We start from the raw sequence: 229324 nt of genomic DNA, 5'->3' as shown, positions 1-229324 counted from the left end.
CCAACCTGCTGGACAAACCACTGGCCGGCGGCAGCCTCGGCGGCAATGCGCTGTTTCCGCGTGCTGCGGGCGGCCTCGACGCGATGCCGTTGCCGGCCGAGCAGGCGTTCGGCTTCGAGGCGATCGCCGGGGACGGCGACACCTTGCTGCTGCGCTTCAGCCCGGCGTCGGGCTATTACCTGTATCGCGACAACACCCGCCTGACCCTGGAGTCGACCGACGGCGGCATCGCGCTGGGCAAGCCGCGCTGGCCCACGGGTCGCCAGCATCGCGACGAGCATTTCGGCGATGTGGTGGTGTACTTCGACCAGATCGACGTGCCGGTGCCGCTGCTGCGCGAGCGCCCCGACGCCGCGACCGTCAAGCTGACCGCCACCTTCCAGGGCTGCCAGAATGACGGCATCTGCTACCCGCCGATGACCCGCAAGGTCGCGATCGACCTGCCGAAGGGAACGTTCACGGCGACGGCAAAACCCGGGGCTGACGCCGGGGGGATGACTCCCGCTGCGGCGGCCGGCGAGGCGACCGCAGCCGGCCCCGACGGTGTCGCGGCGCAACTGCCGGGCGCCGCCGAAACCGACGCAGCGGCTATGGGCAGCGACCTCGCATCCGGCGCTGCCTTGGGCACTGACGACCCGTTCGCCGCGACCGACGCCGGGCTTGCTGCATCCACCGCGTCTCCCGCATCGATCCGGACCAGCGCTGGCGCACCGGACTCCCCACCGGGCCTTTTGCTGATCCTGCTGTTCGCCCTCATCGGCGGGCTGGTCCTCAACCTGATGCCGTGTGTGCTGCCGGTGCTGTCGCTGAAGGTGCTGTCGCTGGCTGGCCACGGCCACACGCCGGGCGTGGCGCGCCGGCAGGCGCTCTGGTACACCGCCGGGGTGATGCTCAGCTTCGCGGTACTGGGCGCTCTTGCGTTGGGCCTGCGGCAGGCGGGACTCGCGCTGGGCTGGGGCTTCCAGCTGCAGCAGCCCGTCGTGGTGGCGCTGCTCGCGCTGTTGATGCTGGCGCTCGGCCTGAGCCTGTCTGGTGTCTGGCAACTGGCGGGTCGCTGGACCGGCGCCGGCCACGGCCTGACGACGCGCTCCGGTCCGGCGGGAGACTTCTTTACCGGTGTATTGGCGGTCGTGGTCGCCACGCCGTGCACCGCGCCGTTCATGGGCGCGGCGCTGGCCTGGGCCTTCACCGCGCCGGCCGCCATCGCTATGGCGGTGTTTCTCGCCCTGGGACTCGGGCTGGCGCTGCCGTTCCTGCTGATCGGCTTCGTGCCCGCCCTGGCCCGCGCCCTGCCGCGCCCCGGCGCGTGGATGGAAACCTTCAAGCAGGTCATGGCTTTCCCGCTTTACCTCACCGCCGTGTGGTTGGCCTGGGTACTGGCCAAGCAGCTGGGCGCCGACGCGGTCGGCCTGTGGATGGTTGCTGCGGTTCTGGTGGCGCTCGGCGCCTGGGCCTGGAACCACTCGCGCACGCGGGCCCGCCGCTGGGCGACGTCGCTGGCGGTCATCGCCCTGCTCGGCGCTGGATGGACGCTGTGGCTCATCCATACCCACCCGCTGCCGGACAAAGTGCTGGAGCACGCCGCGGTCGGCGACGGCCAGCTCGTGAAGGTGCCTTTCAGCGAACAGCGCCTGACCGACCTGCGCGCCGCCAACCGCGTGGTGTTCGTCAACATGACTGCCGACTGGTGCGTCACCTGCAAGGCCAACGAGAAGACCGTGTTGGGGCGCGAGGGATTCCAGCGCGCGCTCGACGATGCCGATGCGGCCTATCTGGTGGGTGACTGGACCAACGTCGATCCCGCGCTCACCGCGTTCCTGCAGCGACACAAGGCGGTCGGCGTGCCGCTCTACGTGGTGTTCCCGCGCGGCGGCGGCGAGGGACAGATCCTGCCAACCGTGTTGACCCCCGACATCGTCCGCCAGGCCCTGGCCGATGCCGCCGTGGAAGCGTTCTGAATGGGGCAGAACACGAAAATCGTGATTGCCGCGGTGCTGGCTGCGATCGCGGGCGTGGGCCTGAGCATCTGGCTGAACCCGCCGGCGCCGCTGATGCGCACCGAGATCGGCCAGCGGGCGCTGCAGGACGTGCTCGCCGCCACGGCGCCAACGCCGCCGGAGGGTCTGGCCATCGCGCGCCGGGGTGAACCGATCCCGACGCTCGAACTGCCCGGGCTGGACGGCGCGCTGATGCCATTGCCGCAGGCCCACGCGGGGCGCCCGCAACTGATCAACCTGTGGGCCAGCTGGTGCGGCCCGTGCATCGAGGAAATGCCCGAGCTGGACCGCTTCGCGGGCAAGCAGGGCGCCGACGGCGTGCAGGTGGTCGGCATCGCACTGGACGACGACGACGCCGTGCGCGCCTTCCTTGAGCGCGTGCCGGTGCGCTACCCGATCCTGATCGACGCGGCCGGACCGGCCGATGCCGGCGTGCAGCTGGGCAACGTCAAGGGCGTCCTGCCCTACACCGTCCTGCTCGACGCACAAGGCCGCCTGCTGAAGCAGAAAATCGGCCCGTTCCGCGATGGCGAAATCGACGCCTGGGTCGAGAGATAAGGTCAAGGATGTACCCGTCCGCAGCGCCGCTGAAATTCAAACAGACGCTTAAATCAGCGTAACTTCGGCGAATTACCCGTTATTTTCTGGACAGTGGCCGGTCACTCCGCCACACTTCCGTGCTTTCCACTGCGACTGCCCCATGGCAAAACTGCTGGTCCTGCACGGCCCCAACCTGAACCTGCTCGGTGAACGCGAGCCGGAGATCTATGGCCGCACGACACTCGCAGAGATCGACGCGGAACTGCGCGCCATCGCGACTGGCGCAGGTCATGAGCTCGCCAGCCTGCAGTCCAACGCCGAGCACGTGCTGGTCGACCGCATCCAGGCGGCCCGCAGCGACGGCACCGCGGTGATCCTGATCAACCCGGCGGCATTTACCCACACCAGCGTCGCCCTTCGCGACGCGTTGGCGGCGGTGGCGCTACCGTTCTACGAGATCCACCTGTCCAATCCGCATGCGCGCGAGCCCTTCCGCCACGCAAGCTACTTCAGCGACCTGGCCGTCGGCGTGATCGCCGGGCTGGGCCCCGCCGGCTACCGCTGCGCAATGGATGCGGCGCTGCGTCGCCTGGCCGCGACGCCGGCCTGACCCCTTCTTCTGGCCGCCGTGCGCGGCCCACCGACACAACCACAGAGGACCTCCCATGGACCTGCGCAAAATCAAGAAACTCATCGACCTGCTGGAAGAGTCCAACCTGGCGGAGATCGAGATCAAGGAAGGCGAAGAGTCCGTGCGCCTTGCGCGCACCCCGCGCGGCACCGTGATGGCGTCGGCGCCGCAGCAGCCGGTGGCGGCCGCGCCAGCGCCGATGCCGATGGCCTCGCCGGTCGAGGCCGCCACCGGCGGCAGCGTCGCCGCCGGAAACGAGCTGCCCGACGGCCACGTTGTGCGTGCGCCCATGGTCGGCACCTTCTACACCTCGCCCTCGCCGGACAAGCCGGCGTTCGTCACGGTCGGCCAGACGGTCACCGCCGGCGAGACGATCGGCATCATCGAGGCGATGAAGATGTTCAACCCGATCGAGGCCGATGCGTCCGGCACCATCCTCAAGGTGGTGGCCGAGAACGGTCAGCCGGTCGAATTCGACCAGCCCCTGTTCGTGATCGGCTGAGGCCGTGGCAATGCTGGACAAAGTCGTCATCGCCAACCGCGGCGAAATCGCGCTGCGCATCCTGCGCGCCTGCCACGCCCTGGGCATCCATACCGTCGCGGTGCACTCCACGGTGGACCGCAACCTCAAACACGTCGCCATGGCCGACGAATCCGTCTGCATCGGCCCGGCGCCCTCGCCCGAGAGCTACCTCAACATGGCCTCGCTGATTTCCGCGGCCGAGGTCACCGATGCGCAGGCGATCCACCCGGGCTACGGCTTCCTGGCCGAGAACGCCGACTTCGCCGAGCGCGTCGAGGAGTCGGGCTTCATCTTCATTGGCCCCAAGGCCGAGACGATCCGCCTGATGGGCGACAAGGTCGCCGCCATCCGGGCAATGAAGGAAGCCGGCGTGCCCTGCGTGCCCGGCAGCGACGGCCCGCTGGGCGATGACCCGCAGACCAACATCAAGATCGCCCGCGAGATCGGCTATCCGGTGATCGTCAAGGCCTCCGGCGGTGGCGGCGGACGCGGCATGCGCGTGGTCCACACCGAGGCGGCGCTGGTCACCGCGATCCAGACCACCAAGGCCGAGGCCAAGGCCACGTTCGGCAACGACATGGTCTACATGGAGAAGTTCCTGGAGAACCCGCGCCACGTGGAGATCCAGGTCCTCGCCGACGGCCAGGGCAACGCGATCCACCTGGGCGAGCGTGACTGCTCGATGCAGCGCCGCCACCAGAAGGTGGTCGAGGAGGCGCCGGCGCCGGGCATCACCGACGAGCAGCGCGCCGAAATCGGCAAGGTCTGCGTGGACGCCTGCATCCGGATCGACTACCGCGGCGCGGGCACGTTCGAATTCCTGTACGAGAACGGCCGCTTCTACTTCATCGAGATGAACACCCGCATCCAGGTCGAGCACCCGGTCACCGAGATGGTCACCGGCATCGACCTGATCCGCGAACAGCTGATGATCGCCAGCGGCCAGAAGCTGCGCCTGAAGCAGGAAGACATCGTCATCAGCGGCCACGCCATCGAGTGCCGGATCAACGCGGAGGACCCGGAGACCTTCATGCCCAGCCCGGGCCTGGTCACCGACTTCCACGTGCCGGGTGGTCCCGGCGTGCGCGTGGACAGCCATCTGTATGCCGGCTATCGCGTGCCGCCGAACTACGACTCCATGATTGCCAAGCTGATCGTGCACGGCCCCGACCGCGAGACCGCGATCGCGCGCATGCGCGTGGCCCTCAGCGAGATGGTGATCGACGGCATCAAGACCAATATCCCCTTGCAGCAGCGCATCCTGGCCGACGTCGGCTTCCAGCAGGGCGGCCAGAACATCCACTACCTGGAGCGGCGCCTGAAGGAACAGAAGGACAAGTCGCTGGCGATCAGCTGAGCCGACCATGCCATTCCTGGAACTCACCCTGCCGTGCACCGAAGTCGAGCAGCCCCGCTACGAGCGGGCGTTGGAGAATGTCGGCGCGCTGGCGGTCACCCTCAGCGATGCCCACGCCGACGCGCCCGACGAGCAGGCGATCTTCGAGCCCGGTGTTGGCGCGATGCCCTTGTGGGCCGAGTTGTCGCTGACCGCGCTGTTTCCCGGCACCACGCCGCGCGAACTGCTGTTGCACGCGCTGGAGGTCGCCGACGATGGCATCGACTGGTCACATGTCGAATTCCGCGAGGTCGCTGACCAGGACTGGGAACGGGCCTGGATGGACCAGTACGAGTCTCTGAAATTCGGCGAGCGCACCTGGATCGTGCCGTGGAACCATGCGCTGCCCGAAGGCGCCGACCGCGACGGCAGTGCCGTGGTGCGGCTGGATCCCGGCCTCGCATTCGGCTCCGGCACGCACCAGACCACCGCCCTTTGCCTGCAATGGCTGGACGGGCTGGCGGGACGCGGCGAGCTGGACGATGCCACCGTGCTGGATTTCGGTTGCGGCTCGGGCATCCTCGCGCTGGCGGCGCTGAAGCTCGGCGCGGCCGGCGCGGTCGGTGTCGACAACGACCCCCAGGCGCTGATCGCCACTGCCGACAACGCCGAGCGCAACAACGTGCGCGACCGCCTCGCGGTCTACCTGCCCGAGGACGAGCCGGCCGCGATGCGCTATCCCGTCGTGGTCGCCAACATCCTCGCCTCCGCGCTGATTTCGCTGGCCGACGAGCTGGCCGTCCGCGTCGCTCCCGGCGGCCGGATCGCCCTGTCGGGCATCCTCGCCGGTCAGGAGGACGAGGTCGTCGCGCGATTCGATGGCGCCTTTGAGCAGCTGCAGGTCGCGCAGCTGGATGACTGGATCCGCATCGACGGCGTGCGTCGGCGCTGACGCACCCGCCTGCGCGTGATTGATTGCGCAGGCCTTGCAGGCAGTCATCTGCCCGCGAGCCTCGGCTAGACTGCAGCGATGTTCGTGCCCTGCCCCCACTGCGGATTCCTGGTTGCGCTCATCGTCGGTCGCGGCGACGCCTCGCAGCCGTGTCCGCGCTGCGGCAAACCGCTGGACGCCGCCGTCTCTAACGACGCCGTTGATCCCACAGGGGCAGACGCCAACGACACGCAGGAGACGACGCCGGTCCGCCCCGCCGAGATCGCCGCGGCAAGTTCCGGGAGCGTGGCATCGCCCCCGGCGCCGTCGGCTCATCCGACGGGTCATGGCGAGGAGCCGGGTCGTGTCGCGACGCCAGTTGCGCCCGGCCCGGGGTCCACGGTCGACGCCACCGCAACCGCTGCGTCACCGGCCGCCGCGGCGAACCCCTCGAGTGTCGTGCAAGCGCGTCCCGCCCACCGGCGCCCGACCTTCGCGCGCACCATCGGCACACCGACCCGCTTCCACGGACCGCGTTGGCCATGGATCGTTGCTGTCGGCCTGCTTGCCGCACTCCTGATCCTGCAACTGCTGTTGCTGCAGCGGGCCGAGCTGGCGGCCAGTGCGCGCTGGCGCCCCGTCATCGCCAGCGTATGCGCGGCGCTGGGTTGCGAGGTGCCGCTGTGGCACCAGCCGGCCGCCTACACGATGCTTGCGCGCGATGTTCGCCCGGCATCCGCCGCGTCCGGCGTGCTCCAGGTCAGCGCCAGCTTCCGCAACGACGCCCCGCTGCCGCAGGCCTGGCCTGTCCTCTACCTGCAACTGACCGACATCAACGGCCAGGCGGTGGCCGCCACGATGCTGCAGCCGGCCGACTACCATTCCGACGCCGCGCGCGAGGCGCCGTTCGCCTCCGGACAGAGCGCCAGCGTCTCGTTCCGGATCGCGGAACCGGCGACGCCGATCGTCGCCTTCAACTTCGATTTCCGATGAAAAGCACTGCCGCGGGTTTTGCCGGGCGGCCGCGCAGGCTAGACTCATCGACTGTCGTCGCCCCGCATAACGCGGCGCACCGTACGCGACAGGCGGTCACTGTCTGGGGGGACACGACTTGAATGCTGCAGCCACTCGCACCGACACCATCCGCTCCGGCAACCGGGTGCCGCTGCGCGATCACGTCGCCACGTCGATCCGTCGTTACCTGCGCGACCTGGACGGCAGCGCGAACGCGGACCTCTACGAGATCGCCCTGCGCGAGCTGGAAATCCCCCTGTTCGCCGAAGTCCTGACGCACTGCGATGGCAACCAGAGCCGCGCCGCCGCGATGCTGGGCATCCACCGCGCCACCCTGCGCAAGAAGCTGCGCGAGTACGGCCTGGTCTAGCCCGCGGCCGGCGCCCTTACAATGGCTGCCCCACCGCAGCCCCCCGTGCCCGCAATGACCGACCTTGTTCCCGTTCGCCGCGCCCTGCTTTCCGTATCCGACAAGACCGGCCTGATCGATCTTGCCAGCGCGTTGACCGCCCACGGCGTGCAGCTGCTCTCCACCGGCGGCACCGCCAAGGCGATCCGCGAGGCGGGCCTGGCGGTGACCGACGTGTCCGAGGCCACCGGCTTCCCGGAGATGATGGACGGACGGGTCAAGACCCTGCACCCGGTGATCCATGGCGGCCTGCTGGGGCGCGCGGGCACCGATGACGCGGTGATGGCCGAGCACGGCATCGATGCGATCGACCTTCTGGTGCTGAACCTGTATCCGTTCGAGCGGGTCTCGGCCGATCCCGACAGCTCGATGGAAGACATCATCGAGAACATCGACATCGGCGGGCCGGCGATGCTGCGCTCGGCGGCGAAGAACCATGCCCGCGTCGCGGTGGCGACCGATCCGGCCCAGTACGCCGCCCTGCTCGGCGAGCTGGCGGACAACAACGGAGCGCTGTCGGCAAAAACCCGTTTCTCGTTGTCAGTGGCGGCATTCAACCGTGTCGCCGCCTACGACGCGTGCATCAGCAACTATCTGTCATCGGTCAGCGAAGATGGCACTCGCTCCGTGTTCCCGGCGCAGGAGAACAGCCATTTCATCAAGGTGATGGACCTGCGCTATGGCGAGAACCCGCATCAGCAAGGCGCCTTCTACCGCGACGCGGATCCGCTGCCCGGCACGCTGGCCACCTTTACCCAGCTGCAGGGCAAGGAGCTGAGCTACAACAACCTGGCCGATGCCGATGCCGCCTGGGAGTGCGTGCGCCAGTTTGACGCGCCGGCTTGCGTAATCGTCAAACATGCCAATCCGTGCGGGGTCGCGGTCGCGGCCGGCAACGCCGAGGCCTATGAGGCGGCGTTTGCGACCGACCCAACCTCGGCATTCGGCGGCATCCTGGCGTTCAACCACACCCTGGACGAAGCCACGGTCAAGGCGATCCTCGACCGGCAGTTCGTGGAGGTGCTCATCGCGCCGGATTACGAGCAGGGCGCACTGGATTACTGCACCAAAAAGGCCAACGTGCGCGTGCTGAAGATCCCCCACGGCGACGGGCGGAACCGGTTCGACCTCAAGCGCATCGGTTCCGGCCTGCTGATGCAGTCGGCTGACAACCGCCAGGTGAGCCGCAACGAGCTCACCGTCGTCTCGACCCTGGCGCCCACCGCGGCGCAGCTGGACGACCTGATGTTCGCCTGGCAGATCGCCAAGTACGTCAAATCCAACGCGATCGTCTACGCCCGCGACCTGCGCAGCATCGGCATCGGCGCCGGCCAGATGAGCCGCGTGGTCTCGGCAAAGATCGCCGGACTGAAGGCCGAGGAAGCAGGCCTGTCGGTCCCGGGTTCGGTGATGGCCAGCGACGCGTTCTTCCCCTTCCGCGATGGCATCGATGCGGCCGCGGCGGCCGGCATCAAGGCGGTCATCCAGCCCGGCGGCTCGATGCGCGACAAGGAAGTGATCGCGGCTGCGGATGAGCACGGCATCGCGATGGTGTTCACCGGAGTGCGCCACTTCCGCCATTGAGTGCGGGACTGCTGCCTAGCTTCCGGTAGTACGGCACCAGCGCCAGCGCGCGGGCGACGACGAACACCACGAACGCCGCCCAGAGCCCGTGATTGCCCCACAAGGCCGTCATGGGCCACGCGGCGAGCAGGTAGACGCCGAGTGACAGCAGGCTCGCGTTGCGCATCTCGCGCGTTCGCGTGGCACCGATGAATACGCCATCGAGCTGGAACGCCGCGACCGACAACACGACGTACAGCGCCGTCCACGGCAGATGCGCGATGGCCACCTCGCGCACCGCCGGCAGCGTGGTCAGGCCGGTTACGGCGGCTGCCCCGAACAGCAGGATCAGCCCGGCCAGGGCCAGCGCGGTACCCGCGGCCAGCTGGCTGCTCAGGCGCACCACTCTGGAGAACCCGGCCCGATCACGCGCCCCCCAAGCCGCGCCCACCAGTGCTTCGGCAACAAAGGCGAAGCCATCCAGGAAGAACGCGCTGAAGGACACCAACTGCAAGAGGATGTGGTTGGCAGCGAGAACCACATCGCCGAAGCGGGCTCCGGCGTTGGCGAACCAGCCAAAGCCGAACAACAGGCACAAAGTCCGCACCATGATGTCGCCGTTGGCGGCCATGGCCTGACGCAGTCGGGCCAGGTTGCGGATCCGCACCCATGGCAGGAATGGCTCCTTGTCGTGATGCCGCTCCCGCAGCAGACGCACCACCACCAACACCGCCACGCCGCAGGTAAGCCACTCCGCGATGGCCGTGCCAAGCCCGATGCCGCGGGCGCCCATCCCCAGTGCACCCGCCAGCCAGATGTCGAGCCCCGCGTTCAGTCCGTTCAACAGCAACTGCACGCCCAACAATGTCCGGCTGCGCCCGAGCCCAATCAACAAGCCACTGCACACGAACAGCGCCAGCGCTGCCGGCGCGCCCCAGATGCGCGCACGGAAATAGGCTTCCGATATCGATTCCACCTCGTCGCTGCCGTCCATCAGCCCGAAGTACAGCCAGGTTGTCGGAACCTGCAGCGCCATCAACGCAACGCCCAAGCCAACCGCCAGCAAAATCGCGCGCCCGACCGTCGCACGCACCTCCGCCTCGTCGCCTGCGCCTGCCGCCTGCGCGGTGAAGCCGGTAGTTCCCATGCGCAGGAACCCGAAGCTCCAGTAGACGAAGTTGAACAGCAACGCGCCCAGCGCCAATGCGCCCAATTCCGCCGCGCTGCCGTAATGCCCGATCACAGCGGTGTCGATCAGTCCCAGCGTCGGCACCGCCGCGTTGGCAAGAATGATCGGCCACGCCTGCCGCGCGATCGCGCGGCGCGTGATGGTGGAGGCGTTCAGGGGTGGCACTACCGGCATGACGGGCATGATGCCCGCTCAAGCGCCCCGAGGCCTATCTACAACACGCAGACGGGCCGCCTATCGAAGGTCGGCGCCACCGGGATTGACTGCGCCGGAGCGCAGGCGAAGTGTGCTCAGGATCGAGTCCCACAAGGCCAGCGCCTCGGCGTCGTCACGGAACGGTGCGTCCATTATCTCGCCGTCCCCGTCATCCTCGTCTGTGGTTGAAATGCGCAATCAAGCCCGAGGAGCATGAATCCGGCGAAGTTCATAGTAATTGGCGCTGCTGAAGTCCGTCATCTTGGTACCACCGGACAGGGAGAAGTGCTCGAATGAATCGTGTACATAGCGCTCGAAGAACAATTCGACAGCGGTTGGCACCACACCGCGCTGTGGCGGGAATTTCGATCCTCCACGCCCGGCTTCTGTACGGGCAAGAAAGCGTAAAAGATGCGCCATCCTGCGGAACTGCTTGTCGTCAGGATTACCGTAACCGTTAGTCAGTGCCTTGCGTTTCATTTCCACGTCTTCCATCGCCAGCCCGGCATCAATCCAAGACCAGTACAACTCCATATGCGAGTTGAAAACCTCACTCAATGTGCCGTTCTTTCGCTTAACGTGCCGCATGTAGTTGCCTAATGCAGCATGATGCTCGGGGGGCACGTCGAAGGATGGGCGGTACGTCCGCCCCCAAAGCTCTGACCTCTGCATCTCCGAGAGGGATCTCATCTTCAAACCGGCTCCGCGCGCGTGGTCGAGCATTTGTAGAAGCGCCAATCGTGCCAATTTGTCATGACGCCCTTGCTCCCGGTCAGCATAGCCACCGCCCACGTCCGCATGGGCACCGGGGTGGACGATCTGCGTGTACCGATTGGTTCCCAAGCCGGTCAGCGGGAAAGCATCGCGCAGTTCGTGGGCTGCAACAATATGCGCGCATTTTTGCACATAGCCAGGAAGACTGACCTTCACCAACTTCGGCCGTTTGTTCGTACCGGCGCCGCCCACCGACTCGACAGTGTCGAAGAGTCCCAGAAATTTAATGTTCAGGGGAACACCGTCATAGGTCAGGTCGCTACCCTTTCGCTTGACCTTGCTGTGGCTGGCCAGCCAGTTCACGAATGCACGGGCCTCAGTTGCACCGCGAGAAAATCCGAAGGCTGCAAGATTTATCTCGTCGACCCGAGTCAGCGACTGTTGATGGTCGATTGCGGACTGGAGATCAAACACCGCCTTTTCTAGTCGGACCTCCAATCCGTCGCCAAATCCCTTGTTCCAGAGACTGTCTCGTTCGCTGTAACCGGCCTTGTCAACCCAACGCACTGAATCCTTCGTTGGGACTGCGACTCTTTCATGCCGCGCTTCAAATTCGAATGGAGTTCCGACTCCCTCGTAGTAATACCTCAGGACTGCCCCTCGTCGATCATCGACATGAGCATCGAACAGCCCAGCTACGTTACTGTGATTTCGGGGAAAATCGTTTTCACGATGATTTCCCGTCCCGTCAAAGAAAAAGCTGATCCACAGGGTCACACGGCAGTTGACGCACGCGGGACCGCCGGACCTTTTGCCAGTCTTCTCCCTGGCTCGCGCTACCATATTTTCCACGGCCCGGACGCGCGGGCCGATCACTTCGTCCTCACCGCTCATATTGTCCACCTCCATGTAGTCTCAACGCGCTCAACGTCGTATTCCGGCGCTAGTTAAATTCCGTTTAAATAATAGAGGGACAGTGTTACCCCTACCGTCCACGCTCCATGTACTCGGAATACTGATATCGCTCTGGAATCATCATCCAGTCAATATCCACTTCTTTTACGATCCCTAGCGCTTCCAGCTGCGCATTTAGAAGATCACTGCGCGGGCCGATTCCGATACCCAAGGTCGTTTCGATGACAACTCGGCGCCCTGGAAGCACGTGCACGATTGCCGTGCTTGCGCCTTTCGGCCATGGGTTCTCGATCGTCGCTTGGACTGTGTACGGATCAGCTATTCCTGGGGTGATCTCTACCGGGACCGTATCGAGCGTAGGCGCAAGCGCCATGCAACAGCTTCCGCCGCCACCAGTGACGTTCCCTGGTCGCACCGCCTCATAGCCGGTACCAGCCAGCTCTCCGTCTACGCGAACTTCGGCAATCACTTCATCTGAGTAGTTGAAAACAACACCCGTCAGCCCATCTATCTTATGGTCGACGCGTGATTGGCTACAGCCAGTAGCGGGCCACATCAGCACCCACAACATGGCGGAAATGGTCGACATTCTCCCCACTAACATTCTCCCTAACGTTATCCCACGTACCCGTGCGAAGGACGCAACTAGCCCAACAAAATCATTCGCTATGAAGCGCATCCAAAACCTCATCCAACTCACGCCAGCGTTCCACGGGAACCCGGTCGATTTCTTCGCTGAATCCCGTTCCATGGACACGCGAGCGTTTCAAAGCCTCAGCGACAGGGCCAACTTGGTCGAACCCTTCCGGGAGCTGGAGACTAAGCACACAGTAGAGGGCAACGTCCTCCTCGCGGCTCAGTCCGTGCATGTGCGCGTGATGCATCCGCCGTTGTATCAAATCGACCTGCTCGCATTTGTCCATGCCGGCCAACAGTGTCGAGTCGGTTTCGTTTGCCTGAAAGATGATCGTCAGTGGCACTAGTGCAAGATCAAGCGCTTCCAGTTGCTGTTGGTCCAGCTTCAGCACCGGCGGGCTGGACACGCCGGCTCCGGGTGATTCGATAGCCACCGGGTTCGAACACAGGTCGATCATCAGCCACTGCGATGCGGGGCCGAGGAGTGCTCGCTTCTGGTCGGGTCTCAATAGCGGGGACAGCGTCGAAAGTACCACTACATCCTGAAAGCGGAACAACGCGTTACCACCGGCAGGTTGCGGCATGCGGACGCGCTGGAGCAGGTGTTCCAGAAGACCCTCGCTCTGGAGCATCACGAGAAAGCTGGCTGCCTGTCGGTGGAATGCTTCGGCAAAAATGCGCTCCCATCCGGGGGCCTCGAGCGGCGCCGTAAACAGCCGCGGACCCTTTGCGCGTACCGATGCCGAATACTTGGCATAAAGATTGGGCAGCGCGGCAAAAGATTCCTCGCCAAAACCCAGCGCTTGTCTACAGGCGTCGGTATCTGGATAGCGGGACGGGTCGATCAGCGCGACACAGCGGCTTTCCGCTGGGCAGGCACCGAACACCCACTTTTGAAGGGCATCAGGCGATTGGAGTTTGCCGGCTTCCATTGCTCAGTCCACCCTGATAAAGGCGCTGTTGGTTTGGGCAGCTTGCTCCATGCACGGGGCATCCCGCTCGTTTTCGGGCCAAGCAACGAATTCGCGATTCAAGGTGGTTGGCCCCACAAACGACTTCTTCGCCGCATGCACGGTGATGTTGCCGGGGCATTCGATGACGATATTTCCCCCTTCGATGGTGATGCTCGCGCCGCCACTGGTGGCCATGTGCACCGTTTTGCCGGCGGCAAGATCGACCTCGGCGTTGGCGCTGACCACTTTGAGCTGGTCGCGTGACTGCAGCTTGATCTCGTCCTTCTGCGCCTGGATGTCCAGCTCGCCCTCGGCGGTCACCAGTGCCAGCGCGTGCTCGCTGGTGACATTGCCGTCCACTGCGCCGGCCAGCCAGCCGACCGCCTGGCCGGCGTGGATGCGCAGGTCGCCGGCGACGGCCAAGTTGCTGTCCTCGCCGCTGGCCATCGTCAGGGTCTCGCCGACGCTCCAGTGGAGGCTCTGACCCGCCACGATTCCGATGCCGGCGGGGGCCGTCAGTCCGATGATGGCGTCACCGCTGTGGGGAACGCGGCCGTCACCACCGGCCGGGTTGCGCTCGGGGGCTTCGTTAGTGCCTTCTCCGAACGCGGCACCGGTCACCACGGTTCCCGCGCTTGCCAGCAGTGCCTCCAACGGGGCCTGATTCTCTATCAGTCGCGAGCTGTTGGCGGCTGTCGCGCCCTGATGCGCAGCCAAACGGACGGTCTGGTGGGTGGTGGCTATCTCGTTGAACGAACCGGCCAGTTGGCTGGCCTGCCTCAACAGAGCCAATGCGGCGACGTGTTCGCCCGCCGGGGCCTCGCCATCGTTGGCGGTGGCACTGATCCACAGGCCGCGCTCGCCCCGAACGGCGCCCCACTGGTCGGTACGCAGCTCGAAGCCCTCGCCACGGAAGCTGCCGCGGTAGTTGTCGGATTGATGGATCAGGTGGCCCAGGTTGAGCTGGGTGGCGGCATGGGTGGTCGCCAGTTGCAGGCGCAGCTGGCCGTCGCTGTCGTCAAAGACCAACCGGTTATGGCCATCGCCACCGAACTCCTTGGATTTGAACCCGCTCATCGCGGCGGCGTTACGGTGGCCGTCGGCGTCCGCGCTCATGCCGTGCCATGCGGGCGCGTTGCCGCCGGCGCGGTTGGCCTGGGCGCTGGCCCGGTGGTCGGCGGCTTGGGCAAACAGGTCGTTGGCGTCGGTGGAAGCGGCCGCACCACCCGGGGTCGGGGCGATGCCGCCTTCGCCTTGGCCGTTGTACAGCGCACCGACGACCATCGGGCGGTCGATGTCGCCGTCCAGGAAGCCCACCAGCACTTCCTGGCCGATGCGCGGCAGGAACTGGCTGCCCACGCCGGGGCCGGCATAGCGTTGGGCGACGCGCAGCCAGCAGCTGTCGGCGGCAGTCGAAGTGCCTTGGTCGGTCTGGAAGTGGAACCTCACCCGCACGCGGCCGAGTGCATCGGAGTGCAACTCCTTCACTCCAGACGCGTGCGGGGAGCCACCATCGCCGACGACGATGGCGCTCTGGTAGCCGAGCGCGGTCGGGCGCGGGTTGATGCGCCGCCCGGTGTCATCAGCCAGCACTGGCCGCCAGGGCAGCTCGCGCGGGACGGCAATGAAGCTGTTCCCATAGCCGACGGCTTCGGCGCGGGCCCAGATTGCCTGCCAGTTCTTTGCGTCCGATCCGTTCCCATCTGCAGCGGACGCGATCAAGGCGCCCGTGCCGGCCGAAAGTGACGCCGCGCGATCCCCGCCCGCTCCAAAGGCATCCGGTTCCGCGATCGGCGGCGCGGCGCCCAAATGCTCCGAAGCACCCTCGCGCACGGCGTCGGGCAGGTTGTTGATGCCGGCCTGTTGTATGTCCACCAGAAGCAGCTCCGGCGGCGCATCGCCGTTGACCGGCGCCTGGGTAAGCGCGAACCACTGGCCTGCGCGAAAGCTGCGCACCGTCGAGCGCCCCAGCCAGCGCGCCCCTTGCGCTCGTGCCGCATCTGCCAGCAACCCGGCGTAGCGCGCGGCCTCGGCCTGACTGGCAAAGCTGTAGGCACCGGTGGGGTCATACGACTCCAGCTGCAGGTCGCTGGCACTTTCATCCATCGGAACGCCGGCCGCCAGCGACATGCTCTTGTAGTCGTGGCTGAGCAGGGTGATGTCGGTGGCGGTAATCGAGTGCTGCGCGCCGAGGGCCTGCACGGTATCGCTGGACTCGGTCGCGTCGCTGCGGTGGAAACGGATGCCGCCAACGACTTCAGCGGTTTCATCCTGCGGGCCATCGCCGCTGCGCGCGAAGAGCACCAGCTCGTGACCACCTTCGCCCGTCTCCTGCAACCGCCAACCCAGGCCCTCTTCCGCAAGCAGGCGACTGACGAAGTCGAAATCCGTTTCCCGGTATTGCACGCAATAGCTGCGCGGTCGCACCTGCGCCAGGAACGGGCCGACCTCGTCGCCGGCCTGCCAGTTGGCCAGCGGCGCGTAGTCATCGAACACCGCCTCGACGATCTCCAGCACCGTGCGGTCCTGGAACACGCGGCTGTGGCGGCCCTGGGTGAGCAGCCAGGTCCACGGCACCAGGCACAGGCGGTACCTGGCCAGGCCGCCGTCGCTGCCGACGCACTCGGCCTGGCGGATCAGTCCCGACCGCGGGATGCGTCCGCCGTCCGCGGCGCGGGTCGACAAGGTGGCCGATTGGCCGAGCAGCGCGTCCAGGTCCAGACCGGCGTCGGTTGAGAGCGCGTCAATCCACCACTCGAAGCCCTGCGAAAGGCTCTCACGGCCCAGCCAGCGCTCCACGATCAGATCGGACGACGCGCCGCCCACGGCCAGTGCGTACAGGCGGTCGGCGTCGCGATACCGGGACAATGCGGCCAGCACGGCCTGGGGAACAGATACTCCGCTGCTCATGTGCCTCTCCATGGACAGCTCAATACTAGGGCAGTGGCCGACGCCTTGCATCCGTGGCGGGCGCCCAAAGCGGGTGCCCTGGTGACCGGAATGCACGCGCAAGCGTAGGTTTTTACCGCGAAACGGTGTGGGTCCGGCGACGGTGCCCAACACACGGGCTTTCGCCCGGCCCTGATATACACAGGACGCACGCTTGGGCCGCTGTTGGCAGCACGCCCGACGGCGCGCACGCCGGTAGTCCCGCTCTAACGGAGCAGCCCGTGAAACCGATCAGATTCTGCGATGAGCAGCAGCACGTCCTGGTGACCGGCGCGACCGGCTTTATCGGCCAGGAGCTGGTCCGCGCGCTGCTGGACGACGGCCACACGGTGACCGCGCTTTCGCGTGATCCGGAGCGTGCCCGCTCGCTGTTCGATGGCTTGGTTCATGCGGTCGGCAACATGGCATCTCTGCCGGACGATCATCGTGTCGACGTGATCGTGAACCTGGCCGGCGCACGGATCCTCGGCGCGCGCTGGACGGATCGGCGCAAACAGATGTTGATGCAGAGCCGGATCGGCACCACCCGCAGCCTGCTGGAGTGGATCGCGCGCAGCACGCATAAACCGGCGCTGCTGCTGAACGGCTCGGCGATCGGCTACTACGGCGTCCGACCCCAGGGCGACGACACGCCACTCTCGGAAGACAGTCCACCGCAGCCGGTATTCATGTCGCAGCTGTGCCAGGCGTGGGAGGCGGAAGCAGCCAAGGCCGCCAATTGCGGGGTCCGTGTGGCGTGCATGCGCTTCGGGCTGGTGCTGGGGCACGGCGGCGCGCTGCCGATGATGCTGTTCCCCTTCAAGCTTGGCCTGGGCGGGCGGACCGGGACCGGGCGGCAGTGGTTGTCCTGGATCCACATCCACGACCTGCTGCGCGGTATGGCCCATCTCTGGCCGCGCGAGACCACGCGCGGGGAAGACAGCAGCCAGGCGTCGCCCGCGCCGGTCGAGGCCTACAACTTTGTTGCCCCCGGCGCCGTCCATCAGGCCGACTTTGCCAAAGCCGCGGCCAGCGTTCTCCACCGACCCGCATTGCTGCCGGCGCCCGCATGGCCGCTGCGGCTGGCGCTGGGCGAGCAGTCCGACCTCGTGCTGGAAGGCCAGCGCGTTGTGCCCAAGGCACTGACCGCCTCGGGTTTCGTGTTCGACTTCCCCGATATCCGGCCGGCGCTGGCATCGTTGTGCGGACCCGTCCGGCCGATCGAGCGGGTCGGGTAAAATCGCCGGCCACGCGTCAGGAAACACACCGCAATGAAAATCCTCGTCATCGGCTCCGGCGGCCGTGAGCACGCGCTGGCGTGGAAACTGGCCGGGTCAACGCGCGTCTCCGAGGTGCTGGTAGCGCCGGGCAATGCGGGCACCGCGACCGAGGCCAAGTGCCGCAACGTCGATCTGGCCGCGACGGACATTGACGGCCTGCTCGAGCTCGCCGCCCGCGAGAACATCGACATGACCGTGGTCGGGCCCGAAGCGCCCCTGGTGGCCGGGGTCGTTGACCGCTTCCGCGCCGCCGGCCACCGGATCTTCGGACCCAGCGCCGCCGCTGCCCAGCTGGAAGGCAGCAAGGCGTTCGCGAAGGACTTCCTCGCCCGCCACGGCATCCCCACCGCGTACTACGCCGTCCACACCGAGGTCGATGCTGCGCTCGCCTACGTCCGCGAGAAAGGCGCGCCGATCGTGATCAAGGCCGACGGCCTCGCTGCCGGCAAGGGCGTGATCGTGGCGATGACGCTGGCCGAGGCCGAAGCGGCGGTCATCGACATGCTGCAGGGCAACGCGTTCGGCGCGGCCGGGTCGCAGGTGGTGATCGAGGAGTTCCTGACCGGCGAAGAAGCCAGCTTCATCTCGCTCGTGGACGGCGTGACCGCGCTGCCGATGGCGACCAGCCAGGACCACAAGCGCGTCGGCGACGGCGACGCCGGCCCCAACACCGGCGGCATGGGCGCCTATTCTCCCGCCCCGGTCGTCACCGACGAGATCCACGCGCGGATCATGCGCGAGGTGGTCGAGCCGACCGTGCACGGCATGGCGGCCGACGGCATCCCGTTTACCGGCTTCCTCTACGCCGGACTGATGATCGACGCGGACGGCACGCCGAAAGTCATCGAGTTCAACGTCCGCTTCGGTGATCCGGAGACCCAGCCGATCATGCTGCGCCTGCAGTCGGATCTGCTCGATCTGATCGAGGCTGGCATCGATGGGCGCCTTGACCAGGAGCAGGCGCAGTGGGATCCGCGACCCTCGCTGGGCGTGGTGATGGCGGCGGCGAACTATCCCGACACGCCGCGTACCGGCGACGTGATCCGTTTCCCGGCCGGCATTCCGCCGGAGACCGACAACGGCGGCGACAGCAAGGTCTTCCACGGCGGCACCAGGCTGGTCGACGGCGAGATCGTCACCTGCGGCGGCCGCGTGCTCTGCGTCTGCGCACTGGGCGAGGATGTGGCGGCCGCGCAGCGCAATGCGTACCGGGTCGTCGACCGGATTCATTGGGACGGGGAGTTCCACCGCCACGACATCGGCTGGCGGGCGATCGCGCGCGACTGATGGCAGCGCTCCGGCCGTTGCGGAGTCGCAGGCGAATCCGTAGCCGCGCGCAACGCTGCACGCAACCGGTCTGCTAGGCTCGCCGGCACTATTTCGGGGAATTCCATGGCAGACGGAACGCCGCCGGCAGACGGGACGCCGCCACCGGGCAGCTCGCACAGCCAATACGCACTGCTGCGCCAGCGCCGCTTCCTGCCGTTTTTCCTGACCCAGGCGTTGGGCGCGTTCAACGACAACGTCTACCGGCAGGCCATCATCGGCATGCTGTTCTGGCTGGGCGTGAGCAGCGCCGACAAGACGCTCTACACCAACTTGGCGCCGGCGCTGTTCATCCTGCCGTATTTCCTGTTCTCCGCGCTCGCGGGGCAGATCGCGGAGAAGGTCGAAAAGTCCAGGCTGATCCGCATCACCACAGCGATGGAGATCGCCATCATGTCGCTGGCCGCGGTCGGCTTCATGACCCAGAACCTCACCGTTCTTCTGGTTGCCCTGTTCGGCACCGGCCTGCAGTCGACCCTGTTCGGCCCGGTGAAGTATTCGATCCTGCCGACCGTGCTGCACCCGCGCGAGCTGACCGGCGGCAACGGGCTGGTCGAGATGGGCACCTCGATCTCGATCCTGGTCGGGATGATCATCGGCGGCATGGTGTTCAACGCCGCCGGCGACAACGGGCCGTGGGTCGCCGGCGCGCTGGTGATCGCGCTGGCCGTCACGGGGCACCTGGTCAGCCGTGCGATTCCGCCGGCGAGCGCGGGTGCGCCCGAGCTGAAGATCAACTGGAACCCGATTCCCGAATCCTTTGCCGTATTGCGCCTGGCCAAGAAGCAACTGGCGGTGCGCAACGCGGTGCTCGGCGTGTCGTGGTTCTGGTTCGTCGGCACCGTGCTCACCTCGCAGCTGCCCACCTACGCGGAGGTCAACCTGGGCGGCTCGGCGACGCTGTACATCTTCGCGCTGGCGATGTTCTCGGTTGGCACCGGCGTGGGCTCCTTGCTGTGCGAGAAGCTCTCGGCGCGCACGGTGGAAATCGGGCTGGTGCCCTTGGGCGCGTTCGGCATGACCACCTTCCTGCTCGATCTGTCGCTCTCGCGGCCCGACGCGGCGGGCTTGACCGGCCTCGACGTAATGGGCTTCCTGCAACAGCCGGGCGGCTGGCGGACCACCATCGACCTGCTCGGCATCGGCCTGTTCACCGGGTTCTTCGTGGTGCCGCTGTTTGCGCTGATCCAGAGCCGCACGCCCAAGTCCGAGATGTCGCGCGTGTTCGCCGGGCTGAACATCCAGAACTCGGGCTTCATCGTGCTGGCCGCGGTGCTCGGACTCACCCTGCAACTGCCGTCGTTTGAGGTCGCTGGCGTGCGCGTGCCGATGCCCGAGCTGGACATCCCGCAGGTGTTCCTGGCACTGGCCATCGCCAACGCGGCGGTGGCGCTGTGGATCTTCACCATCGTTCCGGAATTCCTGATGCGCTTCCTGAGCTGGATGCTGGTGCGCACGTTGTACCGGCTGCGGCCCAGCGGCATCGACCGCATTCCCGACGAGGGCGCAGCGCTGGTGGTCTGCAACCACGTCAGCTACATGGACGCGCTGATCCTGGCCGCCTGCATTCCGCGGCCGGTGCGCTTCGTGATGTATTACCGGATCTTCAACGTGCCGGTGATGCACTGGTTCTTCCGCACCGCCAAGGCGATCCCGATTGCCGGTGCGCGCGAGAATCCGGAACTGATGCAGCGCGCATTCGACGATATCGACGCGGCGCTGGCGGAGGGCGAGATCGTCTGCATCTTCCCGGAAGGCTCGCTGACGCGCGACGGCGAAATCGCCGCCTTCAAGTCGGGGGTCGAGAAAGTGCTGGAGCGCCGCCCCGTGCCGGTGATCCCGATGGCGCTGCGCGGCATGTGGACCAGCATGTGGAGCCGGCGCAGCGCACGCGCCGAGGCGGGCCGGCTGGGCCGGATGCGTGCCCCGCGTGGCTTCCGCGCGCGGGTCGAGGTGGTTGCGGCGGCGCCGATGGACGGCGCGCAGGTGGATGCCGGGATGCTGGAGGCGAAGGTGCGCGAACTGCGCGGGGATCACGCCTGAGCGCCGGTCTGACCTCGTTATGTCAGCTGACGAAGCCGGCAATCACGAACAGCGCCAGCACCGCCAGCCACGCCAGCAAGCTGCGCCAGACCAGGCTCATGGCATCGCGCAGCTCGGGCAGGTCCGGGGGCGCGATGCCGACTGCAGGCGCGACGATCCCGCTCTCGGTGTCTTCCTCATCCGAGACCCAGACATCGCCCTGCTCGCTTAGCTCGCTGTTGACGCTGGCCCGCGCCGCGGCGCCAAGGAAGCGGCTGCTGAGCCGCAAGGACGCACCCTCGGCGTTGCGCCACGCGCTTAGCACGCTATCGAAGTTCCCCACCAGCGCCAGCGCCAGGGTCATCAACTGCGCCACCGGCCACTCCAGAACCGCCAGCCAGATGCGCGCGCCCTCGCGGGTGGTGGACGGTACCTCGCCGGCGATGGGGCCGACCGCGGCGAGCACGCTCAGGCGATAGGTGATCGCGCCCACGGGGCCGAGCACCAGGAACCAGAACAGCACCCCGAACCAGCGTCGCAGGGCGTTGCGGAACACCGCTTCCACCAGGCCGGAGCCGCCACCGGGGGTCTGCGCCTCCGCGACCATCTGCGCGATGCGCTCGCGCCGGCTGGCGCGGTCGGGAGCGTCCAGGATCGCATCGACATCGCGGTCCAGATCACGCGGCCCCCAGGACAGGAACAGCACCGCGGTACCGAACAACAGCCCGGCAATCCCCCACAGCCCGCCGTCCACCGACGCCTGCAACACGCCGATGACCAGCACCGGTGGCAGGAGGATCAGCACGACGCCCCAGCGACCCCGCCAGAATCCGTCCTCGCCAAAGCGACCGTTGCACCAGGCGATCAGGTCGCGGTACCAGCCGAAATTGCGGACGGTGGCCGCGAACGACGGTGCCAGATGGCCCAGGACGAGCGCCACGATGGTGGCGATCAGGGTGATGGACATTGGCTGGCTTCCTCCTGGTTCACGCCGTGCAGTTCACGTCGCGCGGGTCACGCCGTGGAGTTCACGTTGCGCGATCACGCGGCGCTTCGACTGCGCACATTCGCCGATTCTAGCGGCACTGCGGCGGCGGGACGCGGGTTGCCGGCCGTTGCCGCGCGACCCACAGCACTCAGCGGGGAGTGCTCGTGTGCGCGGCGTCCATCGTCTGCAGCCAGCAGTTGGTCAACCAGCGCGAGATCGAGATGGCGGCCGACAGGCGCAGGCTGACACCGTCGTCGACATCACCGGCCGTGGCGGCACGCACTTCGTCCACGCTGAACCAGCGCGCGTCTTCCAGCTCGTCATCGACCTGCGGCTGATCGGGATGCGCCAGCGCGATGAAGCCCAGCATCAGCTGGCCGGGAAACGGCCACGGCTGCGAGGCCAGGTAGCGGCACGCACGCACGCGTACGCCGGATTCCTCCATGACTTCGCGGGCGACGGTCTGCTCGAGGGTCTCGCCGGGCTCGACGAATCCGGCCAGCACCGAATACCGGCGCGGCGCCCATCTCGGCTGCCGACCCAGCAACAGGCGCTCACCGTCGGTTACCGCGACGATCACTGCAGGGTCGGTACGCGGGTAATGCTCCTGGCCGCACTGGTGGCAGCGACCGAGCCAGCCGCCGCGCTCGAACCCGATCTCTCCGCCGCAGACGTTGCAGTAGCGGTAGCGGCCGCGCCAGTGCTGCAGGGCGCGTGCCTGCGCGTACACGCCGGCCTCGAACGCCGGCCACTCGGCCGCCGCGGTTCGCAGGTCGACGCGCCGGGGCGCGTGCAGGGCCACCAGCTTCGCATCGAGGCTGAACCAGCCGCGCCCGCTGCCATCGACGCCGAGGAAAATCGCCGCACCGGTGCCGCCGGGTCCCTGGCTGATCTGTGCGCCGGTCGGTGCGAACAGGCTGCCGTCGGCTTCTGCAAGCGCGCGACCGTCATCGTCCAGCAGCAGCACCCGGGCATTCGCCCACAGCGCGGCCAGTGCCGTCGGATTACCACGCAGGCGATCGGCACGGTCCAGCGCCCCGTGGCACTCGGGCTGGTCGGCATGCGGCAAAAGCGTGCTGTCGCCGCGACGGAACGCGGCGTCTATCCCGGCAAATGCGCCGGTCGCAACGAATGCGAACGGCGCCCCGTCACCCGTCACGCGGCGAAGGAGGAACCGCAGCCGCAGGTGGTCTTCGCGTTCGGATTACGGATCACGAACTGCGCGCCGTGCAGGCTTTCGGTGTAATCGACCACCGCGCCCATCAGGTACTGCAGGCTAAGCGGGTCCACCAGCAACGTTGCCGCATCGGTTTTCACCGCGAGGTCGTCGTCGGCCTGTTCTTCGTCGAACTCGAAGCCGTACTGGAAGCCCGAGCAACCGCCGCCCTGGATGAACACGCGCAGCTTGAGCGCGGGGTTGCCCTCCTCGGCCACCAGCTCGGCGGCTTTCGCGGCGGCGGCGGCAGTGAACTGCAAGGCGTTGTCGAGCGACTGGTAGCCCGGGGCGCTGTCGAGGCCGGGCAGCGGAATAAACTGATTGTCCATCCACTCAGGATGGGGGGTCGGCCGCAGGCATTCAAGCTCGGCCGGACGCCGCGCGCGCGTCAGTCAGCTTCGGCCGGCGGCACCCCGCCCTGCGGACCGTTGCCGGTGACCTCCGACCAGTTGAAGGACTCGGTGATCGGCGAGCCCGATCGCGGCTGCAGCTTCACCGTCACCCGCACCGGGGCGAACCCGTCGGGCAGGAACACATCGCCCTTGATCTGCTGGAAATACTTGAACGAGAACGGAGCGCCGTCGGCGTCGTCGCCCTGGCGCAGGTCGCTCCAGACCAGTTCCTCGCGCTTGCCGTCCAGGGTGCCTTCGATGGCCAGGCTGAGCCGGCCGCTGCTGACCGCGCCGCGGTTGAGATTCTGCGTCAGCGTGGTCTGGAACTCCCACGCGTTGCCGTTCTGCGGCGCCATCCGCAAGGCGTGTACGGTCAGGCCGCGCCGCTGCGACGTTGCACCCACCAGGCGCTCGTAGAAGGCCACGTCCGCACGCAATCCGGCGATTTCCTCCTCGCGCTCGGCCAGGGCGCCCTGCAGGTCGCGATTGGCGTCGCGGCTGATCTGGTCGGAGCGGGTCAGGGTGGCGACGTTCTGCTGCATCTCGTCCAGGCGCGCCTGCAATTCCTCGTTGGCCTGCTCGCTGGCGCTCAGACGCGCATGCACGTCACCGCCGCCCGCAAGCGCGCGCCACAGCCCCCAGCCGCCGAACAGGATCGCGACGGCCAACACACCCCAGAGCACGGCGGCCGGTGGCGCAGGCCAGCCGGCCGACGACGGCCTGTGCCCCGGCCCCGGGTGGTGCACGGTGGGGTCGTGCACGGTGGGGTCGGGCCTGCTCGACTCGTGCCAATCCCGCTCTCGCGCGGCCTCGGGCGACCCCGTCGGACTATCCACCGGGGCGGGAGTCGAGGCATCGGCAGGTTCGGTGGGACTGGGTTCCGAAGGCGATCCGGATGGATTCATGGCGGAGTATCGGTCGATCTGCCCCACTGGGCGTCTGCGGCCAGCCTACCCCGGTGTTGCTTGAGCGTCAGCCGTTAACGGTCGCCAGGCGGGGCATCCCTTCAGCTTCGGCCAGCTCTTCCACACCGGCGTAGGCGTGCTCGGAATCCACATGCAACAGCCGACCGGTCAATACCGAGCCCGCGGCCATCTGCACCACCTTGTAGTGCACGTTGCCGTCGACGCGCGCCTTGGACCCCAACTCGATGCGCTCGGTGGCATAGACATTGCCGTTGACCGTGCCGTTGATCACCATCACCGGCGCGCGCACCTCGCCTTCCACGACGCCATTGTCGGCCAGGGTGAGGACGGCTTTCTCACCGTCGTCGGCGATCAGCTTGCCGATGACTCGGCCCTCCACGTAGAGACCGCCGCTGAAGTGGAAATCGCCCCGGATCACCACCTGGGCACCGATGAGCGTATCGATCTGGCTGGCGGGAACACTCGCCTTCTTCTTGAGCATGTCAGGTGTCTCCAATTTGCGATGATTGGGTCCATGCCAGCGCCTGGTCGACGTTGGCGCTGCCGCCGCGGAGCGCGACGCGCACCCGTTGCGGAGTGAACCCGGGAGGCAACATGACGCTGCCTTCGAGCTGCTGGAAGTAGCGGAACGCGTAGTCCTGGGGTGGCGCAGAACTGCTCTGGTGCAGATCGGTCCAGCCGACAGTGGCCAACTTGCCGTCGCGAACGCCCTCGATGGCAAAGCGCAGCTTGCCGCTGCTGATGGCCCCCTGGGCCAGGTTCTGGGTCAGCACCGCCTGATAGCGCCAAGTACCCGCGCGTTCGGGCTTGAACTCCAGCGAATGCACGTTCAGCCCCTTGCGCTGCTTGGCAGCCGGCCCGGCAACGCGCTCATAGAAGGCCAGGTTGGCGCGCAGGCCACTGATCTCTTCCTCGCGCTGCGACAGTTCGTCCTGCAGCTCGCGGTTGGCGACGCGGCTGATCTGGTCGGAGCGCTCCAGCGTCGCCGCACGCTGGCTCAGTTGCTGCAGGCTGGTTCTGGCCGCGGCCAGCTCGGTTTGCGCGGTGGCCGCGGCGGACTTCAGCCCCGGCAGCTGCGGCGCCGCATGCAGGCTGGTTGCGACCCAGACAAGCAGCAGCGATCCCAGCCAGCCGGCGACCAGCGCCGACAGCAACATCGTGCGGCGACCGCGCCGATGCGGCACGATCACATAACGTGTGGTTTCTGTTTTCCCCATACCCGGCCCGGATTCTAGCGAGGTTGCCCGATGTCTGATGCGCACCTGTTCGCAATTGGCGTAGTTCTCGCCTGGTTGGCCGGCGTTCGCGTCTACATGACGGTGTTCGGGATCGGGCTGGCCGGATTCTTCGGCTGGCTCGACCTGCCCCAGGCCCTGGAAGTCACCGCATCGCCTTGGGTGATGGGGATCTCGGGCGTGCTGGCGGCAGCGGAATTCCTCACCGACAAGATCCCCGGGGTCGATTCGCTGTCGGACCTGCTGCACACGGTGCTGCGCATCCCCGCGGGTGCGTTCCTGGCCGCGGCGGCGATGTCACCCGACGGCAGCCTCGGGGCGGGCGCACTGGCCACCGGCGCCGGCGTGGCATTTGCCAGCCACGCGCTCAAATCCGGCTCGCGGGCGGTGCTCAATACCTCGCCCGAGCCGGTGACCAACTGGACGGCCAGCCTCACCGAGGATGTCGCCACCGTGGGCGGGCTGGCGCTGGTGTTCAGCTACCCGCGGGTGGCCTTCGGGCTGGTCGTGGTGACCAGCATCGTGCTGGCCCTGGTGCTGTGGTGGGTCTGGCGGATGATCTTCCGCCGCCGGCGATCCGCTACCGCCACCCCACAGCGCTGAGCTGGAACGGCCCAACCGGGACCGCCGAGCGCGGGCTTGCTGCGCTCGCGGGCGTGCGCGTCACTTCAATCCGGATTACTTGAATCCGGGTTATTTCTCGGTGCGGGTCAACAGGTAGTTCTGATCGCCCAGGCGGTCCATCAGGCCGAGCTGGGTTTCGATCCAGTCGACGTGCTCTTCCTCGGACTCCAGGATCGAGACAAACAGCTCGCGGCTGACGTAGTCGCTGACGCTTTCGCAGTAAGCGATGGCGTCGCGCAGCAACGGCAGTCCGTCCATCTCGAGCGCCAGATCGCAGTTGAACACCTCGCGCGGGTTCTCACCGATGCGCAGTTTGCCCAGCGCCTGGAAATTCGGCAGCCCATCGAGGAACAGGATCCGCTCCGCCAGCTGGTCGGCGTGCTTCATCTCGTCGATGGATTCCTCGTACTCGTGGTCGGCCAGTTCCTTCAGGCCCCAGTTCTTCAGCATCTTGGCGTGCAGGAAGTACTGGTTGATCGCGGTCAGCTCGTTGTAGAGCGCCTTGTTGAGGAACTCGATGACCTTGGCGTCGCCCTTCATGGCAATGCTCCGTTTTTGCGTGGGGATCACACCACTCTAAACGGTCATGCCATGGATCGGCGGAATGCGAATCGGGTGCAGCTGCAAGCGCGAACCATTGTCGCCTGGAGGATCAGCGACGCAGGCCGTCAGGCGGCGTGTCGAAGCACCGGCAGCGGCAGCGCACGCGCGGCGCGGGTCTCTTCGAGCAACTCACTGGCCATGTCCACGCAACTGCCGCAGCACGAACCGGCGCCGGTGCGCATGGTGAGTTCGGCCATGGAGTCGCAGCCCGCCTCGGCGGCCTGGCGGATGTCGTGATCGGTGATGCCGTTGCAGATACAGACGTACACGTTGACTGGACCGGGTTGGCAGCCGGATCGGCTACGGTCGCAATCACACTACAGATGAGAATGATTGTCAATCAGCTGCCGGTTCGGGTTCAGTCGGGAGCGCGTTTCAGCCGCCCTTGCCGCCCTGCGCCGGGTGCTGTCGCGTGGGACGGGGCCTGCTGCGATGGCGCGACCACCCTGCCAGGACCGGCCCGGCTGGCGGCACCGCCTGGTCACCGGCGACGTGGCGCGCGAAGGGGGCCAGGTGCTGCAGTGCACTGGCATAGACGTGGCGTTTGAACGTCACCACATGCTCCAGCGGATACCAGAAATCGACCCAGCGCCAGTGGTCGAACTCCGGCTTCTCGGTGACGTCCAGCTGCAGGTCGGACTCCTTGCCCGTCAGCCGGAGCAGGAACCACACCTGCTTCTGGCCGATGCACACCAGGCGATCGTTGCGACGGATGGAGCGCTGCGGCAGGCGATAGCGCAGCCAACCGGGCGTGGCGCCCAGCACTTCGACGTGGTCGGGTTGCAGGCCGGTCTCTTCGCGCAGCTCGCGATACATCGCCTCCACCGGCGTCTCGTCGGTGTTCATCCCGCCCTGCGGGAACTGCCAGCCATCCCTATGCACCCGCCGCGCCCAGAACAGGCGGCCGTCGGAATGCATCAGCACGATGCCTACATTGGGTCGATAACCGTCCGGATCGATCACGAGACGGACTCCGGATTGGACTGACTCTGACTCTGCCACGCGCCCCGCCATCCCACAAGCGACGGGGCCCGGTCCAGTCAGGTTTGACAATGGCCCGCGGCGCGCTCAAAATTCCCGGCTCGCTGCGCGCTTGCGGCGGAAGATCGTCGGCTATGTAGCTCAGCCGGTTAGAGCACAGCACTCATAATGCTGGGGTCGGTGGTTCGAGTCCACCCATAGCCACCACACGACGATGACTCCGGGCCAAGACCCGGAATGCCAGCCAACCCCGCGGATCTGCGGGGTTTTTTGTGGGCCGTATCTGCGGAGCGGGCGGCAGCTATGTATCCTTTGGCAGCCATGCCAAATGTCCGGACATCTCGCGCTGCTCCTGTGCGTGTCGGCTCTTGGCGTGCCCCGACCCGCAAGCCCTCATCGGTGCCCATGAACACAACCCTCAAGCAACGCCTGCAGCAGCCAAACGCCGTCCTCGTGCCCGGCATCTACGATGCCTTCACCGCGTTGATCGCGGAGCAGACCGGCTTCGAGGCGCTGTACCTTTCCGGCGCCTCCATCGCCTATACGCGGCTGGGCCGGTCCGACATCGGCCTTACCACGGCGACCGAGGTCGCTGACACCCTGGCGCGGATCACCGAGCGGGTCCGCACGCCGGTCATCGTCGATGCCGACACCGGCTTCGGCAATGCGCTCAACACGCAGCGTACGGTGCGCGCGTTTGAACGCGCCGGCGCCGCGATGATCCAGCTGGAGGACCAGACCTTTCCCAAGCGTTGCGGGCACCTGGACGGCAAGGGCGTCGTTCCGGTCGGGGAGATGTGCGGCAAGTTGCGCGCGGCGCTGGACGCGCGCAGCAGCGACCAGACCCTGATCCTGGCGCGCACCGACGCCGTTGCCGTGGAAGGTTTCGAGGCGGCGCTGGACCGTGCCGAGGCGTACCTGGAGTGCGGCGTGGACGCGCTGTTTATCGAGGCGGTCCGCAGTCGCGAGCAGATGGACATCGTCTGCGCCCGCTTCGCCGATCGGATCCCGCTGCTGGCCAACATGGTCGAGGGCGGCAAGACCCCGGTGCAGAGCTCGGACGTGCTTGGCGAGATCGGCTACCGGATCGTGATCTTCCCCGGCGGCACCGCGCGCGCGGTGGCGCATACCCTGCGCAACTATTACGCCAGCCTGCATCGCCACCACAGCACGGCCCCCTTCCAGAGCGATATGCTGGACTTCGACCAGCTCAATGAGCTGATCGGCACGCCGGAACTGCTGGCACTGGGGCAGCAATACGAAGGCTGATCACCGACCACGCCGTGACGAGCGGCTCGGGAGCAGTTCGCGAGACGTGCGCCTAGCCAACTCGCCGCAACTCGCTGATGTGCAGGCGCTGGTCGACCACTCCGGGGGTCCGCTCGATCGCGACCGTCTGCGTATCCAGGTCGATCCGGTAGGTCAGGTAGTACGCCAGCGCGGCGTCGGAGAGCGGCGCGGCGCGGAAGGCGGCCAGGCACTCGCCGTCCGGCCAGCGGGCCGAGGGATAGACCAGCCCGGCCAGCCCCTGGTTGGCGGCATATCGGCCGATCGGCTGGGTCGGCGCGTAGTCATCACCCACCAGTTCGGGGAAGGCGACCTCCTTGCCGCGAAGGTCGGCAAACAGTCCTCGCGCCCGCACGGTATAGACCGCGCGATAACGCACGAACACGGTTTCCGGCGGGTCGATCAGGTCATTGCCCTGGCGCAGCGCGTGCCAGCACGTCTCCGCGCGCGCGGTTGCATCGTCGAACGCGCCGTACCAGACGCGGATCGTGCCGTCGCCAAAGCGCGAGCCTACGACCGGGTCGCTGGCGAAGGGGTAGTCGATCGCCTGCGAGTAATACAGGCCGCGCTCGATCACGCCCGGGGCAACCTTGCGCACGGCCATCTCGGCCGCGATCGCCGCGTCCTGGCCGGCCCGGTCGGGCACCAGATCATCGAAGAGATTTTCGCTGAGTCGCAGTGAAGTGATGTTCCGGAACAATTGCGCGTCCACGCGGGACAGCGTGTCCAGAACCTCCACTACTGGCCCCGCTGGAAATCGATGAAGCGCGCGATCCGCGCGACGCCCAGCAGGCCGTCGGTCAACATCACTTCCAGCGGCGTGTGGCCTTCCAGCACCCGGTTGCGCAGTTTCACCCAGCCAAACCGCAGGGCCTCGCTTTCCGGGAAGAGCAACCGCAGGCCCTTGTGGATACCGAGCAGGTAGCCGACCCGTGCCAGCGTGTCGGGCGCGTTGGGCAACGCCCGCTCACCGCGACGGTATTGCGGCAGCACCTTGCGGCTCTCCGGACTCATGCCGAGCAGGATCAGCTGTTCCTCCGCCGAGAGTCCCCATTTTTCGAACAGCGCCGCCACCGTGCGGGCCAGGTCCTTGCGGGTCTGGTCGGACTGGAGATTCAAAACCTGGTTGGCGGGGACGCTCACGGACTTCTCCTGTGTATGCGTCACCTATAATCGGGGATATATCCCCGTAAAGCAAGTCAAGCGACGACCGTCCGCGGGTTCAGCCCCGTATCCCTTCGACCGCTGCCTTCATCCGCCCGATCACTTCGGCGTAATCGGCCGCATTGAAGATCGCCGAGCCGGCGACAAACGTATCGGCCCCGGCTTTGGCGATCTCGGCGATATTGTCGGGCTTTACCCCGCCGTCGATTTCCAGGCGGATCGGCTTGCCGATCGCATCGATACGCTGGCGTGCCTCGCGCAGCTTGTCCAGGGTCGAGGGGATGAACGACTGGCCGCCAAAACCGGGGTTGACCGACATCAGCAACACCATGTCGAGGTCGTCCAGCACCCAGTCCAGCACGTCCAGCGGGGTCGCCGGATTGAGCACCACGCCGGCCTGGCAGCCGTGCGACTTGATGATCTGGATGGTGCGGTGAACGTGGCGGCTGGCCTCGGGATGGAAGCTGATCAGGCTGGCACCGGCCTTGGCGAAGTCGGGCACGAGGCGATCCACCGGCTCGACCATCAGGTGGACGTCGATCGGCGCGGTGACGCCGTGCTTGCGCAGCGCCTGGCAGACCATCGGCCCGATGGTCAGGTTGGGCACGTAATGGTTGTCCATCACATCGAAATGGACCCAGTCGGCACCGGCCTTGAGGACGTTGTCGACTTCCTCCCCGAGGCGGGCGAAGTCGGCCGAGAGGATGGACGGGGCGATGACGGTAGGCTGCATGGCGGGACTCGTGGAAGGCTCAGGCGCGCGGACGTTTGGATTTGATCTGCTTGTAGGCGCGGTTGATCTCGCCGGCCCGGATCTCGGCCTGCTTGCGCAGCTCATCGGCGACGCCGGGCATCCGATCAGGGTGGTATTGGGAGATCAAGCGGCGATAGGCCTGCTCGACCTCGGCCTGGGTGGCCTCCGGCGTCAGGCCCAGCACGGCATAGGGATTGTCGCGGCGCAGCTGGAACCAGTCGGTGTCGAACGCGTGACCGATCAGCAGGCCGACCAGGCCGCCCAGCAGCGGGTTGAACCGCAGCAAGGCGGCTCCGGCAAACAGGCCCAGCAGTTTTCCATACCAGCGTTTCATCGCGCTCCGGGGACGGTCGTGGATCGATCGCCAGTGTACCTGCACGCCGCCCCGACCCGGCGTACACTGGCCGGCCCTGTCGCGCCGGCGCGCGAATCCAGCGGCGCTCCGCGGCAGGTTTCTGCAATGCTGTGCGTGACACCGAGGGGCTCCATTTGTCCACGACCATGCTGCGACGTTCGCTATCCGAATCCGACCTGCCGGGCCTGCCATTGCGCCACCGCGGCAAGGTCCGCGATGTGTTCGACCTGCCGTCCACGCTGCTGCCCGCCGACACCCCGGCGGGCGACTACCTGCTGATCGTCGCCACCGACCGCCTGAGCGCGTTCGACGTGGTCCTGCCCGATCCGATCCCGGGCAAGGGCGAGATGCTCTGCCAGATCAGCAATTTCTGGTTCGAGAAGACCGAGCACATCGCGCGCAACCACCTGACCGGCATCGACGTCGCCTCGGTGCTGCCAGCTGGGGTGGACCCGTCGCTGTACGCGGACCGCTCGGTGGTCGCCAAACGCCTGAAGCCGGTGCCGATCGAGTGCATCGCCCGCGGTTACGTGATCGGCAGCGGCTGGAAGGACTACCAGCGCACCGGCCGCATCAGCGGCATCGAGTTGCCCGACGGCCTGCGCCAGGCGGAAAAACTGGCCAAGCCGATCTTTACTCCCTCCACCAAGGCCGACGCCGGCGAGCACGACGAGAACATCGACTTCGACACCGCCGTGCGCCTGTGTGGCGCCGAGCTGGCCGAGGCGGTGCGCGATGCGACCCTGCGCCTGTACCGCTTCGCCGCCGACTTTGCCGCCGAGCGCGGCATCCTGCTGGCCGACACCAAGTTCGAGTTCGGCACCGACGTCGACGGCCATCTGTATGTCATGGACGAGATGCTGACGCCGGACTCCTCGCGCTACTGGCCCGCCGACGAGTACCAGGTCGGCAGCAGCCCGCCGAGCTACGACAAGCAGATCGTGCGCGACTACCTGGAAACGCTGGACTGGAACAAGATGCCGCCCGGACCGGTGTTGCCGGCCGAAGTGATCGAACGCACCCGCGCGCGCTACGCGGATGCGCTGCAGAAGCTGGCCGGCATCCGCATCGACTGATGGCTGGCGCGGAACCATCGCAGGGAGCAGGTGACATGGACGCAGGCACGCGCAGGATCGACCGCTGGTTTGCCAGCTACTCGGATGACCATCGCAACAGCACCAACCAGTGGATCCACGTGGTCTGCGTGCCGGCGATTGCCTGGAGCGTGGTGGCGCTGCTGTGGTGCATCCCGGCGCCGGGCACCTGGTTCCGGCCGGGCTTCTGGGCCGGCCTGGCGATCGTGGCCGCGACGGTGTTCTATTACCGCCAGTCACGCCGGTTGGGACTGGGGATGCTGGGGATGTTCCTGCTGATGGCCTTGCTGTCGGGCTACATCTTTGAGACCCATGGCATGCGCGCGCTGCTGTGGAGCGCGATCGCGGTGTTCGTGGTCGCCTGGATCGGCCAGTTCGTCGGCCACAAAATCGAGGGTCGCAAGCCCAGCTTCCTCACCGACCTGACCTACCTGCTGATCGGCCCGGCCTGGGTGCTGTCCAAGCTCTACCGCAGGATGGGCCTGTGCTACTGAGCCATGCCGGCACAGCACTTCCGGCACGATCGCGCACGTTTTTCCGCAGTAGGTCTCCCCGCAGTACCACTCCCCTGCCCGCACCGCGGGCGCAATTCGTTGAGCCCGCATGTCCCCGCGCGATATTTCCCTGGTCCTGCTGATCTGTTTCGCATGGGCCGGCAACTTCCTCACCTCGGCGATCGCGCTGCAGGAGATCCCGCCCTTCCTGTTCACCGCGCTGCGCTTTGCCGCGCTCGGTGCCGTTCTGGTGTTCTGGACCAGGCGGCCGCCGCCCGGGCAGTGGCCGCGCCTGATCAGCGTGTGCCTGTGCATCGGCGTGGCCCACTTCGGCCTGAGCTTTGTCGCCCTGAAGATGTCCGGCGACCTGTCCTCGCCGGCGATCGTGGTGCAAAGCTACATCCCGATGACCGCGATCCTGGCGTGGGTCGTGCTGGGCGAGCGCTTCGCCTGGCGTACCGGACTGGCGATCGCGGTGAGCTTCGCCGGCGTGCTGGTGCTGGGACTGGATCCCTCGGTGCTGGGCAACTGGATGGCGGTGCTGCTGATGCTGGCGGCCGCGCTGTTCCTGGCCATCGGCACGGTGTTGATGAAGGGCCTGAAAGGGCTGGACACCTTCAGCATGCAGGGCTGGACGTCGATCATCGCGATCTTCCCGCTGCTGGCGATCAGTGCGGCGATCGAGCCGGGCGGCTTCGCTGCGCTGCCGTCGGCGAGCTGGGTGGCCTGGGCCTGCGTGGTCTACGCCGCGCTGGTGTCCTCGCTGCTGGGCCACGGCCTGTACTACGTGTTGATGCAGCGCTACCCGGTCGCCCAGGTCACGCCGTGGCTGTTGCTGACGCCGGTGATCGCGGTCGGGCTGGGCATCGCGTTCTGGGGTGACCGCCCGGGGCCGCGACTGTTCATCGGCGGCGCGATGGTGCTCGGCGGTGTGTTGGGCGTGGCGCTGCGGGCGCTGCGCAAGGCGCGCACGATGCCGCTGGCGCGCGATATCTAGGGACGGCGGAACATCGCATCGACCGGCTCGAACGGCCGCGGTTGGTAGGCGAAGTCGCGCTGCGCGGGATTGGGATCGAAGACAAGATCCTGCTGCATGCGTGCGATCGCGGCATCGCCCAGCCCGCTGGCGCGGCCGCTGATGCGCGCGGCGTGCAGCGCCAGGGCAAACAGCGGACGCGGCAATTCCAGCAGGCGTGCCGGCGGCTGCAGGCAGGCGAGCACCCGCGCCACCATCTCGCGGTAGCTCAGTGACTCCCCGCCCGGCACCGCGTAGGCGCGGCCGTGGCTTGCCGGGCGGTCGAGGCATGCCAACGCGGCTTCGGCCAGATCGGCCACATGCACCGGCTGGCGCAACCCGGTCGCGCCGCCTGGCAGCGGAAACCACCCCCAGCGCCGCGCCAGCGCCGCAATCCGGGTCAGGTTGGCGTCGCGGCCCACGCCGTAGACGAGTGTCGGGCGCAGGACGGTCAATGCGGCGGCGCGCTCTTTCGCGCGTTCGAAAAGGACGCGCTCCGCGGTGGCCAGCCGTGCCGACAGGTCGCGCTCGAACGGGTCGTCGGAGCGCTCCTTGGTCTCCACGCTGGTCGAGCCGAACGCCACCACCCGCGCCGCATCAATCCCGGCAGCCGCGTACCAGCGCGCGAAGCCGTCCAGCGGACCGCAGCTGAAGATCGCGTCGACCCGCGATGGCAGGACGGGCGGTGCGTCCAGCTCGCCGGTGAGCCAGCGCACGCCGTTACCGGGCTCGTCCGGGTTTTCTGGACGGGCCTGACGCGACACCGCAGCCACCCGCCACTGCGCCGGCGCCAGGCGCGCGAGCAGTGCGCTGCCGATCTGGCCGCTGCCGCCGAATACCAGGGCGTCGCGCATGGGTGTCGTCCGGGTCGAATGACCGCACAGCATAGCGAGGCGACGGGCGCGATTCCCCACCCGCGGGCGGGGTTTGCCGTGAATCGGCAAGGGTGCGGCCGCAATGGCTCGGTTAGAATCGGGCACCCCCGCCAAAAGCCCCATCGCGGCCGGCGCGTCATCCCCCGATGCCACAGGACTTCCATTGCTGCCATTAGTGCTAGCCCTGCCGTTCGTTTTCGCCGCTCTGGTGATGATTCCCGCTGAAGGAAATCGCCGCTTGCTGGCCTGGATGGCGGGGATCGCTCCACTGGCCGGCATGGCGGCGATGCTGGTCCTCGCACCGCAGCTGGTCTCCGGGGACGTCATCCGCTGGAGCGTGCCGTGGATCCCCCAGCTGGGGCTGGCGTTCTCGTTGCGCCTGGACGGGCTGGCGTGGATGTTCGCCTCGATGGTGCTGGGCATCGGCGGCCTGGTGGTGATGTATTCGCACTACTACCTGGGCCGGCAGGAAAAGGCCCAGCGCTTCTTCGCCTTCCTGCTGCTGTTCATGGGCTCGATGCTGGGCATGGTCCTGGCCGGCAACCTGCTGCTGCTGGCGGTGTTCTGGGAGCTGACCTCGATCAGTTCGTTCCTGCTGATCGGCTTCTGGTCGCAGCGCCAGGACGCGCGCGAGGGCGCTCGCATGGCGCTGACGATCACCGCCGGCGGCGGCCTGGCGCTGCTGGCCGGCGTGATCATGATCGGCCACATGGTCGGCAGCTACGAGCTGGACGTGGTGCTGGCTGCTGGCGACCTCATCCGGGCCCACGCGCTGTACCCGTGGATGCTGGGACTGGTCCTGCTGGGCGTGTTCACCAAGAGCGCGCAGTTCCCGTTCCAGTTCTGGCTGCCGCACGCGATGGCCGCGCCGACGCCGGTGTCGGCCTACCTGCATTCGGCGACGATGGTGAAGGCGGGCGTGTTCCTGCTGGTGCGGCTGCATCCGGTGCTGGCCGGCACCGACCTGTTCTTCTACGTGGTCAGCGGCATCGGCGCGATCACCCTCCTGCTGGGGGCCTGGAACGCGATCTTCCAGCACGACCTGAAGGGCCTGCTGGCCTACTCGACGATCTCCCACCTGGGCCTGATCACCCTGCTGTTCGGGCTGTCGACGCCGTTCGCGGTGGTCGCCGGCCTGTTCCACATCCTCAACCACGCGACCTTCAAGGCCTCGCTGTTCATGGCCGCCGGCATCATCGACCACGAGACCGGCACCCGCGACATGCGCCTGCTGGGCAACCTGCGCCGCTACCTGCCGTGGACCAGCGCGCTGGCGATCATCGCCTCGCTGGCCATGGCCGGCATCCCGCTGCTCAACGGCTTCCTGTCCAAGGAGATGTTTTTCGCCCAGGCGCTGGAGATCAAGGGCCATGACCTGGCGCGGATCGGCATCGGCGTGTCCGCGTTCCTGTTCGCCGTGTTTGGCGTGGCCTACAGCCTGCGCTTCGTCCACGAGACGTTTTTCGGCGAGGGCCCGCGCGGGGTGTCGCTGCCGATCAGCGAGCCGCCGCGCTTCATGCAGGTGCCGGTCGCGATCCTCGCCATCACCTGCATCGCGGTGGGCATCGTGCCGCAGTGGACGGTTGCGCCGATGCTCGCCGCGGCGGCCTACGGCGTTTTGGGCGCCAATGTGCCCGAGTACAGCCTGGCGGTGTGGCACGGTTTCAACCTGCCACTGGCGATGAGCCTGGGCGGCGTGGTCGGTGGCGTGATCCTGTATTTCGGCCTGCGCCGGCTGCTCGACCTGCATGCCAACGTCAAGCGCTCGCTCGGCCGGCGGTTGTTCCGGATCAACGTCGAAGCGCTGTTCCGCCTTGCCCGGCGCCTGACCCACGTGGTGGCCAACGACAGCGTGCAGCGCAGCATGCTGGCGCTGGTGCTGGTGGCGATCGCGGTGGGCGCGGCGCCGTTCGTGGCTGGCTGGGGCGAGCCATCGCCGGCGGTGGCGCGTGTCTCGCAGTCCATGCCGCTGATGGCCTGGGTGCTGTGGATCGTGATGGTGGGTTCCACACTGGGCGCGGTCGCGCTGCACCGGACGCGGCTGCTGGCACTGATCGCGATGGGTGGCGTCGGACTGTCGATCAGCATGACCTTCGTCGCGCTGTCCGCGCCCGACCTGGCCCTGACCCAGCTGCTGGTCGAAATCGTCACCCTGGCGCTGATGCTGCTGGGCCTGAACTACCTGCCCAAGGATTCGCCCAAGGGCCGATCGCACGGGCGGCGAATGCGTGACGCGGCGATCGCGATCACCGCCGGTGGCGGCGTCGCGGCCCTGGCCTGGACGATGATGACGCGGCCCGCGAACACGGTTGCCAGTGAACTGCTTGCCCGTTCGCTGCCCGAGGCGTTCGGGGCCAACGTGGTCAACGTGATCCTGGTGGACTTCCGCGGCTTCGACACCTTCGGCGAGATCACCGTCTACGCGATCGCCGCGCTGGTGGTGCACGCCATGCTGCGCCGCGCGCGCACCGCCCCGGAGAAGAAGATGCCCGGACCGCCGATCCCGCTGCCGGTGCCGGCCGACCTGGCGCAGATCATCTTCCCGCTGACCCTGGTGGTCTCGATCTTCCTGTTCCTGCGCGGCCACAACGCGCCCGGCGGCGGCTTCATCGCCGGCCTGACGCTGGCCGTCCCGCTGCTGGTCCAGTACGTGATCCAGGGGGCGAAATCGGTGGAGTCGCGCTTTGGTTTCGACTACATCCGCCTGATCGGCGCCGGCCTCACGGTCGCGGTGGTCAGCGGCGCGGCCTCGATGCTGTTCGGGGTGCCGTTCCTGACCAGTGGCCACCACGACCTGGTACTGCCGTTGCTGGGCACGATTGGCCTGGCGAGCGCGGCGGCGTTCGACGTCGGCGTCTATCTGGTCGTGTTCGGCGGCACGATGCTGATGCTCTCGATGATGGGCACCATCAAGCCGTCCAAGAAGATGGTCGCCCGTCGCGGCACCATCGACCCGTCGGCCCGTTCGGCCGTCACCGGGGAGGTCGCGTGATGGAGATCGCCATTGCCAGCGCCATCGGCATCCTGGTCGCCGCGGCGGTGTACCTGATGCTGCGCTCGCGCAGTTTCGACCTGATCCTCGGCCTGACCCTGCTCACCTACGCAACCAACCTGCTGATCTTCTCCGGAGGCCGGCCGGTGGTCGGCAAGCCGCCGGTGCTGCGCGAGGGCTTGCCGGCAACGCTGGCCAACTACACCGACCCGCTGCCGCAGGCCCTGGTGCTGACCGCCATCGTGATCGCGTTCGCGATGACCGCGGTGACGATCGTGCTGGCGATGCGCAGCCGCGCCGACAACGACACCGACCACGTCGACGGCCGCGAAGAACGTGTGCCCACGCCGCCGTTGGCGAAGAAGGACCGCACGTGAACCACCTGGCAGTCCTTCCGATCCTGCTGCCACTGCTGGGTGCGGCGGCTTCGCTGTTCGTCGAGCACCGGCGCATCGGCACCACGGTGCAGCGCTCGGTGGCGTGGGTGTCGATGCTGGCCACCCTCGCCGCGTCGCTGGCCCTGGTGATGCGCGCCGCAGACGGTGAGATCCTCATCTACCTGCTCGGCGACTGGCCCGCGCGGCTGGGCATCGTGCTGATGGTGGACCGGCTATCGGCGCTGATGGTGCTGGTGACCGCGCTGCTGGCCGTCGCCTGCCTGCTGCACGCGTGCTCGGGCTGGGATCGGCGCGCGCCGCATTTCCATGCGCTGTTCCAGTTCCAGCTGGTCGGCCTGAACGGTGCGTTTTTGACCGGCGACGTGTTCAACCTGTTCGTGTTCTTCGAGGTCCTGCTGATCGCGTCCTACGGGCTGATGCTCAGCGGCGGGCGCGGCGTGCGGATGGCCGCCGGCATGCACTACGTCGCCTTCAACGTCGCCGCATCGACCCTGTTCCTGATCGGGCTGGGCCTGCTGTACGGCCTGCTGGGTACGCTCAACATGGCCGAGCTGGCGGTGCGCATCGCCGCCCTGCCGGCGCACGACCAGTCCCTGGCGAAGGCCGCGGTCGGCATCCTGCTGGCGGTGTTCTGCGGCAAGGCCGCCGTGCTGCCGCTGTACCTGTGGCTGCCGGAAACCTACACCCGGGCGCCCGCCGCGGTCGCGGCCCTGTTCGTGGTGATGACCAAGGTCGGCATCTACGCGGTGCTGCGGGTGGGTTCACTGCTGCTGGGCGAGCCGGCCGGCGAGCTGGCCGGCTACGGTTGGGACTGGCTGCTGCCGGCAGCCGTTGCGACGCTGGCCATGGCCGCGCTGGGAGTGCTGGCCGCCTCGCGACTGCGGATGCTGGCGGCCTACCTGGTGCTGGTGTCGGCCGCGACCCTGCTGATCGCCTTCGGCCTGCGCCAGCCCGACACCATCGGCGCCGGACTCTACTATCTTGCCCACAGCACCTTCGTGGCGGCGGCGTTGTTCATGATCGCCGACTTCGTCCGCCGCGCCCGTGGCGACGCGAGCGACTTCACCGAACTGCTGGCGCCCCTGCCCGCGCGCGGACTGGTCGCCGGACTGTTCCTGGTCGCGGCGATGTCGGTGGCCGGCATCCCGCCGCTGTCGGGCTTCATCGGCAAGCTCGCGCTGTTGCAGGCCGTCCCCAACGCCGACGTGGGCTGGGTCTGGACCGTGATCCTGGTCAGCAGCCTGATGGTGATCGTCGGCCTGACCCGCGCCGGCAGCCGGGTGTTCTGGCGCACTCCGGCCAAGGAACTGGCCGCCGGGCACGTGACCGATCCGGCCGCCAGCACCGTGCACGGCCCTTCGCGGCATGCCTCCAGGCCGCTGGAGACGGCGGCTATCATTTTGCTGCTCGGCTACGGTATTGCGATGAGCCTCTACGCCGCGCCGATGATCGCCTACGCGCAGGATGCCGGTGCCCAGCTGATGGTCCCGGGCGACTACGTCGGCAAGCTGCAGGCCACCCCGCCGCAACGGAGGGCGCCATGAATTTCCGCCGCGTGCTGCCTTCGCTGCCGCTGACCGTCACCGTCATCGTCTTCTGGATGATCATGGTCGCCGACCTGAGCCTGGTGCAGTGGCTGTTCGCGATCGTGCTGGGCGTGGTGATCCCGCTGTTTGCGGCGCGGCTGGACCGCGAGTTCGCCCGCATCGGCAACGTGCGTCTGGTGCCGAAGATGATCGGCGTGCTGATCTGGGACGTGATCGTGAGCAACGTCGAGGTTGCGCGGCTGGTGCTGGGGCGCGAGTCCAACATCACCCCGGGCTTCATCTGGCTGCCGCTGGAAATCGCCAACATCCACGGCATCGCCGCCCTCACCAGTTTCATCACCCTGACCCCGGGGACCGTGTCGGCGGCGCTGTCGGAGGACCGCAAGTACCTGCTCATCCACGTGCTGAACCTCAAGGATGCGGACGAGGTGATCGCGGGGATCAAGCGTCGTTACGAGGTCCCGCTGATGGAGATTTTCCCATGAGCCACATCCACATCATGGGCACCAGCGTGCTGGACGCCGCCGTGCTCGGGTCCATGGCCGTCGTCGGCATCGCGATGCTGATGGCGCTGTGGCGCCTGCTGCGCGGGCCGACGGTGCCGGATCGCATCCTCGCCCTGGACACGCTCAGCGTGACCGCCATCGCGCAGCTGGTGCTGTTCGGCATGCACCTGCAGACCCCGGTCTATTTCGAGGCCGCGCTGATCATCGCGATGCTGGGCTTTGTCAGCACCGTGGTCCTGTGCAAGTACGTGCTGCGCCGGGACATCGTGGAATGAGCACCACGATCGACATCATTTTCGAAGTGCTGCTGATCGCCCTGCTGGCGACGGGCAGCTTCTTCACCCTGATCGGCGCGTTCAGCCTGATCCGGCTGTCGGAGTTCTTCAAACGCCTGCACGGGCCGACCAAGGCCAGCACGCTCGGCGTGGGCTGCATGCTGGTGGCGTCGGTCGGCTATCACGCCTTCAGCGGCACCGACCCGCAACCGCGCGAGTTGCTGATCACCGCCTTCCTGCTGCTCACCGCGCCGATCAGCGCGCACCTGCTGGCCAAGGCGGGCCTGTCACTGCGTCTGGATGAACGTCCGCGACTGCCGGGCGGCGACGAGGACACTCATGTGCCGCCGCGCCCTGACGGCGCGCCCGACGAGACCCACTGAGCGACCGTGCGCGCCGCGAGCTGCCGCCGATGAGCCCGCTGGAGCACCGCGTCCAGGGTTTCCACAACGATAAGGTGCCCGCCGATTGGCCCGCCATCAGCGATGCCGAAATCGCGTGGCTGCGCGGTTGCTTCCCGCAACTGGAAGGCGACGCCCGCGTGTCGTGGCACAGTCCGCGCCCGTTATCGGCGGCGGCCATAGTGCAGACAGGCTCCGGGCCGGTTTTCCTCAAGCGCCATCACCGCAGCGTGCGCACCGCGGCATGCCTGATGGAGGAGCACCGCTTCATCGCCCACCTTGCCGGGGCCGGGGTGCCGGTGGTGCGCGTCTTGCACGATCGCGATGGCGTCAGTGCGCTCGAACAGGGCGACTGGACCTGGGAACTGCACGCGGTGGGCGAGGGGATCGACCTGTACCGGGATGCCCCCTCATGGACGCCCCTGGTCGACCTGGACCAGGCACGCGACGCCGGGCGGATGCTGGCGATGCTGCACCGGGCATCGGCCGATTACCGCGCACCACAACGCAGCACCCACCTGCTGGTGGCCCGCGACGACCTGATCCGCTCCTCCGATCCGATCGCGATGCTCGAACGCGACCTCGCCGAGCGCCCGGCGCTGGCGGCCTACCTGCAGCGCCAATCCTGGCATCGCGACCTGCGCCAGAGCGTGCTGCCCTGGCACGCCGGCATGGCCGAACGCCTGCAGGCCGAGCCGCGGCTGTGGGCCCACAACGACTGGCACGCGTCCAACCTGCTCTGGCGCCACGAAGGCGGCCGCATGGTGGTGGACACCGTGTTCGACTTCGGCCTGGCCTCCCCGACCAGCGCATTGTTCGACCTCGCCACCGCCATCGAGCGCAACGCGATCGCTTGGCTGTCGCTGGAGCAGGGCGCGCAGGCGGTGCACGCCGGGACGGCGCTTGCCCTGCTCGACGGCTACCGCGAAGTGCTGCCGCTGCCGGCGCCGCGGGTGCACCTGCTGGCCGACCTGCTGCCGCTGGTGCACGTCGATTTTGCGTTGTCGGAAGTGGAGTATTTCCACGGCGTCACCGGCTCGAGCGCCAACGCCGACGCGGCCTACCACGGTTTCCTGCTCGGTCACGCACAGTGGTTAGCCAGCCGCGACGGGCGCGCCCTGCTCGATGCCCTGCACGCCGCCGCCTGACCGGCGGCGGGCCATCCGGTGGCGGCTGTGGTCTAATACGCGCTGAAGCGGGGGTGCCTGGACGACAGGCTGAGAGAGTCCCTTGGAACCTGATCCGGTTTGCACCGGCGTAGGGAGCTTTGAGCAGCAGGCACACCGCCTTCGTGGCCCGGTGGGCCTGTGCGCCTTCGCTTCGTCTCCCTTGGCTGATGACGAATCGAATGAACCGCTACTACCCCATCTCCCTGTTGAGCGCCGCCCTGTGCGCAGCGTTCCCCCTGTACGCGCAGGATGCCGCGGAAGACGCGAGCGATCCCTCCCCGACCGAACTCGCCACGGTACGCGTCGTGGCGGAGAAATCGGCCCCGCAGGCGGTCCAGTCCAGCAGCTTTGGCGCTGGCGACTGGAAGGACACCCCGGCGTCGGCCCGGGTGCTGGACCGTGAACTGCTCGACAGGCGCCAGGTCCGCACGCTGTCCGAACTGGCCCGCAACGACGCGTCGATGGGCGACAGCTACGCCCCGGTCGGCTACTACCAGAATGTTGCGATCCGCGGGTTTGCGCTGGATACCGGCACCGGCTACCGCTTCAATGGCCTGGCCATCGCCGGTGAGCAACGCCTTGCCCTGGAAAACATCCAGCGCGTGGAGATCCTCAAGGGCGCGGCGGGACTGGCGGCCGGCGTCATGGCGCCCGGCGGCATCATCAACTACGTCGGCAAACGGCCCGCCGAGGTCCGCACGCTGACCCTTGGCACGGACGAGGAAGGGTCGCGCTATGCCGCCGTGGATGTCGGCCACTGGCTGACGCCGCGGCTGGGCGTGCGCGTCAATGCGGCCTGGGACGACAGCGCCTCCTATATCGAGCACGCCGATGGCCGGCGCAACTTCTATTCGCTGGCCGCCGACTGGCTGATCGGCGAGCGCAGCAAGCTGGAGGTCGATGCCAACTACCAGACCAGCACGCAGCGCTCCGCCTCCGGCTACCAGCTGCTGGGCGGGGTGGCGCTGCCCGGCAGGGTCGACCGCACCCACATGCTCGGCTACCAGGCGTGGCAGCAGCCGGTCGGGATCGACAGCACCAACATCACCGTGCAGCACACCTACGATCTCAGCCCGGAGTGGCAGTCACGCGTGGCCGCCAGCCACAGCCGGACGGTGATCGACGACAGCGTCGCCTTTGCCTACGGCTGTTACTACGCTCCGCAGTGCGCCGACGGCAGCGTGCCCGGCAATGCGTTTGCGCCCAACGGCGACTACGACATCTACGACTACCGCAGCCCGGACGACACCCGTCGCAACCGCGAGCTGCGTGCCGAGCTCAGGGGCCGGTTCGCCACCGGCGCCATCGGCCATGAACTGACCGTCGGAGTCGACGCGTTCGATCGCACCGTGGACAGGCACCGCAACGTCAACGCCTACGTCGGCACGGGCAACATCCACGACGCGCAGGTCCCGCAGTTCCTGCCCTCCGAGCTGATGCCCGGTCCTCTGGTGCGACGCCTGGACAGCCGGCAGACGGCGGCCTTCGCGCTGGACCGCATCAGCTTCGGCGATGACTGGCAGTGGCTGGCCGGCGGCCGCTACGTGCGCCTGGACGAGCGCAGCTACAGCAAGCGCGGCGCGCCGGAGCGCAACGACACGCTGTCGCGCTTCCTGCCACAGACCGCACTGATCTGGAATGCCACCGCCCACACCAGCGCGTACGCCAGCTACGTGGCCGGACTGTCGCTCGGCGGGGAAGCCCCGTTCTGGACCTCCAATGACGGGGCCTTCCTGCCGTCGGTGCTGTCGCGCCAGGTCGAAGTGGGCGCCAAGTTCGCAGCCTCGGACGCGCTGAGCGTCGGCGCTGCCCTGTTCCGCATCACCCGACCGTTCCAGTACGCCATGCCCGACGGCAGCGACGCGGGGTTTACGTTCGTCGAGGCGGGCCGGCAGATTCATACCGGACTGGAGCTGACCGCCGACGGGCAGCTCAGCGAACGTCTGCAGGTGTCCGCCAGTGCCGCGGTACTGCAGGCCCGGGCGCGCGACACCGGCACCGCGGCCTACCAGGGCCATCAACTCATCAACGTGCCAAAGACGCGCGCCAGCGTGCATGCCGATTACCAGTTGCCGTTCGCTCCCGGCCTGAGTGTCGCCGGCGGTTGGCGCTACGCCTCGGCCAACGTGGCCACCGCCGACGGCCGCACGCGCGCGCCGGCCTACAGCGTCGTCGACGCCGGACTGCGTTTCCAGCACCGGATGGCCGACCGCGCCGTCAGCTGGAACCTCTCGGTGGACAACGTCTTCAATCGCTTCTACTGGCGTGACACCGGCAGCAGCTCGGGCGATTACTACCTGTTCCCCGGCGCCCCGCGTCAGCTGCGGCTGTCGGTGACCTTCGCCCTATGAGCGCGAGCGTGCTGGAGTGGTCGGCGGTCGCCTTCAGCATCCTGGGCGTCTGGCTGATGGCGCAGCGGCGGATGCTGGCCTGGCCGGTGGGCGTGATCTCGGTCGTGCTGTACGCGCTGGTGTTCGCCGGCGCCCGGCTCTACTCCGATGCGCTGCTGCAGATCGCGTTCGCCGGTTTCCTGTTGTACGGCTGGTGGCATTGGCACCACCAGGCGCAACCCGATGGTCGGATCATCATCGCGTCGCTGGCTCGCCCGCACGCCATCCGCGACCTCGGCCTGGGCGTCGCCTTCGGCATCGCCCTGGGCGCGGCGATGCACCACTTCACCGACGCCGCCCTGCCGTGGCTGGACGCGATGCTGGCGGCGCTCAGCCTGGTCGCGCAGTGGTGGCAGGCGCGCCGCCACGCCGCTGCGTGGTGGCTGTGGATTGCCGTGGACGTCGTCTACGTGGGCATGTACGTGATCAAGTCGCTCAACGTTACCGCCGCGCTGTATCTGGTGTTTGTCGCGCTGGCGGTGAACGGCCTGCGCGCGTGGACGGCGGCCGGGAGGGCGGCCGGCGATCCGGGTCGCGCTGGAGGATGACGCCGCGCCGGCGCCAGCCTTCGGCGCGCAGCGTGGTGTGGTGCCTCCTTCAGCTGCAGCCTTCGACGTAGTCGACCTGCGGCGGCAGGCCGACCCGCCATTCGGTAACGGTCCCGCCGCCGTCGGTCTCGAAGATCAGGACGTGCGGACCGCCCTCTTCAGTGATGCGCAGATAGTGGCCGTCGGGGACGTATTTGTGCCCCGTCGAGGTCACCCGACCGGGATACAGCGCCTTGATCCGCGCGGTGTCCATGCCGCGCTTGCCGCCGCCCGGGGCGACGAGGTCCTCGGCGCTCACCGAGTAGCGCACGAAGGTTCCGTCCTCGAACATCATCGCGAAGCGTGAAATATCGCTCTGGCCGGCCGGGCTGAGGTGGTAGCACTGCGAGCCGTCCGCCGGTGTGCCGACGAGCTCTCCGGGCCAGACCAGTTTCACCTGCTCGTCGTCCATGCCGAACTGGGCCTCGCCGAATCCGTCCCAGTGCGCCTGGCCGTCCGTCGCCGCGCCCTGTCCGGGCATCGCGCTGCCCGGCGGCGCGGTTGCCGGAGGCACATCCTCGTAGGGCTGGTCGATCGCACCGGGGTCGGCTGCATCGGTGCTGGTGCTGTCGCCGGCAACGCCACCGGCTGCAGCGCCGGGCGAAGGCGCGTTGCACCCCGTCAGCGCAAGAACGAGCGCCAGTGACACGGCGTTTGACCATCGATAGACACGCATTCCATTCTCCCGTCGGCAATGCCGGGGAGGCTAGCGCGTCGATGTGAACGCGGCGAGAGGTCCGCGCCGCACCCAACCGCAGGCACGCACCCATTTCGGCAGCCTAGCCGGTGAAGTGCTTCTCCAGACCCGCCCAGCACGCCTGGTAATCGCGCTGCCGATGCCTGGCTGCCAGCGCCTGTGTCGTCGGCCGGATCACCGCGCGCGTCTCGAACATGAAGGCCATCGTTCCGCTGATGACGTCCGGCGTGGAAAGGTCCGCCTCGGAGGCCTTGTCGAACGTCGCCGCGTCCGGCCCGTGCCCCGTCATCGAGTTGTGCAGCGAACTGCCGCCGGGCACGAAGCCCTCGGCCTTGGCGTCGTACGCGCCGTGGATCAGGCCCATGTACTCGCTGGCGATGTTTCGATGGAACCACGGCGGCCGGAACGTGTCCTGGGCCACCAGCCAGCGCGGCGGGAAGATCGCAAAATCGATGTTGCTGGTGCCCGGCGTGTCGCTCGGCGAGTGCAGCACGAGGAAGATGCTCGGATCCGGGTGGTCGTAGCTGATCGTGCCGATCGTGTTGAAGCGGCGCAGGTCGTATTTGCATGGAGCGTAGTTGCCGTGCCAGCCGACCACGTCCAGCGGCGAATGGCCGATGTCGGCGCGCCACAGATGGCCCTGGAACTTGCCAACCAGCTCGAACGGCTTGTCCTTTGGCGCATCGATGTCTTCGAAGGCGGCCTCGGGGATCAGGAAGTCGCGCGCATTCGCCAGGCCGTTGCTGCCGATCGGGCCCAGATCGGGCAGCCGGAACATCGCGCCGAAGTTCTCGCACACGTAGCCGCGGGCGGTGTCGTCCACCAGCTCGACCCGGAAACGCACGCCACGCGGGATCAGCGCAATCTCCTGCGGCTCGACCTCCAGCACGCCCAGCTCGGTGGCGATGCGCAGGCGACCGAGCTGGGGAACGATCAGCAGCTCGCCGTCGGCGTTGTAGAAAAAGCGGTCCTGCATCGACCGGTTCGCCGCGTACAGGTGGATACCGATGCCGGCCTGCGCCTCGGCCGAGCCGTTGCCGGCCATGGTGAACAGGCCATCGACGAAGTCGGTGGGTGCTTCGGGCATCGGCAGCGGGTCCCAGCGCAGCTGGTCGGGGGTGACCGGGCCGGACTGGAAGTCGTTGTGGAAACGCGGCTGCTCGAACGGTGAGAACGCCCCGTGCATCGCCGCCGGGCGGATCCGGTACAGCCAGCTGCGCCGGTTGGCATGCCGAGGCGCGGTGAACGCCGTGCCGGTCAGCTGCTCGGCGTAGAGCCCGTGGGCGACCTTCTGCGGCGAGTTGCGCCCCTCCGGCAGCGTGCCGGGCAGCGCCTGCGTGGCGAACTCGTTGCCGAAGCCGCTCATGTATCCGTTTCCGTGCACGCTCCGCTCCTCACCTGATGTGACGACGACGCACCGCGCCGCCTTAGATGCCGAACCGCGACCGGCGCAACGCCGGCCACGGGAAACCGCTACCGCCTCGTGATCAGAGCACGCCGCGCTTCATCTGGTCGCGCTCGATGCTCTCGAACAGCGCCTGGAAGTTGCCTTCGCCGAAGCCTTCATTGCCCTTGCGCTGGATGATCTCGAAGAAGATCGGTCCGATCGCATTGGTGGTGAAGATCTGCAGCAGCTTGCGCTGCTTGGTCTCCGGATCGGCGTCGATCAGGATCTTGTTGCGGGCCAGGCGCGCGACGTCCTCGCCGTGGTTGGGGATGCGCTGGTCGATCACCTCAAAGTAGGCATCCGGCGTGTCAAGGAACTCGACGCCAGCCTCGCGCATCTTCTCCACCGTCCCATAGATGTCGTCGGTGAAGCAGGCGATGTGCTGGATGCCCTCGCCCTTGTACGCGTCCAGGTACTCGTTGATCTGGCTCTTGGGGTCGTTGGACTCGTTCAGCGGGATGCGCACGATGCCGTCCGGCGCGGTCATCGCCTTCGACACCAGGCCGGTCTTGGCGCCCTTGATGTCGAAGTAGCGGATCTCGCGGAAGTTGAACAGCTTCTCGTAGTACTCCGACCACTTGGCCATGTTGCCGAAGTACAGGTTGTGGGTCAGGTGGTCGATGAAGGTCAGCCCGAACCCGACCGGGTTCTGGTCCGCACCCTGCACCGGCAGGAAGTCGGTGTAGGCGCTGCCCTTCGCACCGTACTGGTCGACCAGGTACAGCATGCAATCACCGATCCCCTTGATCACCGGCGCATCGATCGCCTTGGTGTCGGCCTTGTCGGTGATCGCCTCACCGCCGTTGCCCAGCACCGTGGCATACACGTGGTCGGCGGGCTGCTTGAAGCGGATCGCAAACCCGGTGGCGCTGGGGCCGTGCGCCTTGGCGAAGTCGGCGGCGAAGCTGTCGGGATCGTCATTCACCAGCAGGTTGACGCCACCCTGGCGGTACAGGGTGATCGGTCGGGTCTTGTGCTGCATCACGGCGGTGAAGCCGAGCTTGCGGAAGTAGTCGTGCAGCATCTCGCCCTGGCCCTGCGGCGCGGCGAACTCGACGAACTCGAAGCCGTCGATACCCAGCGGGTTTTCAAACGTGGTGACCTGCATGCCGAGGTTGGGCTGTGCGCTCATGGGAACTCCTGGGGGACGGGCGGCTGGGCGGGATTGCACCTGCGCCGGATAACAGCGTTATAGTTTCATATGAAACCATATGCAAGGTGCGATGCAGCATGAACAGCGAGCGTCCCGGACCCGCGCAGCTCGAACTGGAGCGCTTTCTCCCCTATCGCCTGTCGGTGTTGTCCAACCGGCTCAGCGCCGCGATTGCGCGGCTCTACGCCGAGCGCTTCTCGCTGGGGATGACCGAATGGCGGGTGATGGCGGTGCTGGGTCGCTACCCGGACCTGTCCGCCAGCGAGGTTACCGGCCGCACCGCCATGGACAAGGTCGCCGTCAGCCGCGCGGTCGCCCGCCTGATCGATGCCGAGTGGCTGCAGCGCAGTCCCCACGCCGACGACCGCCGACGCTCCGTGCTGCGCCTGAGCGAGGCCGGGCACGCGGTGTATGACGAAGTCGCGCCGATGGCGCTGGCGTTCGAGCAGCGGCTGTTCGGCGACATCGGCCCGGCCCAGCTGGACCGGCTGTTCGCGCTGCTGGACCGCTTGGACGCCCTCAACATCGAAGCCGAGGCTGAGGCTGAGTCCGAGCCCGATGCGGACGCGGACGCGGACGCGGAACCGGCGTCCGACCGGGCGTCCGGCGCCGCGAAGTAGCACCGCCCCAACGCAGGACGGCGACCCGAAGGCCGCCGTCCTGACTGCCCGGTCCGCCATCGTTGCCGACGGCCCGGGCTGCTTGCACGTGGCGCCTTACTTCTGCTCGCGCTCGGGATGGGTACCCGCTGCTGCAGGCTCGCCGATTTCGTTCTGGCCCGCCAGCGCGTAGTCCACGCCGTTGCTGTCCACGCCCTCGTGCATCAGGCGCCGGACCAGCGGCGAGATCACGATCACCGCCACACCCACGCCGATCGCGACCCAGCCAATGGTGGCGTACACCGACAGCACCGGCGCGGCGTCGGTGAGGCCCTCCTCGCCCCCGCCTCCGGTCGCGCTGGCAATCAGCCCGGCGATGAAGTTGCCCGCCGCACTGGACAGGAACCACGTACCCATCATCAGGCTCAGCATGCTCGCAGGCGCCAGCTTGGTCATCGCCGATAGTCCCACCGGCGACAGGCACAGCTCACCCATCGTGTGCAGCAGGTAGATCAGGAAGATGAAGATCACCGGGGTCATGTTGTCCGTCCCGACCGCCGCGGCGCCGGCGACCAGCACCAGGAAACCACCGCCCAGCTGGACCAGGCCGAGGCCGAACTTGGCCGGCGTAGACGGTTCCAGGCCGCGCCGCGCCAGCCAGGTCCACAGCCAGGCAAAGATCGGCGCCAGGGTGATGATGTAGATCGAGTTGATCGACTGGAACATGCCCGCAGGCACCGTCCAGCCGAACAGCACGCGATCGACATGGCGGTCGGTGAACACGTTCAGCGACGAACCCGCCTGCTCGAACAGCGCCCAGAACAGCGGCTGCAGGCCGATCAGGAACATCGCCGCCAGGATGCGGTCACGCGCGATCTTGTCCAGCTTGGCCACGACGTTGTAGAGCAGCCAGATGACCACCACCGCGCCGGTCGCGCCCAGCAGGCCACCGACCACCGACTGGTACTGGACCAGGAACCACACCAGCACCACGCCGCCCAGCGACGCCAGGTAGATCGCCCACTCATTGGACAGGCCAACCGCGCTGCGGCGCTTGAGCATCGCGGCGTCAGGCGCTTCGCCGTTGCCTTTCAGGTACGGCCGGCCGAGCACGAACACCAGCAGTCCCAGCAGCATGCCGACGCCGGCTGCGCCGAAGCCCCAGCTCCAGCCCCAGTCCGGGCTCATGCCCAGGTAGCTGACCAGCAGCGAGCCCAGCGCCGCACCCAGGTTGATGCCCATGTAGAAAATCGTGAACGCCGGATCGCGCCGCGCATCACCTTGGCGGTACAGCTGCCCCACCAGCACCGAGATGTTGGCCTTCAGGAAGCCCACGCCCATGATGATGAACGCCAGCGCCAGCCAGAAAATGTCGATGTGCAGCGACGACTGGATCTGCTCGGCGCTGATCCCCGACGCCGGACCGGGGCCTTCGTAGGCCATCAGGCCATGGCCGATCACCAGCAGGATCGCGCCGAACTGGACCGCCTTGCGTTGCCCCAGCCAGCGATCGGCGATGTAGCCGCCCACCACCGGCGTGATGTACACCAGCGCGGTGTAGGCGCCATAGATGACGTAGGCCTTCTCTTCGGCGAACAGCCAGTGCTGCAGCAGGTAGAAGATCAGGATCGCGCGCATGCCGTAGTAGGAGAAGCGCTCCCACATCTCGGCGAAGAACAGGACGAACAGACCGCGCGGATGGCCGAGGAAGGTCTTTTCCTCGATGTTGGAACCTGGATGGCTGGCCACTGCTGTTGCTTCTCCCCGGGAAGTGGTCGACGCCGTGACGGCCGCCTGTCTGGAAATGCCCTACCGCTGCGCGGCAGTCAGTACGGGCGGATCGGTCCGACAGGTCGCCGGACGAAGCGACTAGGTTTAACCACGGCGTGCGGGCGCGTCAACCGCGGTGATGGCTGAATGGGGGTTACCCCATGCCGATCCGGGTCCGCACCTCGAACAGCTCCGGGAAGAAGGTCAGGTCCAGCGCCTTCTTCAGGAAGTCCACGCCGGACGAGCCGCCGGTGCCGCGCTTGAAGCCGATGATCCGCATCACCGTGCGCATGTGGCGGAAACGCCACAGCTGGAACTGGCTCTCCAGATCGACCAGGTCCTCGCACAGGTGGTAGGCCTGCCAGTGGTCGCTGGACTCCTCGTAGATCCGCTCCAGCACCGGCAGCAAGGCCGGATCTGATACGTGGCTGCGGGTCCAGTCCCGCTCCAGCAGGTGGGCGGGCACGTCATGGCCGTGGCGGGCCAGATAGCGCAGCGCCTCGTCGTACAGGCTCGGACCCTCCAGTGCGGCGCGCAGCGTGGCCTCGGCGGCCGGGTCGTGGGCGAAGACCTGCAGCATGCCGGCGTTCTTGTTGCCCAGCAGGAACTCCATCTCGCGGTACTGCAGCGACTGGAAGCCCGAGGACGGGCCGAGCGTGTCGCGGAATTTCATGTAGTCCGCCGGCGTCAGCGTTTCCAGCACCGACCACATCTCGGTCAACTGGCGCAGCACCTGCTTGCAGCGGGCGAAGCCCTTCTGGCAGGCGCCCAGGTCGTCGGCGCGCAGATGCACGATCGCCGCCTTCAGCTCGTGGATGATCAGCTTCAACCACAGCTCGGACACCTGGTGCTGGACGATGAACAGCATCTCGTCGTGCTCGGGCGGATCGGACACCGGCTGCTGCGCATCCAGGAGACGGTCGAGGCGCAGGTAGCCGCCATAGCTCATCCGTCCGGCCAGGTCGGTGTGGATGCCGGTTTCCAGCGCGCGCTCGTTGGTGTCCGAAGTCATGGCCGCTCCTCAGCTAACTCCCAAGCCTAACCGATCAAAACGCCGCCGCGACGGCTTTTGCGGCAGCGCGCAACGGTCTTTCGACGCCGGACCGGTATCATGGGCAACTTTCGTGGGCTCCTGGGAATCAAGCAATGAAGGTTGCTGCGACATTTGAAATCAAGTACATGCAATACCTTGGCGAGGACGGCAAGCCGGTCGGCGAACTGCCCGAGGCGTTCCGCGATCCCAAGACACTGGTGCCGCTGTTCAAGCAGATGCTGTTCGTGCGGACCTTCGACAGCAAGGCGATCAAGCTGCAGCGCACGGGCAAGCTGGGCACGTATGCCGCCAGCCTGGGCCATGAGGCGACCCACGTCGGCATCGGCGCCTCGATGCGGCCCGAGGACGTGTTCGCCCCCAGCTACCGCGAGTACGGCGCGCAGTTCATGCGCGGGGTGAAACCGCGCGACGTGCTGCTCTACTGGGGCGGCGACGAGCGTGGCAACGACTTCGCCGACGCGCCGCACGACTACCCCTGGTGCGTGCCGATCTCGACCCAGTGCCTGATGGCGGCCGGCGCGGCGCTGTCGTTCAAATTGCGCAAGCAGCCTCGAATTGCCGTCGCCTGCTGTGGCGATGGCGGCTCGTCGAAGACCGATTTCTACGCCGCACTGAACTCCGCCGGCGCGTTCACATCGCCGCTGGTGCTGTGCGTGATCAACAACGGCTGGGCGATCTCCGTGCCGCGCCACGCCCAGACCGGTGCCGAGACGCTCGCCCAGAAGGGCCTGGCGGGCGGCCTGCACTGCCTGCAGGTGGACGGCAACGACCTGATCGCGGTTCTGGAGGCGATGCGCCTGGCCACCGAGCGTGCGCGCAACGGCGAAGGCGGCAGCGTGATCGAGTTCATGACCTACCGCCTGCACGACCACACCACCGCCGATGACGCCAGCCGCTACCGCGACGAGGCCGAGGTGAAGGACGGCTGGACCCGCGAGCCGATGCTGCGCCTGCGCACCTACCTGACCGACCAGGGCCTGTGGTCGGAGGAGCAGGAGGCGGAGTGGATCGAGGAGTGCGGCCGCCTGGTCGACATCGAGATCAACGCCTATCTGGAAACCCCGGTGCAGCCGGTCGAGGCGATGTTCGACTACCTCTACGCCGATCCGCCACCGGACCTGCTGGAACAGCGCCAACAAGCCATCGACCGGGAGGGCCGGGCATGAGCACCACCACCAATGCACCCGCCGCAATTACCCTGATCGAGGCGCTGACCCAGGCGATGGCCTACGAATTGCGCGCCGATGACAGCGTGGTCGTGCTGGGCGAGGACGTCGGCGTCAACGGCGGCGTGTTCCGCGCCACCGCCGGCCTGCACGCGCAGTTCGGTTCCGACCGCGTCATCGATACGCCGCTGGATGAGACCACCATCGCCGGCCTGACCGTGGGCATGGCCAGCCAGGGCATGCGGCCGATCGCCGAGGCCCAGTTCGACGGCTTCATGTACCCGATGGTCGACTTCATCGTCTGCCACGCCGCGCGCATGCGTTACCGCACCCGCGGCCGGCTGACCTGCCCGATGGTGCTGCGCGTGCCCTGGGGCGGCGGCATCCGTGCGCCGGAGCACCACAGCGAGGCCAACGAGGCGATCTTCACCAACGTGCCCGGCCTGCGCGTGGTCATGCCGTCGTCGCCGCAGCGCGCCTACGGCATGCTGCTGGCGGCGATCCGCGAGCCCGACCCGGTGATCTTCTTCGAGCCCAAGCGCATCTACCGCCAGTACAAGGAGGTCGTGCCCGACGACGGCGAGGCCCTGCCGCTGGACGTCTGCTACGTGCTGCGCGACGGCACCGACGTGACCCTGGTGACCTGGGGCGCGCAGGTGAAGGAAGCGCTGGAGGCCGCCGAGAAGCTGGACGCCGAAGGGATCAGCGCCGAGGTCATCGACGTCGCCACCCTGCGACCGCTGGACTTCGCGACGATCGCCGAGTCGGTGTCGCGGACCGGACGCTGCGTGATCGTGCACGAGGCGCCCAAGACCGCCGGCTTCGGCGCCGAGATCGCCGCGCGCCTGGCCGAGGAGTCGATGTACGACCTGGTCGCCCCGGTCGAGCGCGTCACCGGCTACGACACCCACATCCCGCTGTTCCGCCTGGAGATGAAGTACCTGCCCAGCGTTGAACGGGTGGTCGAGGCGGCCCGGCGCGCGATGGCGGCCAGCTGAGCCAACGCGCCAGAATTCCACCGATGCCATGCCGGGCGCTCCGGGCGCCCACGCAGATAGGCCCAAGCACATAGAAGGACTGCCATGAGCAACAAGAACACGTTCTACCTGCCCGACCTGGGCGAGGGCCTGCCGGACGCGACCATCGTGGAATGGTCGGTTAAGGTGGGCGACACGATCCGCCTGGACGAGACGCTGGTGTCGATGGAGACCGCCAAGGCGGTGGTCGAGCTGCCGTCGCCGGTGTCGGGCAAGATCCTCAAGCTGGCCGGTGAGGCCGGCGACGTCGTCAATACCGGCGCGATGCTGGTCGAGTTCGAGGTCGATGCGTCGCTGCCCCAGCGGGCGGCCGGCCAGGACACCGGGCACGGCCACGGACCTCCGGCGCCGGGCAAGGGCGTGGGCAGCGAGGATCCGGGCAGCGACGACAAGGTGGTCGCCTCCGACGACGGCGGCGCGATCAGTGCCGACGGCGAGGCGCCTGCCGAAGGCGCGCCCCGCGCGGACAGCGGCACGGTGGTCGGCGCGATGCAGTCCTCCGATGCGGTGCGCAGCGAGCAGGCCAGCACCGCCGGTGGCGTCAAGGCGATGCCGGCGGTGCGCGCCATGGCCCGCAAGCTGAAGGTCGACCTGAGCCGCGTGGCCGCCACCGGCACCGACGGCGTGGTCACCATGGCCGATGTCAAGAAAGCCGCCGCTGACGGCAGCGCGACCATGGGTGCGGCGCCAGCCCGCCAGTCGCCAGCCGCAGCCCCAGCCCCGGCTGCACACGCGGCCGCCGCCCCCGCTGCCGCGCGCAGCACCCTGTCGCAGGCGGGCAAACCGATGCGCACGCAGCCGCCGGGCGTCGCCGCCAGCGGCCAGCCCGAGCAGCTCAAGGGCGTGCGTCGCAACATGGCCCGCGTGATGGCAGCCGCACACGCGCAGGTCGTGCCGACGACCCTGGTCGATGACGCCGACCTGCATGGCTGGATCGGCAAGCAGGACATCACCGCCCGCCTGATCCGCGCCATCTGCAATGCCTGCAAGGAAGTGCCGGCGCTCAACGCCTGGTTCGACGGCGACAAACTGGTGCGCACGCTGCATCCGCATGTCGACATCGGGATTGCGGTGGACACCGACGATGGCCTGTTCGTGCCCGCCCTGCGCAACGCGGACGTGCTCGATGGCAACGGCATCCGCTCGGCGATCAAGCGCCTGCGCGCACAGGTCGAGGACCGTTCGATCCCGGCCAGCGAGCTGTCGGGCTACACCATCAGCCTGTCCAACTTCGGCATGTTCGCCGGCCGCTATGCCACGCCGGTGGTGGTGCCGCCGACGGTGGCGATTGTCGGCGCCGGCAAGCTGTCGCACGACGTGGTCGCGGTGATCGGTGGCATCGAGGTGCACCGGCGGATGCCGATTTCGCTGACCTTCGACCATCGCGCCGCCACCGGTGGCGAGGCCGCGCGGTTCCTGAAGGCTCTGCTGGACGACCTGGCGCTGCCGAACTGACCGAAGGCTCCGGCCTTTGGCACCGCTGTAACGCAGGAAGCCGGGGCAACCCGGCTTCCTGCTGTGTGCGGAGACGGTTGGGGTCCAACTTCCGCGGGCCGGCGCGGCCGACGCGGCCATCTGCGCATCAGAATCTAGCGCGCGTCCCCAGCCTTCTGCGCCGCCTTGCGCGCATCCTCCGCAGCCAGAGCGGCCAAAGCACCGCGCACCTCGTCGGCAACAACGCCTTCGCCCAGCGTGAGTGCGGGATCGGCGGGCGCGTAACCGTCGCGGCGCAGGACCGCGATGAGCTGGCCGGCATCGCGCGGCGAATCGAAACCGCCGCTCTGCAGCAACACGCGCTCGTCGGTCATCAGCTTGAAGTAGAACCGCCCGTCGCCCTCGCGGTACTGCTTGAACACCGGCAGAGACGGTTTGCCGGGCTCTGCCGTGGACGGGGACCCACCCGCGGGAACCTGCGACAGCGGACGCAGGCCAACCGCCTCGCGCAGTCCGGCCAGGCGCGGTGCGGCCAGCGTGTCGCGCAGGCGCGCAGCGCCATCCCGCAGGATCGCCTCGATCTCTTCGGGCCGGGCCATCAGCGACTCGTACTTCTCGCGCAGCGGCGCGATCTCCGCGTCGATGCGCTCAAACAGGGCCTCTTTCGCCTCGCCCCACGCAATGCCGTCGGCAAACGCCTGCCGCATGGATGCGGTTTCGCCTGCATCGGCAAACGCCTGGTAGAGCTGGAAGACGTTGGAGGCGTCCGCGTCCTTGGCCTGACCGGGCGCCAGCGAGTCGGTCACGATCGAATAGATCAGCTTCTTCAGCTCCGGACTCGGGCAGAACAGCGGGATGGTGTTGTCGTAGCTCTTGCTCATCTTGCGGCCGTCCAGGCCCGGCAAGGTGGCCACCTGCTCCTCGATCACCGCTTCGGGCAGCACGAAGTGCTCGCCGGCGCCGCCATACAAATGGTTGAAGCGCTGGGCGAAATCGCGCGCCATCTCGATGTGCTGGATCTGGTCGCGTCCCACCGGCACCTTGTGCGCATTGAACAGCAGGATGTCGGCCGCCATCAGCACCGGGTACATGAACAGCCCGGCGGAAATGCCCGCGTCATCGTCCTCTCCTGCCTCGCGGTTCTTGTCGACCGAAGCCTTGTAGGCGTGCGCGCGGTTGAGCACGCCCTTGCCGGCGACGCAGGTCAGCAGCCAGTTCAGCTCCGCTATTTCGGGCACATCGGACTGGCGGTAGAACCAGACCTGCTCCGGCGCCAAGCCGCAGGCCAGCCACGTCGCGGCGATTTCCAGGGTGGATCGCTGCACGCGCGCCGGGTCCTGGACCTTGATGAGGGCGTGGTAGTCGGCGAGGAAATAGAACGCCTCCACGTCCGCGCGCAGGCTGCTGGCAACCGCGGGCCGGATCGCGCCGACGTAGTTGCCTAGATGCGGAGTGCCGGAGGTGGTGATGCCGGTAAGGACGCGGGTCTGCTGCATGGTGCACGGTGGGTCTGGTGGCGGGCCAGTGTACCCGGCCGATCCGATTGCACACGCGGGTAAGGCGTCGGGGCGGGGTGCGCACATGAAAACGGGCCGGTTTCCCGGCCCGTCGTAATGCGACTCTCGATGTATGCGCTGCAGTGCGACCGGCGACGCCAATGCGTCGAGGTCAGCGCCGCTGCGGTATCAGTCGAGCGTGCGACCGAAGTTCGACACTTCTTCCTCGGCGCGCTCGCGGGTCCAGCCGTACTGCTCCTGCAACTTGCCCGCCAGATACTCCGAGTTGCCCTCGGCAACATCGAACACGTCGTCGGTCAGGTCGCCCCATTTGGCCTTCGCCTTGCCCTTCACCTGGGTCCACTTGCCGGCAATGATGTCCTTGTTCATGGTGTCTAACCTCGTTTATCTGTGGGGAAATGCGGTTCGTTAACCACGCAGCCACGATCGCACGGTGCATGTTCACGGCAGGTCATCGCTGCGTCACGGCTGACTTCATCAACCTGAACAATCCTTGGGTTCGGGCTTGAACGCGGGCAACAAAAAACCGGGTTGCCCCGGTCTTTTGTTGTTCCTGTTACCTGCGATCCGCGCAATGGCGGCTCGGGTGACTGCCTGTCAGCAGCGGCCGTCCTTGCAGTCCTCGGCCTTCTTCTCGACCTTCTCACCGGCCTTCTGCACGTCCTGGCCGGCTCCGGCCATGGTGTTGCACGCAGTCAGCATTCCCAGCGAAAACATCGACACCATCATCAGGGCAATAACACGCTTCATCGCTTTCTCCTTTTTGCCGCGTCGGACCACGATGGCCACAACACCTCGGTGGTATGGATCCGGTCGCCATGAATGCGACCTTGGCGACATCATCGCGTGACTGGATGTGAAGTCAGCGTAGACCGCGGCGGCTGGTCGGGAAAACCGCGGGTCCCGTTCAGGCGCGCATCAGCGTGGACTTGCCGAACAGGCTCTCCACCAGATCGACCGCCACCAGCGCCGTCATGTTGTCGCGGTCGAGGATGGGATTGAGCTCCATGATGTCCAGTGACGCCATGCGCCCGCTGTCGGCGATCATCTCCATCACCAGTTGCGCCTCGCGGTAGTTCGGCCCGCCCGGCACGGTGGTGCCAACGCCCGGGGCGACGCTGGGGTCGAGGAAGTCGACGTCGAAGCTGACGTGCAGGTGGGTGTCATCGTCCATTCCGGCCAACGCCTCCTCCATGACCTGCTTCATCCCGACCTCGTCGATGTAGCGCATGTCGTAGACGTCCAGTCCGTACTCCTTGACCAGACGCTTCTCGCCCTCATCCACCGAGCGGATGCCGACCTGGCGCACGGCCGAGGGGTCCATCGCCGGTGCATTGCCGCCCAGATGGGTCAACTGGCGGGGCCCCAGGCCACACAGGCAGGCCACGGGCATGCCGTGGATATTGCCCGACGGGGTGACCTCACTGGTGTTGAAGTCCGCGTGCGCGTCCAGCCAGAGCAGGCGCAGCTTCTTGCCCGTCTCCCGGCAGTGACGCGCGACGGCGGTGACGGAGCCGATGCCCAGGCAATGGTCGCCGCCGAGCAGGACCGGCATGCGGCCTGCAGCCAGCTCGGCATACACCGCCTCCATCGCCAGCCGGTTCCACTCGGTGACCTCGTCGATGTGGCGGTAGCCCTCGACCGGCCCGATCCACGGATTGCGCGGTCCGTCCAGGTTGCCGCGATCCACGACGTCCACGCCGCGCGCCTGCAGGGCCTCGCCAAGACCGGCGATCCGCAGCGCTTCCGGCCCCAGGCGTCCGCCCTGGTGACCGGCGCCCACGTCGGTGGGCGCGCCAATAAGGGATGCGGGGGGATAGCTGCGCTTCATGCGGACCTCCATGCCTTGGTGCCGGCTGTCAGAGTCGAACTGACGACCTACCGCTTACAAGGCGGTTGCTCTACCAACTGAGCTAAGCCGGCGAAACCCCAATTCTAGCGCGCCGCGGGAGTATCCCCCAGTTCTGCGTGCGCAGTCGCCGCGCGCGGCGCCAGATCGTCGCAACTCACTGCTTGGGTGCGCGCGGCGGCCAGTTGCGCGCGGGCCGCTTCGGCGTCGAACGGCGCGTCGGTGGCGATGACCAGCCAATGTTCTTCCGGGCCTGCTCCCACCGGCTCGACGACGGCGTCAAACCCGGCCTTGCGCAGGGTCTCGCCGCGCGCCTGCGCGGCCTGCTCGTTGCGGAACAGGCCCAGCGCAATGGCGTTCGCGTCATCGCCCTCGCGGATGACGTAGTAGTCCTTGAATCCGGTCGCAACGATCCGCTTGGCCACGGCGTCGGCCTCGGCGGCGCTGGACATCGCCGGCAGCAGGACCCGCCAGCTGCGCGGCGCGCGACCGGGTTCCGCGCGGAGCGTGGTCTGGACCACCTGCGCGCCTGGGTCGCTGCCGGCCAGGCCCTCCAAGCGGATGCGCTTGCCCAGCGCGGATGCGATGTCGGCCGTGTCGTAGGGACCGAAACTGGCGCACTGGGCGGGGATGACCGACATCCTCGGCGCCGTGGCCTGCGTTGGTTCGTCCGGCTCGGCGGCGTCTGTCACCAGCTGCAGGCGCTCCACGCCTGGCGGGATGTCGGCCGGCGCGGCGGACGGCGTCGAGCCGGTCGCCAGCGCGCCCCACAGCGCAACGCCCAGGTTGAGCACCAGCAGCAGGATGACCAGGGCGCGTATCAACATGGCGGCGATTGTAGCCGCCCGGTCGCGGCAGTCGGACTCAAGCGGGTTTCTCGATCGCGGCCCATTGCGCAAGACCGTCCAGGACCAGGCGTGGCGACCAGCGCGCCTGCGGCAGCAAGGCGCGCAGCTCCTCGCCGCCCCCGCCGTGCAGATACAGGATTGGCGCGGCGCCCAGGCGCGTCTGGGCATCGGCCAGGCTGCGCTCGATCAGCCCCAGCGCTGCCCCGACACATCCGGAAACCAGTGCATCAGGCGTGTCCACGGCGAAGTCCACGTAGCGGCCGCCGCTGGGCGGCAGCTGTGCCACCTGCTGGTTGAGCGCCTGGCGCATCAGGGTGGGTGAAGGCGCGATGCGCCCGCCGAGGTGTCGTGCCTTAGCGTCGATCAGGTCCAGGGTCAGGGCGGTGCCGATCCCGCACACCAGCACCGGTGTGCCCGGATGGGCGCGCCTGGCATGGTGTTGTGCTGCGATCATCGCCAGAAACCGGTCGACCCCCAGCCGCGCGGGATCGCCGTAGGCGATGCGCAGCTCGCCCCAGCGGCGCTGCGTTCGCGCCAGCGAAATGCGTTGGCAGCGAGCCGCCAGCAGGTCCAGCAGCGCGACCCGCAGACCTTCATCGGCGACGCTGGCCAGATAGGCGACTTCCATCCGCGGCGGCAGCCGCGCCGCCAGCGCGGCGAGGTCGGCAGCGCGGTGCTCGAGCGCAATCGTCTCACCAACGCGGCCGTCGAGGTCCAGCGGAGCGATCTTCAGCCGCGTGTTGCCCAGGTCCATGACCCAACGCTGCAGGCTCACGTCATGCCACCGATGCGGCGCACGCTGACCTCGCCGGCGTGGAAGTGGCGCTCGGACCCCTGCTCCGTCCTTACCCGCAGGGATCCGTCAGATGCCAGGCCGACGGCGATCCCGTCGACGCAGCCGGCCTCGCTGGTGATGCGCACGGGCTGGCCGGCGATCGCATCAACGGCGGCATAGCGCGCCAGCAGCGGGGTCAGCCCCGACCTTTCGAAGCTGTCCAGCGCGGGCACCCAATGGGTGATGATCGCCGCCGCGATGGCGCTCCGTGAGGGGGGCGGCACCCGCAGCCCGACGAGGTCGCACCAGGGCTGCTCGATCCGGTCGCCGAAGCAATTCGGCATCCGCACGTTCACCCCGACGCCGATCACCGCCCGCGCCGGTCCGTCCTGATGGCCGCCGCCATCCACCAGCAGCCCGCCCAGCTTGCGCAGGCCGCCGTCCGCCGCCGGCACCACCAGGTCGTTGGGCCATTTCAGCCGCACCCTGTCGTAACCCAGCCCGTGCAGCGCCTCGACGGTGGCCACCCCGGCCGCCAGGCTGAGCCCGCCCAGCCGCGCCCACCCAGCGTCAAAGGTGCGAGCCAGCGACAGATACACGTGGGCGCCCAGCGGCGAGCTCCAGTCCTTGCCGCGGCGCCCGCGACCGCCGCTTTGCCCCTCGGCGAGCAGCACGCTGGCGGCACCGTTCGCGGCGGCGGGACGTCGCTGCAGCTCGCTGTTGGTGGAATCGAGCACCCACGCCAGCTCCAGCGACGCCGTCCGCGCCCGCACCCGCGCCGGCAGACGCGCCAGGATGGCATCGCTGTCGAGCAGCTCGAACAGTTCGGTCAGCGCGTATCCGCCGTCGCACTGCTCGCCGACCGGCACGCCCGCCTCGCGCAGGGCGTGGATGTGCCTGCGCATTTCTTCGACGTCACCGCCCGAAGCGTCGGGGGCGACCGGGCCGCGGAGCAGGCGGACCAGCAACGCCCGGACCTCATCGGCACCCACGTCCGGGGTCCCGGGTTGGATGTCAGCATGGCGCGTGTCTGCAGGAGGGGTCGGGGCAACCATGGCAGCGATTATGCGCGACTGGGCTGCCGGGCTGCCGCGACCGGACGCCCGCGGTCCGGCCAGGACGGAGCATGATCCGCCCATAGGGGGTTGTGGCAGCGCCGTCAAGCCAATTCGCGTTATAGTCATTGACTGGCCGGGACCTGCCCGACCCACCGAGGTGCCCATGCTCCGAGTCCCCTTTATCGTGTTGATTGCCTTGATGAGCTCTGCGGCGATGGCCGGCGAAGGCAGCATGGGCGTGCCCGATGGCGCGGATTGCCCGCCCGGACACAGCGCGGAGCCGGAGGCCACCGCCAGCTCTGCGAGTGACCGTACGGCGCCCGCACGCGAGAGCAAGCTGACCCCGGACCTCCACGGCGACCTCCCGGTCAGCCGCTCCCAGTCGACCCGCTGGCACAGTTTCCTGCCCGGCATGTTCCGCTGATCAGCGGACGCTTCGCGCCGCGCCGCTGAGTTCCGCGCGCGCGCTTTTTTCCTGTCGCGTGCGACTGCCTTGATCGATCGTTTGTTCCGCCGGTGGCGCCCGCCCGCGCCGATGGATGGCCGCCTCTGGACGGAGGTCCGCGCCGCGCTTCCCTGGGTGGCCGCGCTGGATCATGAGCGCGAACTGCGCCTGCGCGATCTGGCCTCGCGCTTCCTGCACGACAAGACGATCACCCCGGTGGCCGGGCTGGCGCTGGACCCGTCCCAGCGCGCGACACTGGCTGCACTGTGCTGCCTTCCGCTGCTCGAATTCGGCGAGCAGGGCCTGCACGGCTGGTCGCAGCTGATCGTCTATCCCGAGGCGTTCCGGGTCGAGCGCAGCCACGTCGACGCGGCCGGCGTGCTGCACGAAGGGAACGACGAGTTGATCGGCGAAGCCTGGGAGGCCGGCCCGGTGATCTTGTCCTGGGCGGACGTGATGGCCGATTGCGCCGATCCGCACGCCGGGTTCTGCGTGGCGGCGCACGAGATCGCCCACAAGCTGGACGCGCTGGATGGCGTGCTCGACGGCACCCCGCCCCTGCCGCGCGAGTGGCAGCGCGAGTGGGCGCGTGATTTCCAGAGTGCCTACGACGCGCTTGTAGCCGATCTGGAGGCCGGGTGCGACAGCCCGATCGATCCCTACGCCGCCGAGGCACCGGAGGAATTCTTCGCGGTCGCCACCGAGTACCACTTCAGCGATCCACACACCCTGCTGGACGCCATGCCCCAAGTGGCCGCGCACCTGGTCCGCCTGTACGGACCCGCGCCGTTCGCGGCCCGCTGAGCGCGCTCAGATCCGCGGCGGCAGACGCACCTCGAACCTGGCGCCCCCGAGCTCCTCGGAGCTGCCCACATCGAGCGTGCCGCGGTAGCCTCGGATGATGTCCTGCACGATCGCCAGTCCGATGCCGTGGCCCTGCACGCGCTCATCCCCGCGCACGCCGCGTTGCAGGACCAGCGCAACCTTCTCCGGCGCGATGCCCGGTCCATCGTCATCCACCGTGATCAGCAGGCCGGGCCTGCGGTTGGGCGCGACCTCGCCGGGCTTGACCGTCAACAGCACGCGTGAGCGTGCCCACTTGAACGCGTTCTCCAGCAGGTTGCCGAGCAGTTCCTGCAGATCGCCGACCTCGCCATGGAACTGCACGCCGGGCGCCAGATCGAATTCGCACAGCGCGCCCTTGGCGGCGTAGACCTTCTCCAGGCTTTGCACCAGCGCCTCGGCGTGCGGCTCCACGTCGACCGGCGCGGAGAACAGCGCATGCCCGCCCGACGCCGCGCGTGCCAACTGGTAGGACACCAGGTCGCTCATGCGCTGCAGCTGGGTGGCGACATCCTCGCGCAGCTCGGTCTCGGGCGCGTCGTCCTCCAGGCGCGTGCGCAGCACGGCCAGCGGCGTCTTCAGGCTGTGCGCCAGATCGGCCAGCGTGTTGCGCTGTTGCTCCAGGTTCTCGCGCTCGCTCTCGATGAACGCGTTGATGCTCTCGGCCAGCGGCTCCAGTTCGCGCGGATGGCGCTCGCTCATGCGCGAGGTGACGCCGCGCTGGACCTGCTTGAGCTCCTCGATCACGCGCCGCAGCGGATGCAGGCTCCAGCGCAGGATCAGGCCCTGCAGCAGCAGCAGCACCAGCCCCGCACCGCCCAGGTAGCGCCACAACGCACGGCGGAAGACCTCCACCTGGCGGCTCAGCGCGGCGGTGTCCTCCAGGATGTAGATCGTGTACGGAAATTCGGCGTCGGGATCATCGCCGCTGGCGTAGATCAGGCCGCGGCCGTAGCGGTACGCCTGGCCGGGCTCGCCGCTGATCTCGGTGATCTCCAGCGGGCCCTCGAAAATCTCCGAGCGGGCTTCCAGCAGGCGCCCTTCGGGGAGGAGCGGGCCGACCGAGGAGGACGAGTTCCACTCCAGTCCCTTGGGCAGCACGACCTCGGCGTACAGGCCGCTGCCGGGCCGGTCGAAACGCGGATCGGGTGGCATGTAGGGCGGGATGAAGGTGCCGTCGCGGGCGAAATCGCTGTCGGCATAGGCCAGCGCGTAGCTGCGCATGCGCTGGTAGAGATTGCTCTCGGCGGTGTCCAGGAACGCGCGGTCCAGGGCGACGCCGGCCAGCGCCAGGAACGCCACCAGACCGAGACTCGCCGCCAGCAGTTGGCGCGCCTGCAGGGAGCTGGGCTGGGCCCGGCTCATGCGTGCAACGTGCCCGGGGCGGAACTACTCGCCGCTGCGCGGCAGGGCAAAGCGGTAACCACGGCCACGCACCGTCTCGATCGGTTTCAAAGTGCCTTCGGGATCAAGCTTCTTGCGCAGGCGGCCGATGAAAACCTCCAGCACATTGGAGTCGCGGTCGAAGTCCTGCTGGTAGATGTGCTCGGTGAGATCGGCCTTGGAGACCAGTTCACCGGCGTGCATCATCAGGTATTCCAGCACCTTGTACTCGTAGCTGGTGAGGTCGACGTTGGCGTCGTCCACGCTGACGGTCTGCGCGGCCAGGTCCAGGGTGACCGGACCGCATTCCAGGGTCGGCTTGCTCCAGCCGGCGGCGCGGCGGACCAGCGCGTTGATCCGGGCCAGCAATTCCTCGACGTGGAAGGGCTTGACCAGGTAGTCGTCGGCGCCGTGCTTCAGGCCTTCGACCTTGTCCTGCCAGCTGGAACGCGCGGTCAGGATCAGGATGGGAAATTTCTTGCCCTCGTCGCGCAGGGCCTGGATCAATTCCATGCCCGACATCTTGGGCAGGCCCAGATCGATGATGCCGAGATCAAACGGGACTTCGCGGCCCATGTACAGGCCTTCCTCGCCATCCTGGGCGGCGTCCACGGCATACCCTTCACGCTTGAGGCGGGCCGCGAGGGTCTCGCGCAACGGCGCTTCGTCTTCCACCAGCAGGATTCGCATGGATACTCCTTGGGACTTGTGTGTCGACGGTCCACCTGAACAGGCGGATCAGGCAACCAAGATGATGCCTCAGTTGTCGGCGCGGCGTGTAGACAGGGGCCGCTGCGATGCAGGCGTCGGCGTTCCACGGGGCGACGGCGCGTTCCCGCCGCGGGTCGGATCGTCGACATAGACCCTTACCCGGCCGCTGGAATCCACGATCTTGATGCGGCTGACATCGCGTCCGTCGTAGGGCACGCGCTCGGCGCTGAGGACCTGTCCGCCCGTGCTGCGCTCGACCCGGCGCACCGCGTCCGACAGCGCGCGGTGGCTGTCGTTGCCGCGGCCGCGCCCCTCGTCCCGGTCGACCCGATCGCGATCCGGCTCGCGTGCCTTGTCCCGGGTCTGCGCCACGGCACTGCCCGCCACCGAGGCGGTGGCCGCGAGAAGCATCAGGCAAAGGGCAGCGAGGACGGAAGAGCTGGGCATGTTCAACGGACGGAGCACGTCGGCTTCGGAGCGGGAGCTGCGGTATTTCAGCGATTCATTCTCGACACGAGGCAGTGAATCCGGTCTGAACTTTTTTTTTACATCCACGGGCCATTCAGACTGGGCCCGAGGGGCGCGCGACGTCAACTCAGAACACTTCTCCGATGCAGCAGCGCAGCGAGCCGCCGCCGGCCTCGATGGCGTCCAGCTCCACCGTCGCAACGGTAAAACCGGCAGCGACGAACGCGTCTCGCGTCTCCGGTTGCAGCGAACGGCCGGCGTGCGCGCTCATCCAGACGCGGTCCTCGGACAGGGCGATGCAGTTGCCGGCGAAGGCCGCGTGCTCGCCCGGCGCGAGCCGGATCGCGTGCTGGCCGTACAGCGCGTCGAAGGCGTCCAGTACCGAAGGGTCGGCAAACCCACGCGGGCAGATCACCGCCGCGCGCCCGGCCAGCACCGCCAGCACGACGTTGGTGTGGTACTCGCCCGGCGCGAGGTCGAACATCAGCGTGGCTCGCAGGCCGAAGGCCTCGTGCATCAGCCGCGCACCCTCCTCATCGCAGCGCTCCGACAGGCCGGCGAATCCCAGCCCGCGGGCGCGATCGATCACCAGCGCCCCGGTCAACTCGCAGGCGTGCGGCTGATCCGAGAGGTCGACGGGTGCGTAGCCCAGCACGTCACCGAAGAAGCTGCGGATGTCGGCGCGCCCCGCTTCCCGCTGTCGCACCGGATGGCGCATGCGGCCGATCACGTAGCGAGCCTGCCCGTCCACCCGCGCGGTGCCGAAGACGTTGTTGGGGAACAGCGCGTCCGGGGTTTCCGGATCGCCGGCGAAACACACCGTCGGCACCACCTGGGAAATCGCGCGCTGCAGGTCGCGGTGCTGGGCCGAGGCGCGCGCGGCATCGAATCCGTCGGCCTGCGCCATGTAGCGGTTGTCGGCGGCGGACTGCTCGGCCAGCCGGAAGCCGTCGGGGGCGACCATGAAGGCCGCGCGCGCGGTCAGCGGGCCAAAGTCCGGCGCGGTGGCGCTGGCGGCTTGGAGGAAGCTGGCTGTGTCTCGCGTGATCATCGGTATCCCGTGGCGGAAGAAGGAATGGAGGCCGCGGCATCGTAGGCAAAGGACTCGGTAACCGCCAACGCGCGTTCGACCAGCGACCAGTCGGCGCCGGGTTTGTGCGCGCCCTCGCTGAGCACCTGGCGGAACGCGCGTCCGCCGTGCTGGCCGGCGAACAGTCCCAGCACGTGGCGGACGATGTGCTTGAGGTACACGCCGCGCGCCAGTTGCGCCTGCACATACGGTCGGTAGGCACGCAACAACTCAGCGCGCGAGCGCAGCTCACCGCCAAACCACGCCACGTCGAGCCGGTGCAGCAGGTAGGGGTCGTGGTAGGCGCCCCGACCGAGCATCGCGCCGTCGACACGATCCAGGTGCGTGGTGGCCTCATCGGCGTCGTTTATCCCGCCGTTGACGATCACCTGCAGCTCCGGCCGCTCGGACTTGAGCCGGTATGCCCAGTCGTAGCGCAGCGGCGGCACCTCGCGGTTCTCCTTGGGCGACAGGCCCTTGAGCCAGGCGTTGCGCGCGTGCACGACGAACATCGTGCAACCCGCCTCGGCGACCTCGTCGATGAAGGCGCGGAAGCGGCCGTAATCGTGGTCGTCGTCGACGCCGAGGCGGCATTTGACGGTTACCGGGATGTCGCAGCTGCCGATCATCGCCTTGACCGAGGCGGCGACCAGCGCCGGCTCGCGCATCAGGCAGGCGCCGAAGCGGCCGGCCTGGACCCGATCGGACGGGCAGCCGCAGTTGAGGTTGATCTCGTCGAAGCCGGTATCGGCGCCGATGCGCGCCGCCTGCGCCAGCAACTCCGGCTCGCTTCCGCCCAGTTGCAGCGCGACCGGGTGCTCGAGCGGATCCATCGCCAGCAAGCGCGCGCGGTCGCCATGGATCACCGCATTGGCGTGGACCATCTCCGAGTACAGGCGTGCGTTGGGCGCGAGCAGTCGATGGAACACGCGGCAGTGCGAGTCGGTCCAGTCCATCATCGGGGCGACGGACAGGCGGACGGATGCCTCGTAGCGGGAATGCCCGGACGCGATGGCTGGATGACTCGCGCTGTCGCGGTTTTCGGGGGAGCTCATGAGCGGCATTTTCGACCATTTCTGCGCGCCTCACACGCGTGGGCCTGAATGCGCCGTGCCCTGCGCGATCGCGGGTGGGTCATCGGCAACGCTTCATCCACGCGAACGGCGAACTTGCGCTGGTGAAAAGCTCAGGCAGCCGGCGTGTCCCGGCCGATCACGCTCAGCGTTCCGTCCGGCTCCAGGATCACCGATCGGACTTCCTGCAATTGCTGGAAGCCGTGGTTGCGAAGCGCCTGCATCACCTCGTCGGGGGCAATCCGCTCGGCCCGCAGCGCCGAGGCGAGCACCACGACCAGTGCGGTGACACCTTCCAGCAGCGACACCGATTTGCTCAGCAGGATCGTGGCCAGGATCGACCCCAGGGCGATGGTCACGACAAAGTCGAAGGCGTTGATCTTGCTGAGGGTGCGTTTGCCGTATCCGCGCAGCAGGACCACCAGCGCCAGATAGGCGCAGCTGCCGACAACAACCACGCGGAGCAGATCAGACCAGTCAGCCGATAGATTCATCACGATTCCTGCCGGGGCACGGACGACAACGTTAGGGCGCTGGCCGGATCGACCGCGTGAGAATCGCCATCACTACGTCGTGATCACTGCTGCCAAACCACGATGCAACCTCTGCTGTCGGACTTCAACGCATGCAACTTGGGTGGCATGAATTCCAGCCCTACGTGGCACTGGTGGCATCGCTGGTACTGGCCTTTCCGGTGGCCTGGAACCGGGAACGGCACAGCGACCTGGTCGGGGTGCGGACCTTCCCGCTGGTCGCGGTGGGCGCATGCGCCTACATGTTGCTCGGGCTCTACTTCATCGACGGCGCCGGACCGGAGGCAAAGGCGCGGCTGCTGCAAGGGCTCATGACCGGAATCGGCTTTGTCGGCGGCGGAGCGATCCTCAAACACGACGACACGGTGTCCGGGACGGCATCGGCGGCCAGCATCTGGATCGTCGGCGCGATCGGCGCGGCTGCTGCCATGAGTGCCTGGGGGTTCGCCATCACGTTGGCGGTGATCAACTGGCTGGTGTTCCGGGTCTTCATGCGGCTGAAGGTCCGCTCCGATCGCAGCCTGGACAAATAAGCGTCAGCTGCGGATGGCGCGCGCATGGCGCCAGGTCTCCAGCGGTCCTGGCACGGACGTTCGACACGGAGCGCGAACTCAGTCCACGGCACCGAACAGGCGGTCGAGATCAACGCCATCCAACAGCAGCCACTCACCTTCGGGGAGTCCGTCCAGAGCGAGACCGCCAACCTGGCTGCGGTGCAGCGCGTCGACGTGGTTGCCGACCGCGGCGAACATCCGCCGGACCTGGTGGTACCGGCCTTCCGTCAGCGTCAGCCGGGCGCGTCGTGGGCCATCGACAGTCAACAGCGCCGGGGCGAGCGGGGTTTTTTCCGACTCCAGCATCAAGGTGCCACTGGCGAACACCGCCGCCTCGTCGCCGCGCAGGTCCTGGCCCAGGGTCGCCTCGTAGACCTTCGCCAACCCGGTTTTGGGCGAGGTGATCCGGTGCAGCAACTGGCCGTCATCGGTCATCAGCAGCAGCCCGCTGGTCTCGCGATCCAGCCGCCCGACCGGTGACAGCAGCGGCGAGCGCAGGCGGAAACGGGGCGGCAACAGGTCGTAGATCACCCGGCCCGGATCCCTGGTCGAGCAGGTGTAGCCGGTCGGCTTGTGCAGCATCAGGGCCATGCCGGCGGCTGGATCGAGCGGCTCGTCGTCGATGCGGATCGCGGCGTGGGGAACCTTGTCGTCTGCGTACAGCACCTCGCCGTCGGCGTCGGTGATACGACCCTCGCGGAACATCAGCGCAACCTGTTTGCGGCTGCCATACCCCAGGTTGGCGATCAGCTTGACCAGCTTCAAAGCGAGCGACCCCCGGGCCTCGTGCGCACGAACGGCCGTTCCGCCGGCGCCGGGCGGGACGCCGCTGCCTTGACCGCCTCGATAATCTTGAAGCCGTCGTGCTGGACCACCGTGCGCACGCTGCCGAAACTGTCGGTCAGAACGGCCTCGTAGGGCAGGTGGCGGTTGGCGACCATCCACAGCCGGCCACCGGGCTTGAGCGCTTCGGCGGCCACGGCGATGAACCGGCGACCGATGTCCGGGCGGTAGCTGCTGCCCTGGGTGTGGAACGGCGGATTGCTGATGATCACGTCGTACTGCTTCGGCAGGCCAGCGGTGACGTCGTGCCAGTGGTAGTCGAGCCTGGCGGTGGTGTCGACCGCGCCCAGATTGGTTCGCGCCAGCGCCAGCGCCCGTGCCTCGGCTTCGTAGAGATCCAGCGCGGTGATCGACGGGCAGCGCGCCAGCAACTCGGCCGACAGGTAGCCAAAACCCGCGCCAAGATCGGCGGCCACGCCGGCGAGGTCTGTGGGGAGCTGCGCCGCCAACAGGGCCGAGGCCGGGTCGATGCGGTCCCAGGCGAACACGCCGGGACGGCTGATGAACCGCCCGCCGGCGACAGGCCGCGGCGCATCCAGCTGCAGCCACTGCGCCTGCAGCGCGGCGTCCAGCGACGCCGCACTGTCATCGCCGTGCAGCGGCGCGGTCCAGAACACGCGGCACTTGTTCTTGGTCAGGTCGCCGACCGCACCGGCAAGCTTGCGCAGGTCGTCCTGCGCGGAGCGGGCGCCCTCTTTGTTGCTCACGCAGGCGACCACGCGGCCACCCGGCGCCACCCGCTCCACCGCGCGGGCATACAGCGCGCGCGATTCCTCGCGCTGACGCGGCGGCAGGACCAGCACCAGCGGATAACGGGCCGTATCGTCGGGCGCGACCAGTGCCAGGCCCGCCCGCACCAGGGCATCGGCATCGGGCTTGAAGCTCTGTTCGCACACCAGGCCGGGCAAGGGGCGCTGGTGTAGCGGCCAGCCGTCGCGCGCGCGCAGGAACAGCGCCCCGCCCTCCTCCGGCCAGGCCAGCAGGCCGCGTTCAAAGGGCAGCATCAGGGTTTCCAGCGCGGGGTCGTCAGTGGCCAACGGTGTGCATCGGTAGGGAGATGCGCTCAGTTTAGCGTGGCAGTTGCTGCGCGCCGGGTCGTTCATGCCCTGACAACGCGGGTTTCATCGCGAGCCAACGTCGAGCGCGACAGTCTGGCCCCACCCCCGCAGCGGAGACGAACCACCATGCGAGCACTCTTCATCGGCGGCACCATCGACAACAGCGAAGTCGACCTCGACGGGCAGCCGCCCGCCCAGTACCCGGAAAACGCCGGGGGCGATACCCAGCGCTACCGGCTTTTCGAGACGGGCCGCCGTGACGGCGAGGTGGCCTACGCCGTGTATGCGGCGATGGAGATGACCGACGCGGAGGTGGAGCGCGTGACCGCCGAGCGCGAATACGCCAGGCGGTTTTCCGCCGACGAGACCGTCAGGCAATGACGGGCTCCATGACGGGCTGACTCAGCCCTGCAGCTCGCGCAGCGTCTGCGAGGGCGGTGCGTCCAGCACCTTGCGGGTGGCGAACATGCCGGCGACCAACGCGGCGAGCATGCCCAGCACCGCGCCGGCAAGCGCCATCGACCAGTTGGGCTGCCAGGGAAGATCGAACACGCGCACCGCCACCACGCCCGCCAGCACGGACGCGGCGACTGCGGCGACCACCCCGGACAACAGGCCGACGACGGCGAATTCCGAGGCCTGCGCCAGCCGCAGCTGACGCCGGCTGCCGCCCAGCACGCGCATCACCCCGCCTTCCAGCAGGCGCTCGTCCTGGCTCGCGCTGACCGCCGCCAGCAACACCAGCACCCCGGTGGCCAGCGAAAACCAGAACACCACCTCGACCACCACCGACACCTGGTCGGCGGTCTCCCGGACCTGCGAGAGCACCGCGTCGATGTCGATCACGGTCAGATTGGTGAATCGGCCGACGAGTTGCGCGGTGAAGCGGGTCTGCTCCGGCGGAACGCTGACCGCGGTGATGTGGCTGGCCGGGAAGCCGTCCAGCGAACCCGGGGAAGCGACGACGAAGAAGTTCGGCCGGAAGCTGGTCCAGTCGACCCCGCGCAGGCTGGTGATCGTGGCGGTGAACGGCTGGCCGGCGATATCGAACGACGCGGTATCGCCCAGCTTCCACTGCAGCGATTTCGCGTAGCCCGCCTCGACCGAGATCTCCGGCGTCGACGGCACGCCGGCCCAGAAGCGGCCGGCAACGACGCGGTTGTCGTCGTCCAGCGTCGCGGCCATGGACAGGTTGAACTCGCGCTCGGTGCGGCGCCGGTCGGGACCGTCGCTCGGTTCGGCCGTCGCATCGTCAGTGTCAGCGCCGGTCGACCGGACCACCGGCGCGCCGTTGTGGGCCACCAGGCGGGCACGGATCATCGGGTACAACGTGGGAGCGGCGATGCCCTGGTCGGCGATGAACTTCGCCACCGGATCGATCTGGTCGTCCTGGACGTTGATGATGAACCGGTTGGGCGCGTCGGCGGCGAGCTGGAGCTGCCAGCGGTCCAGCAGGTCGGTGCGCACGAACGTCAACAGCAGCAGCGCCATCAGGCCCAGGCCGAGCGATGCGATCTGGGCGATGCTGGTTGCCGGTCGGCGGCTGACGTTGGTCAGCCCGTAGCGCAGGCTGCCGCGCAGGCGCGGGCGCAGGCGACGCAGCAACACGATCATCCCCCAGCCCAGCGCGCCGAGTACCGCCGCGGTGGCGACCAGTCCGCCGAGCATGGCGATCCCCAGCGTGGCCGAGCCCGCCTTCCACCACAACAGCGCGGCCAGGCCGGCCAAGCCGGCGGCGGCCACCAGCCACGCACTGGGCTCGGTCGGGTCCAGATCGCGGCGCAGCACGCGCAGTGCGGGTACACGGCGCAGCGCCAGCACCGGCGGCGCACCAAACGCCATCAGCACGACCAGTCCAACCGCAAAACCGTGCAGTGCCGGCGTCCAGCCCGCGGGCGGGATGGTCATGCCCAGCACCGGGGCCAGCCACAGGCCGATGCCCCATTGCAGCGCGAACGCCAGGGCGACGCCGACCGTGCTGGCCATCAGTCCCAGCATCAACAACTCGCCGATGTGGATGCCTGCCAGGGTCGCCTGGCTGGCGCCCAGGCACCGCATCACCGCCGTGCCCGAGAGATGACGCTGGCTGTGCTGCCGCGCCGCCATCGCGACGGCCACCGCCGCCATCACCACCGAGACCAGCGCGGCAAGGCCGAGGAAGCGTCCGGCGCGGTCCAGCGCCGCGCGGATCTCCGGACGTGCATCGCCCGCCGTTTCCAGCCGTTGGCCGCGGGCGAGCTCCGGCTTGACCGTGTTGACGAACCGGTCCACCGCCCCGGCCTGCCCGGCCACGACCAGCCGGTAACCGATCCGGCTGCCTTCCTGCACCAGGCCGGTCGCCGGCAGGTCCGCCAGGTTGATGAACACCTTCGGCGCGATGTTGAAATAGTCCAGGGCGGCGTCCGGCTCGGAAGCGACCAACGCGGCGAGGGTGAAGCGGGACTCGCCGACCACGATCGTGTCGCCGACGCCCGCATCCAGCGTGCTGGCACCGGCGCGGCTCAGCCAGGCGGTGCCGGGCGCGGGGATGGCGGCAGCATCACGCTCCACGCCGTCCGCACCGACGATGCGGAACACGCCCCGCAGCGGGAACCCGTTGCCCAGCGCGCGCAGGTCACCCAGCTGCAGGCGGGCATCGGCGCCACCGTCGACGCTGATCATGGTGTTGAGTTCGACCGTCGTGGTCTGTTTCAGATCGAGCGCGGCTGCCGTGTCGACGATGCCCGAAGCGATCGGCGAATCGCCGCGCACCACCGCATCGCCGCCGAGCAGGCGATTGGCTTCGATGGCCAGCGCGCGCTCGGCGCGATCGGTGACGAAACCGACCGCCGTCACTGCCAGCACGGCCAGCACCAGCGCGGCCAGCAGGATGCGGATGTCTCCAGCCTTGAGGTCGCGTCGCAGCTGGCGCCATGCCAGCGTGGTGACCTTCAGAGCGCCGCTGCGCGGCCGCGCAGTCCGGGCGGCGCTCATGCCGCCTGCGGCCCGGTCGCGACCAGTCGTCCACCGTCCAGGCGCAGGCGCCGGCCGCAGCGGTCGGCCAGATGGTCGTCATGGGTCACCAGCACCAGCGTCGTGCCGGCCTGCGCGTTGAGCTCGAACAGCAACTCGATGATCGCCTGACCGGTGCGGCTGTCGAGGTTGCCGGTCGGCTCGTCGGCGAACAACAGCGACGGCCGGGTCACGAACGCGCGCGCCAGGGCGACGCGTTGCTGCTCACCGCCCGACAACTGGCGCGGGTAGTGGCCCAGGCGCTCGCCGAGGCCAACCTGCTCCAGGATCGCGCGCGCCGGACCCTCCGCGTCGCGGTCCCCGCGCAGTTCCAGCGGCAACATCACGTTCTCCAGCGCGGTCAGCGAGGGCAGCAACTGGAAGTTCTGGAACACGAAGCCGACCTTCTCCCCGCGCACCCGCGCCCGGCCGTCCTCGTCCAGCGTGGACAGCGCCTCGCCGTCGAGCTCGACATCGCCGCTGCTGGGCGTGTCCAGGCCGGCCATCAGCGACAGCAGGGTGCTCTTGCCCGAGCCGGAGGCGCCGACGATCGCAATGGTGTCGCCGGCGTCGATCGTGAACGTGATGCCATCCAGGATGGTCAGCTCGCCGGTCGGCAGGGGCACGTGCTTGCCCAGCCCGCGCACGCTCAGCGCCGCTGCACGGGCTCCGGCATCACCGCGATCAACAGCGGTAGCGGGAGCGATTGGCGTCGCGGTTTCATCGGCGGGCAGGGGGAGATCGGCCATGATGGCTCCTGGGTCACGGCCGCGCGGTTGCGGTTGGGCGACGGTTGATCGGATGGGAGAGCGATGGTGACAGTACGCAGAACCGCGGCAGCGGTTTCCATGACGCCACGATATGAGGCTGGTGGCCGGCGCATTCAATCCGGCGCTGCCTGGGCGATGCTGCTGTTGATGTTCGCCGTTGTATTGGGCGCGTTCGCGCCAGCGGTTGCCGCGCCTGCAAGCAGGACCGTGCTGGTGGTGGGCGACTCGCTGTCCGCCGGCTATGGGATGGCCGCCGAGCAGGGCTGGGTCGCGCTGACGGCGGAGCGGATCGCCAGGCAGAAGCCGCAGTGGCGGGTGGTGAACGCCAGCATCAGCGGCGAGACCACGGCGGGAGGGCGCTCGAGGATCATCGGCGCACTGGCGCGCGAACGCCCCGAAGTTGTGGTGATCGCCCTGGGTGCCAACGACGGCCTGCGCGGCCTGCCCACGGCGCGCAGCGCGGACAATCTCGCCTTCATGATCGGCGCGGCCCACGGCGCGGGTGCCAAGGTGCTGCTGATCGGCATGCAGATGCCGCCCAACCTGGGCGCGAGCTATATCCGCGCGTTCGAGCAGAACTACCGCACGTTGGCGGATCGATTCAACGTCGCCCTGCTGCCGTTCCTGCTGCAGCCGATCGCCGCCGATCGCAACGCCTACCAGGACGACAACCTGCACCCCACCGCCGCCGTGCAGCCCCAGTTGCGCGACCACGTCTGGACGGCACTGGCGCCGCTGCTGGACTAGCCGGGCTCCGCCCCAGTTGGAAGACCGCGACCGTGCCGCGCGAGCTGGAACGGCGGCTGCAAGCAACCACTCGCGGTGCCCGTGTGATATCTCGCCTCACCGGGCGAATCACTTTCCATGGACACGATGAGCGCACCCTACGCGATGAAGTCAGGCACCGGTGGCCCGCACGCCCGGCAGGCCGCGTTCACCGCGAAGCTGGAACAGCACCGCGGCATCGTGCTCAAGATCGCCTACAGCTACTGCCGGGACACCGACGACCAGCGCGACCTGGTGCAGGACATCAGCCTGCAACTGTGGCGCGCGTTCCCGGAATTTGATCCCGAGCGGAGCCGGTTCTCGACATGGATGTACCGGATCGCGCTGAACGTCGCGATTTCGCAGTTGCGCAGCAGCAGCCGGCGTCGACGTCACCACCTGGATGTGGATGATCACGCCATCGCGGCGGTTCCCGATCAGGCTGCGGCCTCTCCCGAAGACACCCTGGCCTTGCATACCCTGCAAGCGCTGATCCGCCGACTCGACCCGCTCAACCGCGCGCTGATGCTGTTGTATCTGGACGATCGCAGCCATCGCGACATTGCCGAGATCCTCGGCATCACCCCGGGCAACGTAGCGACCAAGATCGGCCGCCTGAAACAGCGGATCCGCGAGCATATCGCGTAAATGGCGCACGCGCCCCACCCTCGGAGACACCTTATGGAACTCGATGACCTCAGGCAGGCATGGCACTCACTGGATGCCCGGCTGCAGCAGCAAAATACGCTGGGCACGCGCCTGCTCACGGAGCGAACGCTGGAGAAGGCGCGCAGGCACCTGCGTCCCCTGCAGTGGGGCCAGGTCGCGCAAATGCTGTTTGGACTGGCTTGTCTGGCGCTGGGAGTGACGGGCTGGAACGGCTACCCGCCGCAGCCCGGAATGCTTGTTGCCGGGATCGTCCTGCATGCCTATGGCGTGGCGGTGATGATCAGCGGCGGCATCACCCTGGGCCTGATCGGCCAGATCGACTACGCCGCGCCCGTACTGCATATCCAGAAACAGCTGGCCCGCCTGCGTCGCTTTCATGTGCTGAGCGGCGCGGTGGTCGGTCTGTCGTGGTGGGTGCTGTGGGTGCCGGTTGTGGTCCTGCTCGCCGGACTCGGAGGGCGGGCCCGCCCAGCGTGGTTCTACCCGTGGGAATACCTCAGCGTCGCCGCAGGCGTGGTTGGCCTGATCGGGACGATCTGGTTCCACAGATGGTCTCGGGGCCCGGAACGTGCGCGCCTTGCGCGCTGGATGGACAACAGCGCCACCGGTCACAGCCTGCGTCAAGCACAGGCGCGCATTGATGAGATTGCCAGTTTCGAAGGCCCCTGAGCCGGGTGGGCAATGCCGCATTTCGGCGCCGTACACGCCGCGCGAGCGGCCCTTCGCTACTGCGGCCGTTGGCCGGTCAACACCGGATACGGATTGATCGCGGTGCCCTTCCACCACAGCCGCTCCTCGTCCAGTTCGAAGATGCCGAAGTGCAGGTGCGGCGCGTCGTCGCTGGCATTGCCGGTGCTGCCCACATAACCGATCACGTCGCCCTGCTTCAGTGCCTGGCCTTCCTCGAGGTCGTCGGCGTAGCGGTCAAGGTGGGCGTAGTAGTAGGCGTAGCGACCGCTGGGCTCGAACTGGTAGATCGTCAGCCCGCCGCGATCGCTGTTGAACAGCTTCTCCACCGTCCCGTCGGCGACCGCCAGCACGGGCGTGCCGCGCGGCGCCATGATGTCGATCGCCTCGTGGACGCGGCCACTGCCACGCGCATCCTCGTAGGTATTGCTGAGCTGCCGCGCGCTCACGCCCCGGACCGGCACGATCAGCTTCAGTTTGGCCGCGTCAGCCAGCGCGACCGCACTGCCGGGCCGTGCCGGCTCGCCGCCGGTGCCGTCATGGCCCCGCTCCGCGTCGGGAGCGACTCCATCGGACGGGGCCCGACGCGGCGCGACGTCGACCAGGTCGGGCTTCAGTGCGGGGTCGTTGCGCTCATCCCCAGCCAGCGGTTCCACCGGGATCGGCTCGCGCCGGATCTCCGGCAGCGCGGCCACGGGTGGCTCCACTGGCGCGGGCGGCCGACGGCTCACCACGAAGTAGACGATGTTCGCGCCGACCAGTGCGCCGGCGAGGAACAGCAGTACGCCCCTCAGCATGGAGCTACCCGTCCGGCGCGCAGCCAAGGGTGGAGGAGCCCGCAACCGATCTGCAAGCTTGAATCAGGGGCGCGAGCGTCATCGTTGCGAGGCGATGTGGAACATGGCGCTGATGTCATGGGGTGGACCGGGCCTGGAGTCGGGCTGATCCTCCCCGATCCCGGCAATGCGCTGTGTGAACGCGGCGCAGGCGGCTGCCGCTCAGGCCACGTTGCGGCGCTTCGCGGGGCTCTTCTTGGCAGTTTCGGCAGACTTGTCCTTGGCGCTGCGGGCCGGGGCCTTGGCCGGTGCCTTTTTGGCGGCGGTCTTTCTGGTGGTCGCCTTCTTCGCCTTGGCGGCGACCGGCTTGTCCTCGTCGGCGTCCTTTTTCGCCGGCTTGCCAGCCGACTTCGACGACGCTTTTTTCCTGCCCGCTGACGACGCCTTTGCCGGCGCGTCGCCGGATGCCTTGTCCTGCGCCGGTGTGCGCTGCTTGCGCTCGATGCTCTTTTGCAGCAAGGACATGAAGTCCACCACGTTGGTCGCCGCGTGGTCGCCGACGGCCGGCTCCTCGTCGGCGTGCTCGACCACCTTGTGGTCCTTCACGCGCTTGGCGATCACGTCGTGCAGCCGCTGGCGGAATTCGTCGTGGTAGTCCTCCGGGTTCCAGTCGCCGGACATCGCCTCGATCAACTGCTCGGAAATCTGCTGCTCTTTGGCGGTGATGCGGTAATCGGCCGGCTTGCCCTCGGGGATGCGGTACTCCTCGATATCCACCAGCTCCTGCGGGAAGCGCATCATCAGCAGCAGCAGCGCCTGACCGTGCGGAATCACGGCGCACAGGCTCTCGCGGGTGCGGATGACCACCCGCGCAATGCCGATGCGACTGGTGGCGGTGAGCGCCTCGCGCAGGAGCACGTAGCCCTTCTCGGCCTTCTTCGCCGGCACCAGCACGTAGGGCTTCTCGAAGTAGCGCGGGTCGATCTGGCTGGCCTCGATGAAGGACTCGACCTCGATCGCGTCGTGGCTCTCCGGCGCGGCCGAACGGATGTCCTCCGGCTCCAGCACGACGTAGCTGCCCTTGTCGTACTCGAACGCCTTGACGATGTCCTTCCAGGCGACTTCCTCGCCGGTCGCGGCGTTGACGCGCTCGTAGCGGATCGGGGTCTGGTCGCGTGCATCGAGCATGCGCAGGGAGATGTCGGTGCGCCGCTCGCCGGCCATCAGGGAGACAGGGATGTTGAGCAGACCGAATGAGAGCGTGCCGGTCCAGATCGGGCGGGCCATGGGCAACTCCTGCCTGGCAGACGGGAGTGAAAGTATCGGCAGGCCGGAGTGATGCAGGCGTGCAGCACCGGTGCACGCGACCCGGCGGTTGGATGCGGCCGGGCCGCTTCACCGCGCATTGCCGCCCGCAGCGTTAGCGTCGAGGCCCGATCCAGACGGAGTCCGCCATGTCCCGCAACGCGCCGCGCATCCACACCGAGCCGTCCGCCATTGCCCGGCTGCAGGAACGCATCGACCTGCTTCCCGGCGGCGCCCACGTCAGCCTGCTGATGGATGACGGCGAGGAGATCGAGGGCATCGTCGTTGCCCGCCCGTCCGCGCAGCTGTTCTTCGGCCCCGACGGGAGCGAGGGCACCAACGCGACGGTGCGACTGGTGCAACCGGCGATGTACCAGCCCGAGAGCGTGGCCAATACCGACGTCTGGCTGGACCGCATCGTGCTGGTCCGCCGGCTGGATCCCGAGGCGCAACCCGCACCGGCGCCCGGCCACTGACTCCGGCGGTCAAAACCCCGGGGGGGAAACCCAAGGCAAAAACCGCAGGCAAAAAGAAACCCGGCCGAAGCCGGGTTTCCCTTTTATCGCGTGCGATCGCCGAGGCGACTGCAGTTGATCGGTGCTTAGACGGCTTCTACCGCGTCAGCCTGCAGGCCCTTCTGGCCCTGGGTGACGGTGAAGCTGACCTTCTGGCCTTCCTGCAGGGACTTGAAGCCCTGACCCTGGATCGCGCGGAAGTGAACGAACACGTCCTCGCCATTCTCACGGGAGATGAAGCCGAAGCCCTTGGCATCGTTGAACCACTTGACGGTACCGGTTTCGCGGTCTGACATTTTCTTGCTCCTTGGAACAGTGTTTTTGAAGTACCGCACGAATGCGGCGAGATGCTGGTTGCAAGGAGTAAGCGAGGTGCAACGATGTAGCGGATCTGGGATCTACAGCATCGGGCCACGATTCACGGTGACCCTGGCAAACAGCAAAGCGCACCGTACTGCCAGCGCGCCGGGATTGCAACAGGTTCGTACCCGGCCCCGACCCGCCGTTCAGAAGCGCCGCCGCGTTCGCGGCCCGTGCGGGCTGGCACAAGGCGACATGATGCCGTGCAGGCCTCGCGACCATTATCCTGTGCACCGGCGCCTGCTGTGCGCCACTCCATCTCCAGACCAACGAGCGCCGCCATGACCGACCCCAACACCCCACCCGATCGCCTCGCCACCGACCCGCGCAGCCGCTATCACGACGAGGCGATGTTCGAGCGCGGCATCGGCATCCGCTTCAACGGCGAGGAGAAGACCAACGTGGAGGAGTACTGCGTCAGCGAAGGCTGGGTGCGCCTGCCGGTGGGCAAGTCGCGTGACCGACGCGGCAACGCCATGACGATGAAGTTCAGCGGCACCGTGGAGCCCTACTTCCTGGACACCGCGACCGGCAGCGGGGACGAATAGGTCCCGGAACCGATCCGACGAGCCCTGCGGGTGAAGCCCGGCGCAATGTCCTTCCACCACCCGCTCGCTTTCTGGGCGGGTTGCACGTTGCTGGTTGCCGGCGTGCTCTCGCACCTGCCGATGTTCCTGATGGGCCGGCACACCGGCTGGCAGATGGTCGGCATGCCGATGGACGGCTGGATGCTGACCGGCATGGCGCTGATCCCGCTGGGCCTGGGTCTGGCCTTCCATGGCCTGATGCCGCGGCTGGGGCGCATGCGCCACCTGCTGCCCGCTGGCGAGGCGGTGCAGTTCCATCTCACCGATTCGGTCGCCCTCAACCGCGAACACTGGAAAGTCGTGGCGGTGCTGGTGGTCGCGCTGACGGTGGACGTGATGAAGCCGGCCACTACCGGCTTCGTGATCCCGGGCCTTACCGCCGAGTACGGCATCAGCACCCGATCAGCCGGCTGGCTCGCGCTCGTCGCGCTGATGGGCACGACGGTGGGCTCGCTGGTGTGGGGCCGGCTGGCCGATGCGTACGGCCGCCGCGCGGCCATCCTGCTGTCGGCGCTGATGTTCATGGGCACCGCCATCTGCGGGGCGATGCCGGCGTTTGGCTGGAACCTGGCGATGTGCTTCCTGATGGGCGCATCGGCCGGCGGCCTGTTGCCGATCACCTTCACCCTGATGGCGGAAATCATTCCGACCGCGCACCGCGGCTGGCTGCTGGTCGCGCTCGGCGGCATTGGCACGTCGGCCGGCTACCTGGCCGCGGCCGCGGCGGCCACCTGGCTGGAGCCGATGTTCAGCTGGCGCGCGCTATGGCTGCTGGGCCTGCCGACGGGCGCGCTGATCATCCTGCTCAACCGCTTCATCCCCGAATCGCCGCGCTTCCTCTCCGCGGTCGGCCTGCCGCAGCAGGCGCGTGCGGTGCTCGCGCAGTTTTCCGGCGCGGTGCCTGTGGCGAAGGGCGATGCTGCCGAAGCGCCTGTCGCCGCGGTCGAGGCGACCGGCCACCCGGCCGCCGCGGGGACGCTTCTGCGCGGCGCGCACGCCCGCATCGGCGCGGGGCTGGCGATGTGCGGGATCGGCTGGGGCCTGGTGACGTTCGGCTTCGTGCTGTGGCTGCCGGTCAACCTGGTCAGGCTCGGCGTGGACGCGGACGCCGCCAGCGCGCTGCTCGCCCAGTCGGCCCTGCTGGCCTTGCCGGGCATTGGCCCGGTGGTGTGGCTCTACCACCGCTGGAGCACGATCCGGTCGCTGGTGGCGTTCATCGCGCTGACCGCGCTGGCGCTGGCGGCGTTCGCGGTGATAGACCTGGGCGGGCTGCGCTCGGTCGCCGCGACCACGCTGGCCACGGCCGCGTTGCTGGTCAGCAGCGGCGGGGTGATTGCGATGCTGATTCCGTATGCCGCTGAGATCTACCCGGCCGCGGTGCGCGGCACCGGCGCGGGGATGATCGCGGCCAGCTCGAAGTTTGGCGGCATCCTGGGCGCCGGCCTGGGCGTGCTGGGGCTGTTCGAGCATGTCGCGCTGTCGGCGCTGGCGATCGCCCTGGCAATGGCGGTTTCCGGTCTTGTGCTGGCGCGCCACGGCGTCGAGACCCGCGGCCGGCGCCTGGAGGAGATCCAGCGCGCGCTGGCGGTTGCCGCCGCCTAGCCCTTGCCGTCCCGTCCGCCGCCGGGCTCAGCCCAGCGCGGTGTCCAGCAGCATCATCAGCACGAAGCCGACCATCAATCCCGAGGTCGCGTGCTGCTCGTGCCCCTGGCGGTGTGACTCGGGAATGATCTCGTGGCTGACTACGAACAGCATCGCCCCGGCGGCGAAGCCCAGGCCGACCGGTAGCAGCAGCGGCGCTGCGACCAGCACGCTCGCGCCCAGCACCGCGCCGACAGGTTCGATCAGCCCCGAGCCGGCGCCCACCAGCACGGCGCGCGTCCGGTCATAGCCGACCGCCATCAGCGCGATCGCCACCACCAGCCCCTCCGGCAGGTCCTGGATGGCGATCCCGGTGGTCAGCAGCACGCCGTGCGAGTGGCCGGACGCGAACGCGGCACCGATCGCCAGCCCTTCGGGCAGGTTGTGCAGGCAGATCGCGAACACGAACAGCCATGCGCGCTTCATCCGCGCCGGCGACGGGCCCTCCGGCCCCTTGATGAAGTGCTCGTGCGGCACCCAGCGCTCCATCAGCATGATCGCCAGCGCGCCGGCCAGGATCGCCGCACCGACCAGTAACCCGGAACGCCACGGTCCCAGGCCGCTTTCCCCCGCCGCTTGCAGTCCGGGCAGGACCAGCGAGAACGCGCTCGCGGCCAGCATCACGCCGGCGCCGAAGCCCAGCAGCGCGTCCTGGAATCGCTCGCCGATGCCGCGCGAGAACCAGGCCGGCAATGTCCCCAGTGCGGTCGCCGCTGCGGCGATCAGCCCGCCGCACAGGGCGCCCAGCACCGGGTTGGCTTGGATCGTCGCCAGGATCATGCCTTCAGCTTCCAGCCGGTGCGGAATATCCACCACACCGACAGCAGGCACAGCGCCAGGAACGTGCCGATCGCCGCCACGCTGATGCCGATATTGACGTCCGAGACGCCGTAGAAGCTCCAGCGGAAGCCGCTGATCAGGTACACCACCGGGTTGAACAGGGTGATCTTCTGCCACACCGGCGGCAGCATGTTGATCGAGTAGAACGCCCCGCCCAGGAAGGTCAGCGGCGTGATCACCATCAGCGGGATCACCTGCAGCTTCTGGAAGTCATCGGCCCACAGCCCGATGATGAAACCGAACAGGCTGAAGCTCACCGCCGTCAGCAGCAGGAAGCACAGCATCCACACCGGATGCGCGATCTCGTAGGGCACGAAGACCCGCGCGGTGGCCAGGATCAGGAAGCCGACGATGACCGACTTGGTGGTCGCCGCGCCCACGTAGCCGATCACCACCTCCACCGCGGACACAGGTGCCGACAGCAGCTCGTAGATCGTGCCCGACCATTTGGGCATGTAGATGCCAAAGGACGCGTTGGAGATGCTCTCGTTGAGCAGCGACAGCATGATCAGCCCGGGAATGATGAAGGCCCCGTAGCCCACCCCGTCGATGTCGCCCATGCGCGAGCCGATCGCCGCGCCGAAGACCACGAAGTACAGCGAGGTCGACAGCACCGGCGAGATGATGCTCTCGGCGAGGGTACGGAAGGTGCGCGCCATCTCGAAGCGGTAGATCGCGCGGATCGCGTGCAGGTTCATGGCCGCACCTCGCGCCGGCGGCCGCTGTCGGAATGGACCAGGCTGACGAAGATGTCCTCCAGCGAGCTCTGGCTGGAGTGCAGGTCCTTGAAGTCGATCCCCAACGCGTTGAGTTGCCGCAGCAGCGGCGCGATGCCGGTCGCCTCGCCCTGTGCGTCGAAGGTGTAGATGAGCGCGGAGCCGTCTTCGGCCAACTCCAGCGGCAGGCCGGCCAGCGCCGCCGGCAGCGCGGCCAGCGGCTCCTGCAGCACGAGAGTGAGCTGCTTCTTGCCAAGCTTGCGCATCAGCACGTGCTTGTCCTCCACCAGCACCAGCTCGCCATGGTTGATGACGCCGATGCGGTCGGCCATCTGCTCGGCTTCCTCGATGTAGTGCGTGGTCAGGATGACGGTGACGCCCTGCTCGCGCAGGCCGCGGACCATCTCCCACATGTCGTGGCGCAGCTCGACGTCCACCCCGGCGGTAGGCTCGTCCAGGAACAGGATCGAGGGCTCGTGTGCGAGTGCCTTGGCGATCAGCACGCGGCGTTTCATGCCGCCCGACAGGGTCAGGATCTTGCTGTCGCGCTTGTCCCACAGCGACAGCTGGCGCAGGACCTTTTCCAGGTGCGCCGGGTCGGGCGGCCTGCCGAACAGGCCACGGCTGAAGCGCACCGTCGCCCACACGGTTTCAAACGCGTCCGTCGACAGCTCCTGCGGCACCAGCCCGATCTTGGCCCGCGCGGCGCGGTAGTCGCGCACGATGTCGTGGCCGTCGGCGATCACGCTGCCGGTGCTGGCATTGACGATGCCGCAGACGATGCTGATCAGGGTGGTCTTGCCGGCACCGTTGGGGCCGAGCAGGGCGAAGATTTCGCCGCGGCGGATCTCCAGGTCGATGCCCTTGAGCGCCTGGAAGCCCGACGCGTAGGTCTTGGTGACTTGCTGGATCGAGATGATCGGGGGCACGCGGGCTTCCGGGCGGTTGGCGACGAGGGTCGATCGTAGGACACGATCGTGAGCGTCGATCGTGAGCGTTGATCGTGAGCGTCGATCGTAACCAGCCGGCAGTGCCCGCGACGTGCGTCAGACCAGTTCGTCACCACTGCGCTTGGCCGCGCGGGTGTCGCGGTACAGCCCCACGCCCATCAGCACCATCATCACCAGCACGATCGCCGGCCATATCAGCACATACAACGTCATCAGCAGGTCACGCATGGCGTGTCTCCTCAGCGGTCGGATACGGACGCGGCCGCCACCGTGCCAGGCTCGTCGTCCTGGAAGGCGGTCACGCGCTTGGCGATCAGGTTGAAGTCGAAGGGCTTGTGGTTGCCGATGCTCAGCGCCGAGCAGACCAGCGTGCTGACGCCGTAGGCGTTGAGCGAGGCGAGCAGGACCGGGTAGTCACGCAGGAAACCGAGCATCGGCACCACCAGTCCAAGCGCGGCCACCACCCCGACCGTCAGCCCGGTGCGCTTGCCGAAGAAGCCGAACGCCATCAGCCCCAGCACGACGCCGGCGCCAAGCGCGGCAAAGACCTCCAGCAGGATCGCCAGCGCACCCTCGATCGGCAGCAGCTGGAAGCGCGCGACGATGAAGAACACCAGCGACACCGCGACGGCGACCGTGAACGCGCGGTTGGTCACCTTGTTCCAGTACACGCTGGCGATCACCGGGAACACGATCGAGCCCCACAGCGCGCCGACGAACACCAGCAGGTCGAGGATGTCGATGCGGAAGCTGGCGAAGATCAGCCCGGCGGTGGTTGCCACGATCATGGTGATGCGCCCGACCCAGAGCATCGTCGCCGGACGGACCTTGCCGCGGGCGAGGTTCTTGCCGTAGATGTCGGTCATCATGATCGAGGACAGCGCCGACAGGTCCGAGTCGGCCGTTGAGGACAGCGAGCCGATCACCATGATGAAGAAGATGCCGACCACGAACGGCGACAGGTAGGTCGAGGCCATCTGCGGGATCAGGTTGTTGTGGTCGCCGTCGGCCGGGCTCATGCCGATCATCAGCGCGAACACCCCGATCATGCCCAGCCCGATCACCGTCGCGCCGTAGCTGACCGTGGCGGCGAGGAAGGTCGGCTTGATCAGGTCCTCGCGCACCGCGAACAGGCGCTGGGCAATGGTCTGGTTGCCGATGGCGTAGGCCAGAACGGCGACGAAGTACGGCGCGCCCTGCTCCAGGAACGCCTGCTTGGAGAAGAACGTGGACTGCTCGGCGCTGATCCGCTCCCAGCCCTGGGTGAAGATCTCCGTGCCACCGGCGCTGAAGAACACCAGCGGGATGATCAAGGCCGCCGAGCCCATCATCGCCGCGACCTGGACCACGTCGGTCAGCAGCGAGGCGCGAAAGCCAGACCACAGGGTGTAGGAAAGGGTGCCGATGCCGGCGATCAGCACGCCGTGGACAAAATCCAGCGGCGAGAGCATCGCGACCAGCGCGCCGGCGGCGGTGAAGTTCGCCATCAGGCTGATCACGCTGCCGACGATGTTGGAACCGGCCAGGATCAGCTGGCTGGAGCGGCCGTGGCGCGCATGCATGATCTCCGCCAGCGTGTGCGCCTCGGGTGCCAGTGCGCGGAAGCGGCGTCCGAAGGGGTAGATGAACAGGATCATCAGCGCGCCCCACAGCCCGTAATGGATCGGCCCGGAGATACCGTACTTGTAGCCGGATGTCGCTGCGGCGTAGAACGAGGCCGCCCAGATCCAGGTCGCGGTCATGCTGGCGGCCGATACGCCGAAGCCGACCTGGCTGCTGGAGGTCATGTAGCCGTCGACGTTTTCCTTGCGTCGGCCGATGCGCGTGGAGATCAGGAAGGTCCCGCCGTAGAAGGCCAGCAGCAGCAGCAAGACAGTGGACGATTGCAGCTGGTTGAACTCGAACGCGGGAACAGCCAAGGACTTCTCCGATAAGTGACGACGGCGGATGCAAGGCGGAAGGACGGCAGGCCGCGTCGGATTGGTGCACCGGCGGTGCCACTACGACGCCACGCTGCGGGACCGCGACAGGGAAGCAACACCTGAACGGGCAACGCCGCAAAAACGGTCCGTTAGCGCCACGATGGGCGAAGATGCAGCGAGGACCGCGCAATTCCAATCCTCAACCTTAACAGAAACGCGTTCTGCAAGCCGTACGTGGCGCCGGCAGCCCCGCATGCCAGCGATGGAAGCGGCGTTCGCAAGCCCTCCCGCGGCCCCGTGCCACCATCGCCGGATGGCAGACGATCCGCACCTGAGCTTCATCGTGCCCGCGCACAACGAGCAGCGCCTGATCGCCGCGTGCCTGCAAGCGATCCACGCCAGCGCGCGCGAGTTGCGCGCCGACTACGAGGTCATCGTGGTCGATGACGCCTCCACCGACGACACCGCGGGCATCGCCTGCGAGCACGGCGCGCGCGTGGTGCAGGTGCACCACCGCCAGATCGCCGCGTCGCGCAACAGCGGCGGGCATGCCGCAAACGGCGACTGGCTGTTCTTCATCGACGCCGACACCCTGATCAATCCCGACTATCTGGCAGCGGCTCTGCGGGCGCTGCGCGGGGGTGCGTCCGGTGGCGGCGCCGGCGTGAAGCTGATCGGACCCACGCGGCTGCACGAGCGCATCGGCCAGTGGCTGATGATCCACGTGTTCCGCCTGGTGGGCGTGACACCAGGCTGCAGCCTGTTCTGCACGCGCGCCGCGTTCAAGGCGATCGGCGGTTTTGATGAGCGCTATTACGCCGGCGAGGACGTGGCGATGGGTCGCGCGCTGGCCCGGCACGGCCGGCTGGTGATCGTGCACGAGGTGGTGATGACCTCGGCGCGCAAGCTGCGCACCCATTCGCTGGGCTACCAGCTGCGTTTGCTGGGGCGTTTCCTGTGGCGGGGGCGGCGGATGTTGCACTCCAGGGACGAACTGGAGATGTGGTACGGCGACCGCCGCGACGAACCGTAAACCCTGTCGGGTGGCCGGGCTGGCGCGCCGCCCGGCAAGCGCTTACGGCATCGGGCAATCAGAACGGGTCGCTGGCCGGGCGCACTTCGATCTCCAGCGCCTGGGCGACTTCCTGCATCGCTTCGTCGTCGCTGGAGAGGGTGATCCAGCCGGCATGCACGCCTTCCTCGCCATGCGGTCCGCTGGCCGTGTTCCAGGTCCACAGGCTGTAGCCGTACTCGCGCAGGCGGTCGGCGGCGACGGCCATGAGCGAAGGCACCTCGGCCTCGGCGAGGAAGTCCTCGTCGCTGGCATCCTCCACGCCCCAGTCGACCACCACGTTCCAGCGCGCCGCCAGCTCGGTGATGGTGTCGATAAAGGAGACCGCGTCATCCTCGTCGACGAAGAACCCCGACTTCCAGTCGATCAGGTCCTTCAGCAGCCACAGCGGTTCGACCTCGTCGGGGCCGGCGGCCTCCAGCGCCTCGCGATAGGCGGAGAACTGCTGCAGCGCCGACTCCTCATCGCCCGGATTGATCAGCAGCAACAGCTGCCAGACCAGCGCCTCGCGGGTGTCCGCCGACTCCAGGTCCACGCCGGTGCCAGGCTCCAGGCTGTTGGCGAAGTTGTCGTCGGGATCGAATTCCGGGTCGTGGGCAGTCATCGTCGTGTTCCGGGCAGAAGGCGTACCGGGCATCGTGCCACGCGGCCTCGTGCAGGGGTCGTCATGCTGACCACGGTGGACGCTACTACGGGCGCAGTACGGCGCGGTCGCTGCACCACAGCTCACTGGCGCTGGCCACCAGGGCGGCGTACTTGCGCGGCGGCACGGTTTCGGTGATCGCGTACGCCTCCATCGCGGTGTCGCGCTGCGCCGCCAATGCGGCGAGGGTGCCGTTGGCGTTGATCAAGCGCGCGACCACCGGATGCGACGCGCCGCGCCCACGCCGCAGGACAACCCCCACCTCGCCATTGGCCAGCCGCACCGGCGTGCCTGGCGGGAATACGCCGATCTCCCGCACCAGCAGGCTGGCCAGGGTCTCATCCACCGCCTTGCCCCGCTCCAGGAACAGGCTGCGCAGGGCGTGCCGGGCGTGCACCGCTTCGCGATAGGCACGTGGCCGGACCATCGCCGAGTAGATGTCGACGATCGCCAGCTTCCGCGCCGCGCGACTGATCGCGTCGCCTGACAGGCGATTGGGGTAGCCACTGCCGTCGATGCGCTCGTGGTGCTGCAGGATCGCCACCAGCCAGACCGGATCGGCCACCCCGGCGAGCTGCAGCAACTCGACGCTGGCTTGCGGATGGCCGGTGACGACCGCCTGCTGCTCCGCCGACAACCCCGATTGCTGCTTGTTCATCGCGCCCGCGACCGGCCCCAGGGCCACGTCGTAACTCAGTGCCGCGGCTATCACCGACAGGCTCTCCTGCTCGTCCCAGTCACGCGAGCGCACCAGCAGTTCGCACAGGGTGGCCGCGTGCAGCTGGCGCGCAACGTGGCAATCGTCGGTGACCTCCAACTGCATCGCGGCCAGCGCCGCATCCGCATCGCGGGCCACCAGGGCGCGCAGCCGTTCGGCGATTGCGAGCAGCTGGTCGCCCAGGTCCTCACCGCTGCCCAGCAGCAGGTGCTGGTGCACGAGCGCGAGTTCATGGCGGAGCAGCTGCATCTCGCGGAATACCGGCGGTTCCGGCGGCGCGTCGTCGGCGAGAACGTCGTCGGTTTCCGCCTCGGCGGCGTCGGGGTCGGTCCCGTCGCCGGCGGGGTGCTCATAGCCGTCGATCAGCACACCCGCGTTGGCATCGGTGTCCGGCACCACCATGCCGCGCTCCAGCACGACGTCGAGCTGCTCCTGGCTCGCCAGAACCATTCCTTCCACGAACAGCAGCTTGCGGTCGCGGTCATATACCGACCACATCAGTGGCGAACCGAGCTCTACATCGCTTGCTGCAACCGGGCGCACGGGCTACTCCAACGGCCACACAGATGGCCGGGCTTCCTTATGCTATCGGTCTGGACGCAGGGATCTTTAGTCGTCCCGGCCGCAGGCCGGCGCGGGCAGCACGCGCGGCGCCAGCGCCAGCCCGAGCACGGCCACGCTGACGGTAATGGCGAATCCCGCAAGGTAGGCGGCCAGCGTGGAGCGCCCCAGCAGCAGCGCAAACAGCGAGCCGCCCACGGCGAGCATGGTGGCGGTAAACAGCGCATCGCACAGCTGCAGCGCGGAGGCATTCGCGCCCTGGCGCTCGGGCGGCGACAGCTCCAGGGTCAGGATCGACAGGCTCGGGTACACCGTGCCCATCCCCACCCCGGCGACGATCCAGCCGACGACGCCCACGGCGAGCGGCACCCAGGGCAGCACCGCCGCGGACACGCCGAGCACCCCCACCAGCATCAGCGCCATGCCCGCCTGCAGCACCCGCTCCGGAGCCGGTGCATGCATCCGGCCGCGATTCCACGATCCCAGCGACCAGCCCAGCGCGCCGACGGTCAGCGCCATGCCGGCAAAGGTCGGCGAGAGGCCGCGCTCTCGCGTGAGCAGCAGCGGCAGGAACACCTCGGTGCCGAAGAATGCGGCCGAGGCGATGCCGCGCAGCGCGATCACCGTGGGCAGGCCGCGGGCCGCGCGCAGGGTGCCGGTCGGCAACAACCGCAACATGCTCGCCAGCAGCCCCGCCAGCGCGATCGCCATCAGGCCCAGGGCCACCCAGCCGCGCTGCTGACCGGCGTAGCTGAGCAACAGCGCGCTGCCCGCGGCGCCGCCGGCGAGGCCGAGCCGCTGCCGGTTGCCGGCGCGCCCGGCGCACGCGTGACCGGGTAGCGGGCCGATGCCGCGCAGCGGCGGCAGCACCATCGCCGCGGCCAGGCCTGCCAGGAGCGGCACCATCAGGAACACCCAGCGCCAGCCGAGGAATTCCACGATCAGGCCACTGAGCGCCGGCCCGACGATCGCCGGCAGTACCCAGGCGGCGGCGAAGGCGGCAAAGATCCGCGCGCGCAGTTCCGGCGGGTACGCCCGCCCGACCACGACGTACAACGCGACCGACATCAGCCCGCCGCCAAAGCCCTGCACCACCCGGCCGAGCAGCAGCACCCACATCGTCGGGGCGAGCCCGGCCACGACCAGGCCGACCGCGAACCAGGCGATGCCGTGCTGCAGCGGGGCGCGCGGCCCGCGACGATCCGCCCAGGGGCCGCTGGCGACCATGCCCACCACCGCGGCGGCAAGCGTGCTGCCAAACGCCATCGCATACAGCGGCAGGCCGTCGAGCGCCTGGGCGACCACCGGCATCGCGGTGGCCACCGCCAGCGCCTCGAACGCATACAACACGATGAGCGCGACCGATCCCACCGTGAGCGCGCGGTAGCGCGGAGCGAACAGGCTCTCCGAGGCCGGCGTTTGAACCTCCGTTTCCATCCTGTGACTCGTCCTGCTGCAAGCCGCGTCGGTCGTCGAGCATAGAAGCCACCGCGGGTTGGCGATAGCGCAGGCAGGCAACCACACGGCTGAAAGAGCACGCTTCGGCCCTGCGAGCGCCGATATAATGCCGTTCGCGATGGCGTGACCGCCTCGGCAGCAATGCAGGCGCAGATGGACCGTCCTACCCCACCCGATCCGGCCTCGCGCCCCGCCCCCGTCGCCCCGGGCGCGCCTCTGCCGGTATGGCGCGGACGCGGCCTGGTGCTGATCGCCATCGCCCTGGCCGCGCTCAACTTGCGCACTGCGGTCACCTCGCTGACGCCGCTGCTGGACCAGTTGGGCGAGACTTTCCAGTTCGGCCCGACCATGACCGGGGTGTTCGGCATCGTGCCGACGGCGGCGTTTGCGGTGTTCGGCGTAGCCACCCCCGCCATCGCCCATCGACTGGGACTGGAGCGCACCGCGCTGCTGGCGATGCTGCTGGCCGCCGCCGGCCTGCTCGGGCGCGGCTTTGCCGACAACACGACGCAATTGCTGCTGACCTCGGCGATTGCGCTGTCGGGCATGGGCATCGGCAACGTTGTGCTGCCGCCGCTGGTCAAACGCTACTTCGGCGACCGCGTGGGCGGCATCAGCGCGATGTACATCACCCTGCTGCAACTGGGCACGATCCTGCCGGCGCTGGCCGCGGTGCCGGTGGCGAACGCGGTGGGGTGGCGGGTATCGCTGGGAGCGTGGTCGCTGGTTGCGGTGGCGGCAGCGCTGCCCTGGGCGATCGTGCTGTACCAGGAACGCTACGGCCGCTCCGCGCAGGCCCGCGCGCTGGCCGCGATCCACGCCCGGTCGGTGGCCACCGGCGATGAGGCGCCCGAGTTTGCCGCGCCGCCGCCGTCGGGTCGGGTGTGGCGGTCGCCGGTCGCCTGGGGCATGGCGTTGATGTTCGGCATGACCTCGCTGGTGACCTATTCCATGTTCACCTGGCTGCCCCGCATCCTGACCGACGCCGGCGGCAGCGCGCTGCTGGGCGGGACGATGGTCGGCGTGTACTCGTCGCTGGGCCTGCTCAGCAGCTTCGTGATGCCGGTGGTGGCGGTGCGCATGCGCAATCCGTTCCCGGTGGTGCTCGCGTGCTGCGTGCTCCACCTGACCGCGTTCACCGGCCTGCTGCTGGCGCCAATGACGCTGACCCTGCTGTGGGTCGCGCTGCTCGGCTTGGGACCGAGCACCTTCCCGCTGGCGCTGACGCTGATCAACCAGCGCACCCGCACGCCCGCCGGTTCGACCGCCCTGTCGGGATTCACCCAGGGCTTGGGCTATGCCCTGAGCTGCGCCGGGCCGTTGCTGTTCGGGGTGTTGAACGAGATCAGCGGGGGATGGCTGTGGCCCTTCGCCTTCCTGACCGGGACGCTGGTGGTACTGGCCTTCGGCGGCTACCTGGCGTGCCAGCCGCGCATGCTCGAAGACAGCTGGTAACGCCGACCGGAGCGACTAGCCGGACACCCCGCCGTTGCTTTGCAACCACTCGATCAGCTCCGCGCGAGCGGTGAGGTTGTGCACCGGCAACACCAGCACGTCCCCCGGCCGGGACCATGCGAGGATCGCCTGCGCCGCCTCGACCTCGGGCAGGATCGTCTGCAGGCGCGACTCGGGCAGGCCTTGCAGCAATAACTGCGCGCGCAGGATCTCCGGCACCTCGCCGGCGCGACGGCCGCGGATGTAGCCGTCCAGGTCCTTGAGCACCACCAGATCGGGCAGCACTGCCGCCGCGGTTCGGGCCAGGTCGCGGATGGCATCGTCGTCGCGGTTGCCGGCCTGGCCGAGCAGCAGGCCCAGGCGTGCACCGCGTTGCTGCCGCAGCCGCGCGGCGACCGCGAGCAGGCCAGCCAGGCCATCCGGGTTGTGGGCGTAGTCGAGCAGGACGTCGGCGCCGCGGATGTGCCAGCGCTCCAGGCGGCCGGGATTGTCCTCGCGCGAACCGCCGAACTGCATCAGCACGGTGGCAATGGCCTGCACTGATACGCCCTGGGTTGCCGCCAGCAGCGCCGCCCCGGCCAGGTTGGCGATGTTGTAACGCGCGCTGCCCTCCAGGGTCAGCGGCATCGCGGCCACCTCGCCGAGGCGGTGGCGCTGGCCGTCCACGCGCAGCTTCAGGACGCCGTCGTCCACTCCGCAGGTAGCGCCGCCGCTCCGGCGATGCGCCACCAGTACCGGATTGTGATCGTCCAACGAGAACCACGCGAGCGGGCACGCAAGCGATGCGGATTTCTCCACCAGCAGCGGATCGTCGGCATTGAGCACCAGCACGCCATCGGCGTTCACGGCCCGGGCGACGACGAGCTTGGCATCGGCCAGGTCGGACAGGTCGTGCACGCCGTACTCGCCGAAATGGTCGGCGCTGACGTTGGTGACCAGCCCGGCGTGGGCATGCTGCACGGCCAGACCCCGGCGCAGGATGCCTCCGCGCGCCGTTTCCAGGATCGCTGCCTGCACGCGGGTATCGCGCAGCACCCGCCGGGCGCCGTTGGGGCCGGAGTAGTCGCCCTGGGCAACGCGTGCGTCGCCGACAAACACGCCGTCGGTGCAGTTGAAGCCCGCGGTCTTGCCGGCCTGTTCAAACAGCGCGGCCAGCAGCCGCACGCTGGTGGTCTTGCCGTTGGAGCCGGTCACCAGGACAGTGGGGATGTCGTGCAGATCGGACCAGGCCACATCGGCCGGCAGCGCGTCCAGCGCCCAGGTCCGGCCGCCTTCGCCCGCGCCCAGCGTCAGGCCGTCGTCGTCGAAGAAGGCCGGCAGCGCGCGCTCACCGGCTTCCTGCATCAGGGACATCGCACGCGGATTGGCCTCATCGGCGGCAAGATGCAGCAGTGTGTGCCCCGCGAGCTGGTCGTCCCAGCTGGCGGGATGTCCGGGCGCATGCGGCAGCGCGCAGCGCGCGGCGTTGGGGGCGACCCGCTGCCAGGCCCATTCGTTGACCTCGGTGGCGGTGTAGAGCATGTCCTGCGGCGCGGCCATCGCCAGCGCGGCGCCGGCCTGATGGATATCGATGACCACCTCCGCATCCGGCCAGTCCAGTCGGGCGCGCATGGTCCGCACGCCGGAGGCCCACTGCGCGCAGAGCGCAGGCGAGGTTTCGAAGACCTCCAGCACCGCGCCGCAGCCGGCGAAGTAGCGGTTCGGTCCGGTCAGGCGACGGGAACTGTCGAACAGCTCGTCGACCGGGGGCGGCGGGGTGTTCAGTCGTTCTCCTCGCGTGCCAGGCGCACGCCGCGTTCATCGCGCACCAGCTCCTCGTAATCGTCCAGGGAAGTCGGCGTGGCATCATCGGCAGGCTCTGGCGCCGCCGGCGTTTCGTACCGGGGTGGAGCCGTCGGCTCGCCTTCGGGCTGGAACTTGATCACCTGCTTCCACGAACGGACCAGCGCATCGGCGAAGATCAGCACCAGGTCACCGGGCTCGCCCATTCGCAGCGCGGCATCCACCGCGGCCTGCTCCTCGTTGATGATGCTGACCTGCGCCTCGTCCACGCCCTGGGCGAGGAGTGCCTTGGCGAGAATGCGGGGCACCTCGTCACCATCGCGGCCGCGCAGGTTGTCGTCGCGGCGGCAGATGTAGTGGTCGAAGCGGCCGGCCACGGCATCGGCGATCGCGCGCAGATCCTCGTCGCGGCGGTCGCCCGGCCCGGCCACCACCACGATGCGCCGACCGGCCACTTCCATGCGCTGGGCCAGGTCGGCCATCGCGCCGACCGCGTGCGCGTTGTGCGCGTAGTCGAAGATGACCTTGAAAGGATGCTCGGCGAACACGTTCATCCGCCCGGGTGCCTGGAAGAACGTGGTGTCGAAGGTGCGCAGGCCCTGGCGGATGGCATCGAGCTTGATGCCCATCGAGAACGCCATCGCGGCGGCGAACATCGCGTTCTGCACGTTGTGCATCGCCCGCCCTTCCAGCGTCGCCGGCACCAGGTGCGTCCACAGCAAGGGGATGTGGCTGCCCTTGTCGTACAGGGTGATCATCTGACCGTTGATGCCGGCCTCCAGCGCGCACGCGCGGCCGCCGGCGCGGATGTGCTCGCGCACCAGCGGGTGCTGCGGGTTGGTGGTGACGTAGCAGATGGTGGCGGCATCGGTGTAGGCCGCCATCTTCAGCACCATCGGATCATCGGCGTTGAGCACCGCGCAATCGCGGGCGACCTCGGCGACGATGCGCTTGACCTCGGCCAGTTGCTCCAGGGTGTCGATGCCCTTCATGCCCAGGTGGTCGGCCGCCACGTTGAGCACGGCGCCGACGTCCACGTAGGGCACGCCCATGCCGGCGCGCAGCAGGCCACCGCGCGCGACTTCCAGCACCGCCATGTCGATGTGCGGGTCGGCCAGCACCATGCGGGTCGACACCGGGCCGGTCATGTCGCCTTCCACGGTGCGCTGGCCGTCGATGTAGACCCCGTCGGTGGTGGTCAGCCCGGGCGTGTAGCCGGCCATCTTGGTAATGTGGGCGAGCATCCGCGCGGTGGTGGTCTTGCCGTTGGTGCCGGTGACCGCCGCGATCGGCACCCGCGAGGGCGATCCGGGCGGGAACAGCATGTCCACCACCGGACCGGCGACATCGCGCGCGACGCCTTCGCTGGGCGCGACGTGCATGCGGAAACCCGGCGCGGCATTCACCTCGCAGATGCCCCCGCCATCGCTCTTGTAGCTCTCGGCGATGTTGCGGGTGAGGAAGTCCACCCCGCCCACGTCCAGGCCGATCGCCTGTACCGCACGCACCGCCATGTCGCGGTTGTCGGGATGGATGATGTCGGTGACGTCGGTGGCGGTGCCGCCGGTGGACAGGTTGCCGGTGGAGCGCAGGTAGACGACCTCATCGGCGGCCGGTACCGAGCCGGGCGTGTAGCCGACGCGCTCCAGCATCGTCAGCGCCTGCGCGTCGAGCTCCAGGCGGGTGAGCACCTTCTCGTGGCCGACGCCGCGGCGCGGATCGGCATTGACGATCTCCACCAATTGGGCGACGTCGTGCTGGCCGTCGCCGATGACGTGGCCCGGCGTGCGCCGGGTCGCCGCGACCAGCTCGCCGTTGATCACCAACAGGCGGTGGTCATCGCCGGGGACAAAGGTCTCCACGATCACCGAGCGCGAGACCGCCTGCGCCAGATGGAAGCCCTCGCGCACTTCGGCCTCGTTGGTCAGGTGGATGGAGATGCCGCGGCCGTGGTTGCCGTTGAAGGGCTTGGTCACCACGGGATAGCCGATCCGGCGCGCGGCACGCAGCGCGAGCTCCTCGGTCTGGACCAGCTCCTGGCGCGGCACTGGCAAGCCCAGCGCGCCCAGGATCTGGTTGGTTTCATCCTTGTCGCCGGCCAGTTCGACCGCGATGTGGGGGGTTTTGCCGGTGACGGTCGCCTGGATGCGCTGCTGGTATTTGCCGTGCCCCAGCTGGACCAGCGACCGGTCGTTCAGGCGCATCCACGGGATGTCGCGCGCCTCGGCGGCGGCGACGATCGCGCTGGTGGACGGCCCCAGCGCGCGGCGCTGGGCGAAGCGGATGAAACCGTCGCGCGCCGCCGTCCACTCCCAGTCCTGCGGCAGGATGCCGGGGGTCCGCAGTTCCTCAGGCAGCAGCGAGGTCAGCAGGCGCATCGCCAGCTCGCCGGCCTCCAGGCCCTCGTCCTTCTGCAGGTACTCGTAGACGACCCAATACACGCCCGGCTCGCCGGTGCCGCGGGTCTTGCCAAACGTCACGTCGGCGCCCGCCACGTTCTGCAGCTCGATCGCGACGTGCTCCAGCACGTGGCCCAGCCACGTCCCCTCGTCCTCGCGCAGTCGGCGCAGGAAGCCGCCGGGCTGGCGGTAGGAGCAGCCGTGTTCGTCCAGTCCCGGCAGTGCGGCCACCAGGCCGTCGATGAACTCCGCACCGAGCCGGACCGTCGGCCATGCCTCCAGCGCGCCCAGGTCGAGCTCCAGGCGGATGACCGGGAAGTGCGCGTACAGCGAGGGGCCGAGAAATACCGAACGATTGCGGATGCGCATGGGCTTACCTCTTCTGGCGGGCCAACCGCCCGGCCGAGGCCTGGCGGGTACTGAGATGGAAGGTGTTGCCGGCGACCAGCTGGTGCAGGACCAGGCCCAGCATCGACACCGGCTGGCCCTCGTCCACCACGTCCATCGAGGTGAAGCCGATCGCGCTGGCATCCAGCACGGTGATGCCGCCGCTGCCCTCGACTTCCAGCACGTTGTCGGGGCCGATGAACGCTGCGGTGTCCTCGTCCAGGCCCAGGCCGACGGCGAACGGGTTGTAGGCCAGGGCCGTCATCAGGCGCCCCATCCGGTCGCGCTCACGAAAGTGCTGGTCGATGATGAAGCGGTTGGTCAGGCCAAGTCCCGGCGCCAGGCGGACCCCGCCGGCGACCGCGGTCGGACCTTCCTCGCCGAAGGCGATCATGTGCTCGCTGATGAAGCTCGCGCCGGCGCTGGTGCCGGCCACGTGCACGCCCTCGGCGTTGCGCACGCGGATGAGTTTGGCCACCGGCGTCCCGCCGACGATCGTCGACAGGCGCAGCTGGTTGCCGCCGGTCATGAAGATGCCGCTGGCCTGGGCGATGCGCTCCAGCCGCGACGGCTCGTTGCAGTCGCGGCGGGTGTCGAAATCGATCGTGGTCACCCGCGCCGCGCCGAGCCCGGAGAACAACGCCTCGTAGCGCTCGCCGGTTTCCACCAGGCGACTGGCGGTGGGCAGCACGACGATGTCGGCCGCATCGCCGCCGCACAGGTCGACAAAGCGCTTGAGGATCTGCGGATTGCTTTCCTTCTCCTCGCCGCCCCCGATGGGGATGATCCAGCCGCGGTCGACGCCGTCGGGCACGGGACTGGGGCACATCAGCGCGCGCCCTCGAAGGTGCCACGGATGACCGCCTGCCCATCGCGGACAAACCAGCGGCCGGAAATCAGTACATCGCTCACATTGTCGTCCTCATCCAGAATCAACAGATCCGCGTCCGCGCCCTGCGCGACCCGCCCCTTGTGTTCCAGCCGCAGCAGGCGCGCCGGGTTGCTGGTGAACGCCGGCAGCACGCGATCCAACGATTCGCCGCGCGCCAGCAGCGCCTTGAGTGACCTGTGCAACGAGTCCGGCGCGCCGATGTCCATGCTCAGCATGCGGCCATGATCGTCGAACACCGGCAGGCAGCCGCCGCCGTCGGAACTGATCGTGACCCGCTCGGCCGGAGCGCCGCTGGCCAGGTAGCGCAGCAGCGCCTCATCGGCCGGCCAGGCGTCCTCGTCGGCGGCGACGGGGAACGCGGTGATGTCGATGGTGCAACCGCGGCGCGCAAGCTCGAGCGCTTCCTCGAACAGCGCGCGACGACGGTTGACGTGGGTCGGGTTGAATACCCGCGCCGGAATCTCGCTGGCGTCCAGCGCCTCGCGCACCTGCGCCAGTCCGCGCGAGCCGTCGCCCAGGTGCAGGTGGAGGATGCCGGCCTTGCCGGTCAGCAAGCCGCCGACGTGGGCATCGGCGGCGACCCGCAACAGCTCGTCACGGGTCGGCTGGCTGGAGCGGTGGTCGCAGATCGCCAACTCGCCGACGCCGATCAGGCAGTCGATGAAGGCCAGGTCGTCGCGCACGCTGCCGGTCACCGTCGCCACCGGCAGGTGGTAGCCGCCGGTGTAGGCGTAGGCGTTCAGGCCCTCGTTGCGCAGGCCATTGACGGTCGCCACCAGTTCACGCGGCGAGCGGGTGGTGTCGTCGGTCCCCAGCAGGCCGACCACGGTGGTGATTCCGGCCAGGGTAAAGCGCGACAGCGGCACCGGCGGCACGCGGGTGTGGGCGCCGGCCTCGCCGCCACCGCCGGTGATGTGGGCGTGGCCATCGATGAAGCCGGGCAGCACGCGGCGGCCCTGCAGGTCGAGCTCAGTGGCATGGGCGGATGGCGACGGGGCGTCATCACTTGACGCCTGCATGGCCAGGATTCTGCCGCCGCCGATCAGCAAGTCCTGCCAACCCAGGTGGGCGGGGGCGTGCACATCGGCATTGCGGAGCAACAGCAGCGGGGTCTCGATCAAGGGAAGAACTCGTGTGGGTGTGCTGCCGGGCGTGGCGGCATCTTGCCAATGCGCACCGTACACAGGGCGCGGACGGGCGAGCGGACGCTCACTCGCGACGGTCCCCAGTATTCCACGCCGCGGACGCAAGCCGCGTCCGCTCATTAACTCGCTCTCATTTACCAGGCCAATGTCCGGAACCGCCCTCAGCCCTCGTGTCATCAGACCTGCCCGGGCGGCGGCGCGACCGACCATCAGCGCCGACCGTCACCGCCGCCCCAATCGATCACGCAAGGAGTTCTCCATGCCTCAGCCCACTGAATTGCAGCTCCGCCCGCTCGCCCGGTTGCTCGCGCCCGCCGTCCTGGCGCTTGCCACCCTGGGCCTGGTCGGCTGCGGCGCCGACGCCGACACGTCCCCGGCAAGCCCGGGCAGCAGGGCCGCCAAGGACAGCAACGGACTCACCCTGGCCAGCCAGGACTGGAAGCTGGACGCCACCGCATCCGCGGGGCTGATGCCCGGTTACGTCGACGCCCCTCTGAGCTTCCGTCTGGCCACGGGCTGGATCAACGCCGACGCGGCCAAGGCGGCCGGCAAGGAAGCCGATCGCGAGGCGCAACGCGAGCAGGCGCTCGCCAGTTTTGGCATGGTCACCGTTGCAATCGCCGCCGGTACCGCCGAGCCGGGCACCTACCAGCTCGGCGGCGTGGTGGACGGCGCGGACACCGCGGCGGTCACCATTCCGCTGGGCAAGGACACCGGGCTGGCCGGCGAATACACCTCGCAGTCGGGCAGCTTGACCATCAAGTCAGTGGACATGGAGGAGAGCCGCTACAGCGCGACGGTGAGAGCCGTGGATGGCAGTTTCGATGGCGTGTTCGCCGATGATCAGGGCGCTACACGGCCGATCAGCGGCACGTTCCGTTTCACGCCCAAAACCAAATAATCGCCCGAACGCCGATGCAACCGTGCGGCGGTACTACCAGGGCAGCTCGCTGCCGTTGGCGTGCCAGAAGCTGCCGGTCTGGTCCAGCGTCAGGCTGTCGAGCCGCTCCACCAGCTGCGCGGCGGCATGCTCCGGGCTGACCTCGCCCTTGCCACCCACCATGTCGGTGGCGACGAAGCCTGGGTGCAGCAGGAACACGGCCACGCCGCGCGGCGCCAGGTCCACGGCCAGCGATTTGCCAATCGCGTTGACCGCCGCCTTGGACGCGCGGTAGCCGTAGCGGCCACCCGAACCGTTGTCGCCCATCGACCCCATCCGGCTGGTGATGATGCCGATCTTCGCGTCCTCGGCCAGGTGGCCCCAAAGCGCCTGCGCGACCCGCAGCGGGCCCATCGCATTGACCTCGAACTGGCGGCGCATGTCCTCCCAACCGTCGGTCTGGATCTCGCCAAAGGCCTCGCGGGTCATGATGCCGGCGTTGAGCACGAGCACATCCAGGCGGGTGTCGCCGAGGCGCTGGGCCACGCCTGCCAGCGCGGCATCGTCGGTGACATCCACGCCCGCCTCCACCTGCGCGTCGGTCTTTTCCAGCGCATCGCTGGACTGGCGGCAGGCGGCAATCACCTTGTCGCCGCGGGCGCTGAACTGGCGGGCCAAGGCCAGGCCGATGCCGCGATTGGCGCCGGTGATGAGGACGGTTTTCATGAGCGACTCCGTGAAGGGGTTTCCCTTTCTATGGCGCCGTCAGCGCCGACAATCAAGCGCTGCACGGAGGCGCGCAGGCCAACGCGCACGCCTTGATGCCGCCTCAGCCGCGCTTGAGCAGCAAGTCCAGCATCCAGCGGAAGCGCGCGCCGTAGGGCGGATTGAGCAGGCCCACCGCAGTGAAACGCGACTGGCGGAAAATCGATTTCATGTGCGAGAAGCGCCGAAACCCCGCTTCCCCGTGGTAGCTGCCCATACCGGACGGGCCGACGCCGCCGAACGGCAGGCCATGCTGGGCGATATGAAACAGCGTGTCGTTGACCGTGACGCCGCCGGCCTGAGTCCGCGCCAGCAGCGTATCGACACGCTGCGAGTCCTCGTCGAATACGTACAACGCCAGCGGGTGCGGCCGCGCGGCCACGTAGGCGATCGCCTCCTCGAAGCTGTCGTAGGGCACCAGCGGCAGCAGGGGGCCGAAGATCTCCTCGCGCATCACCTCCATCGCGTCGCTGACACCGGTCAGCAGCAGCGGCGGCAGCAGCCGGCGCGCGGGATCGGCCCCCGTGTCGTCCAGCGGGTGTTCGCGAGCGCCGGCCGCGACCGCGTCGTCGCGCAAGCCGGTCAGGCGCTGGTACTGGCGGTCCGAAATGATGCTGGCGTACTGGGCATCGCGCTCGAGTCCGGGATACATGCGCGCCATCACCGCGCAGGCCACGCCGATGAACTCGTTGACGCGCGCACGCGGCAACAGGACGTAATCCGGCGCGATGCAGGTCTGGCCCGCATTCACCATCTTGCCGAACACGATGCGCTCGACCGCGTCCTCGAAGCGGGCACCCGGGCCGATGATCGCCGGCGACTTGCCGCCCAACTCCAGGGTCACCGGCGTCAGGTTGGCGGCGGCGGCGCGCATCACGTGGTGGCCGACCGCGGTGGATCCGGTAAACAGCAGGTGGTCGAAGGGCAGCGCGGAAAACGCCTCGCCGATCTCGACGCCGCCGGTGATGACCGCGACCTCGTCGGGCGGGAAATAGCGGGCCACCTGATCGGCCAGCAGGGCGGAGAAGCGCGGGGTGAACTCGCTCATTTTCAGCATCGCGCGGTTGCCCGCCGCCAGCGCGTCCACCAGCGGCCCGATGGCGAGGTAGAGCGGGTAGTTCCACGGCACGATGATGCCGACCACGCCCAGCGGCTGCGGGCACAATTCGGTCCGTGCCGGCAGGAACGCCAGCCCGGCCAGGCGCTTGCGTGGCCGCATCCAGCGCCGCCCATGGCGCAGGGCATGGCGGATCCCCGACAGGCTGGGGAACAGTTCCAGCAGGTCGGTCTCCTCCGCCGGGCGCTGACCGAAGTCGGCGGAGATGGCCCTGGAAAATGCCTCGCGTTGCTCGATCAGCATCGTCCGCAGCGTACGCAGGCGCGCTTCGCGTACCGGCCACGACGGCATCGGATCGGCCGCGTGGGCGTCGCGCATGCGCTGCAGCTGCATGTTCAGGGTGGCGGCAGGGGTGGTGGTCATGGGGAGGCTCTTGGGATCAGCGCCGTCCGACGACAGCGATCGGCGACCCGTTGAGCATGCCACCGTTTGCGCTGTCATCATGGCCACTGCACGCGACGCATTTGCTGACGCGACCTTGACGATCGGGACCCACACCATGGCAATGGCCGAAAGCGATATCCACAAGGGCTGGATCTACCAGACCAGCAACCAGCAGCAGCGACTGGTGCTGGGCTGGGACCGCGACGGCCGCGTGGTGTATTCCTCCAAGGGCAAGGATCCGGACGCGCCGTTTCTGAACTGTCACGTGCGCATCACCACCCGCAAGTTCGCCCAGCGCGCGATCGGCAAGCTGCGCGAGGTCGAGGACCTGCAGCACTACATCGTCGCCAACAAGGCGACCACCGTGGTCGTGCGCTGAGAGGACGCACCTGCGCTGCAAACGCGCGCGCCGCGGCTCGCTTCATCCGCCGATCCCGTGGTTCCGTCGCGACAATCGCGGCTTGGTCGCAGCGGCTCTCCGCTGCGCCGGCCGGGTCACTATGCTCCACGGAAATCCCCAGCCGTTGGAACCTCTCGTGATCAAGGGCCTGTTGTTCGTCATCCGTATCGCTCTGGCCTGGCTGCTGGCCATCCTGCTGTTTGCCGGGATCTGGTCGGAGTTGCCGCTGATCGGACGCCTGGAATGGCCGATCACGGTCGCCGGCATGATCGTCATGGCACTGGTGGTGATCGGCGCGCTCTCGCACGTCGGCCGGGTGCGCCTGATCGCCGACCGCATCGACCGGACCACGCTGGGCAACCGCCACCGCCGCCAGGTCGAGATTCCGTTCGAGGCCGGCGAGGCGTTCGATCTGGTCGATGCCGCCATCCGCGAATTGCCCCGCATCCTTGAAGTGGAGAGCGCGCGCGACAGCCTGCAGATACGCGCCACCGCCGGACGACCCGAGGCGTACCTGGATCGTCCGCTGGGTCGCTGGAACCCGATGCTGTGGTTCGGCGCGCCGCGCAACCAGATCCTGGCCACGGTCACGCCCGGCGGTGACACCGGCAGCGTCACCCTGATCTGCGAACCCGAGACCCTGGCCTGGAGCGACTGGTTCCTGTTCGATGACGCGACCAACTTCGAGAACGCGGAGGCGATCACGCGCGCGATCACCCGTCGGGTTGCCGACCGCCGCCGCAACGAGCGCGCCGATGCGGCGCAGACCGCCACCGAGAAGGAACTCACCGTCGCCAAGTTGAGCCTGCTGCACGCGCAGGTCGAACCGCACTTCCTCTACAACACCCTGGCCAGCGCGCAGTTGCTGACCCGCAGCGACCCGGCGCGCGCCGACGAGATGCTAGGTCACCTGATCCAGTACCTGCGCCACTCGCTGCCACGCACGCAGAACGAGTTGTCCACCCTGGGCGAGGAACTGGAACGCGCGCTGGCCTACCTGGAGATCCTCAAGATCCGCATGGGACCGCGCCTGTCGGTGCAGGTCGACCTGCCGGAGAACCTGCGCGCCACCGCGCTGCCGCCAATGATGCTGCAGACGCTGGTCGAGAACGCGATCAAGCACGGCCTGGAGCCACGCACCGGCGGCGGCACGGTGTGGATCCGCGCGCGGCGCAGCGATGGCGTCGTCGCGGTGACCGTCGCCGACGACGGCGAGGGCTTCAACAGCCGCACCAGCGGCACCGGCATCGGCCTGAAGAACGTGCGCGAACGCCTGCGCCTGGTGTACGGCAGCGACGCCGCCCTGGCGGTGGTCGCCAACTTCCCCGCCGGCGTGGCCGCGACGATCACCGTGCCCGCCACGCTCGTCCAGGAGGCCCGCCATGGCTGAGCCCGTCACCACCTGCATCATCGCCGAGGACGAAGCCTTGCTGCGCCAGGCCCTGGTCGAGCGTCTGGCGCAGGCCTGGCCGGAGCTGCACATCCTTGCCGAGTGCGAGGACGGCGCGAGCGCGCTGGAGGCGATGGCCGAACACCGTCCGCACGTCGCCTTCCTCGACATCCGCATGCCCGGGCTGACCGGCCTGGAAGTCGCGACGGCTGCGGCCGAAGTCAGCCCGCGCACGCAAATTGTGTTTGTCACCGCCTACGACCAGTACGCCATCGATGCCTTCGAGCGCGGCGCGGTCGACTACCTGCTCAAGCCGATCACCGCCGAACGCTTGTCGGCCACGGTGCAGCGCTTGCAGGCGCGCAGCGGCAACAACGACGCCGCCACCCTCGCCACCCTGTTGCAACGGCTCGCGCCCGTCGCCCGCGCCGTCGATGCGCCGCCGCCGTTGACCTGGATCACCGCCAGCGCCGGCCGCGAAACCCGGCTGATCCTGGTTGAGGACGTCGCCTATTTCCGCGCGGACAACAAGTACACCACGGTGATGACCGCCGAGGGCGAGGCGCTGCTGCGCACTCCGATCAAGGAGCTGCTGACGGTGCTCGACCCGGACACGTTCAAGCAGATCCACCGCTCCACCATCGTCAACCTGCGCGCCATCGCCGGCGTCGTCCGCGACGACAGCGGCCGCGGCACCGTGCGCCTGAAGACGCGGCCGGAAACCCTGGCGGTTAGCGCGCCTTTCATGACCCTGTTCCGACACATGTAACTGCGGGCGAACCCACACCGTCCCTCGAGGACACGCCGGCTCGCCGCCCACCCACTCACGCTCGCGCGAGGTGAACCATGAAGCTCCTGGCCCTGATCTACTTCGTGCTGTCGCTATTCGGCCTGGACATCGGTGGCAGTCGCTACGTCACCCGCACCACCACGATGGACGGCGCCGACACGCTGTACAGCCAGGCCGAGGCCCGAGCCGGCGTCGCCCGCTTCGAGTGCCTGCGCAGTGCCAGTGGCGCCTGCCATTACACGGTCTACCCGCGCAACTGCGCGCCGCTATCCGGGTCCGGGTTGGCACTGCGATGGGGCCCGTGCAAATCCGCACCGGTCCAGCGCTTCACCGTCAGCAGCGGCGGGAGCCGGCAGATCAGCGGACTGGCGGGGTTCGACCTATGCGTCAGCGCCGCTGACGGCAGCCCGGAGATGTGCAATGCGCCCGGCCGGTGACGCGGCCCCGGCCTCTGGCAAAGAAAAACGGTGGCGGCCACGTTCGACCGCCACCGTCTGCACGCGGATCAGGCATCACCGTTTTTACGTTGCCCCACCTGGATGCGCCGCGGCGTGGTCTCCGGGCGCTTGGGGATGCTGATCTCCAGCACGCCGTTCTCGCCGTGGGCGGAAATCGCATCCGGATCGGCACTGTCGGGCAGCGCAAAACGCCGATGGAATGCACCGTAGCGGCGTTCGACCCGCGAGAAGTTCTCGCTTTCGCGGACTTCCTCGCTGCGCCGCTCGCCCTTGATGGTCAACATGCCCTTGTCCATCTGGACGTCAATCTCGGCCGGATCGACGCCGGGAATGTCGGCGTAGAGGATGAAGCGGTCCGGCTCTTCCTTGATGTCCACCCGGGGGGTCCAGCGGCTGGTTACGACCGAGGATTCGTCGGTGGCGGTGCCTGACGTGAAGGCACCGTCGAAGATTCGATCAACCAGTTGACGCAAGGGGTCCTGGCCGCTGCCATCGCCGGACCATTGTGGATTGGTGCGCACGATCTTGCTCATGACTGTCTCCTTTTGTCTGCACGGAGGCGGAACGGCCGCCCCAAGGCAAACGTAGGTCCGTCGACGCGGGTTTCAAGCCTGTTGTACGGGCTGTCCGTCGCCGCCGTCCTCCACCGCGCGGCGCGGCAGCGTCCAGCCCGGCCGGATGAAATGGCAGGTGTATCCGTGGGGAATACGTTCCAGGTAGTCCTGATGCTCACGCTCGGCCTCCCAGAAATCACCGGCAGGCACGACTTCGGTAACGACTTTGCCCGGCCACAGGCCTGAGGCGTCGACATCGGCGATGGTGTCCAGGGCAACGCGGCGCTGCTCCTCGGAGGTCGTGAAGATCGCCGAGCGGTAGGACGCGCCGCGGTCATTGCCCTGCCGGTCCACGGTCGAGGGGTCGTGGATCTGGAAGAAGAACTCCAGCAGTTTTCGGTAGCTGGTTCGCGCCGGATCGAACACGATCTCGATGGCCTCGGCGTGGTTGCCGTGGTTGCGATAGGTAGCGTTGGGCACGTCGCCGCCGGTGTAGCCCACGCGCGTGGACACCACGCCTTCCTGACGGCGGATCAGGTCCTGCATGCCCCAGAAGCAGCCGCCGGCGAGGACCGCGCGTTCCGTGCTCATCGCCCGCCCTCCACCTGGTCGAGGTAGTCGCCGTACCCCTGGGCCTGCATCTGCTCGCGCGGAATGAAGCGCAGCGACGCCGAGTTGATGCAATACCGCAGCCCGCCGCGATCGGGGGGCCCGTCGGGGAAAACATGGCCCAGGTGGCTGTCGCCGTGGGTGGAGCGGACCTCCACCCGGACCATGCCGTGGCTGGTGTCGCGCACCTCGCTGACATGCGCGGGCTCGATCGGCTTGGTGAAGCTCGGCCAGCCGCACGCGGCGTCGAACTTGTCCGCCGACGCGAACAGCGGCTCACCGGACACGACATCCACATAGATGCCGGGCGCGTTCTGGTGGAGGTACTCGCCGCTTCCGGGCGCTTCGGTACCCGATTGCTGGGTGACGCGGAACTGCTCGGGCGTCAGTCGCTGGATCGCGTCGGGGTCTTTGCGGTACTGGCTCATGCGGGTCTCCTGGAAACAAGGCAACACTGCAGTAATGCGGGTCAAGGCCATGCATCGCAAGGCGATCTTGCGCGGCTTTCTTGACGAAGGCCCGCGCGCGCGTTTCGTTCAGCCGCGCCGCGCGTAGGCGTCCAGCGCCTTCTGCCGGGACACTGCCAGATCGACCATCGGCGCCGGGTATCCGCTGCGGCGCAGCAGGCCGGCATCCTTCCATGGCTCATGCGCCACACTCCCGGCAGCGTCGGCGAGCTCCGGCAGCCATCGCCGCAGGTAACTGCCGTCGGGGTCGAATTTTTTCGACTGGGTCACGGGATTGAACACGCGGAAATAGGGCGCCGCATCGGCGCCCGTGCCGGCCACCCACTGCCAGCCCAGCGTGTTGTTGGCCAGGTCCGCATCCACCAGCGTGTCCCAGAACCAGCGGGCACCGTGATGCCAATGCTGGCGCAGGTTCTTGCTCAGGAAGCTGGCGACGACCATGCGCACGCGGTTGTGCATCCAGCCGGTGTGCCACAGCTCGCGCATGCCGGCGTCCACCAGCGGAATCCCGGTCCGGCCGCGTTGCCAGCGCTCCAGCAGCACCGGATCGGCTTCGGCCCAGCGGAAGCGCGCGAAACGCGGATTGAAGCTTCCGGTCGGCGTGTGCGGAAAGTGGAAAAGCAGGTGGTGGGCAAAGTCGCGCCAGCCCAGCTGACGCAGGTAGGGCTCGATATCCGGACGGCTGCGAGCGCTGCCGGCTCGGGCACGGCGGTCCAGCTCATGATGGATCTGGCGCGGCGAGATTTCGCCGAAATGCAGGTGCGGCGAAAGCCGCGACGTGCCGTGCCGGGCCGGTAAATCCCGCAACCGGACGTAATCGTTCACCGCGTCGTCGCCGAAGATTTCCAGCATTTCGTGGGCGCCGGCCTCTCCGGGTTGCCAGGTGTCGGCCAGGCCGCCGGCCCAGTCGATGCGCGGCAGGAGTTCCAGCGCGTCCACCGTCAAACCCTCGCTGGCCTGGGCAAACCCGGCAATCGACGGCGCCGGCAAGGGTGGCGCGGCGAACAGGCGCGGGCGCAGGTTGCGCCAGTACGGCGTAAACACCTTGTACGGGCCACCCTGCTGGGTCTCCACCTGCCACGGCTCGGACCACAACGCGCCGCTGTGGCTGTGGGCCTGCAGACCCTGCTCGCGCAGTGCAGCCTTGAGGGTTGAATCGCGGGCAATGCTGGCCGGCTCGTACAGCCGGTTCCAATGGACTGCGGTGGCGCCGGTCTGCCCGGCCAGCTCGCGCACGACTTCCAGCGTGTCACCGCGGGCGACGTGCAGGCGACCGCCAGCGGCGCGCAGGCGCGAATCCAGCCGCGACAACGAGTGGTGCAGCCACCACCGACTGGCCGCACCCGGCGCCCACTGCCCCTCTTCTTCGGGCGCATGGATGTAGACCGCAAGCACGCGCGCATTCTCGGCGCAGGCCGCGCTCCACGCCGGGTTGTCCTCCAGGCGGAGGTCGCGGCGGAACAAAACGAGTGCCGTTGGGCTCATCAGAGGGTGCCTTTCGCGGGGTTGCCACGATGGCATCCGCCGCCAGCCAGCGCCACCGTGACCGCGACCCTGCGACGGCCCCCCGCCTGACCTCGGGGCTCCAGACCCCCTCCCCTGCAACGTTCCGCCGCGAGGCGCTATGATCGGCACCGGGGCAGGCCAGGACGGCCGCCAGGGAGAGACCACCGCCATGGATGCTCGCACCACCTTGCTCACCGCCCTGGTCGCCGGGCCAAAACAATTAGACCGGTTGCTGTACCTGCACACGGGCCTGGGCCCCGACGTGCTGGTCGCCGAAAGCCTGCACGGCGTGGAGTCGGTCGACGACGGTGGCTATCGGCTGCAGTTGGACGCGCTGTCGGTCGACGCGCACCTTCCGCTGGATGAACTGCTCGGCCAACCGGTCCTGCTGGAACTGCTGACCGCCGAATCCGCCTCCCAGCGCCGCCCCTTCCACGGTCACGTCACCGCCTGCGAGCGGGTCGGCAGCAACGGCGGCATCGCCCGCTATCGGCTGGTCATCGAGCCCTGGCTGGCGTTCCTGCGCCAGCGGGTGGACAGCTACGTCTTCCATGACATGAGCGTGCTCGAAATCGCCGAGGACCTCTTCGCCGATTACGCACAGGCCGGGGCGCTGGTGCCGGCGTGGCGCTGGGAGCTTTCCGACCGGTCGCTCTATCGCACCCGGAGCCTCACCACGCAGTACCACGAGAGCGATTTCCGCTTCCTCCAGCGCCTCTTCGCCGAGGAAGGCATCGCGTACTGGTTTGAGCACACCGGCAATACCGCTGGCGCGACGCTGGGCAGTCACATGCTGGTGCTGGGCGACCATCCCGAGGCGTTTGCGGACGCCGGGAGCGTGCGCTTCTATCGTGCCGACGCCACCGAGCGCGCGGACAGCATCCAGCAGTGGGCCAACACCCGGCGCTGGCAGACCGCCTCGATCAGCCGCGCGAGCTGGGATTACCGCAGCCGCACGCTGCGCCCGGCCTCGGGCCAGAGCGTCCTGGCGGGCGGCAACGTCACCACCGAGGACGTCGACACCAGCGGTCCGTACGGCGTGACCGACGAGGCGCACGCCGCGCTGCGGGCGAGCCGGCAGATGGAAGCGCACGATGTCACCGGCCGGACGATCCAGGCCGCCGGCACCTGGCGCCGGCAGGCACCAGGCACGCGTTTCTCGTTGACCCAGCACCCCGACACCAACGGCGAGTGGTACACCTGCCTGCGTGTCGAGCATGCGGCCCGCAACAACCTGGGCGCGGACGTGTTCGAGGTGCTCGACCAGACATTGGGGCTGACCGACATCGGCGCGTTGCCGCTGCCGACGGCACTGTCGCCAGGTGCCGATCTTCTCAATGCGATGGCGGCCGCGCCGTGGACCGATTTCTACCGCAACACCCTCACCGCGATCCCGGCCGACCTGCCCTACCGCCCGCGCACCGTGGACGGCCATGGGCTGCGCCTGCACCCAAAGCCCACGGTCCGCGGCACCCAGACCGCGATCGTGGTCACCGACGGGGCGCCGCTGCAGACCGAGCGCGACCACCGTATCAAGATCCAGTTCCCATGGCAGCGCGGCAGCAACGCCAGCTCAGGCATGGCTCGCCCGGACGGCGATGACAACGCGCCCGGCACCGATGCCGCATGGACGTGGGTCCGCGTCGCCACCCCGTGGGCGGGCGACAACTGGGGCAGCGTGATGCTCCCGCGCAAAGGTCAGGAGGTCGTCGTGGCTTTCATGGAGGGGGACATCGACCGCCCCGTCATCGTCGGCAGTCTCTACAACGGAGCGGGCCAGCCGGACGCGCCGCACAACCAGGTCAACGGCGGCAAGGCGGGCGCGACCGGCAACGCCCCCGCGTGGTTCGACGGCAACGAACATCCGGCGGTGTTCACCGGCTTCAAGAGCCAGGCCCTGGGGGCAAGCCAGACCGGCAGCGGCGGCTACCAGCAGCTGCGCCTGGACGACACGCCGGGCCAGGGTCGCGCGCAGGTCGCCACCACCCAGCACGCCACCACGCTGACCCTCGGGCACCTCAAGGGCGGGCAGGACAACGTGCGCGGCCGCGAGCGCGGCTTCGGCATGGAGCTGTCCACCCAGGCCAGCGGGGCCCTGCGCGCCGGGGCGGGCCTGCTGCTGAGCACCGAGCCCGGCCGCCAGCAGCTGGCCGCCGAGGACCTGCGCAGACAGCTGAGCAGCGGAGCGGACCTGGTGCAGAGCCTGGCCGATACTGCCAAGGCGCAACTGGCCGACCTGCCCGACGAAGCCCGCATCATTCCGGCATTGGATGCCCTGCAGCAGGTGGGCGAAACTCTGGCCGGCACTCTCACCGGCACCCCGGCAGGCGATGGCGTGAGCGGCGGCGACGGCGAAGCACCGGGGTGGAGTACTCCGCTGCTGGCCGCCAGCAGCCCCGACGGCATCATCGCCACCACACCAGCCGACCAGATCTGGGTATCGGGCACCGAAACCACCCTGACCGCCGGCAACGACCTCAACTGGCTGAGCCAGGGCGAGACCGTCGTGGCGGTCGCCGGCGGGATCAGCCTGTACAGCCACGGCACCCCTGCCCCCGACAGCAAGCCGCAGACCAGCACGGGGATTGCGCTGCACGCCGCGCAGGGAGATGTGAGTGCTCGGTCGCACAAGAACGTCGCCACGGCGGCCGCAAAGACCAGCGTCACCATTGCCAGCACCCAGGCAGATGTGGAGATCGCATCCCCCAGCAAACATGTGTTGGCAACTGCCGCCGGCGCCTACTTGAAGCTGGAAGGCGACGACATCGAACTGGGCGCGCCGGGGACGATCGAGTTCAAGGCGGCGAAGAAGGATTGGACGACGCCGCAGGCGGCAAGTGCGCAAGTCACGTTGCCTTCGCGACAACTCAGTCTCTGCGATTTCAAGATGCAGACTGCCAACGCAGGCGGCGACGCCCTTGTGCCGGTAGGTACATGACCATGCCGCTCGATCATCGTCACTTGGAAAGCTACGAATTCGCCGTAATAAATCCGCTCGAGGTCGATGCAGCCCAGTGGCGCGATCTTCGGGCGCTGCCACTGGCACCGCGAGGACTCGAGGCAAAGCAGGCGCAATTGCCTCTACTCATCGAGTTGAAGGCGCTTGGTGATCAACTGAGACTCGATCTGCTGGATCGGGCGGCGCAATGGGAGTGCCAGAACGACGCACCGCTGTTGTCCCTCATGATGAGAAGCACATCTTCCGCGGACCAGGTCCGCAGCCATCTCCGCGCGCAACTCCTCGTACGTGAAAACGCGCGGCAGCACGTGCTTCTGCGCTGGTATGACCCGAAGGTATTCACGCACATGGCGTGGCTTCTGGAGCCGCATCAAATTGCCTCGCTATCGGGACCGATCACGCAGTGGGCCTGGAAAGCGCCAATTGGCCAGTGGCAGCAACTTGAGCGACCCGACTGCGATCCGGACCCCATACGCGGGTTTAAACCCAGTTCCGCTCAGTGGGAGACGCTCGGCCGCATTGGCGTCATCAACCGGATGATGCGCGAACTTCTGAGCACGGGCGAAATGGATCGGGTGGATGCTCCCTTGTATCCGATGATCGATGAATGCTTGGCGCAGGCGTACGCAGCGCTGGAATCCGAAGACGAGTCCGACGCTCGCTGTCTCGCCAGACAGCTGCTGATCTTTGGCCGGCAGATTGACCAGCAGCCAGAGATTGCGAGTCGCATTTCTCAGGCACGTGAAGGCGCAACGACATATGTCGGTCTGTGCAGGGATCTTGACGAATCAAAATTAGCAGCGAAGGCGGTGTTCAGTGACCCGCTAAAACATGAAAGGGTGCCAAACCATGTCGTGTGACCCCTCCAAGGTATGCCAGGTTTGCGATCAACGTGGACTACCGATCCTTCCGCTTCGCTATGCCGTGGCGCGCGCCGACGTCAAACGCGACAAAGCACCGCTGCTGTCCGCGCCGTTTGGTGCAGGTGTCGACGACATTGAGCTACCAGCCGCCCATGCGCACTACACGCTGCGCCTGTTACGTGGGGGCTACCTTTATGTGTTCAACGAAGTGCGCGGAGAATGGAAAGGGTATGCCGTCAACGAAAACGCCTATCTGACAGAGTTCGACATCCGCAGCAAATCGCCGCCAGATACCGGTGGTGCCGAACCGTGCGAGCGGATGCAGAATTCCGCGGCGGGCCGCTGCGTGATGATCCCCGATGCGAAGAAGGCGGGCACGGTGTGGCTGGGCTTCAGCGATGTAGCGTGGACGTCCGATGTGCTGGCCCGCCACAGCAAACAGGCTTGGCGCGAAAAGCACATGCAGCGCATCGACGTGGGCGCGTGGGCGTCCAGCGGATCGTCGCAGCCGCATCTGGACAGCTTGACGCGCCTTTCCGAATTGGCCGCCGAATTCGCGATTGAAGTCCCGATATCGCAACCGCTTTCAGCGGAACAGCAAGCGGCCAACGAACGTGCCGATGCGGGCAGCGACAAACAGCCCATCCAGCTGCAGACGGTGACCGTGACGACCTACCCGGCGCTGGATTTCTCGCTGCAAGACTACCGCAATGAACAATCCGGGGCTGCGTCATTTATCGAGGTCGCAGTCTCTGCAGCCAATGGGCTTCTACCCGCGATGGTGGCACTGCACGATCCAGTCGGCGTGACAGCGGATCTCGCATCGTTGCTGTCGTTGAGATTTGAGACTTTCATGCGGCACTCCGCTAAAAGCCGCGAACTCATGGTGTCCTCTGCCATCGAACAGCTGGAGATCGCGATCAAGGAGGATGCGGAGAACCGGAAGATTTATCAAACCGATCGCGAAGCGCGGCAATTACTTGACCCGGGGTTTATGGCGGCAGGCGACGGAGCAACCGGGGCGAGGGGCGGACAGGCGCTGGCGGATTGGCTGTTTCCGGAACAAAAGAAAGCGCGCGAAAATCTTTTCGAACGCTGGCGAAATCCGAGCCCGAAGGACCTGCGGGAAGCCCGAGGAGAATCGTGGAGGAAATACGAGAAGAAATACGATGAATCAAGGCGCCGCGCGTGGCAAACAAAGTGGGAATCCCGTGCGCGCACCTTCGATCAAGGCGTTATCTTCCCGCTCGCCGACGCGCACACAAAATGGATGTCGAGCGAACAGCTGTGCGAAAAGCTCGACCGCTGCTGCGACGATGCCGATGTGCGCACAGGCGACGGTTTTATCAAGGCGCTCTCACTTTGCATCCAGGACACGCAGCAGTTCAAAGTCTGCTTTGACCTTTACCACGACTGGGCGAGCGCGCCCACCATCGGCCGTCGCAACCTGATATTACGAGGGCTGGCTTACAACCAGAAGCAGACGTTGGACCAGCTGACGCAATATGGTGGTGGCGGACTTAATGCCGACGCGCTCAAGAGCCTTCCTTGGGAGGGTATGATCCAAGGCTACGAAAAATCGATCGAAGCGCTGGGCAGCGGCGGTAAAAATGCGGTGGTGACGCTCACAGCCGCCATTGGCGGCCCGATCTCCAAGATGATCGGCAATGCGGTCGACGGTGCGGTCGGACCTGGTCTGATCTCACTGGGACTCGTGGCAAAGGCCCCCGTGGCCTTGGTTGAAAACGTTCCGGGAAGAGCCAATAGCATCGCCGAAATGATCGCCAAGATGAGCGCCATCAACGGAAAGGTTGGCACCTTGAATGATCTCAATCGTGCGATAGACATCGAGATGCGCAAAGCGCAGATCTACGGCACCCCGCAGCCCGGAACGGGCAAGTTCCGCTATCTGCTAATCGCCGATGCGCGTGTGATAGCCGACTTCCCCGGTGATGCCAGCAAGGGCGCCGCAAGGCGTTTTGCCGAAAAGGCGATGTTAACGGAAGCCGATCGCAGCAGGCTAACGGAACTCCGTTGGAAGAAGCTGATGCCTACCGACGCCCGGCTGGGTATCGTCACCAGTCTGTTCCAGCTGATGGCGTGGCGCAAGATGGCCGAGGATCTGGACACGAGCATGGCGCACGAGCGAACCGAGAACACCTGGCGCTATGTGGCCAGTGTGACCGCGATGTCGGGCACGATTACGGAGACGGTGGGCAAGTGGTCGGAGAGTGCAACCAGCGCGGGAAATCGGGCGGCCATCATGGTTGAACGCTATGTCGCGAAAGCGATCCGGATCGGAGGCAAAGTGCTGGGTATTGGCGCCGGAGCTGTGATGGCGGTTTGGGATGGGGTACGAGGAGGTCAAGAGATAAAAGAAGGAAATGTTGGAGTAGGCGTCCTTTATATTGCATCTGCCGGTTTGAGCATCGTTGCGATGGGAGCTCTGAGCGGCTGGTTCGGGGCAACGATGCTCGGGGTTTCAGCCACAGGTGTAGGCATTGTACTAGTGCTCCTTGTGATCGTGATTGCCGTACTGATCGAGGTGTTCAAGGACAACAAAATTCAGGATTGGCTCGAACGTTGCTATTTCGGTAGGTTTGACGACTCTGATCGCTACAAGAGTGCCGACTCCGAGATGAAAGAGCTCGAAGTCGCATTGCAGGGGTGATCCGTGGACTATGCAGGTTTGGGCGAACGCAACAGATATCCAGTGGACCGGCCGCTGACCGCGGCAGAGCGTGCAACGCATTATCAACAGGAAGATACGTCCGGAGTCGAACCGAACGATTTCCTATCAGTCATACGGCTAAACAGTACCTTTATTGAATTGGTAGATCGTTGGCATCCGGTCCGGGGCTTCTGGGCATGGATGGCGATTTTTTCCGGAACATTCTGCGCAGCCATGTGCCTTCTCGTTACCTACTACTTTTTCATTTCGCCGCCCAAATTGGCAACAATTGGACCCGTGGAGCAGGCAATGGGGGCAGGGCTGATACTCTTCTTTGTCGCGATCGTCACGTTCGGTGTGGCGTATCCGTTCAAGTGGGAGTTTCTGCGCTGGACGCACTACCCCATGCGCCTCAACCGAAAGACACGCAAGGTCCACGTCTTCGGCCAAAATGGCACGATACTCACAGTCCCGTGGGATGGTTTGTACATCGTGCGTGGCGAAGCAAAAAACCCGATCACCGGTACCACGTACGACCTTCGAGCGCATGTGCTCGATGCCGATGGCGAGACGGTGCGAAAGTCTTTTTCGCTGGGCTACACGATTCCCGGCGACGAGAAGTCTATCGACAGGTTCTGGGCGTTCCTGCAGCATTACATGGAGGCTCCGGATGGCGTGGAGCAAACATATTGGATGCTTAAGAAACACAAGTTCCTCCTGCCTCTCGACGGCCGCAAGGAAGGCTGGCGCTGGAGCGTGATGCGCAGCTTCATGATGCTGGCGCACTGGCCGTGGCTACAGCTGTTGCTTTGCGTACCGTTCGGCCTGAACGCGGTCGGGCGCATGCTCGCGATGTGGACCAGCAAGCAGCCCACGTGGCCAGCAGAGGTAGAAGCTGCGAACGTCTTCGACCCCGAAGACCCTTGTCAGCTCGACTGGCGCCAAAATCCACCTCCGAACTTCTGGGAGTTCTACTGGCCGCTGATCTGTACGATCCTAGGGGTGGTTGCGTTCGTCGGAATAATCGGGTGGATGATGTCGACCCTTTGGAGATGAGCTTCAGGGCCGTGAGACATATCTTGAAGCCCGGGGGACTGGAGGCAAGAACCGTCGGGAATTTGGCGTTATGGCGGCAGGCATTTTGGTGGCGCGGGACTTCAAGCTTTCGAAAAGAAGGAAGTGACGGTAATCATGGAATAGTTGCGCCCTCCCGATTTCCGCCGAAACCGGATTAGTGGCGGCGATGGACTTCGCCAATCCTCACGAACAGGCTATGAGGGGCAATACTGGAGCATCAGCACTATATGCCGTATTCGTCTTGGCTGGCGTTGGTGCGGCTCTCCTTTTTGGCGGGGCTTGCGGCGCGGCTCTCTTCGGCTTGTCAGCAACAGAACTAATACTGGTAGTTATTGGAATGGAGTTTGGGCTGGCGACGAAGTCGCTCGGATATAGAACGGAAGACGAAGCAAATTCGACTACTGCTGTACCGGCGCACTAAATTATGGACTACACCGGGATTGGACGATTCATTAGATACAAGCTCAATCGGCCGTTGAGCGATGATGAGCGCAGGAATCAGTTGAAGCGAGAGACAAAGGTTAGCGAGGCCCCGCAGGACTGGTTGTCGGTAATCAAGCTCAACAGCACGTGCTTGGAACTGATTGACCGTTGGTATTCGATCAAGGGGTGGTGGACCTGGATGGGATCAATGATCGCGGCACCTTGTCTGTGGGCAATGGCGACGTTTGGCTTGATGGGGATAGAACGTAACGATCCTGCAAGTTGGATATTCACTATATTCGTCTTCCTTTTCTCCGGCATTCTTGCGTTCATATCATTATCGATGGTCCGTACAGAGGCGTTTCGACAAACCCACTACCCCATCCGCCTGAACCGAAAGACACGTCGGGTCTACGCCTATCGCCCCGATGGCTCGATTATCGCCGTCAATTGGGATGATCTTTTCCTGTGCGTGGTGGAGAATGAGCTGACGATGGGCCAGACCAGCTACGACGTGCGCGCCCATGTCTTGGCGGACGACGGCGAGACCGTCGTCGATACGTTTACGCTGGCTTATGCGTATCTGGGTGAGCGGGCCGGATTGATGCGTCTGTGGGAATACATCAGGCGTTACATGGAGGCACCGGACGGCCCGCAGCAAAGCTACAACACGACAGAGATCTGCATGCCCATCAACGGTCGCAAGGAAGGCGTGGTCTTCGGCCTGGTGCGCACGTTCGCCTTGATGGTGAAGTGGCCGGCCCTGCAACTGCTGGCTTCGCCTCTATGGGCACTGACCACCTGGGGCAGGTGGATCGCGATGGCCACCTGCAAGGTTCCTTTCTGGCCCGCGGAAATTGAGGCGGCCTGCCAGCCCGATCCGGATGACCCGTACCGAAAGGACTGGCGGAGCAATGGCAGGTATGGCTTCTGGGAGCTAGTCTGGCCAGCCATCTGCCTCGTGGTCGGTTCCCTTGTGGTTCTCACCGGCGTCGTCTGGCTCGTCGAATTCATGTGGGGCGCATTTGAGTAAGGGACGCATGGCAGTAGCCGGGCTGATGCCGCGGTTCCAACTTGATGGCGACCGAGTTCGATACGGTTATCTCCCAAGTGCATGCCAGAGGTTCCGGAATCTAATCGCTACGACGACGATAGGTATGTGATTCGTCGTCCAGAGAAGTCCTGCGCACTCGCTCGCGCCCGGCTCCACTCGAACACTCCTCCCACCCCTGCCGCATAATCAACCGCTCCCCTGAAGAGGTACGCGATGAGCGGCGGCGGTCTTGAACTTGCGGTGGTGTTCCTGCTGGCAGCGGTGATCGCGGTGCCGGTGTTCCGCCGGTTCGGGCTGGGAGCGGTGCTGGGGTACCTCGCTGCGGGCGTTGTGCTGGGGCCGTTCGGTCTGCGGGTCATCCGCGATGCGGAGCCGGTTCTGGCGGCGTCCGAGATCGGCGTGGTGATGATGCTGTTCGTGATCGGGCTGGAGCTCTCGCCGTCACGGCTGAAGGTGATGCGCCGTCCGGTGTTCGGGGTCGGCGGGGCGCAGATGCTGATCACCGGCGTGGTGATGGGCGTGCTGGCCACCTTCGCCGGGTTTGGCTGGAAAACGGCGCTGGTGGTCGGCCTGGGGCTGGCACTCTCCTCCACGGCGGTCGGCTTGCAGCTGTTGTCGGAGCGCAAGGCGCTGGGCAGCGAGCACGGGCGGCTGGCGTTCGCGATCCTGCTGTTCCAGGATCTCACCGCGATCCCGCTGCTGGCGGCGATTCCGCTGCTGGGGAAAGCCAACCTGGTCGCCGAAGGCGGACTGGGCTGGGACGCGATCGCCAAGGCCGCGTTCGCGATGGCGGCACTGGTGCTGGGCGGGCGGTTCCTGCTGCGCCACCTGTTCCGTTTCGTCGCGCGCTCGCTGATGCCCGAGGTGTTTACCGGCGCGGCCTTGTTGGTCGTGCTTGGATCAGCGCTGCTGATGCAGAGCGCGGGTCTGTCGGCCGGCCTGGGCGCGTTCCTGGCCGGCGTGTTGCTGGCCGACTCGGAGTTCCGTCACGAGCTGGAAGCGCAGATCGAACCCTTCAAGGGTCTGCTGCTCGGGCTGTTCTTCATGGCGGTGGGCATGAGCGTCGACCTCAAGCTGGTCGTCGCGGAGCCGGTGTTGATCGAGCTGTTGGTACTGGCCCTGATGGTGGTCAAGTTCGCGATCCTGGTGATGGTCGGCATCAAGCCGGGCAAGCTGTCGCGGCACGACGCGCTGCAGTTGGCGAGCGTGCTCGCGGTCGGTGGAGAGTTTGCGTTCGTCGTATTCGCCGAGGCGGTCAAGGCGGGCCTGCTGGAGGCGGTCATGCGCGATCGCCTGGTGGCCGCGGTGGGCGTGTCTATGGCGCTGACGCCAGTGCTGATGATCGCCGTTGCGCGGATCCTGCGCGGCCGGCCGGTGGCGCGGCCGGAGCCGCCCAAGGAGACGCCGCCCCCCGACGGCCACCCACAGGTGTTGATCGCCGGGTTCGGCCGCTTTGGCCAGATCGTGGCGCGCATGCTGGTCGCGCAGAAAGTGCCCTTCATCGCCATCGAGCACAGTGCCGACCAGGTCGACTTCATGCGCAGGTTCGGCAATCCGCTGTTCTACGGCGACCCGGCCAAGCCGGAGTTGCTGCGCTCGGCCGGTGCGGCTCACGTCAAGGTGTTCGTCATCGCCATCGACGATCCGGAAGGCAGCCTGCAGACGGTGCGGGTGATCCGCCGCCTGTACCCGCAGGCGAAGGTGTATGCGCGGGCCCGCGACCGTCGCCACGCCTGGCAGCTGCGCGATCTGGGGGCGTTCAGCCTGCGCGAAATGCTGCATTCCAGCCTCAAGCTGGGCGAGGAGGTACTGGTCGCCCTCGGAGTGCCGCCGGACGTGGCGCATGACCACGCGGTGCGCTTTCTGGCCCACGACGAGCGGCTGCTGGAGGCGCAGTACCGGGTCCACGATGATCCCGACGCGGTGCTGGAGGCGTCGACCCTGGCGCGCCAGGAGCTGGAGCAATTGTTTGATGCGGACCTGGGCGGGGGCGTGCTCGGAGGCATCGCCGGGTCCCGGCGACCGCCCGACACCCGCTGAGCCCACGGCAGCACGCGCGATTACGCGGGTACCCGACTTATTGCTTCTCGCGCAGGAACCGGGCCATTGATACATCAGCCACCGGATGGGCGCTGGTGAACTGCGCGGCGATATCCACGAACCCGCGCATCACCGCGATCTCGCGGGGGCTGCGATTCAGGGAGTCGCGCTGGTCCGGATCCGCGCCGGCGCGCAGCAGCCACTTCACCACGCCCAGCAGTCCGTGCAGCGCCGCCAGGTGCAGCGGGCCGAATCCGCGCGCGTCCTGGGACTCCAGACTGGCGCCGTTGTCCATCAGGTGCTCCAGTCCTGCGATAAGCACCTGCTCATCAGCCTGCGCGCCTTGCTCTGCAGCCGCGCCCAGCAACAACAGCAGCGGTGACGGGCTGTCGGACTTCGCTTCCAGCGCGTTCTCGTCGCTTGCCAGCATCAGCGTGTCCAGCAGGGTGACCAGCCGGGTCCGATCGCGCGTACCGAAGCCGAACATTGCCGCGCAGTGCAGGCCGGTCCGTCCGGACTCATCGACAGCATCCGCGTCCGCACCGGCCGACAGCAAGCGCGCTGCCAGTTCGGGGAAGCCCAGTGCGCAGGCGATCATCAAAACGGTCAGCCCGCCCGGCAGGCGTTGCTCGACGTCGGCGCCGGCCTCGATCAGCCGATCGACGATGTCCAGGTGGCGCATGCTCGCGGCGGCCGACAAGGGCGTGGCGCCTGAGCCGGCAGCGAGTCCCACGCTGGCACCGCGCGTGAGCAGCAGGTCGACCACGGCGCGATGGCCGCTGCCGGCCGCTCGCAGCAACGCACTGCAGCCCTGACTGTCGACGGCGTCCACCGGCAGGCCGAGGTCAAGCAGGCGACGGACCGCGTCGGCGTCGCCGACCATCGCCGCGGACGGCAGATCGGCCGCCAGCAACGGGCGTCGCGGCAAGGGCCATCCGCGCCAGTCCAGCCAATCGGCCAGGTCACGACGGCCGGAGGCCAGCGCGACTCCCAGCGGCGTTTGCCCGTCGGCGGCAAGCAGGCCGGGCGCGGCGCCGTGCGCGACCAGTTCTTTGAGCATCGCCTCACGGCCGAGTGCGGCGGCAAGATGGAGCGCACTCATGCCCCGGCTGTCGCGATCGTCCAGGCCCACGCCCGAATGCACCAGACGGGTGAACAGCTGCGACCAGCCCAGGCGGACCGACAGCGCCAGCGCGGGGTCGCCGCCGGGAGACGGAGCAAACGGATCCGCGCCGCGGTCCAGCAGTTCCAACGCCAGGTGCTCCAGCGAAACCTCCGGCTGACCGCGGGTCATGCAGGCGGCAAGGAACCGGGCGAGCCCGCCGGCACCGGCAGGCGACACTCCGCGCTGCAGCATCACGGTCAGGGAAGCCTGCGCGGACGGTCCACTGCCGAGCAGGTTGAACATCGGCGTCGTACCGGTGCCGTCCCGGACTTCCGGATCCGCTCCGCGCGCCAGCAACCATTCGATCTGGCGCGGCGGCAACGCGCCATCGCCATCGTGGAACAGTGCGCCCAGCTGGCGCGGGCCGAGCAGCGCGGCAACCGTATCCAGGGCGTGTTCGCGTCCCTCGTCCAGGCCTTCGCGCAGCAGGGTGATGGGCGCGCGGTCGGCAGGGGTCGCGTCATCGGCGCCCGCCACTTGCGACGGCACTGCGTAGGCAGGATCAAACACGGCCACCAGCGACCAGCGGCCGGTCTCCGCCGCGCGATCGATCGCACGGCGCCCGTCCTGATCCCGCGCGGCCGGGTCGATCCCCAGGTCCAGCAAGCGCTGCACCAGCTCCGGCGCGGTCTGCGGGGCCATGCAGGCGATCATCAGCACGCTGCAGCCCTGCCTGTCCGCGGCCATTGCGGCAGCGGGATCGGCCGCGTCGAGCAATTGTTCCAGTACCGCGGCGTGGCCACCGCGCGCGGCTTCGTGCAGGGCATTGCTGCCGTGGCTATCGGTTGCCGCAGGATCCGCGCCGGCCTTGATCAGCGCCGCGACGATGCTGGCATGGCCGGCGCGCGCGCCCTCGTGCAGGGCGGTGCGGCCATCCGCGTTCACCGCATGCACCCGCGCCTTGAGCTTGAGCAACAGCTCCACCCCGGCGGGATCGTCTTCCTCGCCTCCGGCGGCGGCGAGCAGCGCGGGCTGGCCGCCGTCGGGATCCGGATTGGCACCGCGCTCGAGCAGGAAACGCGCCAGCCGCCAGTTGCCGGCAATGCAGGCGACGCCCAGCGGCGAGAAGCCGTCGTCATTGAGCGCATCCAGCTCGGCCGCCGCATCCCGCAGGAGCGCCGCCACGCCCGGGTCGGAGCTACGCGCGGCGAAGTGCAACGGCGTGTTGCCCTCCGCGTCGCGGGCCCGCGGGTCGGCCCCGTTCGCCAGCAGCGTGGTGACCGCATCGGGTCGGCCGTGCCAGCTGTCACGGGTCGCCGCCAGCAGCGGCGTCAGGCCGGCGTGCATGTGGTTCAGCGCGACACCGGCGGCGATCAGCGTCCGCAGCAGTCGCAGGTCCGGCAACACGGCCGCCAGCACCGCCAAACTGCGCTGGTCACGGTCCTCCGCGGGCGGCAGTGCGTGCGGATCGGCGCCCTGGGCAATCAGTTCAAGCGCGTGCTCGACCCGGCCGCTGCGCGCCGCCTCGTACATCTGCGGCACCAGTTGCGGATCAGGGACGCTCACCGGTGCCACGTTGGCGAGGGCGACTTCTGCGGGCTCTGATCCGCCGCGCACCGGCGTCGGCTCGAGCGTTACGTTCGCGACAGCCTGCTCCAGCCCGCCCACGACGTCTGCCGGTCGATTGTCCTCACCGCTCACTTGTGCGGAGGCTTCGTGGCTTAGCGACGGCTCGTCGCTGTCGTCCAGGTATTGCAGTGCCTTGGCGGGCGCCACCCGCTGCAGCCAGCCGTGCAACGCCGCCGACGCCACCGCCAGCACGACCGCGACGATCCAGCGCTGGCCACTGGCAAGCCAGCCTGGCCAGGCCAATGCCACGATCAAGCCCGCGACTGCGCCGACGCCCAGCGCGATCCCGAGACCGCGCCACGCCCCCGGCTCCAGGCCCTCCAGCGCGCGCTGGTGATCCCCCAGTGCGCCGCCGTCACGTTCCAGGCCCTGCCAGACCGGCCAGAACCGCCACAGCACGATCAGCGCGCCACCGGACACCGCACTCAGGGCCAGCGCCGCCGGCAGGGAGCCGCTGGCCAGCAGTGATGACAGCGGCCAGGCTGTCAGCAACCCGACCCCGCCAACCGCGAGCGCCCAGAGTGCCAGCAGCGGCCACAGCTCAACCCGTATGTGAGCGGGGAGCAGCGGGGCCGGACTGCGCTGCCGGCGCGCAGCCAGGGCCAGCACCGGTTGCGCGAGGAGGCCGCACAGGGCAGCCAGCCAACCACCCAAGCCGGCGACACCGATCAGGACAAGCCCGACCGCCGTCAGCAAGATCCACGCACGCAAAGACCGGGGCTCAGGCATCGGTGCCCCAGTCCGAGGTCAGCGGATCCTGGCTGACCGGCGGCGGCATCTGCACATGGAAGCCGCGCGTCGCCAGATCGTTTCGCACCTCATCCGCATTTCCACGGGCCAATTGGCGCGCGCCGTCCAGCGTCACTTCCAGCACCAGGGCAAACGGCTGCAGCGCCTTGTGCACGGATTCGGACAGGCACTCGAAGTCGTCGCGGGTGGCGAGAAATACGTAGGCGCCTTCCTTGCGGAGGCTCTTGTAGACGTAGGCGTGCATGGGCGGGGGCTGAAAACGCACCACGGCGGGCGATGGTTCAAGCATACCGACAACCCGCCCCGCAACGTAGACACAGGCGCGCGCGAGCCTGCTTCGACGCGCTGCAGGCATGACCGAAGACCCGTGCGAGCGGCCTGCACCGCAGCTACGCTGGGTCGGCTTTTCCCCACACTTCCTGTCGGTCCCGCCCATGCGACTTACCTCTATTGCCCTGGCGCTTGCGCTCGGCTTCCTGACCTCCGCCGCCACCGCCGCCACCGCCCAACCGGTCGCCGGCAACGCCACGCCAATCACCCTGGAGCAGGCGATGGCCGATCCCGACTGGATCGGTCCACCGGTCGAGCAGGCGTGGTGGGCGTGGGACGGACGCAGCGTGCAGTACAACCTCAAGCGCGACGGCGAACTGATCCGCGACACCTGGCAAGTCGCCATCAGCGGTGGCACCCCGACCTTGGTGGACGAAAGCAGCCGCGCCCAGCTCGATGCCGCCGATCCGGTGTTCGACGCCCGCCGCACGCGCGCCGCCTTTGTCCGCAACGGCGACATCTTCGTGCGCGACCTGCGCAGCGGTGCGCTGACCCAGGTCACCCGCAGCGAGGAGGCCGAATCACGCCCGCAGTGGAGCCATGACGGCAACCTCGTGTTTCGCGCCGGCAATGACTGGTACCAGTGGCGCGCCGGCCAGGGCACCAGCCAGGCTGCAGTACTCAAGGCCGAGAAGGATCCCGCCGCCGAGCCCAAGGACGACGACCTGCGCGATCGCCAGTTGCGCCTGATCCAGACCCTCGCCGACGACCGCGCCAAGCGCGAGGCCGCGCGCGAGCAGAACCTCGCCTGGCAGGCCGCCGATCCGACCCGCGCGCCCATCGCCACCTATATGGGCGATGACCTGCGCATCGTCGATACCGCGCTGTCGCCCGACGCGCGCTGGCTGCTGGTGGTCACCGAGCCCAAGAACGCCGAGAACGGCCAGGCCGGCAAGATGCCCAAGTACGTGACCGAATCCGGTTACGAGGAGTTCGAGGAAGCCCGCACCCGTGTCGGCCGCAAGGCGCCGCAGGGACAGCGGCTGTGGCTGGTGGATGTCGCCGGCGGGACCCGTTCGGAGCTCTCGTTGAAAGGGCTGCCCGGCATCGGCAAGGATCCACTGGCGGACCTGCGCGCCAAGGCCAAGCTGAAGCCGCTGGACGGCAACCGCGATGTGCGGGTGGAGTCGGAGGGCGGCCGGCGGCCGGCCATCCACTGGCGCGATGACGGCAGCACCGCCGCGGTGCTGCTGCGCGCGGTGGACAACAAGGACCGCTGGATCGCCACGGTCACCCCGACCCGCGGCCGGGTCGAGTCGGCCGCGCTGAGCGTGCGCCACCACCTGCATGACGATGCGTGGATCAACTGGGGCTTCAACGATTTCGGCTGGACCCCCGACGGCGCACTCTGGCTGTTGTCGGAGCAGAGCGGCTATTCGCACCTGTATCTGGCCGACGGCAACGCCGCGCCGCGCGCGCTGACCTCCGGTAGATGGGAAGTGTCCTCGCCGGTGCTGGGCGCGGACGGCACCACGTTCTATTTCACCTGCAACCGCCAGCGCCCGGGCGACTACGAGGTCTGCGCGGTTGACCGCAGCGGGAACGTGCGCGAGATCACCGCCCTGGACGGCGTGGAAAACTTCGCCCTCTCACCGGACGGCGGGAAAGTGCTGGTGCGCTACTCGGCCAGCTACCTGCCGCCGCAGCTTGCCGTGGTGGATGCCGGCGGCGGCGAGGCGACTGCGCTGACCGACACCCGCACGCCGGAGTTCAAGGCGCGCCAATGGATCCAGCCCGAGATGGTGCAGATCCCGTCCAGCGACGGCGCCGGCCCGATCTGGGGCAAGTATTACGGCCCGGCCACGATGGAGCCCGGCCGCAGGTATCCGGTGGTCATGTTCGTCCATGGCGCCGGCTACCTGCAGAACGTGCATGACCGCTACCCGGTCTACTTCCGCGAGCAGATGTTCCACAACCTGCTGGTGCAGCGCGGCTACGTCGTCTTGGATCTGGACTACCGCGGCTCGGAGGGCTACGGCCGCAACTGGCGCACCGCCATCTACCGCCGCATGGGCACCCCGGAGCTGCAGGATTACCTGGACGGCCTGGCCTGGCTGGGCGCCAACAAGCAGGCCGATGTCGACCGCGCCGGCATCTACGGCGGCAGCTACGGCGGCTTCATGACCTTCATGGCGCTGTTCAAGAAGCCCGGCGTGTTCAAGGCCGGCGCCGCGCTGCGCCCGGTCACCGACTGGTCGCAGTACAACCACGAGTACACCTCCAACATCCTCAACACGCCGGAGCTCGATCCGGAGGCGTATCTCGCGTCGTCCCCGATCGAGTTTGCCGACGGCCTCCAGGACCACCTGTTGATCGCGCACGGGATGATGGACAACAACGTCTTCTACAAGGACTCGGTGATGCTCGCCCAACGCCTGATCGAGCTGCGCAAGGACAAGTGGGAGCTGGCGTCCTACCCGCTGGAGCGCCACGGCTTCGTCCACGCCGACAGCTGGTACGACGAGTACCGGCGGATCCTGGAGCTGTTCGAGGACACGCTGAGAGCCCCGTCCGCCGTACGCTGAGTAACCCGCGCGCCGCCGCCGTGCGGGCGCGACGCGCACGGACGCGATCGGGGTACCATCACCGCGTCACGGCCACGCAATGGATTGCACATGTTTGACCAGGAAGAGCTGCTCGCGCCCATCCCCGGCGCGGATCTCGTCGGCGAGGACCTCTCGTTCTCGCTGGAATACGACGCCATCCAGGAAGCCCGCCGGGCGGATGATCCCTCGCTGGAGCAGGGCGAGTGGATCACCGATCTGAAGGTCGCCGACTGGGCGGCGGTGGAGCGCATGTGCGCCAGGTTGTTGCGCGAGCGCAGCAAGGACCTCCGCCTGGCGGTCTGGTGGTCGGAGGCGCAGACCCGCAACCACGGGTTCGCCGGCCTTGCCCGCGGCTACCGGCTGGTCGCCGGACTGTGCGACCGCTACTGGGATGACGTCCACCCGCAGGTCGAGGACGATGACCTGGAGCAACGCATCGGCAACCTGGGCTGGCTGATCGCCCACTCCGGCCAATGGCTGCGCGACCTGCCGCTGACCCACGCACCGCAGGGCCGTTTCAGCCTGGCGGACTTTGAATTCGCGCGCCTGCCGCGCAGCGATGACGACGACCGGCCGTCGCCGGAGACCCTGGAATCCGCGCGTCGCAACACGCCGCATGAGTTCTACGTCCGCCTCGCCGAACTCGCGCCGGACTGCCTGACCGCGCTGGCCGAACTGGAGCGCGCGATCGACGAGTGCCTGGGCCATGACGGCCCCAGCTTCACCGCCCTGCGCGACCAGCTCGAGCATCTGCAGGCCACCACGCAGCGTTTCGCCCGCGAGGCCGGGGTGCTGGTGGGAGGCGATGAATCGCAGCCGGACCAGACCGACACCACCGTGCCGGCGCCCGGGACTCCCGCACCGCGGACGGCGGCGCTGGGCAACGAGACCGTGGCCTCGCGCAAGGAGGCGATCGCGCAGTTGCGCCGGGTCGCCGAGTTCTTCCGCCGTACCGAGCCGCACAGTCCGGTCGCGTACCTGGCCGACAAGGCCGCGCGCTGGGGCGAGATGCCACTGCACGTGTGGCTGAAACGGGTGATCAAGGACGATGACACGCTGGCGCGGATGGAGGAGATGCTCGACGTTGCCGATCCGGTGGATTCGGGCTCGGACTGAGCGGAAACGCCAGGCCATGGATGAGTCGGCGCCGGCTCCCGGCTAGACTGGCCGGATGAAAATCGCCAGCTGGAACGTCAATTCGCTGAATGTCCGCCTCCCGCACCTGCAACAGTGGCTGGAGTCATTCGCGCCCGCCGTGGTCGGCCTGCAGGAAACCAAGCTCGAGGACGAGCGCTTCCCCGATACGGCGCTCGCCGAACTGGGTTATCGCAGCGTCTTCAGTGGCCAGAGAACCTACAACGGCGTCGCCATCGTTTCCCGATCACCGGCCACCGACGTCCAGATCGGCATTCCCGGATTCGTCGACGAGCAGCAGCGCGTGATCGCCGCGACGGTCGACGGCGTGCGCATCATCAACCTGTACGTGGTCAACGGCCAGGACTTGGGCACCGACAAATACGCCTACAAGCTGCGCTGGCTGGAGGCGGTGCATGCATGGATCGCCGCCGAGCTGCAGATGCATCCGGACCTGGTGGTGATGGGCGATTTCAACATCGCTCCGGACGATCGCGACGTCCACGACCCCCAGGTGTGGAACGACCGGCACATCCTGACCTCCACCGCCGAGCGCGCGGCACTGCAGGGTCTGCTCGACCTGGGCCTGCACGATGCATTCCGCCTGCATCACGACGACGGCGGCATCTTCAGCTGGTGGGATTACCGCCAGGCGGCGTTCCGCCGTGACATGGGGCTGCGCATCGATCTCACCCTGATCTCCGATGCGCTCAGGACGCGATGCGTCGCCGCCGGAATCGATCGCGAACCAAGGACGTGGGACAGGCCGAGTGACCACACGCCGGCCTGGGTGCAACTGCAACCGCCGATCGCGTACTGATCCACCCCGGCGGTTGCACGCAAAAAAATGGCCCGGCAGTGCCGGGCCATTCCGATCTCGGCGCATCAATGCGCCAAACTTGTTTCAACCAGGGCTCAGCGCGGACGACCGCGGCGGAACAGGTTGACGATCGCCAGCAACACGATCGCGCCGACCAGCGAGACCAGGATGCTCGGAATACTGATGCCCGCATCATTGATGCTGCCACCGGCGATGCCGAGCATACCGGCCAGCCAGCCGCCGATAAACGCACCGATGATGCCGACCACGACGTTGAGGATGATGCCCTGCTGCCCGTCGGTCTTCATGATCAGGCTGGCAATCCAACCAATGATGCCGCCCATAATCAACCAGATAATAATGCCCATACGTGTTTCTCCTTGGATCCATCAGAGGTTTGTAAACGTGCTCCCCTGAGTGGGGGCGCTTGCAGTCTGTACAGGCGGGTGTGACGACGACGTAGGGGTTTCCTCACCCCGAGAGAATATCCACCAGGCTCTGGCGGGGAATCTTTCCGGTGGCATTGCGCGGCAATTGGGCGACAAACCGCACCCGGCGCGGCAGGAAGACCGGGTCGCAGCGACCGCGCAATCCCTGCACCAATGTCGCCTCATCCATGCCGGGCGCCACCACGACCGCGGCAATGCGCTGGACACCGGACTGGTCGCCCTCCAACTGCACGATGACGCCGTCATCCACGCCAGGCACATCCAGCAGGATCCGGGTCAGGTCGCCCAGCGAAGCGCGCTTGCCGGCAATCTCCAGCAGGTCGGCGTGGCGACCGCGCAGGACGAACCGGCCGTCAGGCTGAAGTTCGACGACGTCGGCCAGCACCACCGGGTGCTCCAGATGGGGGGCCGTCACCCGGGTGCCGTCGGGTTGCGGGGCGAGGCAGACGCCAGGCAACGGCGTCCACGCCGATTCCACCGCCGTGCGGCGACGGGCGATGACGCAGCTTTCGGTCGAGCCGAACAGCTCGCGCACGTGGCAGTGGTAGCGGCGCTCGGCCGCGTCGGCCAGTTCGGGCGGCAGCGGCGCGGTGGAGCAGACGATGCCGGCGAGCGGCGGCATCGCGACGCCGGATTGCAGCAGCGCGCGCAGGTGCACCGGGCTGGTCACCAGCAGCGGCGGCGCGCCCGCATCGCTGCAGGCCATGGCGATGTCGGCAGGAAAAAAGGGCCGGCTGCCGTGCACCGCCACCGGTCCCAGCAGCGGCAGCAGGACGGACATCTCCATGCCGTACATGTGCTGGGACGGCACCGTCGCCACTACCGGCGTGGTGAAGTCCGCGGCTGCGCTCCCCAGAAGTCCGGTCAGCGCGGCGAGGTTCTGTCCGGTGCCGGCCGTGAACGCCCGCCAGCGCTTGGGCGTGGCGGTGGGCTGGCCGGTGCTGCCGGAGGTGAAGCCGATGGCGACCAGCGCCTCGGCGGCGATCAGCGGTATCTCCCCGTCGCGCCGGGGCAGTACCTGCGGGAGTTCGTGGAAACCGGCGCCGGGATCTTTGGCGGCGTCCATCTCGACGATGCAGTAGCTGTCCGGATACTGGCCACGCACCTGGGCCACGGTGGCCTCGGCCCGCGAGGCCGGCAGCAGTGTCGTCTGGCCCCGCATGGCAGCGGCACAGAACGCGACCAGGAAGCGGTACCGGTCCTCGCACAGGTTGAGCACGTAGGCGGCGGTCGGCAAACCGGCCGCGACACCGCGCACCTCGCAAAGGAACCGGGACAGCGGCACGGCACCGTGCGCATCGAAGACGATCGCTCTTCCCGGCGCGCCAAGGGCAAGCGGCGATGGATCGCCGGCAGCGACGTTCCTGGCAGTGTTATCAAAGACGGCTGACATAAGTCCAATACTGCGGCACTGCCGCTCCCCAATGCTTAGCTTACGCTGAGCAACGCCATTGCCAACAACATCGCCATGCCTGTGCCCGAGCCCCATCCGCCCTGCTGGACCTGGCTGCCGTTGCCGCGCGGCGAGGTCGCCGAACCGCTTGCCCGCCGCTGGCTGGGCGAGCGGCTGGGCTGTCCGCCCGAGGAGCTGTCGCTGCCGCGCGACGACCATGGCCGGCCGCGACTGGGAGGCCGGTTCGCCCGCTGGGACGGCAACTGGAGCCACAGCGGCGCAGGTCTGCTGGTCGCGCTGGGCCGCGACGTGCGCCTCGGCATTGATCTGGAATGGGTCCGGCCACGACCGCGGGCGATGGAGCTGGCGCGGCGCTTCTTCACCGCGTCCGAAGCCGATGCGATTGCCGACCTGCCGCCCGCACAACGGGAACCGGCCTTCCTGCGACTGTGGTGCGCCAAGGAAGCCGTGCTCAAGGCGCACGGCCGCGGGCTGGCGTTCGGCCTGGACAAATTCGAGTTCGAGACCAGCGACGCGGGTATCCGCCTGACGCACTGTGACGCCGCGCTGGGCGATCCGGCGCAGTGGTCGGTGCGCGAACTGCTGCCGCAGCCGGGCTATGTCGGCGTAATGGCCTGGCGTCCGGAGTGAGCGCGCGCGTACCGCGATCCGCTCACCCGAGTGCCCGGCCGCACCGCAGCCGCCATAATCCCCGCCCATGACGATCCCCATTCCCACCGCTGCCCGCGAACGACTCGACGCCGGCCTGGCCAGCCTTGGCCTGGACCGCGCCATCGCCGCGCCGCTGCTGGAGTATCTGCAGCTGCTGCTGCGCTGGAACCGCGCCTACAACCTGACCGCGGTGCGCGAGCCGCTGGACATGGTCGACAAGCACCTGCTCGATTCGCTGGCGATGCATCCGCACGTGGATGCGATCGCCCGCGCCGGCGGCACGCTCGCCGACCTGGGCACGGGCGCCGGACTTCCCGGCATTCCACTGGCCATCGCCAAGCCCGGCCTGCGGGTGACACTGGTGGAGAGCAACGGCAAGAAGGTCCGGTTCCTGCGCGAAGTGGTGCGCAAGCTGGCCCTGGCCGACGTGGAGGTGGTGGAGTCGCGGATCGAGGCGTTCGACCGTCCCGGCGCGTTTGATGTGATCACCGCGCGCGCACTGGCGACGCTGCCGCTGATCCTCCAACTGGGCGGACACCTGCTCAAACCCGGCGGCCAGCTGCTGGCGATGAAGGGGGTCTACCCGGACGCCGAAATCGCCGAGCTGCCGCATCAGTGGACGCTCGCGCACGCCCACGCGCTGCGGGTGCCCGGGCTGGATGCGGAGCGGCACCTGCTGGTTATCCAGCGCGCCGGGCCTGCGCAAAGCACTGCGCCGTAACGCGCGGAGGTCGGCACGGTCCAATCCTGACAACGCTGCCAACGCTCGCGTCCAGCGCCACAATCGCGACGCCGGTCACAGCCGCGCGGTTCGGCAGGCGCCGGCCATGGCGGGCATAATCGTCTGTCGGGCGGCGCCTCGCGCGGTCTTTTCGCAGCACCCATCGCAGCACGCATGGCCGCCACCTTCGCCGCAACCTTCGCAACCGGGAAATCCGCAACAGTGACCCAGGGGACGAGCCGCATCGCCCGCATCATCGCCGTCGCCAACCAGAAAGGCGGGGTTGGCAAGACCACGACGGCCGTCAACCTGGCCGCCGCGCTCGCCCGCACGCCGAAAAAAATCCTGCTGGTCGATCTGGATCCGCAGGGCAACGCGACCACCGGCAGCGGCGTCAACAAGCGCGAGCTGGACAGTTCGATCTGCGAGGTCCTGCTGGGCGAGGACGACGTTGCCGATGTGATCGTGCGCACCCAGGAGGACTACGACCTGGTGCCCGGCAACATCGACCTGACCGCCGCCGAGCTGCGTTTGATGTCGGCCGAGGCGCGCGAGCAGCAACTCAAGCTGGTGCTGGCGCCGATCGCGGCCAACTACGACTTCATCCTCATCGACTGTCCGCCGGCGCTGTCGCTGCTGACCTTGAATGCGCTGACCGCGGCCGACTCGGTGATCGTGCCGATGCAGTGCGAGTACTACGCGCTGGAAGGCATCAGCGCGCTGATGGACACGATCGAGGCGATCCGCGCGAACCTCAATCCGCGCCTGGAGATCGAGGGCGTGCTGCGGACCATGTTCGATGTGCGCAACAATCTGGCCAATGCGGTGTCGGCCGAGCTGATCGAGCACTTCGGCGACCGCGTCTTCCGTACCATCGTCCCGCGCAACGTTCGCCTGGCCGAGGCGCCCAGCCACGGCCAGAGTATCGTCGGCTACGACCGCAACAGCCGCGGCGGGATCGCCTACCTGGGCCTGGCGGGCGAGGTCCTGCGCCGCCAGCGCGAACGCGACCAGGCCGCCAGCCGCGCGCAGACCGCCGCCAAGCCCCCCAATCCGGAGACGACCACATGAGTGCTGCAAAGGGTGACACCGCCAGCCCGCCGGCCACAAGGGCGGCGGCCAAGAAGCGCGGGCTGGGCCGCGGCCTGGAAGCGCTGCTGGGTCCCAAGGCGGACGTCCCCGAGCTGGAAGCCACCAGCAGCGACACCCTGCGCCACCTGCCGGTGGATTCGCTCGCCCCGGGCAAGTACCAGCCGCGCAAGCACTGGGATGACGAGAAGCTCGAGGAACTGGCCGAGTCGATCCGCGCGCAGGGAGTGATCCAGCCGATCGTGGTGCGCGAATCGCGCGAGCACGGCGGCAAGACCTGGGAAATCATCGCCGGCGAGCGCCGCTGGCGTGCCTCCCAGCGCGCGGGTCTGATCGAGATCCCCGTGGTCGTGCGATCCGTCGACGACCGCACCGTCATCGCGATGGCGCTGATCGAGAACATCCAGCGCGAAGACCTCAACCCGCTGGAAGAGGCCTCCGCGCTGCAACGCCTGATCGACGAGTTCGACCTCACCCATGCGCAGGCGGCCGGCGCCGTCGGGCGGTCCCGGGCGGCGGTGTCCAATCTGTTGCGCCTGCTGGAACTGCCCCCGGCGATCCGTGCGCTGGTGGAGGCGCGCCGGCTGGAGATGGGCCATGCGCGCGCGCTGCTGACCCTGGCGCCCGACCTGGCCAGCAAGCTGGCGAGCGATGCCGCCGAGCACGGCTGGTCGGTGCGCGAGGTCGAACACCGCGCGCAGCAGTTCGCGCTGGGCCGGGTTCCGGTCGGCAAACGCGCGCGACCGGTGAAAGCCCGCCCGCAGGCCGACATCGTCAGCCTGGAGCGCGAGCTGTCAGAGTCGCTGAACACCCGCGTCAACGTCCTCCACGGGCGCGGCGGCAAGGGCAAGCTGGTGATCCACTACAGCGATCTGGACTCGCTGGACGGCGTGCTGGAGAAGCTGCGCCCGCCGCAGTCGTGACCGGAACCGCCGTCGCCTGAGTCGCTGATGCGCGCGGCCGGTACTTTCGGCCGGTGGGATCGCCGGCGCCACGGTGCGAAGATCGGGTTCGATCTTTCTGCCGTGGATGCCGTGAAGCCACTCTCCCTGACCCTGCTGCCCGCGCTGCTGCCCGCGCTGCTCGCCGCGCATCTTGCCCTGGCCGGCGCACCAGCCGTCGCGGCCACGGCCGATACCGCCGCTGCCGATATAGCCGCTGCCGATACCCCGGCTGCCCACACCGCGGCTGCCAGTACCGCTGCCGCGACGTCGGCCGCCGACAAACGCTTCCAGGCGATCCATGAGCGCGAGTGGACCTGGCGCCAGGAGCAGACCGGCGGTGGCTCCGACGAGGATGGCGACAGCGGGTCGGCGCCCGGCCGCCTGCCGTCCATTGACGCAGCGAGCCAGGCCGCTCGCTTGGCTTACTGGGATGACGTGCTCGGCGAACTGGACACGATCGACCCGGCCGCGCTGTCGGCGGAGAACCGGATCAACCTGGCGATCTACCGGCCGCAGGTGGAGAACCTCGCCGCGCAGGTCCGCTTCCGCAGCTACGAGATGCCGTTCAACTCGGATTCCTCGTTCTGGTCCAACCTGGGCTTCATGACCCGCCGGCCGATGCACACGGCCGCCGACTACCGCCGCTACATCCAGCGCCTGGCCGATGTCCCGCGCCACTTCGACCAGCAGATCACCAACATGCGCGCCGGTCTGGAGCGCGGCTTCACCGTGCCGCGGGCGGTACTGGACGGGCGCGATGTATCGATCGCCGCGGTCGCCGATCTCACCGACCCGGAGAAGTCGACGTTCTACGACCCGCTGCGCAAACTGCCCGCTTCCATCCCGGCCGAGGAGCAGGCCAAGCTCCGCGCAGCGGCCCGGGAAGCCATCAGCCAGCAGGTGATCCCCGCCTACAAGGCCCTGTTGACGTTCTTCCACGACGAGTACTTGCCCGGGGCGCGCACCACCCTGGGCGCGTCGGAGATGCCCGGCGGCGAGGCGTTCTATCGCCAGCAGATCCGTGAATACACGACCCTGGACCTGACACCCGCGCAGATCCACCGGATCGGCCTGGACGAGGTGGAACGCATCCAGGGCGAGATGGACGCGATCATCCAGCAGGTCGGCTTCAAGGGCAGCTTTGCCGAGTTCCTGCAGTTCCTGCGCACCGACGAGCAGTTCTACGCCAAAACCCCGGAGGAGCTTCTGTGGCGGGCAGCCTGGATCGCCAAGCGCATCGACGCGCAGCTCGGCAACTTCATCGGCACGCTGCCGCGCGGGCGCTTCACCATCGTTCCGGTGCCCGACGACATCGCCCCCTACTGGACCAGCGGCCGCGGCGGCAATGGCACCTATTGGGTCAACACCTACGACCTGCCCTCGCGCGCGCTGTACAACCTGCCGGCGCTGACCCTGCACGAGGCCGCTCCCGGCCACGCGATGCAGGGCGCGCTGGCGGCCGAGCAGGACGCGCTGCCCGACTTCCGCCGCAAGACCTACATCTCGGCCTTCGGTGAGGGCTGGGGCCTGTACGTGGAAAAGCTCGGCGAGGAGATGGGCATCTACGAGACGCCTTACGAGCACTTCGGCCGGTTGACCTACGAGATGTGGCGGGCCGCGCGGCTGGTGATCGATACCGGGCTGCATGCGCAGGGATGGACGCGCGGCCAGGCGTTGGGCTATCTGCGGGATCGCACGGCCTTGAGCGAGCACGAGGTCACCACCGAGGTGGATCGGTACATCTCCTGGCCGGGCCAGGCGCTGAGCTACAAGCTGGGCGAGTTGGCGATCGTGCGTCTGCGCGGTGAGGCGGAGCGGGAGTTGGGCGGGAGGTTCGACATCAAGGCCTTCCACGACATGGTGCTGGCGCTGGGTTCGGTGCCGCTGCCGGTGCTGGAGAGCCAGGTGCGGGCATTCATCGCGGAGTCGAAGGGAGCGGCCGACGCGAAGGGCTGAGAGGGTCGCGCCGGCGATGGCGGGTTTGGCCGATGGGCGAGTGCCCAAAGATGGCGGTGGAGGCCCGACCAGCGAGGGGTTCGGCTGTGGCGGGGGACTTACGCGAGGGCGCCTGCCGGGTGTCCCCCTCAGTCGCTCCACGATATTCGCTTGGTGAGCGGGACACCCGGCAGGCGCCTTTGCCAAGGTTCCGGCGGCAGGTAGAAAAATCGCCCGTTGGTGTGGTTCCCGGGCAGTGAGAGCGTCAACGCGACGTGGAGAGCTGGGATCGCCGGTGGCGGCAGCTTGCTGGCAGCCATTGATTGCCGCATAATGCCCGGCTCGCTGTGTCCGGCCAGCCCGTGAGGCTTGCAAGGCAGCATCCGGAAGCGCGATTCCGGTCTGCCGGTTCCAGCGTCCGCCTCCGGGCGGCCTTCTTCCCGTATCGCATGCCGACCACATCCGTGGATCCGGCGGGGCCGCCGCCTCCCTGGCCAAGGGAAGCATCAACATCCTTTCGAGGTGCGTATGTCCCGTGTATGCCAAGTAACCGGCAAGCGAACGACGACTGGCAACAACGTCTCGCACGCCATGAACAAGACCCGTCGTCGCTTCATGCCCAACCTTCACGAGCGCCGTTTCTGGGTCGCCAGTGAGAACCGCTGGGTGAAGCTGCGTGTTTCCGCCAACGCGATGCGCACCATCGACAAGAACGGGATCGATTCCGTTCTGGCCGATCTCCGCGCACGCGGCGAAAAGATCTGAGGAGGACTGAACCATGGCTTCCAAGCGCGACAAAATCCGCATGATCTCTTCGGCCAATACCGGTCATTTCTATACGACCGACAAGAACAAGAAGAACACGCCGAACAAGATGGAGATGAAGAAGTACGATCCCGTCGTTCGCAAGCATGTGATGTACAAGGAAGGCAAGATCAAGTAAGCCTTCCGGCGCGGTTCCGACCGGTGGGTTCCAGCCGGTTCGCTGCAAAGAGAAACCCGCCTTCCGGCGGGTTTCTTGCTTTCGAGCATTTAGCACGTGCCGGTCAGAAGTCGATGCTCCACGACTTGATGTAACCGCTGTCGCCGGACCACATGTCACGCACGCGCAGTTTCCAGGTGCCGTTCTTGGCTTCGCTGGTCAGGTTGACGTTGGCGTAGCCGATCACGTTGTCGGCACTGTCGCTGCCGCTGGAGTTCTTGATCCGGTAGGTGGAGTTGTCCGGTGCCACCAGGTCGATCTGCAGGTCGCCGCGGTAGGTGTGGCGGATGTCCAGGGTGACCTTGGTCGCCGCCAGGCCGTTGCCGCTGCGGCCGCTGACGGTGATCGGGCTCTCGATCGTGCCCGGGTTGGGGATGTTGTACGTGGTGGTGTTGCTGTAGGTCTGCGGATTGTCGTTGCCGCCGCCGCTGCCGGTGTCGTAGTTGGCGACCAGGCTGACGCCGCTGAACGCCTGGTAGGCCTTGAGCCGGACATGGTAGGTGCCGGCGGTGGGGCTGGCGAAGGTGCAGGTCTCGGTATTGCCACTCAGCCACGGACGGCAGTCGTAGGAGCTGTCGGTCGGGGCCGTGCCGCGCTTGACGTACATATCCGCATCACCGCTGCCGCCAGACATCTTGAAGCTCAGGTTGGTCGCGCCCGCCGGCACCTGGAAGGTGTAGTTCACCGTCGCCCCGGTGGCCGCCGACAGGCCCGTTACCGGCGTGCCCTTGGTCAAGGTGCCGCCGACCGGATCCGGATCGGGCGGATTGCCACCGCCGCCGCCCATCGCGTCGACCGCGGCTTTGGCGTCCACGATGCCGTTGCCGATCGCCTTGTCGATGCTGACCGGGAACGGGCGCAGGGTGGACTTGAGCGCCGCCTCGATCTGCGCCGGGGTCTTGACCCCGCCGTTGGCCGCGGCTGCGGACTGCATCAATGCAACGACGCCGGCCACGTGCGGGGCGGCCATCGAGGTGCCCGACATCGTCCCGTAGCCCTCGGTGGAGGGTGCGTTGGTGCCGTTGTTGATGGTGGAGGCGATGTCGCTGCCCGGCGCCGCCACGTCGATCAACGGGCCGTAGTTGGAGAAGCTGGAGCGCGCGCCGGTCCGGGTGGTGGACGCCACCGCGATGACGTTGTTGCAGTTGGCCGGATTGAATCCGGAGGTGTTGGCGTTGCTGTTGCCGGCCGCCACCACCACGGTGGTGCCGCGCGACACCGCGCCGTTGATCGCGCTCTGGGTGGTGCTGCTGCACGAACCGCTGCCACCCAGGCTCATGTTGATCACTTCGGCCGGGTTGCTGTTGGCCGGCACGCCGCTGACGCTGCCACCGGAGGCCCAGATGATGCCGTCGGCGATATCGGAGGTGTAACCGCCGCCCCGGCCGAGCACGCGCACCGGCTGGATCTTCGCGTTGTAGGCGACGCCGGCCACGCCCTTGTTGTTGTTGGTCACCGCCGCGATGGTGCCGGCGACGTGGGTGCCGTGCCAGCTGGAGTTGTAGCCGCCGCTGTAGTCGCCCGGATCGCTGGGATCGCTGTCGCGGCCGTCGCCGTCGCCTGCGATCCCCGCGTCGGAGATCATGTCGTAGCCGGCGACCACGTTGCCATTCAGATCGCTGTGGTTGGTGATGCCGGTGTCCAGCACGGCGACCACGATGCCCGAGCCGGTGCTGACGTCCCAGGCCTTGTCGGCGCGGATGCCGCCGGCGGCTTCGTAGTAGTGCCACTGGTTGTTGGCGTAGAGGCTGTCGTTGGGGGTGAAGGCCGGCTGCAGCAGTTGGTCGACCTCCACGTACTCGACGTTCGGATCGGCGGCGATCTGGCGCATCAACGCGGCGGCTTCGACACGGTCAAGCTTGCGGTCGGTGCGGACCACGTCCGCACCGGTGGCGATGCGGCGCACCTGGTGGAGTGCCAGCGCGTTGCCCGTGCGCGCGGTCCTGGCCACGCGGTCCAGGGAGGACTGGACCTTGGCCAGGTTGGCCTGCGGTTCGCTGCCCTCGCGGTACTTGACGATGAAGCGATCGGTCGGCTGGCCGTCCTGCAGGGTGGCCAGGTTGGCGACCCCCGCATCGGCTGCAACGGCCGGCGCGGCAAATGCAGCGGAAGAAAGGGCGACGGCGGTTGCGGCTGCGAGGAGGCTTTGGCGCAGGCGCTTATCGGTGGTTCTGGACATGAGATTGTTACCCCGGTTGGTGTGGCGCAAGCAGTTGTGGAGAATCCACGGATCTGGTCGTGTCCGGATTGCATCGCGGTCATGACCGGTCGGCGTCGAGACGGAAGTGGCTTCCAATGTCAGCGATGCCTTCGTAGCTCGCCGCCGGCTCCCTGTCGCGCCCTTCGGTCCTGGCGCCCCATGCGGCAAAGCACACGACAGATGTAGGCCATTTGACCCGGCTGGACATGCGTGTAAATCTCAATTTGTTCTCAACGGACGCAAAAATTGGGCAGCAAGTCGCAAATAACGTCAGAAACTGACCAACTCGGCTGTGTATAACTTGGCTCCTGACATCCGGGCGGGGATACGGGTGCGCAGCGGCGAGCGCTCTACTTGGCATTGAACGGAAGCAGATCCCGGGACAGGTGCAATCCATGACCATGGCGGACAGGCTGCCTTGGCCCAGCGATACAGGAATGCTCCAGGTCGCCGACCTGCAGCTTGACCTGCGCTATCGCCACATCATCACGCCCGAGCAGACCGCCGAACTGCCCCAGCGCGTGTTTGACGTGCTGTTGATCCTGCTGTCGCAGCCGCATGTGCTGCATTCGCGCAGCGCGCTGCTGGAGCAGGTGTGGTCCGGGGTCGTGGTCGAGGACGCCAACCTGTCGCAGGCGATATGGACCCTGCGCAAGGCGCTGGGCCCGACGCGCAAGCCATGGATACGAACGGTCGCAAAAGGCGGCTACGTGTTCGATCCCCCCGCGCTGGTACAGGCGATACCCATTGAAAACCTGGCGACCGACACCCTGCCCGCGCCGCCGGTGCCCGCCAGCACGCCCACCACCTCGGTCGTGGAGGCTCCCGTTGGGCCGGCACCGACTCCGCTTGCTGCCGAAGCACCCGGCTTCGCATCCGGGCCGCGGCCCAGCCATGCCGCCACCGGTGGAGTGCACGCTGCGCGGCCCCGGCCCCGCATCCCGCTGGGCTGGCTCGCCATTGCCAGCGCCGCCGGACTGATGCTGCTGGTCGCGCTGCTGGCCCTGGCGCGCCTGGGCGGTCAACCCACGCAACTGCCGCCGCGGCAGCCGGTGGCCGTCGCGCTGATGGAGGTGGGCAACGGCGAAGACAGCGATGCCCGCTGGCCGGCGACGGTGCTGCACGCCTGGCTGGAGTGGAAATTGAACGCGCTGCCCGAGGTGACCTTGCTGACAGAGGCCCATCTGGCCGCGGATGCGACTCAGAACTCGCCCCAGGTGGTGCTGCTGAGCGCGGGAAAATCCGCCGACCAGCCCGAGGAGCGTTTCATCCGCGCGCGCTTCGACGCTCCCGGCGGGACCCGCCAGCTGGAGTTGCGCGGCAGTGCCGCACAGATGCCCGGGCTCATCGATACGCTGTCGCGTCAGGTGCTGGAAGAACTGGTGCCGGCGCGGCGTGACGATCCCTGGCCCAGCCTGGAGATGGGTGAGCCGGCGATGCGCAGCTACGCCGCGGCTTACCAGGCCTACAGTTCCCGCGACATGGCGAGCGCCGCCGCCGGGTTGGCGGCCGTGCTGCAGCAGGCACCGCAGTTCGGCCTGGCGCATCTGCAGATGGCCATGGCCCAGTACCGTCTGGGCCAGGCGCGATTGGCCATGGAGCACGTGGCCCATGCCGAACGGCTGCTGACGCCGGTCTCCGCGGACGTCGCCAGCGTGCTGGCTGCCGCGGCGCTGTCGGTGGACCCGCAACGCGCCAACGAGACGGCCGCGGCGTACGCCGAACTGGCCGCCCGCTACCCGCAGCGGATCTCGTTCCGGCTGGAGCAGGCGTGGCATGAAATGCGCGGCGGCGACCCGGACGCCGCGCTGTTGGCACTGGAGGGAACGCAGTGGCAACGACAACCGTTGGGCGTCCAGATCCAGTGGCGCCTCACCCTGGCGGAGATCGAAGGGGTGCGCCTGGACAGCGATGCGGTGCTGGAGCACGCCACCCAGGCGGCCCAGCTGGCGCGCGACGCCGGCAAGGGTTGGGAGCGCGAGCTGGCGGCCGCCACACTGCTGCAGGCCCGCGTCCACGCGTTCCAGCGCGGCCCCGAGGCCGGCCAGGAAGGCTTCGCCGAAGCCGCGCGACTGTTCGCCTCGGTCGGTGCAGAAATCGACGCCCTGCACGCCCGCGTGTCCGGCGAGCTGATGCTGCCCACCGCGGGCCGCTCCAAGGAGCTCGATACCCTGCTGGCGCACGCACGCGCCGGCGGCTACCGCAATCTGGAGATCCAGCTGCTGCGGGGCGTCGCCTTCCAGCAACGCAGCGCCGGCAATCTGGGCGAGTACCGCCGCCGGTTGAAGGACGCGCTGGCGATTGCCGAAAGCGTCGGCGATGTCTCCGCGCAGCAGGAGCTGCAGGTCGACCTGCTCAACGAGGACCTGCTGCTGGGCCGGTTCGAGCGCGCCACCGAGCGCATCCGGCAGATCCGCGCCGGTCCGCTCACCGGCGACACGGCGACCTGGCTGGACCAGTTTGAAGGCTTCGTACACGGCATCCGCGGCGACTATCCGGCGGCCAGCCAGGCACTCGACCAGACCGTGGACCGCCTCGCCCGCGAGGGCGACCCGCCGCTGCCGGCCGATGCGCTGGCGCGCCTGGCCTGCGCGCGCGCCGAGCTCTTGCTGACCCAGGGCCGCCTGCAGGACGCCCGCGCGCGCCGCGCGCAGTGCGCCGACACGCGGCAGGCGTATCTGGGCAACTACGCGCTGACCGTAGGCGCGATGATCGACCTGATGGCCGGCGATGCCGGCAACGCGGCACCCGCGCTGCAGGAGCGGGTCAGCGACATCCAGGCGATGCCGCCCTCCCCGGAGCGCTGGGCCGCGGCGCTGTGGACGGCCTACCTGCTGGCACGCGCCGAGGACCTGGACACCGCGCACACGCTGTACACCCAAACCCTCGCGGCGCTGCAGGACACCGGCTACGAATGGCTGATCGCCGATGCGGAGATCGGCCTGGCGGAAATTGCCGTCGCCCGCGGGCACTTCAGTGAAGCGACCCGGTTGTCGGCAGCTGCGCGCGAACGCCTTCCCGGCGCCTCGTGGCAGCAATTCCACCGTCTCGACCAGATCGGCGTGGTGGTCGTATTCGCCAATGGCCAGAACGACGAGGCGCAATCACGCCTTATCGCAAGCGACGCGCGCGCCCACGAGGTCGGCGACATCAAGGCCCAGTTGGAGCTGCACAGCCTGATGGACGCACTCGGCCCGTATCTGCGCCCGGGGGCGCGCGGCTGCGATCCGGCTGCGCGCAACGCGCTGCTTGCCGGCACCGGCATGCGCGGCGCCAACCTGGACTGGATGCTGCGCGATCTACCGCTTCCGGACGCGCAGCTGGCGATGACCGCCTGGCGTACCGACCACTGACGTCGCTGCCCGGTGGCCGAGCCTCGCGCGCAGCACCGCGCGCCGTCCTACACTCGGCGTTCGACGGCCCTGGTTTGACGGCCCTGGTTTGACGGCCCTGGTTCGCGGCCTGGAGGCGCGCTCGGGTGATTCCTGGCTGGATCCTGTTACTGGTGTCGGTGTCCTACGTGGGCATGCTGTTCCTGGTCGCCTACTACGGCGACCGCAGGCAGCACGCGCCGACCCGGGCGTGGCTGCGCCCGGCCGTTTATGCCCTCGCGCTGGCGGTGTACTGCTCGTCGTGGACGTTCTACGGCGCGGTCGGAACGGCGGCGCGCACCGGCCTGGGATTCCTGCCGATCTACCTGGGGCCGTTGCTGCTGCTGATGTTCGGCTGGCGCCTGCTGGAACGGCTGGTGCTGATCTCCGACGAGCAGCGGATCACCTCGATCGCCGACTTCCTCTCCTCGCGCTACGGCCGCGCGCCGGGACTGGCGGCGATGGTTTCCCTGCTGGCGCTGATCGCCGCGATTCCGTATGTGGCGCTGCAGTTCAAGGCGGTCGCCGACAGCATCCAGGTGTTGGCCGGCGTGCCGGCCAGCGCGAACCTGCTCGCCGATCCGGCGCTGTATACCGCGCTGTTGCTGGCGGTGTTCTCGATCCTGTTCGGCACCCGCCAGATAGACGCCACCGAGCACCACCGCGGCATGGTGCTGGCGATCGCGCTGGAGTCGCTGGTCAAACTGGTCGCTTTCGTCGCCATCGGTGTGTTCGCGCTCATGCACCTGCCCGGCATCGGCGGTTTCGGCGACCGTATTGTCCAGGCCGCCGATGAGGTGACCCGGCCCGGCCTGCCGGTCGGCTTCGTCGCCCAGACGCTGCTCGCGTTCACCGCGCTGGTGTGCCTGCCACGGCAGTTCCACGTCGCCGTGGTGGAGTGCCAGAACGTCGGCGACCTGCGCGTGGCGCGCTGGTTCTTCGGCGGCTACTTGGTGATCATCAGCGCGATGGTGGTGCCCATCACCCTGGCCGGGCAGGCGGTGCTGGGTGGCAGCGGCATCTCCCCCGACACCTACGTGCTCGCCCTGCCGCTGGCGCTGGACCAGAGTGCGCTGGCGCTGGTGGTCTACATCGGCGGCTTCTCGGCGGCGACCGGCATGGTCATCGTCACCAGCGTGGCGTTGGCGACGATGGTCAGCAACGACCTGATCGTCCCGGCCTTGCTGCGCACCGGGGCGCTGCGCCGGACCGGGCCGGGCATCGAGCAGCGCGTGCTGTGGGTGCGCCGGGCGACGATCCTTGCCCTGGCGCTGATGGCCTACGCCTACGCGCGCGGTTCCGGCGGCAGTGGGCTGGCGCAACACGGCCTGCTCGCCTTTGCCGCGGTCGCCCAGTTCGCGCCGGCGCTGATCGGCGGCCTGTACTGGCGCGGGGCCAGCCGGGCGGGCGCGCTGGCCGGCATCGGCGCCGGCGGCGCGCTGTGGATTTACACACTGATGCTGCCCACCCTCGCCCACGGCGGCTGGATCAATGCGCAATGGGTGGATGTGGGCCCGTTCGGGATCACCTGGCTGCAGCCCGAGCAGCTGTTCGGCCTGGTCGGCTGGGATCCGCTGACCCACGGCGTGTTCTGGTCATTGCTGTTCAACATTAGCGCGTTTGTCTACGCCTCGGTGCGCAGCCGGCCGCGCCTGAACGAGCAGTTGCGGGCGGCGCCGTTCCTGGATCCGTACGCGCAGCGCCCGCCACTGAGTCCCGGCGGCTGGGCCGGCAGCGTGCGCGGCGGCGACCTGCTGGCGCTGGCCGAACGCATCGTCGGCGAGCGTCGTGCCCGGCGCGCGTTCGAGGACTACGCCCGCCAGCAGGGCCAACCCTGGAAGGGCGATCGCCCGGCCGATCGCGCATTGGCCCAGTTCACCGAGCGCCTGCTCGCCGCGGCGATCGGCTCGGCCTCGGCGCGGTTGACCCTGACCACGGCTTTGCGCGGCTCGGGCATGGAGCTGGGCGAGGTGGTCGCCCTGCTGGACGAGGCCAACCAGGAACTGCGCTTCAACCGCCAGATACTCGCCACGACGCTGGAGAACATCAGCCAGGGCGTCAGCGTGGTCGACGCGCGGATGCGGCTGGTGGCCTGGAACCGGCGCTACCAGGAGCTGTTCGACTACCCCGACGGCATGCTCTACGTCGGCCGGCCCGTCGCCGACCTGCTGCGCTGGAACGCCGAGCGCGGTGAGATGGGACCGGGCGACGTGGACGAGCAGGTGCAACGGCGGCTGGACCACCTCAACGCGGGCGCGCCGCACGTGTTCGAGCGCGTGCGCGACAGTGGCCAGGTGATCGAGCTGCACGGACGGCCGCTGGATGGCGGCGGTTACGTGACCAGCTACAGCGACATCACCGAGTACAAACGCGTGGAGCAGGCGTTGCGCGAATCCAACGAGACCCTGGAGCAGCGCGTCGAGCTGCGCACGCGTGAGGCCGAGGACGCCCAGCAGTCGCGGACCCGGTTCCTGGCCGCGGTCAGCCACGACCTGCTGCAACCGCTGAATGCCGCGCGGCTGTTCACCTCGGCCTTGCGCGAAAGCGAGGAGCCGGCCGAGCAGGCGCGTCTGGCCGAGCGGGTGGATGTCTCGCTGCGCGCGGCCGAAGACCTGCTGGACGGCTTGCTGGACATCTCGCGCCTGGACGCGGGCGTGCTGCGCCCGGAGATCGCGGACTTCGACGTCAACGAGCTGTTGCGCGAACTCTCCCACCAGCACTCGGCCATCGCCGCCAGCCGTGGCCTGCAATTGCGGGTGCGCGCTCCCGCAGCGCCGTTGATGGTCCACACCGACCGCCGCCTGCTGCGTCGGGCATTGCAGAATTTCCTCGCCAACGCGTTGCGCTACACCCGCACCGGCGGCGTGCTGATCGCCGCGCGCATGCGCGACGGGGCGGTGGAGCTGCAGGTCTGGGACACCGGGCCGGGCATCTCGCCGCACCACCTGGAGCAGATCTTCGACGAGTTCCGCCGCTTCGATCATCCCGGCCGCGGTGAGCGCGGCCTCGGCCTGGGCCTGTCGATCTGCCAGCGCATCGCGCGCACGCTGGATCATCCCTTGCGTGTTCGCGCGCGGGTCGGTGGCGGCAGCGTGTTCTCCATCACCGTACCGCTTGGCCAGCCGCATACGGCCAACAGTGATGCGCCCAGCGAGCGGATCGCGGACGCCGCCGACTCGCTGGCCGGACTGCGCGTGCTGTGCATCGACAACGACCGCGAGATCCTCGACGGCATGCGCGCGCTGCTGAGCCGCTGGAACGTCATCACCCTGACCGCCGCATCCGCGGACGGTGCAATCGCCCTGCTCGACGCGCTGCCCCTTGCCGACACCCCGGACGTGGCCCTGGTCGACTACCACCTGCACGACCGCCTCGACGGCCTGGGCATCATCGACCTGCTTCGCGAGCGCCTGGGCGACGGGCTGCCGGCCGCGCTGCTGACCGGGGACGGCAGCGACGCGCTCAAGCATGCCGCCCGGGCGCACAGTTGCCTGGTGCTGACCAAGCCGATCAAGCCGGCGTCCTTGCGCGCATTTCTCGCCGCGCAACCGCGCATCCTCGCCAATCCGTAAGCGCGGCCGCTAATCCTCGTCGGGCGGCAACGCGATGCTGCCCGGATCCAGCGCCAGCCGACCGGCGATCAGCACCGCCTGGGTGCGGTTGTTGGCGCCCAGCTTGCGCAGGATCGCGGTGACGTGCGCCTTGATGGTCGCCTCCGAGACGCCCAGCTCGTAGCCGACCTGCTTGTTGAGCAGGCCCGAGCCGATCATCTGCAGCACCCGGAACTGCTGCGGGGTGAGATCGCGCAGGCGGCGGGCGGCGTCGCGCTCCTCCGGGTTGGCCGCCGGGGCATTGAACGCGGCCGGCGGCGCCCAGCGATCGCCGTCGAGCACCGCGGTGATCGCCTCGGCCAGGGTCGCGGCATCGGCGGACTTGGGGATGAAGCCGACCGCCCCGTGGTCCAGCGCGCGGCGCATCACCCCGGGTTCCTCGCGCGCGGAGACCACCACGACCGGCAGCTGCGGATGGATCGAGCGCAGGTGCACCAGCGCGCTGAAGCCCTGCGCGCCGGGCATGTTGAGATCCAGCAGCAGCAGGTCGGCATCGGGCTCCGCATCGACCAGCGTGTAGAGCGCGTCGACACTGTCCGCCTCGTGCAGGCTCGCGCCCGGCATCACCCGCGCGACCACCCCGCGCAGGGCCTCGCGGAACAGTGGGTGATCATCGGCGATCAGCAGGGTGGGCATCGGCGGGCTCCGCCTTTCCCGGTCCGCAAAGGCCGGGCCGGGAAAGGATGTCGTGACGGCAAACGGATGGCCGTGGGTCACTCGGGGATGTAGCGCTCCTTGACCAGCGAATCCACCACCGAAGGATCCGCCAGCGTGCTGGTGTCGCCCAGCTGGTCGGGCGCGTTCTCGGCGATCTTGCGCAGGATCCGCCGCATGATCTTGCCCGAGCGGGTCTTGGGCAGGCCGGGCGCCCACTGCAGGTGGTCGATCGAGGCGATGGGGCCGATCTCGGCGCGCACGTGGCGGATCAGCTCGACCCGCAGCTCGTCGCTGGCCACCTCGCCGGCGATCAGGGTCACGTAGACGTAGATGCCCTGGCCCTTCAGGTCATGCGGGAAACCGACCACTGCGGCCTCGGCGACCTTGTCGTGCGAGACCAGCGCGCTCTCCACCTCGGCGGTGCCGATGCGGTGCCCGCTGACATTGATCACGTCGTCCACGCGGCCGGTGATCCAGTAGTCGCCGTCGGCATCGCGGCGGCAGCCGTCACCGGTGAAGTAGGTGCCCGGGTAGGTCTTGAAATAGGTGTCGATGAAGCGCTGGTGGTCCCCGTAGATGCTGCGCGATTGGCTCGGCCAGGAGTCGGTGATCACCAGGTTGCCCGAGCCCTCGCCTTCGATGAAGTTGCCGTTGGTGTCGACGATCGCGGGCTTGACGCCGAAGAACGGGTTGGTCGCGCAGCCCGGCTTGAGGTCGGTCGTGCCGGGCAGCGGCGAGATCAGGATGCCGCCGTTCTCGGTCTGCCACCAGGTATCGACGATCGGGCAACGGCCCTCGCCGACCACGTCGTGGTACCAGCGCCAGGCCTCGGGGTTGATCGGCTCGCCGACGCTGCCCAGCAGGCGCAGGGACTTGCGCGAGGTCGCCTTCACCGGCCCCTCGCCTTCGCGCATCAGCGCGCGGATCGCGGTCGGCGCGGTGTAGAACGTGGTGACCTGGTGCTTGTCGACCACCTGCCAGAAGCGCGACATGTCGGGGTAGTTGGGCACGCCCTCGAAGATCAGCGAAGTCGCGCCATTGGCCAGCGGGCCGTAGACGATGTAGCTGTGACCGGTGACCCAGCCGACGTCGGCGGTGCACCAGTACACGTCGTCCTCGCGCAGATCGAAGATGGTCTCGTGGGTGTAGCTGACATAGACCAGATAGCCGCCGGTGGTGTGCAGCACGCCCTTGGGTTTGCCGGTGCTGCCGGAGGTGTAGAGGATGAACAGCGGGTCCTCCGCGTTCATGCGTTCCGGCTCGCAGGCCTCCGGCTGCCCGTCGACCACGGCGTCGTACCAGCGGTCGCGCGGCATCTGCATGTCGACCGCAGCGCCGGTGTGGCGCACCACCAGCACGGTCTCCACGGTGTTGGTGCCGGGCAGCTTCAGCGCCGCATCGACGTTGACCTTCAGCTTCACCTTGCGGCCACCGCGCAGGCCCTCGTCGGCGGTGATGATCAGCTTGCTGCCGCTGTCGGAGACGCGGTCGGCGATCGAGTTGGCCGCAAAACCGCCAAACACCACCATGTGCACCGCGCCGATGCGCGCGCACGCGAGCATCGCGATTGCCGCCTCGGGGATCATCGGCAGGTAGATGGTGACCCGGTCGCCCTTGCCGATACCCAGCGCGCGCAGCGCATTGGCCAGCTTGCACACGCGCTGGTGCAACTCGCGGTAGCTGATCCGCTCGGCCGGCGTGTCGGGGCTGTCGGGCTCGAAGATGAGCGCGGTCTTGTCACCGCGGCTCTCCAGGTGCCGGTCCAGGCAGTTCACGCTGACGTTGAGCTCGCCGTCCTCGTACCAGCGGATGCGGAAGTCGGCCAGGTCGAAGCTGGTGTTCTTGATCTTCGTGGGCGTCTTCATCCACTCCAGGCGCTCGGCCACGCCGGCCCAGAACCCGTCCGGATCGTCCAGCGACTGCTTGTACAGCGCCTGGTACTGCTCCCGATTGACGCGCGTATTGGCAGCGAAATCGGCCGGCACTGGGTAGATGTCCCGGGGCATGTTCATGGGCGTGGCCTCCTGAGCGGTTTGTCCCTGTCGAGTGTGCCGCATCCAGTCACGGCGCGGTTTAGACCTTGGTCTAGGCACGCGTGAATGCGCACGTTTTACGCATACCCTCCAAAACAGGTGGCCGGCAGCCCGTCGGCAACCCGTCACCTGGCGGAAGCCGTGGAGGGAAACATGCCCCGATCCAACCGCGCCGGCACCACCGGCGCATCGACGCAATGGCATCGCCGGCCGCTGGCCGCCGCGATGCTGCTTGCCTTGCTTGCTCCCGGCGTGGCGCTGGCGCAGACCGACCGCGAGCAGGCACTGGAGGCCCGCGTGGCCGAGCTGGAGCGGCTGGTCGAGCAGATGCTGGCGCAGCAGCCACTCGCCGATGCCGGCACCACCGGGCCGCGCACGGCGCCGGTACCGGCAACCCAAACGGTCGCCACCACGCCCCCGGCCAAGTCCGCGCAGACCGCCGCCATCCAGACCACCACGATCACCCCGCAGGCCAACCCCGGCACCCGCTTCACCGTCGGCGGCATGATTCGCGTCGACGCGATGTCGACCAGCACCAGCGACGGCGAACTCGCCAAGAGCACCGCCGGCCGCGATTTCTACGTGCCGGGCGCGATCCCGGTCGGCGGCGATGGCGGAGACGCCTATCTCGACAGCCACGTCAAATTCTCGCGCCTGTGGTTCGACGCCAGCACCGAGCTCGATTCGGGCGACAAGCTGGGCGCGCGCTTCGAGCTGGATTTCTTCGGCGGCTCGCTGGGCAACACGGCGGCAACCAACACCTATGGCGCTACCCTCCGCCACGCCTACCTGACATGGAACCGGCTGCTGGTCGGCCAGACCTGGTCCAACTTCATGGACACCGCGGCCCTGCTCGACTCGGTCGACTTCGTCGGCCCCACCGATGCGGTGGTGTTCGTGCGCCAGCCGCAGATCCGCTACACCAGCGGTCCCTTCAGCGTGTCGCTGGAAAACCCGGAGACCACGGTGCAGCCCTTTGGCGGCGGTCCGCGCGTGATCAGCGGAGACAACAGCGTGCCCGACCTGATCGCCCGATACACCGGCAAGGGCGACTGGGGCCACTTCAGCGTGGCCGGCATGGCGCGGCAGCTCAGGCACGAGCCGGTCGCTGGCAGCGCCGAGAGCAGCACCGGCTTCGCCGCCTCCGTCGGCGGGCTGGTCAAGCTCGGCGAGCGCACCGATTTGCGCTACCAGGCCACCGGCGGCGAAGGTTTCGGGCGTTACATCGGCCTGGCCACCGTGCAGCAGGACGCGATGGTCGACGCCAGCGGCAAACTCGACGCGCTCGGCGGCTGGTCGGCGTATGCCGGTCTGCGCCATGCGTTCAGCCCGCAGCTTCGCGGCAACCTCTACTACGCGCGCTCGCAGTGGGACAACCGGACCGACCTGACAGGGCTGGGGGTCACCCGGCGGGTGCACTCCGCACACGCCAACCTGATCTGGTCGCCGGTGCCCAAGCTCGATCTGGGCATCGAGGCGATCTGGGGTGAGCGCACGCTGGAATCCGGTACGGACGGCGAGCTGGTCCGCCTGCACACGCTGGCCCGCTACACCTTTTGACCCTGCCGGCTGAGCTGCTGGAGTGCACGAGCGGCCGGGCCCACGCGAGTGGGACCGGTTTTTTGGTGCTCTGGTTTTTCAGTGAGCCGGAACGTCGCGACGGACTGCGGCGATGCCGGGACGGGTGGGCCTGCCGTTGAGGGCGAATGTCCCCCGGCAACGGCCTGCGGCCATCGCCTCCTCCTTTATTTCGCCCTCAACGGCAAGCCCACCCGTCTTGTGGGGTACGCCGCGGCCGTGGTGAACGCCCGACTTTCAGCGGATGGAGGTCCCCCACCCGTCAAGCCGGTCGTGGTCGGGAGGTCTTCGCAGCGAAGTAAAGGGAGGAGGCCTCCGCCGGCAGGCGGAGGCCGGGGGACATGAGCGGCGAAGACCTGCCGGCCGCGGCGGGCGGGACGACGGGGCCCCACACGCCCATCGTGGTCGGGAGGTCTTCGCAGCGAAGTAAAGGAGGAGGCTTCCGCCGGCAGGCGGAGGCCGGGGGACATGAGCAGCGAAGACCTCCCGGCCGCGGCGGCGCCCTCACGGTCCAACGGTCCCGCCCCCGCGCAAACCCTCAGCGCACCACCAACACCGGAATGGTGCTGTGGGCAATCACCGCATTCGTCTGACTGCCGATCAGCAACCGGTTCAAACCGCGGCGCCCATGGCTCGCCATGACGATCAGATCCGCATCGATCCCGGCGGCGGTTTCCAGGATCGCATCGGCGGGGTAGCGCTCGGCGACGTAGACCGACTCGTGGCGCACACCGAGCTTGTCTGCGCGCGCGGCGGCGGCCGCCAGCACCTCGTTGGCCTGGTTGGTGACGTGGGTCCGGTACTCCTGCAGCATGCTCGCCGAGCCGCCCCACACCACCCCCGCGTCCGCCGGTGTCCAGCGCTCGGACGCGGTGACGATGGTCACCTGCGCGCCCAATGCCGCCGCCAGCTCCAGGCCCTGCTCCAGTCCCTTGCCCGCCAGCTCCGAGCCGTCGGTCGCAATCACTATGTGCTTGTACATGGCGTCATCGCTCCTGTGTCTGTGGACCGAGGGTAGCCCCCCGGGTCAGTGGTCGCTCGCCGAGGAGGCGCCGATGCCCGTCTCGCTGCGCACGCGCAGCGCATCGAAGGCGGCGCGTTCGCGATCCGCGCGCGGGCTGCGGTCCAGCACCGAGAACAGCCAGATCGCGATGAACGCCAGCGGGATCGACAGGATGCCGGGGTTCGGGAAGGGCACGATCGGCTCCGCGAAGCCGAACACGTCCACCCACACGGTCTTGCTCAGGGTCACCCACGCCGTCGCCACCACCAGGCCGATGAATCCGCCGATCGTCGCGCCCATCGTCGTGCAGCCACGCCAGGCGATCGACAGCACCAGCACCGGGAAGTTGGCACTGGCCGCGATCGCGAAGGCCAGGCCGACCATGAAGGCGACGTTCTGGTTCTCGAACACGATGCCCAGCAGGATCGCGATCACGCCCAAGGTCACCGTGGAGATGCGCGAGATCTTCATCTGCTGCTTCTCCGTCGCCCGGCCGCGGGCAAACACGTTGGCGTAGAGATCATGCGAGATCGCCGCCGCACCGGCCAGGGTCAACCCGGCCACCACCGCCACGATGGTGGCGAAGGTCACCGCCGCCAGGAAGCCCAGCAACAGGCTGCCACCGACCGCGTTGGCCAGGTGCACCGCCACCATGTTGGTCCCGCCGACCAGCCCGTTGATGATGTCGATGCTGCCGTCGGGATTGGCGTTGAAGTACTCCGGGTGCTGGTACAGCAGGGCGATGCCGCCGAAACCGATGATGAAGGTCAGCAGGTAGAAGTAGCCGATGAACGAGCTGGCGTAGATCACCGAGCGGCGCGCTTCCTTCGCGTTGGGCACGGTGAAGAAGCGCATCAGGATATGCGGCAGCCCGGCGGTGCCGAAGGCCAGCGCGAGTCCCAGCGAGAGCGCGTTGAGCGGGTTGGCACTGACCTGCGAACCGGGCGCCATGATCGCCAGCCCGTTGGGGTGGATGCGCACCGCCTCGGCCAGCATCGCGTCGGGATTGAAGCTGAAGGCCTTCAACACCAGAAACGCCATCAGCGTGGCGCCGATCAGCATCAGCACCGCCTTGATGATCTGCACCCAGGTGGTCGCGGTCATGCCGCCGAACGCCACGTACATGATCATCAGCACGCCGACGATGGACACCGCCAGTTCGTAGCGGATGCCGAACAGCAGCACGATGAGTTTGCCGGCGCCGACCATCTGCGCGATCAGGTAGAGCGCGATCACCAGCAAGGACGCGCTCGCCGCCAGCACGCGCAACGGCGTTTCCGACAGCCGGTAGGAGGTCACGTCGGCGAAGTTGTAGCGACCCAGGTTGCGCAGCCGCTCGGCGATCAGGAACATCACCACCGGCCAGCCGAACAGGAAGCCGATCGCGTAGATCATGCCGTCAAAACCGCTGACGTAGACCATGCCGGCGATGCCCAGGAACGACGCCGCCGACAGGTAATCGCCGGCGATCGCCAGGCCGTTCTGGAAGCCGGTGATGCCGCCCCCGGCAGTATAGAAATCCGAGGTGGTCTTGGTGCGCTTGGCCGCCCACCAGGTGATGAACATCGTGGCGACGATGAACACCAGGAACATGACGATCGCCGAGGTGTTGGCCTGCCCCTTGGTTGCCGCGAAGGCGGGCACCGGCAGGAGGGCCGCGACGGCCGCGGCGCACGGCGCGATGACGGCCCTCACTTCACGTCCCTCACGATGGCGTCGATCAGCGGGTCGTAGTGCTTGTTGGAGATGTGGACGAAGGCGGAAATCATCACCACCGCGCTGATCGCGACGATGATCGCGGTCAGCACGCCCACGCTCATCGTGAAACCGGGCCCGATCGGCCGGGCGAACACGTCCGGCCAATAGGCCAGGGTCAGGATGAAGCCGGCATACACCACCAGCATCAGCAGGAAAAACCACAGGCTGGTACGTCCGCGCCTGCGCGTCAGTTCCCCGTACTTGGGGTGAGCGAGCACCCGTTCGATCACGTTGTTCGCCTGCATCGCACGTCCTCCCAAGTGATGGCCGCACCCCTGAGCAGGGTGGTTGTCATCGAAATGTAGGAGCTACCCGCCGGAGCGGACACACGACCTTGGTAGTAGACGCCCGCACGCGTCCGGTCGCGACGCCTATTGCGGCGGTGCGGCCAGCTCTCTGGCGCTGAGGAATCCGTCGCGGTTGGCGTCCTGCCGGCGGAAACGCGCGGTCAGGCGCGCGAGGTGCTCGCTGCGGGTGATCGCCTTGCCCTTCCCGCCCGGCTGCTCGGCCGGGTCGAGCACGCCGTCGCCGTTGGCATCCATGGCATCGAAGGCGTAGCTCATCCAGGCCAGGTACTCCTCCAGCGAGACCCGGCCATCGCCGTTGGTGTCCATGCGCTGGAGGTAGTCGCCGGTCGTCTCGACCCGCGACTGGGCGGAGGCCGGCGCCGACAGCGTGGCAAGCGCCGCCAGGCCGGTCACCAGCCAGACGGCCGTCATCACACGCAGCCGATGACGGCCCGCGGCGGTCACGCCTGCGCCGGCACCAGGGTGTAGCCCTTCAGGCGCGCGGAGAACTGCTGCAGCGCATGATTGCCGGTGGCCTCGGCCTCCACGCACCAGTCGTGCAGCTTCTGCAGCGTGGCCTGCGCGTCGTTGGAGCGCTCGTCGAGCACCTGCTGCAGGCGCTGGCGATACTCGGCCAGCGTCGCCATGTGCGGGCGGTCCGCCAGCCAGGCCTGCAGGCGGGCGCGTTTCTCGTCGTCCAGCCAGCGGCCGCCGTCGGCCAGGCCCTTGCGCAGCTTGCGCGGCAGTTTCTCGTCATTGGCCCGCAATGCCGGCAGGGTGACCTTGCGGTAATAGTCGGTCATCGCCTGGAAGCGGATCGCCAGCAGGGCCTTGAGTGTTTCCCGGTCCGGCATGCTGATGTTGGGCCGCACGTCCAGCGTCGGCGCGACCCGCAGCACCTTGGCCAGGCCAACGCGCTGCAGCGCCTGGATCACCGTCCAGCCGATGTCGAACTCGAACTTGCGCAGCGCGAACTTGGCCGAGCTGGGGAACGCGTGGTGGTTGTTGTGCAGTTCCTCACCGCCGATCCAGAACGCCCACGGCGTGATGTTGGTCGCCTTGTCGGTGGTCTCGAAGTTGCGGTAGCCCCACCAGTGGCCGATGCCGTTGACCACGCCCGCGGCCCAGAACGGGATCCACAGCATCTGGATCGCCCAGACCGCCACGCCGGCAAACCCGAACAAGCCGAAGTTGATGAACAGCAGCAGGGTCGGGCCGAGGGTGGCATGCGGGGTGTACACATGGCGCTCGATCCAGTCGTCCGGGCAGCCCTTGCCGTACTTCTCGATCGACGCGCGGTCGCTACGGGCCTCGCGGTAAAGCTCCACGCCGCGCCAGAACACGTTGCCGATGCCCTTGGTCACCGGACTGTGCGGGTCTTCCTCGGTCTCGCAGGTGGCGTGGTGCTTGCGGTGGATCGCCACCCACTCGCGGGTGATCATCGACGTGGTCAGCCAGGTCCAGAAACGGAAGAAGTGGTTGATCACCGGGTGGAATTCGACGCCGCGGTGGGTCATCGAGCGGTGCAGGTAGAGGGTGACGGCAAAGATCGTCAACTGGGTGACCACCAGCACGTAGACGGCGAGCGCACCCCAACTGGGTTGCAGCACGCCACCGGCGAGGAAGTCGAGCAAAGAAGCGGGCATTTCATGACTCCGGGGAAGGGCGCCGGGCGCGTGCCCGGATCAATCCGGCGAGGTTTGCACGCCGGAACCATTGATGATGACACGCCAGTGCACAACTGTGCATCGGGACCATTCAGCTGAATCCGCGGGGGCCGCGATGCGCACCCGCGCCACCGTGAACCGTTCAGCGCAGCGACGGTCCGGGCGTTCCGAAGTCCGGCGCGCCGTAGACTGTGCGCATGCCCGAGCTGCCCGAAGTCGAGACCACCCGCGCCGCCCTCGCGCCCCACCTGACCGGCCGCACGGTCATCGCCGCGACCCTGCGTCGGACCGACCTGCGGTGGCCGATCGCCGCTGAAATCGGCACGCTTCTGCCCGGCCAACGGATCCTCGGGGTGCGTCGCCGGGCGAAGTACCTCCTGCTGGATACGGCCGTGGGCAGCGCGCTGCTGCATCTGGGCATGTCCGGCAGCCTTCGGGTGATCCCGGCGCACACGCCGCCGCGCCCGCACGACCACGTCGACCTGCTCCTGGACAACGAGCGCGTGCTGCGGATGCACGACCCGCGCCGTTTCGGCAGCGTGCTGTGGCAGGCGCCCGGCGGCGTCCATCCCCTGCTGGCGTCGCTCGGGCCGGAACCGCTGTCGGACGCGTTCACCGGCGACTATCTGTACGCCCTGGGCCGCGGACGCCGCGCCCCGGTGAAGACCTTCCTGATGGACCAGGCGGTTGTGGTCGGGGTCGGCAACATCTACGCCGCCGAGGCCCTGTTCGCAGCCGGGATCTCGCCGTTGCGGGCCGCCGGGCGGATCTCGCGCGAGCGCTATCGCCTGCTGGCCGGGGAAATCCGCCGCGTCCTGGAGGCCGCCATCGCGCAGGGGGGCACGACGCTGCGCGACTTCATCAGTCCAGACGGCAACACCGGCTATTTCGTCCAGCAGCTGTCGGTCTATGGCCAGGGCGGCGCACCATGCGCGAGCTGTGGCCGTGCCCTGAAACAGGCGTCCATCGGCCAGCGCACCAGCGTGTGGTGCAGCAACTGCCAACGCTGAACCTGCCGCCGCCGCGGCCGCTTGTACAATTTCCGTGACATGTGTCACAACGCGCTATATTCAACGTCACAAGGAAGGGACGTGCTATGGCTGACAGCGGCGATATTACCCAGCTTCTGCAAGCGGCCCGTGGGGGCGGTCGCGGGGCACTCGACGAGGTGCTTTCCGCGCTCTATCACGAGCTGCACGGCATGGCCCGGCGCCAGTTGGCGGAGCAGCGCGGCCACACCCTCAACGCCACCGCGCTGGTGCACGAGGCCTATCTGAAACTCTGGGGCAAGCGCGAAGCCCAGTTTGACGATCGTGCGCACTTCTTCGCCTACGCGGCCACCGCGATGCGCTCGGTGGTGGTCGACTACGCCCGGCAACGGCTGGCGCAGAAACGCGGCGGCGACCTGCACCGGGTAACCGACCTGCCCGAAGACCTGGAAGGCGGCTTGCGCCTGGATGACGACATGCTCGCGCTGGACGTGGCCCTGACCCGACTGGGACAGGTCGACCCGAAACTGGCGCAACTGGTCGAGCTGCGCTATTTCGGCGGACTCTCGGAGCCGGAAATCTCCGCGGTGATGGACCGCTCCGAGCGCAGCATCCGGCGCGACTGGCAGAAGGCACGGGTGTTCCTGCTGGCATCGCTGCGCGACGCGCCGCAAGCCTGAGCAGCTGACTCGCCCGGGGCGCGACGCACAACACGGAAGGACGCATGGACCCAGCACGCTGGCAACGGATGTCCCCCCTGCTCGACGAGCTGTTCGGGCTGGACCCGGGCGCCCGCGAGCGCCGCCTGCACCGCGTGCGCGCTGAGGACCCGGGACTCGCCGACGAGCTGGCGGCGCTGATCGCGCTGGACGAGGACGAGAGCTTCCTCGCCGAGCCGGCGCTCAAGCCCAGCCAGCTGGTGATGCCCGGGCGGCAGGTCGGGCCGTACCGGCTGGAGCACCTGCTCGGAGAAGGCGGGATGGGGCAGGTCTGGCTCGCCTCGCGCGCCGACGGGCTCTACCAGCGCCGCGTGGGCCTGAAACTGCTGCGCCCGGGCCTGGTGGACACCAACCTGCGCCTGCGCTTCAGCCGCGAGCGGCAGATCCTCGCCCGGCTGGCCCACCCGCACATCGCCCGCCTGCTCGATGCCGGCATCAGCAGCGAAGGCCTGCCCTACCTGGCGCTGGAATACATCGACGGCATACCGATCACCGACTACTGCCGCGAGCACGACACCCCGCTGGCCACGCGCCTGCACATGTTCGAGCAGGTCTGCGCGGCGGTCAGCCACGCCCACGCCAACCTGATCGTCCACCGCGACCTGAAGCCCTCCAACATCCTGGTGACGCCCGGCGGCGACGTCCGCCTGCTCGATTTCGGCATCGCCAAACTGCTCGACAGCGACAACGGCCCGGAGCGCACCCGCACCGATGCGCGCGCCTTCACCCTGCACTACGCGGCGCCCGAGCAGATCCGCGGCGAGCCGGTCACCACCATGACCGACGTCTATTCGCTGGGCGTGGTGCTGTACGAATTGCTGGTCGATGCCAAGCCCTATCGGCCCGTGCGCGGCAGCGACGCGGCATGGGAGGAATCCATCCTGATGCACGACCCGGTGCGGCCGTCGCAGGCGCTGCTGCAACCCGTCGGCGCGACCGTCCCGGAACCGGCGCACGACCCGCTGGCCTTGCGCCGGCGCGCGCGGCTGCTGGCCGGGGATCTGGACAACATCGTCCTCAAGGCGCTGTCCAAACCGCCGGAGCAGCGCTATCCCTCGGTGGAGGCGCTGGCGCAGGACCTGTTGCGCTACGCCAGCGGCCGGCCGGTGCGCGCACGGGCGCAGAGCTGGCGCTACCGGATGGGCAAGTTCGTCGGCCGGCACCGCTGGCCGCTGGCGACCGGCACGCTGACCACCGCGGTGCTCACGGTCGCGTTGCTGATGGGCATGGTCCAGTCCCGCCAGGCCGTCGCGGAAGCGGCGCGCGCGCAGGCCATCCAGGCGTTCATGATCGGGGTCCTGGAGAGCGCCGGGGATACCCGCGACGGTCAACCGATGGACATGCGCACCCTGCTGATGACCGCCGTGGCGCGCGGCGAGCGCGAGTTGGCCGACCAGCCGGTCGCCCTGGCCGAGGTGCTCGGCGTGGTCGCCGGCCTGCACATCGGCCAGGGCGAGCCTGAGCAGGCGCGGCGTCTGCTGGACCGCCAGGCACGCCTGCTGGCCGACGTGGACCCTGTTCCGGAACAACTGCGCCTGGACTCGCTGATCCAGCGCGGCCGGGTGGCGGAGCTGCTTGGCGATCCGGCCGGGTGCATCCAAGTGATGCGGCCGGGACTGGCGCGCATCGCCCAGCATCCGCTGTCATCGCCGCTGCCGACCGCGGCGTTCCGGGCGCAGCTTTCGCGCTGCCGGGTCGCCCGCGCCCGCGTCCAGCGCTCCGAACCCATCTTCCGGCGCGTCGGCGCGATCCACGCGAGCGACGGTATACCGACTGGCCGGGGGGACGCCCTGCAGCGGCTGACCGCCCTTCTGCACGGCCCCGCGGCTGAGCCGTGTCAGTCCGTTGCCGGCGGCAGGGACAGCGGGGGCTGCATCGGATCGATCGACCCCTCGCCGCGGACCACCTTCTTGTATTCGGCGCGCGAGACCGACAGGTAGCGCTCGTTGCCGCCGATCTCGACCTGCGGCCCGTCGCGCACCGCGCGGCCCTGCGCATCCACGCGCACGGTCATCGTCGCCTTGCTGCCGCTGTGGCAGATCGTCTTGATCTCGCTGATCTCATCGGCCCAGGCCAGCAGGTACTGGCTGCCCTCGAACAGCTCGCCACGAAAGTCCGTCCGTAGCCCGTAGCACAGCACCGGGATACCGAAGGCGTCCACCACCTCGCTCAGCTGCCAGACTTGCGGCTTGTGCAGGAACTGCGCCTCGTCCACCAGCACGCAGTGCAGCTCGCCGTTGGCGGCGACGTCGGCCGCGACCAGCGACTGCAGGTCCTGCGCGGGAGTGAACGTGGTCGCCGCAGCGCTCAGTCCGATACGCGAGGCCACCGTGCCGCTGCCGGCGCGGCTGTCCAGCTGCGGCGCCAGGATCAGCACCCGCATCCCGCGCTCGCGGTAGTTGTGCGCCGATTGCAGCAGGTTGGTGGTCTTGCCGGCGTTCATCGCCGAATAGTAGAAATAGAGCTTCGCCATGCCGGCATTTTAGGCGATCAGGACCCGGGTTCCCGCCTGGGCAGCACCTCGGTTTCGCCCACGTTGACCGTGCCCACGCGCGGGTTCATCCAGATGCTGTCCTGCCACCCGGCGTACTGCTTCGGATCCCAGTAGCGCTCGTCGTGGAATTGGGAGCCGTCGATGTTGATCGACTCCCCGGCCGGACCGGTGGTGACGATCTTCAGCGAGCCGACAAACCCGGTGCGGCTGCCGGTGACTTGGCTGCGCGCGCGGCGCAGCACCGCGGCCATCCGCGGCTGGGCGACTGCATCGCCGTAGCGCGCGTAGACCGCCTGGCCTTCGGCCACCGCGCGATCACGCTCGGCCTGGTCCAGCTGCGCCCAGTACTGCTCGCGGAAGCGCAGGAAACCGCGGTAGCCGCGCTCGGCGGCCAGGTCCATCCATGCGTAGGCCAGTGGCCGGTCCACCTCGGTGCCGCGGCCCTGCCAGAGCATCTCGCCGACCATCGCCTGGGAGGCTTTGTCGGCGTATAGGCTGGCGCGACGGAAGTACGCCAGCGCGTCCTGCAGGCGGCCGTCATCGAGCGCCTTCTGGCCCTCGATGCGGTAGTTCAGGTCGGGGTGGCCGGCCAGGAAGCCCGCGGAAAGCATCACCGGATCGTCCAGCGGATCCTCCACCGGCGGCGCCGCAACGGCGGTGAAAGCAAGTGCGAACAGTGTCGATGCCAGCAGTGCGCGCAACAGCAGCCGAGGGAGCATCCGTGATCCTTGAGCCATGACAGCCGGTGAGAGAGCCGACAAAGGTAGTCGTCGGCGGGGCCGGGGTAAACTGCCCGGCCGCTCCATCGCGTGACTGCAGTCCCCATGCACGGCCTCAACCCTCCCCAACGCGCCGCCGTCGAACACGTCGAAGGCCCCCTGCTGGTGCTCGCCGGTGCCGGCAGCGGCAAGACCCGGGTGATCGTGGAGAAGATCGCCCACCTGATCGCGTCGGGCCGCATGCCGGCGCGGCGCATCGCGGCGATCACCTTCACCAACAAGTCGGCCAAGGAGATGCGCGAACGCGTCGCCAAGCGCATCCGCGGCGACGGCGCGGAGGGGCTGACGATCTCCACCTTCCACGCCCTGGGCCTGCGCTTTTTGCAGATCGAACACGCCAAGCTCGGCCTGCGCCGCGGCTTCTCGATCTTCGACAGCGACGACAGCGGCGCGCAGATCAAGGACCTGCTGGGCGTGGGCACCAAGCCGGACGTGCTGGACGGCATGCGCAACCTGATCTCGCGGGCCAAGAACGCCGGCCTGTCGCCCGAGCAGGCGATGGCCGAGGCCCGCAGCGCGCGCGAAGTGGAGGCGGCCACCGTCTACGCGCTCTACCAGGCGCGCCTGACCACCTTCAATGCGGTCGACTTCGATGACCTGATCCGCCTGCCGGTGCAGTTGCTGGAGTCCGACGAGGAGTGCGCGCTGGCCTGGCGCGAGCGCATCGGCTACCTCTTGGTGGACGAGTGCCAGGACACCAACGACGCCCAGTACCGCCTGCTCAAGTCGCTGGCCGGGCCGAGCGGGCTGTTCACCGTGGTGGGTGACGACGACCAGTCCATCTACGCCTGGCGCGGCGCCAATCCCGACAACCTGTTGTCGCTGGAGACCGACTACCCGAGCCTGCGGGTGATCAAGCTGGAGCAGAACTACCGCTGCTCCAACCGCGTGCTGCGCGCGGCCAACGCGCTGATTGCCAACAACCCGCACACCCACCTCAAGACGCTGTGGAGCGAGCAGGCCGACGGCGAGCGCATACGCATCTGGGAATGCCGCGACAGTGCGCATGAGGCGGAAAAGGTCGCCGCCGAGATCCAGTTCACCGCGACCGCCCGGCAGGCGCCGTGGAGCGATTTCTGCATCCTGTTCCGCGGCAATTTCCAGTCGCGCGCGCTGGAGAAGGCGCTGCAGCAGGTCGGCGTGCCCTACCACCTGACCGGCGGCACCGCCTTCCTGGAGCGCGGCGAGGTCAAGGACGCGATGTCCTGGCTGCGCCTGATCGCCAATCCCGACGACGATGCCGCCTTCCTGCGTGCGGTGACCTCGCCCAAGCGCGAGGTCGGCGCGACCACGCTGGCGCGACTGGCCGAACTGGCCCAGCGTGCCGGCATGCCGATGTCGCGCGCCGCCGAGTCGGTCGGCGCGCTGCAGCAGCTGCCGCCGCGTGCCGGCAACGCGCTGAACACCTTTGTCGGCATCGTCCGCGGCCTGCGCGAGGACGCCCGCAAGCTGCCGCCGTCCGAGCTGGTGCGCGTGCTGGCGGAGAAATCCGGGCTGCTGCTGGCGATCCGCGCCCAGTGCAAGGACGAGGCGTCCTTCCAGCGCCGCAAGGCCAATCTGGAAGAGCTGGCGGGCTGGTTTGATGGCGGCAGAGGCGCAGGGCCGGGCGAGCTGGCGGCCCAACTGGCCCTGCTGTCACACGCCGACAAGGGGGACGCAGGCAACCAGGTGCGGCTGATGAGCCTGCACGGTGCCAAGGGCCTGGAGTTCCGCTACGTGTTCATCGTCGGCGTCGAGGATGGCACCCTGCCCCACGATGCCGCTCTGGATGAAGGCAGCCTGGAGGAGGAACGTCGGCTGCTGTACGTCGGCATCACCCGGGCCAAGGAACGGCTGTGGCTGTCGTACTCGAAGAAGGCGCAGAAGTGGGGCGACACGATCCGCCTCAAGCCAAGCCGCTTCCTCGACGAACTGCCGGTGGCCGAGGTCCAGCGCGACGGCGCCGACCCGGTTGCCGACGCCGCGCACAAGCAGGAGCGTGCGGCGGCGGGACTGGCGGCGATCCGGGCGTTGCTGGACAGCTGAGCCAAGCGCGACGGCAGTGTCCTGGACCGGCGCGTTCGGTCAGGTGTTCAAGCGATCGAAGGTGAACAGCGGCGCCAGGCGGTGCGGTTTGCCCTCCACCATCGCCCGCAACAGCCCCGCGCCCAGCATCGAGTAGGTGATGCCGTTGCCGCCGTAGGCCATGGCGAACAGCATCCGCGGCCCGGTCGCCGGGTGCGGTCCGAAGTACGGCAGGCCGTCGCTGGTCTCGGCGAACGTCCCGGCCCATGAGAACGTCGGGGTGATGTCGAGGTGCGGAAACAACTTCTGCGCTTTCTTCGCCAGTGAGCGCGCCTTGCGGTCGACCATCGCATCGCGGCGTCGCGGGATGTCCACGCGATCGTCCTCCCCGCCGACCAGCAGACGGTTGTCCGAGGTCGTGCGCAGGTAGAGGTAGGGCCGCGCGGTTTCCCACATCATCGTCGTGGACAGCGCGCCCAGGTCATCGCGGCTGATCGGATCGGTGACGAATGCGTAGCTGCTGCGGTTGCTGGCGACGTTGCTGGGAAGGAAGTTCTCGCCCTCGTAGCCCGCCGCCACGATCACGTGGCCCGCGATCAGGCATGCGCCGTTCTCCAGCGCGAGCTCCACCGATCGCGGTCGCGTGACCACGCTGGCCACGCGGGTCCGGTCGTGCACGCCCACGCCGCGCTTCTGCAGCCGGGTGAGCAGGCCGTAGGTGAGCCGGTAGGGATCCACGCTGGCGGCCGGGCGGTTGAGGATCGCCGCCGGCGCGGGGATGCCGAAGCGTTCCTTGATCTCACCCGACTCCAGCCAACGGACATCGAACCCGTGCCGGCGGCGCAGCGCGTACTCCTCGCGCAGCTGTCCCGTGTCACGTGCCCGGCTGGCGTAGTACAGGCTGTCGCAACGTTCAAAGCCCGTGTCGCCCAGACCATTGGCGACCTCCTCGAGCATGCCGATCGCGTCGACGCACGCGCGGTAGGCCAGCACCGCGCTGTCCTCGCCCAACGTCGTGCTGAGCTCGGTCAGGTGGGTGTCGATCTCGTATTGCAGCAAGGCCGTGCTCGCCGCCGTGCTGCCCCAGCCGATATCGCGCTGTTCGACCAGCACCACCTCGTGACCGGCGGCGGAAAGCGTATCGGCGATCAATGCGCCGCTGATGCCACCGCCGATGATGGCGACATCGCAACGGGTATCGCTTTGCAGCGGCTCAAAGGCATGCATCAGGCCGTTCTTGACCGCCCAGAACGGGTAGCCGCTTTTCAGATCCATGGGGTCTTCCGTTGAGAGTCGTGTCAGGCGCGGGTAGCGAAGTTACCCCAGCCGCGCTGGAGTCATTACGGTGCGCAGCGGCGGATCACGGAGGAGTGAATGTCCCCGTGTCGCAGCGGGTCGCACACCAACCTCCACGTCGCGTCGACGCCGCGCGCGTTATCAGATCAAGCATCCAGCCAGGAAACCCTGCACATGACCCACCCCCGACGCAGCATTGCCCCTCCGCTGACGGGCGCATTGCTGCTCGTCATGGCGCTGCTGATGGGTGTGGGCGGCGCGCAGCTCATCGCGCTGGGTGGTTCCTGGTACTACGCCTTGGCAGCACTGGGACTGGCAGCATCGGGAGTCGGGTTGCTCCTCCGTCGCCGATGGGCACTCTGGATCTACGCGGTGGTGCTGGCGGCTTCGCTGGCGTGGTCCTTGTGGGAAGCCGGACTGGACTGGTGGCCGCTGGCGGCGCGCCTCGGGGTGTTGTTCGTGATCGGCATCTGGCTGCTGACGCCCTGGCTGCGGCGCGGCCTGCACGCTGCCGGCGAACCCGCGGGAAGCGCCCGGCACGATGCGGCTGGTCGCCCAGCCATCTCCGCTCGCGGCAGCCTTGCGCTGACGGTCGCGATGGCGCTGGTGGCGATCGTCTCGGTCGCTTCCTGGTTCAGCGACCCGCACGCAATCAAGGGCACCGTGCCGATGGCCGCAGGCAGCGCGGGGGTGGATCGGTCGGGCGTGCCGCCCGGCGAATGGCACGCGTACGGACGCACCGGCTACGGCCAACGCTACTCACCCCTGACGCAGATCACTCCGGCCAACGCCGGCCAGCTCGAGGTGGCGTGGACGTACCACACCGGCGACGTGCGCGGTCTGCCCGGCGATCCGGAGGAGACCACCTTCGAGGTCACGCCGCTGAAGATCGGCAACCGGCTGTTTCTCTGCACGCCACACCAGTCGATCATCGCGCTGGACGCCACCACCGGCGAGGAGGTCTGGCGGCTGGACCCGAAGATCCAGGGCGAGCTGGCACTGCAGCATCTGACCTGCCGCGGGCTGTCGTATCACAACGATGCGAGCGCATCGGCGGCTGCCCCGCCAACCATCGCCGGCGACGGAACCCTCAACGCCACGACAGCGACGGTTTCGGCCACAACGCCCACAGCGCCGCAAACCCCGTCCGGCGCGCCCATCGCGGCGATCGACCTGCCGACCACGGCCGAATGTCCGTCACGTCTGTTCATGCCGACCGCCGACGGCCGCCTGATCGCGATCAACCCCGACGACGGCGAGGTCTGCGCCGACTTCGGCGGCGGCGACGGGCAGATCGACCTGTGGGCCAACATGCCCTACGTCAATCCGGGCTCTTACTACTCCACCTCGCCGGTGGTGGTGACCGCGTCGCTGGTCATCGTGGCCGGCACGGTGCTGGACAATGTCTCCACCACCGAAGCGTCCGGGGTCATCCGCGCGTTCGACGTGCATACCGGCGCGCTGGTCTGGAACTGGGACTCGGCCAAGCCGGAGCAGACCGCGCCGATCGGGGCGGACGGGCTCTACACGCCCAACTCGCCCAACAGCTGGGCGCCGTCCAGCGTGGATGAAGCGCTGGGCATGGTGTACGTGCCCATGGGCAACCAGCCGCCCGACCAGTGGGGTGGCAACCGCAGCGCGAACGTGGAGCGCTACTCGTCGGCGGTGGTGGCGCTCGACCTGGCCACCGGCCGCGTGCGTTGGGCGTTCCAGACGGTGCATCACGACCTGTGGGACTACGACGTGCCCTCGCAGCCGAGCCTGATCGACCTGACCGTCGGCGGCCAGCGCATTCCTGCCCTGGTACAGCCGACCAAGCAGGGCGAGGTCTTCGTGCTCGACCGGCGGACCGGCGAGCCCATCCTCCCGGTGACCGAAACGGCGGTGCCGCAAGGCGCCGCTGCCGGCGACCACACCGCGCCCACCCAGCCGGTGTCCGCGCTGTCCTATGACCCGCCGCCGCTGCGCGGACGCGACATGTGGGGCGCGACGCTGTTCGACCAGCTGGCCTGCCGCATCGATCTGCGCAAGCTGCGCTACGAAGGCCGCTACACCCCGCCATCCACCCAGGGCACGCTGGTGTATCCGGGCAACTTCGGGGTGTTCAACTGGGGCGGCGTGGCGGTGGACCCGGAGCGCCAGATCACCTTCACCACGCCCACCCGGTTGGCGTTCGTCTCGCGCTTGATACCGCGCGAAAACGCCACCGAGCTGTATGTCAATGACGGCAAAACCCCGCCGGGCAGCGAGGCCTTGCCCGCGCTCAACGAAAACTTCGGTGCCCCGTTCGCGATATCGCTGGCACCGTTTGTGTCCAGGCTCGGGCTGCCGTGCCAGGCGCCACCGTGGGGCTTCGTGGCGGTGTCCGACCTGACCACGGGCAAGCGCATCTGGCAGCACCGGAACGGCACCGTGCGCGACAGCTCGCCCTTGCCGCTGCCGTTCCGCATGGGCGTACCCAACCTGGGCGGTCCGATCATGACGGCCGGCGGGGTCGCCTTCCTTTCCAGCACGCTGGATTACTACATGCGGGCCTACGACGTTTCCACCGGCGCACAGTTGTGGCAGAGCCGGCTCCCCGCCGGCGGCCAGGCCACGCCGATGACTTACCTGGGCGAGGATGGTCGCCAGTACGTAGTGGTCGCCGCCGGCGGACACGGTTCGCTGGGCACCAAGACCGGCGACGCGGTCATCGCCTACGCCTTGCCAGCGACCTCCGAGTGATTCAGCCGAGCGGTGCAGGAGGCGGACAAGTCCACCGCCTCCGCCACGATCATTCCTTTTTCAGCAGCGACTTGAGATTGGCAAACGGATTGCCCGTCGCCGCGGCCGGCCGGTCCTCGGCATCCAGCGCGCTGCCGCCGGTGTAGTCCACGTAGCGCGAGTGCTCATTGTCGTGGCAGTACACGCACAACAGCTCCCAGTTGCTGCCATCGGGCGGGTTGAAGTCGTGGTCGTGGTTGCGATGGTGCACGGTGAGTTCGCGCAGGTTGGCGCGGGTGAACTCGCGCGCGCAGCGCCCGCAGATCCACGGGTACATCTTCAACGCCCGCTCGCGATAGCCCTTGTCCCGCTGCTCGGCGTCGCGGCGCGCCTGCGCGACGACGCGGTCAAGGATCTGGCTGGAGGTAGTGGCTTTATCTGACGGCATCACGATGCTTCGGCTTGGCTGATGTGCGCACTGTAGCCGACGCGCGCCATGAGCCTGACCGGGTCACGGACGGGCCTTGCGTTGCGAATTGGCGCCGCTCTGCGCGAACTCCGGGAAGACCTCCGCGATAGGCAGCGAATCCGGCAGGATGTAGAACACCCCGCCCCCCTCAAACGTCGGTCGGATGATCGCCTCGTAGAAGTCGGGCGAGACGTTGATGCAGCCATGCGTGACGCGGTTGTCGTCCGGCGACGGCGACAAAAGCCGTTCCACGCGTCTCTCGGCGGGAATGCCAGTGGCCGTCGGGTGGATGGAGACCGCCGAATCGTAGTCCACCCACAGCACGCGCCCGGCATCGATGGACGGACCAAAACCGCCCACGAAGCGACCTGCAGGCGTCGTGCGGTCCCGGCCCGGAATCTCGCGCAGTGCAAGCCCGGCAATGGCGGGGGCCGTGTGATCACCGACCGCCGAGCCGAAGAGCCCGGGTGCCGCGCCGCGGAGCCGGCCATCGCCGCCGAACACGAAGATCTGCGCCGCGGCCTTGTCCATGACTGCAAACGGATAGCCGTGGCTGTCCTGGGAGGCGACGATCCAGCCCGCGAGCTCGATCACGGCTCCGGAAGCGTCCTGGCCTCGCGGAAGCTGGTCGGCGACGGCGGCCGGATGCGCGGCGGCACGCTCGGCACCGGCTGCGCCGAAGCTGGCCAATGTCAGCGCCAGCACCAGCGCGCCATAAAGCGCGCTCCTCACGGCGTGGGTGCGGGTACGGATAGGTCGGTACCTGGATTAACCGCGCGGCACGCGGCGCGGCGCCGTTTCCAGTTGCTGGACGCGGGATTCCATCTGATCCAGTCGTTGATTGGCCTGCTGCGCGGACTGATTGGCGGATTCGGCGCTCTGAGCCGCGCTCTGGACCCTTGTATCGAGTTGATCGAGGCGGGAGTTGATTCCTGCAAACTCGTCAGCGTAGGTCGCGCAGCCGGCAAGTCCGACGGTGGCGACTATCGCCACAACGAGCGTACGCGCCATCACCAGATGTTGTTTGGGCAGAGACATTTCAGTGCTCCTTCGGCGGGGGAAACCGGAACCAGTCTTGCGCCGGAAGCCGTGGATGCATTGTGAAGATTTGCTCGCCGATCCCCGGGATGAAAAGCAGCCCGATGGTGGGCCCACCAGGACTCGAACCTGGAACCAACGAATTATGAGTTCGCTGCTCTAACCATTGAGCTATAGGCCCGCGTCGCGGCCGCCGATTATAGCGTGCCGGATACGGCGAAGCCCCGCTCGTGGCGGGGCTCCGGTGCGCCATGGCGCTTTGGTACGTGCGAGGTTGCCGGGTGCGGCTACTCGATCTCGAGGAAGCTGCGCAGCTGTTCCGAGCGGCTCGGGTGACGCAGTTTTCGCAGCGCCTTGGCCTCTATCTGGCGGATCCGCTCGCGGGTGACATCGAACTGCTTGCCGACTTCCTCAAGGGTGTGGTCGGTGTTCATGTCGATGCCGAAGCGCATGCGCAGCACCTTGGCTTCGCGCGGGGTCAGGCCGGCCAGCACGTCGCGCACGGTTTCCATCAGGTTGATGTTGACCGTCGCATCCACCGGGGACTCCACGTTGGTGTCCTCGATGAAATCGCCCAGGTGGGAGTCCTCGTCGTCGCCGATCGGGGTTTCCATGGAGATCGGTTCCTTGGCGATCTTCATCACCTTGCGGACCTTGTCCTCGGGCATCTCCATTTCCTTGGCCAGCTCTTCGGGCGTGGCTTCACGGCCGTACTGCTGCAGCATCTGGCGCGAGATGCGGTTGAGCTTGTTGATCGTCTCGATCATGTGCACCGGGATGCGGATGGTGCGCGCCTGGTCGGCGATCGAGCGGGTGATCGCCTGACGGATCCACCACGTGGCGTAGGTCGAGAACTTGAAGCCGCGGCGATGCTCGAACTTGTCGACCGCCTTCATCAGGCCGATGTTGCCCTCCTGGATCAGGTCCAGGAACTGCAGGCCGCGGTTGGTGTATTTCTTGGCGATCGAGATCACCAGGCGCAGGTTGGCCTCGATCATCTCGCGCTTGGCCTTGCGCGCGCGGGTCTCGCCGTAGGCCATGGTGCGGCTGATTTCGCGCAGGTCGGCTAGGGTGATGCGCATCGCGGCCTCGGTGGCGATGGTCGCCTCCTGCTCGGCGATGATCTGGTCCTTCACCTCGCGCAGGCCCGAAGCCCACTTCTGCTTGCGCTTGAGCAGGTCATCGACCCACTCCAGGTTGGTCTGGTTGCCGTCCCAGGAGCGGATGAAGTCCTTGCGCGGCATCTTCGCCACGCGGGTCGCCAGCTCGAGGATGCGGCGCTCCTGGCGGCGCAACTCGGCCTGGGTGCTGCGCATGTTCTGCACCAGCACGTCGGTCAGCGGAAGCGGCAGCTTCAGGGTGACGAACACCTCGGCCATCTCCTCGCGCAGCTTGACCACCGACTTGTGGCTGGGGCCGTGCTTGGCGTAAGCCTTTTCGAACTGCGTGTAGAGGTCGCTGAGGTGCTCGAAGCGGGCAGTCACCTCGGCCGGATCGGGACCGGTCGGGCCCTCGTCGACGACTTCCGCGTCGTCCTCGTCCTCGGCGTCCTCGTCGACTTCGTCCTCGTCCTTGACGGGCTCGGGAACAACCGACATCGCCTCGGCCGGCGGCGGCGCCACGGTCGGGTCCTCGAGTTGGTCAAGGAAGCCGACCAGCAGCTCGGCCAGGCGCTTCTTGCCGGCCTTGTGCAGCTCGTAGTCTTCCAGGATCAGCTGGATGGTGCTGGGGAACAGCGCGATGGAGGCCTGGACCTGGTTGAGGCCGTCCTCGATGCGCTTGGCGATCTCGATCTCGCCTTCGCGGGTCAGCAGGTCGACCGTGCCCATCTCGCGCATGTACATGCGCACCGGGTCGGTCGTGCGGCCACCCTCGGCATCCAGGCCGGTCAGGGCGGCAGCAGCTTCCTCGGCGGTGGTCTCATCGACCTCGCGCCCGCTGGAGCTGGTGTCGCCGATCGACAGGGTGTCGGCATCGGGTGCGACCTCGTGCACTTCGATGCCCATGCCATTGATCAGGGCGATGACGTCCTCGATCTGCTCCGCCTCGACCATGTCGGCCGGCAGGTGATCGTTGACTTCCGCGTAGGTCAGGTAGCCTTGCTCCAGGCCCTTACTGATCAGCGTTTTGATATCGGACTTGGGAGCCGGACTCTCGTTTGCCATGCGGCTGCGCTACCATATTATGTGGGGCTGGGGAACCTTGTATTATACCACCGCTGCGCCGTTCTGCTTGGCACATCCGGCGGTACGGCCTCTGCGGCCTCAGGCCCGCAGAAGGAAGGTGACCGGACCATCATTGGCCAGGCTCGCTACCATATGGGCACCAAAGCGCCCGGTTTCCACCCCTGCCGGCAGCAATCGCGTGCAGGAATCGAGCAATTGGTTGAATAGCGGTTCAGCCTGTTCAGGTGGCGCGGCCGTGCTGAAGCCCGGACGCATGCCGCTGGCGGTATCGGCGACCAGGGTGAACTGGCTGACCAGCAGCAACTGCCCGCCGCTGTCGGCCAGGCCCAGGTTCATGCGCCCCTGCGCATCGGCAAACACCCGGTAGCCGAGCAGGCGCTGCGCCATCCGCTCGACCTGCGCCTCGCCGTCGGCCGGCTCGATGCCCACCAGCGCCAGCAGACCGGGGCCGATGCCGCCCAGCAGCTCGTCGTCGACGCGCACGCTGGCGTGGCTGACACGTTGGATGAGGGCAAGCATCGCCGCACGGTAGCCGAGCTTCGCGCGCGGCGCCACGGTCGCGCGCGATGCTCGGCCTGCGCACGGAATCGGCGCCATCTGGCGGCTACACTGCCAGCGATGAGCCGCCTTCTCGCCCACGTCCTGTATGTCTTTGCCGCGCTGGTGGCGCGCCTGCCATGGCGCGGCCTGTACGGGATCGCGGACGTGCTCGCCAAGGTGGTGCTGCGCCCGTCCAGCCGCGAGAGCCGGGTCACCGCCTGCAACCTGGCGATCGCCTACCCGCACATGCATCCGGCGCAACGCGAGGAGCTGCGGCAGGAAGTGCTGCGCACCACCGCGCGCCAGCTGATGGAGACGCTGCGGCTGTGGACCCGGCCGCATGCGGAAAACATGGCTCTGATCCGCGAGGAGCACGGCACCGCTGTATTGGACGCAGCAATCGCCGCCGGCCGCGGGGTGATCATCGCCGCACCGCACTACGGCAACTGGGAGCTGCTGAACCAGTGGCTGGCGCTGCGTACCCCGCTGGCGATCCTGTACGCGCCGCCAGAGTCCCAGGTCGGCGAGGAGTTCCTCAAGCGGGTGCGCGCCGATGACAGCGGCGATGCCGGCCATCCGCCGCGCGTCACCCAGATCCGTGCCGAGGCCGCAGGCGTGCGCCAGTTGTTCAAGCGCCTGGCCACCGGCGGCGTGCTCGGCATCCTGCCCGACCAGCAGCCCAAGCAGGGCGATGGCGCGTTCGGTGAGTTCTTCGGCACCCAGGCGCTCACCATGAGCCTGCTCGGCCGGTTGGCCGCGCGCAGCGGTGCGACCGTGCTGATGGCCTACTGCGAGCGCATTGACAGCCACCCGGCAGGACCCGGGTTTGCCGTGCACATCGAGGCAGCGCCTGACGATGTGGCCGATCCGGACCCGACCGTCGCGGTGACCGCCCTCAACGCGGCGGTCGAGCGCATCGCGCGGCGCGATCCCGCGCAGTACCAGTGGACCTACAAGCGTTACTCGCTGCGCCCGCCCGGCAGCGGCGAGGACAACCCCTACTGGCCGCAGTGCTACTGAGCACGCCGCGTCCGTCGCGCACCAAGGACTGTCTGCATGGTTCCACCGTTCCCCGAAACCGCGTCCACGGCGCCTGTCGATGAGCCTGCATGGCAGCCGCTGCCGCAGCGCGCGCGCGCCCTGTTCCTGTTGGGCACCACGCCGTGGCTGGCGCTGACCGGCGCGGTGGCGGGCGTGGCCCTGGCCGTGCCGGGCACAATGCTGCTGGATTCAAGCACTGCCAACGCGCTGCGGATGTTCATCGCGTTTGCCGTGGTCGGCCTGGTGGTTGGCGGCGGACTGGGCTGGCTGCTCGGCCACAAGCAGTTCCGCCACACCTACTGGCGGCTCGACCCGGAGGGGCTGGCGCTGCGCCGCGGGCGCATGTGGCTGCGCGAGACGCGGGTGCCGATCACCCGCGTGCAGCATCTGGACCTCAAGCGCGGACCGCTGCAGCGGCGTCGGAGCCTGGCGACACTGGTCGTGCACACCGCGGGCACCCGCAACAGTTCGGTCGTGGTGCCCAACATCGACGTGGACGACGCTGAATTCCTGCGCGATCGCCTCGGCCGGCAGATCGATCTCGACCATGACGACTGACGCCGCCGCACCAGCCGAGCCCGAACACCGGCTGCATCCGATGTCGTGGCTGTTCGTGCTGGTGGCGCAGCTCAAGCAGTTCATCGTCCCGCTGATCGCGCTGTTTCTTTTTGGCCGCCGCGACGAGGGCGGGCTGTGGCCGCTGATCGGCGTGGGCGTGCTGGCGATCGGCTCGCTCTGGCAGTACTTCACCTACCGCTATGCGGTCGCGGAGGATGCGCTGGTGGTGCGCAGCGGGCTGCTGGAGCGGAGCCTGCGGGTGATCCCGTTCTCGCGGATCCACAACGTTGCCGTTGAGCAATCGCTGCTGCACCGCGTGTTCGGCGTGGCCGAGGTGCGCCTGGAATCGGCCGGCGGCAGCAAGCCGGAGGCGACGATGCGCGTGTTGACGCTGGCCGACGCGCTGGAGCTGGAGACGTTGGTGCGGCGGCGCGGACGGGCGGGCCCTGCGTCCACGAGGGCGCCGGGTCCGGCGATGCCGGTAGCGGACGATGGCGTTGCCCCGGACCGGGCCACCCACGCCGCAGTGACGACCGCACCCGAGCCCCTGCTGCGCATGGGCGCCATCGACCTGCTGCGGCTGGGCGTGGTGTCCAACCGCGGCATGATCCTGGTCGGCGCCGGCGTGGCCGCGTTCTCGCAGACCGGCGGCCGGCTCTGGTCGAACCTGTTCGAGCGCCTCGGCGGCAGCTGGGAGGCCTGGTACGGCAGCAATGACCTGCCGCTGTGGCAGTGGCTGGCCGGTGGGCTGGCTCTGCTGGCCGCGGCCCTGGTGGTCGTGCGCCTGCTGTCGCTGCTGCTAGCGGTGCTGCAGTACTACGGTTTCGTGCTCAGTCGCGACGGCCGCCGCCTGACGGTCGAGCGCGGACTGCTGACCCGGTGGCGCACCAGCGCGTCGCGGCGACGGATCCAGGCCTGGACGCTGACCGAAGGCCTGCTGCACCGGTGGCTGAAGCAGCGCACCCTGGAGGTCGACACGGCCGCCAGCCAGCAGGAAGGCCAGGCCCGGACCCTGCACGAACTGGCGCCAATCGCCCCGCGCGAGGACTGCGACCGGCTGATCGAGGAATTGCTGCCGCAGGCGCGCTGGCACGCGCTGGACTGGCAGTCCGTGCCGATGCGTGGCTGGTGGCGACGGATGCTGTCGACGCTGCCGTGGATCGTGCTGGTGACCGTAGCGCTGTCCGTCCGCTTTGGCGCGTGGGGCCTGCTGGCACTGGCCTGGCTGCCGTGGGCGGCGGTGCAGGCGCATGCCGAGGCGCGCCGCGCCGGCTGGACACTGGGCGAGGAGCTGGTTGCGGTCCGCGAGGGCTGGTGGCAGCGCTACTGGCGCTTCGCCGAGGTCGACAAGCTACAAGCGCTGCGCCTGACCCGCTCGCCGCTGGACCGGCACTTCGACACCGCTACGCTGTGGCTGGACACGGCCGGCGCCGGCGCCCGCTCGCCCCAGTTGTGCATCCGCTACCTGCCCCATGCCTCGGCCGACGCGGTGTACCGGCGGTTGTCGTCGGAACTCGCGCGGCGGCCGCTGCGCTGGTGATCGGGGCGCCCGCGTAGACCGCGGACGGTCGGGCTCTGCTCCGGCCCGTATCCGGGCACCAATCAGCGCGCGCTGCGTCCCCAGTAACCCAGCTGCCGGCGGATCTGCAGGCCGCGGGTGAGCGCGCCCAGCGGCTTGCGCCCCAGCGGACCCAGCTCACCGGCCAGCAACGCCTCGGTGGCGGCGATGACGCGTTGCGAGGACTGCCCGTCGCGGTACGGATGGATCGCATCGGCATAGGCGCCGATCGCATCAAGCAGCGCGGCACCCGGCGCGAACGCCCGCGCCAGCATCGCCGGCAGCGCGTCCGGGTCGTCGAAATCGATCATGTGTGGCTTCGGTGCGCGGTTGCGGAAGGTCACCACCGGCTTGCGCTGGACCACGAACTCGCTCACCACCGAGGTGGTGTCGGCCAGCAACACATCGGCGGCGCGCTGGGCGCTGACCAGCTGCTCGGTCTCCACGAAGCCCGCATTTGCGCCGGCCAGCGCCCGGTAGCGTTGGCACAGTTCCGGCGCGCACTTGGGGTGCAGGGTCAGGATCCAGTAGCGTTCGCCGCGCGCGATTTCAGCGCTGATCGCCTCCAGCAGATGCGGCGCCGCGCTCAGGCGTTCGGTAAAGGTCGACGCGAACATCACCACGGGGCGCCCGCCCGCCGCATCGCGCAGTTGCCGCGCCAGCGGGTCGGGCTCGCCGAACAGCGGGTCGAGTTTCGGCCAGCCGGTCTCGACCACCTTGAAGTGGCCGGCGGTCCGGGCCAGTTCGCGGAACGGCCCCGTGGTCGCCGGGCCCTGGGTGCAATACAGGTCGAACAGGCCACGTACCCGGAAATGCCCGCGCGCGGCGTCGCGTTTTTCCACGTTGAAGCCATGGAACAGCTGCACCTTGGCTCCGGCCACGAACGGCGGCACCCAGTTGGCCGCGCTGAACACCGCGCGCGGACGCAGCGCCACCGCGGCCCGGACGTCCTCTACCCTATGCACCGGCGGCGGCAGTGCCGCCCCCGCCGCGCCATCGACGAACCACGCGCTCACGCCATGCCCGCCAGCTTGCAGCGCCAACGCCAGCGGCTGCAGGATGGGCAGCGCGTAGCGCTCGGTCGCGAACAACAGGTATTCCGCCATCAACGCTTCCCCGGCTCCATCGTCCACCAGACCCGCACCCGCGGTGCCGGCCATCTCGGCCTGCATTATCACGTTCAACGAGGCCGGCCGCATTGGCGACTGCCTCGCGTCGCTGGCGTTCTGCGACGAGATCGTGGTGGTGGACTCGCAATCGAGCGACGCGACGGTACAGATCGCACAATCGCTGGGCGCCCGCGTGCTGCAACGGCCGTTCAGCGGCTTCCGCAGCCAGAAGCAGTTCGCGATCGAACAGGCCAGCCACGACTGGGTGCTGTGCGTGGACGCCGACGAGCGTGTCAGCGATGAGCTGCGCGCCTCGATCCAGACCGCGCGCGATGCCGGCTTCAACGATGCTGCCGGTTACCGCTTTGCCCGCCTGGACAACTACTTCGGTCGCTTCCTGCGCCATGGCAATGCGTACCCCGACCGGATCCTGCGGCTGTTCGACCGCCGTCGCGGCGGCTGGCGCGGCCAACGCGAGATCCACGAGGCCGCCAGCGTCGACGGCCAGGTCAGGACCCTGGCCGGTGACCTGATCCACTACCCCTACCGCTCACTGGAACAGCAGCTGGCCAAGACCCAGCGCTACGCGCGGATGATGGCCGAACACGATTTCGCCCGCGGCAAGCGCGCCTCGCTGGCCAAGCTGGTGTTGTCGCCGGCGTGGCGGTTCTGGCGCGGCTACGTGCTGCGCGCCGGCTTCCGGGATGGCTGGCACGGGCTGGTCTACGCCTATGTCCGCGCCAACTACGTGCGCCAGAAGACCATCATGTTGTGGCTGCTGCAGAACGGCCAGGCGGTCGCGGATCCCGTTGAAGAGGGCGACGGACGTGTCGCGGCTTCCTCCATTGCGCCGAACTCTGCGGCCGCCGCGACGCGCGCCGTCGCTGACGACCTGACGCCCCGCGCCCCCCAACCGCCGCGCGCGGAAGGCTGAGCGCGCGCCATGTGCGGCATCGCCGGCGCCTGGACGCCCACCCCGCGTGACAGTGCCGAGGAGTTGGCGGCGCTGGGTACCCGCATGGGCACCGCCATCGCCCATCGCGGCCCGGACGATGCCGGCGTCTGGAGCGATCCCGCCTCCGGCCTGGTGCTCTCGCACCGCCGCCTGGCGATCGTCGACCTGAGCCCGGAAGGCCATCAGCCGATGGTATCGGCCGACAGCCGCTGGGTAATCGCCTTCAACGGCGAGATCTACAACCACCGCGAGCTGCGCGCCGAGCTCGCCGCGCTGGGCCACCGCTTCCGCGGCCACTCCGATACCGAGGTGCTGCTCGCCGCCATCGCCCAGTGGGGGGTGCAGGCGGCGCTGGAGCGCGGCAACGGCATGCTCGCGCTGGCCGCGTGGGACCGCCACGAAAAAGTGCTGTGGCTGGCCCGCGACCGGGTCGGCAAGAAGCCGCTGTACTACGGCTGGGCCGATGACGGCAGCTTCGTGTTCGGCAGCGAACTGGCGGCGCTGCGCGCGCATCCGGCGCTGTCGGGCGAGGTCGATCCGGACGCGCTGGCCCTGCTGTTGCGTCTCGACTACATCCCCGCGCCGCACGCGATCCTGCGCGGCGTGCACAAGCTCGCCGCCGGCCGCCTGCTGCGCATCGATGCGCGCACGATGCGCGCCGGCAACAGCAGCTTCGACCCGATCAACGGACCCGTCAGCTGGTGGAGCAGCCGCGACCGCCAGCGCGCCCCGATCCAGCGCGGTTTCGCCGGCGACGAGACCGCGGCGCTGGCCGAGCTGGATGCGCTGCTGCGCGACGCGACCGCACTGCGCATGGAGGCCGACGTCCCGCTGGGCGCGTTCCTGTCCGGCGGCACCGACTCCTCGCTGGTCACCGCGCTGATGCAGGCGCAGTCCAGCCGGCCGGTGCGCAGCTTCTCGATCGGTTTCGACAACGCCGTCCACGACGAGAGCCGCTACGCAGCCGCTGTCGCCCGTCATCTGGGCACCGACCACACGCCGCTTCACGTCGACGGCGCCGCCGCGCTGGAGCTGGTCCCGCAGTTGCCAACGATTTTCGACGAGCCCTTCGCCGATTCCTCCCAGGTGCCCACGGCGCTGCTGTGCCGGCTGGCCCGCGAGCACGTCACCGTCGCGCTGTCCGGCGACGGCGGTGATGAGCTGTTCTTCGGCTACGGCCGTTACGCGCGCGCGCTGCGCAACGACCAGCGCCTCTCCCGGCTGCCGCGTCGCCTGCTGGCCCGGCTCGTCGGCGATCCCGGCGAACGTGCGCGTCTTGGCGGACTGGCGGCACTGCGCGCCGAACTCGCCGCCGGCGACCTGCAGGGCCTGGCCCGCCAGCGCGTGACCCGCTGGCGGAGGCCGGAGGACGTGGTGATCGGCGCGCGCCGCCTGCTCACCGCCTACGACGACCCCGCCTCGATGCCCGGCGTCGGCACCGGCGCGGACGCGCTGATGCAACTGGATTTCGCCTGCTACCTGGCCGAGGACATCCTGACCAAGGTCGACCGCGCCAGCATGGCGGTCGCCCTGGAAACCCGCGCTCCGCTGCTGGACTGGCGCGTCGCCGAGTTCGCCTGGTCCCTGCCGCTGTCGATGAAGTGGCACGACGGCGAGCTCAAGCACCTGCCCAAGCGCCTGCTCACGCGCTACCTGCCCAATGACCTGGTCTACCGTCCCAAATCCGGCTTCGGCGCGCCGGTCGGCGACTGGCTGCGCGGCCCGCTGCGCGACTGGGCCGAGGCGCAGCTCGACGAGCGCCGCCTGCGCGAGGAAGGCCACTTCCACCCCGCTCCGATCCGCGCAATCTGGCGCGAATTCCTCGCCGGCCAGCGCAAATGGCACACCCACCTGTGGGGCGTGCTGATGTTCCAGGCGTGGCGCGGGTCGCAGGATTGACCGAGTCGGCGCCCTGCAATCCGGCGCGGTTTACCGGCGCTGGCGAGAACTTTTGCAAAAATGCATCGCCCGGAGTTGCTACAAAGGGCGTCCCTGACCAAGCGCCCGGCCTCACCGGGCTTAGTGCATGCCCTCCCAGACCCGCTTCTCCGTCGTCATCACCAGTTACAACTACCGCGACTACGTCACCGCCGCCGTGGATGGCGCATTGGCGCAGACGCATCCTCCCTGCGAGGTGATCGTGGTCGATGACGGCTCCAGCGACGGATCGGTGCAGTTGCTGCGCGAGCGCTACGGCGAGGATCCGCGGGTAAGCCTGGTCTGCCAGGACAACGGCGGCCAGCTCTCGGCCTTCCTGGCCGGACTGCGCCGTGCCCGCGGCGAGATCGTCTGCTTCCTCGATTCCGATGACCACTGGAGCCCCGGCTACCTGCACAAGCTGGCCGAGGCCTACGCGTCAGGCGAGGCCGACTTCGTCATTTCGGACATGCAGGTGTTCGACCAGGAAAGCCGCGTGATCGGCTACGGCACGGCGCCGGTGGACTTCGGCTACACCGCGATCAGCACGGCGGTCACCGGCTGCTGGTACGGCGCGCCGACGTCCGCGCTGTCGATGCGCAAGACCTGGGCACAGCGATCGCTCGACCTGCCTGAGCACTTCGTCGAGCGCTGGAAACTTTCGGCCGACAACTGCCTGGTCTACGGCGCCAGCGTCCTGGGTGCGCGCAAGCTCTACCTGCCCACCGCCGAGGTGCACTACCGCATCCACGGCAACAACGGCTGGTGGGCCAACCGCGGTCCCGGCCATGCCTACCGCAACCGGCTGGACTGCCGCGTCCTGATCGACCACTACGCGCGCACCGCCGCGATCGGCGCGTGGGCGCCCGAACTGGCCAAGCTGGAGTTCCGCACCAAGCCCGCTCCTTCCTGGCCCGAGACCCGACGCTACGCGTCCATTGCGCTGCGCGGCGACGCGCCGTGGTGGCGGCGGGCGGAGCAGGCGCTGGCCATCGTCGGATCGCGCCTCGGCGGACGCAAGGCCGAGAAACCGGCGCCCGCCCCGGTCCAATGAAGCTCCTGCTGACCAACTTCCACGACGGCGACGGCGGCGGTCACACGACCTACCTGGCATCGCTGGCCAAGGGACTTGCGGCGCGCCACGGGGTCTTCGTCTGCGTCGCCGCCCCGCCCGGCAGCCGCCTGCTGCGCGAGGCCAGCGCGCTGCCCGGCGTAGCCGCGCTGGCCCAGCCCTTTCCGAACGGCCTGCGCCGCCTGGGGGCGATCTGCCGCGCCGGCAAGGCGCTGGCAGCGCACCTGCGCGAGCACGCGTACGACCTCATCCACGTCAATGGCTCGGCCGACCATCGGTTGATACTGGCCGCGATGCGCCGGTTGCCCAGCCCACCCCGCCTGGTGCTGACCAAGCACAATTCCAAGCCGATGCAGGGCCTCGGTCACTGGTGGCGCGCGCGCCGCACCGACCAGGTGATTGCGGTCAGCGACTACACCCGGCGCGCCCTTGCCAACACCGCCTACGCGCGCTGCCGCTTGGCCACCGTGCACAACGGCATCGATACCGACTTCTACGCGCCATGGCCGGCCGACCGCGCGCGCGCGGAACGCGACGCACGCTTTCCCGAATCGCCCGCGCTGGTGCTGGGCAGCAACGCCGGCACCGCCGACTACAAGGGCTGGATGGACCTGGTGGAAGCCATCGCGCTGCTGCCGGTGGCACAGCGCGAACAGGTGCGCGTGCTGCTGGCCGGTCGCCCGCCATCGGCCGCCTCGATGGCGCGGGTCGACGCGCTGGGGCTGCGCGGGCAGGTGCATTTCGCCGGCCTGCTGGACGATGTCCGGCCAATGATCGCCGCGATCGACGCCGGCTTTGTGCTGTCCTGGGACGTCGAGACGATCTCCTTCGCCTGCCGGGAGATGATGGCGATGGGCAAGCCGGTGCTGGTCAGCGAATACGCCGGCCTGCCGGAGAATATCCGCCCCGGCGTGGATGGCTGGGTCACCCCGGTGCGCGATGTGGCGGGGATCGCCGCCGCAATCCAGATGCTGCTCGAGCAGCGCGCCACCTTGCCGGCCATGGGCGAGGCGGCACGCGCCCATGCGCTGGAGGAATTCGGCATCGAGCGCTTCGTCGACCGCACCGAGGCGGTGTACCGCGAGCTACTCGCCGCCGAGTGAAGCGGGCGCCTTGCGCAATCGCGCATAGAAGAAGCCATCCATGCCGTCCTCGCCGGGCAGGCGTTGCCGGCCATGGATTTCGCTGACCGGCGAGCGGCCGAAGCTTTCGTCCAGCGGCTCGGCGCGCGCATCGGTGGTGCGGGCAAGGAAAGCGGCGACCTGGCGGTCGTTCTCGTCGCGCAGGATCGAGCAGGTCGTGTAGACCAGAGCTCCACCCGGCGCCACGGTTTGCCATAACGCGTCCAGCAGCCCGCCCTGCAGCGCGACCAGATGGTCGATGTCGGACTCGCGCCGGTGCAGCAGCACGTCGGGTTGGCGGCGGATGATGCCGGTCGCCGAGCACGGCGCGTCCAGCACGATGGCATCAAATGGTACGCCGTCCCACCACGCCGCCAGATCGGTGGCATCGGCCGCCAGCAGCGTGGCATCCGCGCCCAGCTTCAGGCGGTCAAGGGTCGCCTGGACATGGCGCAGGCGGCGCCGGTCGATGTCCAGCGCGGTCAGTTCGATGCCCGGTTCGCGCTCCAGCAGATGGGCCGCCTTGCCACCGGGCGCGGCGCAGGCGTCCAGCACCCGCATCCGTTCCCGTACCGGCATCGCGTCGATCACGCGCTGCGCGGCGCCGTCCTGCACCGACACCCGGCCGTCGGCAAAGCCGGGCAAGCCGGCGACAGGCACCGGCGCGTCGAGGCGCAAGGCGTCGCCCAGCCCTTCGACCACGGCGCCTTCGATTCCCGCTGTGGCCAGCTCGGCGCGATACGTATCGCGAGTGCCCTGTTGGCGATTGACCCGCAGCCACATCGGCGGCGCCTGCTCGCTGGCGGCCAGGATCGACGCGGCGTCTGCGGGCCAGTCGGCCTCGATGCGCGTGCGCAGCCAGGCCGGCCAGTGCGCGTGGGATTCTGAAGTAGGCAGGCCTTCGCGCAGCGCGCGGCGCAACAGGGCGTTGACCATCCCGGCCTGGTGGTCGCGACCAAGTCCTCGCGCCGCCTCAACCGTCGCCGCGACCGCCGCGTGTGCCGGCAGGCCCATCGGGTCGAGCTGGGCGAAACCGACCAGCAGCAGCGCCCGCAGCTCGCGGTCGCGACGCGCCAGCGGCCGTGGCATCCACGCCGCCAACGCCGCGTCAAACCGCGCCGGCTGGCGCAGGACGGCCAGGCAGATTGCCTCCACCAGCGCGCGGTCGCGCAGGTCTTCCAGTTCCTGCTGCGCGCCCGCCAGCTCGGCCTTCAGCGAGCGTCCGTGATGCAGGACGGCGTCCAGCACGCGGGTGGCGGCAATGCGCGGCTGGCTGCCCGGGGTGACGGTCATGGACACGTCAACCGCCGATGACCAGGTCGCGGCGCCCATTGAGATAGTCGGCCGCGGTGATCGCCTTGCCGCCGTCGCGCTGCAGCACGCGCACGCGCAGGCTGCCTTCGCCGCACGCCACGTCGATGCCGTCGCGACCCGCGGCGAGAACGGTGCCCGGTTCCACGTCGTGCTCTCGCGGCACAGCGACCGCGGCGTGCAGGCGCAGGCGCTCGCCGCCGATCACCGCCTCCGCCATCGGCCACGGATTGAATGCGCGCACCTTGTTGGCCAGCTCGATTGCGGGGCGATTCCAGTCGAGCTTGGCCTCGGCCTTGTCGAGCTTGTGCGCGTAGGTGACGCCGCTCTCGGGTTGCGGCTGCGCCTGCGGGCGCAAGCCGCCACGCAGCAGGCCCAGGCCGTCGGCCAGCACCTGCGCGCCCAGCTCCGCCAGCCGGTCGTGCAACTGGCCGCCGGTTTCATCGGCGCGGATGTCGATGGCCTGCGACAGCAGCAACGGACCGGTGTCGAGACCCTTCTCCATGCGCATCAGGCACACGCCGGTGCGGGTGTCGGCCGCCTGGATGGCGCGCTGGATCGGCGCCGCACCGCGCCAGCGCGGCAGCAGCGAGGCGTGCACGTTCCAGCAGCCCTCGGCGGGAATATCCAGCACCGACTGCGGCAGGATCAGGCCGTACGCCACCACCACCAGCAGATCGGGCGCCAATGCAGCCAGTTCGTGGCGCGCCGCGGCGCTGCGGAAGTTCTCCGGCTGGTAGACCGGAATCCCTAGATCCTGCGCCACCCGCTTCACCGGGGAGGGCGCCAGCCCACGGCCGCGGCCGGCAGGCCGGTCGGGCTGGGTGTAGACGGCGACAACTTCGTTGCGTTTGGCCGCTGCGCGCAGGCTGGGCACGGCGAAATCCGGGGTACCGGCAAAGACGATTCTCATCGGGCCATCTTACAGCCGGGGTTGCCTGCCACTGGGAATGCCTGCACCCCGGCCTGGTCAGCCGGCCTGGTCATCCGGCCGGTGAATCAGGCGGCGTTGCGGCGCGCCTTGGCCAGCTTCTTGCGCACCATCTCGCGCTTGAGCGGGGACAGGTAGTCCACGAACAGCTTGCCCAGCAGATGGTCCATCTCGTGCTGGACGCAGACCGCCAGCAGGCCGTCGCAGTCCAGTTCGAAGGACTCGCCCTCGCGGTCCAGCGCCTTGACCGTGATCCGCTCGGCGCGGGTCACCTCGGCAAAGATCCCGGGCACCGACAGGCAACCCTCCTCGTGCACCTCTTCGCCTTCGCTGGCGAGGATCTGCGGGTTGATGAACACCATCGGCGTGTCGTTTTCCTCGGACACATCGATCACCATGAAGCGCTGGTGCACATCCACCTGGCTCGCCGCCAAACCGATGCCGGGTGCGTCGTACATGGTCTCGAACATGTCATCGAGCAGGCGCTGGAATTCCGGCGAGCCGATCTGCGACGGATCGACGTCGGTCGCGACGGTGCGCAGGCGCGGATCGGGAAATTCGAGGATCGGTAACTGGGCCATGGCTCTATAAATGGGGGCGTGGATCACATCCACAAGATACCGGGTCATTATAACGCGGCCGTGGCGGCGCTTTTGCTTGCAATGACGCCATTCATCTGGGATATAGTGAGCCGCCCGCGTCGCTTTATGACGCCCGGGCGCACCTGCATGGGGAATCAGGTATACCTATTATGTTGAAGCCGATCCGCACGGTCGCTACCGCTGCGTTGCTGACAATTGCCACCTTTGCCATGGCTGCCGGGTTGCGCGGGGATCACCCCGACACCTATGTGGTCAAGAAGGGTGACACCTTGTGGGACATCGCCGGAACCTTCCTCCAGAAACCCTGGCTGTGGCCGGAAATCTGGCAGGCCAATCCGCAGGTGGAGAATCCGCACCTCATCTATCCCGGCGACGTATTGTCGCTGGCGTACCTGAACCGCGTCACCGCCCAGCCCGGCCCGCGCCAGCTGGCCCCGGTCACAGGCGTGCCGCTGTCGCAGATCGAGCCGTTCCTGAAGGACCTGCGGGTCGTGGACGAAATCGACAGCCTGCCGCACGTGGTCGGCCTGGAAGAGGACCGCCTGCGCAGCGCCAAGGGCCAGGTCGTCTACATCAAGGGCCTGCCGGGCGCCGTCGCCGGCCAGCGCTATGCGGTGGTGCGTCCGACCCAGCGCTACGCCCGCCTGGACCGGACCATGTGCTGCGACATCTTCGATGCCGCCGACCTGGACAACCGCGGCCGGCGCACGATCGATTTCGAGCGCCACTGGACCAACGTGGTCGTGCCCGACCACGGATCAGAAATCCTCGGCTACGAACTGATGCAGCAGGCGACCGGCACGGTTACCCGCGGCGAAGTGGGCGGCATCGAAGCCGCCACCATGGTGCTGGACGACAGCGGCCGCGAAGTGCGCATCGGCGATCGCCTGATCCCGGTCGCGGCGCAGCCGTATGACCTGCAGTTCTTCCCGCACCCGCCGCGCCAGCAGTTCGAGTACGGTCGTGCCCGCGTACTGGCGGTGGCGGACATGCTGCGCACCGGTGGTCCGCGCGACGTGGTCGCCCTGTCGGTCGGCGCCCGTGACGGCGTGGACAACGGCACCGTGTTCTCCGGCTGGCGCGTGGGCAGCGAAGTGGTCGACCGGATGAGCACCGGCAGCGGCTGGGACCGCAGCGAAGACACCTTCGGTCGTGCCAATCGCGTGCGCCTGCCCGACGAGTTCGCCGGCCACCTGATGGTGTTCCGGACCTTCGACAAGGTCAGCTACGCACTGGTGATGGAGGGCATTCGTCCGATCCAGGTCGGGCACGAGCTCAAGCACCCCGACGCGCCATATTGATCCGGCAGCACCGACCCGCGCGGTAGGGAATTTCCTACCGTGATCCGCGACGGCACCCGAGGGTGCCGTCGTCGTTTCTGCCCGATGCTCGCGGGATGGGCGATTTCGCTGCTTCCGATGCCGCTACTGCCCCTTCTACGCCGGTCGACCGCAAAGATGGTGCGCGCAACCACGCCCTGCTCCGGCTGCTGGATTGCACCGGGCCGGCCGCGCCGCGCCGCATCCTGCTGACCCGGACATCGCCGGAGAGCGCACTGGCCGCCGGGCCCTCGCTGTGGCGGGCGGTCGGGCTGCAGGCCCGGCAGGTGGCGCAGTTGCAGATACCGCCCGGCGACGCGGTGGAGCGGGCGCTGGACTGGCTGGCCGCACCCGATCACCACCTGATCGGCTGGGACGATCCGGACTACCCGCCATTGCTGCGGCACGCGCAGAACCCGCCTTTGGCCCTGTTCGTGGCCGGCGATCCCACCCTGCTGTGGCTGCCCGCCGTCGCCATCGTCGGCAGCCGCTCGCCGACGCCGGGCGGCGCGGACAACGCCCGCGAGTTCGCCCGGGCACTCGCCCGCCAGGGCCTGATGATCGCCAGCGGCCTGGCCGCCGGCATCGATACGGCCGTCCACGAGTCGACCCTGGCGGCAGGCGGCGACACCGTGGCCGTGCTCGGCACCGGTCCGGACGTTCCCTACCCGCGGGCGAACACCGCCCTGCATGCGCGCATCGCCACGCGCGGCGCGGTGGTCAGCGAGCACCTTCCGGGCACCGGCGCGCGCCGCGAGCATTTCCCCAGCCGCAACCGGATCCTCGCCGGCCTGTGCCTGGGCACGCTGGTGATCGAGGCGGCCTACCGCTCCGGTGCACTGATCACGGCGCGCCTGTCGGCCGAATGCGGGCGCGAGGTGATGGCCGTGCCCGGCTCGATCCACAACCCGCTGGCGCGCGGCTGTCATCGGCTGATCCGCGACGGCGCCTGCCTGATCGAGAGCCCGTCGGATGTCGCCGACCTGCTGGCCCCCGCCATCAGCGCGCAGGCCAGCCACTTGCGCAAGCGCCTGGCCACCCCCAGTTCAGGGGAGTCGGCCCCTTCGCGCGATACGCAGCTCCCGCCCGACCCGCCACCGCCGCCGGCCTCCCGCCGCGAATCCACCCACCCCGCACCACCTAGCCAGAACGACGGTGACCACCACATTTTGTGGCAGGCCCTCGGTCACGACCCTACCGATATGGATCAACTCGTTCAGCGCACCGGATTGACGCCTGCACGCCTGTCATCCATGCTGCTGCCGCTGGAGCTGGAGGGTCGAGTGGTCGCGCAACACGGCCGCTTCCATCGCCATCGATGATCCGTCCCGTGACGGTTCGACGGTCCCAAGCAACTCCTGACCCACCGCGCCGCCTGCGGCGCAGGCCGAGGGGAAATGAAAGAAAGCATTCTGGATGTCCTGCTGTACCTGTTCGAGCACTACTTCACTGAAGATGCGGACCTCGTCCGCGACCGTGAAAACCTGCAAAGCGGGCCGTTGTTCGAGGAACTCGGCCAGGCAGGCTTCAGCGCTGCCGAGATCAACAAGGCCTTTGAGTGGCTGGATGCACTGGCGCGACAGCGGCCGGCGCCCAGTCCCGTGCGCGCCGATCGGCCGACGCGTGTCTACGCGGGGCCCGAGCTGGACCGGCTGGACACCGATTGCCGCGGCTTCCTGCTGTTTCTGGAGCAGCACGGCGTGCTCGACGCAGGCCAGCGCGAGCTGGTGATCGATCGCGCGATGGCGCTGGACCAGCACGAGATCGACCTGGACGACCTGAAATGGGTGGTCCTGATGGTGCTGTTCAACCAGCCCGGAAGCGAGGCGGCGTATGCCTGGATGGAAACCCAGATGTTCGAGGAAGAGCCCGACCCCGTGCATTGAGCGGCGCGACCATTAATACTGTGCGCGCCACGACCGGACCCGCTCCGGCCGTTTGCCGCGGACAAGGCTTAACAGCAGCGCCCGCGGCGTGATTCCACTGGCAAGGTCATTTCGACGTCCGTGCTCCCGCCGCGGGCGTCTGCTTGTTTGTGCTTACTCCCGCGCAGCCTCCACGGCGCGCACCCGCCCCCACTACAGGCTCTGCCGCGATGGCCAAGAACCTCCTCATCGTCGAATCGCCCGCCAAGGCCAAGACGATCAACAAATACCTCGGCAAGGACTTCATGGTCCTGGCCTCCTACGGTCACGTGCGTGACCTGATCCCGAAGGAAGGCGCGGTCGATCCCGATGCCAACTTCGCGATGCGCTACGACCTGATCGAGAAGAACCAGAAGCACGTCGAGGCCATCGCCAAGGAAGCCAAGAAGGCCGAGGCGGTGTTCCTGGCAACCGATCCGGATCGCGAAGGTGAGGCGATCAGCTGGCACATCGCCGAGATCCTGCGCGAGCGCGGCCTGCTGGAGGGCAAGCCGCTGAAGCGGGTGGTGTTCACCGAGATCACCCCGCGGGCGATCAACGAGGCGATGGCCAATCCGCGCGACATCGCCAGCGACCTGGTCGATGCGCAGCAGGCGCGACGCGCGCTGGACTACCTGGTCGGCTTCAATCTGTCCCCGGTGCTGTGGCGCAAGGTCCAGCGCGGCCTGTCCGCCGGACGTGTGCAGTCGCCGGCGCTGCGCATGATCGTCGAGCGCGAGGAAGAGATCGAGGCGTTCAAGGCGCGCGAGTACTGGTCGATCGTCGCCGACTGCCTGCACCCCTCGCAGGCGTTCAACGCGCGGCTGATCAAGCTGGACGGCAAGAAGTTCGAGCAGTTCACGATCACCGACGGGGATACCGCCGAGGCCGCCCGCCAGCGCATCGTCGGCGCCGCCGGCGGCGCGCTGCAGGTCACCGACGTGGTCAGCAAGGAGCGCAAGCGGCGCCCGGCTGCGCCGTTCACGACCTCGACCCTGCAACAGGAGGCCGCGCGCAAGCTCGGCTTCACCACCAAGCGCACCATGCAGGTCGCGCAGAAGCTCTACGAGGGCGTCGCCCTGGGTGGCGAGGAAGGCACGGTCGGCCTGATCAGCTACATGCGTACCGACTCGGTCGCCCTGTCGCAGGACGCGGTCGCAGAGATCCGCGACGTGATCGCCCGCGACTACGGCATCGGCGCGGTGCCCGACCAGCCGGTGACCTACAAATCCAAGGCCAAGAACGCGCAGGAGGCCCATGAGGCGGTGCGCCCGACCTCCGCGCTGCGCACGCCCGCGCAGATGGCCACCTTCCTGGAAGACGACGCGCGCCGCCTGTACGAACTGATCTGGAAGCGCGCCGTCGCCAGCCAGATGGTCCCGGCCACGCTCAACACCGTCTCGGTCGACCTGGCCGCGGGCGGCGAGCACAGCTTCCGCGTGTCGGGCACCACCGTGATCGACCCCGGCTTCCTGGCCGTGTACGAGGAAGGCAAGGACACCAAGGCCGAGGATGCCGACGACGAGGGCCGCAAGTTGCCGCCGATGAAGACCGGCGACCGGATCCCGCTGCAGCAGGTCAATGCCAACCAGCACTTCACCGAGCCACCGCCGCGTTTCTCGGAAGCCTCGCTGGTGAAGACCCTGGAGGAGTACGGCATCGGCCGGCCCTCGACCTACGCCTCGATCATCGCGACCCTGCTGTTCCGCCAGTACGTCGAGCTGGAGAGCCGCCGCTTCCGGCCCACCGACGTCGGCCGCGCGGTCAGCAACTTCCTGTCCGGCCATTTCAGCCAGTACGTGGACTACGACTTCACTGCCAAGCTCGAGGACGAGCTGGATGCGGTGTCGCGCGGCGAGGAGGACTGGATTCCGTTGATGGAACGGTTCTGGACCCCGTTCAAGGAAATGGTCGACGACAAGATGGAGTCGGTCGACCGCAGCCAGGCCACCGGCGCGCGCGAGCTGGGCACCGACCCCAAGACCGGCAAGCCGGTCAGCGTGCGCCTGGGTCGGTACGGGCCGTACGCCGCCATCGGCAGCACCGCCGAGGACGCCGAGGACAAGCCCAAGTTCGCCTCGTTGCGGCCGGGCCAGAGCATGCACACCATCAGCCTGGAGGATGCGCTGGAGCTGTTCCTGATGCCGCGCCACCTGGGCCAGGACAAGGGCGAGGACGTCAGCGTCGGTATCGGCCGCTTCGGGCCGTTCGCAAAGCGCGGCGCGGTCTACGCATCGCTGAAGAAGGAAGACGACCCGTACAAGGTCGACCTGGCGCGCGCGGTGTTCCTGATCGAGGAGAAGGAAGAGATCGCGCGCAACCGGATCATCAAGGAGTTCGAGGGCAGCGAGATCCAGGTGCTCAATGGCCGCTACGGCCCGTACCTGAGTGACGGCAAGCTCAACGGCAAGATCCCCAAGGATCGCGAGCCGGCCTCGCTGACGCTGGAGGAGGTGATCCAGCTGATGGAGGAAACCGGCAAGCCGATGCGCAAGGGTTTTGGCAAGAAGGCCGCCAAGAAGGCGCCGGCGAAAAAGGTTGCCAAGAAGGCGGCCGCCAAGGCCCCGGCGAAGAAGGCGGCGAAGAAGGCCCTCAAGAAGGCGACAAAGAAGGCGACAAAGAAGACGGCAAAAAAGGCCGCGAAGAAAACCGTCGCCAAGAAAGCCGCCACCAAATCGGCCGCGACCGCCGCAGCGAAACCCGCCGACAAGCCAGCCACCAGCACCAGCTGAGCATCGATTGACCGTGGTTCAAGCGCTCCCGGCGATATCGTCGGGAGCGCTATGCTGGACGCCATGCCCGTCCCTTCCTCCGCTGCCACCTGCGACCTGCCATCGGCCGTGCGCGCCCTGCGCGGCGGCGGTGTCATTGCCTACCCCACCGAAGCGGTGTGGGGGCTGGGCTGCGATCCCTTCAACCAGGCCGCGGTACGGCGTCTGCTCGATGTCAAGCAACGCCCGGTGGAGAAGGGTCTGATCCTGATTGCCGGCGCACTGGCGCAGCTGGACGGACTGGTCGACTGGTCCGGCTTGGCAGCGGAGCGCTGCGCTGAGGTGCGGGCCAGCTGGCCCGGTCCGCACACCTGGGTGGTGCCGGCCACCGCCGCCGTCCCGCGGGTGGTCACCGGCGATCACGACAGCGTCGCGGTCCGCGTCAGTGCCCATCCGACGGTCGTAGCCCTGTGCGCGGCATGGGGCGGCGTGCTGGTCTCAACCAGTGCCAACCTCGCCGGCCAGCCGGCGGTGACCGCGATCGATCAGCTCGACCCGGAGCTGCTGGCGCGGATCGACGCGGTGCTTGCCGGCGAGCCCGGTGGTCGCGCCACGCCCAGCACGATCCGGGATGCCCGCACGGGTGCCGTGCTGCGCGCCTGAGCCCGGCCGCTTCCGCCGCAGCCGGCGTGCGGGCAAGATGCGTCCATGAATCCCTTTCCGCGCAACGCGTTGATGCCACTGCTGGCGACGTTCATGCTGGCGATCGGCCTCGCGCTGCCCGCTGCCGCAGCGGCCCACCCGGACGGCGACCAGGTCACGATCTACCGCTGCACTGACGCCCAGGGCCGGCTGAGCCTGCGCGACTCGCCCTGCCGCCGTGGGGAGCAACAGGAGACACGGGGAATGCAACGCCCGCAGGACCCGCCGGCACCGCCTCCCGGCGCAGCCCCTGCGCCCCCGCCGACGGTGCTGGTCATCCGTGAGCCCGAGCCGGCCCCCGCGCTGGTCCGGATCGCGCCGCCTCCGGTCTACCGCTGCAGCACGCCGGACGGCGAGGAGTACACCAGCGACTCGGCGGACGTCAATCCGCGCTGGGTGCCGCTGTGGACGCTCGGCTATCCGGTGATCGTCGGTCCCGGCTACGACCACTACCCCGGACATTACCCGGCGCCGCCGGTGCGGCCGGCCGGCGGCACCGGGTACGGAGCCGACCGCGCCCCGGTCGCCACGGGCCGGCCCGGCTTCAAGTTCGACAGTGTCGGCCGGCCCACCCCCGTGCCGTCCAGCAGCCAGCCCGGGGTGCCGAACCGCCTGCCCACGGCCGGCGTCATCCAGGGACCGGGGACATGGATCCGCGACTCCTGCGTGCAGATCGCGCAATCGGAGGTCTGTGCCGACCTGCGCGACCGCCGGACCCTGCTGACCCGGCGCTACAACAGCGCGCTGCAAAGCGAGCGTCGACAGATCGACGCCGAGAAGCGCCGCATCGATGAGCGCCTGGACAGCGGGTGCCGGCCGTGATCCGCGGTGTTCTTCTGGCCGCGTTGCTTGGCCTCGCCGCGGCGCCCGCCCTGGCCCAGTACGCGGTGGTAATCTACCGCTGCACGGATGCCAGCGGCGCGGTCAGCGTGCAGAACGACGTCCCGTGCCCAAAGGGCAGCCAGCAGCAGCGGCGGGTAATCGAGACTGCCGCGCCGGCCTCCATCGCTGCGATGCCGGTGGCGCCATCAGCGACCCCCGCCCGGACGTCGACCGAGCCAGCCCTGCCCGCGCTGGTGGCCATGCCGGTGCCGGCCGGAAGCGGTTCCGAGGGCGTGTCGCCCGTTGCCGGTACCGCCGCCGCTGCGGCCGGGGCGACCGGGGACAGCGGCGCGCCCGACGCCGCTGGCGACGGCGGCGCTGCCCAGCTTGTCGATGCCACGCCCGCCGAACCACCGCCGCCGCTCTTCAGCTGCCGGACCTGGGACCGCCAGGAGTACTTCAGCGATGACCCGGTCCCGACCCGGCGCTGCGCGCCACTGCGCGTGTCCGGGCTGGACGGCAGCGCCGGCGGTGGCCAGGCGTCGGCGTGCGAGTACGTGACCGACACCTGCGCCCCGGTTCCCGATGCCGCCCTGTGCAGTCAATGGCACCGGCACGCGCATGACACCCGCGCCAGGCTGCTGTTCGGTCGCGCCGAGGATCCGGCGGCGACCCGCATCGAACTGGAGCGGATCGAGGCGCTCATCCACGCCAGCACCTGCCGCGGCGCAGGCTGAGGCCGCGGCCCTTATTCGCCGAGGTAGGTGCGGGGCACGCGCTTGAGGCCGCACAGCAGCCGGTAGGCGCTGGTCGCGCCGCGCTCGGTGAGGTCGCTGGCACGCACGTGCTTGCCCCACAGCTCGACCCGGCTGCCCATGCCGGCGCCCGGGTGGCCGTCCAGGTCGACGGTCAACATGTCCATCGACACCCGGCCGATCACCTGCCCGGGCCGGCCGTCGATCCACACCGGTGTCCCGTTGGGCGCGAACTGCGGGTAGCCGTCCGCATAGCCGATCGCGACCACGCCGACCCGCGTCGGGCGTTCGGTGACGAAGCGCGCGCCGTAACCCACGGGCTCCCCGGCCGGCAGGTCGCGCACGGCGATGATCTGCGACTCCAGCGTCATTACCGGTCGCAGCCGGTCGGCTTCCGGGTGCGGATTGGCGAACGGAGAGGCGCCGTACAGCATCAGGCCGGGCCGGGCGAACTGGGCGCGGGTCGCCGGCCAGCCGAGCAGGGCCGGCGAGTTGGCGACGCTTGCGGTCAGCTCACTGCCGCCCGGGCCCTGGCCGGCGACGACGCGCCGGAACGTCGCCAGCTGCTCCGCCGTGCGCGCGCTGTCGAGCTCGTCGGCGCGGGCGAAGTGGGTCATCGCCACGATCTCGCCGACCCGGGGCAGGGCCTGCAGCCGCTGCAGGCAGCCGCGGTACTCCTCCGGCGCCAGGCCCAGCCGGTGCATCCCGGTGTCCAGCTTCAGCCAGACGTTCAGCGGCCGCGCCAGGCGCGCGCGCTCGATCGCATCGATCTGCCATTGCGCCTGGACCACGCACCACAGGCCGTGGCGGTCGATGAGGGCGAGCTCGTCGGCTTCGAAGAATCCCTCCAGCAACAGGATCGGCGCGCGAATGCCGGCCTCGCGCAACTCCAGCGCCTCCTCGATGCAGGCCACGCCGAAGCCGTCCGCCTCCGGCTCCAGCGCGCGCGCGCAACGCACCGCGCCGTGGCCGTAGGCATCGGCCTTGACCACCGCGATCGCCTTGTGGCCGCCCAACTCGCGCGCGAGCCGGTAATTGTGGCGCAGGGCGTCCAGGTCGATGTACGCGCGAGCCGGGCGCATCAGGGGACGCCTCCGGGCCGGACCACCCGGCTGCGGCCGTAGCGGGAGATGTCGAGCCCTTCGCTGCTGATGCGCGGTGCCTGGCCGGCGATCAGGTCGGCCAGGTAGCGCCCCGACCCGCAGGCCATGGTCCAGCCCAGCGTGCCGTGGCCGGTGTTGAGGTAGAGGTTGTCCAGGACGCTGGGGCCCACCACCGGGGTGCCGTCGGGAGTCGCCGGGCGCAGGCCCGTCCAGAAATCCGCCCGCGCCAGGTCGCCGCCCTGCGGGTAGAGGTCGTTGACGACCTTCTCCAGCGTTTCCCGGCGGCGCGGGTTGAGGCCCAGGTCGAACCCGGCCAGCTCCGCCATGCCGCCGACGCGGATTCGCTCGTCAAAGCGGGTCACCGCCACCTTGTAGCTCTCGTCGAGCACCGTCGAGGTCGGTGCCATCGCGGGATCGGTAATCGGCAGGGTCAGCGAGTAGCCCTTCAAGGGGTAGACCGGGAGCTTGATGCCCAGCGGTTCCAGCAGCGGAGTCGAGTAGCTGCCCAGCGCGACGACGTAGCGATCCGCGCGCTCGATGCGGCCATCGATGCCGACCCCCGTCACCGTCCCGCCGGAGGCCTCGATCCGGTCCACCGTGGCGCCGAAGCGGAACTCCACCCCGACGTCGCGCGCCATCGCCGCCAGCCGGCGGGTGAACAGCTCGCAATCGCCGGTCTCGTCATGCGGCAGGCGCAGCGCGCCGACCAGTGAGTCCATCACCGGCGCCAGCGCCGGCTCCACGCGCACGATGCCGGCGCGGTCGAGCAGCTCGTAGGGCACGCCGTACTCCGCCAGCACCGCGATGTCCTTGGCCGCATCGTCCAGTTGCGCCTGGGTGCGGAACAGCTGCACCGTGCCGAGCTGGCGACCTTCGTAGGCGATGCCGGTGCTGGCGCGCAGCTCGTCCAGGCAGTCGCGGCTGTACTCCGACAGGCGGACCATGCGCGCCTTGTTGACCGCGTAGTGACTGGCGGTGCAGTTGCGCAGCATCTGCAGCATCCACAGGTACTGGCGCGGGTCCAGGCCGGGTTTGATCGCCAGCGGCGCGTGGCGCGAGAACAGCCATTTGAAGGCCTTCAGCGGGATGCCCGGCGCGGCCCAGGGCGAGGCATAGCCCGGCGAGATCTGACCGGCATTGGCGAAGCTGGCTTCCCGCGCCGGTGCCGGCTCGCGATCCACCACCGTCACCTCGAAACCCGCCTGCGCCAGATACCACGCGCTGCAGGTGCCGATGACGCCACTGCCCAGTACCAATACCCGCATGTCAGCCGCCCGCCCACTTGATCGTCATCCGCCCAGGATGGCGGGAACCCAGGCGGGGAGTATAGGAACGAAGCGTCGGGCATGTTGCCTGTAATTTCAGGCAACTGCAGGCAGAATCACCGCCATTCACGCATCAAACAGGAAACCCATGCCTGCCCATCCGCGATCCATGGATAAAATCGACCGCAAGATCCTCCGCGTGCTGCAACAGGACGGGCGGATCTCCTTCACCGAGCTGGGTGAGCGGGTCGGCCTGTCGACCAGTCCCTGCACCGAACGGGTGCGCCGGCTGGAGCGCGACGGCGTCATCACCGGCTACCACGCGCGTCTGGACCCGCACCTGGTGGGCGCCGACCTGCTGGTGTTCGTGGAGATCAGCCTGGCCTACAAGTCCGGCGACGTGTTCGAGGAGTTCCGCAACGCCGCGCTGCGCCTGCCCAACGTGCTGGAGTGCCACCTGGTGTCGGGCGACTTCGACTACCTGATCAAGGCGCGCATCTCGGAGATGGCGTCGTACCGGAAGCTGCTCGGCAGCACCCTGCTGACCATGCCGCACGTGCGCGACTCCAAGAGCTACATCGTCATGGAGGAGGTCAAGGAGACGCTGACCCTGCCGCTGGACGGCTGAATCGCCACCACGCGTGCTCCGGCTCAGAAGCCGTAGCGCAGGAACCCGCCGTCCACCGCGATGCACTCGCCGGTGACGTAACTGGCCGCGGGCAGGCACAGGAAGGCGACGGCGGCGGCGACCTCCTCGGGCTCGCCGATCCGGCCCAGCGGCGTGCGCTCGAGCACCTCGTCCAGGTAGTCCGCATCGGCCAGCGCGCCGGAGGTGCGGCGGGTGCGGATGTACCAGGGCGCGACCGCGTTGACCCGGATGCCGTCCTCGGCCCACTCCACCGCCAGGTTGCGGGTCATCTGGTGCATCGCGGCCTTGCTCATGCCGTAGGGCGCCCCGGTGCGCACGTGGGTCAGTCCCGACACGCTGCCCACGTTGACGATGCTGGACGCGGCGTGCCGGGTCAGCAGCGGGTGCAGATGGCGAGAGAGCTCGAAGGCGGCGAACACGTTGACCTCGAAGATCGCCCGCCACTCCGCGTCGTCGTAGTCGGCGGCCAGACGGCTGAGGTTGGCGCCGGCGTTGTTGATAAGGATATGCAGGCCGCCATCGCCTTCCTGCTCGACCCACTCCAGCAACTCACGCCGATCCTCGTCGATGCCCACGTCGCCGGCGAATACCTGCACGTCGCGCTGTGGAAAGTCCTCCAGCAACTCGCTGCGGGCGTCGTCCAGCGCGCCGCCGTCGCGCGCGGCGAGCAGCACGTCCGCGCCCAGACCCAGCAACTCGCGGGCGATCGCCCGGCCGATGCCGGCACTGCCGCCGGTGACCAGGGCCAGTTGGCCGTCAAGGCGCCAACGCTTGGGATCCATGTGTGCTCCTGTGGCCGCCAGCGGCGACGCTCGACCCGGCGCGCTAGGATAACCCCCGGGCCCCAGGAGGACACGACGATGCGGGACAAGCCGACCATCCTGCTTTCAAGCTGCGCGATGCTGTTACTGCTGGCCGCGTGCAACCGGCCGCCCGTGGAACCGGAACAGCCGCCGGAGCCCAGGGCGGTCCATGGCCAGGCGAGCCGCGCCCTGCACGAGCCACTGGACAAGGCCAGGGCGGTCGAGGACGCATCGTCGAAGGCCGCCGAAGCGCAGCGTCAGGCGATCGAGGCTGCTGGCGGCTGACGGGCCTGCCCTGCGGCGCCTTCGCGACATCCCGAGGCGCGCTGTCTCTCGCGCTCAGTCTGCAGTTGGCAGCGCTGCAGCAGCGTCGCGCTGGTAGACCGTCACACCACGTTTGACGGTCTGCACTACCCGGATGTCGCGGATTGCCATCGGCTCGACAGTCAGCGGGTTGCGATCCAGCACCACGAAATCCGCGAGCTTGCCGACCGCCAGGGTGCCGCGATCGGCCTCGTCGAAGAACTGGTAGGCCGCGTTGGCGGTGATCGCCTGCAGCGCCTGATACGGCGTGGCGCGCTGCGCTGCGCCGATCACCGCGCCGGAGCGCGAGACACGGTTGACCGCGGTCCACAGGCCGAGAAGCGGGTCGATCGGCGTGACCGTGGCATCGCTGTGGTTGGTAAAGCGCAGCCCCAGTGCCGCTGCTGCGGGGATCGGGCTGAGAAATCCGGCGCGCTCCGGGCCCAGGTTGGCCACGTGCTGGTCACCCCAGAAGAAGGGATGGTTGCTGAACAGCGAAGGCACCATGCGGTAGCGGCGATAGGCCTGCAACTGGTCCGGACGGACGAATTGGGAATGGACCACGACAGTGCGGCGATCGGCGTCCAGCGGCTGCGCCAGCTGGCGCGCGGCGTGCTCATGCGCGCGCAGGACCATGTCGATGCTCGCATCGCCATTGCTGTGCACGTACAACTGTCTGCCCTGCCGATAGCCTTCGACAAACAGCCGGTTCAACGCATCCTGGGTGAGGCTCGGAATCCCGCGGCAGTCGCTGTCGCAGCCGGCCACAGGCGTCAGGTATGGCTGCGTAAAAAAGGCCGTCTTTCCCTGCGGAGATCCGTCTGCGATGATCTTGATGCCTTGGAACTTCAGGCCGTTGCGATACTCCCCGAACGTGGCCGTGGCTTTGTCATCGCCCTCCACCCAGCCGCTGGGATTGTCGAGGATCGCCGCTCCGGGAAACAGCATCACATCGAGCTTCAGTCCGCCTTGCGCCGCCACGCGCTGCAGCAACCGGGCGCCGTCAGGCTCGCTCATCCCGTCACCGGCGGTGGTGATGCCGTTGGCCAGGTAGAGATCCTGGGCACGGTGGAACAACTCCGCCTTGCGGGGCGCCGCCTCGGCAATCGCGGTCCCGGCGAAGAAATACATCGCGGTTTCCTGCACCAGTCCCGTCGGCCGGTCGGTGCCCGGGAAGCGCACGATCCTGCCACCTTCCGGATCCGGGCTCCCATCGTGGATATCGGCCACCGCCAGCGCCGCCGAGTTGGCCACGCCCATGTGGGCGCTGGTGTGCTGCAGATAGACGGGGTTGTCGGGGAAAGCTGCATCCAGCTCGGTGCGGGTGATGTGGCGGCGCTCTTCCAGTTGGCCCTCGTCATAGCCCCATGCAAACAGCCACTCGCCGGGCGCCAGGTTCTGACGTTGTTTGAACGCCCTCAGCGCAGCCATCAGGTCGGAAAAATTGCGGGTGGTGCCGACCGGCGGCGGCGACAGGTCCGCCTGACCCATGGTGTCGGCGACCATGCCGATATGGCTGTGCGGGTCGATGAAGCCGGGCAGTAGAGTGTGTCCCTGCAGATCGGTCGCCAACGCCGCCGGATAGCTCGTCCGCGCCGTGCGCTCGCTGCCGACAAAAACGATCCTGTCACCGAGCGCAACAACGGCTTCCACTGTGGCCGGATTTTTCCCTTCCATGGTGATGATCGGGCCGTTGAAGAACAGGCGGGCGGCGACTCGCCCCGCGCTGGCACTGTCTTCAACCAGCTCGGCGGCTGGCGTGCTGACGCAGCCGGCCAGCGCGGCGGTGAGGATCAGCAGGAGGATGGTGACGCGCATGGGAAACCCCGGTAGTGGCCGGCCAGGAAGGCTGCGAGTTCCCATCCTGCCCGGGCGCGTGCGCTTGCCGCGTCAAGGTGCCGACTCACTTCGCGCCCAGGGCGCGCGGGCACGCAGCGCCACCGGCCCGGCCGGCGGCGACGTTCGGGGGTTTACTCCAGCGCGCAGAAGCAGTAGGCCAGCGCCTTCACCGGCACGCCCGCGGTCGGGGTGATGGCGTCTTCCAGCAGCTTCAGGTCGGCCCGGGTGGCCGGCAGCGTGCGCGCGACCAGCCCGCGGGCGATGTCGGAATCGCGCAGCAGCAGGCCGGCCAGGCGGGTTTCGGCGAAACCGCCGAACCACTGCTCAAACGGGGTGCCGGTCTTCTCCACGTAGGTAACCGCGTAGTCGCCCTCGTCCAGCTCGACCCGCTTGGCCGCGTCCACGATCGCCGACTTGAGATCGCCCAGCTCGTCGACGAGGCCGCGGTCCTTGGCCTGGGCGCCGCTCCAGACGCGGCCACGGGCGATCTCGTCGACGCCGTCGACCGGCTTGCCGCGCGCGTCGGCAACCTTGCCGATGAAGTCGCGGTAGCCCTTGTCGATGACCGACTGGATGACCTTTCCGACCTCCGGATCCAGCGGCCGGCTGATGTCGAACGCGCCGGCCAGCGGGGTGGTGCCCACGCCGTCGGTGTGGATGCCGATCTTGTCCAGCGCGCGCGGGATGGTTGGGATCATGCCGAAGATGCCGATCGAGCCGCTGATGGTGGAGGCGTCGGCGTAGATGCGGTCGGCGTTCATGCTGATCCAGTAACCGCCCGAGGCGGCCAGGTCGCCCATCGAGACCACCACCGGCTTGCCGGCGGCCTGCAGGGCCACGACCTCGCGGCGGATCTGCTCGGAGGCGAACACTTCGCCGCCGGGCGAGTTGACCCGCAGCACGACCGACTTCACCTCATCGTCGTCGCGCGCCTGGCGCAGCAGCGCGGAGGTTGAATCACCACCGATCGTGCCCGGCGGCTGGTCGCCCCCGGTGATCGAACCGGCGGCGACCACGACGGCGACCTTCGGCCGGCGGTCCGGGGAAAGCTTGCGCGCGGTGTCCAGGTGGGTCAGGTAGCCGTCCATCGAGACACGGCGGAACCCGCCCTCGGCATCGGCATCGGCCACGCCGCGCTCGACCAGTTCGTCCTGCACCTGCTCGCGCGTCTTCAGGCCGTCGACCAGCTTGTGCTGCAGCGCGTACTCGGCCAGATCGCCGTTCACCGCGGCAATGCCTTCGGGCAGCAGGTTGATGTCGGCGGCGATCACGGCCGGATCCTGCTTGCGCGCGCGGCCCACATCGGCCAGGAAGCGGTGCCAGAGGTCGTTCATCCAGTAGAGGTCGGCTTCCTTGGACTCCGGCGACGCGGCGTCGAGCACGTACGGCTCGGCGGCCGACTTGAACTCGCCGACCTTGAACAGGTGCACGTCCACGCCGAGCTTGTCCTGCAGCCCTTCGCGGTAGTACTGGCGGTAGCGCCCCAGCCCTTCCAGCAACAGGCCGCCCATCGGGTCGAGGTAGATCTCGTCAGCCTCGGCGGCGATCAGGTAGTTGGACTGGTCCATGCCTTCGGAGAAGGCGACCACCTGCTTGCCGCCGGCGCGCACGCGGGCGACCGCCGCGGCGATTTCGCGGCGCGAGGCCATGCCGCCACCGGACAGCCGGTCCAGCTGCAGGACGACGCGCTCGATGCGCTTGTCCTCGCCGGCCTTGTCCAAGGTGCGGACCACGTCGCGCAGCTGGATTTCACCGCCCTTGGCGCCCATCGCCTTCATCAAGGCGCGGGTGGCCTGGTCGGCACTGAACTGCTCCACCAGCCGTCCTTCGGGCGCAATCACCAGGGTGGTGCGCTCCAGCAGCGGCTCGCTGCGGTCACCGCTGCCGATGGCGGCCAGGATGATGAACAACAGGGTGAAGAACACCAGGTTGAAGATCAGCCGGCGGGTGAAATTCATCGCGTCCCACAAGCCGATGAAGAAACGCGCGATCGGGCCGCGGCGCTGGACCTGGTTCATTGCAGACACTCCATGACGATTTTGCGAGGGTAACCGCTGGGGCTGTCCTGTACATCCACCATTGGTCACCCCGGGAGGCGGTTTGCGCCCGGCAACAGCACGCGCAGATGGCGGTCGCGGCTGGAGCGCCAGAAGCGCCAGCCCATCAGCACCGAGGCCACGCACAGCCCGCCGATCAGGCCCAGCCACATCCCGCGCGGGCCCATTGCCGGCGTAAAGCCGCCCACGCCCAGGCCCAGCACCGCGCCCAGCGGCATGCCGACGCCCCAGTACGCAAACGCGGCGATCAACATCGGCACGCGGGTGTCGCGCAGCCCGCGCAGCGCACCGGCGGCGATGACCTGGATGCCATCGGGGAACTGGAACGCGGCCGCGTACAGCAGCAGCGCGGCCGCCAGCGCCGCGACCTGCGCATCGCCGGTATAGAAACCCACCACCACGTGGTTGCCCAGCAACAGGGCGAGCGCCGACAGCGCCTGGGTGCCCAGCACGATGATGAATCCCGCCCAGGCCGCGCGACGCACGGCGGTCGGATCGCCGCGGCCCACCGCGTGCCCGACCCGGACGGTGGTCGCCTCGGCCAGGCCCAGCGGGATCATGTAGCAGAGGCTGGCGACGTTGATGGCGATCTGGTGCGCCGCTACCGGCACTTCGCCGAGCCGGCCGATCAGCAGCGCGGTGGTGATGAACAGGCCGCCTTCCATGGCCACCGTGACCCCGATCGGCAGGCCGGTCTGCAGCAGGCCGCGGATCGGCGGCCACTGCGGAGCATCCCAGCGGGCGAACAGGCGCAATCCAGCGAACCGGCGCGCGCGACGCAGGTAGAGCAGGAACGCCAGCGCCTGCATCCACATCATCAGCGCCGATGCGACGCCCAGCCCGCCGGCGCCGCGGCCGGGAATGCCGCCCACGCCGTAGGTCAGCGCGAAGCCCAGCGGCACCAGCAGCACGAGCCCGCCGAAGCCGAACAGCATCGTCGGCAGGGTCCAGTGCAGCCCGTCGCAGAGGTAGCGCATGCACAGGTAGAACGTCAGTGCGGGCACGCCCCAGCGGATCCCGTGGAGGAAGTCGCGCGCGCCGTCGCGGATGCCGGGGGCGATCCCCATCGGTTCAAGCGCCATGCCGACCACGCTGAGGAAGGTGAACAGCGCCAGGCCCAGACCCAGGGCCAGCCACAGGGCTTGCCGGAACAGCGCACCGATCTCCTCACGACGGCCGCCGCCGTCCAGTTGGGATACCGCCGGTGGCAGCGACATCAGGGTTCCCATCGGCACCATCATCGGCAGCCAGAACAGGGCCGTGCCGACCGACACCGCGGCGAGCGTTGCGGTGCCGTGGTGGCCCGCGATCACGCTGTCGACAAAACCAATCAGGCCGGTCGAGACGTGACCCAGCACCAGCGGCGCGGCCAGCCGGCCGGTGCGGCCGACCTCGGTACGGAGGCGCGCGGACGGCAGGGCCGCGACCGGGACCGCTTCGGAGGGAAAGGACACCGGGAGCAGCCTCAGCGGTCGAGCCGCTCCCACAACCACGCGGAGATGCCGGCCGGCTGCAGGGTGGCCAGTTCGCTGCGCAGGCGATCGCGCTCCTGCGGTGAGCTGCGCTGGACCAGCACGGCCAAGTCGCGCCGCTGCGTGGCCGTCATCGCGCGCAGGGTCGTCCGCAGCGCGGCATGCTCCTCCAGCGGCACCTGGGCCAGCAACGGCTGCAGCGCGGGATAGTCGCGGCCCAGAACCGGTCCGAGCATCCAGCCGCGGCGCTCGCTGCCGTCCAGTGCATCGAAGGCTTCGCGCAGGGTCAGGCGTTCGGCCGCGTCCAGACGCTGGTAGCGGGCAGCGGCGGCGGCGACGCTGGCACGCTCCTCCGCGGTCAGGGCCTGCCACGCCAGGTAGCGCTCACGGATCGCATCGCGCTCGGCGCGTGGCAGCGCATCCCAGGCGCGCATGCGCTGCTGGAACGCGTCGCGCTCGGTCGCGCTCCATGCCGACCATTGCGCCGCTCGCGCCTGGAGCACCGCACGCGCCTCGGGCTGCAGTCGGGGCAGCAACGCCGAGATCTCGTCCGTTGCGGACCCGCCCGCCTGCACGGAGCAGGCGAGGAGCAGCAGGCAAAGGCCCCACCAGCGCCGCTGGCTAGTCGTGTTCATCGGACGTCTCCCCGCCGGGCGAGTCGGTCACTTCGACACTGCCGCCATCCGCCGTGGCGCCGGCCACTGGCGCTGCCGCCATCTGGTCCGGGGTCGCCGCCAGCCACGCATGGAATGGCAGGTCCGTGGCCTGTGCAACCGCCTGCGGATCGGCCAACAGCTCGAAATCGCGGTGCATGATCGCCGCGGCCTCGTCGCCGTACCGCGAGGCCGGCGGCTGCTCGGGCAGGTTTCCGCTGGCGTCGCTCAGCCGCCAGCTGCCGGCCGGGCTGCGGAACTGGGGCAGGAACGTAGCCGCCATGGCGAGCACGCACAGCGCCAGCAGGGTCCACAGCAGCGCCATCAGCCACCGGGGTCCGGCGTGACGCGCAACACCCGACGCGGGCGCGCGCGGAGCGGCAGCCGATGCTGCCGTGCCGGTCCCTTGCAGTGCTGCCTCGCGCGCGCTCGCCAGCCGCTTCAACCGGCCCTCGGGCAGTGTCTTGATCCGGCGATGGATCTGCTCGCGCAGCGACTGCCATGCGCGCGGATCCGCGCGCCCGTCGGCCTGGTGCGGCAGTGCGCGTTGCAAGGCCAGACGATAGGTCTGCGTACGCACGCCCAGCACCGCAGCGGCGCCCGCCTCATCCAGGCCGGCCGCCAGGCGCAACAGCAAGGCCGCCCGCGGCCCGCTGCCCAACTCGCCCAGGCGATCGGTGGCATCCACGGCGATGGCGACGGGCGTGCGCTGTTTCAGCGCCGGCTGGGCGAGCAGCGCCGCCCAGAACTGTCGCGGCCAATCGTCCATCACCGATGCCCCTGCTGCCTGGCGGAACTCGTGCATCGCGTCGGCCAGCGCCGCATCGCCCGCGGCGGCGTCGCCGCACTGCATCTCGGCCAGCACGGCGCCGCGCCGCTCGACACCGCGCAGGAACGCCGCCAGCGCCGCCGGAGCGCGCGCTCCCGCCGTCGCCGCGGCGGCTGAACGGGCATGCGGAACGGCGCGCGGATCTGTCATCGAAGGGGCCTGGGCATGGCGCCATGATAACGATGACCGGGCCCTCTCCGGACGCTTGACAATTCGCTAAACCGCCCGTGAACACAGCGTGACGCGGGTTGGAGGACGAATCGGTTGTGCACAGCAGCGAAATCGCGCCCCCGCCACGCCCCGCGGCTGCCACAAGCGGCCGGGTAATTGCAATGTTTCACGGGCAAGTGGTTGATCGGTATCGATTTTTCCTGTTTGGTGTTTTTTTGGCCAACCCAGGGTGAGGGCTTGCAGGGTCAGCCTCACGCAGGTTTGCCAAGCGTCCATGCACAGACTTATCCACAGGAGATGTGGATAACGGTCAATCCCCTGCAAAAACCGGCACTTGCGCACACTTCGTGATTATCCGGGCAGCAATGGCCTGCAACTTGAGCCCCGTCTTTCCGGCACCTCGTCCGGGACCGCCCGATAGACTGGCGGGATGCCCGATCGCCGTCCTGAAAACCGCCTTTTGCGCGTTGCCGTTCCCGTGCCGCTGCCGCGTCTGTTCGACTATCTGCCGGCCGACGACGGTGGCCACGTCCAGGTGGGAAGCCGGGTCAGGGTGCCGTTCGGCTCACGCGAGCTGGTTGGCGTGGTGGTCGAACTTCCGGCGATCGCCGACGTGGATACCGCCAGTCTGAAGCCCGCGCTGGAGATCCTCGACGATCAGCCGCTGTTTGCAGGCGAGCTGTTCGACTCGCTGCAATGGCTGGGCCGCTACACCCACGCCCCGATCGGCGAGATCTTCGCCACCGCACTGCCGGGACCGCTGCGCCGCGGCGAGCCCCTGCCCGATACCCACGACTGGGCGTGGCGGCTGACCGCTGCCGGGCACGCCGGCCTTGCCGACATGCGCCCTGGCCGGCCGCGCCTGCTGGCCGAACGCCTGCAGGGCGGCGCTGCCAACGAAGCGCGTCTGGGTCCGGACGAGGCAGACGAGGCTGACGCCGCGGCCACGGACGCCGGCGCCTGGCGCGCGGCGGCGCGAAGCCTCGCCCAGCGTGGCCTGGCGGAGCGGATCGCGGTGCCGCCATCGCAAGCCGCCCCCGTGCCCCGCCAGGGACCCCAGCTTCACGCAGAGCAGCAGCTCGCCGTCGACGCGGTCCTCGCCGCGCGGGAGCACTTCGCGCCGTTCCTGCTCAACGGCGTGACCGGCAGCGGCAAGACCGAGGTTTACCTGCACGCGATCGCGGACTGCCTGGCCCGCGGCAAGCAGGCGCTCGTGCTGGTGCCGGAGATCGGCCTGACGCCGCAGCTGCTCGGGCGTTTCCGCGCCCGCCTCGGGGTGCCCGTGCACGCGCTGCATTCGGGCCTGTCGGACGGCGAACGCACCCGGACCTGGGCGGCGTGCCTGCGCGGCGAGGCGCGCGTCGTGGTCGGCACGCGCTCGGCGGTGTTCCTGCCGTTGCCCGATGCCGGCCTGATCGTCATCGACGAGGAACACGACGGCAGCTTCAAGCAGCTGGACGGCATCCGCTACCACGCCCGCGATTTCGCCCTCGTGCGGGCGCGGGCGCTGCACGTGCCGATCCTGCTGGGCAGCGCCACGCCGTCACTGGAGTCACTGCAGAACGCGGCCTGCGGCCGCTACGCGCACCTGCGCTTGACCCGGCGTGCCGGCAGCGCGCGACCGCCGGCGGTGCGCGTGCTCGACGTGCGCAAGCGACCGTTGCAGGCCGGCCTGTCGCCGGAACTGCTGGACGCCGTGGCCGCGGCGCTGGATGCCGACGGCCAGGTGCTGGTGTTCAAGAACCGTCGCGGCTACGCGCCGGTGCTGCTGTGCCACGACTGCGGCTGGAGCGCGCAATGCCGCCAGTGCGATGCCGCGATGACCGTCCACGCCGGCGGTCGGCGTCTGCAGTGCCACCACTGCGGCGCGCGCCGGCCGACGCCCAACGCCTGCCCCGACTGCGGCGGGCTGGCCCTGCAGTCCCAGGGCGCGGGCACCGAGCGCATCGAGGAGCTCCTGCGCGAGCGGTTCCCCGACGTCCCGGTGCTGCGCATCGACCGTGGCACCACCAGCCGGCGCGACGCGCTGGAGACGCACCTGGCCCGGTTCGGCGACACCCGCGGCATCCTGGTCGGCACCCAGATGCTGGCCAAGGGCCACGACCTGCCCAACCTGACCCTGGTGGCGGTCGTGGGAATCGACGAGGGCCTGTTCAGTGCCGACTTCCGCGCGCCAGAGAAGCTCGCCCAGCTGTTGATCCAGGTCGCCGGCCGGGCCGGCCGCGCCGACCGCGCCGGCCAGGTCGTGCTGCAGACCCACCACCCGGAGCACCCGCTGCTGGACAGCCTGTTGAACGGCGGCTACGGCGCGTTCGCGGCAATCGAACTGGAGCAGCGCGAGGCGGCGGTATTTCCGCCGTTCGCGCACTTGGCAATGTTCCGCGCCGAAGCCAAACAGGTCGAACTCGCCGATGCGTTTCTGTTGCTGGTGCGCCGCGCGCTGGAGGATGTCGACCGCACCCTGCGCGCGGCGGCACCGGCGCTGGAGCTCAGTGGCCCCTTGCCGGCGCCGATGCCGCGGCGTGCGGGCTACCAGCGCAGCCAGCTGCTGCTGTCGGCGACCGCGCGCGCTCGGCTGCACAGGGTCCTGCAGCAGGCGTTGCCGGTGATCCGTGCCAGCGCGGAGGCGCGCAGGGTGCGCTGGTCACTGGATGTGGATCCGGTGGATCTGTACTGACGGCAAGCGCCATGGCGGCGCTGCTACGCGTCATGCCGCGTGCCGCCACGCGGCCACGAAATAAGAAAACGCGAACGGCCCGGTTTCCCGGGCCGCGGCGGTGTCGCAGGCAGCTTGGCGGGTCTTACGCCGCGAACAGCACCCGCATCTTCTTCAGCGCGTTGGCCTCGATCTGGCGGATGCGCTCGGCGGATACGCCGTACTCGTTGGCCAGCTCCTGCAGCGTCACCTTGTTCTCGTTGCCGAGCCAGCGGCGGGCCACGATGTCGCGTGAGCGCTCGTCCAGCTTGGCCAGACCTTCGTGCAGCAGGCCGACCTGATGGTCTTCCACGCTCTCGCGCTCGTAGATCTGCGAGGGGTCCTCGTCATGGGTGCGCAGGTAGGCGACCGGGGACGGCGGTGCGCGATCGTCGTCATCGCCCTCGGGCGCATCGAAGCCGATGTCGCGACCGGACAGGCGCGACTCCATCTCCAGCACCTCGCGCTCGGACACGTTAAGGTCGTTGGCGACCACGCGGACCTCCTCGGCGTTCATCCAGCCCAGGCGCTTCTTGCTGCGACGCAGGTTGAAGAACAGCTTGCGCTGGGCCTTGGTGGTGGCGACCTTGACGATGCGCCAGTTCTTGAGGATGAACTCGTGCATCTCGGCACGGATCCAGTGCACGGCGAAGCTGACCAGGCGCACGCCCTGGTCGGGGTCGAAACGCTTGACCGCCTTCATCAGGCCGATGTTGCCTTCCTGGATCAGGTCGCCCAGCGGCAGTCCGTAACCGTTGTAGCCGCGGGCCACGTGCACCACGAAGCGCAGGTGCGAATGCACCAGCTCGCGGGCGGCGTTGAGGTCTTCCTCGGCGAGGAAGCGGCGTGCCAATGCCTGCTCGTCTTCCACGCTGAGCACCGGGATGCGGTAGACCGCCCCGATATAGGCATCAAGCGATCCCAGCGCGCTGGGAACCGGCAGGCTGTTGGGAATAAGTGCGTTGGCAGTGGTCATCTGGGTCATGGCGCCTATTTTAGCAGTTGCAAGGTAGGACAACTAAACCGCCGTTAAGTTCGCAGCGTCCTGCTGGCAGGACGGTCGCCCGGGGCCGGAACCACGGTTGTACGTTCAATCCGCCCGTCCTGATGCGGCCGCGGGCGCAATCGCCGGCAGCGACCAGTCGATCGGCGCCCCGCCGCGGCGGACCAGGTACTGGTTGGCCGCCGAGAAGTGGCCGCAACCTATGAATCCACGATGGGCCGACAGGGGCGAGGGATGCGGCGCGCGCAGGATCTTGTGCCGCTGACGATCGATGATCGCACCCTTCTTCTGCGCGTAGGCCCCCCAGAGCAGGAACACCAGGCCCTCGCGCTCGCGGTCCAGGGTTGCCACGACGTGATCGGTGAATCCTTCCCAGCCTCTGCCGACATGCGCCCCGGCGCTTGACTCCTCCACGCTCAACACCGCGTTGAGCAGCAGCACGCCGCGGTGCGCCCATGGCAACAGGCAACCGTGCGAAGGCGGCGCCACCCCGAGGTCACGCTCCAGCTCTTTGTAGACGTTGCGCAGCGAGGGCGGCACCGCCACGCCCGGGCGGACGGAGAAGCTCAAGCCGTGGGCCTGGCCGGGACCGTGGTACGGATCCTGGCCGAGGATGACCACGCGGACGTCGTCGAACGGCGTGGCCTCAAAGGCGGCGAACATCTCCCGCGCCGGCGGATGGACCCGTGCCCCCGCGCCCTGCCGCTCGCGCAGGAAGGCCGCCAGCGCCTGCATGTCCTCGCGCGACAGGTACTCGCCGACGCGCTCGCGCCACGAGGCCTCCAGCCGGATCGGATTGTCGTGTGCCATGCCTTGGGTGGGTTACATCATCGCCAGTTCGGTGTTGGTCAGGGTGCGCTTGTACTGGTCGCGCAGCCGCACCTTGCGTTCGAGATCCTCGATGATAAAGCCGCTGAAGTCCGCGCCGGTCAGTTCCTCAGCCATGTTGATGCCGCCGGGGGTGTCCACGTTCACTTCCATCATCTTGTCGCCGACGATGTCCAGGCCGGCCAGGTACATGCCGTCGCGCATCAGCTTGGGGCCGACGATCTCGGCCAGCCGCAGGGCATCGGCATCCGGCACGGCCATCTCGATCTTGCCGCCGGCACTGATGTTGCTGCGCGCGTCGCCGCTGTCGTTGAAGCGGCGGAAACAGGCGTAGTGGCCGTCAACCTGGAGCGGCCGGCCGTTGAGGGTCAGCAGGCGCAGGTCGCCGTCGACCGCCTTGGGCAGGTACTCCTGCACGATCGCGTAGCCGTCGCGGGTCACCGCGTCGATCATCTGGTTGAGGTTGCCGGCGCTCTCGGGCGTCACCACGAACACGCTCTGGCCACCTGAGCCCTGCAGCGGCTTGATCACCCCGTAACCGTCGTGGGCGGCGATGAAGGCCTTGATCTCGTCGGCGTCCAGGGTGATGCAGGTGACCGGGCGGACCTCTTCGGGAAAGTGCTGGAAATAGGTCTTGTTGGACGCATCGGTGAGGTGGGCCGGGTCGTTGAGCACGATCACGTGGCGCAAGGTGACCAGCTGGGCGAACAGCAGGCCGCTGTTGGGCGCCCATGGGCGGTCGTTCAGCTCCTCGGCCGGGTCGCTGCGCAGCAGCAGGACGTCCAGCTCCTCCACCGAGATGCGCTCGGTCTGCGCGTCCGGGCCCTGCAGGTCTGCCAGCAGGGCGTCGTCGTCCTCGTAGTGCTTGTGCTGCGGCACGTGGGCGATCGCGCGGATGGTGCCGTTGGCGTCGTAGATGAAATTGCCCAGACCGATCAGGGCGACCTCGTGGCCGCGGTTGATCGCGGTGCGGGCCAGGCGGATGGTCGTGTAGTTGTTCTGTTCGGTGGCCACGTCGTTGACCACGAAGCCGAGCTTGATCTGGTTGAGCGGGGGAGTCATGCGGCGGGTTCCTTCTGGAAAAGCTGGTTGACGGGAAGTTGTCGGCAACGCACCAGGCGCGCTTCGGCGTCCGGCCACGTGGTGTAACGGGGCAGCAGGTCCGGCGCGCACGCCCATCCCGCCTCGACCAGCTGGTCCAGCACCACACGGTGCGACAGGGCGAACTTGCCGATGAAAAGGGGCTCGAAGGCGCCGCCATCATGCAGGTAATCGAGCAGGTCGCGCAGCCCGCCCAGGTACACCGCGTCCTTGGTCAGGCCACCGCCACGCAGCGCACGCACGGCGACGTCGAAGGCGTCGTCGGTGGGCATGCCGTGGGTGTTGTGGAGCAGGTCGAAGATCGCCGGCACGCCTTCGCCGCGGATCGCCATGTCGGTGGCGACCACGCGCGCGGCGAGCACCCGCAGGCGCTCGGCGGGCAGGTAGCCGGCCAGGTATTCGGCCAGCACGCCCAGGCCTTCCTGCAGCGGATCGTACTGGGCCAGGCCGACCTCCAGCTGCTTCAGGGGCTGGCGATGGCCGTTGTGTCGGGTCACCACATGGGTGCCGATCTCGTGCTGGATCAGCGGCTGGATGCGCGCGCGCGGGATGCGCAAATTGCCGTCGATGTAGAACGTGCCGTGGGACACCATCATCAGCGAGTTGAGGTCGGTATCGACCACCACGTCGGCGTGGAAATCCGGCGACTGTTCGGCGTACCAGGCCAGCTCGTCCTCGACCGCCGCCATGACCTCGTCGATGCCGGCATCCGCCGGCAGGCCCTCGCCCAACTCCACCTCCTCGAGGATCTGGTTGGCCAGCTTCAGCAGCCGGGGTTCCACGCCGCCGAACAGGTCCAGGCTGGCGTTGATGAAGCCGTCGGTGCCGCGCAGGCGAACCAGTTCGATCTGGCGCTCCAGCTCGCGCTGTTTCTCCGCGAGCAGGCCCGACAGCAGCGGCGACTCGATCTCGTGCACCGGCAGCGCCTGCAGCCGGGCGCGCGCGGCGGCAAGGTCGGTTTCCAGATCGATGTACTGCAGCGGCGGGATCTGCGTACGCCCGCTGTCCTGGAAGGCCGCCCACAGCGCATCGTTGCCGATCGGCGACAACGCCAGCAGCCAGTCGACCTCGCCGTCCATGCGCGCCAGCGCGGCATCGACCCGGGCGGCGATCGGCGGCAGCGGCCGCATCGGGACCGGCTCGGGTCGCCTGGCCTCTGCGCTCACCGGCATGCCAGGAACTCCGGCCGCACCGCGGCGACGGCCTTGGCCAGGCCGCGGCGGCACTGCTCCAGCACGGCGATGTCGGCCAGGCCGGTCCACTCGTCCATGTAGTGCTTCTTGTATTCCGGCGAGATCGTGCAGACCCGTTCGCCCCAGGTGGCATACACCCATTCGGGGAAATGCCCGCCGGTGGGGAAGCGCACGTTCTCGCGCACGTCGGGTTCACGCCCGGCGATCGGGTGCCGCCGCAGCACGTCGGCGAAGCGTTCGGCCACGTGGCCCCAGCGGTCGGGGTCCAGGGTGGTCACGCCCAGCTCGATGTCGGGATTGCCGGCCTGCGGCGCGGGCGGCGCGTCGGCGCCATCGCGGCGGTGGTTGTAGCTGTGGATGTCGATCAGCAGCAGCGCATCCCAGCGCTCCAGCATGCGGTCGATCAGCTCGGTCACGGTCGCGTAGAAATCGTCGTGGCCGGCCAGCGAGCGTTGCATTTCGTGCTCGGGCAAAGGCGCATGCCAGACCTGCAGGCCCCAGGTATCGGCCGGATCCTTCGACACCGCCTTGTCGCGCGGACGGTTGAGGTCGACCTGGAAGCGCGAGGTGTCCACCCGGATGCGCACGTCGCCGACCGAGGTCAGCACGCCGGTGAGCGGGTCTTCTTCGCGCCGCCGCTCTTCGGCTCCCAGGGCCAGGTGCGGCTCCAGCGAGGGACGCATCGCATGGCCGTCATGGATCGCGGTGGCAATCACCGGGCCGTCGCCGATGAGGATGTCCCAGTCCGGGTGTGCTTGGTGGGTCGTCAGGCGTTCGCGCTGGACGAACTTTGGCGGTGCGGAATTGGCTTTCTGCATGCCGGAAATCTTTGCATCGCCGGCATGAGTCGATCGTGATTTCGCTGAACCACAGCCGAAGCTTCAGGCCAGTTTCGCCAGCCGCAACTGGAACAGGGTCTTGGTGATCAGCAGGCGCTCCTCGATGGGCTTGAGCACCAGGTCGTTCGCGCCGGCACGCAGCAGCGCGCTCTGGTTGTCGGCGTTTGCATCGCCGGTCATCACCAGCACCGGCAGCCGACGCTTGCCGTAGCCGAAGTCGTTGCGGATCCGGTCAAGCAGGTCGCTGCCCTCCAACTCGCCTTTCAGGTAGACGTCGGTCAGCACCAGGTTGGTGCCCGGATCGGCCTGGCCGCGGTGCGCCTCCAGATACTCCAGCGCCTCCTCGACCCCGGTGAAATGGGTGACTTCCAGCTGCTGGCGCTCAAGCATGCGCTTGGTCGCCAACGCGACCACGCGGCTGTCCTCGACGTAGAGGACGCGGGCGCCGGGCACCGGTTCGGGCTGCACGTAGCCGCGGATGAAAGTCGCCAGCGCGGCGTGGCCGAGCGACTTGTCGAAGTAGTCGGTGACGTCCTCGGTGAACTGGCGCGATTCCAGGTGCGACTGGGCGTCGCCGGACACCACGATCACCGGGACGTAGCTCTGCCCGGCGGCGTCGCGGACCGCGCGCGCCAGGTCGATGCCGTCGCCGTCGGGGAGCGCGAGCGAGGTAGTGACCAGGTCCACCGGACCTTCGGCCAGCGCCCGGGTCGCCTCGGCGATACCCGCGCACGGCACCACGCGGACATCGGGCAACTCGCGGCTCAGGACATCGCCGATCAGGCGGCGCACGACCCGGGAGCCGTCGACCACCATGACCCGCGGCGCGGTTCCCGCCATGTGCCGCAGCTTGTCCACATTGGCCGGGGCGCCTGTGACGCTCATGTGTCGGTCGGCCGGGTCTGGCGCAGGTAGTGACCGGTCACCAGCCACGCCCCCAGCCAGCCCAGGATCGCGGCGCAGACCAGCACCCCGCCTGCCTCGAGGGCGGTGAAGCCGCGCAGGGCGAAGTCGCTGCCGTAGCTGCGCGCCAGTTCCGCCAGAGGCGGGCGCAGGGCGGCGTCGGCGGCGGTCAGCATTGCCAAGGAGAACGCGCCGGCCAGCAATCCGTAGCCCAGCCCGAGGTAGAGGAATGGACGGCGGATGAAGCCATCGGTCGCGCCGAGCAGTTGCAGGATGCTGATCTCGCCGGTGCGCTGCTGGATGTCCAGCCGCACGGTGTTGCCGACCACCAGCAGCGCGCCCAGCCCGAGCATGGCCGCCAGCACCCACGCCAGCCGCCCGCCAAAGCGCAGCCAGCCGTCCAGCCGCTCGCGCCAGGCGGCGTCGTGCTGGACGAGGTCGGTCTGTGGCATCTGCGCCAGCGCCGAGGCCAGCGCGACTTCGTCGTGCGCCGGGGTGATCACCAGCAGGTGCGGCAGCGGGTTGGCGTCCAGTGCATCGATGGTCTCGCCGAGGCCGGGCACGCCACGCAGCTCCGTCAGGCCCTGATCGGGGCTGCGCCAGTCCACCGCCGCCACGTCGGCGCGCGAGCGCAGGGATTCGGCCAGCGCGCCGGCATCCGCCTCGCTGGTAGCGGTCTTGAGGAAAACGCTGATCTGCCGGGCTTCCTGCACATCGCCGGCGAAGCGTTCCACGTTGGACAGCGCCGACCACAGCCCCAGCGGCAGGGCGAGGGCCAGCGCCATCACGCCGATGGTCAGCGCGGTCGACCACGGCTTGCGCGCCATCCGGCCGAGGCTGGCCACCAGACTGTAGACGTGATGGTCAAACCAGGCGCCCGGGCCGCTGCGGCGTGCCGGTACGGGGGCGACGATCGGCGTACTCATTCGGCCAGGTCCTCCGGATCGATGTCGTCCACCAGCTGGCCCTGGTTGAGCACCAGCACGCGCTTGCGCATCCGCTTGACCAGGGCCAGGTCGTGACTGGCGACCAGCACGCTGGTGCCGCGCTCGGGCAGCGACTCGAACAGGGTCATGATTTCCGCCGACAGGGTCGGATCCAGGTTGCCCGTCGGCTCGTCGGCCACCAGCAGGGGCGGCTCGCCGACGATGGCACGCGCGATGCCGACACGCTGCTGCTCGCCCGCGGACAGTTGCGAGGGCAGCGCCTGCGCCCGGGCGCCCAGGCTCACGCGGTCGAGCACCGCGCGCACGCGCTTGACGATTTCCTGCCGGCGCAGGCCCTGCAGCAACAGCGGCAGGGCGACGTTGTCGGCGACACTGCGATCGGCCAGCAGCCGGTGGTCCTGGAAGACGACACCGACGCCGCGTCGATGCAGCGCGACCTTGCGTCCGCGCACGCGCTGCAGGTTGCGCTCGCCAAACAGCACCGTCCCGCGGGTGGGCCGCTCGGCCAGATGGATCAGTTTCAGCAGCGTGCTCTTGCCGGCGCCGGAGTGGCCGGTGAGGAACAGCATCTCGCCTGCGGCAACCTCGAAGCTGACATCCTCCAGCGCCTTGCGGCCGCCGTCGTAGTGCTTGCTGACATTGTCGAAGCGCAGAACGCTCATCGCGGCCCCATCCGGTTCATCGTTGGCAAGTATCGACGCCGCACCCCGCGATGGCCAGCGCCGTGCGGTGTCGGTGCCCGGAACTGCGCGCGCGTTCAAAACCACGCGCAAAACCACGCGCGCAGGCCGGTGATCAGCTGCCGATCAGGAGTCGCCGCCGACCAGCGACTTCAGGCGCTTGCCGATGCGACCCAGCAGGCCCGGCTTGGGCGCACTGCCTGCGGCGGCGCCCGGCCTCGGTGCAGCCTTGTTGGCCGGCACCTGGTGCAGCTTGCGCTCGCCGTTGGGCACTGCCAGCCTGGGCTGTGCCGGCGGGGCCGAGCCAGCCGGCCGGGCGGCAGTGGCAGCAGCGACGGATGGCTGCGATGGGTCTGATCGCTGCGAGGGTTGCGACTGCGCGCGCGGCGCCTTGGCCGGGCCGGTCGATCCTTGCGCCTGCTGGCCAGCCTCGCCGGGCTGCCCCTCGATCTTGCGGCCACCGCGACGCCGGCGACGCTTGCGCGGCGCGCGCGCCGGATCGCTGCCGGTGCCGGCACCCGCGTCGATGCCCGGCGCTGCCGCCACGCTGCTCGAAGCGGCGGTGACGGTCGCGGCCTGTGCCGGCACGGTGGAAGCGGCGGACGCGGCGTTGTCGCCAGCGGCTGGAGCCGGCGCCGCACCGCTGCCCTGCGGATGCTCCCTGCGCGGACGACGCGGCGTCGCCGGCCCGCCTTCGCGACGGCCGGTACTTCCGCGCCCTCCGCCCTCGCCGCTGCGGCTGCGACCGCCGCCACGACGCTCTTCCTCGGCCGCACGCGCCTCGCGCGCTTCCTTGAAGATCGCGCCGACGCTTTCCTCTTCTTCGCCGTCGACCTTCTCCCGCACCGGCCGCGGCAGCGGTATCAGCAGCTCGGGCTCGACCCGGGCGCTGGGGATCTTCTGTTCGATGTAGGCCTCGATATCCGGCAGGCCGATCGCGTAGCGCTCACAGGCGAAGCTGATCGCGTCGCCCTCCTCACCCAGCCGCGCGGTACGGCCGATGCGGTGGACGTAGTCCTCGGCGTCGAAGGGCAGGTCGTAGTTGTAGACGTACTTGATGCCGTCGATGTGCAGGCCACGCGCGGCCACGTCGGTGGCGACCAGGACTTCGAGCTGGCCCTTCTGGAACTTGGCCAGCAGCGACTCGCGCTTCTTCTGCGGCACGTCGCCCGACAGCACGCCGACCCGGTAGCCGCCCTTCTCCAGCGCACGCGCAACGCGCTCGACCCACACCTTGGTGTTGACGAACACCATCGTGCGCGCGCCTTCGCTGCGCGACAGCAGGCCCAGCAGCAGCGGGATCTTCTCCTCGTCGGCGGGGAAATACAGCAGCTGGCGGACCTGCGAGGCGGTGATGTATTCCGATTCCACCACCAGCTTTTCCGGCTCGTTCATGTGCTCATAGGCCAGCTCCAGCACGCGGTGGCTGAGCGTGGCCGAGAACAGCAGCGTCTGGCGCTCGGTGCAGGCCGGCATCCGCCGCAGCAGGAAGCGGATGTCCTTGATGAAGCCCAAGTCGAACATCCGGTCGGCCTCGTCCAGCACGCACACCTCGCAGGCGTGCAGGCTCACCACCTTGTGCTGCTTGACGTAGTCGATCAGCCGGCCCGGGGTGGCGATGATCACGTCCACGCCCTGCTGCAGCAGTTCGCGCTGCTTGTCGTAATCCACGCCGCCATAGACCAGGGCGAAGGTCAGTCCGACCTCGGGGCCCAGCTTGATGGCATCTTTGTGGATCTGGATCGCCAGCTCGCGGGTCGGCGCAAGGATCAGCGCGCGCGGATCGCCGGGCTTGCGGTCGGCCAGGGCCGGCTTGGTCAGCAGCCGGTTGATGGTCGCGACCAGGAACGCCAGGGTCTTGCCGGTGCCGGTCTGCGCCTGGCCGGCAACGTCGCCGCCCTTGAGCGCGACGGGCAGGCTCATCGCCTGGATCGGGGTGCAGCGGGTGAATCCGGCCAGCTCCAGCCCGGCCAGCAGGCGCGGATGCAGGTCGAAGGAGTCAAAGGTGATGTCGGTAAGTGGCTTGTCGCTCGGGCGGTCGGTCATAGGGGTCCGGGAGATCGCGCGCAGGGAGCTGCGCTTGCGTGGATGGCAGCTGGCTTGCAGACTGCCGGGGTCGGCCAGTTTCATCCCTGACCGCAGCGTGCGGGCTTGATAGCGCCCGCCAAACACCCCAGTTTAACGCATGCACGCGACAACAGCGTCGCGCACGCCGCGCTACGCTTGCCGGACGTGCTTCCATCACGCGCCATCGCCAGCCCGGCCGCCAACGCGCCGGCATCCCACCCCACCCAGGAGTCATCCGTGAGCGAGAAAACCATCCAGGTCGGCGACGCCGACTTCGAATCCGTCGTGCTGCAATCCACCGAGCCGGTCCTGGTCGACTTCTGGGCGGAGTGGTGCGGCCCGTGCAAGATGATCGCTCCGGCGCTGGACGAGTTGGCCGAGACCTATGCCGGCCGGGTCAAGATCGCCAAGATCAACGTCGACCACAACCAGGCCACCGCGCTCAAGTACCACGTGCGATCCATCCCGATGCTGCTGCTGTTCAAGGACGGCCAGATCCAGGAGACGCAGATCGGTGCGGTCGGCAAGGGACAGCTGGCGCAGATGATCGACAAGGCGCTCTGAGCGCCTTTTCGCGGGCGGGCTCCGCCAGGGGCTGCCCGCAGCTGAACCAATGAGCCGCGGCATTTGCGCGCAAGGCTTGCAGCCGGGCCCGTGGCAGTGCTAGTTTCGCAGGACCCGGTGCCTGAACGACCTCCGCCTGCCAGCCATAACGGCCTGCTGAAGTCGGTTCCCCGCCGCACCTGTTTACCGAATCCAACGTCCCTGACGCTTCGCCCGCCTTTCGCGGGCGCTCGCCGCTTAGCGAGGAATACCCGCTTGTCCGAAAACACCCCCGACGCCGGCGACATCGCCGAAAAGCGCGTGCGCAAGACGCGCGTGAGCAAAACCACGGCTGCCAAGGCCGATTCGCCGCAGAGCGAACTGCCGATGACGCCGGCCGCCAAGCCCGAGGTCGCGAAACCCGCACCTCCCGCCCCGGCCGCTCCCGCGTCCGCGCCGGCTGCACCGAAGGCCGACGCCGCGCCCGCCGCGCAGGCACCCAAACCGGCTCCCAAGCCTGCGGCGAAGCCGGAATCGGCAGCGGCTGGCGGCGACACCGCGCCGGCGAGCAAGCCCAGGGATTCGGCCCCCGCTGCGGCACCCGCGTCCGGCGGCGGCGATGCTGCCCGCCAGGATGGCGGCGACCAGCACGGCAAGGGCCAGGAGAACGGCGGTTCCGGCGGCGACGGCAACCCGCGTCCGCCCCGCGACGGCCAGCACCGTGACCAGGACGGCGGCCGCAGCAACAACCGCCGCGAACGGTTCCGCAGCAAGCGCGAGCGTGGCGGCGGCGGTGGTGGGGGTGGCGGTGGCCGCGGCGGCCCGCGCGACGGCCTGCCCAGCGATGACGGCGGCAACGAGCCGTTCATCCCGCGCTCCAACCCGCAGGTGCCCGAGGGCTTCCCGACCTATTCGCTGGGCGACCTCAAGCGCATGCCGGCGCACAAGCTGCTGGAAATCGCCGAGCAGCTGAACATCTCCGAAGGTGTCGCCCGCGCCCGCAAGCAGGACGTCATCTTCGCCGTGCTCAAGGTGCTCACCCGCCATGGCGAGGGCGTCGCCGCCGATGGTGTGCTGGAGATCCTGCCCGACGGGTTCGGTTTCCTGCGCGCCGCCGAAGCCTCCTACCTGGCCGGCCCGGACGATACCTACATCTCGCCCAGCCAGATCCGCCGCTTCAACCTGCGCACCGGCGACCACCTGTCGGGCCGGATCCGGTTCCCGAAGGACGGCGAGCGCTATTTCGCCCTCTCGATCGTGGATACGATCAACGGCGAGCCGCTGGAAGCGTCCAAGAACAAGGTCCTGTTCGAGAACCTGACGGCGCTGTTCCCGCGTCGCAAGTTCCATCTGGAGCGCGGCGACGGTTCCACCGAGGACATCACCGGCCGGATCCTCGACCTGATGGCGCCGCAGGGCAAGGGCCAGCGCGCCCTGATCGTCAGCCCGCCCAAGGCCGGCAAGACGATGATGATGCAGCAGATCGCCACCGCGATCAGCCACAACCATCCCGACGTGCACATGATCGTGCTGCTGATCGATGAGCGGCCCGAGGAAGTCACCGAGATGCAGCGCACCGTGCGCGGCGAGGTCATCTCCTCGACCTTCGACGAGCCGGCCGCGCGCCACGTGCAGGTCGCCGAGATGGTGATCGAGCGCGCCAAGCGCCTGGTCGAGCACAAGAAGGACGTGGTGATCCTGCTCGATTCCATCACCCGCCTCGCCCGTGCCTACAACAACGTCCTGCCCAGTTCGGGCAAGGTGCTGTCCGGCGGCGTCGACGCCAACGCGCTGCATCGCCCGAAGCGGTTCTTCGGCGCGGCCCGCAACGTCGAGGAAGGCGGCAGCCTGACCATCATCGCCACCGCGCTGGTCGATACCGGCAGCAAGATGGACGAGGTGATCTACGAGGAATTCAAGGGCACCGGCAACTCCGAGGTGCACCTGAGCCGCCGCATCGCCGAGAAGCGCGTGTACCCGGCGATCGACATCAACCGCTCCGGCACCCGCCGCGAGGATTACCTGATCGAGCCCGAGCTGCTGCAGAAGATCTGGATCCTGCGCAAGCTGCTGCACGGCATGGACGAGATCGGCGCCATGGAGTTCCTGCTGGACAAGATGAAGAGCTCCAAGTCCAACGACGAGTTCTTCTCCTCGATGAAGCGCTGATCCAGGCGCGTCGCGGATACAGAAACGCCCCGCATTGCGGGGCGTTTTTCATTGGACGCCGCGAGCAACCGGCGGTGGAGGCGCAGCTCCAGCACTCGCTCCTCCGATGCGCCCTCAGGCGCCCGTCTAGAGAAGACTTCCGACCACCTCGTCCCTCAACTTGAACCGGGACGCGAGCGATCGCACCTCGCCATCCTTGAGCTGATCTGCATCGTGGTCGGCGATAGGCGCCGCATCGAGCCAGGGAGCGCGGATCACCGGCCCCGGGATGTAACGGCGCCACTCGTTGGCTCCAGGTTCGGTCGTGCGCGCGGTGGATCCGTTCAAAAAGTACTCGACGGGCACCTTGATCGTAGTTCCGATGGCTGCCCCGGCAACGGTCTCGCTGATGTCGAACTTCCACTTCCTGGCAGCGGCAATGCTTGTCTTTGCAAACTCGTCGCGCCAACGGTCCGCCTGCGAGTCGGTGCCGGAATTCTGGCTCAGGCTGACTTGCTGGGCATGGACCTGTTGCACGCTGCCGTCGGCGTTCAGCTTCAACACCAGTACCGCCTTGGCTCCGATGCCGGCTTTCGCCAGCCCTTCCGGATATCGCGGGGGAGCCACATGGTGGCGGTCGCGGGTGGGCTCGCCAAACGACACCCCGCTCACGCGCAACTGGTAGTCCTCGCCCGGCGTCGGCAGCGCCTCAAGGGAAAGCCGCATCCGGGTTTTAGCAATCACCGGCTTGCCGTCCACCACGATGGGCTCGAAACGCCACTGGGCGATGTTGCGGCCCAGTGCATTTTCGATTGCCGCCGGCTGCCCCTTGTCCAGATGGTAGTCGGCGACCTGCCCATCGGGCCCAATCTCGATTGTCCCCGTCGCCTGCAGTTCGTAGACAGGCGCCGGCTTTTCCTTCGCCGCCACAGGACCGAGGCACATCATCGCGATCGCCAGCACTGCCGTTGGTATCCGCATATTCCTTTTCTCTTCCATGAAATCGGACGATCAGCCTAGCGCGCGGCCAGCTTGCCGGCAACGCGTCGGCAACTGCATGCTGACGCCTGGAAGTCCGAAGCATCGGCGCGAACGTCCCAAGGAGCAAGAGCATTTGACTATTCGATCAGGCCTGCGGCTGGGGCTGGCGCTCTTTCTCGCCGCCGCGGCATGTTCCGCAGCGCAGCCCAAACCCCGCGTACACGAGGTGCTGTTCGTCGGTAACAGCCTTACCTACTATGGCAACACCCCTGCTGTGTACGCAGCACTGAGCACGGCGAACGGTCACCCGGCGTCGAGCGACATGATCGTGGAGGGCGGCGCCACGTTGGCGCAGCGAGTCGCAGACGGCCAGGTGGAGCAGGCATTGCAGACTGGACGCTACGACACACTAGTGATCCAGGAACGAGGCGGCGACCTGCTGTGCTCGTTCGGCCGCGACTCCTGTGTCGAATCGCGTGAGGCAACGATGGCTTTGGCGGGCATCGCCAGAAAACACGGCGTCAGCGTCATCATGCTGGGCAGCTACCAGCCAAAGCCCGAGGTCTCAAAGCAGCTGGTTGCGGCGGAGACCGCGGCGAGCAAGGCGGCGGGAATGGGTTATGCCGAAGTATCCGAGACGCTGCGCGGGCTCATCGCAACGACGCCGGAACTGGAATGGTTCGCCACCGACGGCATGCATCCGGGACGCGATCTGACGCTTCTCAATGCGATGGTGCTCTACCAGACGCTGCATGGTGAGCTTCCGCGCGCTCGTCCCTTGGCAGTGGACGCGCCGATCTACGCCCAGGACAGTGGACTGGACGCCACCCTCAGAGCCGCCGATGCGCCACCGCCGCATGCGGATACACCGACCGGAACCGGATATCCCGCGACGGCGCTTTCCCTGATCCTGCACGTCCTGGCGAAAAAAAACCCCGCCGGAGCGGGGCTTTCTTCAGCAGATGGAATCGATCAGAACTTGTAGTTGATCGAGGCCGCCAGGATGTCGCCGCCGACGTCGTAGCTGCCGACCAGGGTGCTGGCGGTGGCCGATACGTTGTTGATGGTCGGATCCTTGGTGAAAAGGTGCGTGTAACCGACGTTGAACTCCATGCGCTCCGACGGGGTCCAGCCGATGCCCAGCGACAGCCACTTGCGGGTCACGTCCGGCACGCGCACGTCGCGGTGCGCGTCGCTGGTCGGGGTCTCGTCGTAGGCAACGCCGCCGCGCAGGGTGACGGTGTCGCTCATCCGGTACTCGGTGCCCAGCGAGATAAACGTGGTGTCGTCGTACTTGAACGCCAGGACGTTGTCGGCCTGGGCCGAATCGAACTGCAGGGTCACCGAGTCAAACGAGGTCTTCCACGCGGTGCGCGACACGTCGCCCATCACCGACCAGCGGTCGTTGACGTTGTGGGTGACGCTGAGCGTCGCCGATGCCGGCAGGGTCAGCTCGGCACGGCCCTTGGTGTCGACGTACTGGCCCGGGGCGTAGACCGACAGGAACGCGGCCGCGTTGGCAGGCACGGTGAAGTCCGCGTCGCCGCCGGTGATCTTGTGCTTGACCTTGGAGCGGTAGCTCAGGCCGATGTGGGTGTTCTCGCTCGGGCTGAACAGGCCACCGATGGTGTAACCCACCGCGTTGTTGTCGCCTTCGATGGTGACGAAGCCGTCGGCGTTGCCGGGCGCGAAGCCCGCCGCGCCGCCGCCCTGGGCGTAGATCGCGGTGCCGAAGTCGATCGCGTTGCTCAACTCGATGGTCAGGTGCTCAACGAACACGGAGGCTCCGAAGGAGAGGTAGGGGTTGACGTCGTAGGACGCCGACAGGCCCAAGTCGATGGCCTTCAGGTCGGTGGTGACGCCCTGGTAGCGGCCGACCCAGGTGCGGTCGTAGTCGGTCTTGAAGCCGAACGGCGCGGTCAGCGAGACACCGAAGTGCGCGCTCTCGCCCATCGGCATATGGAAATACGCCGCCGGGACGGGCGCGATCATGCCGGCGTCGCCGCCGTTGCCACCGGAAACCGGCATGCCGGTGCCCGGGCCGGTCGGGCCGACGTGGCGGCCGCTGCCTTCAAAATCCGCCGAGAAGCTGATCGCGCTCAGGTCGGCCTGGATCTGGCGGCCGTCCAGGTGGCGCATCGCGGCCGGGTTGGTTGCGACCACCGAGGCATCGCCGGGGGCGCTGGTGGAACCGGCAAACGCCCGGCCCAGTCCCTTGGCGCTGTTTTCCTTGAGCTGGAAGGCGGCGCCGTGGGCGTGCCCCATCGCCAGCGCTCCGGCGATGCCGATGACCAGTGCCGTCAGGCGGGTGATGCTGTGTGCATGCTGCATGGGAATTCTCTCTCCGGAACGGGTTTTCGCGCCTGCCTGGAGCACCGGCGGGGGCCGGTGTCCGGCACGCGCCGGGGTTGCCGCCATAGGGCGCCGCCCGCACTATAACGCGGCAATTAACGTTGCGCTAACAATGACGTACGTCACGGTATGCTGCGGCCGCCCAGCCAGGCCCGGCAAGGCTGCGCGCGGCGACCCGTATCATCGTGTTCCCCGGATCCGGTGCCCGACGTGTTCATTGCGATTCCCTCGCGCCAGAAGCCGCCACTGCGATGGGCAACGCCATTGCTGTTCGCCGCGCTGTGGCTGTGCTTCACCTGGGGTGCATTGCTGCCGGCGAGCGAGCAACACGCGCTGCTGCTGGAGTGGGGAGCACTTTCGGGCGGGCTGACCACGCCGATGGCCTGGCGCGATTCGTTGGCAGACGGAAATCTTCTGCGACTGGTGAGCGCGCTGTTCCTGCACGCCGACTGGGCCCATCTGCTGGGCAACCTGGTGTTCCTGCTCATCTTCGGCCTGCCTGCCGAACGGGCGATGGGACCGTGGCGATTCGTGCTGCTGTTCCTGCTGGGCGGGGCGGTGGCCAATCTGGCCGCGGTGCTGGCGATCTCCACGCCGGACCGGCTGATCATCGGTGCCAGCGGCGCGGTGTCGGCCCTGATCGGCGCCTACCTGGCGCTGTTTCCGGGCGCTCGCCTGGGCGTGGTGGTGCCGCTGGGCCTGTTCCTGCAGTTCGTCAAGATGCCCGCCCCGCTGCTGATCGGCGTGTGGGCGCTGTTGCAGGTGGTGTTTACCTACATAGGCCCGGCATTTGGCGCGGTCGCATGGTCCGCGCACGTGGCCGGGTTTGCCTTCGGCGGTGCGTTCGCCCTGATTGCGCGGGCCGGGATTGCCCGCCGCCTGCGCCGCCGACGCGGTTACTGAGCGGGGACTCTCGCGCCCTTGGTGTTCTCCACCGCCGGCTTCGACACCGACCCGGCGGGAAGTTTCTTCAGCTCCGCCAGCGCCAGGTCGATGTAGCTGTCGCCTTCCAGCACCTCGCCCTGCATCGCGTCATCGGCGCCACCGCCCTCGATGCCCAGATGGCCCGGCAGGCTGGCCTCCGTGTAACCCTTGCGGCCGCCATTGCCGGCGTCCGCGTCGGGCTTGAGCACGATGTCGGGCACGATGCCCAGCGCCTGGATGGATTTGCCGCTGGGCGTGTAGTAGCGGGCGGTGGTGAGCTTGACCGAGTCGCCGTTGTCCAGCGGCAGCAGGGTCTGTACCGAGCCCTTGCCGAAGGTCCGGCTGCCCATGACCAGCGCGCGGCCGTTGTCGGCCAGGGCACCGGCCAGTACCTCCGAAGCGCTGGCCGAGCCTGCATCCACCAGCACCACCACGGGGGCGCCGGCCAGGCGATCGCCCGGTGTGGCGCCGAACACCGCATCGCTGATCGCGATCCGGCCGCGGGTGCTGACGATGGTGCCCTGCTCGATCAGGGAGTCGGCGATCTGCACCGCGGCGGTGAGCAGCCCCCCGGGATTGCTGCGCAGGTCCAGCACCAGGCCGCGCAATTTGCCGCCGGCCTTCTGGGCGAGTTCGCCGAGCTGGCGCTCGAACTCGGCCGCCGTGTCGGCCTGGAACGCGCTCACGCGCACGTAGCCGTATCCCGGCTCCAGCATCCGCGTGCGCACGCTGGCAATCCGGATCGTCTGGCGCTGGACCTTGATGGTCAGCGGCTCGGTCTCGCCCTCACGGATGACGGTCAGCTCCAGGGTCGTGCCGGCCTCGCCGCGCAGGGACGTGGCGGCCTCATCGGAGGGCGTCAGCGGCGCGCCGTCCACGGCCACGATCAGGTCGCCGGACTTGAGGCCGGCGCGAGCGGCCGGCGTATCGTCGATCGGCGCGATCACCCGCAGGGTGCCGTCGGGCTGGCGCTGGATCTCCACACCGATCCCCTCGTAATTGCCACGCGACTGTTCATTGAAGTTCTCCGCCGCGTCGCCCTCCAGGTAGGCACTGTGCGGGTCCAGGTCCAGCAACAGGCCGCGGATGGCCGACTGCATCAGCGCGTGGTCGTCCACCGGCTCGACGTAGGCGGCCTTGATGGCCTTGTAGACCGCCACGTAGCGGCGGATCTCGTCCAGCGGCACCTTGGAATCGCTGCTCTGGTCGGTGCGCGCGTCCGCGGTGACGGACTGCTCCGCGGCCGGCGGAACCTGCTCGGGGACCGGATCCTGGGGCGCACCGGCCGGCGCCGCGACTGCGGGGTGCAACAGCGCCACGGCAATGGCAAGGACAAGCGGACTCAGGTGGCGCATGGACATGAACAAACTCCGGGGGCAGAGAGTTGGGCGCAGGCGGTGCGGCGCGCCGATGGACACCACGGTAGTCCGCCGCGCCCCAATTTTTCGTAAAGCGTGGCAGGCCGTGCTCAGCGCTTCAGCCAGACATCCGGGTTCACCGGATCGCCGTTGCGGCGCAGTTCGAAATACAACGCCGGCCGGCCGTGGCCACCCGAGGTGCCCACGGTGGACACCGGGTCGCCGCGACGCACCGCATCACCGGCGTCACGCAGCACCGCATCGTTGTGCGCGTACAGGCTCATGTAACCGTTGCCGTGATCGATGATGAGGATCAGGCCGAAGCCGCTCATCCATTCGGCATACACCACGGTGCCGTCCGCTACCGCCTGCACCGAGGTGCCGGCGTTGGCGCCGATCAGCATGCCCTGGCTGGGGCGGCCGTCGGGAAGCTTGCCGCCGTAGCCGGCGAGGAGGCTGCCGCTCAGCGGCCATCCCGCGCCGCCCACGCTGGGGCCGCTGGCGGCGGCGACCGGTCGCGTGGGCGCTCGCGGCGGTGCCGGTTGGCCGGCGCGTCTGGCCTGCTCGCGCGCTTCCCGGGCTTCGCGCTCGGCCTTCGCCGCGGCGGCCTTGCGCTGGGCCTCGGCGCGCGCGGCGGCCGCGCGCAGCTGCTTGAGCACCTGCTCCAGCCCCTGCACATCGCGGCCCAGCGCCTTTTCGCGGCTCTGGCGATCCTTGTACGTCTTGTCCAGGGTCGCGACCAGGGTGCCGCGATCCTTGCGCTCCTTTTCCAGCTCGGCGACCTGTTGCGCCTGTTGGGCGATCTGCGCGTCCAGCTCGGCGCGCCGCTGGACGATCTCGCGCTCCACCTCATCCAGCCCGGCCATTTGATCGCCCAGTTCCTTGATCCGGGCCGCACGGTCCGCCTGCAGGTAGCGGTGGTAGGCGAGCAGCCGGTTGGCATCGGCGACCCGGTCCTGGGCCAGCAGCACCTTCAGCGGCGCGGCGTCGCCCTGCGCGTACGCGGCGCGCAGCAGGCGGGCCAGTTCGTCCCTTCGGCCGGCCAGCTTCTCCTGCATGCCGGCGCGCCGTGTCTGCAGTTCTTCCATCCGCTGGTTGCTGGCCTGCAGCGCCTGGCGGGTTTCCACCAGGCGCCGGTTGGCAGCGGCGACCCGCTCATCGGCCTGACGCAGCTCGCGCGTCGCGGCGCCCCGCCGGGCTTCGACTTCCCGGCGTTCGCTGGCGACCGCCTTCAGCTCCTTCTTCGCCGATTGCAGCTTGCGCTCGGCATCGCCGCGGTCCTGCGCATGCGCCAGCGCCGGCAGCAGGCACAGCAGCGCCAATGCCAGTGCGAAGGTGGCGCTCGCGCACGCGTTGCGCATCAGTCCGCGCGCCCGTCCGTCAGCAGGCTGCGCCCGGTCATCTCCGCCGGCCGTGGCAGGCCCAGCAGGTCGAGCAGGGTCGGAGCGATGTCGCGCAGGGATCCGCCGGGGCGCAACCCCGCGGGTCGCGGTCCGACATACACCAGCGGAACCGGCCCGACGGTGTGCGAGGTGTGCGGTTGACCAGTGGCCGCGTCGCGCATCATCTCCACGTTGCCGTGATCGGCCGTCACCAGGAGTGCCCCGCCGACCTCGCGCACCGCCGCCACGATCGCACCGATCGCCACGTCCACCGCCTCCACCGCCTTGATCGCCGCCTCCAGGTTGCCGCTGTGGCCGACCATGTCCGGGTTGGCGATATTGCAGATGGCCACGTCGATCTCGCCGGAACGAATCGCGGCAACCAATTCGCGGGTCACCTCCGGGCAACTCATCTCCGGCTGCAGGTCGTAGGTGGCCACGTCCGGGCTGGGGATCAGGATGCGGCTTTCGCCCGGGTAGGGCGTCTCGCGGCCGCCGCTGAAGAAGAAGGTGACGTGCGCGTATTTCTCGGTCTCGGCGATCCGCAACTGGCGCAGGCCGTTATGGGCGAGCACCTCGCCCAGCGTGTTGTGCAGGTCCTCCGGCCCGAAGGCCACCTGCGCCGGCAGGGTGGCGTCGTACTCGGTCAGGCAGACGAAACGCGACAGCGCCGGCCGACGCGCCGGGAAGCCGTCGAAATCGGGGTCGACGAATGCCGCCGTGAGCTGGCGCGCGCGGTCGGCGCGGAAGTTCATGAACACCACCGCATCGCCGTCCACGATCGGCGACGGCGCGCCGATGACGGTCGGCTCGACAAATTCGTCGTTCTCGCCGCGCGCGTAGGCGGCGACGAGCGCCGCTTCGGCGTCGTCGGCATGCTGGGTCGCCTGACCTTCAACGATTGCGTCCCACGCCTTGCGCATGCGGTCCCAGCGGCGGTCGCGGTCCATCGCGTAGTAGCGGCCCGAGACCGTGGCGATGTGTGCATTGCCGGCGCGCTGGCAAGCGCTTTGCAGCCGGGAGAGACTCGGCGCGGCAGAGCGCGGCGGCATGTCGCGTCCGTCGAGGAAGGCGTGCACCGCGACCCGATCGACACCTTCGCGACGGGCCAAGTCGATCATGGCAAACAGGTGATCCTCGTGGCTGTGGACGCCGCCGGGCGAGAGCAGGCCCAGCAGGTGCAGCGTCGCCGCGTTGTCACGCGCCGCGGCGCAGGCGGCCAGCAGTTCGGCGTTCCGGAAAAAGCTGCCGTCCCCGATCGCCGCATCAATCCGGGTCAGGTCCTGGTACACGACCCGGCCGGCGCCCAGGTTCATGTGCCCGACCTCCGAGTTGCCCATCTGCCCGTCCGGCAGGCCGACATGCCGGCCCTCGGTATGGATCAGTGTGTGCGGACTGCTCGCCAGCAGCGCATGCCAGTGGGGCAGGTGCGCCTGGGCCAACGCATTGTCTTCGCGCTCCTCGCGGTGGCCCCAGCCATCCAGGATCAGCAGGACGACGGGACGGAGTGCATCGGGGGCGGTTACGGGCACGGGTTCGATCCGGTTACGATGGGCAGTACGCGATTGTAGCGAAGGGGCCGCGCCGCGATGGCCGACCCGACGCGGCGCTGGCGTTGGTTTGCAGTAGTGCCGTCCTGCGGGGCCGGTTTGCGGGCCCGCGGAACTCCGTCTTTTGCCAGAACCCACACACTTATCGGAAAGCCGCCATGCAATCTCGCCAGTTGATGATCCTCGTCTCCCTTGCCGCCGGCATCGCGATCGGCTGTGGATGGCCGCTTCCGGCGATCGCTGCACAGGACGACATCAGCAAGGTGACCGGCAGTGTCGATGTCGCGGCGGATGCGCGCGTCGGCGACGTCGACACGGTCAACGGCAGCATCGCGATCGATACCAATGCCCAGGCCGGTGCCGTGTCGACCGTCAACGGCAGCATCAAGCTCGCCGACGGGGTGCGCGCAGGCGAGCTTTCCACGGTCAACGGCTCCGTCCGCGCGGGTCGCAACGTCCGCACGGGGGAGGTCTCCACCGTCAACGGGCAGATCTTCATCGATCGCGGCAGCAACGTGGCCGGCGACCTGAGCACGGTCAACGGCGCGATCGGGCTGGTCGGCACGCGCGTCGAGGGCGACATCGAGATGGTCAACGGCGACCTCACGGTAGGTGCGAACTCGCATGTGCTCGGCGGGATCCACTACGACAAGCCGGGCTTCCAGTGGCTCAGCCTGGGCAAGAAGCTGCCGCGGGTCGTCGTCGGGCCGGCCGCGCAGGTGGACGGCGACATGGTGTTTGAGCGCGACGTGGACCTGTACGTGCACCAGAGCGCGCGCATCGGCAAGGTGACCGGCGCCACCGCGAAGACCTGGTCCGGAGACAAGGCACCGCCACAGGACTGATCGGCGCGGCCACCTCCGGCCTGATCGACGCGCCATTTTCGACCGGAACCGGGCTGATAGTATCGGGTGTCCCGACCGCCCCGGAGCTCGCATGTCCCGTATCCCCCTCCTGCCAGCGACGTCGCTGGTCGCCGCCGCGCTGGTCCTGGCGGCGTGCAACAAAGTCGAAAACACGCCAACTCCCGCCGCTGCGGAGCAAGCGGCCACCCAGTCGGATGCCGGCGCCATCTCGGCCGCCGACTTCGCCGAGCGCGTCAAGGTGTTGTCATCGGATGAATTCGGCGGCCGCGCGCCCGGCAGCGCCGGCGAGGAGAAGACCGTCGCCTGGCTGGAAGCGCAGTTCCGCGACCTGGGCCTGAAGCCCGGCAATGGCGAGAGCTACTTTCAGGAAGTGCCGATGGTGGAGACCACCGCCGACGAATCCACGAAACTGAAACTGAAGGTCGCCGGCAAACCGCGCGAGCTGGCGTTCGGCAGCGACATGGTGATCGGCACGCGCAGCGGCCAGACCCGGGTGGACATCAACGACAGCGACCTGGTGTTCGTCGGTTACGGCGTCAACGCGCCGGAGCTGGGCTGGAACGATTACGCCGGCGTCGACGTGAAGGGCAAGACCGTGGTCATGTTCATCAACGACCCCGGATTCCACACCGACGATCCGCAGCTGTTCGAAGGCAAGCGGATGACCTACTACGGCCGCTGGACCTACAAGTACGAGGAGGCCGCGCGGCAGGGTGCGTCGGCAGCGCTGATCATCCACGATACCGATGGCGCCTCCTATGGCTGGGACGTGGTCAAGAATTCGTGGTCGGGCGCGCAGTTCGACCTGGCACCCGCCGACGACCCCGAGCCGCGCCTGCCGGCGCAGGGCTGGATCACCGCGGATGTCGCGCGCAGCCTGTTGGCCGACACCGGCCACAACCTGGACGAGCTCTACACCGCGGCAAACAAGACGGGTTTCCAAGCCATCCCACTGGACGCATCGATGTCGGTGGACCTCACCAGCACGGTGACCAGGAAATCGTCGAAGAACGTCATGGCGCTGCTCCCCGGCAGCAGCCGGCCCGACGAGGCTATCGTCTACATGGCGCACTGGGACCACCTGGGTGATCACCGCGAAGCCGATACCGATCCGGCCGAGGACACCATCTACAACGGAGCGATCGACAACGCCACCGGCGTTGCCGGGATCCTGGGCATTGCCCAGGCATTCGTCGCCCAGACGCCGGCCCCGCGACGCTCCGTGTTGTTCCTGGCCGTCACGCTGGAAGAGTCCGGTCTGCTGGGCTCCAAGTACTACGTCGCCCATCCGAGCATTCCGCTGGACAAGACCGTGGCGGTGATCAACATCGACGCGATGTCGGTGGCAGGGCCCTCCCGCGACATGACGGTCGTAGGCAAGGGCAGTTCCGAGTTGGAGGACATCCTGGCCCGGCACGCCGAGGCCCAGGGCCGGACATTGAACGCCGAGGCGACGCCGGAGAGCGGCTTCTACTTCCGCTCCGATCACTTCAACTTCGCCAAGGCCGGCGTGCCTGCCCTGTATGCCAGCGGCGGAGACGATCTGGTTGATGGTGGTGTGGCAGCAGGCAAGGCCGCCGCCGAGGACTACGGCCGCAACCGCTACCACCAGCCCGCCGACGAGTTCGATCCGGACTGGAACCTCGAAGGCGTCGTCCAGGACCTCCAGGCGCTGTATGGCGTTGGGCGCGATCTGGCCGACAACGACCAATGGCCCAACTGGTACGAAGGCAACGCGTTCCGGGCTGCGCGCGATTCGCTGATGAAAACCCCAGCGCAGTAGACGCGTCGGTGGCCCCTCTCTGCGCCGAATACCCGACGCGTCATTGGCACCGTGGTCCGCCACGGTTGCCTTTATCCGCATCGACGGCACCCTTTCGGGTGCCGTCTTCGTTTGTGATCGTCAATAAGAAATCCGCGCTGTCTCCACAACCCTTCCCCCACGACTGAGGTGATCCTGATGACCCTGGCAACCGCTTACTGGTGCGTGCTCGCCGCCGCGCTGCTTCCCTACGTCTGGACGGTGGTTGCGAAACTGTCCGGAGGCGAGCGCTTCGACAACAAGGATCCGCGCGCCTGGCTGGCCCGTCAGAAAAGCCGCGGCACCGCTCGCGCGAACGCGGCTCAATTGAACGCCTTCGAAGCCTTCCCTGCATTTGCGGCCGCCGTAGTGCTTGCCCAACTGGCCGGCGTCGACCACGGCAGGATCGCCGTGCTCGCACTGGCGTTCGTCCTTGCCCGGCTGCTGCATGGCGTGTTCTACCTTGCCGACCGGGCGACGCCGCGCAGCATCGTCTGGTTCATCGGTCTGGCGTGCGTGATCACCCTGCTGGCACAGGCCGCCCTGGTGGTGGCGTAGCCCCCGCGCGCGTTCCGCACGAGTTCCGCCCGAGTTCCGCCCGAGTTCCGCCCGAATTTTGCGCACCGCCTGAGTTTCGCGCACAAAGAAAAACGCCGGACCCTTGTGGGATCCGGCGTTTGGTGTAAATGCCCAGCGATGACCTACTCTTGCATGGCTTAAGCCACACTACCATCGGCGCGTGTGCGTTTCACTTCCGAGTTCGGGATGGGATCGGGTGGTGCCACACAGCTATTGTCACTGGGCAAGGGGGTGAAGCAGCGCAGGGGTGCGCCAGCTTGCAGAGGGTGGGACGTAGCGAGTGGTTGTTCTGGTCTGGAATGTCGTCGACGCGTCGTCGAGTCCAAGGCCACTTGAGGTTATATGGTCAAGCCACACGGATCATTAGTACAGGTTAGCTCAATACATTGCTGCACTTACACACCCTGCCTATCAACCACCTGGTCTTGATGGTTCCTTCAGGGGAGTCAAGCTCCCGGGAGATCTCATCTTGAGGCGCGCTTCCCGCTTAGATGCTTTCAGCGGTTATCGCTTCCGAACATAGCTACCCGGCAATGCCACTGGCGTGACAACCGGAACACCAGAGGTTCGTCCACTCCGGTCCTCTCGTACTAGGAGCAGCCCCTCTCAAATCTCCAACGCCCATGGCAGATAGGGACCGAACTGTCTCACGACGTTCTGAACCCAGCTCGCGTACCACTTTAAATGGCGAACAGCCATACCCTTGGGACCGACTACAGCCCCAGGATGTGATGAGCCGACATCGAGGTGCCAAACACCGCCGTCGATATGAACTCTTGGGCGGTATCAGCCTGTTATCCCCGGAGTACCTTTTATCCGTTGAGCGATGGCCCTTCCATACAGAACCACCGGATCACTAAGTCCTAGTTTCCTACCTGCTTGATCCGTCGATCTTGCAGTCAAGCACGCTTATGCCTTTGCACACAGTGCGCGATGTCCGACCGCGCTGAGCGTACCTTCGAGCTCCTCCGTTACACTTTAGGAGGAGACCGCCCCAGTCAAACTACCCACCATACACGGTCCCCGATCCGGATAACGGACCTAGGTTAGAACGTCAAGCACGTCAGGGTGGTATTTCAAGGTTGGCTCCACCAGAACTAGCGTCCTGGTTTCACAGCCTCCCACCTATCCTACACAGACGAACTCAACGTTCAGTGTAAAGCTATAGTAAAGGTTCACGGGGTCTTTCCGTCTTGCCACGGGAACGCTGCATCTTCACAGCGATTTCAATTTCACTGAGTCTCGGGTGGAGACAGCGCCGCCATCGTTACGCCATTCGTGCAGGTCGGAACTTACCCGACAAGGAATTTCGCTACCTTAGGACCGTTATAGTTACGGCCGCCGTTTACTGGGGCTTCGATCAAGAGCTTCGCCTTGCGGCTGACCCCATCAATTAACCTTCCAGCACCGGGCAGGCGTCACACCCTATACGTCCACTTTCGTGTTTGCAGAGTGCTGTGTTTTTGATAAACAGTCGCAGCGGCCTGGTTACTGCGACCCCCGACAGCTATAGCTCGCATGAGCCACCATCAGGGGTGCACCTTCTCCCGAAGTTACGGTGCCATGTTGCCTAGTTCCTTCACCCGAGTTCTCTCAAGCGCCTGAGAATTCTCATCCTGCCCACCTGTGTCGGTTTACGGTACGGTCTGCGTAAGCTGAAGCTTAGGAGCTTTTCCTGGAAGCGTGGTATCGGTAACTTCGTCCTAATGGACTGGTCTCGCTGCTCGGCGTTGATGACCCCCCGGATTTGCCTAAGGGATCCGCCTACCTGCTTTCCCCGGGACAACCAACGCCCGGTATACCTAACCTTCTCCGTCCCTCCATCGCACTTACGCGAGGTGCAGGAATATTAACCTGCTTCCCATCGACTACGCATTTCTGCCTCGCCTTAGGGGCCGACTCACCCTGCGTTGATTAACATTGCGCAAGGAAACCTTGGGCTTTCGGCGTGCGGGTTTTTCACCCGCATTATCGTTACTCATGTCAGCATTCGCACTTCCGATA

At 68.2% G+C, this 229324-nt stretch carries 200 protein-coding genes, 3 tRNA genes, 2 rRNA genes, 5 pseudogenes and 1 riboswitch (2 of these 211 running past the window's edge); of the genes and pseudogenes, 96 read left to right on the top strand and 114 right to left on the bottom strand.

From position 1 onward, the window contains the following. The 9 genes from INQ40_RS01890 to purH form a co-directional block, all read left to right on the top strand. A protein-coding gene (locus INQ40_RS01890; RefSeq protein WP_228482163.1) for a protein-disulfide reductase DsbD crosses the window boundary here: on the top strand, positions 1-1958 show its 3' portion. Its footprint begins 409 nt before the window's first position; only the last 1958 of its 2367 coding nucleotides appear in the window; its start codon lies beyond the left edge, outside the window; its stop codon occupies positions 1956-1958. Further along, positions 1959-2555 carry a TlpA disulfide reductase family protein gene (locus INQ40_RS01885; RefSeq protein WP_228482088.1) on the top strand — a complete coding sequence of 199 codons (597 nt, stop codon included), beginning with the start codon at positions 1959-1961 and terminating at the stop codon, positions 2553-2555. A gap of 142 nt (positions 2556-2697) precedes the next feature. Further along, positions 2698-3147: a type II 3-dehydroquinate dehydratase gene (gene aroQ / locus INQ40_RS01880; protein WP_194341333.1), complete on the top strand. Its 450-nt coding sequence runs from the start codon at positions 2698-2700 to the stop codon at positions 3145-3147. 55 nt (positions 3148-3202) lie between these two features. After that, positions 3203-3670 carry an acetyl-CoA carboxylase biotin carboxyl carrier protein gene (gene accB, locus INQ40_RS01875; protein ID WP_193985739.1) on the top strand — a complete coding sequence of 156 codons (468 nt, stop codon included), beginning with the start codon at positions 3203-3205 and terminating at the stop codon, positions 3668-3670. Positions 3671-3680: 10 nt separating this feature from the next. Continuing rightward, positions 3681-5048, top strand: a complete 1368-nt coding sequence (gene accC / locus INQ40_RS01870; RefSeq protein WP_193985737.1) for an acetyl-CoA carboxylase biotin carboxylase subunit — start codon at positions 3681-3683, stop codon at positions 5046-5048. Between the two features lie 7 nt (positions 5049-5055). After that, positions 5056-5979 (top strand): 50S ribosomal protein L11 methyltransferase, encoded by a 924-nt coding sequence (gene prmA / locus INQ40_RS01865; protein WP_194341331.1) that lies wholly within the window; start codon positions 5056-5058, stop codon positions 5977-5979. A gap of 438 nt (positions 5980-6417) precedes the next feature. After that, entirely contained in the window at positions 6418-6951 is a 534-nt protein-coding gene (locus INQ40_RS01860; RefSeq protein WP_194341329.1) for a DUF3426 domain-containing protein, read from the top strand. 118 nt (positions 6952-7069) lie between these two features. Beyond that, a complete protein-coding gene (gene fis, locus INQ40_RS01855) occupies positions 7070-7342 on the top strand; it encodes a DNA-binding transcriptional regulator Fis (RefSeq protein ID WP_193985732.1) in 273 nt (90 codons plus the stop codon). A 54-nt stretch (positions 7343-7396) separates the two neighbouring features. Beyond that, positions 7397-8965: a bifunctional phosphoribosylaminoimidazolecarboxamide formyltransferase/IMP cyclohydrolase gene (gene purH / locus INQ40_RS01850; RefSeq protein ID WP_194341328.1), complete on the top strand. Its 1569-nt coding sequence runs from the start codon at positions 7397-7399 to the stop codon at positions 8963-8965. Here the strand turns inward: purH and INQ40_RS01845 are convergent. The 6 genes from INQ40_RS01845 to INQ40_RS01820 all read right to left on the bottom strand — a co-directional run bounded on the left by INQ40_RS01845 (position 8937) and on the right by INQ40_RS01820 (position 16456). Then, on the bottom strand, positions 8937-10316 hold the full coding sequence (locus INQ40_RS01845) for an MATE family efflux transporter (protein WP_228482087.1): 1380 nt from the start codon (positions 10314-10316) through the stop codon (positions 8937-8939). The two genes, purH and INQ40_RS01845, sit on opposite strands and share 29 nt — an antisense overlap. A gap of 51 nt (positions 10317-10367) precedes the next feature. Beyond that, positions 10368-10481, bottom strand: coding sequence for a T6SS immunity protein Tli4 family protein (locus INQ40_RS01840; protein ID WP_194341326.1), 114 nt, complete (start codon positions 10479-10481; stop codon positions 10368-10370). A 45-nt stretch (positions 10482-10526) separates the two neighbouring features. After that, a complete protein-coding gene (locus tag INQ40_RS01835) occupies positions 10527-11951 on the bottom strand; it encodes a DUF2235 domain-containing protein (RefSeq protein WP_228482085.1) in 1425 nt (474 codons plus the stop codon). A gap of 76 nt (positions 11952-12027) precedes the next feature. After that, positions 12028-12546, bottom strand: coding sequence for a hypothetical protein (locus INQ40_RS01830; protein ID WP_194341324.1), 519 nt, complete (start codon positions 12544-12546; stop codon positions 12028-12030). Positions 12547-12616: 70 nt separating this feature from the next. Next, a complete protein-coding gene (locus tag INQ40_RS01825) occupies positions 12617-13525 on the bottom strand; it encodes a DUF4123 domain-containing protein (protein ID WP_194341322.1) in 909 nt (302 codons plus the stop codon). Positions 13526-13528: 3 nt separating this feature from the next. After that, positions 13529-16456: a type VI secretion system Vgr family protein gene (locus tag INQ40_RS01820; RefSeq protein ID WP_194341320.1), complete on the bottom strand. Its 2928-nt coding sequence runs from the start codon at positions 16454-16456 to the stop codon at positions 13529-13531. 302 nt (positions 16457-16758) lie between these two features. Here INQ40_RS01820 and INQ40_RS01815 point away from each other — a divergent pair, with 302 nt between their 5' ends. The 3 genes from INQ40_RS01815 (at position 16759) to INQ40_RS01805 (ending at position 21123) form a co-directional block, all read left to right on the top strand. Then, positions 16759-17712: a TIGR01777 family oxidoreductase gene (locus INQ40_RS01815; protein ID WP_255524277.1), complete on the top strand. Its 954-nt coding sequence runs from the start codon at positions 16759-16761 to the stop codon at positions 17710-17712. 33 nt (positions 17713-17745) lie between these two features. After that, positions 17746-19041: a phosphoribosylamine--glycine ligase gene (gene purD, locus INQ40_RS01810; protein ID WP_194341316.1), complete on the top strand. Its 1296-nt coding sequence runs from the start codon at positions 17746-17748 to the stop codon at positions 19039-19041. Between the two features lie 105 nt (positions 19042-19146). Continuing rightward, positions 19147-21123, top strand: coding sequence for an MFS transporter (locus tag INQ40_RS01805; RefSeq protein WP_194341313.1), 1977 nt, complete (start codon positions 19147-19149; stop codon positions 21121-21123). A gap of 22 nt (positions 21124-21145) precedes the next feature. Here INQ40_RS01805 and INQ40_RS01800 read toward each other — a convergent pair whose 3' ends face one another. From INQ40_RS01800 to INQ40_RS01775, 6 genes are all read right to left on the bottom strand, one after another. Continuing rightward, entirely contained in the window at positions 21146-22069 is a 924-nt protein-coding gene (locus INQ40_RS01800; protein WP_194341311.1) for a cobalamin biosynthesis protein, read from the bottom strand. 169 nt (positions 22070-22238) lie between these two features. Beyond that, the gene (gene nudC / locus INQ40_RS01795) at positions 22239-23159 is read right to left on the bottom strand and encodes an NAD(+) diphosphatase (RefSeq protein ID WP_194342362.1); all 921 of its coding nucleotides are present in this window, start codon (positions 23157-23159) and stop codon (positions 22239-22241) included. An 86-nt stretch (positions 23160-23245) separates the two neighbouring features. Further along, positions 23246-23635 carry an iron-sulfur cluster insertion protein ErpA gene (gene erpA, locus INQ40_RS01790; RefSeq protein ID WP_193985715.1) on the bottom strand — a complete coding sequence of 130 codons (390 nt, stop codon included), beginning with the start codon at positions 23633-23635 and terminating at the stop codon, positions 23246-23248. Between the two features lie 59 nt (positions 23636-23694). Continuing rightward, entirely contained in the window at positions 23695-24459 is a 765-nt protein-coding gene (locus INQ40_RS01785) for a DUF6776 family protein (protein WP_228482084.1), read from the bottom strand. A gap of 211 nt (positions 24460-24670) precedes the next feature. Beyond that, on the bottom strand, positions 24671-25105 hold the full coding sequence (locus INQ40_RS01780) for a polymer-forming cytoskeletal protein (RefSeq protein WP_194341309.1): 435 nt from the start codon (positions 25103-25105) through the stop codon (positions 24671-24673). A gap of 1 nt (position 25106) precedes the next feature. Continuing rightward, positions 25107-25808 (bottom strand): DUF6776 family protein, encoded by a 702-nt coding sequence (locus INQ40_RS01775; RefSeq protein ID WP_228482083.1) that lies wholly within the window; start codon positions 25806-25808, stop codon positions 25107-25109. A 63-nt stretch (positions 25809-25871) separates the two neighbouring features. Between INQ40_RS01775 and INQ40_RS01770 the strand changes: the two genes are divergently transcribed. Beyond that, positions 25872-26462 (top strand): DUF4126 domain-containing protein, encoded by a 591-nt coding sequence (locus INQ40_RS01770; protein ID WP_194341305.1) that lies wholly within the window; start codon positions 25872-25874, stop codon positions 26460-26462. Positions 26463-26552: 90 nt separating this feature from the next. Here INQ40_RS01770 and bfr read toward each other — a convergent pair whose 3' ends face one another. The 3 genes and pseudogenes from bfr to INQ40_RS01755 all read right to left on the bottom strand — a co-directional run. Further along, positions 26553-27023, bottom strand: coding sequence for a bacterioferritin (bfr, locus tag INQ40_RS01765; protein ID WP_194341302.1), 471 nt, complete (start codon positions 27021-27023; stop codon positions 26553-26555). A 128-nt stretch (positions 27024-27151) separates the two neighbouring features. Further along, a complete protein-coding gene (locus tag INQ40_RS01760) occupies positions 27152-27355 on the bottom strand; it encodes a bacterioferritin-associated ferredoxin (protein WP_194341300.1) in 204 nt (67 codons plus the stop codon). A 214-nt stretch (positions 27356-27569) separates the two neighbouring features. After that, a pseudogene (locus tag INQ40_RS01755) lies at positions 27570-28049 on the bottom strand (RNA pyrophosphohydrolase); the annotation flags it as partial. A 148-nt stretch (positions 28050-28197) separates the two neighbouring features. Between INQ40_RS01755 and INQ40_RS01750 the strand changes: the two are divergent. Both INQ40_RS01750 and INQ40_RS01745 read left to right on the top strand, forming a co-directional pair. Next, a tRNA-Met gene (locus tag INQ40_RS01750) sits at positions 28198-28274 on the top strand. Between the two features lie 198 nt (positions 28275-28472). Next, a complete protein-coding gene (locus INQ40_RS01745; protein WP_194341298.1) occupies positions 28473-29336 on the top strand; it encodes an oxaloacetate decarboxylase in 864 nt (287 codons plus the stop codon). 52 nt (positions 29337-29388) lie between these two features. Here INQ40_RS01745 and INQ40_RS01740 read toward each other — a convergent pair whose 3' ends face one another. The 4 genes from INQ40_RS01740 to INQ40_RS01725 form a co-directional block, all read right to left on the bottom strand. Beyond that, positions 29389-30093 (bottom strand): RES family NAD+ phosphorylase, encoded by a 705-nt coding sequence (locus INQ40_RS01740; RefSeq protein WP_194341296.1) that lies wholly within the window; start codon positions 30091-30093, stop codon positions 29389-29391. Further along, the gene (locus INQ40_RS01735; protein WP_194341294.1) at positions 30093-30497 is read right to left on the bottom strand and encodes an antitoxin Xre/MbcA/ParS toxin-binding domain-containing protein; all 405 of its coding nucleotides are present in this window, start codon (positions 30495-30497) and stop codon (positions 30093-30095) included. Before INQ40_RS01735 ends, INQ40_RS01740 begins: the two co-directional genes overlap by 1 nt. Positions 30498-30576: 79 nt before the next feature. Next, positions 30577-31251: a ribulose-phosphate 3-epimerase gene (gene rpe / locus INQ40_RS01730; protein ID WP_194341292.1), complete on the bottom strand. Its 675-nt coding sequence runs from the start codon at positions 31249-31251 to the stop codon at positions 30577-30579. 19 nt (positions 31252-31270) lie between these two features. After that, the gene (locus INQ40_RS01725) at positions 31271-31606 is read right to left on the bottom strand and encodes a DnaJ domain-containing protein (protein WP_193985691.1); all 336 of its coding nucleotides are present in this window, start codon (positions 31604-31606) and stop codon (positions 31271-31273) included. A gap of 155 nt (positions 31607-31761) precedes the next feature. On the opposite strand from INQ40_RS01725, the gene INQ40_RS01720 reads away from it, so the two are divergent. The 3 genes from INQ40_RS01720 (at position 31762) to INQ40_RS01710 (ending at position 34212) form a co-directional block, all read left to right on the top strand. Then, positions 31762-32703 (top strand): phosphoribosylaminoimidazolesuccinocarboxamide synthase, encoded by a 942-nt coding sequence (locus tag INQ40_RS01720; protein WP_194341290.1) that lies wholly within the window; start codon positions 31762-31764, stop codon positions 32701-32703. A 35-nt stretch (positions 32704-32738) separates the two neighbouring features. Continuing rightward, the gene (locus INQ40_RS01715; protein WP_193985681.1) at positions 32739-33215 is read left to right on the top strand and encodes an Mpo1-like protein; all 477 of its coding nucleotides are present in this window, start codon (positions 32739-32741) and stop codon (positions 33213-33215) included. 109 nt (positions 33216-33324) lie between these two features. Then, entirely contained in the window at positions 33325-34212 is an 888-nt protein-coding gene (locus tag INQ40_RS01710) for a DMT family transporter (protein WP_194341288.1), read from the top strand. Here INQ40_RS01710 and INQ40_RS01705 read toward each other — a convergent pair. Further along, positions 34209-35084, bottom strand: a complete 876-nt coding sequence (locus INQ40_RS01705; RefSeq protein WP_228482082.1) for an NAD-dependent epimerase/dehydratase family protein — start codon at positions 35082-35084, stop codon at positions 34209-34211. The two genes, INQ40_RS01710 and INQ40_RS01705, sit on opposite strands and share 4 nt — an antisense overlap. A gap of 232 nt (positions 35085-35316) precedes the next feature. Between INQ40_RS01705 and INQ40_RS01700 the strand changes: the two genes are divergently transcribed. From INQ40_RS01700 to pnuC, 9 genes are all read left to right on the top strand, one after another. Beyond that, on the top strand, positions 35317-38097 hold the full coding sequence (locus INQ40_RS01700; RefSeq protein ID WP_255524304.1) for a monovalent cation/H+ antiporter subunit A: 2781 nt from the start codon (positions 35317-35319) through the stop codon (positions 38095-38097). Beyond that, positions 38097-38474, top strand: a complete 378-nt coding sequence (locus INQ40_RS01695) for a Na+/H+ antiporter subunit C (protein ID WP_194341282.1) — start codon at positions 38097-38099, stop codon at positions 38472-38474. The genes INQ40_RS01700 and INQ40_RS01695 overlap by 1 nt, the downstream gene beginning before the upstream one ends. Then, complete coding sequence (locus INQ40_RS01690; protein ID WP_194341280.1) at positions 38471-40039, top strand: monovalent cation/H+ antiporter subunit D; 1569 nt, start codon at positions 38471-38473, stop codon at positions 40037-40039. The genes INQ40_RS01695 and INQ40_RS01690 overlap by 4 nt, the downstream gene beginning before the upstream one ends. Further along, positions 40036-40527, top strand: a complete 492-nt coding sequence (locus tag INQ40_RS01685) for a Na+/H+ antiporter subunit E (RefSeq protein WP_194341278.1) — start codon at positions 40036-40038, stop codon at positions 40525-40527. Before INQ40_RS01690 ends, INQ40_RS01685 begins: the two co-directional genes overlap by 4 nt. A 14-nt stretch (positions 40528-40541) precedes the next feature. Then, a complete protein-coding gene (locus INQ40_RS01680; RefSeq protein ID WP_043958376.1) occupies positions 40542-40823 on the top strand; it encodes a K+/H+ antiporter subunit F in 282 nt (93 codons plus the stop codon). An 8-nt stretch (positions 40824-40831) separates the two neighbouring features. Further along, entirely contained in the window at positions 40832-41206 is a 375-nt protein-coding gene (locus tag INQ40_RS01675; protein ID WP_194342360.1) for a Na+/H+ antiporter subunit G, read from the top strand. A gap of 29 nt (positions 41207-41235) precedes the next feature. Beyond that, positions 41236-42372: a phosphotransferase gene (locus INQ40_RS01670; RefSeq protein WP_194341276.1), complete on the top strand. Its 1137-nt coding sequence runs from the start codon at positions 41236-41238 to the stop codon at positions 42370-42372. 39 nt (positions 42373-42411) lie between these two features. Then, positions 42412-42505: riboswitch (TPP riboswitch) on the top strand. A gap of 67 nt (positions 42506-42572) precedes the next feature. Then, entirely contained in the window at positions 42573-44744 is a 2172-nt protein-coding gene (locus INQ40_RS01665) for a TonB-dependent siderophore receptor (protein WP_194342359.1), read from the top strand. Beyond that, entirely contained in the window at positions 44741-45331 is a 591-nt protein-coding gene (pnuC, locus tag INQ40_RS01660) for a nicotinamide riboside transporter PnuC (RefSeq protein WP_194341274.1), read from the top strand. The genes INQ40_RS01665 and pnuC overlap by 4 nt, the downstream gene beginning before the upstream one ends. Before the next feature lie 49 nt (positions 45332-45380). Here pnuC and INQ40_RS01655 read toward each other — a convergent pair whose 3' ends face one another. From INQ40_RS01655 to hppD, 3 genes are all read right to left on the bottom strand, one after another. Further along, on the bottom strand, positions 45381-46046 hold the full coding sequence (locus INQ40_RS01655) for a lectin (protein WP_228482081.1): 666 nt from the start codon (positions 46044-46046) through the stop codon (positions 45381-45383). Between the two features lie 103 nt (positions 46047-46149). Further along, positions 46150-47433, bottom strand: a complete 1284-nt coding sequence (gene hmgA, locus INQ40_RS01650; protein ID WP_194342357.1) for a homogentisate 1,2-dioxygenase — start codon at positions 47431-47433, stop codon at positions 46150-46152. A gap of 121 nt (positions 47434-47554) precedes the next feature. After that, a complete protein-coding gene (gene hppD, locus INQ40_RS01645) occupies positions 47555-48646 on the bottom strand; it encodes a 4-hydroxyphenylpyruvate dioxygenase (RefSeq protein ID WP_194341272.1) in 1092 nt (363 codons plus the stop codon). Positions 48647-48744: 98 nt separating this feature from the next. On the opposite strand from hppD, the gene INQ40_RS01640 reads away from it, so the two are divergent. Further along, on the top strand, positions 48745-49287 hold the full coding sequence (locus INQ40_RS01640) for a MarR family winged helix-turn-helix transcriptional regulator (protein ID WP_194341270.1): 543 nt from the start codon (positions 48745-48747) through the stop codon (positions 49285-49287). Positions 49288-49383: 96 nt separating this feature from the next. Here INQ40_RS01640 and INQ40_RS01635 read toward each other — a convergent pair whose 3' ends face one another. Continuing rightward, on the bottom strand, positions 49384-51015 hold the full coding sequence (locus INQ40_RS01635; RefSeq protein WP_194341268.1) for an oligopeptide:H+ symporter: 1632 nt from the start codon (positions 51013-51015) through the stop codon (positions 49384-49386). A gap of 175 nt (positions 51016-51190) precedes the next feature. Further along, positions 51191-52048 carry a tryptophan 2,3-dioxygenase family protein gene (locus INQ40_RS01630; protein WP_194341266.1) on the bottom strand — a complete coding sequence of 286 codons (858 nt, stop codon included), beginning with the start codon at positions 52046-52048 and terminating at the stop codon, positions 51191-51193. A 134-nt stretch (positions 52049-52182) separates the two neighbouring features. Here INQ40_RS01630 and pdhA point away from each other — a divergent pair, with 134 nt between their 5' ends. From pdhA to INQ40_RS01615, 3 genes are all read left to right on the top strand, one after another. Continuing rightward, on the top strand, positions 52183-53256 hold the full coding sequence (pdhA, locus tag INQ40_RS01625) for a pyruvate dehydrogenase (acetyl-transferring) E1 component subunit alpha (RefSeq protein WP_193985655.1): 1074 nt from the start codon (positions 52183-52185) through the stop codon (positions 53254-53256). Continuing rightward, positions 53253-54254: an alpha-ketoacid dehydrogenase subunit beta gene (locus tag INQ40_RS01620; protein ID WP_194341264.1), complete on the top strand. Its 1002-nt coding sequence runs from the start codon at positions 53253-53255 to the stop codon at positions 54252-54254. Before pdhA ends, INQ40_RS01620 begins: the two co-directional genes overlap by 4 nt. A gap of 84 nt (positions 54255-54338) precedes the next feature. Next, a complete protein-coding gene (locus INQ40_RS01615; protein ID WP_194341261.1) occupies positions 54339-55748 on the top strand; it encodes a dihydrolipoamide acetyltransferase family protein in 1410 nt (469 codons plus the stop codon). 134 nt (positions 55749-55882) lie between these two features. On the opposite strand, the gene INQ40_RS01610 is transcribed toward INQ40_RS01615, so the two are convergent. The 8 genes from INQ40_RS01610 to INQ40_RS01575 form a co-directional block, all read right to left on the bottom strand. After that, complete coding sequence (locus INQ40_RS01610) at positions 55883-57223, bottom strand: tryptophan--tRNA ligase (protein WP_194341259.1); 1341 nt, start codon at positions 57221-57223, stop codon at positions 55883-55885. Between the two features lie 189 nt (positions 57224-57412). Further along, on the bottom strand, positions 57413-57613 hold the full coding sequence (locus tag INQ40_RS01605) for a CsbD family protein (RefSeq protein WP_193985648.1): 201 nt from the start codon (positions 57611-57613) through the stop codon (positions 57413-57415). 228 nt (positions 57614-57841) lie between these two features. After that, positions 57842-57994 (bottom strand): entericidin A/B family lipoprotein, encoded by a 153-nt coding sequence (locus tag INQ40_RS01600; RefSeq protein WP_043959166.1) that lies wholly within the window; start codon positions 57992-57994, stop codon positions 57842-57844. A 157-nt stretch (positions 57995-58151) separates the two neighbouring features. Continuing rightward, positions 58152-59075 (bottom strand): arginase, encoded by a 924-nt coding sequence (gene rocF / locus INQ40_RS01595; RefSeq protein ID WP_194341256.1) that lies wholly within the window; start codon positions 59073-59075, stop codon positions 58152-58154. A gap of 16 nt (positions 59076-59091) precedes the next feature. Continuing rightward, positions 59092-59167: transfer RNA gene (locus INQ40_RS01590), tRNA-Thr, on the bottom strand. Between the two features lie 12 nt (positions 59168-59179). Next, a complete protein-coding gene (locus INQ40_RS01585; protein WP_194341254.1) occupies positions 59180-59920 on the bottom strand; it encodes an SPOR domain-containing protein in 741 nt (246 codons plus the stop codon). A 37-nt stretch (positions 59921-59957) separates the two neighbouring features. Next, the gene (locus tag INQ40_RS01580; protein WP_194342356.1) at positions 59958-60710 is read right to left on the bottom strand and encodes a type III pantothenate kinase; all 753 of its coding nucleotides are present in this window, start codon (positions 60708-60710) and stop codon (positions 59958-59960) included. Between the two features lie 2 nt (positions 60711-60712). Further along, the gene (locus INQ40_RS01575) at positions 60713-61708 is read right to left on the bottom strand and encodes a biotin--[acetyl-CoA-carboxylase] ligase (protein WP_228482080.1); all 996 of its coding nucleotides are present in this window, start codon (positions 61706-61708) and stop codon (positions 60713-60715) included. A gap of 265 nt (positions 61709-61973) precedes the next feature. Between INQ40_RS01575 and INQ40_RS01570 the strand changes: the two genes are divergently transcribed. Together INQ40_RS01570 and INQ40_RS01565 are read left to right on the top strand one after the other, a co-directional pair. Further along, positions 61974-62198 carry a hypothetical protein gene (locus tag INQ40_RS01570; protein ID WP_194341250.1) on the top strand — a complete coding sequence of 75 codons (225 nt, stop codon included), beginning with the start codon at positions 61974-61976 and terminating at the stop codon, positions 62196-62198. Positions 62199-62309: 111 nt separating this feature from the next. Continuing rightward, a complete protein-coding gene (locus INQ40_RS01565) occupies positions 62310-63023 on the top strand; it encodes a M90 family metallopeptidase (RefSeq protein ID WP_194341248.1) in 714 nt (237 codons plus the stop codon). A 6-nt stretch (positions 63024-63029) separates the two neighbouring features. Here the strand turns inward: INQ40_RS01565 and INQ40_RS01560 are convergent, their stop codons facing one another. The 6 genes from INQ40_RS01560 to INQ40_RS01535 all read right to left on the bottom strand — a co-directional run bounded on the left by INQ40_RS01560 (position 63030) and on the right by INQ40_RS01535 (position 68260). Next, entirely contained in the window at positions 63030-64427 is a 1398-nt protein-coding gene (locus tag INQ40_RS01560) for an ATP-binding protein (protein WP_194341246.1), read from the bottom strand. Between the two features lie 24 nt (positions 64428-64451). Continuing rightward, the gene (locus tag INQ40_RS01555; RefSeq protein ID WP_043959170.1) at positions 64452-65135 is read right to left on the bottom strand and encodes a response regulator transcription factor; all 684 of its coding nucleotides are present in this window, start codon (positions 65133-65135) and stop codon (positions 64452-64454) included. Positions 65136-65204: 69 nt separating this feature from the next. Then, on the bottom strand, positions 65205-65603 hold the full coding sequence (locus INQ40_RS01550; protein WP_228076661.1) for a hypothetical protein: 399 nt from the start codon (positions 65601-65603) through the stop codon (positions 65205-65207). A gap of 148 nt (positions 65604-65751) precedes the next feature. Continuing rightward, the gene (locus INQ40_RS01545; protein ID WP_194341244.1) at positions 65752-66675 is read right to left on the bottom strand and encodes an arginine deiminase-related protein; all 924 of its coding nucleotides are present in this window, start codon (positions 66673-66675) and stop codon (positions 65752-65754) included. Next, complete coding sequence (gene dusA / locus INQ40_RS01540; protein WP_194341242.1) at positions 66672-67748, bottom strand: tRNA dihydrouridine(20/20a) synthase DusA; 1077 nt, start codon at positions 67746-67748, stop codon at positions 66672-66674. The genes INQ40_RS01545 and dusA overlap by 4 nt, the downstream gene beginning before the upstream one ends. A 131-nt stretch (positions 67749-67879) precedes the next feature. Next, positions 67880-68260, bottom strand: a complete 381-nt coding sequence (locus INQ40_RS01535; protein WP_194341240.1) for a YetF domain-containing protein — start codon at positions 68258-68260, stop codon at positions 67880-67882. Between the two features lie 164 nt (positions 68261-68424). Between INQ40_RS01535 and INQ40_RS01530 the strand changes: the two genes are divergently transcribed. After that, positions 68425-68832 (top strand): MgtC/SapB family protein, encoded by a 408-nt coding sequence (locus tag INQ40_RS01530; protein ID WP_228482079.1) that lies wholly within the window; start codon positions 68425-68427, stop codon positions 68830-68832. A 78-nt stretch (positions 68833-68910) separates the two neighbouring features. On the opposite strand, the gene INQ40_RS01525 is transcribed toward INQ40_RS01530, so the two are convergent. Beyond that, a complete protein-coding gene (locus tag INQ40_RS01525; protein WP_194341236.1) occupies positions 68911-69618 on the bottom strand; it encodes a pseudouridine synthase in 708 nt (235 codons plus the stop codon). After that, positions 69615-70700, bottom strand: a complete 1086-nt coding sequence (locus INQ40_RS01520; protein ID WP_228482161.1) for a methyltransferase — start codon at positions 70698-70700, stop codon at positions 69615-69617. Before INQ40_RS01520 ends, INQ40_RS01525 begins: the two co-directional genes overlap by 4 nt. Positions 70701-70880: 180 nt before the next feature. Between INQ40_RS01520 and INQ40_RS01515 the strand changes: the two genes are divergently transcribed. Next, a complete protein-coding gene (locus INQ40_RS01515) occupies positions 70881-71135 on the top strand; it encodes a hypothetical protein (RefSeq protein ID WP_194341232.1) in 255 nt (84 codons plus the stop codon). Positions 71136-71156: 21 nt separating this feature from the next. On the opposite strand, the gene INQ40_RS01510 is transcribed toward INQ40_RS01515, so the two are convergent. Continuing rightward, positions 71157-73727, bottom strand: a complete 2571-nt coding sequence (locus INQ40_RS01510; RefSeq protein ID WP_194341230.1) for an FtsX-like permease family protein — start codon at positions 73725-73727, stop codon at positions 71157-71159. Then, entirely contained in the window at positions 73724-74494 is a 771-nt protein-coding gene (locus INQ40_RS01505; RefSeq protein ID WP_194341228.1) for an ABC transporter ATP-binding protein, read from the bottom strand. The genes INQ40_RS01510 and INQ40_RS01505 overlap by 4 nt, the downstream gene beginning before the upstream one ends. A gap of 99 nt (positions 74495-74593) precedes the next feature. On the opposite strand from INQ40_RS01505, the gene INQ40_RS01500 reads away from it, so the two are divergent. From INQ40_RS01500 to INQ40_RS01490, 3 genes are all read left to right on the top strand, one after another. Further along, on the top strand, positions 74594-75262 hold the full coding sequence (locus tag INQ40_RS01500) for an arylesterase (RefSeq protein WP_305059249.1): 669 nt from the start codon (positions 74594-74596) through the stop codon (positions 75260-75262). 126 nt (positions 75263-75388) lie between these two features. Next, positions 75389-75928, top strand: coding sequence for a sigma-70 family RNA polymerase sigma factor (locus tag INQ40_RS01495; RefSeq protein WP_228482078.1), 540 nt, complete (start codon positions 75389-75391; stop codon positions 75926-75928). A 33-nt stretch (positions 75929-75961) separates the two neighbouring features. Continuing rightward, positions 75962-76618 carry a serine/threonine protein kinase gene (locus tag INQ40_RS01490; protein WP_194341227.1) on the top strand — a complete coding sequence of 219 codons (657 nt, stop codon included), beginning with the start codon at positions 75962-75964 and terminating at the stop codon, positions 76616-76618. 56 nt (positions 76619-76674) lie between these two features. Here INQ40_RS01490 and INQ40_RS13165 read toward each other — a convergent pair whose 3' ends face one another. Both INQ40_RS13165 and INQ40_RS01480 read right to left on the bottom strand, forming a co-directional pair. Continuing rightward, positions 76675-77433 carry a M23 family metallopeptidase gene (locus tag INQ40_RS13165; protein WP_194341225.1) on the bottom strand — a complete coding sequence of 253 codons (759 nt, stop codon included), beginning with the start codon at positions 77431-77433 and terminating at the stop codon, positions 76675-76677. Between the two features lie 201 nt (positions 77434-77634). Beyond that, positions 77635-78699 carry a Ku protein gene (locus tag INQ40_RS01480; protein ID WP_194341223.1) on the bottom strand — a complete coding sequence of 355 codons (1065 nt, stop codon included), beginning with the start codon at positions 78697-78699 and terminating at the stop codon, positions 77635-77637. 167 nt (positions 78700-78866) lie between these two features. Between INQ40_RS01480 and INQ40_RS01475 the strand changes: the two genes are divergently transcribed. Beyond that, complete coding sequence (locus tag INQ40_RS01475) at positions 78867-79193, top strand: DUF3247 family protein (protein WP_194341216.1); 327 nt, start codon at positions 78867-78869, stop codon at positions 79191-79193. 125 nt (positions 79194-79318) lie between these two features. On the opposite strand, the gene INQ40_RS01470 is transcribed toward INQ40_RS01475, so the two are convergent. Then, entirely contained in the window at positions 79319-79528 is a 210-nt protein-coding gene (locus INQ40_RS01470; RefSeq protein WP_043958777.1) for a cold-shock protein, read from the bottom strand. A gap of 345 nt (positions 79529-79873) precedes the next feature. Here INQ40_RS01470 and INQ40_RS01465 point away from each other — a divergent pair, with 345 nt between their 5' ends. Beyond that, positions 79874-80140, top strand: a complete 267-nt coding sequence (locus INQ40_RS01465) for a DUF3297 family protein (RefSeq protein ID WP_194341214.1) — start codon at positions 79874-79876, stop codon at positions 80138-80140. A gap of 45 nt (positions 80141-80185) precedes the next feature. Further along, positions 80186-81781, top strand: coding sequence for an MFS transporter (locus tag INQ40_RS01460; RefSeq protein WP_228482077.1), 1596 nt, complete (start codon positions 80186-80188; stop codon positions 81779-81781). A gap of 27 nt (positions 81782-81808) precedes the next feature. Here INQ40_RS01460 and INQ40_RS01455 read toward each other — a convergent pair whose 3' ends face one another. The 5 genes from INQ40_RS01455 to INQ40_RS01440 all read right to left on the bottom strand — a co-directional run bounded on the left by INQ40_RS01455 (position 81809) and on the right by INQ40_RS01440 (position 86245). Continuing rightward, on the bottom strand, positions 81809-82633 hold the full coding sequence (locus INQ40_RS01455) for a ZIP family metal transporter (RefSeq protein ID WP_228482076.1): 825 nt from the start codon (positions 82631-82633) through the stop codon (positions 81809-81811). Further along, on the bottom strand, positions 82597-83358 hold the full coding sequence (locus INQ40_RS01450) for an ABC transporter permease (RefSeq protein ID WP_194341210.1): 762 nt from the start codon (positions 83356-83358) through the stop codon (positions 82597-82599). Before INQ40_RS01450 ends, INQ40_RS01455 begins: the two co-directional genes overlap by 37 nt. Next, on the bottom strand, positions 83355-84305 hold the full coding sequence (locus INQ40_RS01445; protein WP_194341208.1) for an ABC transporter ATP-binding protein: 951 nt from the start codon (positions 84303-84305) through the stop codon (positions 83355-83357). Before INQ40_RS01445 ends, INQ40_RS01450 begins: the two co-directional genes overlap by 4 nt. 117 nt (positions 84306-84422) lie before the next feature. Next, positions 84423-84554 (bottom strand): putative transporter small subunit, encoded by a 132-nt coding sequence (locus tag INQ40_RS12990; RefSeq protein WP_228482075.1) that lies wholly within the window; start codon positions 84552-84554, stop codon positions 84423-84425. A gap of 11 nt (positions 84555-84565) precedes the next feature. Then, entirely contained in the window at positions 84566-86245 is a 1680-nt protein-coding gene (locus tag INQ40_RS01440; RefSeq protein WP_228482074.1) for a sodium:solute symporter family protein, read from the bottom strand. 316 nt (positions 86246-86561) lie between these two features. On the opposite strand from INQ40_RS01440, the gene INQ40_RS01435 reads away from it, so the two are divergent. Continuing rightward, positions 86562-87281, top strand: coding sequence for a glycosyltransferase (locus tag INQ40_RS01435; protein WP_194034851.1), 720 nt, complete (start codon positions 86562-86564; stop codon positions 87279-87281). Between the two features lie 58 nt (positions 87282-87339). Here the strand turns inward: INQ40_RS01435 and INQ40_RS01430 are convergent, their stop codons facing one another. The 3 genes from INQ40_RS01430 to INQ40_RS01420 form a co-directional block, all read right to left on the bottom strand. After that, positions 87340-87924 carry a hypothetical protein gene (locus INQ40_RS01430; protein WP_193985590.1) on the bottom strand — a complete coding sequence of 195 codons (585 nt, stop codon included), beginning with the start codon at positions 87922-87924 and terminating at the stop codon, positions 87340-87342. A gap of 85 nt (positions 87925-88009) precedes the next feature. Continuing rightward, on the bottom strand, positions 88010-89224 hold the full coding sequence (locus INQ40_RS01425) for an HD domain-containing phosphohydrolase (RefSeq protein WP_194341206.1): 1215 nt from the start codon (positions 89222-89224) through the stop codon (positions 88010-88012). Positions 89225-89290: 66 nt separating this feature from the next. Continuing rightward, on the bottom strand, positions 89291-90679 hold the full coding sequence (locus tag INQ40_RS01420) for an MFS transporter (RefSeq protein ID WP_194341203.1): 1389 nt from the start codon (positions 90677-90679) through the stop codon (positions 89291-89293). 174 nt (positions 90680-90853) lie between these two features. Here INQ40_RS01420 and INQ40_RS01415 point away from each other — a divergent pair, with 174 nt between their 5' ends. Further along, the gene (locus tag INQ40_RS01415; protein WP_194342351.1) at positions 90854-92155 is read left to right on the top strand and encodes an MFS transporter; all 1302 of its coding nucleotides are present in this window, start codon (positions 90854-90856) and stop codon (positions 92153-92155) included. Between the two features lie 15 nt (positions 92156-92170). On the opposite strand, the gene INQ40_RS01410 is transcribed toward INQ40_RS01415, so the two are convergent. The 4 genes from INQ40_RS01410 to iadA form a co-directional block, all read right to left on the bottom strand. Continuing rightward, positions 92171-93766, bottom strand: coding sequence for a Mur ligase family protein (locus INQ40_RS01410; protein WP_228482073.1), 1596 nt, complete (start codon positions 93764-93766; stop codon positions 92171-92173). Positions 93767-93915: 149 nt separating this feature from the next. Then, entirely contained in the window at positions 93916-96705 is a 2790-nt protein-coding gene (cphA, locus tag INQ40_RS01405; RefSeq protein ID WP_194341201.1) for a cyanophycin synthetase, read from the bottom strand. A gap of 4 nt (positions 96706-96709) precedes the next feature. Continuing rightward, positions 96710-97552, bottom strand: a complete 843-nt coding sequence (locus tag INQ40_RS01400; RefSeq protein WP_194341200.1) for a cyanophycinase — start codon at positions 97550-97552, stop codon at positions 96710-96712. Beyond that, entirely contained in the window at positions 97552-98736 is a 1185-nt protein-coding gene (iadA, locus tag INQ40_RS01395) for a beta-aspartyl-peptidase (RefSeq protein ID WP_228482072.1), read from the bottom strand. The genes INQ40_RS01400 and iadA overlap by 1 nt, the downstream gene beginning before the upstream one ends. Positions 98737-99019: 283 nt before the next feature. On the opposite strand from iadA, the gene INQ40_RS01390 reads away from it, so the two are divergent. Beyond that, positions 99020-99661, top strand: a complete 642-nt coding sequence (locus INQ40_RS01390; protein WP_194341196.1) for a hypothetical protein — start codon at positions 99020-99022, stop codon at positions 99659-99661. A gap of 33 nt (positions 99662-99694) precedes the next feature. Here the strand turns inward: INQ40_RS01390 and INQ40_RS01385 are convergent, their stop codons facing one another. Both INQ40_RS01385 and INQ40_RS01380 read right to left on the bottom strand, forming a co-directional pair. After that, complete coding sequence (locus INQ40_RS01385; RefSeq protein ID WP_194341194.1) at positions 99695-100366, bottom strand: SDR family oxidoreductase; 672 nt, start codon at positions 100364-100366, stop codon at positions 99695-99697. 103 nt (positions 100367-100469) lie between these two features. After that, on the bottom strand, positions 100470-101885 hold the full coding sequence (locus INQ40_RS01380) for a coniferyl aldehyde dehydrogenase (RefSeq protein WP_194341192.1): 1416 nt from the start codon (positions 101883-101885) through the stop codon (positions 100470-100472). Between the two features lie 79 nt (positions 101886-101964). On the opposite strand from INQ40_RS01380, the gene INQ40_RS01375 reads away from it, so the two are divergent. The 4 genes from INQ40_RS01375 (at position 101965) to INQ40_RS01360 (ending at position 104923) form a co-directional block, all read left to right on the top strand. After that, the gene (locus INQ40_RS01375) at positions 101965-102285 is read left to right on the top strand and encodes a hypothetical protein (RefSeq protein WP_194341190.1); all 321 of its coding nucleotides are present in this window, start codon (positions 101965-101967) and stop codon (positions 102283-102285) included. 121 nt (positions 102286-102406) lie between these two features. Next, entirely contained in the window at positions 102407-103696 is a 1290-nt protein-coding gene (locus INQ40_RS01370) for a histidine kinase (RefSeq protein WP_194341188.1), read from the top strand. Continuing rightward, positions 103689-104465, top strand: a complete 777-nt coding sequence (locus tag INQ40_RS01365) for a LytTR family DNA-binding domain-containing protein (RefSeq protein ID WP_194341187.1) — start codon at positions 103689-103691, stop codon at positions 104463-104465. Before INQ40_RS01370 ends, INQ40_RS01365 begins: the two co-directional genes overlap by 8 nt. A 77-nt stretch (positions 104466-104542) precedes the next feature. Continuing rightward, positions 104543-104923: a hypothetical protein gene (locus INQ40_RS01360; RefSeq protein WP_194341185.1), complete on the top strand. Its 381-nt coding sequence runs from the start codon at positions 104543-104545 to the stop codon at positions 104921-104923. 68 nt (positions 104924-104991) lie between these two features. Here INQ40_RS01360 and INQ40_RS01355 read toward each other — a convergent pair whose 3' ends face one another. The 4 genes from INQ40_RS01355 to INQ40_RS01340 all read right to left on the bottom strand — a co-directional run bounded on the left by INQ40_RS01355 (position 104992) and on the right by INQ40_RS01340 (position 108059). Beyond that, positions 104992-105477 carry an Hsp20/alpha crystallin family protein gene (locus tag INQ40_RS01355; RefSeq protein WP_194341183.1) on the bottom strand — a complete coding sequence of 162 codons (486 nt, stop codon included), beginning with the start codon at positions 105475-105477 and terminating at the stop codon, positions 104992-104994. A gap of 72 nt (positions 105478-105549) precedes the next feature. Continuing rightward, positions 105550-106089: a peptide-methionine (S)-S-oxide reductase MsrA gene (msrA, locus tag INQ40_RS01350; protein WP_194341181.1), complete on the bottom strand. Its 540-nt coding sequence runs from the start codon at positions 106087-106089 to the stop codon at positions 105550-105552. Beyond that, on the bottom strand, positions 106086-106535 hold the full coding sequence (msrB, locus tag INQ40_RS01345; protein ID WP_193985566.1) for a peptide-methionine (R)-S-oxide reductase MsrB: 450 nt from the start codon (positions 106533-106535) through the stop codon (positions 106086-106088). The genes msrA and msrB overlap by 4 nt, the downstream gene beginning before the upstream one ends. Before the next feature lie 108 nt (positions 106536-106643). Further along, positions 106644-108059 carry a deoxyribodipyrimidine photo-lyase gene (locus tag INQ40_RS01340; RefSeq protein WP_194341179.1) on the bottom strand — a complete coding sequence of 472 codons (1416 nt, stop codon included), beginning with the start codon at positions 108057-108059 and terminating at the stop codon, positions 106644-106646. Between the two features lie 190 nt (positions 108060-108249). Between INQ40_RS01340 and INQ40_RS01335 the strand changes: the two genes are divergently transcribed. The 6 genes from INQ40_RS01335 to INQ40_RS01310 all read left to right on the top strand — a co-directional run bounded on the left by INQ40_RS01335 (position 108250) and on the right by INQ40_RS01310 (position 119167). Next, a complete protein-coding gene (locus INQ40_RS01335; protein WP_194341177.1) occupies positions 108250-111018 on the top strand; it encodes a type VI secretion system Vgr family protein in 2769 nt (922 codons plus the stop codon). After that, positions 111015-111899, top strand: a complete 885-nt coding sequence (locus INQ40_RS01330; RefSeq protein WP_194341175.1) for a DUF4123 domain-containing protein — start codon at positions 111015-111017, stop codon at positions 111897-111899. Before INQ40_RS01335 ends, INQ40_RS01330 begins: the two co-directional genes overlap by 4 nt. Before the next feature lie 64 nt (positions 111900-111963). Beyond that, on the top strand, positions 111964-114573 hold the full coding sequence (locus tag INQ40_RS01325; RefSeq protein WP_194341173.1) for a T6SS effector BTH_I2691 family protein: 2610 nt from the start codon (positions 111964-111966) through the stop codon (positions 114571-114573). A 3-nt stretch (positions 114574-114576) separates the two neighbouring features. After that, the gene (locus INQ40_RS01320) at positions 114577-115629 is read left to right on the top strand and encodes a DUF6708 domain-containing protein (RefSeq protein ID WP_194341171.1); all 1053 of its coding nucleotides are present in this window, start codon (positions 114577-114579) and stop codon (positions 115627-115629) included. 595 nt (positions 115630-116224) lie between these two features. Next, positions 116225-117106: a DUF6708 domain-containing protein gene (locus INQ40_RS01315; protein WP_228482071.1), complete on the top strand. Its 882-nt coding sequence runs from the start codon at positions 116225-116227 to the stop codon at positions 117104-117106. A gap of 234 nt (positions 117107-117340) precedes the next feature. Next, positions 117341-119167, top strand: a complete 1827-nt coding sequence (locus tag INQ40_RS01310) for a monovalent cation:proton antiporter-2 (CPA2) family protein (protein ID WP_194341167.1) — start codon at positions 117341-117343, stop codon at positions 119165-119167. 37 nt (positions 119168-119204) lie between these two features. On the opposite strand, the gene INQ40_RS01305 is transcribed toward INQ40_RS01310, so the two are convergent. After that, positions 119205-122630 carry an ankyrin repeat domain-containing protein gene (locus INQ40_RS01305; protein WP_194341165.1) on the bottom strand — a complete coding sequence of 1142 codons (3426 nt, stop codon included), beginning with the start codon at positions 122628-122630 and terminating at the stop codon, positions 119205-119207. Then, positions 122623-122895 carry a YcgL domain-containing protein gene (locus INQ40_RS01300; protein ID WP_194341164.1) on the bottom strand — a complete coding sequence of 91 codons (273 nt, stop codon included), beginning with the start codon at positions 122893-122895 and terminating at the stop codon, positions 122623-122625. Before INQ40_RS01300 ends, INQ40_RS01305 begins: the two co-directional genes overlap by 8 nt. Positions 122896-123085: 190 nt before the next feature. On the opposite strand from INQ40_RS01300, the gene INQ40_RS01295 reads away from it, so the two are divergent. The 3 genes from INQ40_RS01295 to xth all read left to right on the top strand — a co-directional run bounded on the left by INQ40_RS01295 (position 123086) and on the right by xth (position 127481). After that, positions 123086-125506: a S9 family peptidase gene (locus INQ40_RS01295; RefSeq protein ID WP_194341162.1), complete on the top strand. Its 2421-nt coding sequence runs from the start codon at positions 123086-123088 to the stop codon at positions 125504-125506. Positions 125507-125596: 90 nt separating this feature from the next. Next, positions 125597-126643, top strand: a complete 1047-nt coding sequence (tssA, locus tag INQ40_RS01290; protein ID WP_194341160.1) for a type VI secretion system protein TssA — start codon at positions 125597-125599, stop codon at positions 126641-126643. 55 nt (positions 126644-126698) lie between these two features. Further along, entirely contained in the window at positions 126699-127481 is a 783-nt protein-coding gene (gene xth, locus INQ40_RS01285) for an exodeoxyribonuclease III (RefSeq protein WP_194341152.1), read from the top strand. Between the two features lie 95 nt (positions 127482-127576). Here xth and INQ40_RS01280 read toward each other — a convergent pair whose 3' ends face one another. Together INQ40_RS01280 and INQ40_RS01275 are read right to left on the bottom strand one after the other, a co-directional pair. Further along, entirely contained in the window at positions 127577-127849 is a 273-nt protein-coding gene (locus INQ40_RS01280; RefSeq protein ID WP_193985547.1) for a GlsB/YeaQ/YmgE family stress response membrane protein, read from the bottom strand. A gap of 103 nt (positions 127850-127952) precedes the next feature. Further along, positions 127953-129323 carry an AMP-binding protein gene (locus INQ40_RS01275; protein ID WP_194341150.1) on the bottom strand — a complete coding sequence of 457 codons (1371 nt, stop codon included), beginning with the start codon at positions 129321-129323 and terminating at the stop codon, positions 127953-127955. Positions 129324-129398: 75 nt separating this feature from the next. Here INQ40_RS01275 and INQ40_RS01270 point away from each other — a divergent pair, with 75 nt between their 5' ends. The 7 genes from INQ40_RS01270 to rpmG all read left to right on the top strand — a co-directional run bounded on the left by INQ40_RS01270 (position 129399) and on the right by rpmG (position 135627). Next, complete coding sequence (locus tag INQ40_RS01270) at positions 129399-129974, top strand: 4'-phosphopantetheinyl transferase superfamily protein (protein ID WP_194341148.1); 576 nt, start codon at positions 129399-129401, stop codon at positions 129972-129974. A 67-nt stretch (positions 129975-130041) separates the two neighbouring features. Continuing rightward, complete coding sequence (gene rsmG / locus INQ40_RS01265; RefSeq protein ID WP_194341146.1) at positions 130042-130716, top strand: 16S rRNA (guanine(527)-N(7))-methyltransferase RsmG; 675 nt, start codon at positions 130042-130044, stop codon at positions 130714-130716. 243 nt (positions 130717-130959) lie between these two features. Then, a complete protein-coding gene (locus INQ40_RS01260; protein ID WP_194037514.1) occupies positions 130960-131787 on the top strand; it encodes a ParA family protein in 828 nt (275 codons plus the stop codon). Further along, a complete protein-coding gene (locus tag INQ40_RS01255; protein WP_194341144.1) occupies positions 131784-132728 on the top strand; it encodes a ParB/RepB/Spo0J family partition protein in 945 nt (314 codons plus the stop codon). Before INQ40_RS01260 ends, INQ40_RS01255 begins: the two co-directional genes overlap by 4 nt. Before the next feature lie 228 nt (positions 132729-132956). Continuing rightward, positions 132957-134705: a DUF885 family protein gene (locus INQ40_RS01250; protein ID WP_228482160.1), complete on the top strand. Its 1749-nt coding sequence runs from the start codon at positions 132957-132959 to the stop codon at positions 134703-134705. Positions 134706-135212: 507 nt separating this feature from the next. Then, positions 135213-135449: a 50S ribosomal protein L28 gene (gene rpmB / locus INQ40_RS01245; RefSeq protein WP_036191474.1), complete on the top strand. Its 237-nt coding sequence runs from the start codon at positions 135213-135215 to the stop codon at positions 135447-135449. A gap of 13 nt (positions 135450-135462) precedes the next feature. Continuing rightward, the gene (gene rpmG / locus INQ40_RS01240) at positions 135463-135627 is read left to right on the top strand and encodes a 50S ribosomal protein L33 (RefSeq protein ID WP_193985536.1); all 165 of its coding nucleotides are present in this window, start codon (positions 135463-135465) and stop codon (positions 135625-135627) included. Between the two features lie 103 nt (positions 135628-135730). Here rpmG and INQ40_RS12985 read toward each other — a convergent pair. Together INQ40_RS12985 and INQ40_RS01235 are read right to left on the bottom strand one after the other, a co-directional pair. Then, a pseudogene (locus INQ40_RS12985) lies at positions 135731-135913 on the bottom strand (proprotein convertase P-domain-containing protein); the annotation flags it as partial. A gap of 192 nt (positions 135914-136105) precedes the next feature. Next, a pseudogene (locus tag INQ40_RS01235) lies at positions 136106-137845 on the bottom strand (S8 family peptidase); the annotation flags it as partial. Positions 137846-138303: 458 nt separating this feature from the next. Between INQ40_RS01235 and INQ40_RS01230 the strand changes: the two are divergent. Beyond that, positions 138304-141219: a winged helix-turn-helix domain-containing protein gene (locus tag INQ40_RS01230; protein ID WP_194341138.1), complete on the top strand. Its 2916-nt coding sequence runs from the start codon at positions 138304-138306 to the stop codon at positions 141217-141219. Between the two features lie 125 nt (positions 141220-141344). Continuing rightward, the gene (locus INQ40_RS01225) at positions 141345-144809 is read left to right on the top strand and encodes a PAS domain-containing hybrid sensor histidine kinase/response regulator (RefSeq protein WP_194341136.1); all 3465 of its coding nucleotides are present in this window, start codon (positions 141345-141347) and stop codon (positions 144807-144809) included. A gap of 9 nt (positions 144810-144818) precedes the next feature. Here the strand turns inward: INQ40_RS01225 and INQ40_RS01220 are convergent, their stop codons facing one another. Then, positions 144819-145484 (bottom strand): response regulator transcription factor, encoded by a 666-nt coding sequence (locus tag INQ40_RS01220; RefSeq protein WP_194341134.1) that lies wholly within the window; start codon positions 145482-145484, stop codon positions 144819-144821. Positions 145485-145561: 77 nt separating this feature from the next. Beyond that, the gene (acs, locus tag INQ40_RS01215; RefSeq protein WP_194342349.1) at positions 145562-147511 is read right to left on the bottom strand and encodes an acetate--CoA ligase; all 1950 of its coding nucleotides are present in this window, start codon (positions 147509-147511) and stop codon (positions 145562-145564) included. A gap of 180 nt (positions 147512-147691) precedes the next feature. Here acs and INQ40_RS01210 point away from each other — a divergent pair, with 180 nt between their 5' ends. Beyond that, entirely contained in the window at positions 147692-149098 is a 1407-nt protein-coding gene (locus INQ40_RS01210) for a DcaP family trimeric outer membrane transporter (RefSeq protein ID WP_228482070.1), read from the top strand. Between the two features lie 556 nt (positions 149099-149654). Here the strand turns inward: INQ40_RS01210 and INQ40_RS01205 are convergent. From INQ40_RS01205 to INQ40_RS01185, 5 genes are all read right to left on the bottom strand, one after another. Continuing rightward, positions 149655-150098 (bottom strand): universal stress protein, encoded by a 444-nt coding sequence (locus tag INQ40_RS01205; protein WP_194341132.1) that lies wholly within the window; start codon positions 150096-150098, stop codon positions 149655-149657. Positions 150099-150143: 45 nt separating this feature from the next. Further along, the gene (locus tag INQ40_RS01200) at positions 150144-151769 is read right to left on the bottom strand and encodes a cation acetate symporter (RefSeq protein WP_345776545.1); all 1626 of its coding nucleotides are present in this window, start codon (positions 151767-151769) and stop codon (positions 150144-150146) included. Between the two features lie 41 nt (positions 151770-151810). Beyond that, positions 151811-152122 carry a DUF485 domain-containing protein gene (locus INQ40_RS01195; protein ID WP_194341131.1) on the bottom strand — a complete coding sequence of 104 codons (312 nt, stop codon included), beginning with the start codon at positions 152120-152122 and terminating at the stop codon, positions 151811-151813. A 126-nt stretch (positions 152123-152248) separates the two neighbouring features. Next, positions 152249-152605, bottom strand: coding sequence for an EF-hand domain-containing protein (locus INQ40_RS01190; protein WP_194342346.1), 357 nt, complete (start codon positions 152603-152605; stop codon positions 152249-152251). 20 nt (positions 152606-152625) lie between these two features. Next, complete coding sequence (locus tag INQ40_RS01185) at positions 152626-153810, bottom strand: fatty acid desaturase (RefSeq protein ID WP_194341128.1); 1185 nt, start codon at positions 153808-153810, stop codon at positions 152626-152628. Between the two features lie 218 nt (positions 153811-154028). On the opposite strand from INQ40_RS01185, the gene mutM reads away from it, so the two are divergent. The 3 genes from mutM (at position 154029) to INQ40_RS01170 (ending at position 157479) form a co-directional block, all read left to right on the top strand. Next, a complete protein-coding gene (gene mutM, locus INQ40_RS01180; RefSeq protein WP_194341126.1) occupies positions 154029-154841 on the top strand; it encodes a bifunctional DNA-formamidopyrimidine glycosylase/DNA-(apurinic or apyrimidinic site) lyase in 813 nt (270 codons plus the stop codon). An 86-nt stretch (positions 154842-154927) separates the two neighbouring features. Next, positions 154928-155500, top strand: coding sequence for an ECF-type sigma factor (locus tag INQ40_RS01175; protein WP_194341124.1), 573 nt, complete (start codon positions 154928-154930; stop codon positions 155498-155500). Positions 155501-155544: 44 nt separating this feature from the next. Next, positions 155545-157479: a serine/threonine-protein kinase gene (locus tag INQ40_RS01170; protein WP_194341122.1), complete on the top strand. Its 1935-nt coding sequence runs from the start codon at positions 155545-155547 to the stop codon at positions 157477-157479. Here INQ40_RS01170 and INQ40_RS01165 read toward each other — a convergent pair. Continuing rightward, the gene (locus tag INQ40_RS01165) at positions 157377-158012 is read right to left on the bottom strand and encodes a thymidine kinase (protein ID WP_194341120.1); all 636 of its coding nucleotides are present in this window, start codon (positions 158010-158012) and stop codon (positions 157377-157379) included. The genes INQ40_RS01170 and INQ40_RS01165 overlap by 103 nt on opposite strands. Before the next feature lie 17 nt (positions 158013-158029). Then, positions 158030-158752, bottom strand: a complete 723-nt coding sequence (locus INQ40_RS01160) for a sel1 repeat family protein (protein ID WP_194341119.1) — start codon at positions 158750-158752, stop codon at positions 158030-158032. 105 nt (positions 158753-158857) lie between these two features. Between INQ40_RS01160 and INQ40_RS01155 the strand changes: the two genes are divergently transcribed. Continuing rightward, complete coding sequence (locus INQ40_RS01155) at positions 158858-160837, top strand: UvrD-helicase domain-containing protein (RefSeq protein ID WP_194341117.1); 1980 nt, start codon at positions 158858-158860, stop codon at positions 160835-160837. 39 nt (positions 160838-160876) lie between these two features. On the opposite strand, the gene INQ40_RS01150 is transcribed toward INQ40_RS01155, so the two are convergent. Continuing rightward, entirely contained in the window at positions 160877-162091 is a 1215-nt protein-coding gene (locus INQ40_RS01150) for an FAD-dependent oxidoreductase (protein ID WP_194341115.1), read from the bottom strand. Positions 162092-162286: 195 nt separating this feature from the next. Between INQ40_RS01150 and INQ40_RS01145 the strand changes: the two genes are divergently transcribed. Beyond that, entirely contained in the window at positions 162287-164836 is a 2550-nt protein-coding gene (locus INQ40_RS01145) for a glucose/quinate/shikimate family membrane-bound PQQ-dependent dehydrogenase (RefSeq protein WP_194341113.1), read from the top strand. Positions 164837-164885: 49 nt separating this feature from the next. Here the strand turns inward: INQ40_RS01145 and INQ40_RS01140 are convergent, their stop codons facing one another. The 6 genes from INQ40_RS01140 to dtd form a co-directional block, all read right to left on the bottom strand. After that, on the bottom strand, positions 164886-165263 hold the full coding sequence (locus INQ40_RS01140) for a YajD family HNH nuclease (RefSeq protein ID WP_194341111.1): 378 nt from the start codon (positions 165261-165263) through the stop codon (positions 164886-164888). A gap of 63 nt (positions 165264-165326) precedes the next feature. After that, positions 165327-165986 carry a L,D-transpeptidase gene (locus INQ40_RS01135; protein ID WP_194342345.1) on the bottom strand — a complete coding sequence of 220 codons (660 nt, stop codon included), beginning with the start codon at positions 165984-165986 and terminating at the stop codon, positions 165327-165329. 66 nt (positions 165987-166052) lie between these two features. Further along, a complete protein-coding gene (locus tag INQ40_RS01130; RefSeq protein WP_194341109.1) occupies positions 166053-166322 on the bottom strand; it encodes a hypothetical protein in 270 nt (89 codons plus the stop codon). A 105-nt stretch (positions 166323-166427) separates the two neighbouring features. After that, a tRNA-Ile gene (locus INQ40_RS01125) sits at positions 166428-166503 on the bottom strand. Between the two features lie 106 nt (positions 166504-166609). After that, on the bottom strand, positions 166610-168487 hold the full coding sequence (gene rpoD / locus INQ40_RS01120) for an RNA polymerase sigma factor RpoD (protein WP_194341107.1): 1878 nt from the start codon (positions 168485-168487) through the stop codon (positions 166610-166612). Between the two features lie 99 nt (positions 168488-168586). Further along, a complete protein-coding gene (gene dtd / locus INQ40_RS01115; protein ID WP_194342344.1) occupies positions 168587-169027 on the bottom strand; it encodes a D-aminoacyl-tRNA deacylase in 441 nt (146 codons plus the stop codon). A gap of 99 nt (positions 169028-169126) precedes the next feature. Between dtd and INQ40_RS01110 the strand changes: the two genes are divergently transcribed. Genes INQ40_RS01110 through INQ40_RS01100 form a run of 3 tightly spaced genes read left to right on the top strand, consistent with a single transcriptional unit; the run spans position 169127 to position 172187 of the window. Next, the gene (locus INQ40_RS01110) at positions 169127-170068 is read left to right on the top strand and encodes a lauroyl acyltransferase (protein ID WP_194341105.1); all 942 of its coding nucleotides are present in this window, start codon (positions 169127-169129) and stop codon (positions 170066-170068) included. Between the two features lie 36 nt (positions 170069-170104). Further along, positions 170105-170647: a PH domain-containing protein gene (locus tag INQ40_RS01105; RefSeq protein WP_194341103.1), complete on the top strand. Its 543-nt coding sequence runs from the start codon at positions 170105-170107 to the stop codon at positions 170645-170647. Continuing rightward, the gene (locus tag INQ40_RS01100; protein ID WP_194341093.1) at positions 170637-172187 is read left to right on the top strand and encodes a PH domain-containing protein; all 1551 of its coding nucleotides are present in this window, start codon (positions 170637-170639) and stop codon (positions 172185-172187) included. The genes INQ40_RS01105 and INQ40_RS01100 overlap by 11 nt, the downstream gene beginning before the upstream one ends. A gap of 62 nt (positions 172188-172249) precedes the next feature. On the opposite strand, the gene INQ40_RS01095 is transcribed toward INQ40_RS01100, so the two are convergent. Further along, complete coding sequence (locus INQ40_RS01095; protein ID WP_194342343.1) at positions 172250-173314, bottom strand: CDP-glycerol glycerophosphotransferase family protein; 1065 nt, start codon at positions 173312-173314, stop codon at positions 172250-172252. A 40-nt stretch (positions 173315-173354) separates the two neighbouring features. On the opposite strand from INQ40_RS01095, the pseudogene INQ40_RS01090 reads away from it, so the two are divergent. The 4 genes and pseudogenes from INQ40_RS01090 to INQ40_RS01075 all read left to right on the top strand — a co-directional run. After that, positions 173355-174122 (top strand): annotated as a pseudogene (locus INQ40_RS01090) (glycosyltransferase family 2 protein); the annotation flags it as partial. Between the two features lie 135 nt (positions 174123-174257). Further along, a complete protein-coding gene (asnB, locus tag INQ40_RS01085) occupies positions 174258-176168 on the top strand; it encodes an asparagine synthase (glutamine-hydrolyzing) (RefSeq protein ID WP_194341082.1) in 1911 nt (636 codons plus the stop codon). 127 nt (positions 176169-176295) lie between these two features. After that, a complete protein-coding gene (locus INQ40_RS01080; RefSeq protein WP_194341080.1) occupies positions 176296-177240 on the top strand; it encodes a glycosyltransferase family 2 protein in 945 nt (314 codons plus the stop codon). Next, positions 177237-178361, top strand: coding sequence for a glycosyltransferase family 4 protein (locus INQ40_RS01075; RefSeq protein WP_194341078.1), 1125 nt, complete (start codon positions 177237-177239; stop codon positions 178359-178361). Before INQ40_RS01080 ends, INQ40_RS01075 begins: the two co-directional genes overlap by 4 nt. Here the strand turns inward: INQ40_RS01075 and rsmB are convergent. From rsmB to def, 3 genes are all read right to left on the bottom strand, one after another. Next, complete coding sequence (rsmB, locus tag INQ40_RS01070) at positions 178344-179672, bottom strand: 16S rRNA (cytosine(967)-C(5))-methyltransferase RsmB (protein ID WP_194341076.1); 1329 nt, start codon at positions 179670-179672, stop codon at positions 178344-178346. The two genes, INQ40_RS01075 and rsmB, sit on opposite strands and share 18 nt — an antisense overlap. A 7-nt stretch (positions 179673-179679) precedes the next feature. Beyond that, positions 179680-180603 (bottom strand): methionyl-tRNA formyltransferase, encoded by a 924-nt coding sequence (gene fmt, locus INQ40_RS01065; protein ID WP_194341074.1) that lies wholly within the window; start codon positions 180601-180603, stop codon positions 179680-179682. An 86-nt stretch (positions 180604-180689) separates the two neighbouring features. Next, a complete protein-coding gene (def, locus tag INQ40_RS01060) occupies positions 180690-181202 on the bottom strand; it encodes a peptide deformylase (protein ID WP_194035683.1) in 513 nt (170 codons plus the stop codon). Between the two features lie 170 nt (positions 181203-181372). Here def and INQ40_RS01055 point away from each other — a divergent pair, with 170 nt between their 5' ends. From INQ40_RS01055 to INQ40_RS01025, 7 genes are all read left to right on the top strand, one after another. Beyond that, positions 181373-182524 (top strand): LysM domain-containing protein, encoded by a 1152-nt coding sequence (locus tag INQ40_RS01055; RefSeq protein WP_194341072.1) that lies wholly within the window; start codon positions 181373-181375, stop codon positions 182522-182524. A 95-nt stretch (positions 182525-182619) separates the two neighbouring features. Further along, on the top strand, positions 182620-183864 hold the full coding sequence (gene dprA, locus INQ40_RS01050; RefSeq protein ID WP_194341070.1) for a DNA-processing protein DprA: 1245 nt from the start codon (positions 182620-182622) through the stop codon (positions 183862-183864). A gap of 75 nt (positions 183865-183939) precedes the next feature. Next, a complete protein-coding gene (locus tag INQ40_RS01045; protein WP_043959646.1) occupies positions 183940-184428 on the top strand; it encodes a DUF494 family protein in 489 nt (162 codons plus the stop codon). Positions 184429-184637: 209 nt separating this feature from the next. Continuing rightward, the gene (locus INQ40_RS01040; RefSeq protein WP_194341061.1) at positions 184638-187178 is read left to right on the top strand and encodes a DNA topoisomerase I; all 2541 of its coding nucleotides are present in this window, start codon (positions 184638-184640) and stop codon (positions 187176-187178) included. Between the two features lie 63 nt (positions 187179-187241). Further along, positions 187242-187820, top strand: a complete 579-nt coding sequence (locus INQ40_RS01035; RefSeq protein WP_194341059.1) for an L-threonylcarbamoyladenylate synthase — start codon at positions 187242-187244, stop codon at positions 187818-187820. 45 nt (positions 187821-187865) lie between these two features. Continuing rightward, entirely contained in the window at positions 187866-188681 is an 816-nt protein-coding gene (locus INQ40_RS01030) for a DUF4124 domain-containing protein (protein ID WP_228482069.1), read from the top strand. Further along, complete coding sequence (locus INQ40_RS01025; RefSeq protein WP_194341051.1) at positions 188678-189418, top strand: hypothetical protein; 741 nt, start codon at positions 188678-188680, stop codon at positions 189416-189418. Before INQ40_RS01030 ends, INQ40_RS01025 begins: the two co-directional genes overlap by 4 nt. A gap of 11 nt (positions 189419-189429) precedes the next feature. Here INQ40_RS01025 and alr read toward each other — a convergent pair whose 3' ends face one another. Further along, positions 189430-190518: an alanine racemase gene (gene alr / locus INQ40_RS01020; RefSeq protein ID WP_194341048.1), complete on the bottom strand. Its 1089-nt coding sequence runs from the start codon at positions 190516-190518 to the stop codon at positions 189430-189432. Continuing rightward, positions 190518-191804, bottom strand: coding sequence for a D-amino acid dehydrogenase (locus INQ40_RS01015; RefSeq protein ID WP_194341046.1), 1287 nt, complete (start codon positions 191802-191804; stop codon positions 190518-190520). Before INQ40_RS01015 ends, alr begins: the two co-directional genes overlap by 1 nt. 169 nt (positions 191805-191973) lie before the next feature. On the opposite strand from INQ40_RS01015, the gene INQ40_RS01010 reads away from it, so the two are divergent. Continuing rightward, the gene (locus tag INQ40_RS01010) at positions 191974-192432 is read left to right on the top strand and encodes a winged helix-turn-helix transcriptional regulator (RefSeq protein ID WP_305059198.1); all 459 of its coding nucleotides are present in this window, start codon (positions 191974-191976) and stop codon (positions 192430-192432) included. Positions 192433-192455: 23 nt separating this feature from the next. On the opposite strand, the gene INQ40_RS01005 is transcribed toward INQ40_RS01010, so the two are convergent. Next, a complete protein-coding gene (locus INQ40_RS01005; RefSeq protein ID WP_194341043.1) occupies positions 192456-193235 on the bottom strand; it encodes an SDR family oxidoreductase in 780 nt (259 codons plus the stop codon). 78 nt (positions 193236-193313) lie between these two features. Here INQ40_RS01005 and INQ40_RS01000 point away from each other — a divergent pair, with 78 nt between their 5' ends. Continuing rightward, the gene (locus INQ40_RS01000; protein WP_194341041.1) at positions 193314-193541 is read left to right on the top strand and encodes a hypothetical protein; all 228 of its coding nucleotides are present in this window, start codon (positions 193314-193316) and stop codon (positions 193539-193541) included. A 54-nt stretch (positions 193542-193595) separates the two neighbouring features. Here the strand turns inward: INQ40_RS01000 and INQ40_RS00995 are convergent, their stop codons facing one another. The 5 genes from INQ40_RS00995 to INQ40_RS00975 all read right to left on the bottom strand — a co-directional run bounded on the left by INQ40_RS00995 (position 193596) and on the right by INQ40_RS00975 (position 200559). Continuing rightward, entirely contained in the window at positions 193596-195377 is a 1782-nt protein-coding gene (locus INQ40_RS00995) for an amidohydrolase (protein WP_194341039.1), read from the bottom strand. A gap of 152 nt (positions 195378-195529) precedes the next feature. Next, positions 195530-197416 (bottom strand): signal peptide peptidase SppA, encoded by a 1887-nt coding sequence (sppA, locus tag INQ40_RS00990; protein ID WP_194341037.1) that lies wholly within the window; start codon positions 197414-197416, stop codon positions 195530-195532. Positions 197417-197481: 65 nt separating this feature from the next. Next, entirely contained in the window at positions 197482-198873 is a 1392-nt protein-coding gene (locus INQ40_RS00985) for an MATE family efflux transporter (RefSeq protein ID WP_228482159.1), read from the bottom strand. Positions 198874-198920: 47 nt separating this feature from the next. Further along, positions 198921-199562, bottom strand: coding sequence for a DUF3106 domain-containing protein (locus INQ40_RS00980; RefSeq protein ID WP_194341034.1), 642 nt, complete (start codon positions 199560-199562; stop codon positions 198921-198923). Next, positions 199549-200559 (bottom strand): hypothetical protein, encoded by a 1011-nt coding sequence (locus INQ40_RS00975; RefSeq protein WP_194341032.1) that lies wholly within the window; start codon positions 200557-200559, stop codon positions 199549-199551. The genes INQ40_RS00980 and INQ40_RS00975 overlap by 14 nt, the downstream gene beginning before the upstream one ends. Positions 200560-201040: 481 nt before the next feature. Between INQ40_RS00975 and INQ40_RS00970 the strand changes: the two genes are divergently transcribed. Further along, positions 201041-203257: a primosomal protein N' gene (locus tag INQ40_RS00970; protein ID WP_255524275.1), complete on the top strand. Its 2217-nt coding sequence runs from the start codon at positions 201041-201043 to the stop codon at positions 203255-203257. Positions 203258-203381: 124 nt separating this feature from the next. Here the strand turns inward: INQ40_RS00970 and rpoH are convergent, their stop codons facing one another. The 9 genes and pseudogenes from rpoH to rhlB all read right to left on the bottom strand — a co-directional run. Then, a complete protein-coding gene (gene rpoH, locus INQ40_RS00965) occupies positions 203382-204260 on the bottom strand; it encodes an RNA polymerase sigma factor RpoH (protein ID WP_193985451.1) in 879 nt (292 codons plus the stop codon). Positions 204261-204365: 105 nt separating this feature from the next. Further along, entirely contained in the window at positions 204366-205088 is a 723-nt protein-coding gene (ung, locus tag INQ40_RS00960; RefSeq protein ID WP_194341028.1) for a uracil-DNA glycosylase, read from the bottom strand. 12 nt (positions 205089-205100) lie between these two features. Then, positions 205101-206168, bottom strand: a complete 1068-nt coding sequence (locus INQ40_RS00955; RefSeq protein ID WP_228482068.1) for a hypothetical protein — start codon at positions 206166-206168, stop codon at positions 205101-205103. Continuing rightward, positions 206165-207379, bottom strand: coding sequence for a tyrosine/phenylalanine carboxypeptidase domain-containing protein (locus INQ40_RS00950; RefSeq protein ID WP_194341027.1), 1215 nt, complete (start codon positions 207377-207379; stop codon positions 206165-206167). Before INQ40_RS00950 ends, INQ40_RS00955 begins: the two co-directional genes overlap by 4 nt. Further along, positions 207370-208218, bottom strand: a complete 849-nt coding sequence (locus tag INQ40_RS00945) for an N-formylglutamate amidohydrolase (RefSeq protein WP_194341024.1) — start codon at positions 208216-208218, stop codon at positions 207370-207372. Before INQ40_RS00945 ends, INQ40_RS00950 begins: the two co-directional genes overlap by 10 nt. Positions 208219-208281: 63 nt before the next feature. After that, a complete protein-coding gene (locus INQ40_RS00940; RefSeq protein WP_194341022.1) occupies positions 208282-209124 on the bottom strand; it encodes a response regulator in 843 nt (280 codons plus the stop codon). After that, positions 209121-210068, bottom strand: coding sequence for a permease-like cell division protein FtsX (gene ftsX / locus INQ40_RS00935; RefSeq protein ID WP_194341020.1), 948 nt, complete (start codon positions 210066-210068; stop codon positions 209121-209123). The genes INQ40_RS00940 and ftsX overlap by 4 nt, the downstream gene beginning before the upstream one ends. Further along, positions 210065-210751 carry a cell division ATP-binding protein FtsE gene (gene ftsE / locus INQ40_RS00930; RefSeq protein WP_194034764.1) on the bottom strand — a complete coding sequence of 229 codons (687 nt, stop codon included), beginning with the start codon at positions 210749-210751 and terminating at the stop codon, positions 210065-210067. The genes ftsX and ftsE overlap by 4 nt, the downstream gene beginning before the upstream one ends. Before the next feature lie 378 nt (positions 210752-211129). Next, positions 211130-212815 (bottom strand): annotated as a pseudogene (rhlB, locus tag INQ40_RS00925) (ATP-dependent RNA helicase RhlB); the annotation flags it as partial. Positions 212816-213073: 258 nt separating this feature from the next. Between rhlB and trxA the strand changes: the two are divergent. Both trxA and rho read left to right on the top strand, forming a co-directional pair. Continuing rightward, on the top strand, positions 213074-213400 hold the full coding sequence (trxA, locus tag INQ40_RS00920) for a thioredoxin (protein WP_193985436.1): 327 nt from the start codon (positions 213074-213076) through the stop codon (positions 213398-213400). A gap of 300 nt (positions 213401-213700) precedes the next feature. Beyond that, positions 213701-215548, top strand: a complete 1848-nt coding sequence (gene rho, locus INQ40_RS00915; protein ID WP_194342339.1) for a transcription termination factor Rho — start codon at positions 213701-213703, stop codon at positions 215546-215548. Between the two features lie 126 nt (positions 215549-215674). Here rho and INQ40_RS00910 read toward each other — a convergent pair whose 3' ends face one another. Next, positions 215675-216490, bottom strand: a complete 816-nt coding sequence (locus INQ40_RS00910) for a hypothetical protein (RefSeq protein ID WP_194341016.1) — start codon at positions 216488-216490, stop codon at positions 215675-215677. 94 nt (positions 216491-216584) lie between these two features. Here INQ40_RS00910 and INQ40_RS00905 point away from each other — a divergent pair, with 94 nt between their 5' ends. Next, positions 216585-217493 (top strand): hypothetical protein, encoded by a 909-nt coding sequence (locus tag INQ40_RS00905; RefSeq protein WP_228482067.1) that lies wholly within the window; start codon positions 216585-216587, stop codon positions 217491-217493. Here the strand turns inward: INQ40_RS00905 and INQ40_RS00900 are convergent. Next, complete coding sequence (locus tag INQ40_RS00900; protein WP_194341012.1) at positions 217481-218839, bottom strand: outer membrane protein transport protein; 1359 nt, start codon at positions 218837-218839, stop codon at positions 217481-217483. The genes INQ40_RS00905 and INQ40_RS00900 overlap by 13 nt on opposite strands. A gap of 231 nt (positions 218840-219070) precedes the next feature. Here INQ40_RS00900 and INQ40_RS00895 point away from each other — a divergent pair, with 231 nt between their 5' ends. Beyond that, positions 219071-219763, top strand: coding sequence for a rhomboid family intramembrane serine protease (locus INQ40_RS00895; protein ID WP_193985429.1), 693 nt, complete (start codon positions 219071-219073; stop codon positions 219761-219763). Here INQ40_RS00895 and INQ40_RS00890 read toward each other — a convergent pair. The 3 genes from INQ40_RS00890 to gpmI all read right to left on the bottom strand — a co-directional run bounded on the left by INQ40_RS00890 (position 219757) and on the right by gpmI (position 224056). Next, positions 219757-221139, bottom strand: a complete 1383-nt coding sequence (locus INQ40_RS00890; RefSeq protein ID WP_194342338.1) for a S41 family peptidase — start codon at positions 221137-221139, stop codon at positions 219757-219759. The genes INQ40_RS00895 and INQ40_RS00890 overlap by 7 nt on opposite strands. 113 nt (positions 221140-221252) lie before the next feature. Further along, positions 221253-222503 carry a peptidoglycan DD-metalloendopeptidase family protein gene (locus INQ40_RS00885; protein WP_194341003.1) on the bottom strand — a complete coding sequence of 417 codons (1251 nt, stop codon included), beginning with the start codon at positions 222501-222503 and terminating at the stop codon, positions 221253-221255. After that, positions 222503-224056: a 2,3-bisphosphoglycerate-independent phosphoglycerate mutase gene (gene gpmI / locus INQ40_RS00880; protein WP_194341001.1), complete on the bottom strand. Its 1554-nt coding sequence runs from the start codon at positions 224054-224056 to the stop codon at positions 222503-222505. The genes INQ40_RS00885 and gpmI overlap by 1 nt, the downstream gene beginning before the upstream one ends. A gap of 176 nt (positions 224057-224232) precedes the next feature. Between gpmI and INQ40_RS00875 the strand changes: the two genes are divergently transcribed. From INQ40_RS00875 to INQ40_RS00865, 3 genes are all read left to right on the top strand, one after another. Beyond that, positions 224233-224919: a hypothetical protein gene (locus tag INQ40_RS00875; protein WP_228482066.1), complete on the top strand. Its 687-nt coding sequence runs from the start codon at positions 224233-224235 to the stop codon at positions 224917-224919. Between the two features lie 91 nt (positions 224920-225010). Further along, positions 225011-226723 (top strand): M28 family metallopeptidase, encoded by a 1713-nt coding sequence (locus tag INQ40_RS00870; protein ID WP_194340999.1) that lies wholly within the window; start codon positions 225011-225013, stop codon positions 226721-226723. 177 nt (positions 226724-226900) lie between these two features. Next, the gene (locus INQ40_RS00865) at positions 226901-227299 is read left to right on the top strand and encodes an MAPEG family protein (protein ID WP_228482065.1); all 399 of its coding nucleotides are present in this window, start codon (positions 226901-226903) and stop codon (positions 227297-227299) included. 130 nt (positions 227300-227429) lie between these two features. On the opposite strand, the gene rrf is transcribed toward INQ40_RS00865, so the two are convergent. Both rrf and INQ40_RS00855 read right to left on the bottom strand, forming a co-directional pair. Further along, positions 227430-227544 (bottom strand): 5S ribosomal RNA (rrf, locus tag INQ40_RS00860). A gap of 118 nt (positions 227545-227662) precedes the next feature. Beyond that, a 23S ribosomal RNA gene (locus INQ40_RS00855) occupies positions 227663-229324 on the bottom strand; it runs 1216 nt beyond the window's last position.

Origin of the sequence: Lysobacter sp. H21R4 (genome assembly GCF_015277535.1) — a bacterium.
GTDB classification, from domain to species: Bacteria; Pseudomonadota; Gammaproteobacteria; order Xanthomonadales; family Xanthomonadaceae; genus Novilysobacter; species Novilysobacter ciconiae.
This window is presented reverse-complemented; position numbering and strand designations above follow the sequence as displayed.

Excerpts from the sequence above, each read along its gene's own strand:
- INQ40_RS01885 (WP_228482088.1), top strand. The coding sequence starts at position 1,959 with ATGGGGCAGAACACGAAAATCGTGATTGCCGCGGTGCTGGCTGCGATC.
- aroQ (WP_194341333.1), top strand. The coding sequence starts at position 2,698 with ATGGCAAAACTGCTGGTCCTGCACGGCCCCAACCTGAACCTGCTCGGT.
- accB (WP_193985739.1), top strand. The coding sequence starts at position 3,203 with ATGGACCTGCGCAAAATCAAGAAACTCATCGACCTGCTGGAAGAGTCC.
- accC (WP_193985737.1), top strand. The coding sequence starts at position 3,681 with ATGCTGGACAAAGTCGTCATCGCCAACCGCGGCGAAATCGCGCTGCGC.
- prmA (WP_194341331.1), top strand. The coding sequence starts at position 5,056 with ATGCCATTCCTGGAACTCACCCTGCCGTGCACCGAAGTCGAGCAGCCC.
- purH (WP_194341328.1), top strand. The coding sequence starts at position 7,397 with ATGACCGACCTTGTTCCCGTTCGCCGCGCCCTGCTTTCCGTATCCGAC.
- INQ40_RS01845 (WP_228482087.1), bottom strand. The coding sequence starts at position 10,316 with ATGCCCGTCATGCCGGTAGTGCCACCCCTGAACGCCTCCACCATCACG.
- INQ40_RS01840 (WP_194341326.1), bottom strand. The coding sequence starts at position 10,481 with ATGGACGCACCGTTCCGTGACGACGCCGAGGCGCTGGCCTTGTGGGAC.
- INQ40_RS01835 (WP_228482085.1), bottom strand. The coding sequence starts at position 11,951 with ATGGAGGTGGACAATATGAGCGGTGAGGACGAAGTGATCGGCCCGCGC.
- INQ40_RS01830 (WP_194341324.1), bottom strand. The coding sequence starts at position 12,546 with ATGTCGACCATTTCCGCCATGTTGTGGGTGCTGATGTGGCCCGCTACT.
- INQ40_RS01825 (WP_194341322.1), bottom strand. The coding sequence starts at position 13,525 with ATGGAAGCCGGCAAACTCCAATCGCCTGATGCCCTTCAAAAGTGGGTG.
- INQ40_RS01820 (WP_194341320.1), bottom strand. The coding sequence starts at position 16,456 with ATGAGCAGCGGAGTATCTGTTCCCCAGGCCGTGCTGGCCGCATTGTCC.
- purD (WP_194341316.1), top strand. The coding sequence starts at position 17,746 with ATGAAAATCCTCGTCATCGGCTCCGGCGGCCGTGAGCACGCGCTGGCG.
- INQ40_RS01805 (WP_194341313.1), top strand. The coding sequence starts at position 19,147 with ATGGCAGACGGAACGCCGCCGGCAGACGGGACGCCGCCACCGGGCAGC.
- INQ40_RS01800 (WP_194341311.1), bottom strand. The coding sequence starts at position 22,069 with ATGTCCATCACCCTGATCGCCACCATCGTGGCGCTCGTCCTGGGCCAT.
- erpA (WP_193985715.1), bottom strand. The coding sequence starts at position 23,635 with ATGGACAATCAGTTTATTCCGCTGCCCGGCCTCGACAGCGCCCCGGGC.
- INQ40_RS01780 (WP_194341309.1), bottom strand. The coding sequence starts at position 25,105 with ATGCTCAAGAAGAAGGCGAGTGTTCCCGCCAGCCAGATCGATACGCTC.
- INQ40_RS01770 (WP_194341305.1), top strand. The coding sequence starts at position 25,872 with ATGTCTGATGCGCACCTGTTCGCAATTGGCGTAGTTCTCGCCTGGTTG.
- bfr (WP_194341302.1), bottom strand. The coding sequence starts at position 27,023 with ATGAAGGGCGACGCCAAGGTCATCGAGTTCCTCAACAAGGCGCTCTAC.
- INQ40_RS01745 (WP_194341298.1), top strand. The coding sequence starts at position 28,473 with ATGAACACAACCCTCAAGCAACGCCTGCAGCAGCCAAACGCCGTCCTC.
- rpe (WP_194341292.1), bottom strand. The coding sequence starts at position 31,251 with ATGCAGCCTACCGTCATCGCCCCGTCCATCCTCTCGGCCGACTTCGCC.
- INQ40_RS01725 (WP_193985691.1), bottom strand. The coding sequence starts at position 31,606 with ATGAAACGCTGGTATGGAAAACTGCTGGGCCTGTTTGCCGGAGCCGCC.
- INQ40_RS01715 (WP_193985681.1), top strand. The coding sequence starts at position 32,739 with ATGGACGCAGGCACGCGCAGGATCGACCGCTGGTTTGCCAGCTACTCG.
- INQ40_RS01710 (WP_194341288.1), top strand. The coding sequence starts at position 33,325 with ATGTCCCCGCGCGATATTTCCCTGGTCCTGCTGATCTGTTTCGCATGG.
- INQ40_RS01705 (WP_228482082.1), bottom strand. The coding sequence starts at position 35,084 with ATGCGCGACGCCCTGGTATTCGGCGGCAGCGGCCAGATCGGCAGCGCA.
- INQ40_RS01700 (WP_255524304.1), top strand. The coding sequence starts at position 35,317 with ATGATTCCCGCTGAAGGAAATCGCCGCTTGCTGGCCTGGATGGCGGGG.
- INQ40_RS01695 (WP_194341282.1), top strand. The coding sequence starts at position 38,097 with ATGGAGATCGCCATTGCCAGCGCCATCGGCATCCTGGTCGCCGCGGCG.
- INQ40_RS01685 (WP_194341278.1), top strand. The coding sequence starts at position 40,036 with ATGAATTTCCGCCGCGTGCTGCCTTCGCTGCCGCTGACCGTCACCGTC.
- INQ40_RS01680 (WP_043958376.1), top strand. The coding sequence starts at position 40,542 with ATGGGCACCAGCGTGCTGGACGCCGCCGTGCTCGGGTCCATGGCCGTC.
- INQ40_RS01670 (WP_194341276.1), top strand. The coding sequence starts at position 41,236 with ATGAGCCCGCTGGAGCACCGCGTCCAGGGTTTCCACAACGATAAGGTG.
- INQ40_RS01665 (WP_194342359.1), top strand. The coding sequence starts at position 42,573 with ATGAACCGCTACTACCCCATCTCCCTGTTGAGCGCCGCCCTGTGCGCA.
- pnuC (WP_194341274.1), top strand. The coding sequence starts at position 44,741 with ATGAGCGCGAGCGTGCTGGAGTGGTCGGCGGTCGCCTTCAGCATCCTG.
- INQ40_RS01655 (WP_228482081.1), bottom strand. The coding sequence starts at position 46,046 with ATGCGTGTCTATCGATGGTCAAACGCCGTGTCACTGGCGCTCGTTCTT.
- hmgA (WP_194342357.1), bottom strand. The coding sequence starts at position 47,433 with ATGAGCGGCTTCGGCAACGAGTTCGCCACGCAGGCGCTGCCCGGCACG.
- hppD (WP_194341272.1), bottom strand. The coding sequence starts at position 48,646 with ATGAGCGCACAGCCCAACCTCGGCATGCAGGTCACCACGTTTGAAAAC.
- INQ40_RS01640 (WP_194341270.1), top strand. The coding sequence starts at position 48,745 with ATGAACAGCGAGCGTCCCGGACCCGCGCAGCTCGAACTGGAGCGCTTT.
- INQ40_RS01630 (WP_194341266.1), bottom strand. The coding sequence starts at position 52,048 with ATGACTTCGGACACCAACGAGCGCGCGCTGGAAACCGGCATCCACACC.
- pdhA (WP_193985655.1), top strand. The coding sequence starts at position 52,183 with ATGAAGGTTGCTGCGACATTTGAAATCAAGTACATGCAATACCTTGGC.
- INQ40_RS01620 (WP_194341264.1), top strand. The coding sequence starts at position 53,253 with ATGAGCACCACCACCAATGCACCCGCCGCAATTACCCTGATCGAGGCG.
- INQ40_RS01615 (WP_194341261.1), top strand. The coding sequence starts at position 54,339 with ATGAGCAACAAGAACACGTTCTACCTGCCCGACCTGGGCGAGGGCCTG.
- INQ40_RS01610 (WP_194341259.1), bottom strand. The coding sequence starts at position 57,223 with ATGCAGCAGACCCGCGTCCTTACCGGCATCACCACCTCCGGCACTCCG.
- INQ40_RS01605 (WP_193985648.1), bottom strand. The coding sequence starts at position 57,613 with ATGAACAAGGACATCATTGCCGGCAAGTGGACCCAGGTGAAGGGCAAG.
- INQ40_RS01600 (WP_043959166.1), bottom strand. The coding sequence starts at position 57,994 with ATGAAGCGTGTTATTGCCCTGATGATGGTGTCGATGTTTTCGCTGGGA.
- rocF (WP_194341256.1), bottom strand. The coding sequence starts at position 59,075 with ATGAAGCGCAGCTATCCCCCCGCATCCCTTATTGGCGCGCCCACCGAC.
- INQ40_RS01585 (WP_194341254.1), bottom strand. The coding sequence starts at position 59,920 with ATGTTGATACGCGCCCTGGTCATCCTGCTGCTGGTGCTCAACCTGGGC.
- INQ40_RS01570 (WP_194341250.1), top strand. The coding sequence starts at position 61,974 with ATGAGCTCTGCGGCGATGGCCGGCGAAGGCAGCATGGGCGTGCCCGAT.
- INQ40_RS01565 (WP_194341248.1), top strand. The coding sequence starts at position 62,310 with ATGGATGGCCGCCTCTGGACGGAGGTCCGCGCCGCGCTTCCCTGGGTG.
- INQ40_RS01560 (WP_194341246.1), bottom strand. The coding sequence starts at position 64,427 with ATGAGCCGGGCCCAGCCCAGCTCCCTGCAGGCGCGCCAACTGCTGGCG.
- INQ40_RS01555 (WP_043959170.1), bottom strand. The coding sequence starts at position 65,135 with ATGCGAATCCTGCTGGTGGAAGACGAAGCGCCGTTGCGCGAGACCCTC.
- INQ40_RS01550 (WP_228076661.1), bottom strand. The coding sequence starts at position 65,603 with ATGCCCAGCTCTTCCGTCCTCGCTGCCCTTTGCCTGATGCTTCTCGCG.
- INQ40_RS01545 (WP_194341244.1), bottom strand. The coding sequence starts at position 66,675 with ATGATCACGCGAGACACAGCCAGCTTCCTCCAAGCCGCCAGCGCCACC.
- dusA (WP_194341242.1), bottom strand. The coding sequence starts at position 67,748 with ATGAGCTCCCCCGAAAACCGCGACAGCGCGAGTCATCCAGCCATCGCG.
- INQ40_RS01535 (WP_194341240.1), bottom strand. The coding sequence starts at position 68,260 with ATGAATCTATCGGCTGACTGGTCTGATCTGCTCCGCGTGGTTGTTGTC.
- INQ40_RS01520 (WP_228482161.1), bottom strand. The coding sequence starts at position 70,700 with ATGCTGCCCTTTGAACGCGGCCTGCTGGCCTGGCCGGAGGAGGGCGGG.
- INQ40_RS01515 (WP_194341232.1), top strand. The coding sequence starts at position 70,881 with ATGCGAGCACTCTTCATCGGCGGCACCATCGACAACAGCGAAGTCGAC.
- INQ40_RS01510 (WP_194341230.1), bottom strand. The coding sequence starts at position 73,727 with ATGAGCGCCGCCCGGACTGCGCGGCCGCGCAGCGGCGCTCTGAAGGTC.
- INQ40_RS01505 (WP_194341228.1), bottom strand. The coding sequence starts at position 74,494 with ATGGCCGATCTCCCCCTGCCCGCCGATGAAACCGCGACGCCAATCGCT.
- INQ40_RS01500 (WP_305059249.1), top strand. The coding sequence starts at position 74,594 with ATGACGCCACGATATGAGGCTGGTGGCCGGCGCATTCAATCCGGCGCT.
- INQ40_RS01495 (WP_228482078.1), top strand. The coding sequence starts at position 75,389 with ATGAGCGCACCCTACGCGATGAAGTCAGGCACCGGTGGCCCGCACGCC.
- INQ40_RS01490 (WP_194341227.1), top strand. The coding sequence starts at position 75,962 with ATGGAACTCGATGACCTCAGGCAGGCATGGCACTCACTGGATGCCCGG.
- INQ40_RS13165 (WP_194341225.1), bottom strand. The coding sequence starts at position 77,433 with ATGCTGAGGGGCGTACTGCTGTTCCTCGCCGGCGCACTGGTCGGCGCG.
- INQ40_RS01480 (WP_194341223.1), bottom strand. The coding sequence starts at position 78,699 with ATGGCCCGCCCGATCTGGACCGGCACGCTCTCATTCGGTCTGCTCAAC.
- INQ40_RS01475 (WP_194341216.1), top strand. The coding sequence starts at position 78,867 with ATGTCCCGCAACGCGCCGCGCATCCACACCGAGCCGTCCGCCATTGCC.
- INQ40_RS01470 (WP_043958777.1), bottom strand. The coding sequence starts at position 79,528 with ATGTCAGACCGCGAAACCGGTACCGTCAAGTGGTTCAACGATGCCAAG.
- INQ40_RS01465 (WP_194341214.1), top strand. The coding sequence starts at position 79,874 with ATGACCGACCCCAACACCCCACCCGATCGCCTCGCCACCGACCCGCGC.
- INQ40_RS01460 (WP_228482077.1), top strand. The coding sequence starts at position 80,186 with ATGTCCTTCCACCACCCGCTCGCTTTCTGGGCGGGTTGCACGTTGCTG.
- INQ40_RS01450 (WP_194341210.1), bottom strand. The coding sequence starts at position 83,358 with ATGAACCTGCACGCGATCCGCGCGATCTACCGCTTCGAGATGGCGCGC.
- INQ40_RS12990 (WP_228482075.1), bottom strand. The coding sequence starts at position 84,554 with ATGCGTGACCTGCTGATGACGTTGTATGTGCTGATATGGCCGGCGATC.
- INQ40_RS01435 (WP_194034851.1), top strand. The coding sequence starts at position 86,562 with ATGGCAGACGATCCGCACCTGAGCTTCATCGTGCCCGCGCACAACGAG.
- INQ40_RS01430 (WP_193985590.1), bottom strand. The coding sequence starts at position 87,924 with ATGACTGCCCACGACCCGGAATTCGATCCCGACGACAACTTCGCCAAC.
- INQ40_RS01420 (WP_194341203.1), bottom strand. The coding sequence starts at position 90,679 with ATGGAAACGGAGGTTCAAACGCCGGCCTCGGAGAGCCTGTTCGCTCCG.
- INQ40_RS01415 (WP_194342351.1), top strand. The coding sequence starts at position 90,854 with ATGGACCGTCCTACCCCACCCGATCCGGCCTCGCGCCCCGCCCCCGTC.
- INQ40_RS01410 (WP_228482073.1), bottom strand. The coding sequence starts at position 93,766 with ATGCGCGCCCGACTGGACTGGCCGGATGCGGAGGTGGTCATCGATATC.
- cphA (WP_194341201.1), bottom strand. The coding sequence starts at position 96,705 with ATGCGCATCCGCAATCGTTCGGTATTTCTCGGCCCCTCGCTGTACGCG.
- INQ40_RS01400 (WP_194341200.1), bottom strand. The coding sequence starts at position 97,552 with ATGTGCCCCAGTCCCGTGCCCGACGGCGTCGACCGCGGCTGGATCATC.
- INQ40_RS01390 (WP_194341196.1), top strand. The coding sequence starts at position 99,020 with ATGCCTCAGCCCACTGAATTGCAGCTCCGCCCGCTCGCCCGGTTGCTC.
- INQ40_RS01385 (WP_194341194.1), bottom strand. The coding sequence starts at position 100,366 with ATGAAAACCGTCCTCATCACCGGCGCCAATCGCGGCATCGGCCTGGCC.
- INQ40_RS01380 (WP_194341192.1), bottom strand. The coding sequence starts at position 101,885 with ATGACCACCACCCCTGCCGCCACCCTGAACATGCAGCTGCAGCGCATG.
- INQ40_RS01375 (WP_194341190.1), top strand. The coding sequence starts at position 101,965 with ATGGCCACTGCACGCGACGCATTTGCTGACGCGACCTTGACGATCGGG.
- INQ40_RS01370 (WP_194341188.1), top strand. The coding sequence starts at position 102,407 with ATGCTCCACGGAAATCCCCAGCCGTTGGAACCTCTCGTGATCAAGGGC.
- INQ40_RS01365 (WP_194341187.1), top strand. The coding sequence starts at position 103,689 with ATGGCTGAGCCCGTCACCACCTGCATCATCGCCGAGGACGAAGCCTTG.
- INQ40_RS01360 (WP_194341185.1), top strand. The coding sequence starts at position 104,543 with ATGAAGCTCCTGGCCCTGATCTACTTCGTGCTGTCGCTATTCGGCCTG.
- INQ40_RS01355 (WP_194341183.1), bottom strand. The coding sequence starts at position 105,477 with ATGAGCAAGATCGTGCGCACCAATCCACAATGGTCCGGCGATGGCAGC.
- msrA (WP_194341181.1), bottom strand. The coding sequence starts at position 106,089 with ATGAGCACGGAACGCGCGGTCCTCGCCGGCGGCTGCTTCTGGGGCATG.
- msrB (WP_193985566.1), bottom strand. The coding sequence starts at position 106,535 with ATGAGCCAGTACCGCAAAGACCCCGACGCGATCCAGCGACTGACGCCC.
- INQ40_RS01340 (WP_194341179.1), bottom strand. The coding sequence starts at position 108,059 with ATGAGCCCAACGGCACTCGTTTTGTTCCGCCGCGACCTCCGCCTGGAG.
- INQ40_RS01335 (WP_194341177.1), top strand. The coding sequence starts at position 108,250 with ATGGATGCTCGCACCACCTTGCTCACCGCCCTGGTCGCCGGGCCAAAA.
- INQ40_RS01330 (WP_194341175.1), top strand. The coding sequence starts at position 111,015 with ATGACCATGCCGCTCGATCATCGTCACTTGGAAAGCTACGAATTCGCC.
- INQ40_RS01310 (WP_194341167.1), top strand. The coding sequence starts at position 117,341 with ATGAGCGGCGGCGGTCTTGAACTTGCGGTGGTGTTCCTGCTGGCAGCG.
- INQ40_RS01305 (WP_194341165.1), bottom strand. The coding sequence starts at position 122,630 with ATGCCTGAGCCCCGGTCTTTGCGTGCGTGGATCTTGCTGACGGCGGTC.
- INQ40_RS01300 (WP_194341164.1), bottom strand. The coding sequence starts at position 122,895 with ATGCACGCCTACGTCTACAAGAGCCTCCGCAAGGAAGGCGCCTACGTA.
- INQ40_RS01295 (WP_194341162.1), top strand. The coding sequence starts at position 123,086 with ATGCGACTTACCTCTATTGCCCTGGCGCTTGCGCTCGGCTTCCTGACC.
- tssA (WP_194341160.1), top strand. The coding sequence starts at position 125,597 with ATGTTTGACCAGGAAGAGCTGCTCGCGCCCATCCCCGGCGCGGATCTC.
- xth (WP_194341152.1), top strand. The coding sequence starts at position 126,699 with ATGAAAATCGCCAGCTGGAACGTCAATTCGCTGAATGTCCGCCTCCCG.
- INQ40_RS01280 (WP_193985547.1), bottom strand. The coding sequence starts at position 127,849 with ATGGGCATTATTATCTGGTTGATTATGGGCGGCATCATTGGTTGGATT.
- INQ40_RS01275 (WP_194341150.1), bottom strand. The coding sequence starts at position 129,323 with ATGTCAGCCGTCTTTGATAACACTGCCAGGAACGTCGCTGCCGGCGAT.
- INQ40_RS01270 (WP_194341148.1), top strand. The coding sequence starts at position 129,399 with ATGCCTGTGCCCGAGCCCCATCCGCCCTGCTGGACCTGGCTGCCGTTG.
- rsmG (WP_194341146.1), top strand. The coding sequence starts at position 130,042 with ATGACGATCCCCATTCCCACCGCTGCCCGCGAACGACTCGACGCCGGC.
- INQ40_RS01255 (WP_194341144.1), top strand. The coding sequence starts at position 131,784 with ATGAGTGCTGCAAAGGGTGACACCGCCAGCCCGCCGGCCACAAGGGCG.
- rpmB (WP_036191474.1), top strand. The coding sequence starts at position 135,213 with ATGTCCCGTGTATGCCAAGTAACCGGCAAGCGAACGACGACTGGCAAC.
- rpmG (WP_193985536.1), top strand. The coding sequence starts at position 135,463 with ATGGCTTCCAAGCGCGACAAAATCCGCATGATCTCTTCGGCCAATACC.
- INQ40_RS01230 (WP_194341138.1), top strand. The coding sequence starts at position 138,304 with ATGCTCCAGGTCGCCGACCTGCAGCTTGACCTGCGCTATCGCCACATC.
- INQ40_RS01220 (WP_194341134.1), bottom strand. The coding sequence starts at position 145,484 with ATGCCCACCCTGCTGATCGCCGATGATCACCCACTGTTCCGCGAGGCC.
- acs (WP_194342349.1), bottom strand. The coding sequence starts at position 147,511 with ATGCCCCGGGACATCTACCCAGTGCCGGCCGATTTCGCTGCCAATACG.
- INQ40_RS01210 (WP_228482070.1), top strand. The coding sequence starts at position 147,692 with ATGCCCCGATCCAACCGCGCCGGCACCACCGGCGCATCGACGCAATGG.
- INQ40_RS01205 (WP_194341132.1), bottom strand. The coding sequence starts at position 150,098 with ATGTACAAGCACATAGTGATTGCGACCGACGGCTCGGAGCTGGCGGGC.
- INQ40_RS01195 (WP_194341131.1), bottom strand. The coding sequence starts at position 152,122 with ATGCAGGCGAACAACGTGATCGAACGGGTGCTCGCTCACCCCAAGTAC.
- INQ40_RS01185 (WP_194341128.1), bottom strand. The coding sequence starts at position 153,810 with ATGCCCGCTTCTTTGCTCGACTTCCTCGCCGGTGGCGTGCTGCAACCC.
- mutM (WP_194341126.1), top strand. The coding sequence starts at position 154,029 with ATGCCCGAGCTGCCCGAAGTCGAGACCACCCGCGCCGCCCTCGCGCCC.
- INQ40_RS01175 (WP_194341124.1), top strand. The coding sequence starts at position 154,928 with ATGGCTGACAGCGGCGATATTACCCAGCTTCTGCAAGCGGCCCGTGGG.
- INQ40_RS01170 (WP_194341122.1), top strand. The coding sequence starts at position 155,545 with ATGGACCCAGCACGCTGGCAACGGATGTCCCCCCTGCTCGACGAGCTG.
- INQ40_RS01165 (WP_194341120.1), bottom strand. The coding sequence starts at position 158,012 with ATGGCGAAGCTCTATTTCTACTATTCGGCGATGAACGCCGGCAAGACC.
- INQ40_RS01160 (WP_194341119.1), bottom strand. The coding sequence starts at position 158,752 with ATGCTCCCTCGGCTGCTGTTGCGCGCACTGCTGGCATCGACACTGTTC.
- INQ40_RS01155 (WP_194341117.1), top strand. The coding sequence starts at position 158,858 with ATGCACGGCCTCAACCCTCCCCAACGCGCCGCCGTCGAACACGTCGAA.
- INQ40_RS01150 (WP_194341115.1), bottom strand. The coding sequence starts at position 162,091 with ATGGATCTGAAAAGCGGCTACCCGTTCTGGGCGGTCAAGAACGGCCTG.
- INQ40_RS01145 (WP_194341113.1), top strand. The coding sequence starts at position 162,287 with ATGACCCACCCCCGACGCAGCATTGCCCCTCCGCTGACGGGCGCATTG.
- INQ40_RS01140 (WP_194341111.1), bottom strand. The coding sequence starts at position 165,263 with ATGCCGTCAGATAAAGCCACTACCTCCAGCCAGATCCTTGACCGCGTC.
- INQ40_RS01130 (WP_194341109.1), bottom strand. The coding sequence starts at position 166,322 with ATGTCTCTGCCCAAACAACATCTGGTGATGGCGCGTACGCTCGTTGTG.
- rpoD (WP_194341107.1), bottom strand. The coding sequence starts at position 168,487 with ATGGCAAACGAGAGTCCGGCTCCCAAGTCCGATATCAAAACGCTGATC.
- dtd (WP_194342344.1), bottom strand. The coding sequence starts at position 169,027 with ATGCTTGCCCTCATCCAACGTGTCAGCCACGCCAGCGTGCGCGTCGAC.
- INQ40_RS01110 (WP_194341105.1), top strand. The coding sequence starts at position 169,127 with ATGAGCCGCCTTCTCGCCCACGTCCTGTATGTCTTTGCCGCGCTGGTG.
- INQ40_RS01105 (WP_194341103.1), top strand. The coding sequence starts at position 170,105 with ATGGTTCCACCGTTCCCCGAAACCGCGTCCACGGCGCCTGTCGATGAG.
- INQ40_RS01100 (WP_194341093.1), top strand. The coding sequence starts at position 170,637 with ATGACGACTGACGCCGCCGCACCAGCCGAGCCCGAACACCGGCTGCAT.
- asnB (WP_194341082.1), top strand. The coding sequence starts at position 174,258 with ATGTGCGGCATCGCCGGCGCCTGGACGCCCACCCCGCGTGACAGTGCC.
- INQ40_RS01080 (WP_194341080.1), top strand. The coding sequence starts at position 176,296 with ATGCCCTCCCAGACCCGCTTCTCCGTCGTCATCACCAGTTACAACTAC.
- INQ40_RS01075 (WP_194341078.1), top strand. The coding sequence starts at position 177,237 with ATGAAGCTCCTGCTGACCAACTTCCACGACGGCGACGGCGGCGGTCAC.
- rsmB (WP_194341076.1), bottom strand. The coding sequence starts at position 179,672 with ATGACCGTCACCCCGGGCAGCCAGCCGCGCATTGCCGCCACCCGCGTG.
- fmt (WP_194341074.1), bottom strand. The coding sequence starts at position 180,603 with ATGAGAATCGTCTTTGCCGGTACCCCGGATTTCGCCGTGCCCAGCCTG.
- def (WP_194035683.1), bottom strand. The coding sequence starts at position 181,202 with ATGGCCCAGTTACCGATCCTCGAATTTCCCGATCCGCGCCTGCGCACC.
- INQ40_RS01055 (WP_194341072.1), top strand. The coding sequence starts at position 181,373 with ATGTTGAAGCCGATCCGCACGGTCGCTACCGCTGCGTTGCTGACAATT.
- dprA (WP_194341070.1), top strand. The coding sequence starts at position 182,620 with ATGGGCGATTTCGCTGCTTCCGATGCCGCTACTGCCCCTTCTACGCCG.
- INQ40_RS01045 (WP_043959646.1), top strand. The coding sequence starts at position 183,940 with ATGAAAGAAAGCATTCTGGATGTCCTGCTGTACCTGTTCGAGCACTAC.
- INQ40_RS01040 (WP_194341061.1), top strand. The coding sequence starts at position 184,638 with ATGGCCAAGAACCTCCTCATCGTCGAATCGCCCGCCAAGGCCAAGACG.
- INQ40_RS01035 (WP_194341059.1), top strand. The coding sequence starts at position 187,242 with ATGCCCGTCCCTTCCTCCGCTGCCACCTGCGACCTGCCATCGGCCGTG.
- INQ40_RS01030 (WP_228482069.1), top strand. The coding sequence starts at position 187,866 with ATGAATCCCTTTCCGCGCAACGCGTTGATGCCACTGCTGGCGACGTTC.
- alr (WP_194341048.1), bottom strand. The coding sequence starts at position 190,518 with ATGCGCCCGGCTCGCGCGTACATCGACCTGGACGCCCTGCGCCACAAT.
- INQ40_RS01015 (WP_194341046.1), bottom strand. The coding sequence starts at position 191,804 with ATGCGGGTATTGGTACTGGGCAGTGGCGTCATCGGCACCTGCAGCGCG.
- INQ40_RS01010 (WP_305059198.1), top strand. The coding sequence starts at position 191,974 with ATGGATAAAATCGACCGCAAGATCCTCCGCGTGCTGCAACAGGACGGG.
- INQ40_RS01005 (WP_194341043.1), bottom strand. The coding sequence starts at position 193,235 with ATGGATCCCAAGCGTTGGCGCCTTGACGGCCAACTGGCCCTGGTCACC.
- INQ40_RS01000 (WP_194341041.1), top strand. The coding sequence starts at position 193,314 with ATGCGGGACAAGCCGACCATCCTGCTTTCAAGCTGCGCGATGCTGTTA.
- INQ40_RS00995 (WP_194341039.1), bottom strand. The coding sequence starts at position 195,377 with ATGCGCGTCACCATCCTCCTGCTGATCCTCACCGCCGCGCTGGCCGGC.
- sppA (WP_194341037.1), bottom strand. The coding sequence starts at position 197,416 with ATGAACCAGGTCCAGCGCCGCGGCCCGATCGCGCGTTTCTTCATCGGC.
- INQ40_RS00980 (WP_194341034.1), bottom strand. The coding sequence starts at position 199,562 with ATGAACACGACTAGCCAGCGGCGCTGGTGGGGCCTTTGCCTGCTGCTC.
- INQ40_RS00975 (WP_194341032.1), bottom strand. The coding sequence starts at position 200,559 with ATGACAGATCCGCGCGCCGTTCCGCATGCCCGTTCAGCCGCCGCGGCG.
- rpoH (WP_193985451.1), bottom strand. The coding sequence starts at position 204,260 with ATGACCCAGATGACCACTGCCAACGCACTTATTCCCAACAGCCTGCCG.
- ung (WP_194341028.1), bottom strand. The coding sequence starts at position 205,088 with ATGGCACACGACAATCCGATCCGGCTGGAGGCCTCGTGGCGCGAGCGC.
- INQ40_RS00955 (WP_228482068.1), bottom strand. The coding sequence starts at position 206,168 with ATGACTCCCCCGCTCAACCAGATCAAGCTCGGCTTCGTGGTCAACGAC.
- INQ40_RS00950 (WP_194341027.1), bottom strand. The coding sequence starts at position 207,379 with ATGCCGGTGAGCGCAGAGGCCAGGCGACCCGAGCCGGTCCCGATGCGG.
- INQ40_RS00945 (WP_194341024.1), bottom strand. The coding sequence starts at position 208,218 with ATGCAGAAAGCCAATTCCGCACCGCCAAAGTTCGTCCAGCGCGAACGC.
- INQ40_RS00940 (WP_194341022.1), bottom strand. The coding sequence starts at position 209,124 with ATGAGCGTCACAGGCGCCCCGGCCAATGTGGACAAGCTGCGGCACATG.
- ftsX (WP_194341020.1), bottom strand. The coding sequence starts at position 210,068 with ATGAGTACGCCGATCGTCGCCCCCGTACCGGCACGCCGCAGCGGCCCG.
- ftsE (WP_194034764.1), bottom strand. The coding sequence starts at position 210,751 with ATGAGCGTTCTGCGCTTCGACAATGTCAGCAAGCACTACGACGGCGGC.
- INQ40_RS00905 (WP_228482067.1), top strand. The coding sequence starts at position 216,585 with ATGCTGACGCCTGGAAGTCCGAAGCATCGGCGCGAACGTCCCAAGGAG.
- INQ40_RS00900 (WP_194341012.1), bottom strand. The coding sequence starts at position 218,839 with ATGCAGCATGCACACAGCATCACCCGCCTGACGGCACTGGTCATCGGC.
- INQ40_RS00890 (WP_194342338.1), bottom strand. The coding sequence starts at position 221,139 with ATGCGCCACCTGAGTCCGCTTGTCCTTGCCATTGCCGTGGCGCTGTTG.
- INQ40_RS00885 (WP_194341003.1), bottom strand. The coding sequence starts at position 222,503 with ATGCGCAACGCGTGCGCGAGCGCCACCTTCGCACTGGCATTGGCGCTG.
- INQ40_RS00875 (WP_228482066.1), top strand. The coding sequence starts at position 224,233 with ATGCAATCTCGCCAGTTGATGATCCTCGTCTCCCTTGCCGCCGGCATC.
- INQ40_RS00870 (WP_194340999.1), top strand. The coding sequence starts at position 225,011 with ATGTCCCGTATCCCCCTCCTGCCAGCGACGTCGCTGGTCGCCGCCGCG.
- INQ40_RS00865 (WP_228482065.1), top strand. The coding sequence starts at position 226,901 with ATGACCCTGGCAACCGCTTACTGGTGCGTGCTCGCCGCCGCGCTGCTT.